We start from the raw sequence: 226,185 nt of genomic DNA on the forward strand, positions 1-226,185 counted from the left end.
TTACAAATCTGTCTGCTGATTACGGTGGCAAACCCGCGCTGGAGGAGATCAACCTGACGCTGGACAGCGGTGAACTGCTGGTGGTGCTGGGTCCGTCCGGATGCGGAAAAACCACGCTGCTGAATCTGATCGCCGGGTTTGTCCCTTATCAGCATGGCTCCATTCAACTGGAAGGCAAAAAGGTGGAAGGCCCCGGCGCCGAGCGCGGCGTGGTCTTCCAGAATGAAGGCCTGCTCCCGTGGCGCAACGTGCAGGAAAACGTGGCGTTTGGGCTGCAGCTTGCGGGTATTAATCGTGAACAGCGGCTGGAAACGGCGCGGGCGATGCTGAAAAAAGTGGGGCTGGAAGGCGCGGAAAAACGCTATATCTGGCAGCTTTCCGGCGGCCAGCGACAGCGTGTCGGGATTGCCCGCGCGCTGGCAGCGAATCCGCAGCTGTTGCTGCTGGACGAGCCGTTCGGGGCGCTCGACGCCTTCACCCGCGAGCAGATGCAAACCCTGCTTCTGCGCCTCTGGCATGAGACGGGCAAGCAGGTGCTGTTGATTACCCACGATATCGAAGAGGCGGTATTTATGGCCACCGAGCTGGTGCTGCTCTCGCCGGGGCCGGGCCGCGTGCTGGAGCGCTTGCCGCTGGATTTCGCCCGCCGCTACGTCGCGGGGGAACCCGTGCGCAGCATCAAATCCGATCCGCTGTTTATCGAACAGCGTGAGTACGTCTTAAGCCGCGTGTTTGAACAGCGGGAGGCCTTCTCATGAGTATCGTCTTCAGTGAAAAAACGCGCCGCACGCGTCTGGCGCTGCGCTGGCCTTTCTCACGTCACATCACGTTGAGCGTCGGTACGCTGCTGGTGCTGCTGGCGGTGTGGTGGGCAGTTGCTGCCCTGCAGTGGGTCAGCCCGCTGTTTCTGCCGCCGCCGGGACAGGTGCTGGCCAAACTCATTACCATCGCCGGGCCGCAGGGCTTTATGGATGCCACGCTCTGGCAGCACTTAGGCGCCAGCCTGGCGCGTATTCTGGTGGCGCTGCTGGCGGCGGTGATTATCGGCATTCCCGTGGGGATTGCGATGGGGCTTAGCCCGACGGTGCGAGGCATCCTCGACCCGCTGATTGAGCTTTACCGCCCGGTGCCGCCGTTGGCCTATCTGCCGCTGATGGTGATTTGGTTCGGCATTGGTGAAACGTCAAAAATCCTGCTGATCTATCTGGCGATTTTCGCACCGGTGGCCATGTCGGCGCTGGCGGGCGTGAAGAGCGCCCAGCAGGTGCGGATCCGCGCGGCGCAGTCGCTGGGAGCCAGCCGTACGCAGGTGCTGCTGTTCGTGATTTTACCGGGCGCACTGCCGGAGATTTTAACCGGGCTGCGCATCGGCCTCGGCGTGGGCTGGTCCACGCTGGTGGCGGCGGAGCTGATTGCGGCCACGCGCGGCCTTGGGTTTATGGTGCAGTCGGCGGGAGAGTTCCTGGCGACTGACGTGGTGCTGGCAGGGATCGCGGTGATCGCCGCGATCGCCTTCGGATTAGAACTGGGGCTGCGCGCGTTACAGCGCCGTCTGACGCCCTGGCATGGAGAAATACAATGAGTGAACGTCTGACCATCACCCCGCTGGGGCCGTACATTGGTGCACAGGTGTCGGGCCTGGATGTGACCCGTCCGCTGAGCGATAACCAGTTTGAGCAGCTGTACCACGCGGTGCTGCGCCATCAGGTGGTGTTCCTGCGCGAGCAGGCGATCACCCCGCAGCAGCAGCGCGCGCTGGCCCTGCGCTTTGGCGATCTGCATATCCACCCGGTCTATCCGCATGCGGAAGGGGTGGAGGAGATTATCGTCCTCGACACCCACAACGATAACCCGCCGGATAACGATAACTGGCATACCGATGTGACCTTTATCGACACGCCGCCTGCGGGGGCGATTCTGGCGGCGAAACGGCTGCCGGAGACGGGGGGCGATACGCTGTGGGCCAGCGGGATTGCGGCGTATGAGGCGCTCTCCGCGCCGCTTCGGACGCTGCTGAGCGGGCTGCGGGCGGAGCATGATTTCAAGAAATCATTCCCGGAGTACAAGTACCGTAAAACGGAAGAGGAACATCAGCGCTGGCAGGAAGCGGTGGCGAAACATCCTCCGCTGCTGCACCCGGTGGTGCGGACCCATCCGGTGACGGGCAAACAGGCGCTGTTTGTGAACGAAGGGTTCACCACACGCATCGTGGACGTGACGGAAAAAGAGAGTGAGGCGCTGTTAGGTTTCCTGTTTGCGCATATCACCAAACCGGAGTTCCAGGTGCGCTGGCGCTGGCAGGAGAACGATCTGGCGATCTGGGATAACCGCGTGACGCAGCATTATGCCAATGCGGACTATCTGCCGCAGCGCCGGATTATGCAGCGGGCGACGATTTTGGGCGATAAGCCGTTTTATCGTCCTTAACCCGTCGCTCCCGTAGGCCGGGTAAGCGCAGCGCCACCCGGCGAAAACGGTGCACAATTGCCGGGTGGCGGCTACGCCTTACCCGGCCTACAGAATACCGCACATTTAAAGGTGCGCCTCAATATACCGCTGATAGCGGTTCGCCTTCAGGTAACACAAATCCACCAGCACCAGCCCGTCGACGCAGTTGTTGAATGCCGGGTCGCTGCCAAAATCAATAAACTGCACGCCGCCGGGCTCGCACAGCTCGGAATATTGCTTGTAGAGCGGCGGAATGCCGCAGCCAAGATTGCCGAGCAGGGATTTCAGCTTCGTCAGATCGTCCACGTAATCCACGCCGCCAAACTGAGCCAGCACGTCCGGCAGGGACGCGGGATATGGTTGGCGCGAGGCGGCGAGCGGATGCGTCGCCGGGAACCACAGGCGGTAAAAGGCGACCAGCAGATCCCGCGCGGCAGGCGGTAAGCCACCGGAAATCGAGACCGGGCCAAACAGGTAGCGGTAGTGCGGATAACGCGCCAGATAAGCCCCAATGCCGGACCATAAATAGTCCAGGCCGCGGCGCCCCCAGTAGCGCGGCTGAATAAAGCTGCGCCCCAGCTCAATGCCGTGTTCCAGCACGTCCTGCATTTTGTCGTCGTAGTGAAACAGGCTATAGCTGTACAACCCCTCAACGCCGCGCTTTTCGATCTGCATGGCCGTCGGCATAAAGCGATACGCCCCGACGATCTCCAGATCGTCCTCATCCCACAGGATCAGATGCAGATAATCATCGTCGTAGCTGTCGGTGTCCCGACGTTTGCCGCTCCCTTCCTCCACCGCGCGAAAGGCAATCTCGCGCAGGCGGCCCAGCTCGCGCAGCAGCGGGGCATCTTCCTGACCGTTTCGCTGCCAAAGATAGATGGTTTTACCGTCGCTGGTTTTGCCCAGACATTCGGCCTGCGCCAGCGCGCGTTTCAGGGTGGCCCGGTCTTCCGGACGGGCAATGGCGCACTGGGTTTTAAAGACGCCGGGCACTCCCTTGCCAAGACGCATCACGTGCTGACGGCACTGCTCGGCCATCTCACGCGACGAAAGGTTAGCGCTGTGCCAGTGATGCCACGCAATCTGCTGGCCGATTTTGATCGGCAGCTGGCTGTGGCGGCGGCGGAACATCTGCTGCATCAGCAGCAGCATCGACAGCGTCGGGGAGACCAGCGTGCTGGCATAAAAGAGCAGGCTGTTATGCGCCTGAATATGCACCGGCAGCAGCGGGGCGCGCAGCTTGCCGGCAAGTTTGATAAAGCCGGAGTGCCATTTTTTATCGCGAATGCCTTTGCGCGTGGGGCGGGACACTTCGCCTGCCGGGAAGAAGATCAGCACGCCCGCGTTTTGCAGATGCTGTTCCATCTGCACCAGAGACGTTTTCGCCGTCCTGCCGCCCATATTGTCCACCGGAATAAACAGCGAACTGAGGGGCTCAAGGTGGGTTAGCATCCGGTTGGTCACGACTTTAACATCGCGCCGCACGCGGGAGACGGCATACAGCAGCGCCAGTCCGTCCAGCGTACCCGTCGGGTGGTTGGCAATGATGACCAGCGGGCCATGTTCGGGGATTTGTTCGAGATCGCGGGCGGAAACGGTGCAGAGAATATCCAGGTGTTCCAGAACCTGCTCCACCATATCCAGGCCTTTCAGGTGGCGGTGGGCTGCGGCAAATTGCTGAAATTCGTCTTCGTAGAACAGTCTTTTTAACAGACTTTTTTGCCAGGGTGCGGGCCTCGCCTGAGGCCAAAGATCGTCGAGAACGCTATCGAGGCTAAACATGGTCACTCCTCCTGCCGTCTTGCGAAGACAGTAGAAGGCGCAGATGTCGGTTGTATTGCAGTTGGGTGAAGATTTGAGCAGAGCGTAGGCCGGGTAAGGCGAAGCCGCCACCCGGCGCTAAAGCGGATTAACGCAGAATTTTCTTCTCGGCCAGATCCAGCGCGAAGTAGCTGAAGATCAGATCCGCGCCCGCGCGTTTGATCGCCCCCAGGCTTTCCAGGATCACTTTCTCTTCATCAATGGCACCCGCCAGGGCGGCGAATTTGATCATCGCGTACTCACCGCTCACCTGATAAGCGCCCAGCGGCAGCTCGGTGCGCTCGCGGATGTCGCGCAGGATATCCAGGTACGCGCCAGCCGGTTTTACCATCAGGCAGTCTGCGCCCTGGGCTTCATCGAGCAGGGATTCACGAATCGCTTCGCGGCGGTTCAGCGGGTTCATCTGATAGGTTTTACGATCGCCTTTCAGCGCCGTACCGGCTGCTTCACGGAACGGGCCGTAGAAGGAGGAGGCAAATTTGGTGGAGTAGGACATGATGGCGGTGTCGGTGAAACCGGCCGCGTCCAGGGCCTGACGAATCGCCTGAACCTGTCCGTCCATCGCGGCAGAAGGTGCGATGAAATCTGCGCCTGCCGCGGCCGCGACAACAGCCTGCTTGCCGAGGTTAAGCAGGGTAGCATCGTTATCCACGCCGTGATCGCACAGTACGCCGCAGTGGCCGTGCGAGGTGTATTCACAGAAGCAGGTGTCGGACATCACCACCATTTCCGGCACGGTTTCTTTGCAGATGCGTGACATGCGGGCGACGAGGCCATCTTCTTTCCACGCGTCGCTGCCGGTCGCGTCAGTATGGTGGGAGATGCCGAAGGTCATCACCGAGCGGATCCCCGCGTTGGCGATACGTTCGATCTCACGCGCCAGATATTTCTCCGGAATGCGCATGACGCCCGGCATGGCTTCGATGGCTTTGTAGTCATCGATCTCTTCTTCAACAAAAATCGGCAACACCAGATCGTTTAAGCTCAGGGTTGTCTCTTCAAACATAGCGCGCAGTGCAGGTGACTTGCGCAGGCGGCGTGGGCGTGCAATTAAATCGGTCATGGTATGCCTGATGTTTGTGGAACAAAGAGGGCTAGTGTACATCAAAGTGAAGACGGGTGTTTTACTAAAGTGGGCATTTTGCTTTTGTAAAATGCGGCAGGTGAGTTTGCCTGTCATAAATAATATATAATGCAGGTCAGTATAACGCTGAGAGGAGAATGAAATATTCGTGTTATTTCTATATGGAAATGAAAGCATAATTAAAAATGATTTATTATTTTCCGGTGTGTTTTTCCGATTGGTTTAGCCGTGTATTAACATTCTGTTTTTATAATATTTATTTTATGACGCCTTATGGTTTGTGGTCTGAATGTGTTTTTGTCTGAATACGGACTTAATGGAAACATTCATTGAACCTTTTCGAAATGAAACTGCATAATTCCCTCCGCAATTAAATATTGCAAATTCATTGATGGACAAACTTGCTTACGTCCCTGAGGAGGGATGACCCAATGCAAACATGGAAAAAGAAACTCGTTGTATCTCAACTTGCATTAGCCTGCACCCTGGCTATCGCTTCTCAGGCCAATGCGAAGGATATTTCCGGTACGACATATAATACCTTCGGATACGATAATACAGCGTCCACCCCCTGGTATTATGGTTATGCCGACTGGGATTACTCGGATGCCATCCATGATGGTGATATTTATCCCGTGATTAATAAAGCCACCGTGAATGGTGTTATTTCAACGTACTACCTGGATGATGGCATCAATGGCCGGGCGAATGCGTTGAGTATTTCCAATAGCACCATTAACGGCATGATTACTTCTGAGTGTATGACCACCACATGTGCTGATGGCGTGGATGCTGACGGCACCCATCATACGCAATACGATCGTTTTAGCCTGACCGTTGATAATTCCACCCTTAACGATACGTACGAGCATTATGCGTATGATGTCGTGAATGGGGAAAATACGGAAAGACACTATCTGGATACGTACGATCTGGGTAATGCGATTACCCTGGATGTGGAATCGGATATTGTTATCCAGAATAATTCTCACGTCGCGGGGATTACCCTGACGCAGGGGTACCAGGAGCTGGATAATACGCCATACGACGGCGTTGAAGGCGTAGCCAACAGCAGCAACGTCTTTACCGACACGCTACTGGTGAAAGATTCGGTACTGACTTCCGGTGCGTACAGCGATTTAGGTACCAGCGGATTCTACGGTCAAACCGCGAAGCCGAGCGACTATGGTGAAACCAGCGCGACAGCGGCAGACGATGCGGCGCTGATTGTGGCCGCCAGCGCGTCTGATAACGCGATGCAAACCACCGCCACGTTCGATCATTCCACCGTTACTGGCGATATTCTGTTCTCCAGCACCTTCGACAACAACTTCTACCCGAACGGCGATCCGGCAACCGATACCACCGAAGACGGCATCTATAACCCAACCACCAACGGCTGGGATGGCACCGATAAGCTGGATGTGACGCTTACCAACGGCAGCAAATGGGTCGGCGCAGCACAGTCCAGCGTCGAGGCTATCGGCACGGCGCAGATGTATGGCCAGGGCTACAGCAACGTAGACTGGAATGCTCTGTCCCCTAACAGCATTTGGCCGGACTCCACCTATGACGACAACGGACATGTTGCGGGCGAAGCGGTGTATCAGAGCGGTCTGTTTAACATCGCGCTGGACAACGGCTCCGAGTGGGATACCCGTAAGGTGTCTAACATCGACACCCTGACGGTCAACAACCAGTCTCAGGTCAACGTTGAAAACTCAGGCCTGCTGGCGGATGCCATCACTCTGACCAATGCGTCCTCATTGAATATCGGCGACAGCGGCGGCGTGGCTACCGACCATCTGTATCTGGACAGCGATAGCCGTGCGGCGCTGACGGAAGAAACGGCCGAGCTCTATGCCAACACCATCACCGTGGATAACGGTGCAGAGCTGGCGCTGGGGCTGGGTCAGGTTGATACGCACAATATGGTACTGACCGATGGCGGCGTGCTGAACGTTGCCAGCCGTGATTACGTGCTGAACAGCGATCTGAACAACGCACGCTATATCACTAACGATAAGCGCAGCGCTGATTATGACTACGGCGTAGTGGCCATTAACTCTGACGGCCATCTGGCGGTGAACGGTGACGTCGCCGGTAACTATCAGGTCCGTATCGATGACGCGACCGGAGCGGGTTCCGTTGCTGATTACAAAAACAAAGAGATCGTTCGCATCTATGACAATAATGCGGATACTGCAGCCAGCTTTACTGCTGCAAACAGAGCCGATTTAGGGGCCTATACCTACCAGGCGCAGCAGCAGGGTGACACCGTTGTCCTCCAGCAGAAAGCGCTGACCGACTACGCCAATATGGCGCTGAGCATTCCTTCTGCCAATACCAATATCTGGAATCTGCAGCAGGATACCGTAGGTGCGCGTCTGACCAACAGCCGTCACGGCCTGGCGGATAATGGCGGAGCGTGGGTGAGCTACTTCGGCGGCAATTTCGACGGTGACAATGGCGTTATCAGCTACGATCAGGACGTGAGCGGTATTATGGTGGGTCTGGATAGCCAGATTGACGGTAATAACGCGAAGTGGATCGTCGGTGGGGCAGCAGGTTTCGCGAAGGGAGATATCAGCGATCGTACCGGTCAGGTCGATCAAGATAGCCAGACGGCGATGATCTACGCGTCAGCGAAGTTTACGAACGATCTGTTCCTCGACAGTTCCCTGAGCTACACCCGCTTCAACAGCGATCTTTCCGCTAACATGAGCAACGGCCAGTATGTTGACGGCAATACCACCAGTGATGCTGTTGGTTTTGGGCTGAAGCTGGGCTATGACTGGAAACCAAACCTCTCTGGCTACGTTACCCCATACGCAGCCGTATCGGGTCTGTTCCAGTCTGGTGATGACTATCGTCTGAGCAATGACATGCGCGTTGATGGACAATCTTACGATAGCCTGCGTTATGAACTTGGTGTTGATACGGGTTATACCTTCAACTACGGCGGCGATCAGGCTCTGACGCCTTACTTCAAACTGGCCTGGGTCTATGACGACGCCGATAACAATGCCGATATTAACGGTGACAGCATTGATAACGGCGTGAAAGGATCCGCTGTTCGTGTTGGGCTGGGCACCCAGTTCAGCTTCACGAAGAACTTCAGCGCTTACACGGATGCCACTTATCTGGGCGGCGGTGACGTTGACCAGAACTGGGGCGCAAACCTGGGTGTGAAATATACCTGGTAATGAATAAAAGCGGGGGAGGGGTTATCTTCCCCCGCTTTTTACAGAAGCAATAAAAATAATATTGAACCGACAAATACGGATGACTTGAGGTCTGCATGAACGTTAATGCGAAACCACTTTCTGAATTACGCCGGCTCGAACAGGGGTTAATAGCAGCCAGTACCCCTTTTACATGTGCTCCTCAACAATTAATTACGTCAGGCGAATCAATTGAGCCTCGAACGATCGTATTACAAACTGGCGTTATTGAGGTCTATCGCCCTTCCGATGAGCTGCTGGTGGGGATTGCGACGGCACCTTTTATTTTCGGTCTGTCTACGGTGGTCATTAATCACTCTCAGGAATACAGAGTGATGGCTAAAACGGCCTGTACCGGTTTTTATTTATCCACGGAAACTACCCGTCAACAGATCCAGCAGTATTCGCTGTGGAAAGAGGCCTTCTGCTGGTTATCCTGGATAAATTACATTCTTGAAAAACGCGATATGCAGTTGGTGGGCAATAACTCCTATCACCAGATCCGCGCGATGCTGTTAAATATGGCCGAGTGGGATGAAACGCTGCGTTCAAAAATCGGTGTGATGAATCATATTCAGCAAAGCACACGCATTTCACGTTCTGTTGTTGCCGAAGTTCTGGCCGCCCTGCGACAGGGAAACTATATCAATATGAGCCGGGGCAAGCTGGTCAGCATCAACCGCTTGCCCACGGAATATTAATATCAGTTGGACGCGGTAAGCACCTGGGCTTTATTGGCGCTCAGTTCTGCCACCAGGTTATTAATACCGTCACTCATATTGACGAAACGTGTATGCGGAGAGCGGGTCACCACCACAAACGCGCCCACGTTTGACTGGGGGATCATCGCCATATAGGTGATGAACCCGCCGCCGCCGCCGGTTTTCTGAATAATACCCGGACGGCCATTTTTCGGTGCCATATAGACCCAGCCCATGCCGAGCGCATCGGCTTTACCCGGTACGTCCATCCCGATGACCCGATGCAGCTGAGTACGCTGATAAATCAGGGTCTGCATACGATCGGCCTGGCTGCTGCGCGAGTAGAAATCCGAGGAAAGGAACTGCTGCATCCAGCGCATCATGTCGCCAGGCGTGGAGTAAACCCCGCCGCTGCCCACGGCCGCCAGCGTGTTATTACAGGGGCTGGCGCCTTTCTCCGCCACCATCAGGCGACGGCACTGGTCCGGGGACGGGGTAAACGTGGTGTCTTTCATGCCGAGCGGACGGGTGATCTGCTCTTCAAACAGCTGCGTGTAGGGTTTGCCAGCCGCCGTTGAGAGGGCATCCGCCAGCAGGTCGAACGCCAGGTTTGAATAAGAGGCCTGCGAGCCCGGTGCTGCTTTCAGCGTGGCGGTACTCAGATAGCTCCAGCGCTGGTCGCGCGTTGGCCAGACAAACACGTCACGATGCGCCGCTCCGCCTGGCTGCTCACGCGGCAGGGCACTGGTGTGGGTAGCAAGGTTCACAAGCCGGATCGGGGTCCCCTGATACGTGGGTACGCGGGCACCTGGCGGCGCGTATTTGCTGAGCGGATCGTCGAGCTTCACCACGCCCTGGTCGAGCAGTTTCACCAGCATTTCGCTGGTCATGAGCTTGGTTAAGGATGCGATGCGGATGACGGAGTCCAGCTGCGGGTGAATGTTATTTCCCGGGCGCGTTTCGCCAAAGCTGCGGAATACACGCTGGTTTCCGTCGATGACGACCATCGCCATTCCGGTCGCGCCGCTGCCGTAATAGATAAGGTTCGCGTAGCGATCGGCAATATCTGAAGCTAAAACGGGAGCCGTCAGCGGTTGGGCTGCCTGGGCGGTAGAGAAGCTCACCGCACACAGCGCGGCAAAAGAGAGCAGACAACGTTTCAACGAAAAGCATCCATGAAGTGAATGAGGAAAGTAATGGGTATTTATACTACTAATCGGTACCGTGCAATGCCCCGAATTGCATAACGATAGCGAGAAAAACGTAACCATGGGTAAATATGAACAATTTACTTGCGGGCCATCTCCCATTTTGTGACATCGGGCTTATGATAGGCACCAGTGTCACTCAATTTTACGGAGAACGGTATGTCTGAGAAGCGTGTGGTTATGGTTGTCGATATGCAGAACGGGGTGTTTGAAACCCCGCGTCATCAGCGCGAAAAGTGTGTCTCTCTGATCAACCAGCTTACGCAGGCAGCCGACACGGTGATTTTTATACAGCACACCGAGGCCGGGGGGCTGGAAGAGGGGAGTGCAGGGTTTGCGCTACTGCCTGAACTCCATCAGCCTGCCGACGCGCTTTACGTGACTAAAACGGCCTGTGATGCCTTCTACAACACCGGGCTTGAGACGCTGCTGCGGGAGCAGGGCATTCGCGAGTTTGTTATCTGCGGCTGCGCCACCGATTACTGCGTCGATGCGACGATCAAGAACGGCGTTAGCCGGGGTTATCACATCACCGTGGCGGAAGATGCCCATACCACATCCAACCGCCCGGCTGCTGAAGCACAGATTCTGATTAACCATCACAACGACGTCTGGCGTAACTTCATTGCGCCGGCGAATCCTCTCGCAGTGAAACGCACCGAAACAATTCTTGAAAACTGGAAAGCGAACTAATAATTAACGATCGGGTCTGACCTTTTTGCCGGAGCCGGGAGGCTGGCTCGGGCAGGTTTTCGTGTGGTGACGTGTTGTACACAGCAACAGCCATAACAACAAGAAGGAAGCATTATGTTTAAGTCTTTTTTCCCAAAGCCGGGGCCTTTTTTCCTGTCGGCATTTATTTGGGCACTGATCGCTGTCATTTTCTGGCAGGCGGGCGGCGGCGCATGGCTGACGCGCATCACGGGGGCGACAGGCGAGGTGCCGATTAGCGCAGCGCGCTTCTGGTCGCTGAGCTTTATCGTATTTTATGCCTACTACACGGTATGTGTGTGGCTGTTTGCACTCTTCTGGTTCAAGTATTCTCCGCATCGTTGGCAGTTTTGGTCGATTTTGGGATCTGCACTGATCATTTTCGTTACCTGGTTCATGGTGGAAGTGAGCGTTGCAATTAATGCATGGTATGCACCCTTCTACGATTTGATCCAAAAAGCGCTAAGCGCCCCAAATAAGGTTCCGATTGGTGAACTCTATGCCAGTCTCGTTAGTTTTACCGGCATTGCCATGATTGCAGTAACAGTGGCAGTGCTGAACAATTTCTTCGTTAGCCATTACGTTTTCCGTTGGCGTACAGCTATGAACGAATATTACATAGCAAATTGGCAACGACTGCGGCACATCGAAGGTGCTGCACAGCGTGTGCAGGAAGACACCATGCGTTTTGCCTCAACGCTGGAGGACATGGGGGTCAGCTTGCTTAATGCTGTGATGAAACTTATCGCTTTTTTACCGATTCTGATTGCACTTTCACCCCATGTGCCTGAACTTCCAATTGTTGGTCATTTACCCTATGGTTTGGTTATTGCGGCACTGGTCTGGTCTCTTATGGGAACGGGGCTTCTTGCTGTGGTGGGGATCAAATTGCCGGGGTTACAATTTAAAAATCAGCGCGTGGAAGCGGCTTACCGTAAAGAACTCGTTTACGGTGAGGATGACCCATCACGAGCTGCGCCACCAACGGTAAAAGAGTTATTTCAGAACGTCCGTTTTAACTACTTTAAGCTCTACTTCCACTACATGTATTTCAACATAGCTCGTATTTTATATCTTCAGGCCGATACTGTTTTTGGAATAGTCCTGTTGTTCCCGTCAATTGTTGCAGGGACAATTACCCTGGGACTGATGACCCAAATTACCAACGTGTTTGATCAGGTCAGAAGTTCATTCCAGTACCTGATCAGCTCCTGGACCACGCTGGTGGAACTGATGTCCATCTACAAACGTCTGCGCAGCTTTGAACGCGAGCTGGACGATCGTGACCTGCAGGAAGTCACCAACACATTTAGCTAATACAGGACGTTGCTATGCCTTTTGCCGTACCGCGCGCGTTACCGTTGACCATACTGGCCGCTTTTGTGCTGGCAGGCTGTGCCGAAAAGGGAGCCGCTCCGCTCAAAAAGGGCGAGAAGCCCGTTGATGTGGCGAGCGTTGTGCGGCAGAAAATGCCCGCCAGCGTGAAAGATCGCAATGCGTGGGCAGACGCGCTGGCAAAAACCTTTGAAAGCCAAAAGATCGCGCCGACCGAGGAGAACATCTGTTCGGTGCTGGCGGTGGCACAGCAGGAGTCGATGTACCAGTCAGATCCGGCTGTGCCGGGGCTGAATAAAATCGCCTGGAAAGAGATCGACCGCCGCGCGGAGTCCATGCATATCCCGGTGTTCCTCGTGCATACCGCGCTTAAAATCACCTCGCCGAACGGCAAAAGCTACAGCGAGCGGCTGGATACGGTGAAAACCGAAAAACAGCTTAGCGCCATCTTTGATGATTTCATCAGCATGGTCCCAATGGGGCAGAAGCTGTTTGGTTCACTGAACCCGGTCCACACCGGTGGCCCAATGCAGGTAAGCATCGCGTTCGCGGAGAAACACACCGACGGCTATCCGTGGAAAATCGACGGTACGGTACGCCAGGAGGTCTTCTCCCTGCGCGGCGGACTGTGGTTCGGCACGTATCACCTGTTGAACTACCCGGCGAACTACGATGAGCCGCTGTATCGCTTTGCCGACTTTAACGCTGGCTGGTATGCCAGCCGTAATGCGGCATTCCAGAGTGCGGTCAGCCGCGCAAGCGGCGTTAAGCTGGCGCTTGACGGCGATCTCATCGCTTACGGCAGCAGCGAGGCGGGAAGCACCGAGCTTGCCGTACGGAAATTATCGACAACGCTTGGCTTGAGCAACAGCGACATTCGCCGTCAGCTTGAGAAAGGCGACAGCCTGGCCTTTGAGAAAACGGATCTGTACAAGAAGGTGTTTGCGCTCGCAGAGCAGAAAAGCGGGAAAACGTTACCGAGGGCTATCCTGCCGGGTATTCAGCTGGAAAGCCCGAAGATCACGCGTAACCTGACCACCGCGTGGTTCGCAAAACGCGTGGACGATCGCCGGGCTCGCTGTATGGGGCTTTAACGGCGGCGGCGAAAGCGCAGCACTAATGCCACAACGCCCAGAATCATACATCCCGCGAGGAAGGGAATCAGGCCGAAAAGGGTGCTGACGCCAAAACCAATCTCAACTCGCGGGCGTCCGTTATCCTGCACCTGCATCAGGTGTTCGTAAACGCCAGGCGCATGGACCAGCATATTGAGCAGCTGCGAGCCAGCCCAGAAGCAGAACAGGACAAACAGGGCATACGCGATATTACCCGCCGTGGAGGTTTTTGGTTTTCCGCCAAAAATCGGTTTCGACAATGTAAAGTCAGCCATGATGACCTCCGGATAAATCGCTCTGTTAATACGCTTCGTACAGGGTGAGTTTGACAGGTCATCGCATTTGTCAATATCAGAATCGTGGTAATTTACGCGACGGAATCCTCCTGGATTGTTGATTTCTGCAGCACGTCACAATTTATTAACTTAAGTGAAATTGCGTCGCGTTTCAGAATTTCCGTATCTGCCACAGACCTGGTCGTAAAACTGTGAGAGGATGTCTTTTTTTCCTGCCGGAGTTGTTATGAAGCTCACGTCCAAACTACGCCGTGACTGGCACTACTACGCCTTCGCTATCGGGCTGATCTTTATTCTTAACGGTGTCGTGGGCCTGCTGGGGTTTGAGGCAAAAGGCTGGCAAACCTATGCCGTTGGGCTGGTGACCTGGGTTATCAGTTTCTGGCTGGCGGGGTTGATTATCCGCCGTCGTCCTGAAGAGACGACAGCGGATGAGGCAGAGTCGGCGAAGGGCGCCGATTAACCGTTTACGGAACTTTTAAGCGCGCTGTCGGCGGCGTGACGCTCCAGCGCGAGTTCGATCAGGCGGGTGATCAATTCCGGGTAGCTCAGGCCGCTCGCCTGCCACAGCTTCGGATACATGCTGATGTTAGTGAACCCCGGCAGTGTGTTAATTTCATTGATCACCACCTCGTTTTCCGCCGTCAGGAACACATCCACGCGCGCCATGCCGCAGCAGCCGAGCGTCTGATAAGCGCGAATGGCGATCGCCCGGATCTTATCGTTAACCGCTGGATCGAGATCCGCAGGCACGACAACCTGCGCGCCTTTATCATCAATGTATTTGGTGTCGTACGAGTAGAAGTCGCTGTTTAAGACCACTTCGCCGCAGGTGCTCGCCTGTGGAAAATCGTTGCCCAGCACGGCGCACTCAATTTCACGGCCTTTGATGCCCTGCTCAACCACCACTTTATGGTCGAACTCAAACGCCAGGCGGACAGCTTGCGTGAACTCAGCTTCGCTGGTCACTTTGCTGACGCCCACGGAGGAGCCCTGGTTTGCAGGCTTCACAAACAGCGGCAGACCCAGCTCTCCGCTAATTTGCGCGAAGGTGTGTTTGTCGCGGTTGGCGCGGGTGAGCGTAACGAACGGGGCAATATTCAGCCCGGCATCGCGCAGCAGGCGTTTGGTCACGTCTTTGTCCATGCAGGCGGCAGAGCCGAGGACGTCCGAGCCGACGAACGGCAGGTTGGCCATGCGCAGCATCCCCTGCAGGGAACCATCTTCCCCCAGTGTGCCGTGAACAATAGGGAAGACGACGTCGATCTGGGCGAGAGCCTGTGCATTGCCGGCGTCGATAAGCTGCCCCTTCACGACGCCGGGTACGGTGGCGACGCTCACTTCTGAAGGATTCAGGGCGATGTGTGCCGGATCGTGAGCATTCAGCAGATACTGCCTGGCATCGTTAACGTGCCACTGGCCCTGTTTATCAATGCCCAGCAGCACCACGTCGAAACGGCTTTTATCGATCGCATCAACGATATTTTTAGCCGATTGCAATGACACTTCGTGCTCCGCTGATTTTCCCCCAAAGACAATACCTACGCGCTGCTTAGCCATCTCACTCTCTTCCAGTCTGACGAAAAGCCAATAACATACCACGATGCCCGGCGTGTTTCGCGGCCTTCTGCCATAATGTTTTGGGGAATGTTGAGGGGGGAGAGTGAGAGGAAAAACGCTGCTGACCGGATTTATCATTTTGACCATCGCAACGCTGGGTTACCGCTGGTTGCCGCCTTACTACAACCCTTTCACGCCGCTGACGCTTGACGATCCGCCAGGCCGAATCACTCAGTATAAGCTTCGGCGTTTAACTCCCCAGGCGTGCGCGAGCCTGCTGTTACAGGCTAACCAACGCGATCTCATCCGCACCCAGCCGGTAGCGGACAGCGGCGGCGCGTGTCCCCTTAACAACGTCGTGCGCGTGCGTGACTTCGGCCCTGTCGGCCTGAACAGCAGCTTTCTTGCCAGCTGCCCGCTGGCGCTCAGCTCAGCCCTCTTTATCAGCCAGCAGGCCCGGCCGCTGACAAAACGCTATACGGGCAGCGAGCTCGCGCGTATCGACCACCTTGGCAGCTTTGCCTGCCGCAATATTTATCACCGCCCTGACGCGCGCCGCAGTGAACATGCCACGGCGGAGGCGCTGGATATTGCCGCTTTTCGTCTGGCGAACGGTGAACGCGTCACGGTGCTGAATGGCTGGAAGGCGACAACAACGCAGCCCTGGCTGAAGGCCATGCTGGCGGCGAGCTGTGGCTACTACGGGAACGGCCTGGGACCGGAGTATAACGCGGCGCATGCTAACCATTTTCATCTGGGAATGCGCGGTTTTGGCCTCTGCCGATAAAGCATAATATTCCGCCAGAAAATGGATGAATTGTGACTTATTTCACAAATATGATGACTGGGAAGATAAAACACCAAAGTCTGTCGGGCCGCATCTCTGGTGCGACGTTGACACGCGTAACTTGCTAATCTGTCGGCGAATTCGCCTAAAAATGAAGACTATTTCGTTATGGAATCCTGGAAAGTTAATCTTATCTCGGTCTGGTTCGGTTGCTTCTTTACCGGGCTGGCCATCAGCCAGATTTTACCGTTCCTGCCGCTGTACGTGTCGCAGCTGGGGGTGACCTCGCATGAAGCGCTTTCCATGTGGTCCGGTCTGACGTTCAGCGTCACGTTTCTGGTCTCCGCCATTGTGTCACCGATGTGGGGCAGCCTGGCAGATCGAAAAGGCCGTAAACTGATGCTGCTGCGCGCCTCGCTCGGGATGGCGATTGCCATTCTGCTGCAGGCCTTCGCCACCAACGTCTGGCAGCTGTTTTTCCTGCGGGCGGTGATGGGGTTGACGTCCGGGTATATTCCAAACGCCATGGCGCTGGTCGCCTCTCAGGTGCCGCGCGAGCGTAGCGGCTGGGCGCTGAGTACCCTCTCCACGGCACAGATCAGCGGCGTCATCGGCGGGCCGCTGCTGGGGGGCTTTCTGGCGGACCACGTCGGGCTGCGCGCGGTATTTATTATCACCGCGATCCTGCTGGTGGTCAGTTTTCTGGTCACGCTCTTTCTGATTAAAGAAGGGGGCCGCCCGGTTATCAGTAAATCTGAACGCCTCAGCGGCAAGGCCGTTTTCGCCTCGCTGCCTTATCCGAGGCTGATGATTAGCCTGTTTGTGACCACCATGGTGATCCAGCTCTGCAACGGTTCGGTCGGTCCGATTCTGGCGCTGTTTATCAAGTCGATGGAGCCGGAGAGCACGAATATCGCTTTTCTGAGCGGCATGATTGCCGCCGTGCCGGGCGTATCCGCCCTGATTTCCGCGCCGCGTCTGGGTAAACTGGGGGACAGGATCGGCACGGCGCGCATCCTGATGGCGACGCTGATCTTTGCGGTGGTGCTCTTCTTCGCGATGTCGTTTGTCACTTCTCCGCTTCAGCTTGGCATATTGCGATTTCTGCTCGGCTTTGCTGACGGCGCCATGTTGCCTGCGGTACAGACTCTGCTGGTCAAATATTCCAGCGACCATGTGACGGGGCGAATTTTTGGATATAACCAGTCATTTATGTATCTGGGGAATGTTGCCGGTCCGCTTATTGGCGCATCCGTTTCCGCAATGGCCGGTTTTCGTTGGGTATTTGCGGCGACAGCGATTGTTGTTTTAATCAATATTATCCAGCTGGCTATTGCGCTGCGACGCCGCCGACAAATGGCGGAGGCCAAATCGGCGAGATAACACTTTAGTAGATGTATTATATATTCTTATGGTAGCCGCATTTTTATATAACAAAATGCGGCGTCTTTTTATAGAAAAACGTTTCGCTCACGGCGCTACCTCTTTATTTTTGTTCCTGTGTCACTTTTGCATACCATAATTAATTTCTTCTCTTTGCAATAGGGATTCAGAGTGATAACGTCAGACAAAACTGAAAAGGAACTGGCACGATGAAAAACCTCATTGCTGAATTGCTGGTCAAGCTGGCACAAAAGGAAGAAGAGTCAAAAGAGCTGGTGGCTCAGGTCGAAGCGCTTGAGATTGTGGTCACCGCGTTGCTGCGACAAATGGCGAAAACCGATCAGCAGGCGTTGATTGAGAGCGTGGAAGGCGCGCTGGAGAGCGTCAGGCCTGAATCGCAGGTACCGGTTGAGGATGCGGAGATGCTTCACCAGTACGTAAAGAAGCTGTTAAGGCATCCGCGCAGCTAAACCGTCACAGGACGTAACGACGTGTCATAGAATTGTCATGCAGGATGCCTATAGTCGCTCTGTTTTTATTTTTATGTATTTGTACATGGAGAAAATAAATTGAAACAGAGCGCACTTTTCATTGCATTACTTCCCCTTTTAATTACCCCTGCCATTTATGCAGATACGACGCAAACCAGCGTGCTGGATAATCGTGCGGCAAAAGGGGATATCACCCAGCCTGGCGGCGCGCGCCGTTTATCAGAAGATCAAACGGCCGCTATTCGCGCTTCGCTGAATGAGAAGCCGGCAAAAAATATTATTCTGCTGATTGGCGATGGAATGGGCGATTCCGAAATCACGGCGGCGCGAAATTATGCCGAGGGAGCGGGCGGCTTTTTTAAAGGTATCGACGCCTTACCGCTGACCGGACAATATACCCACTACGCGCTGGATAAAAAAACCGGTAAACCGGATTACGTAACGGACTCCGCGGCCTCTGCCACGGCGTGGTCCACCGGCGTGAAAACCTATAATGGTGCGCTGGGCGTGGATATTCACGAACACGATCATCAAACCCTTCTGGAGATGGCAAAAGCGGCGGGCCTGGCGACCGGCAACGTCTCCACCGCTGAACTTCAGGATGCGACGCCTGCGGCGCTGGTGGCACACGTCACCTCGCGTAAGTGCTACGGCCCGTCAGTGACCAGCGAAAAATGCCCTACAAATGCGCTGGAAAAAGGCGGGAAAGGCTCGATTACGGAACAACTGCTGAACGCGCGTCCTGACGTGACGCTGGGCGGCGGCGCGAAAACCTTCGCGGAAACCGCGACGGCGGGCGAATGGCAGGGCAAAACGCTGCGCGAGCAGGCGCAGGCTCGCGGCTATCAGCTGGTGAGTGACGCAAATGCTCTGGGGGCGATAAGCGAGGCGAACCAGGACAAGCCGCTGCTGGGGCTGTTCTCCGACGGCAATATGCCCGTGCGCTGGGAAGGTCCAAAAGCCTCGTATCACGGCAATATCGATAAGCCTGCGGTGACCTGTACGCCAAACCCGAAACGCACGGACAGCGTACCGACGCTGGCGGCGATGACCGATAAAGCGATCTCTCTGTTGAGCAAGAGCGAAAAAGGGTTCTTCCTGCAGGTAGAAGGCGCGTCAATCGATAAGCAGGATCATGCGGCGAATCCGTGCGGTCAGATTGGCGAAACCGTCGATCTGGACGAGGCGGTGCAGAAGGCGCTCGCGTTCGCGAAAAAAGATGGTAACACCCTGGTGATCGTCACCGCGGACCACGCGCACGCCAGCCAGATCATTCCGCCAGATACCAAAGCCCCTGGCCTGACGCAGGCGCTGAACACCAAAGATGGTGCCGTCATGGTGATAAGCTACGGTAACTCTGAAGAAGAGTCCATGGAGCACACGGGCACCCAGCTGCGCATTGCCGCCTACGGCCCGCACGCGGCAAACGTGGTAGGCCTGACGGATCAAACGGATCTGTTCTATACCATGAAGGCGGCGCTGGGTCTGAAATGATAAAAATCCCGGCGGAAATCACATCTGCCGGGTGGTTTTTTTCCTGTCACGAACCAGACTTACAGGGAATGTTCACAAAAGGATGGTGCAATGAAAACAACATTACTGGTTACTCTGCTCTCCGGCCTGTTCCTGGTCGCCTCGGCGAACGCGGAAGAGAAAACGTTAACGCCGCAGCAGCAGCGTATGACCACCTGTAATCAGCAGGCGACGTCTCAGAGTCTGAAGGGCGATGCTCGCAAGACCTACATGAGCGACTGCCTCAAAAACGGCGCCTCGAAGCCAGCTGAAAAAAGCCTGACGCCTCAGCAGCAAAAGATGCGCGAGTGTAATGCCAAGGCCACCGAACAGTCTCTGAAAGGGGATGACCGCAGCAAGTTCATGAGTGCCTGCCTGAAGAAAAAAGTGTAGTTCGAACGGGTGAGCGGCTCCGGCGGCTCACCCGAAATTTCATACTTTCCCCGCAGACCCCCTCTCTATAATTTGGGAAAATGTTTCAGAATATTCCCAAAAATGATGAATGATGAAACGTATTACAACAAAAAGCGCATTCGGGAAGAGTGGAATTTAACCCTTTCTCAGGATGACCCTCACCGCGCTGGCATTCAGTTTGCCCGGCGGGTTCGGCTGGCGCGCGCCGTGGGGCTGGCAGCGATGTTTTTCCCGGTTGCAGGAATGCTGGTCACCCATTTTTTACCCGGCGGCTGGTGGCTTTTACTGGTCGGTTGGGCGTTCGTCTGGCCCCATTTCGCCTGGCAGTTATCCTGCCGGGCCGCGTCACCTCATCAGCAGGAAGTATTCAATCTTAAGATCGATGCCATCATTGCCGGGCTCTGGATCGGCGTGATGGGGATGAGCGCGTTACCCACGGCAGCGCTGGTGATGATGGTAGGGATGAATATGATGGGCTCCGGGGGCTGTCGTCTGTTTATTCCGGGGATCCTCTTGACCCTGCTCTCCGCGCTGGTCACGCTGCCGCTTGTCGGCCGCGTGACCGTCTTTAACCCCGACCCGGTGGAGTGGGGCTTAACGCTGCCGGTGCTGGTGCTTTATCCCATGCTGTTTGCCTGGCTCAGCCACCGCACCGCCGTCAGGCTTGCTGAGCACAAGCAGCGGCTGGAAATGATGAGCACCCGCGACGGCATGACTGGGGTCTTTAATCGACGCCACTGGGAAATGCTGCTGCGAAAGGAATTTGAGCATTGCCGCCGTGACCACTGCACCGCCACGATTTTGCTGATTGATATCGACCACTTTAAAAATATCAACGATACCTGGGGACACGCCGTGGGGGATGAGGCGATCATTGCCATCACGCGCCAACTCCAGATGTCGGTGCGGTCAGGTGATGCCATCGGCCGGTTTGGCGGGGATGAGTTTGCGGTGATTATGTCGCAGACCGCGGCGGAAAGCGCGATCGCCGTGATGTCCCGGGTGCATGAGCGGCTGGAAACGCTGTCGCTACCGTGCGCGCCAAAAGAGGCGCTGCGCATCAGCGTAGGCGTTGCCCCCTGGGGGCCGCAGTTTGGACATTATCGGGAATGGCTAAAGGCGGCTGACGTGGCGCTGTACAGAGCGAAAAATGCCGGGCGCAGCCGCACCGAAGTGGCCGCCTGACGCCCGACTGAAGCAATCAGGATTTACTCAGCTTCTCTGATTTTTCCATGCATTTTGTCATGGCCTCAATGACGGCCGAGCGGAATCCGCGCTCTTCCAGCACCCGCACTGCTTCGATGGTGGTACCGCCAGGGGAGCAAACCATATCTTTCAGTTCACCCGGGTGTTTGCCGGTCTCCAGCACCATTTTGGCGGAGCCCATGACGGCCTGCGCGGCGAACTTATACGCCTGGGCGCGCGGCATTCCGCCAAGCACGGCGGCATCGGCCATCGCTTCTAAAAACATGAAGACATACGCAGGCGCAGAACCACTGACGCCGACTACCGGATGGATCATCGATTCGGCAATCACTTCTGCTTCACCGAAGCAGCGGAAAATGTTCAGTACATCCGCCACGTCTTCTGAGGTCACCAGGGCGTTAGGCGTGACGGAGGTCATGCCGGCGTTGACCAGTGAAGGGGTGTTTGGCATCGCACGGACGATTTTGCGGTCGTGGCCCAGCGCGCGCGCCAGCTGATCGAGCGTGACGCCCGCGGCAATCGACACCACCAGCGTCTCTTTATTCAGGCTGGAGGTAATGTCGCTCAGCACTTTGATCATGATGTTCGGCTTGACGGCGCCAAAGACGATATCGGCGACCTGGGCCACTTCCTGCGCGCTTTCGGCGGCGTTGATCCCGTACTGATCGCGCAACGCGGCGACCTTGTCCGGTGACGGGGTATAGACCCAAATCTGACCCGGCAACACCTGCCCGCTGGCGATCAGACCGCCCAGGATGGCTTTGCCCATGTTACCGCAGCCGATAAACCCGATTTTCTTGTCCATCACGATTCTCCGTCATTATGCGTTGTTTTCTCTGATTGATAGCTTAACAACGAAATGCAGGCGACAATAGTCGGCAGAGTTATTAAGGGGAGACAATATGGCGATTTGGGTTGATGCGGACGCGTGTCCGAATGTGATTAAAGAGATTTTATTTCGTGCCGCCGAGCGCGTTCAGATGCCGCTGACGCTGGTGGCGAACCAGAATATTCGCGTACCGCCTTCGCGCTTCATCCGCTCTTTACGCGTGCCGGCCGGGTTTGACGTAGCGGATAACGAAATTGTCCGCCTGTGCAGCGCGGAGGATCTGGTGATCACGGCGGACATTCCGCTGGCTGCCGAAGTGCTGGAGAAAGGGGCGGCGGCGCTCAATCCGCGCGGAGAGCGATACTCGCCGTCGACCATTCGCGAGAAGCTCACTATGCGCGATTTTATGGATACGATGCGGGCCAGCGGCGTGCAGACCGGAGGACCGGATAGCCTGTCACAGCGCGATCGCCAGCAGTTTGCTGCCGAACTGGATAAATGGCTGCTGGAAGTGAAGCGCCGTACAGCGTAATGATAATTATTGTCAATTTGTGGTACAGTGTGGCCTCCACAGGGTTGTCATCCCGTACCGCTTTGCAGTAAAGTAATCGCAACATCTTCTGCAATTATTTCTTTACACTCTTCAGCCATCCGGCATCAAGGGGAACACCTGGCTATGACCCAACCCATCTTTTTAGTTGGCCCCCGCGGCTGTGGGAAAACCACCGTTGGCCTGGAGCTGGCACGCGTGTGTCATCGCCAGTTTGTGGATACCGACCACTGGCTGCAAACCGAGGCTGGAAAAACCATCGCTGAGATTGTTGAACAAGAGGGATGGGAAAGCTTTCGCGCGCGCGAAACGGCCACGCTGAAAGCGGTCACCACCCCGTCTGCGGTGATTGCGACCGGGGGTGGCATTGTTCTGGCGGAGTGTAATCGTCAGTTTATGCGCGAAAAGGGAATTGTGATTTACCTCAGCGCGCCGGTGTCGGCCCTGGTTGGGCGCCTGGAAGCCTTTCCGGAAGAGGGGCAACGCCCTGCGCTAACCTCCAGGCCGCTGAACGAAGAGGTGAGTGAAGTGCTGGCGGAACGTGATGCGTTATACCGCGAAGCGGCTCACCACGTGGTGGATGCGTCAGCCTCTCCCGAAGACGTTGTGATTCAGATTATTACCGCCCTGCGTTTGGCTTGTGCCAGCTAAGCGGCGTCTATACTTATAGCTCAGACATAAAAAAAGGATGAGCTATGCCAACCAGACCTCCCTATCCGCGTGAAGCGCGCATTGTTACCGTTGAAAAAGGCCATACGGGTCATACCGTGACCTGGTATCAACTGCGTGCCGATCACCCAAAACCGGACTCGCTGATCAGTGAACACGAGACTGAACAGGAAGCGCTGGATGCGAAACGGCGCTACGAAGATCCCGACATAACCTGAATGTTTTCCTAAACGCTCCAGGATCGTGCCTGAATCACACTTTTTACTCATCGTGAAAGTTAAGCAGGAGTTAATATTTAGTTATTACAAGTAACTCTGGTATCGGCAGGCGATCTTTACATTTCGATGTCGGGATCACCTGCTACGCTTGGTGCTGTTTTGTTGAAAAAATGAACTGTGCAGCGTAGTGAGCCTGTACCTGTGTGCACGATGTTGGAGTAATGGAAGGCGACAAAGATGAAGGCAACGTTGGCGATCCTCACCATTGGTGTGGTCCCTGTAAGCGAAGTGTTACCGCTCTTAACCGAGCATGTATCTGAACAACAGATAACGCATCTGAGCCTGCTTGGGAAGATGAGTCGGGAAGAGGTCATGGAGGACTACGCTGTCGAGGCGGGGGAGGATCCCCTGGCGACGTTATTAAGTGACGGTAAACTGGCGCATGTTTCACGCCAGAAAATCGAGCGCTCGCTGCAGGGCGTAATAGAAGTGCTCGATAATCAAGGTTATGACGTTATTTTGCTGATGAGCACGGCCCCCATTAAGGGGCTTATGGCGCGCAATGCGATTCTGCTGGAACCGATGCGCATCATTCCGCCGCTGGTGGCCTCCATCGTGGATGGTCATCAGGTGGGGGTGATTGTCCCCATTGAGGAGCTCATGGATAACCAGGAGGCAAAATGGCATGTGCTGGAAAAAGTGCCCTTGTACGCGCTGGCCAATCCGTTCTGGGACAGTGAGGCCAAACTCATTGCTGCCGGGAAGGAACTGCTGGAAAGAGGGGCCGATGTCCTGATTCTGGACTGTCTGGGGTTCCACCAGCATCATCGTGATTTGCTGCAAAAAGCGCTGGATGTGCCGGTGCTGTTATCCAACGTTCTGATGGCTCGCCTGGCCTCGGAACTGCTCATGTAATGATTTTGCGTGACAGGTGATGAGCATGGCCCCTATAGTGAATTTTTATCTAAAAATATAAGGGCCAGTTCATGCTTCAGAGTAACGAATACTTTTCCGGTAAAGTGAAATCCATTGGTTTTACCAGCAGCAGCACTGGCCGCGCCAGCGTTGGCGTAATGGCGGAAGGGGAATACACCTTTGGCACGGCGGAAGCGGAAGAGATGACGGTGGTCAGCGGCGCGCTGAACGTCCTGCTGCCGGGTGAAACGGAATGGAAAGTTTACGCTGCCGGGCAAGTTTTCAACGTCCCTGGCCACAGCGAATTTCATTTGCAGGTGGCTGAGCCTACCTCTTATCTGTGCCGCTACCTGAAATAAAAAATTAGCCGGGTGGCGCTAACGCTTACCCGGCCTACGTTTTACCCGTTATCTCTGCGCTTCGCCGCCGAGACCTTCCACCAGATTCTGAATCAACGCGGCCAGCTCGCCGGTCATCAGGATGAAGTCCGCGTCAAAACGCTGGGCGTAATCTTCCCGGTCGATATCTTCGTTCTGATCGCGCAGCTCGTCGCAGAACTTCAGACGCTTCACGGAGCCGTCGTCGCACATCACGAACTGGATGCGCTGCTGCCAGTCGAGCGCCAGCTTGGTGACCACTTTACCCGCTTCAATGTGTACGGCGATCTCGTCGCTGACCAGATCCTGCTTCTTCGCGCGGATCACGCCGCCATCTTCCAGCAGGGCTTTCAGCTCGGCTTCATCAAGGATCTGGAAGCCCTGTGCCGCAGCACCGCTGCGTACCCATTCGGTCAGCGTTAACTCAATTGGCGTTTCCAGCGCCAGCGGAACGACCGGTAACGAGCCGATGCTCTTACGCAGCAGGGCCAGCGTATCTTCTGCTTTCTTGGCGCTGGCGCAGTCCACCATGATCAGCCCGTTAACGGTGTCGATCCACATCATGGTCTGGCTGAAGCGGCTGAAGGCGCGCGGCAGCAGAGAGTGCAGCACTTCGTCTTTCAGCGAATCTTTTTCGGTCTTTTTCAGCTTGCGGCCCTGCTCGGCTTCCAGCTTGAAAATTTTCGCCTCGAGCGCCTGCTTAACCACCGGCGTGGGCAGAATCTTCTCTTCTTTACGGGCGCAGACGATGATTTGACCCGTGCTGCTGGCGTGGGTCAATGCATCGCTTTGTGAACCCATTGGCGGAACCCAACCGGTTTTTGCCATATCCTGGCTACCGCAAGGGGAAAAGGTATAAGCGGCTAACTGTTTTTCCATCTCTTCTGCACGCAGCGAAACGTCGCGGCTGAGACGGTAAACCATCAAATTTTTGAACCACAGCATGATAATTTCCACGGCCTTGTCGTTAAATCAGCGGGCATGATAACGAATTGTCGCATCGCTTGCATTGCTAATCGGGATGCGTGCTTCTACTCTGTTGATAATCAAAATAATGAGGAGAGTCTTGTGCGTATTGGCATTGATTTGGGCGGCACCAAAACAGAAGTTATCGCACTGAGCGAGCAGGGGGAACAGCTGTTCCGCCACCGTCTGCCTACGCCGCGCGATGATTATCACCAGACGATCGAGACCATTGCCAGGCTGGTTGAGATGGCCGAGCAGGCCACAGGACAAACCGGCAGCGTCGGGATGGGGATCCCGGGGTCGATCTCGCCGTATACCGGCGTGGTTAAAAATGCGAACTCCACCTGGCTCAACGGTCAGCCGTTTGATAAAGATTTAAGCGCGCGCCTGAACCGGGAAGTGCGTCTGGCCAACGATGCCAACTGCCTCGCCGTCTCTGAGGCCATCGACGGCGCGGCGGCCGGTGCCCAGACCGTGTTTGCGGTGATCATCGGTACCGGCTGCGGCGCGGGCGTGGCGTTTGGCGGGCGTGCCCATATCGGCGGTAACGGCACGGCGGGTGAGTGGGGACACAACCCGCTGCCGTGGATGGATGAAGACGAACTCAAATACCGCACTGAAGTCCCGTGCTACTGCGGAAAACAGGGATGTATTGAGACGTTTATCTCCGGTACCGGTTTTGCGACCGACTACCATCGCCTGAGCGGCCAGCCGCTCAAGGGTAACGAGATCATGCGTCTGGTCGAAGCGCAGGACCCGGTGGCGGAGCTGGCGCTTAGCCGCTACGAAATGCGGCTGGCGAAATCGCTGGCCCACGTGGTGAATATTCTCGATCCTGACGTGATAGTGCTCGGCGGCGGCATGAGCAACGTCGATCGGCTGTACGCCACGGTGCCGAACCTGGTGAAGCAGTGGGTCTTCGGCGGCGAGTGTGAAACCCCGATCCGCAAAGCGCTGCACGGGGACTCCAGCGGCGTGCGCGGCGCGGCGTGGCTGTGGCCAGAATAAACGTTTATTCCCTCTCCCTGTGGGAGAGGGTCAGGGTGAGGGCATCAGACCGCACGCTCCCCCCATTCATTCCACCGCAAATACCTTATCCAGCTTGCTATACCCCAGCCCGTTAATCTTCTTCACTTTGATCTGCACCGGAATACGCTCTTTCATCGCCTCTACGTGGCTGATCACGCCGATGGTTTTCCCGGTGGTGTTCAGCGTGTCGAGCGCATCCAGCGCGGTATCCAGCGTCTCACTGTCGAGCGTGCCGAACCCTTCATCCAGGAACAGCGAATCGATCCGCGTTTTATGACTCACCAGATCGGAAAGCGCCAGCGCCAGCGCCAGGCTGACCAGGAAGCTCTCGCCGCCGGAGAGGGTGCGGGTATCGCGGACTGCATCCGCCTGCCACGTATCCACCACTTCCAGCTCCAGCGCGTCGCTGGCCTTACGCTGCAATAAATAACGCCCGTGCAGACGGTTAAGCTGCTGGTTAGCAAGCCAGACAAGATTGTCCAGCGTCAGCCCCTGGGCGAACTTACGGAACTTGTCGCCGGTGCTGGAGCCGATCAGCGCGTTCAGGTACCCCCAGTCATCCGCCTGGCGCGCGGCCTCTTCAATTTGCTGCATCAACGCCAGCTGGTGCTGCCGGTTATCGCTGTCCTGCTTAAGCTGCTGACGGATCTCGCCCTGATGCGTGGTGTTCTCGCGCAGCTGTTGCGCCAGCTGCTGCAGCTGGCTTTGCAGCGTGGGTACATCGGCGTCGAGCCCTTGCGGCCTCTGCGCCAGATGTGACTGTAGCTGTTGGTTCGCTTGCCCGCACAGCGCCGCGGCCTGCTGTATCTGGTTTTCCAGCGACTGTTTCAGCTGTTCAAGGTGGCGAATAGCATCGTCATCCAGCAGGGCGGCAAGAAACGCGTCCTGGTCGGTAAAGCAGCTCGCCGAGAGCGCCGCGGTGAACTGCGTCTGCGACTGCTGCAGGCGCTCTCGCTCCAGCGCTTCCTGCTGCTGTTGCGCGCTCAGCTGGCTTTGCAGCGACACGCATTCGTCGTGGATGGCGCGCCAGTTATCAGGAATAACCGGTTCGGCGTCTTCGCTGTTCGTTGCCGGAAGCGCGTCGAGCAGTGGCTTCAGGGCGTTTATACGTTCCTGAAGCACGCCGTGCTGCGTTTGTTTCTCCTGCCACTGCGCGAATTCAGCTTCACGGGCCTGAAGCCAGGCGGCTTCCTGACTCTCTTCAGGTGCGTTAAGTGAGAGCGCGAGCAGGGCATGCTCCAGCGCCTGCCGCGTGGCCGCCAGTTGCTGCTGATACTGCCGCTCCTGCGCTTCCTGTTCGCTCAGCTGGTTCTGCAGAGTCAGCCGCTGGCTGAGCTGATAAAGCTGGCGCTCGTAATGTTCCTGTTCGTTCAGCCATGGCGCAATATCGTCCTGAATATTCAAGGTAATGTTCAGAGACGTGCAGGCCGCCACCCACTCTTTAGTGAGCGCTTGCTCTTCCTGAGAAAGCGTCTGCGCGTCGTCTGTCTCGCGCTGGATCTGCTGAGTCAGGGCATTGACCTGTCCCAGCACCAGCAGGCCTTCCTCTCTAAGGGCGGCGACCTCTTTTTCCAGGGCATCACGGCGGCGCTGGTTATCCGTCAGCTCAAGCGACTGATATTGCTCAACGGCCGGATGTTCGCAGGAACCGCACAGCGGACAGGGTTTGCCTGCCTCAAGCTGGGAACGGTAATGCTCCAGCTTCTTAATCGTTGCTTCGGTTTCGCACAGGGCTTTTAGATCGAGATAATGCTGGTTTTTCTCTTTGTACTGCTGGCGGCGCAGCGTCAGCGTTTCATTAAGCTTACTTTGTTCAGCCTGCGCCTTCTGCACGCTTTCACTGCTCTGGCGCAGGCGCTTTTGCAGCGGCTGATAGCGGGCATGCAGCGACGTCAGCTGCTGGCGCAGCGTGCGTAACCGGGACTGCTGCTCCATGGCCGCGCTGACCTCATCCGCCGTCAGCGTCAGCGCATTTTCCGGCATCGCTGCCAGCCTGTTGCGTAATTCACCTATCCGCGCAGCAAGCGAGGCTAACTGCGTTTTATCGCGGTTAAGCTGCGAGAACTGGGCACGCCAGCCTGCAATCTCCTGGCCTAACAGACGATAGCGCTCGTGCTCCGCCAGCCACTGCGCCAGCGCCGACAGTTCGGCCTGTCGCTGCTCGTGGTCACGCAGGGCGGTATTGCGGATACGTGAACGCAGCGCGGTTCTGGCCTGTAAGCGAGTATTTACTTCGATAATTCGCTGCTGGGTTTGCGTCAGGCGCGCGGTTTGCTCCTGCTGATGATCCCAAAGCGGCCGAAGCTGGGCGGCGGGGAGAGCAAGCTGCAGTTTTGCCAGTTCAGGCGCAGCGTCCGTCAGCGCCTGTTGCGCCTGCTGCTGCATCGCGGTGACGCGCTGTTGCTCGCGCACGAGCTCATCATGGCGCGTAAGCCACTGAAAATCTTTCTGTTGGTTTTGCTGCTGTTCCAGCAGGGTTTTCTCTTCGTCAGTAAGTGCCTGCAAACTTTGCTGTAACTGCTGCTGTTGTTCTTCGCTCAACAGCACGACGCCCGCCGCCTGCGCCTCGCACTTTTCAAGCACGATGCGGGCGGCTTTGTGTTTCTCAAACACCATGGCGGAAATCTGACCGTAGATTTCGGTGCCGGTCAGCTCTTCCAGCAGCTCGGCGCGATCGCTCGGTTTGGCGTTGAGAAAGGCAGCAAACTGCCCCTGAGAAAGCAGCATGGAGCGGGTAAAGCGCCCGTAGTCCAGCCCGGTGAGCGCGGCGGTTTGCTCCAGCTTATCCGTCACTTTGTCGGCCAGGATTTTGCCATCTTCGCAGCGCGCCAGCTCCACGCGCGGCGCCTGCAGGTTCCCGTCCGGCTGGTTGCGCGCCCGGTTTTGGCTCCAGAAGGCGCGATAGGCGGTGCCTTTTACCTCGAACTCCACTTCCGCCAGACACTCGGCGGTGTCGCGCGTCATCAGGTCGTTTTGCGCCTGGGAGACCTTCTGCAGTCGCGGCGTTTCGTGATAAAGCGCCAGACAGATGGCGTCGAGCAGGGTGGTTTTACCTGCCCCGGTCGCGCCGGTGATGGCAAACAGCCCGTTGCTGGCAAACGGCTCAGCGGTAAAATCAATTTTCCACTCGCCCTTGAGGGAGTTAAGATTTTTCAGTCGCAGGCTCAAAATTTTCACGCGTTTTCTTCCTCATCATTGAGCGCATGCAGGGTATGGCTGAACAGTTCGCTGAGCCTTGCGCGCTTCGCCTCGTCGATTTCCTCCTGCGAGAGTCTGCGTTCAAACACCTCTTCGACCCCCAGTTCACTGAGCGTTTCGCGTTGAGCGCTTAACAGGATTTTCTCGCGCTGCTCGCGGCTGCGGCGCACCAGCAAGACCTCAACCGGCAAATCTTCGGTCAGCGCCTGGATTTTTCGCTGCATATCGTGCAGGTAGTCGTCGGTGGTGATTTCGATGTCCAGCCAGATGGGGGGATCTTGCTCGACGCCGCGCCACTGCTCCAGTTGTGCGGTGATGGCATTGAGATCGCCTTTCAGCACGGCCAGCGGTTGAGTAACGGGCACCTCCAGCGTGTCGACGGCGCTGAGTTTTCCGTCGGAGAAGGTCACCAGATGTACGGATTTGGCTTTGCCCGTTTCGTCAAAGCTGAGCGAAAGGGGCGAGCCGCAGTAGCGGATGTGCTCGCAGCCGCCGACGATCTGCGCCCGGTGAATGTGCCCGAGCGCAATGTAGTCGGCGGGCGGGAAGTGCTGCGCCGGAAAGGCATCCAGCGTGCCGATATAGATGTCACGCACGGCGTCACTTTTACTGGCCCCGACGGTGGTGAGGTGCCCGGTCGCAATCACCGGAATCGACTGGTCACCGCGCAGGGCACAGGCTTCGGCGTGCTGCTGGTGGTAATAGTCGGTGATGGCCTGCAACAAATGTTGCTGCTTTTCCGCGCCCGACAGCCCCGCCTGGCTTTGCACGATGTCGCGCGGACGTAAAAACGGTATCGGACACAGCACCGCCCCCGGCGACCCGTCGCGCTTTTTCAGGATCTGCGGGGCGTGCCCGGCGCTGGCGACGACGGTGGTATTGAGAAACGCCAGGATGTCGCGGGATTCATTCAGCGTTGCGACGGAATCATGGTTGCCGGCGACGATCACCAGATGACAGCCGGTTTGCTGCAGATTCACCACGAAGCGGTTATACAACTCGCGCGCATAGCTCGGCGGCGAGCCGGTATCAAAGATGTCTCCCGCCACAATAATCGCGTCCACCTCGTGCGTCCGGGCCGTTTCCAGCAGCCAGCCCAGGAACGCTTCATGTTCAGCCGCACGGCTTTTGCTGTAAAAATTTTGACCCAGATGCCAGTCCGAGGTGTGAAGTATGCGCATAGCTGATCCGTGGCAAAAAAGAGAAAGCAGGATTATAAACGTTCAGAGAAGGGAAAATAACCGCTGTAATAAAACAACGGTTTGCCCGTTAACGTGGTACTGTTTTTCATAAATCTGTCATAAATCTGACGCATAATGGCGCCGAATTACAAACTTGTAACGTAAATAAGATAAGACAGGGCAAAGTATGGCGAGACGTATTCTGGTCGTAGAAGATGAAGCTCCAATTCGTGAAATGGTGTGCTTCGTGCTCGAACAAAATGGCTTCCAGCCGGTTGAAGCAGAAGATTATGACAGTGCAGTGAACCAGCTGAATGAACCCTGGCCCGATCTGATTCTGCTGGACTGGATGCTGCCCGGCGGCTCCGGACTGCAGTTTATCAAACACCTGAAGCGTGAAGCGCTGACCCGCGATATACCGGTTGTGATGCTCACGGCGCGCGGAGAAGAAGAGGATCGTGTGCGCGGTCTGGAGACCGGCGCGGACGATTACATTACCAAACCGTTCTCCCCCAAAGAGCTGGTGGCCCGCATTAAAGCCGTAATGCGCCGTATTTCGCCGATGGCGGTGGAAGAGGTGATCGAAATGCAGGGGCTGAGCCTTGATCCGACGTCTCACCGCGTGATGACCGGTGAAAATCCCCTCGACATGGGGCCTACCGAATTTAAACTCCTGCACTTCTTTATGACCCACCCGGAACGCGTGTACAGCCGCGAGCAGTTGCTGAATAACGTCTGGGGAACTAACGTGTATGTCGAAGACCGGACGGTTGACGTACATATCCGCCGCCTGCGAAAAGCACTGGAACTGAGCGGCCACGATCGCATGGTGCAGACGGTCCGCGGCACGGGTTATCGTTTTTCTACCCGTTTCTGAACAATGACAGGAGTGTGACGCGTGCTGGAACGTCTGTCATGGAAAAGGCTCGTCTTTGAACTGATCTTATGCTGTATTCCGGCCTTCATTCTGGGGGCCTTTCTTGGACACCTGCCGTGGTTTCTGCTGGCGTCGGTCACCGGGCTGCTCATCTGGCATTTCTGGAACCTGCTGCGCCTCTCCTGGTGGCTGTGGGTTGACCGAAGCATGACGCCGCCGCCGGGAAGCGGCAGCTGGGAGCCGCTGCTGTACGGTCTGCATCAGATGCAGATGCGTAATAAAAAGCGCCGCCGCGAGCTGGGAAGCCTGATTAAGCGTTTTCGCAGCGGTGCAGAATCGCTGCCGGATGCCGTGATTCTGACGACCGAAGAAGGGACGATCTTCTGGTGTAACGGCCTGGCGCAGCAGCTGCTGGGCCTGCGCTGGCCGGATGACAATGGACAGAATATCCTCAACCTTCTGCGTTATCCCGAGTTCACGCTGTACCTGAAAAAGCGTGATTTCTCCCGTCCGCACAATCTCAAGCTCAATAATGGTCGCCATCTTGAGATCCGCGTGATGCCCTACAGCGATAAGCAGTGGCTGATGGTGGCGCGCGATGTCACCCAGATGCACCAGTTGGAAGGGGCGCGTCGTAACTTCTTCGCCAACGTCAGCCACGAACTGCGAACCCCGTTGACCGTGCTGCAGGGCTACCTGGAGATGATGCAGGAGCAAACGCTGGAAGGTGCGCCGCGTGAAAAAGCGCTGCACACCATGCGCGAGCAAACGCACCGGATGGAAGGCCTGGTTAAGCAGCTGCTGACGCTCTCGAAGATTGAAGCGGCGCCAACGCTCGCGCTGAATGACACCATTGATGTCCCGATGATGCTGCGGGTCGTGGAGCGTGAAGCGCAGACGTTAAGCCACAAAAAGCACCACCTGACCTTTGACGTCGACAACACGCTGAAGGTGCTGGGCAGCGAAGATGAGCTGCGCAGCGCCATTTCCAACCTGGTGTATAACGCGGTGAATCATACGCCGGAGGGGACGGATATCGTGGTGCGCTGGCACCATACCCCAACGGGGGCCGAGTTTAGCGTGGAGGACAACGGGCCGGGGATTGCGCCGGAGCATATTCCGCGTCTGACCGAGCGCTTCTACCGTGTGGATAAAGCGCGATCGCGGCAGACGGGCGGAAGCGGCCTCGGGCTGGCGATTGTGAAACACGCAGTCAACCACCATGAAAGCCGTCTCGATATTCAGAGTACCCTGGGCAAAGGAACCCGCTTCAGCTTCGTTATCCCGGAACGATTAATTGCCAAAAAGATCGCCTGACGGCGGGCGTGTCATTTTACCTTTCCACGGGTCAGCCATCGCTGGCCCGTTTGCTTTGCAGTCAAGCGAAACGCGGATGAATTTTATACGGCTGGCTGTTTTTTGTTCGCATGATTAGCCATGGGTTTTTCTTATAAACAGCGTATTGTGCTGGTGCGTATTTTCATGCTGGCATATTGTTCTGGTTTTACGATCCCACCTTGCCTTTAAACGTTATAAGCGTTTAAATTGCGCCCCAGATACTGTCAGACCGACTGTATTTGCGTGGTAAATCGAAAAACTATTCTTCTCCACGCCAGGACGGGAGCATTTCCCGCTGAAATTGAGCAAATTTTCGGCTGTATCGTCCCGTCAGGGATATCGAAAATCTCAATGTTTTCAACACCACATCCACAGGCAGTAAGGTTTTATGACCCATCACTTAAAATCGCGTGACATCATCGCGCTGGGCTTTATGACATTTGCGCTGTTCGTTGGCGCAGGCAACATCATTTTCCCTCCAATGGTTGGCTTACAGGCGGGTGAACACGTCTGGACCGCCGCGTTTGGTTTCCTGATTACTGCCGTGGGTCTGCCGGTGCTAACCGTCATCGCGCTGGCGAAAGTCGGTGGCGGTGTGGATAGCCTCAGCTCCCCGATCGGCAAAGTGGCAGGCGTTCTGCTGGCAACCGTCTGCTATCTGGCCGTGGGGCCGCTGTTTGCCACCCCGCGTACCGCGACCGTTTCCTTCGAAGTGGGGATTGCTCCCCTGACCGGTGACGGCGCGATGCCGCTGTTCATCTACAGCCTGATCTACTTCGCTATCGTGATTCTGGTTTCTCTCTATCCGGGCAAACTGCTGGATACCGTGGGTAACTTCCTGGCTCCGCTGAAAATTGTGGCGCTGATTGTCCTGGCGGTGGCGGCCATCGTCTGGCCCGCCGGCCCGATTAGCGACGCGATGGACGCCTATAAAAACGCCGCGTTTTCTAACGGCTTCGTGAACGGCTACCTGACGATGGATACGCTGGGCGCGATGGTGTTTGGTATCGTTATCGTTAACGCCGCGCGTTCCCGCGGGGTGACCGAAGCGCGTCTGCTGACCCGCTATACCATCTGGGCCGGTCTGATGGCTGGCGTAGGGCTGACGCTGCTGTATCTGGCGCTGTTCCGTCTGGGCTCCGATAGTGCCATGCTGGTCGATCAGAACGCCAACGGTGCGGCTATCCTGCACGCCTACGTTCAGCACACCTTCGGTGGTGCGGGCAGTATGCTGCTGGCGGCGCTGATCTTCCTGGCCTGTCTGGTTACCGCCGTTGGCCTCACCTGCGCCTGTGCTGAGTTCTTTGCGCAGTATCTGCCGCTCTCTTACCGTACCCTGGTGTTTATCCTTGGTATCTTCTCCATGGCGGTGTCCAACCTCGGTCTGAGCCACCTGATTCAGGTCTCTATTCCGGTACTGACGGCGATTTATCCGCCGTGCATCGTGCTGGTGGTGCTGAGCTTCACCCGCCCGTGGTGGAACAACTCCTCACGAATTATTGCGCCAGCCATGTTTATCAGCCTGATTTTTGGTATCCTTGACGGGATTAAAGCATCAGCGTTCGCTGAAGTTCTGCCAGCCTGGACACAGCGTCTGCCGCTGTCCGAGCAGGGTCTGGCCTGGCTGATGCCTACCGTTGTTGCGCTGGTTCTGGCGATTATCTGGGACCGTGCCGCAGGGCGTCAGGTCGCATCGAACGCCCATTAATCAACGGCAACAAACTGTTTAACCACGGGGCTTAAGGCCCCGTGGTTTTTTGTTTTTTTCGTGTTGAATGGCAAGATTTAAATGGAAAGCACTAACAAACTTAAACGTGGATTGAGCACGCGCCACATCCGCTTTATGGCGCTGGGCTCGGCTATCGGCACCGGTCTTTTTTATGGCTCGGCAGATGCCATCAAAATGGCCGGTCCCAGCGTGCTGCTGGCGTACATCATCGGCGGCGTGGCGGCGTATATCATCATGCGCGCCCTCGGCGAAATGTCGGTTCACAACCCCTCCGCCAGCTCATTCTCCCGCTACGCGCAGGAAAACCTCGGCCCGCTGGCCGGGTTTATCACCGGCTGGACCTACTGCTTCGAAATCCTGATTGTGGCGATTGCCGACGTGACGGCATTTGGCATCTACATGGGCGTCTGGTTCCCGGCGGTACCGCACTGGATTTGGGTGCTGAGCGTGGTGCTGATCATTTGCGCCGTCAACCTGATGAGCGTGAAGGTGTTTGGCGAGCTGGAGTTCTGGTTCTCCTTCTTCAAGGTCGCCACTATCATCATCATGATTGTGGCCGGTTTCGGGATTATCATCTGGGGGATTGGCAACGGCGGGCAGCCGACCGGGATCCACAACCTCTGGAGCAACGGTGGCTTCTTCAGCAACGGCTGGCTCGGGATGGTGATGTCGCTGCAGATGGTGATGTTCGCCTACGGCGGTATCGAGATTATCGGTATCACCGCCGGGGAAGCGAAAGACCCGGAGAAATCCATTCCGCGCGCCATCAACTCGGTGCCGATGCGTATTCTGGTGTTTTATGTGGGTACGCTGTTCGTGATCATGTCCATTTACCCGTGGAACCAGGTAGGCACCAACGGTAGCCCGTTTGTCCTGACCTTCCAGCATATGGGCATTGCGTTTGCGGCCAGCATTCTCAACTTTGTGGTGCTGACCGCGTCGCTTTCGGCGATCAACAGCGACGTCTTTGGCGTGGGCCGTATGCTGCACGGCATGGCGGAGCAGGGCAGCGCGCCGAAGGTGTTCGCCAAAACCTCACGCCGCGGCACGCCGTGGGTGACCGTCGTGGTGATGACCGTGGCGCTGCTGTTCTCGGTTTACCTGAACTACATCATGCCGGAGAACGTCTTCCTGGTGATTGCGTCCCTGGCGACCTTCGCAACGGTGTGGGTGTGGATCATGATCCTGCTGTCGCAGATTGCCTTCCGCCGTCGCCTGTCACCGGATGAGGCGAAAGCGCTGAAGTTCAAAGTACCGGGCGGCGTTGCGACCACCGTCGTGGGGCTGATCTTCCTGGTGTTTATCATTGGCCTGATTGGCTACCATCCGGACACCCGCATTTCGCTCTACGTGGGCTGCGCGTGGATCGTGCTGCTGCTGGTGGGCTGGGTGTTTAAATGCCGCCGCGACCGTCAGCTGGCGGAAGCGCAGTAACATCCTTTTCCCTCTCCCCGTGGGAGAGGGTTAGGGTGAGGGCATCAGGCCGCACTGATGCCTCCTCCCCCGTCCTCCTCCCCCAATAAATCCCATCATGGTGAGCTATCCTTAACCACCCTGTGGCAAGGTGACGTCAATTTCATCAAAGGGGATTCGTGATGTTAAACGCCTGGCACCTTCCGGTTGCCCCATTTGTTAAGCAAAACAAAGACAACCTGGTGATTACGCTCTGGCTGGCGGGTGAAAATCAGCCTGAACGCGTGACGCTCCGCGCCGAAATCGATAACGAAGAGACCGGGCTGAAAATGCACAAGCTGCGCAGCCAGCCGCAGCCGGGGATCACCGCCTGGCGGGCGAATATCGACCTGCGTAGCGGACAGCCGCGTCGCCGCTACAGCTTCAAGCTTTTGTGGAACAACCGTCAACTGTGGTTTACCCCGCAGGGGTTTAGCCGTTTCCCGCCCGCACGGCTGGAACAGTTTGCTGTGGATTACCCGGATAACGGCCCGCAGTGGGTCAACGATCAGGTCTTTTACCAGATTTTCCCGGACCGTTTTGCGCGCAGCGAAAAGCGCACTGCCGACCAGGATAAGGTCTACTACCACCATGCCGCGGGCCATGACATTATCCTAAAAGCGTGGGATGAGCCGCTGACCGCGCAGGCGGGCGGATCGACTTTCTACGGCGGCGATCTCGACGGCATCAGCGAAAAGCTGTCGTACCTGAAAAAACTGGGCGTGACGGCGCTGTATCTCAACCCGGTGTTTAAAGCCCCGAGCGTACATAAATACGATACCGAAGATTATCGCCACGTTGACGCGCAGTTTGGCGGTGACGAGGCGCTGCTGCGCCTGCGTAAGAACACCCAAAACGAAGGCATGCGCCTCATTCTGGACGGCGTGTTCAACCACAGCGGAGATTCGCATGCGTGGTTTGATCGGCATAACCAGTCGATGGGCGGGGCATGTCATAACCCGGATTCGCCGCAGCGCGACTGGTATAGCTTTAATGAGGAGGGGCGTGCGCTGGACTGGCTGGGCTACCCGAGCCTGCCGAAGCTGGATTTCCAGTCGCCAACGCTTGTGAACGAGATTTACGGCGGGGAAGACAGCATCGTGCGCCACTGGCTGAAGGCGCCGTGGAATATGGACGGCTGGCGTCTGGACGTAGTGCATATGCTCGGCGAAGCGGGCGGGGCGCGGAATAACCTTCAGCACGTCGCCGGGATTACGCGCTCGGCAAAAGCGGCCCAGCCGGAGGCGTTCGTCTTTGGCGAGCACTTTGGCGACGCGCGCCAGTGGCTGCAGAACGATGCGGAAGATGCGGCGATGAACTATCGCGGCTTTACCTTCCCGCTGTGGGGATTCCTCGCCAACACCGATATCTCCTACGATCCGAATCATATCGACGCTGAAACCTGCATGGCGTGGATGGAGAACTACCGCGCCGGTCTGTCGCATCAGCAGCAGCTGCGGATGTTTAACCAGCTCGATAGCCACGACACCGCGCGCTTTAAATCCCTGCTCGGCAAGGATGTCGCGCGTCTGCCGCTGGCGGTGACCTGGCTCTTCACCTGGCCGGGCGTACCGTGCATCTACTACGGAGACGAGGTGGGGCTGGACGGCAACAACGATCCGTTCTGTCGCAAAACCTTCCCGTGGGCGCCGGAGAAACAGGACAAGGTGCTGTTCAGCCTGTATCAGCGCCTGGCGAAGTTGCGTAAGCAGAGTCTCGCCCTGCGCTACGGCGGCTGCCAGGTGGTGTACGCCCACGATAACGTGGTGGTGTTTGCTCGCGTCTATAACCAGCAGCGCGTGCTGGTGGCGATCAATCGGGGCGAGGCTTGCGAAGTGGTGCTGGATGATTCACCGCTGCTGAAGGTGGCAGCGTGGAAGAGCAAAGAGGGCAAGGCGACGATACAGGACGGCGTGCTGGCGCTGCCTGCAATATCCGCGACGATCTGGTTCGGCAGCTAATGCGCTATTGTTTCCACCTTTTAAGATGGCGCAAATGCAACGATTTGTGTCAATCTTAACGGATCGTTTACGGTGAAGGTGGAAACATGGACGAGCTTTACATCCTTGGCTGTTTATTCCTGATTTTTGCGCTGCTGGTTGCGCCTGTGCTTGCGGTTATCGGGTTTAATCGCAGTACGGCAGCGCGGCAGGAGATCGCCCGGCTACGCCAGCGCATAGAGGCGCTTGAGCAGCGCGGCGTGCCTGAGAACGCGCCGGAGCCGGTGCAGACCGCCGCGCCGGTGGTGGAGGACGCTCCCGCGCCTGTCGACCCCTGGCGCCCCGATATTCCCGCTGCGGTGGCAGAACCCGCTCAGGCTCCTGCGCCAGTGGCAAAACCGCCTTCAGCCTTTGGCGGCATCCTGACGTCGCTGGCGCGCTGGTTCATGCAGGGTAATCCGCTGGCGAAGCTGGGGATCCTGCTGCTCTTCCTCGGGCTCTCTTTCCTGCTGCGCTATACCGTCGAACATTCCCTGTTCCCGCTTGAGCTGCGCCTCGTGGCAACCGCGCTGTTTGCCATTGTTCTGCTGGCTGTCGGGTGGCGACTGCGGCACAGGCAGCGCGTCTATGCGTTGATCCTCCAGGGCGGGGCGACCGGCGTGCTCTACCTGACGGTGTTTGGCGCCTTCCGGCTCTGGCAAATGTTGCCGATGACGCTGGCTTTTGCGCTGCTGGTGGTGATTTGCGCGGCGAGCGTCGGGCTGGCGGTGCTGCAGAAGGCGCTGAGCCTTGCCATGCTGGCGAGCCTCGGCGGCTATCTTGCCCCGCTCCTCTTGTCTACCGGGGGCGGCAGCTTTGTCGCGCTGTTCTCTTTCTACCTCCTGCTGTCCATCGGCATTCTTGCTATCAGCATCTGGCAGCACTGGCGCGAGTTGAACCTGCTCGGGCTGCTGTTCACGTTCGGCGTGGGCGGCCTGTGGGGGCTGAATGACTACCAGCCTGAAGACTATTGGATTTGCCAGCTGTTCCTGATTGCCAATACGCTGATACTCGGCGTGCTGAGCGTGGCGCTGTCGCTGCGGGCGCAGGAGAAAGGGAAGCAGATCGTTGACGGCGTGCTGCTGTTTGCCCCGCCGCTGATCGGCTTCGGGATGCAGTACGGCATGACCCGGTACTGGGAATATGGCCCCGCGCTGAGCGCGCTGGGATACGGCGCATTTTATCTCACCCTCGCGTACCTCGCGCTGCGGCGCTATCCCTCCCTCGGACGGCCGCTGGTCATGGCGGCGCTGGCGATCGGCGGCGGGTTTGCCACGCTCGCCATTCCGCTGGCGCTGTCGGCGCGCTGGACGGCAATGGCCTGGGCGCTGGAGGGGCTGGGTATCCTCTGGCTGGGCGTGCAACAGCAGCAGCGGCGGATGAGCTATAGCGGGACGGCGCTGCTGGTGCTGGCGCTCGGCAGCGCGCTGTGGGCGCAAACAAACGGCGTTACGCCGCTGAGCCTGCTCCTTATCTTCGCCATCCTTAGCCTTTGCTGGCTGGCTGCGGCCTGGCTGTGGCGGACTCTCTTCCTGCCGGTCAGCTGGGCGCTGCTGGCAGGTGGTCTGCTGTTCTGGCTCGTGGCGCTATTGGGCGCATCGCGGCTGGCATTGACGAAGGCATTACCGATTCTGGCGGGCGTGCTGGCGCTGACGGCGGCGTCGGTCTGGGGCTGGCGGCAGGTGGCCGCTCGTCTGGCGTGGCGGGAGCTGGACGCCAGCAAATGGCTGCTCTGGCCGGTTATGCTGCTGATGGTGGGTTATCAGCTCTGGCACCAGCAGATCGTCTCCGCCGGCTGGTCAAACCTGGCCTGGTGCGTTGCGCTTCCTGCCGCGCTAATGATGCTGCGGCGCGACGGTGAAAGACTCCTTCCGCGTATCGCGATGGGGCTGCATCTGTCGCTGTTCTGGATGATTTTACTGGCGCTGGCCGCCGAGCTTTACTGGTTTGCCCGGTCCCTGCCGTGGGGCATGGCGGCCTGGGGCAGCGGACTGGCGATGGCTGCAGGCGGCGGGATGATTATGGTGCTCTCTGCTGCGGTACGGCGTCGCGTGTGGCCGTTCCGGGAGTGGCCTGCGCTCTACTCCTGCCTGGCACCGATTCCCGTAGTCGTGGCGCTGCTGGTATTGCTGGTGGTGACCAATTTCCAGGACGGCGTGGTCTATCGTCAGACCTGGCTGCCGCTGGTGAACCCGCTTGAGGAAGGTGCCGCGTTCGCGTTGCTGGGTCTGGTGGTCTTTTATCGGGCGGTGGATCGCTACTACCCGGCGTGGCTTGCGCAAGCGCGCCCGTGGCCTGCCGTCGCGCTCATGGCGTTTGGCTTCTGGTGGCTAAACGGTGCGCTGATGCGCGCCCTGGCCTGGTACGGCGACGTGGCCTGGAATATGGCATCGCTATGGGATTCACGGCTTATCCAGACCAGCTTTGCCCTGTTCTGGATGTTGAGCGCGCTGGTGGTCATGATCCATGCCACCCGTCGGGCTTCCCGGCAGGAGTGGCTCTGCGGTGCCGCGCTGCTGGGTGTGGTGATGGTTAAGCTGATGCTGGTGGACAGCGCGGGCGGAGGCGGTCTGTCGCGCGCGGTGGCGTTTATCGGCGTGGCGATACTGGTGCTGATAGTGGGCTATTTCTCGCCGCTACCGCCAAAAACAGGAGATGAAAAATGAAATGGATGAAAGCGGTAGCGTGTACCGCGCTGCTGGCGCTTTCCGGCCCGGCGTTCTGCGACGAGGTACCCGCGGAATCGCCGCGGGACTACGCCTTTGGTCGTTCACTCGACACGTCCGTTCCTTCCCGGTGGTATCGGGTGATGCTGCCGCTTGCCGTCTATGAGCAGAGCACATCCGCGGATCTGCATGATGTTCGCGTCTTTAACCAGTCGGGTGAGCCGGTTCCCTTTAGCCTGATCGCCGCAACGCGCCCGCAGGACACAGCGCACTCCATGGCGCTGCGTCTCTTTCCGCTGGACGCCTCGCCGCTCGCAGCTGCCTCAGACGCCGGTGACAGCGATAAGATCCTGCTCCGTTCCCGAAACGGCGTTGAGATTGTGCTGGAGGGGCAAAAAGCCGCCGCAGCCGGGCAACATTATCTGCTGACCTTGCCGGAGCAGACGACGGGTGAGCTGGCCATATCCCAGCTGCAGCTGCTCTGGAATACCCCGCAGTCGCCCTGGCAGGGAACGGCGTCGGTCTATTACAGCGAGGATCTTAAGCGCTGGTATACCCTGCGCGAAGAAATGCCGCTGCTGGACGTCGCCAGCGGTCAGGATCGCCTTAAGCTCGATCGGATCGACACCGATACGGTTTTATCTCCCGATGCGAATCGCTATCTCATGGTGGTGCTGAATACGCAGAGCAAGGGGATAACGTTGACTGGCGTAAACGCAATCAGCGCACCTGCGCAGGTGGCCCCGGAAGAGATCAATCTTGAGGGAGAAGGGGAGCCGCTATCGACAAGCGAAGCGCAGTGGCGCTGGGCGCGCCCGCAGCCGCTGAGTGCTGTCAGCATTTCGCTGAACGGTGATGGTGTCCTTCCCGTGGAGATCGCGTGGCGCAGTACAGAAAAAGACGCATGGCACCCCCTGAAAAAAGAGGTGATTTACCGTCTGGAGGGAAAAACGTCCGGACCGGTTTCGCTTAGCGGGGGCCTGGTGCAGGCCGTGAAAATCACGACGCTGAATGCGCGTCTGCCAGAATACCTGCCGAGCGTCACGGGGCATCGCGACCGCTATGACCTGGTGTTCAACGCGCAGGGGAAAGCGCCGTACGTGCTTGCCTGGGGCAACGGCGCCGCAAAGCCTGCCAGCGTGGAGCCCGACATGCTGATCCCCGCCGACCTGCGTAAGACCTATGCTATGGCGAACCTGCCGCAGGCCGACATAGTGGATGACGTTGCGTTAGGCGGCGAGGGGCGTCTGACCGCCACCTCTGCTGCCGATCGGGCGAGCTGGATGAACGCCCTGCTGGTATGGGGCGTGCTGATTGCGGGCGTGCTCCTGCTGGCGGGCATGGCCTGGCGCATCTGGCGGGAAACGCAGCGTAAGGCATAAAAAAAGGCCCGCATAAGCGGGCCTTTCTCGTAAACCGTGCCGATTACAGGCTGGATACGTTCTCAGACAGGTATTTAGCCACGCCGTCTGGGGAAGCAGCCATACCTTCTTTACCTTTTTCCCACTGAGCCGGGCACACTTCGCCGTGCTCTTCGTGGAACTGCAGCGCGTCAACCATACGCAGCATTTCGTCGATGTTACGACCCAGCGGCAGATCGTTCACAACCTGGTGACGAACGATGCCGTTCGCGTCGATCAGGAAGGAACCGCGCAGCGCAACGCCAGCGTCCGGATGTTCGATACCGTAAGCCTGCTGGATTTCGCGTTTGATGTCCGCAACCATTGCGTATTTCACCGCACCGATGCCGCCTTTGTCGACAGGGGTGTTACGCCATGCGTTGTGTACAAATTCAGAGTCGAAGGAGACGCCAACCACTTCTACGCCACGCTTCTGGAATTCTTCATAACGTTTGTCGAACGCGATCAGCTCAGACGGGCAAACGAAAGTGAAGTCCATTGGCCAGAAGAACAGAACGGTCGCTTTACCGTTGGTGTGCTGTTTGAAGTTGAAGTTTTCAACGATTTCACCGTTGCCCAGAACTGCTGCAGCTGTAAAATCCGGAGCCGGACGAGTTACCAGAACCATATGATTCTCCTGTAGATACTAAGGTTATTTGGAACGCAACGCGAGCCAGTATAGAGAGTGTTCATGGATAAGACAAAGAGGTGGTGACAATCGTTCCGCCAGCTTTTACCTATCAATGCGAATTCTGTTACAGCTGTTTATTTTTCGCCTGCGCCATCATGCGCGGATAGAATTGCCAGAATCGGGCCTCCAGCGCGTCGTAATGTTCATCCAGGTCATACCAGGAATCCCGCAGCGCATCAAGCCGTGGTCGACGGCTTGCCATCCCGTTCAGCACGTTCTGGATGAAGTCCATCTCGCGATAGCGCTCCAGCCAGCGTTCTGACCACAGATAGTTATTCAGATTGACAAAGCGCGGCGGCGAGTCGGGCAGAATGATCGACACCTGCTGGTGGGCATAGCGCACAAATTCGGGCAGGGATAGCTCTGGCGAGAGCTGTGCCCAGTGGCGCGACAGGAAGTGATCCCACATCACGTCGAGCGTGATCGGCGCAACGCGGCGCGTTTCAGGGCGGAACCACGCTTTGGCTTCCGTCACTTCCGGCAGTTTATCCGTCAGCACGTCGATGCGGCGGTGCATAAAAATCCCGTCGACAACCTCAGGGGAGTAGTCTTCTGCGGGATTACCGCGTACGAAATCGGCCAGCAAATTGCCCGAGAGGGAGCTGTCAGCGAGGTGCGCGAGATGCAGGTGAGCGAGAAAATTCATGCGTTTTATTTGTCCGGGGGCGGCTAGTTGTTGCAGCAAAAGGGTGTGAGCACTAGACTATGCCGCCTGTTTTTAAGTCACGAGTATACGTCATGCGCGTCGCCGATTTCTCCTTTGAACTACCTGAATCCCTGATTGCTCACTATCCCATGCCTGAGCGCAGCAGCTGTCGCTTACTGTCACTGGATGGGCCAACGGGCGAGCTGACGCACGGTACTTTCACCGATTTGCTCGACAAGCTCAACCCTGGCGATCTGCTGGTCTTTAACAATACCCGCGTGATCCCGGCGCGCCTGTTCGGCCGTAAAGCCAGCGGCGGCAAGATTGAAGTGCTGGTCGAACGTATGCTCGATGATAAACGTATTCTGGCACATATTCGCGCCTCCAAAGCCCCGAAGCCGGGCGCGGAGCTGCTGCTGGGCGATGATGAGAGCATCAAGGCGACCATGACCGCGCGCCACGACGCGCTTTTCGAAGTGGAGTTTAACGACGAGCGCACGGTGCTTGATATCCTGAACGCCATCGGCCACATGCCGCTGCCGCCGTATATTGAGCGTCCGGACGAAGAGGCTGACCGCGAGCTGTATCAGACCGTCTACAGCCAGAAGCCTGGCGCGGTCGCGGCCCCAACGGCAGGTCTGCACTTTGATGAGCCGCTGCTGGAAAAACTGCGCGCGAAAGGCATTGAGATGGCGTTCGTGACGCTGCACGTCGGCGCGGGTACCTTCCAGCCGGTGCGCGTGGACAGCATTGAAGACCACATCATGCACTCTGAGTATGCTGAAGTGCCGCAGGATGTCGTGGACGCGGTGCTGGCGGCGAAAGCGCGCGGTAGCCGCGTCGTGGCGGTCGGTACGACGTCGGTGCGCTCGCTGGAGAGCGCCGCGCAGGCCGCGAAAAGCGAGTTGATTGAGCCGTTCTTTGGCGATACGCAGATCTTTATCTACCCGGGTTACCAGTACAAGGTGATTGACGCGCTGGTGACCAACTTCCATCTGCCTGAATCGACGCTGATTATGCTGGTCTCTGCGTTCGCGGGGTATCAGCATACGATGAATGCCTACAAGTCTGCGGTAGAACAAAAATATCGCTTTTTTAGCTACGGGGACGCGATGTTTATCACGTACAATCCGCAGGCTTTGAATGAGCGTGTCGGGGAATAAGTCCGCGGCACCGTTTTACAACGTTGGACTGTTTTTCTGACGTCGGAGAAAAAATGAAATTTGAACTCGATACCACCGACGGTCGCGCGCGCCGCGGTCGCCTGGTGTTTGATCGCGGCGTGGTGGAAACCCCCGCGTTTATGCCTGTGGGCACGTACGGCACCGTAAAAGGGATGACGCCGGAAGAAGTTGAAGCCACTGGCGCGCAGATTATCCTCGGCAATACCTTCCACCTGTGGCTGCGTCCGGGTCAGGAGATCATGAAGCTCCACGGCGACCTGCACGACTTCATGCAGTGGAAAGGCCCTATCCTGACCGACTCCGGCGGTTTCCAGGTCTTCAGCCTGGGGGATATCCGCAAGATCACCGAGCAGGGCGTTCACTTCCGTAACCCGATCAACGGCGATCCGATTTTCCTCGATCCCGAAAAATCAATGGAGATTCAGTACGATCTCGGCTCTGACATCGTGATGATCTTCGACGAATGCACGCCGTATCCGGCCGACTGGGACTACGCCAAGCGTTCCATGGAGATGTCTCTGCGCTGGGCGAAGCGTAGCCGTGACCGTTTTGACTCCCTGCAGAACAAAAATGCGCTGTTCGGCATTATCCAGGGCAGCGTTTACGAAGATTTACGCGATATCTCTGTTAAAGGTCTGGTAGAGATAGGTTTTGATGGCTACGCTGTCGGCGGTTTGGCTGTGGGTGAGCCGAAGGAAGACATGCACCGCATTCTGGAGCACGTCTGCCCGCAAATCCCGGCGGATAAACCACGATACCTGATGGGCGTGGGCAAACCGGAAGATCTGGTTGAAGGCGTACGCCGCGGCATTGATATGTTCGACTGCGTCATGCCAACCCGCAACGCGCGTAACGGCCATCTGTTCGTTACCGATGGCGTGGTGAAAATCCGTAACGCGAAGCATAAGAGTGACACCAGCCCGCTCGATTCCGAGTGCGATTGCTATACCTGTCGCAATTATTCTCGCGCGTACCTGCATCATCTCGATCGTTGCAATGAGATTTTGGGCGCGCGTCTCAATACCATTCATAATCTTCGTTATTATCAGCGCTTAATGGCTGGTTTACGTAAGGCTATCGAAGAGGGTAAATTAGAGAGCTTCGTGACCGATTTCTACCAACGTCAGGGGCGGGATGTTCCACCGTTGAACGTTGATTAATTTTAATAATGAGGGAATTTGAATGAGCTTTTTTATTTCTGATGCGGTAGCGGCAACAGGTGCTCCAGCGCAGGGCAGCCCGATGTCTCTGATTCTGATGCTGGTTGTGTTCGGTCTGATCTTCTACTTCATGATCCTGCGTCCACAGCAGAAGCGCACCAAAGAGCACAAAAACCTGATGAACTCCATTGCGAAAGGCGATGAAGTGCTGACTAACGGTGGTCTGGTCGGTCGCGTAACCAAAGTGGCTGAAAACGGCTACATTGCTATCGCCCTGAACGACACCACTGAAGTGGTCATCAAACGTGACTTCGTAGCTGCCGTTCTGCCGAAAGGCACCATGAAGGCGCTGTAATCCCAACTTTTCCCAAAGGGAACTGCCGTGTTAAACCGTTATCCTTTGTGGAAGTACATCATGCTGGTCGTCGTGATTCTCGTCGGCCTGCTGTACGCGCTTCCCAACCTGTATGGTGAGGATCCGGCTGTTCAAATCACTGGCGCGCGCGGTGTCGCCGCCAGTGAGCAAACGCTGATCCAGGTCCAGAAAACGTTACAAGAAGAAAAAATTACCGCTAAGTCTGTGGCTCTGGAAGAGGGTGCAATTCTTGCTCGCTTCGACACCACCGACACGCAGCTCCGCGCACGTGAAGCGCTGATGGGCGTGCTGGGTGATAAATACGTCGTGGCGCTTAACCTTGCCCCTGCAACCCCGCGTTGGCTGGCTGCGATGAATGCAGAGCCAATGAAACTCGGTCTTGACCTGCGTGGCGGCGTTCACTTCCTGATGGAAGTGGATATGGATACCGCGCTCGGCAAGCTGCAGGAACAGAATATCGACAGCCTGCGCAGCGATCTGCGTGATAAAGGCATCGCTTACACCACCGTGCGTAAAGAAGATAACTACGGCATGAGCATCACGTTCCGCGACAGCGCGGCGCGCGATCAGGCTGTAGATTACCTGACCCAACGTCACCGTGACCTGGTGATCTCCTCGCAGGGCAGCAACCAGCTGCGCGCGGTGATGACCGATGCGCGTCTGAAAGAAGCGCGTGAATATGCCGTTCAGCAGAACATCAACATTCTGCGTAACCGTGTAAACCAGCTGGGTGTGGCTGAGCCGCTGGTGCAGCGCCAGGGTGCTGACCGTATCGTGGTTGAACTGCCGGGTATCCAGGATACCGCGCGTGCGAAAGAGATTCTGGGGGCGACCGCCACGCTGGAATTCCGTCTGGTCAATTCCAATGTCGATCAGTCCGCTGCCGCAGCAGGCCGTATTCCGGGTGATTCCGAAGTGAAACAGACTCGCGAAGGTCAGCCTGTTGTGCTGTACAAACGCGTGATTCTGACCGGTGACCATATCACCGACTCCACCTCGAGCCAGGACGAATACAACCAGCCGCAGGTTAACATCTCGCTTGATAGCGCGGGTGGTAACATCATGTCTAACTTCACCAAGGACAACATCGGCAAGCCGATGGCAACCCTGTTCGTGGAGTACAAAGACAGCGGTAAGAAAGATGCGAATGGTCGTGCGGTGCTGGTGAAAGAGGAAGAGGTGATTAACATCGCCAACATCCAGTCTCGTCTGGGTAACAGCTTCCGTATTACCGGTATTAGCAACCCGAACGAAGCGCGTCAGCTCTCTCTGCTGCTGCGTGCCGGTGCGCTGATTGCGCCAATTCAGATTGTTGAAGAACGTACCATTGGTCCAACGCTGGGGATGCAAAACATCCAGCAGGGCCTGGAAGCGTGTCTGGCCGGTCTGGTGGTCTCTATCCTCTTCATGATCTTCTTCTATAAGAAGTTTGGTCTGATTGCGACCTCCGCGCTGATCGCGAACCTGGTGCTGATTATCGGCATTATGTCCCTGCTGCCGGGGGCGACGCTGACCATGCCGGGTATTGCGGGTATCGTTCTGACCCTTGCGGTGGCGGTCGACGCCAACGTACTGATTAACGAACGTATCAAAGAAGAGTTGAGCAACGGTCGCTCTGTTCAGCAGGCGATTGATGAAGGTTATAAAGGCGCGTTCAGCTCTATCTTCGATGCGAACGTAACAACACTGATTAAGGTTCTTATCCTGTATGCAGTGGGTACTGGCGCGATCAAAGGCTTTGCGATTACAACCGGTATTGGTGTCGCAACGTCAATGTTTACCGCTATTGTCGGCACCCGTGCCATCGTGAACCTGCTGTACGGCGGCAAGCGCGTCAAAAAGCTGTCTATCTGAGGAGTGCGTTGTGGCACAGGAATATACTGTTGAACAATTGAACCACGGCCGTAAAGTCTGGGACTTTATGCGCTGGGACTACTGGGCCTTCGGCATTTCAGGTTTCCTGCTGATTCTGTCCATCATCATTATGGGCGTGAAAGGCTTTAACTGGGGTCTCGATTTCACCGGTGGTACGGTCATCGAGATCTCCCTGGAAAAACCGGTCGATATGGACCAGATGCGCGAATCGCTGCAGAAAGCGGGCTTTGAAGAGCCGCTGCTGCAGAACTTCGGCAGCAGCCGCGACATCATGGTACGTATGCCGCCGGTGCACGATGCCAACGGCAGCCAGGAGCTGGGCAGTAAGGTTGTTAGCGTGATTAACGAAACAACCAGCCAGAACGCAGCGGTTAAGCGTATTGAGTTCGTCGGCCCAAGCGTGGGTGCTGACCTGGCGCAGACCGGCGCGATGGCGCTGCTGGTGGCGCTGATTTCCATCCTGGTGTACGTCGGTTTCCGCTTTGAGTGGCGACTGGCGGCCGGTGTGGTTATCGCCCTGGCACACGACGTGGTGATCACCATGGGCATACTGTCTCTGTTCCACATTGAGATTGACCTGACGATTGTGGCATCCCTGATGTCCGTTATCGGTTACTCACTGAACGACAGTATCGTGGTATCTGACCGTATTCGTGAAAACTTCCGTAAGATCCGTCGCGGTACGCCGTACGAAATCTTTAACGTGTCGTTGACCCAGACGCTGCACCGTACCTTGATCACCTCCGGTACTACCCTGATGGTGATCCTGATGCTGTTCCTCTTCGGTGGTCCGGTACTGGAAGGCTTCTCGCTGACCATGTTGATTGGTGTCACCATCGGTACAGCGTCGTCTATCTACGTCGCGTCCGCACTGGCACTGAAACTCGGCATGAAGCGCGAGCACCTGCTCCAGCAGAAAGTCGAGAAAGAAGGGGCGGATCAGCCGTCCATTCTGCCGTAAGGCGACGTTTAGCGCGTTATCGAAATCCCGGTCGGTTGACCGGGATTTTTTTTATCTGCTCCTGACAAACACTCCTGACAGTATGCTGTCAGGAGCCCTGTCGTAGACTCCTTCTGAACCCAAACAACAGGCAGGAGGATGTATGAAAAGCGTCATTAACTGGTTTGAAATTCCGGTCTCGGATATGGATCGCGCCATCAAATTTTATGAGCCGGTGATGCAGCTTGCGCTGCGTCGCGAGAAAATGGATTGTGCGGAGCTGGCAGTTTTCCCGCATGAGGATCCCGCCACCGGAGGCGCACTGGCAAAATTTGACGGCGTTACACCGTCTTTGCAGGGCGCTATTATTTACCTGCATACTGACAATCTGGCGGCCACGCTCGATCGCATCGCCTCTGCGGGCGGCGAGTGCGTGTTTGGTCCGCTGGAACTGCCGCATGGCATTGGCACTATCGCCTTGTTTACCGACAGCGAGGGTAACCGCGTCGGGCTCCATCAACCTGCCTGAGAGCGGACAAAGATATGACCCGACGCGCTGACCGTTTGTTTCAGATTGTGCAGATCCTGCGGGGCAGGCGTCTGACAACGGCAGCGCATCTGGCGGACCGGCTTGGCGTGTCTGAGCGTACGGTCTATCGCGATATCCGCGACCTGTCGCTTTCCGGCGTGCCGGTGGAAGGTGAGGCGGGGAGCGGATATCGGCTCATGTCGGGCTTTGACCTGCCGCCGCTGATGCTGACAAATAAGGAGTCTGAGGCGCTGATCGTCGCGATTCGCCTGCTCAAAACCTGGGGTGGGGAATCGCTGTCGCGCGAGCTGGAGTCGGCTCAGGAAAAGGTGCTGGCGATTCTGCCCGAGGAGAGTCGTCGAAAGGCGGAGCAGACGCGGATCTACGCCCCGGATTTTTGCATGCAAAGCCACTCCCGCAGCGACTTTGACAGGATTCATCAGGCAATTTCCGCTCAGCAGGTGCTGGCACTGCATTACCGTGATGAAGCAGGACAGCTGTCTAATCGTGAGGTTCAGCCGCTGGGGCTGTTCTTCTGGGGAGAGCGCTGGCTGCTGGCCGCGTGGTGTGAACGGCGCGATGACTATCGCTGTTTCCGGCTCGACAGATGCCTCAATATTGTGACTACGGACAGGCGGTTTAGCGAGAGTGCGGACAGGTCTTTGGCGGATTTTTTGCGCAAGGTGAGGCAGTAAAAAGCCGGGTGGCGGCTACGCCTTACCCGGCCTACATTTGGGTCGTAGGCCCGGTAAGCGTAGCGCCACCGGGCGAAACCCGCACTGATTAGAAGTTGTAACCTACAACCAGGTAACCACCCCAACCGGTAGAACGGACGTGTTCGTTCATCCATACCAGTTTCGCGTCGTCGTTCCACTGGCCGCCGTTGTGCCAGTAACGTGCCACAACAGAGTAATGCCAGTGATCGTAGTTCAGCGCCAGGATGTGGCTGGAGGCGATGGAGTCATTGGTACGCTGCTTAATACCGTTCTCTGCGTAACCGCTCTTATCGCCCAGATCTGAACCCCAGTCGAAGTTGGTGAAGCCGATATAGCTCAGGTTACCGCCCCACAGCTGGGTGATTGGCACAAAGTATTTCACTTTGAAACGATAGCCATCCCATTCGTTCTGGTTTTCAGCGCCATAGTTCTGCCACTGATATTTGGCATAGACGTTCAGAGACAGGCTCATTGGCAGGCCGGTGTCGATGTCCGTACCCAGACCCATATACCAGGTGCTCTGACGACCGGACTCGTTGCGGCCCATGTCGTAAATGTAGTTGTTCGCGAAGTACCACTCTTTGAACGGGCCGAAGCTCAGATCGGTGCCGGTCAGCTTGTCGATGGCGAAGCGTGGTTCGATTTCCATGAACAGAGGGGAGCCGTGGTTCCAGATACCTTTAGCCTGAGAGTTACCACCGAAGAAGACCGGTGCATCCATGTAGCCGTAGAAATCAAACCAGTCTTTCTTGGCGAAGGCTTCATATTCCAGGTAGGTATCGTTACGAATCTGTGGTCCGAAACGCGTGTGGTAGCTGCCCACCACGTTAACGCTCTGGTGCCACCAGTCGGAGAGGTATTGTGGTTTGTCGTTTTCCGCTGCGTTAACAGTGAAAGAAGAGGACAGTGCCAGCACGGCGCCAGCTGCGAGTAATGTTTTTTTCATAATCATGCCACTGATTGAAATTCCCTTCCGGGAGTGAAAAATGCGCGAATTGCGTTTCTAAATATTTCGTGTTTCTGCGGTGCCTATTATAGGAATCCCTGCTCACAAAAATATGTGTTGTTTCACATATCTCTCACACGCGTAATCGATTGCGTTCACGTTTGCGTACTTTAAACGGCCGGGATTGTAGCGGCAATCATTTATGTTGCCAATCCATACGAAATGTAAATGTTAGCGGAGTGACATTTCACTCCGCTAAAAAGGAGGGGATTAGTGCGCGGCGGGTTGAATGTCGTGAATGCGGATAAAGCCTAACTGTTCCGGCGTAAGACCGCTTAACTGAAGCGGAATATCCACATCGCTTGGTGCTAAAACACTGGCCGGGGCTGTGAAGAGTTGATTCTTCACGTTCACCTCCTGGTAATTCTCCGTGGTGCCCTGGATCTGGCCCCACTCGACAGTGCCGCTGAAGGCCGGAAGCGGATCGTTGGACTCTCCCTGTATACGTAATGTTGCGCGTGTACCATCTGCATTCGCCGCCACATTCACCAGAGACATTTTTAGCGTGCCGATCTGACTATTGAGCCGCGCAGGCGTATTCGCGCCCGGCAGCAGATAAACCCCGCTGCTGGATTTGGCATTCAGCGCGTTTTGCTGGGTGATTTTCACCGTTTCTTTGTTCAGCTTGTCCATCGCCGTATTGAGCGTATTGACGCTCTGTTTCAACTGGCGGACTTCGGTTTGCTGTGCACAGGCGCTAAGGGTGAAGAGGCTCCCCACCAGCAATATTTTCAGGTAACGTCTTGTCATTGCGTTTATTTCCTTGAAATAACGGATCGTCCTAATGGTAGCCAGCATCATTGTGTCAGACATAGATCCTTTGTCTCAAAAAGCTCTTCCTTTGTTGTCAGGCCAGATCAGGGTAAAATGAAAATCAGTTAACCAGATAACAGGGATACCGTATGCATTGCCCATTCTGCTCCGCTGTGGATACCAAAGTCATCGACTCTCGCCTGGTGGGCGAAGGGTCATCCGTACGCCGTCGTCGGCAGTGTCTGGTGTGCAACGAGCGTTTTACGACCTTTGAGGTGGCAGAGCTGGTCATGCCGCGCGTGGTAAAAAGTAACGACGTGCGTGAGCCGTTTAACGAAGAGAAACTGCGCAGCGGAATGCTGAAGGCCCTCGAGAAACGTCCCGTCAGCGCGGACGACGTGGAGATGGCGTTAAACCACATAAAATCTTACCTTCGTGGTTTGGGTGAGCGTGAAGTGCCGAGCAAAATGATCGGTAACCTGGTGATGGAGCAGCTGAAAAAGCTCGATAAGGTCGCCTATATCCGCTTCGCCTCGGTCTACCGCAGCTTCGAAGATATCAAAGAGTTTGGCGAAGAGATCGCCCGCTTACAGGATTAAGCTCATGCACGATGAGATGTACATGGCGCGAGCCATGAAGCTGGCGCAGCGCGGTCGTTTTACGACCCATCCCAACCCGAATGTCGGGTGCGTTATCGTTAAAGATGGCGAGATCGTGGGGGAGGGCTTTCACTATCGCGCAGGCGAACCGCATGCTGAGGTTCATGCGCTGCGCATGGCCGGCGAGAAGGCGCGCGGCGCTACGGCCTACGTTACGCTGGAGCCCTGCAGCCATCATGGGCGTACGCCGCCGTGCTGCGACGCGTTGATTGCCGCGGGGGTTTCGCGCGTGGTCGCATCGATGCAGGATCCGAATCCGCAGGTGGCCGGTCGTGGTCTGTATCGCCTGCAGCAGGAAGGCATTGACGTCAGCCATGGCCTGATGATGCAGGACGCTGAAGCGCTCAACAAAGGTTTCCTGAAGCGCATGCGCACCGGGTTCCCGTATATCCAGCTTAAGCTGGGCGCCTCGCTGGACGGTCGTACGGCGATGGCAAACGGCGAGAGTCAGTGGATCACCTCGCCACAGGCAAGGCGCGATGTGCAACGTCTGCGCGCGCAAAGCCATGCTATTCTCACCAGCAGTGAAACCGTTCTGGCTGACGATCCGGCCATGACCGTGCGCTGGGACGAGCTGAATGCCGATACCCAGGCCCTGTACCCGCAGGAGAACCTGCGTCAGCCGCTGCGTATTATCATTGATAGTCAGAACCGCGTGACGCCGGAGCACCGCATCGTCCAGCAGCCGGGTGAAACCTGGATTGCCCGCACGAAGGACGATACGCGCACATGGCCGGAAGGCGTGCGCAGCATCATGGTGCCGGAGCATAACGGCCATCTGGATCTCGTGGTGCTGATGATGCTGCTCGGCAAGCAACAGGTGAACAGTATCTGGGTGGAAGCGGGGCCAACGCTCGCCGGTGCGCTCTTACAGGCCGGACTGGTGGATGAACTGCTTGTTTACGTTGCGCCTAAACTGTTAGGTCACGACGCGCGCGGCCTGTTTGTGCTGCCCGGCCTTGAAAAACTGGCCGACGCACCACAACTCAAATTCAGCGAGATTCGTCCGGTCGGTCCGGATGTCTGCCTCCACTTAACGACAGCGTAATTGCTCCCGAAATAGGGAAGCAGTGCGCAAAGTATTATGATAAAATCCGCCCCCCTGCGGGGCCAAATGAACCCGTAAAGGAAGAGTATGAACATTATTGAAGCTGCTGTAGCTACCCCGGACGCTCGCGTCGCCATCACCATTGCGCGTTTCAACAACTTCATCAACGACAGCCTGCTGGAAGGTGCCATTGACGCCCTGAAACGTATCGGCCAGGTTAAAGATGACAACATTACCGTTGTTTGGGTTCCAGGCGCTTACGAACTGCCACTGGCGGCGGGCGCGCTGGCGAAAACCGGTAAATACGACGCGGTGATTGCGCTGGGTACCGTTATTCGTGGCGGCACTGCGCACTTCGAATACGTTGCGGGCGGTGCAAGCAATGGTCTGGCACACGTTGCGCAGGATGCTGAAATTCCTGTCGCGTTCGGCGTGCTGACTACCGAAAGTATTGAACAAGCCATCGAACGTGCTGGCACCAAAGCCGGTAACAAAGGTGCAGAAGCTGCACTGACCGCGCTTGAAATGATCAATGTATTGAAAGCCATCAAGGCCTGATTTTTTTGTAAGGGGAATTCCGTGAAACCTGCTGCTCGTCGCCGCGCCCGTGAATGTGCCGTCCAGGCACTTTACTCCTGGCAGTTGTCCCAGAACGACATCGCTGATGTTGAATACCAGTTCCTGTCAGAACAGGACGTGAAAGACGTTGACGTTCTGTACTTCCGTGAACTGCTGTCGGGAGTGGCGACTAATAGCGCGTATCTCGATGGTCTGATGAAACCTTACCTGTCCCGTTTGCTCGAAGAGCTGGGTCAGGTAGAAAAAGCCGTGTTGCGTATCGCGCTGTTTGAGCTGTCTAAACGTGATGATGTGCCGTACAAAGTGGCCATTAACGAAGCGATCGAACTGGCGAAAACCTTCGGTGCTGAAGACAGCCACAAGTTTGTAAACGGCGTACTTGATAAAGCAGCACCTGCGATCCGTCCCCACAAAAAGTGATCCGCAAACCGGAGTTCTGCATTGCCTGACGGGCAGTGCGGCTCCGGTTTTTTCTTTTATTTGCTGAGGCATAACGTATGGCATGCGGCGAATTTTCCCTGATTGCCCGTTATTTCGACCGTGTCAGAACCTCTCGTCTTGATGTTGAAACCGGCATCGGCGATGACTGTGCACTTCTCAATATTCCCGAAAAACAGACGCTGGCAATCAGCACCGACACCTTAGTGTGCGGACGTCATTTTTTACCGGATATCGATCCTGCCGATCTGGCGTATAAGGCGCTGGCGGTTAACGTCAGCGATCTGGCGGCGATGGGGGCCGATCCCGCGTGGTTAACCCTGGCGCTAACGCTGCCAGAGGTAGACGAAGTCTGGCTTGAAGCCTTTAGCGATGCGCTGTTTGAGCAGCTTAACTACTACGATATGCAGCTGATTGGCGGTGATACCACTGCCGGGCCGCTGTCGATGACGCTGGCGATCCACGGGTATGTGCCGCTCGGCCGCGCGCTGAAGCGCTCAGGCGCAAAACCCGGCGACTGGATCTATGTGACCGGTACGCCGGGCGACAGCGCGGCGGGGCTGGCGATCCTCCAGGATCGCTTAACCGTGAAGGATACCGACGATGCGGCGTATCTGGTGAAACGCCATCTGCGCCCGACGCCGCGTATTCTGCACGGTCAGGCGCTGCGCGAGCGGGCAAGCTCGGCTATCGATCTCTCTGACGGGCTGATCTCCGACCTCGGCCATATTCTGAAGGCCAGCGGTGTCGGCGCGCGCGTTGACCTGGATCTGTTCCCGCTGTCAGAGGAACTGCTTCGTCATGTCGAACCTGAGCAGGCGCTGCGCTGGGCGCTGTCCGGTGGCGAAGATTATGAGTTGTGCTTTACCGTTCCGGAGCTGAACCGCGGAACGCTCGACGTGGCATTAGCGCACCTCGGCGCGAAATTCACCTGTATCGGGCAGATCATGCCGGAGAGTGAAGGGCTGAAGTTTGTGAAAGACGGTGAGCCGGTTACGCTGGACTGGAAAGGGTACGATCACTTCGCGTGAGTTTGTGCGCTCTGTATTGCCGGGGGGCGGTTCCGCCTTACCCGGCCTACAAAAGATGGGGGTTACTTAAACCCCACCACCGGATGCTGCTGATACGGCGTCTCCAGCTCGGCAACCTGCTCCGGCGTCAGCGTGATATCCACTGCATTCAGCAGTTCGTCAAGCTGCTCTTCCCGGGATGTGCCGATAATCGGCGCCGCGACGCCGCGTTTACCCAGCAGCCATGCCAGCGCTACCTGGGCGCGGGTTGCGCCGGTATCGTCGGCAATTCCGGCTAAGCGTTCAGCGATCAGGGCATCGCTGGCCTCTGTTCCTTCGTAGAGATTTTTTCCCACTTCATCCGAGACCAGACGGGCCGTGGTTTCTCCCCACGGACGGGTCAGGCGGCCGCGCGCGAGCGGGCTCCACGGGATCACCGCCACGCCCTCCTGATGGCACAGCGGCAGCATCTCACGTTCTTCTTCACGGTAGATCAGATTGTAGTGGTCCTGCATGGTGACGAAGCGCGCCCAGCCGTGCTGTGCCTGCAGATCCAGCGCCTGAGCAAACTGCGAGGCATGCATAGACGACGCGCCGATATAGCGCGCTTTACCGGCTTTGACGACGTCGTTGAGTGCTTCCAGCGTCTCCTCAATGGGCGTGTTGTAATCCCAGCGGTGAATTTGCAGCAGGTCGACGTAATCCATGTTCAGACGCCTGAGGCTATCATCAATGGAACGCAGGATCTGCGCGCGAGAAAGGCCCTGAGCCAGGTCGCCCACCGGATAGTACACCTTGGTGGCAACCACGATGTCTTCCCGACGGGCAAAATCACGCAGGGCGCGGCCGACAATCTCCTCGCTGCTGCCGTCGGAATAGCTGTTGGCGGTGTCAAAGAAGTTAATGCCGCCCTCGATGGCGCGTTTGATAATCGGACGGCTGCTCTCTTCCGGCAGCGTCCAGGCGTGGTTTCCCCGATCGGGTTCGCCAAAGGTCATGCATCCCAGACAAAGCCGGGATACCTTAAGGTCTGTTTTTCCTAATGTTGTGTATTGCACGGTCCGCTCCTGCTGTTTAAACAATACGTTTAAGCATAGCAGGAGCGGAAAAGGGGAGGGTTCAGTCCAGCCAGGCGCGGATTTTAGCTTCGATACCGGCAGCGTCCAGGCCAATCGCCGCGCGGGCTTCGTCCTGGGTACCTTGCGGGATGAAATGGTCCGGCAGGCCGAGGTTCAGCACCGGAACGGCTTTACGGTTTGCCATCAGCACCTCGTTCACGCCGCTGCCCGCACCGCCCATAATCGCGTTCTCTTCCAGCGTGACCAGCACGTCATGCGCCTCAGCCATACTCAGGATCAGGGATTCGTCGAGCGGTTTCACAAAGCGCATATCGACCAGGGTGGCGTTCAGCGTTTCAGCCACTTTCGCCGCCTCAGGCATCAGCGTGCCGAAGTTCAGAATCGCCACTTTTTCACCGCGACGTTTGACCAGACCTTTACCGATCGCCAGCTTCTCCAGCGGCTGCAGCTCAACGCCCACCGCGTTGCCGCGCGGGTAGCGAACGGCGCTTGGGCCATCCTGATAGTGGTAGCCGGTAAACAGCATCTGACGACATTCGTTCTCGTCGCTTGGCGTCATGATCACCATATCCGGAATGCAGCGCAGGAACGACAGGTCAAACGCGCCCTGGTGCGTCTGGCCGTCGGCACCGACAATGCCCGCACGATCGATAGCAAACAGCACCGGCAGCTTCTGGATCGCCACGTCGTGGATCACCTGATCGTAGGCGCGCTGCAGGAAGGTGGAATAGATAGCGACAACCGGTTTGTAGCCGCCGATGGCCAGGCCAGCGGCAAACGTCACCGCGTGCTGCTCGGCAATGGCCACGTCGAAATACTGGTCAGGGTATTTTCTGGAGAACTCCACCATGCCGGAGCCTTCGCGCATGGCCGGGGTGATCGCCATCAGCTTGTTGTCTTTTGCGGCGGTTTCGCACAGCCAGTCGCCGAAGATTTTTGAATAGCTCGGCATGCCGCCGCTGCTTTTCGGCAGACAGCCGCTGGACGGGTCAAATTTCGGTACCGCGTGGAAGGTAATCGGATCTTTTTCCGCCGGTTCGTAGCCACGGCCTTTTTTGGTCATGATGTGCAGGAACTGCGGACCTTTCAGGTCACGCATGTTCTTGAGCGTGGTTACCAGTCCCAGCACGTCATGGCCGTCAACCGGGCCGATATAGTTAAAGCCCAGCTCTTCAAACAGGGTGCCCGGCACGACCATGCCTTTGATGTGCTCTTCGGTGCGCTTGAGCAGCTCTTTGATCGGCGGTACACCGGAGAAGACCTTCTTGCCGCCTTCACGCAGCGAGGAGTAAAGCTTGCCGGAAAGCAGCTGCGCCAGATGGTTATTCAGCGCGCCGACGTTTTCGGAAATCGACATTTCGTTATCGTTAAGCACAACCAGCATGTCCGGCTTGATGTCACCCGCGTGGTTCATGGCCTCAAAGGCCATACCGGCAGTGATGGCGCCGTCGCCAATCACGCAGACGGTGCGGCGCTGCTTGTTCTCTTTTTCGGCAGCAACGGCAATCCCGATGCCTGCAGAAATAGAGGTGGAGGAGTGCCCGACGCTCAATACGTCGTACTCGCTTTCCCCGCGCCACGGGAACGGGTGCAGACCGCCTTTCTGTCGAATGGTGCCAATTTTATCGCGACGTCCGGTCAGAATTTTGTGCGGATAAGCCTGGTGACCCACGTCCCAGATCAACTGATCGAACGGCGTGTTATAGACGTAGTGCAGCGCCACGGTCAGCTCTACCGTGCCAAGCCCGGAGGCGAAATGGCCGCTGGAGCGGCTTACGCTGTCGAGCAGGTAGCGACGCAGTTCGTCGCACAGCTTCGGCAGGCTCTCTTTCGGCAACAGACGTAACTCCTGGGTGGAGTCAACTAACGCCAGTGTCGGGTATTTGGCAATATCAAAACTCATCAAAGGCTCATCGAGATATATAGTTTATTTATCACGCTGGATTATATAGTCCGCTAGCGCTTCCAGTGCCGAGGTATCCAGCGATTGCGCGGCCAGCTGATTCAGCGACTGGCGGGCATCGTCAATCAGATCCCAGGCTTTACGTTGGGCTTGCTCAAGACCCAGCAGGGCGGGGTAGGTACTTTTGCCAAGCTGCTGGTCCGCACCCTGACGTTTACCCAATGTTGCAGTATCGCCCACCACATCCAGAATGTCATCCTGAACCTGGAATGCCAGACCGATACTTTCTGCGTATCTGTCCAGAATCGGCAGGGCTTTGCGCCCTTGCTCACCCGCGCTTAGTGCGCCAAGACGAACGGCTGAACGAATCAATGCCCCGGTTTTATGGCGATGAATACGCTCCAGCTGTTCCAGATTAACCTGACGTCCTTCGGCTTCAAGATCCAGGGCCTGTCCGCCGCACATGCCCGCCACGCCGCTGGCCATGGCCAGTTCGGAAATCATTGCCAGCCGGTCACGGTCAGCCACTTCGGCCATCGGCGCGTCGCTCAGAATCGAGAACGCCAGCGTCTGCAGGGCATCACCCGCCAGAATGGCATTCGCTTCGCCAAACTTGATATGGCAGGTGGGTTGACCCCGACGCAAGTCGTCGTCGTCCATGGCCGGGAGATCGTCGTGGATCAGCGAGTAGGCATGGATGCACTCAACGGCGGCTGCCGGGGCGTCCAGCGTGTTATCGCTGATGCCAAACATGTTGCCTGTGGCGTACACCAGGAACGGGCGCAGGCGCTTTCCACCCAAGAGTGCGCCATAGTGCATGGCTTCAACCAGTGGAGTGTTCTGAAAAGGCTGTGGCGCAATAAAACGGCGCAGGGCGTCGTTGGCGCGCATGACACGCGCCTGAAGCTCGTTGGCAAAATCCATTTACTCGGCGTCCGGTGTGAAAGGCGTGGTTTTCGCCTCTTCGCTGTCGGACAGCAGGATCTGCACGCGCTGTTCGGCCTGTTGCAGCTTAACCTGACCCTGGCGCGCCAGCTGGACGCCGCGCTCGAATTCGTTGAGCGCCTCTTCCAGCGGGAGATCGCCGCTCTCGAGGCGGGTAACAATTTGCTCCAGTTCACTCAGCGCAGTTTCGAAACTGGCCGGTGCGTCGTTCTTCTTCGGCATAGTGAATTGACTCTTATATTCTTCGCCCCGACATGGTAACGGACTCGGGCGGATAAGCAAATAACGCGCAATGTGCACAGGAGCGGCGCGATGGTGGTATACTTGCGCGCCTGGATGCAGCCACGGGTGTGGGCTGCTGTACTCTTTTCCATTACAAGCCTTAACAGGCTTGCCTAAGAAACATTGCCGCCATGAAGTTTATCATTAAATTGTTCCCTGAAATCACCATCAAAAGCCAATCTGTGCGTTTGCGCTTTATTAAAATTCTCACCGGGAACATTCGTAACGTATTAAAGCACTACGACGAAACCCTCGCCGTGGTGCGCCACTGGGACCACGTTGAGGTCCGTGCCAAAGACGAAAACAAACGTCAGGATATTCGCGACGCCCTGACCCGTATTCCAGGTATCCACCATATCCTGGAAGTGGAAGATGTCCCGTTCAGCGATATGCACGACATCTTCGAGAAAGCGCTGGTCCAGTACCGCGACCAGATCGAAGGCAAAACCTTCTGCGTGCGCGTGAAGCGTCGCGGCAAGCACGAGTTCAGCTCCATTGAAGTGGAGCGTTACGTCGGCGGCGGTCTGAACCAGCACGTCGAGTCTGCGCGCGTGCGCCTGACCAACCCGGACGTAACCGTTAATCTGGAGATCGAAAACGATCGACTGCTGCTGGTGAAAGGCCGCTATGAAGGCATCGGCGGCTTCCCGATCGGCACCCAGGAAGACGTCCTGTCCCTGATCTCCGGCGGCTTTGACTCCGGCGTCTCCAGCTATATGCTGATGCGCCGCGGCTGCCGCGTACACTACTGCTTCTTTAACCTGGGCGGCGCGGCGCACGAAATCGGCGTTCGTCAGGTGGCACATTACCTGTGGAACCGCTTCGGCAGCTCCCACCGCGTGCGTTTCGTGGCAATTAATTTCGAACCGGTGGTCGGCGAGATTCTGGAGAAAGTGGACGACGGCCAGATGGGCGTCATCCTGAAGCGCATGATGGTCCGTGCGGCGTCCAAAGTGGCTGAACGCTACGGCGTGCAGGCGCTGGTCACCGGCGAAGCGCTGGGCCAGGTCTCCAGCCAGACGCTGACCAACCTGCGCCTGATCGACAACGTGTCTGATACGCTGATCCTGCGTCCGCTGATCTCTCACGATAAAGAACACATCATCGATCTGGCGCGCGAAATCGGCACCGAAGATTTTGCCCGCACCATGCCGGAATACTGCGGCGTGATCTCAAAAAGCCCAACGGTGAAAGCGGTGAAGGCGAAGATCGAAGCGGAAGAAGAGAACTTCGATTTCAGCATTCTGGATAAAGTGGTGGAAGAAGCGTCCAACATTGATATCCGCGAGATCGCTCAGCAGACCGAGCAGGACGTGGTTGAAGTGGAGACCGTGAGCGGTTTCGGCGCGAACGACGCGATTCTGGATATCCGCTCGATTGACGAGCAGGATGACAAACCGCTGCAGGTGGAGGGTGTGGAGGTGGTTTCTCTGCCGTTCTATAAGCTGAGCACGAAGTTTGGCGACCTCGACCAGAGCAAAACGTACCTGCTGTGGTGTGAGCGTGGGGTGATGAGTCGCCTGCAGGCGCTGTATCTGCGCGAGCAGGGCTTTGCGAATGTGAAGGTGTATCGTCCGTAGCGTGCGGCCTGATGCCCTCACCCCGACCCTCTCCCACAGGGAGAGGGCGCAAACATTAAAAACGGCAACCTTTGGTTGCCGTTTTGCTTTTACCTCGCGCCACCCGGCTTTTTTTATGCACTACTCTTCATAGTAATTATAAATCCCCGCTGGCATCACCAGTGATGACGCCACTTCGTACGCCTTCTCGCGCCCGACCAGCAGGTCGATAATCTTTAAGCCAAAATCAATCGCGGTGCCCGGGCCCTGGCTGGTCAGCAGGTTGACGCGCGGATCCCAGACGACGCGTTTGTCCACCCACTGATCTTCCGGAATGGTGTCTTTCAGCCCCAGGAAGCCGGTCATATTGCCGATGGGGAAAATGTCGTGCGGAACCAGCACCGTTCCGGCGGCGGCGCAGATTGCCGCGACAATGCGCCCGGATAAATGAAACTGACGCACGGTCTCAACCAGCAGCGGGCTGTCGCGAAAATACTCCGCGCCCTTCAGGCCACCGGGCAGGACGATGATGTTGTAATCCCCGTCGGCCACCTGCACGAGCGGAGCATCGGCCAGCAGCTTCACGCCGCGCGAGCAGGTAATCGCCAGGCTGCCGTCGCTGGCGACGCTGGCGGTTGTCACGTTAATGCCGCCACGCACCATCAGATCGATGGTGGTGACCGCTTCCATCTCTTCGCTACCAGGGGCGAGGCAGATCAGTGCCGACGCGCTCATATTCACTCTCCTTACGTTTAACCAGGTCATACAGACGGGCGTTTTCCGGCACCGCGATGCCGTGCGCGCGGGCGCGTTTGAGCAGATATCCGGTGATGTAGTCGATCTCCGTGTGGCGTAATGCCCGAACATCCTGCAGCATCGAGGAGATGTTCTCAGCCGTACTCTCAATAACCTGCTCGACATAACAGCGCAAATCGTCTGCCGAGGTATGCAGGCCTTCCCGCTCAACGACCGCCGCGACTTCCGCACAGAGCAGTGCAACCTCCTGTGGATGATTTTTCAGCTCTCCGTTCGGGCAGTTCCACAGCGCCGTCAGCGGATTGATCACGCAGTTGACGGCCAGCTTGCGCCAGAGTTGTGGACGAATATGGTTATGCCAGGCCACGTCTGGCAGCACCTTCTGCAGCACATCGGCAAGATAGCTGTAGTCCCCATCCTGCGTTCTGGCAGGCCCGATGTGCGTCACGCCGCTGGCGACATGCACGATGATGTTGCCGTCGCGACGGGCAGCGTGCGTGGTTGTCGCCATCAGCAGGGGCTGCGGAACGCTTTTCAGCTCGTCAAGGGTTCCCATGCCGTTATGCAGCAGCAGGATGGGCGAAGTGGGGGGGAGCTGGGCGGCCAGTGTCTTGACCGCGTCCGAAACCTGCCACGCTTTGAGCGTTACCAGTAAAAGGTCGCTTTGCGCCAGGAAATCAGGATCGTTCGCGGTGAGGGATTCGTTAAAGATGCTTCCGTCTTCACCAATCAGGTTTACACTGCAATAGGGCTGGGGCACGCGCAGCCAGCCCTGAACCTCATGTCCGTGCTTGCACAGCGCGGTCAGCCATAGCTGACCAAGGGCTCCACATCCGAGCACTGTAATTTTCATTGTTCCTCCTCACCTGCAACTGCGCCAGGTGTTACAGCTTAATTATACAGCTAAGCTTCTGTTGAGTTATGCCTCGTAGCGGGTATTATGCAACGCAACAAAAGTGAAGGGAGAAGAAAAGATGCCATCTTTCGATATTGTTTCCGAAGTTGATATCCAGGAAGTTCGCAACGGCGTTGAGAACGCAACCCGCGAAGTAGAGTCACGTTTCGATTTTCGTGGCGTTGAGGCGTCGTTTGAGCTGAACGACGCAAATAAGACCATTAAGGTGCTGAGCGAGTCTGATTTCCAGGTAAATCAGCTGCTCGACATTCTGCGCGCCAAGCTGTTAAAGCGCGGCATCGAAGGGACGTCTCTGGATGTGCCGGACGAGTTTGTGCACAGCGGTAAGAACTGGTTTGTGGAAGCCAAGTTGAAGCAGGGCATCGAGAGCGCGGTGCAGAAGAAGATTGTGAAGCTCATCAAAGACAGCAAGCTGAAGGTGCAGGCGCAGATTCAGGGCGAAGAGATTCGCGTGACCGGTAAGTCCCGCGACGACCTCCAGTCCGTGATGGCGCTGGTGCGCGGCGGCGATCTGGGGCAGCCGTTCCAGTTTAAAAACTTCCGCGATTAATATAAAAAGCCCGGTTTAACCGGGCTTTTTTTCACGCCTTGAGCGCCTGCTCGACCTCGAAACGGTTGGTCACCTTACTGTCAATTTTGACGTAAGCGCTGCGCTCTTCGGGAACAATCAGCACCTCTGTGATCCCGTCTTTAGCTTCCAGACGCTGTTTCAGCACATCGCTCATCTCCACATCATCCGGAATTTCTACGCGCAGGCTGCTCACGTAGCGCGGCTCTTTCATGGTACCGGCGACCAGCAGCCAGACTGTCGCCAGCAGCGCCCCCGCGAGAAACACGGTTTGTGAATCAAAGAGTCCGTCCACCCAGCCGCCAAGCGAGCCGCCGATCGCCACGCCGAGGAACTGGCTGGTGGAATAAATGCCCATTGCCGTGCCTTTATAACCGGCGGGGGACTCTTTGCTGATCAGTGACGGCAGCAGGGCTTCCATCAGGTTAAATGCCAGGAAGAACAGCTGCACGCCGGCAATCAGCTCCCAGAAGTGCGGGCCGGCACCCCAGAGCACGATCTCGGCAATCAGCAGGACCGCCACGCAGCCCACGAAGACGCGCTTCATTTTGCGCTTCACTTCGGCGTAGATGATGAACGGCACGACGGAGACAAACGAAATCAGCATCGTAACCAGATAGATTTTCCAGTGCTCGGCCGCCGGAAAACCCGCTGCGGCAAGCTGGCCGGGCAGGGCAACAAAGGTCGACATCAGCAGAATGTGCAGACACATAATGCCAAAATTCAGCTTAAGCAGGCGCGGCTCGACAATCACTTTGCTGAAGCAGCCTTTTACCATCCCCGACTCACGGTTGAGGACGTGGTTTTTGCTGTCCGGCACGACCCACAGGGTTAAGGCAATACCGATGGTTGCCAGCACGGCAATCATCCAGAACAGGGCGTGCAGACCCAACGTGTGCGTAATGATGGGGCCGAGCACCATCGCAATCGCAAATGTCACGCCAAAGCTCACGCCGATGAACGCCATCGCTTTGGTACGGTTTTGCTCGCGGGTTAAGTCTGACAGCAGCGCCATCACCGCAGCGGCAATCGCGCCGGAGCCCTGCAGAGCGCGGCCAAGAATAATGCCCCAGATGGAGTGGGAGAGGGCGGCAATGACGCTCCCGAGCACAAAGACCAGCAGCCCGCCGACAATCAGCGGCTTGCGGCCCACCCGGTCAGAGAGCAGGCCAAACGGGATCTGGAACACCGCCTGCGCCAGACCATAAATGCCAATGGCGAGGCCAATCAGTGCCTCGCTGGCCCCCTGCAGCGCCATACCGTACGTGGTCAGAACAGGCAGGACCATAAACATGCCAAGCATCCGTAGCGAGAAGACAGTCCCTAAGCCCCAGGTCGCGCGTAGCTCGCCTGGCGTCATTTTATAATCGTTCATTACCACCTCAGTTCAAAAGCAGGCCATAGTGTAGTGCGGGGAAGGGGCGGGGTAAATAAAGGGTTATTTAACAAATATTACATGCGTTATTAATAGATTCAGTGAATAAAAAAGGGTGCCGAAGCACCCCTTTATTCACCTGTTGTGGCTTACCAGACGTAAGTCAGCAGGTTATGTGAATCCGGCACCATGAAGTCCACGGACATCATCACGGACAGCGAGGTGATGGCCACAATCGAGAACACAAACAGCTTGCGCGCCCAGACTTTGTCATCTTCCACTTTGTAACCGCGCAGCGCCATGCCGAGCCACCAGACGCTCACCGCAGCCGCTACCGCCAGATATTTGTATCCAGCGTAACCACCCAGAGAGAGCATCAGCGTTGCCACGGCAAAGGCGATGATGTACAGCGTGATGTGGTTCTTGGCAACGGAGATGCCTTTCACGACCGGCAGAACCGGGATGTTCGCTGCCTGATAATCCTTAAAGCGGAAAATCGCGATGGCATAGGAGTGCGGCATCTGCCACAGGCTAAAGATAGCCAGCAGGATCAGCGCACCGCTGTCGAACTCATTCGTGACCGCGCAGTAGCCAATCACCGGCGGCGCAGCGCCGGAGAGAGAACCAATCAGCGTGCCGTAGACGGAGTGACGCTTCATATACAGGCTGTAGACGCCCACATACACCACGAATCCCATCACCCCCAGCCAGCAGGCCAGCGGGTTAGCACCAAACCACAGCAGCATAAAGCCAGCAATACCCAGCAAGGTGGCGTACACCAGCGAGACGGAAGGGGCGATCAGGCCTTTCACCAGCACCCGATTTTTGGTCCTTTCCATCTTCTTGTCGATATCCATGTCGATGTAGTTGTTAAATACACAACCGGACGCAACAACCAGTGACACACCGACCAGCGTGTAGATAAAGAGGGTGTAATCAATGCTGCCTTTGGAGGCCAGCAGGAACCCTCCGATCACGGAGATCAGGTTGCCAAAGATGATGCCTGGTTTCGTTACTTGCAGGTATTGCTTAAACATACTCGCCGCTCTTAGTGAACCATCATGTTGTAGTTGAGGTTCCACATAATCCAGATGGAACCGACTACCAGGATAGCGATGATAATCACGGTAAAGATAAAGGCGGTCATGTTCCAGCCTTCATCGGACTTGGTGTTCATGTGCAGGAAGCAAACCAGATGCACCAGAATCTGAATCACCGCGGTCACCAGGATTGCACCCAGGATAACCGGCTTAGACGCAGAACCGCTCATCACCATCCAGAACGGGATCACCGTCAGGATGATCGACAGGATGAAACCTGTCATGTAGGTTTTTACGCTGCCGTGGGAAGCGCCATGATCGTTAGAATGACTCATTACATCGCCCCCATCAGATAGACAACAGAGAACACACAGATCCACACCACGTCCAGGAAGTGCCAGAACAGGCTCAGGCACAGGATACGGGTACGGTTAGTACTGGTCAGGCCGCGACGGGAGATCTGGAACATCAGTACTGCCATCCAGATCAGACCGGAGGTCACGTGCAGACCGTGGGTGCCGACCAGCGCGAAGAACGCGGACAGGAAGCCACTGCGATCCGGGCCGAAGCCTTCCATGATCAGGTGATGGAATTCATAGATTTCCATCCCGATAAATCCAGCACCAAACAGCCAGGTCAACGCCAGCCAGGACACAACCTGGCTCTTGTTGTTTTTGTACATGGCGATAGCCGCCATGCCGTAGGTGATGGAGCTGAATAACAGCAGTGCGGTTTCAACCAGAACGAACGGCAGTTCAAAGATGTCCTTGCCGGTCGGGCCGCCCGCTGTGCCGTTCACCAGAACGGCATAGGTCGCGAACAGACAGCAGAACAGAATGCAGTCGCTCATCAGGTAGATCCAGAAACCGAAGACTTTGGTCGGTCCTGTATCGTGGTGCGCATGCTCATGCGCGTGGGCAGTTGAGTGCGCCAGAGTATCAGTTGCCATTTTTCAGCCCCGCTTTAGAAATCTCGTCGAAATGCTGATTTTCCAGCTTCTCAACTTCACGGACTGGTACGTAGTAGTCCACGTCCTCGTCAAAGCTCTTCACAATCCAGCTGATTACGATGCCAGCGAAGCCAACAATCGCCATCCACCAGATGTGCCAGATCATTGCGAAACCAAATACCGTCGCGAAAGCGGCAATCACGATGCCCGCACCGCTGTTTTTCGGCATGTGGATCTCTTCATAATGAGCAGGTTGCTTGTACGCTTCACCTTTTTCTTTCATTTCCCAGAATGCGTCGCGTTCATGAACCTGCGGCACGATGGCAAAGTTATAGAAAGGCGGTGGAGAAGAGGTTGCCCACTCCAGCGTACGGCCACCCCATGGGTCACCGGTCAGGTCACGATTCTGGTCGCGGTCGCGAATAGACACGTAGAACTGAATCAGCTGAGACGCGATACCACAGGCAATCAGCACGGCACCGCCCGCTGCAACCATCAGCATTGGGTGGAACTGCGGATCGATCTGCTGGCTCAGACGACGGGTCATACCCATGAAGCCCAGCACGTACAGCGGCATAAATGCCACGAAGAAGCCGATGATCCAGAACCAGAACGCGCGTTTACCCCATTTCTCGTTCAGCGTGAAGCCGAACGCTTTTGGCCACCAGTAGGTTACGCCAGCGAAGCAGCCGAAGACCACGCCACCGATGATAACGTTATGGAAGTGCGCAATCAGGAACAGACTGTTGTGCAGAACGAAGTCAGCACCTGGTACTGCCAGCAGTACGCCGGTCATCCCACCTACGGAGAAGGTCACGATGAAGCCGATGGTCCACAGCATTGCTGAGTGGAACACGATACGGCCCTGGTACATGGTGAACAGCCAGTTGAAGATCTTCACCCCGGTCGGGATGGCGATAATCATGGTGGTAATACCGAAGAAGGCGTTTACGTTCGCGCCCGCACCCATGGTGAAGAAGTGGTGCAGCCAAACGATGAACGACAGAACGGTAATACACACGGTTGCCCACACCAGAGAGGTGTAACCAAACAGACGTTTACGCGAGAAGGTTGCTGCGATTTCGGAGAACACACCGAACACAGGCAGAACCAGGATGTACACTTCCGGGTGACCCCAGGCCCAAATCAGGTTGATGTACATCATCATGTTGCCACCCATATCGTTCGTGAAGAAATGGGTGCCCAGGTAGCGGTCCAGGGTCAGCAGCGCGATGGTGACGGTCAGGATTGGGAAGGAGGCAATAATCAGGATGTTGGCGCACAGAGATGCCCAGGTAAATACCGGCATCTTGAACATGGTCATGCCAGGGGCACGCATCTTGATAATGGTCACGAAGAAGTTGATACCGGTCAGGGTTGTACCGACACCGGAGAGCTGAAGCGCCCAAATCCAGTAGTCGACGCCAACGCCCGGACTGTACTCAATTCCTGACAGCGGTGGGTAAGCCAGCCAGCCGGTCTGCGCGAATTCGCCCACACCCAGTGACAGGTTAACCAGGATAACGCCGACAACCGTGAACCAGAAGCTCAGGTTGTTCAGGAACGGGAACGCCACGTCGCGCGCGCCGATTTGCAGCGGAACGACCACGTTCATCAGACCGATAACCAGCGGCATCGCCACGAAGAAGATCATGATAACGCCGTGGGCGGTAAAGATCTGATCGTAGTGGTGCGGTGGCAGGAAGCCGGCTTCACCCGCAGAGGCGAGTGCCTGCTGGCTACGCATCATGATTGCATCCGCAAAGCCACGAATTAACATGACGATACCGACGATGCAGTACATGATACCGAGTTTTTTGTGGTCAACCGAAGTCAGCCACTCGTTCCACAGGTAGCTCCACTTACCGAAGTAAGTGATTAAGGCCAGTAAGGCCGCGCCACCAATGATAATTGCAGCCACCGTAACCACGATAATCGGTTCATGGTAGGGCACTGCATCCAGTGTCAATTTTCCGAACATTTTCTTCCTCGGCCCCTTAGTGAGCGGTTTCCGCGTGGCTCATGTCCATGCCTTCCATACCTTCGTGCGCGCTGTGCTCGCCTTCAGGCTGGGTCATGTCCATGCTCTTGCCGTGATCCATAAATTTGCCAATCACATCTTTGAACAAATCGGGTTTCACGTTAGAGAAGTACTCCACCTTGTTGTATTCGCTAGGTGCAGCCACTTTTTCGAACGCCGCCATGTCAGACATGGTGTTTGGAGACTGCTTCGCTTTTTCAACCCACTGGTCGAAAGCGGCACGGTCTGGCGTTGCAATAGCTTTGAACTTCATACCTGAGAAGCCCGGGCCGCTATAGCTGGCGGAGATACCATCATAGGTGCCTGCTTCATTCGCGATCAGGTGCAGGTTAGTCTGCATGCCGGCCATCGCGTAAATCTGGCTACCCAGACGCGGGATGAAGAAGGAGTTCATTACGGAGTTGGAGGTCACTTTGAACTGAACCGGAGTGTTCGCCGGGAAGGCGATTTCATTCACGGTAGCAATACCCTGCTCTGGATAGATGAAGAACCATTTCCAGTCCATGGAGACCACTTCGATGGTAATAGGTTTTTCATCGTGAACCAGCGGCTTGCTCGGCTCAAGTGCGTGAGTGGTTTTCCAGGTCAGTACGGCAAGGAACAGGATGATCAGGATAGGTACCGTCCAGACCACAGCTTCCACTTTATTGGAGTGTGACCAGTTCGGGCTATACTTCGCATCTTTATTGCTCGCACGATACTTCCAGGCGAAACCAACAGCCATCAAAATGGCTGGAATAACCACAATCAACATCAGGCCAAAAGCCGTCAATATCAGTGAACGTTGTTCCAGTCCAATCTGTCCTTTGGGGTCTAGTAGTGCAGAATCACAGCCACTGAGTAATACAGTGCCTGCGAATAATGACAACCATCCCAAACTTTTATTGTATTTCCTGAGTCTCATTTAACGACCTCAATTCCACGGGAGTCTGGTGGCGTTTAAAGTGTGCGGGCATTTTACGGGAAGGTTACATTACTGTAAACATCATTAGGCCTGTGTCAGGAAGGTGTTACCGGGTTCTGCCGCACGTGTCACAAGTGTTGCAAATTATGTCGGTTTTTATGACCGAAGCCGCATGAGATGGGCTTTATAACGAAAGGACCCCCAAGCATACCCTAAAAGGGGCAATTGGTATAACCATTGTTAAAAATAAACAAAAAATTAACAATTGATTATCAATAAAAAGACATCTAAAAAACGAAAAATCAAACAATCACATGCTGAATCGTTTAATGAAAAATAGCGTTTTGGAACCGGAGCCAATAATTTCCAAATCCTATCCCGCACAAAACAACAAATATTTTTTTTCGTCGCTGGTGGCTATTTCACCGTTATAATTTCGGTTAGTGATTACAACGGGAAATAACCTTTCGTATTTTTCTTCAGGTCAGCTGCGTTTTACGCAACGCCATGAAATCGAGCAGACCCCCGGTCAGGATCCCAACGATGGCCAGCAGGGCACCGGCGTCCAGCAGAAGGGCCCCGAAGGGGAGTGCCAGAGACGTGCTGGCATTAATAATGAGCACCACAAGCCAGAGTGCCAGCGCAATGCAGCCCACCATTAACAGTCGTAACGCAAAACGGTAGGCGCGGTGATATTCGGTGCGCGGCATAAAGTGTTCGGTCCGCTGGGTATATTGCAGCGTCTGGCGACACACCAGCAACAATAAAATCCCCGGCACGGCAGCCACGACCGAGAAGAGATAAAATGTTGGCCAACCGTGGGCTTCCACGAACCAGCCGGCAATTGGGCCTACATAAACGCGGCCTACGGCAGAGAGCGCCGAGAGCAGTGCGAACTGCGTAGCGGAAAATGACTTGTTGCACAGGGTCATCAGCAGGGCGACAAAGGCCGCTGTCCCCATACCGCCACAGAGATTTTCAAAAAATACCGCCGCAGCCATGCTGATCATATGTTTGTCGGTAATCGACAGCAGCCAATAGCCTGCGTTAGAGGCGCCTTGCAGAATGCCGAAGATCAGCAGCGCGCGGAACAGCGTCAGGCGCTGCATCAGCACGCCGCCATACAGTGCCCCGACAATGGTCGCAAACAGCCCCAGCGTTTTATTCACCACGCCCACTTCACCGGCGTCAAAGCCGACACCCCTGATCAGGAAGGTGGTGGTCAGGCTCATGGCAAAAGCGTCACCCAGCTTATAAAGGACGATAAGCAGCAGGATCAGCCAGGCGTTGTTGCGGCCAAAGAAGTCACGCAGCGGTTCGGCGACGGCCTGCTCCAGCGAGCGGGGAACCGGGATAACGTCACTCGGTTCAGGCGCCAATAGTGTCGCGATAATGCAGGGGATCAGCAGAGCAGCCATCAGCCAGTACATCCCCTGCCAGCCTAAGTAACGGTCTGCCAGCCACAGCGCCAGCCCGCCGGAGACCAGCATCCCGAGGCGATAGCCCAGCACGCTGATGGCCGCACCGGCACCGCGCTCTTCCGCTGGTAACACGTCCGTCTTCCAGGCGTCGAACACGATATCCTGAGAGGCGGAACAGAAGGCAATCACCACCGCAAGCGCGGCCATCCAGCGCAGCTGCGTGGCGGGTTCAAGAAAACCCATCGCCGCAATGGCCAGCAATAGCAGGAGTTGCGTCATCACCAGCCAGCCGCGACGACGCCCGAGGAAAGGCGGCGTGTAACGATCCATGACCGGAGACCACAGAAACTTGAATACATAGGCCTGACCCACAAGCGAGAAGAAGCCAATGGTTTTCAGATCGATGTTCTCGACCGTCATCCACGCCTGAAGCGTGCCGGAGGTGAGCGCGAGGGGTAAACCCGAGGCAAAGCCGAGGATCAGCAGAATCGCTGATTTCGGTTGCTGGAAAATGCGTAAGTAATGGCTGGACATGTTCTTATAAAACTGACCCGGCGATAGACCGGGTCAGCGGGCAGGATTAACGCGCGTTCTGCTTGATGAAGTCGTGAATGCTTGTGTCCTGCGCCATGTCGGAAATGGTATCCGTCAGCACGCTGTTAACCGCATCAGCAATATTTTTATTCGATGCCTGGAACGCGCCTTCTACAGAGTAGCTCGCGCGATAGTTCTTGGTCATCTTGTTACCGTTCTTCGCGGTCGCGATGATGGCGATATCCGCTTTGGTGGCGATGTTGTAGCGCACGTTGCCCTGAGACACATCAGCGTACAGGTTGTTCACGATGATCTGCAGATCCACCGCGCCGCTTGGGCCAACCATATAGCCACGGGAGGTCATCTGTTTCTCCAGCACTTCCTGCAGCAGGAAGCGCAGGTCGCGGGAGGCGGTGAGCGTCACCTGCTGGTTATCGCGGGTCACTTTAGCCAGAGCCTGATCCTGACGCTGATCGGCGCCGTTAATGCTCACGGTGACGCCCATCAGGCTTGGGTCCTGCTGAGGCAGGGTGATTTTCGGTGAGACATCAATGGTGGTCGGCGGGGTAGCGCAGCCTGCCAGCATAAAAAGGGCTACCAATGGAAAGAAGATTTTTTTTAACATTTTAAGGTTCTCACGAATCGTAAGCATAATAGAGAGAAAAATTGCCGCCATCATAACATCGCCAACGGTCAGGGGAAGTGGTCAACGCATGTAAATTCATCGTCTTGTCCGAAAACTGACCAGCTCACCCATTTTCTCCTTCCACGGATGACAAAAGGTATGAGCCTCACAGTGAACTTCATTCGTTTGAATGAGAAAATCAGACGAAAGCTAAATATTTGTTGTCAAGGTGTAATGGAAACGGTAAAAGCGGCTAACATTTAAAGGGATGGGTGACATCCTGGCGTTGTCGGAGGAGTAATTTCATGATGATACGTGAGCATATAGAAGATAAATTAAGGGCAGCGTTCAACCCTGTGTTCCTCGAAGTCGTCGACGAAAGCTATCGTCATAACGTACCGGCAGGTTCTGAAAGCCACTTTAAAGTGGTTCTGGTTAGCGATCGCTTCACGGGAGAACGTTTCCTGAACCGACATCGCTTGATCTACAGCACCTTGACGGAAGAGCTCTCCACGACCGTGCATGCGCTGGCACTGCATACCTACACCATTAAGGAATGGGAAGGCTTGCAGGATACGGTTTTCGCATCGCCGCCCTGTCGCGGTGCAGGCACTATCGCCTGATAAATCGGATTTGCAACGGCTGGAGCTTTTCCAGTATGTTGCTTACAGATTTCCTCAAAACGGCCTCCGGGCCGTTTTGTTTTGTCTGAGTTTTGAGCGGATGGTGCGATTTTAAGGCTAAAAATAGCCTTAAAGTGTGAAAAAAGCCGCAGCAACATGCCCCAACCGTTCTCGACTCACCTAAGTGATGCCGCTATAATGCCGCGTCTTATTGAATGTCTTCGGGATGATTCTGGCGACAGGGAATGTGAATCTGCACTAAGAGAGCATCCCGGTATAACAGACAGATTCAGAGTTGACCGAGCACTGTGATTTTTTTGAGGTAACAAGATGCAAGTTTCAGTTGAAACCACTCAAGGCCTTGGCCGCCGTGTAACGATTACTATCGCTGCTGACAGCATCGAAACTGCTGTGAAAAGCGAGCTGGTCAACGTAGCAAAAAAAGTACGTATTGACGGCTTCCGTAAGGGCAAAGTACCAATGAATGTTGTTGCTCAGCGTTATGGCGCTTCCGTGCGTCAGGATGTGCTGGGTGAACTGATGAGCCGCAACTTTATCGATGCGATCATCAAAGAAAAAATCAATCCGGCCGGTGCGCCAAACTACGTTCCAGGCGAATACAAACTGGGCGAAGACTTCACCTACTCCGTAGAGTTCGAAGTGTACCCGGAAGTTGAGCTGAAAGGTCTGGAATCTATCGAAGTTGAAAAACCGATTGTCTCCGTGACTGACGAAGACGTTGACGGCATGCTGGACACCCTGCGTAAGCAGCAGGCGAACTGGAAAGAGAAAGAAGGCGCTGTTGACGCGGAAGACCGTGTGACCATCGACTTCACCGGTTCTGTAGACGGCGAAGAGTTCGAAGGCGGCAAAGCGTCTGACTTCGTACTGGCAATGGGCCAGGGTCGTATGATCCCAGGCTTCGAAGATGGTATCAAAGGCCACAAAGCGGGCGAAGAGTTCACCATCGACGTGACCTTCCCTGAAGAGTACCACGCTGAAAACCTGAAGGGTAAAGCAGCGAAGTTCGTGATCAACCTGAAGAAAGTGGAAGAGCGCGAACTGCCAGAACTGACTGAAGAGTTCATCAAACGTTTCGGCGTGGAAGACGGTTCTGTTGCTGGCCTGCGTACCGAAGTGCGTAAAAACATGGAGCGCGAGCTGAACGGTGCTGTGCGCAACCGCGTGAAGTCTCAGGCGATCGAAGGTCTGGTGAAAGCCAACGAAATCGACGTTCCTGCTGCCCTGATCGACAGCGAAATCGACGTTCTGCGCCGTCAGGCTGCACAGCGTTTCGGTGGCAACCAGCAGCAAGCGATGGAACTGCCACGCGAGCTGTTCGAAGAGCAAGCGAAACGTCGCGTTGTGGTTGGCCTGCTGCTGGGCGAAGTGATTCGTACCCACGAGCTGAAAGCTGACGAAGAGCGTGTGAAAGGCCTGATCGAAGAGATGGCTTCTGCATACGAAGATCCATCAGAAGTGATCGAGTTCTACGGTAAGAACAAAGAGCTGATGGACAATATGCGCAACGTAGCCCTGGAAGAGCAGGCGGTTGAAGCGGTACTGGCGAAAGCGAAAGTGACCGAAAAAGCGACCTCTTTCAACGAACTGATGAACCAGCAGGCGTAATTTCGCCCCAACGGTTTAAAGTTTGAACAGAAAACCCGTTGCCTTGCGGCAGCGGGTTTTTTTTATCGCAGCCAGAGCCCAGGAAGAGTGCTAAAACGCCCTTTCGGTGTTAGCGTAACAACAAAAGGTTGTTATGCTTGAAATAGGGCACTGTGAACCCCATAAGTACGTAATCATGATGAATGAGACTGGCTGATAATCCGTCCGTAAGGTTACAATCAGTACAGCAGGTGTTTTCAATTTTGATCCAGGAGACGGAAATGTCATACAGTGGCGAACGAGATAACTTTGCACCCCATATGGCTCTGGTGCCAATGGTTATTGAACAGACCTCACGTGGTGAGCGTTCTTTTGATATCTATTCCCGTCTGCTCAAGGAACGCGTTATCTTTCTGACCGGCCAGGTGGAAGACCACATGGCTAACCTGATCGTGGCGCAGATGCTGTTTCTGGAAGCGGAAAACCCGGAAAAAGACATTTACCTGTACATTAACTCCCCGGGTGGCGTGATTACAGCAGGGATGTCCATTTATGACACCATGCAATTCATCAAACCGGATGTCAGCACGATCTGTATGGGTCAGGCAGCATCTATGGGCGCGTTCCTGTTAACCGCAGGGGCGAAGGGTAAGCGTTTCTGCTTGCCAAATTCCCGCGTGATGATTCACCAGCCGCTGGGCGGTTACCAGGGGCAGGCGACGGATATCGAAATCCACGCCCGCGAAATTCTGAAAGTAAAAGCGCGCATGAATGAACTTATGGCGCAGCATACGGGTCAACCTCTCGAGCAGATCGAGCGCGATACCGAGCGCGATCGCTTCCTCTCTGCTTCAGAGGCAGTTGAGTACGGCTTAGTCGACTCCGTGTTGACCCATCGTAATTGATGCCCGCGACGCGAGTGTGCCGCTATACTAAGGTAGGGCGGCACGCTGCTTGATGCAGCTTGCGTCTTAGAATGGCATTTGCGTCGTCATGTGCGGCACAAAGAACTTAAAAAGAGGTTTGGACTCATGACAGATAAACGCAAAGATGGTTCGGGCAAACTGCTGTACTGCTCTTTTTGCGGCAAAAGCCAGCATGAAGTGCGTAAACTGATTGCCGGGCCGTCCGTGTATATCTGCGACGAATGCGTCGATTTATGTAACGACATCATTCGCGAAGAGATTAAAGAAGTCGCACCGCACCGTGAGCGCAGCGCGCTGCCAACGCCGCATGAAATTCGTCATCACCTTGACGACTACGTCATCGGCCAGGAGCAGGCCAAGAAAGTGCTGGCGGTAGCGGTCTATAACCACTACAAACGCCTGCGTAACGGCGATACCAGCAATGGCGTGGAACTGGGTAAAAGTAACATTCTGCTCATCGGCCCAACCGGTTCCGGTAAAACGCTGCTGGCTGAAACCCTGGCGCGTCTGCTTGATGTTCCGTTCACCATGGCGGATGCCACCACCCTGACCGAAGCCGGTTACGTGGGTGAGGACGTCGAAAACATCATCCAGAAACTGCTGCAGAAGTGCGATTACGACGTACAGAAAGCCCAGCGCGGGATTGTTTACATCGATGAGATCGACAAGATCTCCCGTAAATCCGACAACCCGTCCATCACTCGTGACGTATCGGGTGAAGGCGTACAGCAGGCACTGCTGAAGCTGATCGAAGGTACGGTTGCCGCCGTTCCGCCACAGGGGGGTCGTAAACATCCGCAGCAGGAGTTCCTGCAGGTTGATACCTCCAAGATCCTGTTTATCTGTGGCGGTGCCTTTGCTGGTCTGGATAAAGTTATCTCCCACCGTGTTGAAACCGGCTCCGGCATTGGTTTTGGCGCAACGGTGAAATCCACATCCGAAAAACCGAACGAAGGCGAGCTCCTAGCACAGGTTGAACCAGAAGATCTGATCAAATTCGGTCTGATCCCTGAATTCATCGGTCGTCTGCCGGTTGTGGCTACGCTGAATGAGCTGAGTGAAGAGGCGCTGATCCAGATCCTGAAAGAGCCGAAAAATGCGCTGACCAAGCAGTATCAGGCGCTGTTCAATCTGGAAGGGGTTGATCTGGAATTCCGCGACGAAGCGCTGGATGCGATTGCCAAAAAAGCAATGAGCCGCAAAACCGGCGCGCGTGGCCTGCGTTCTATCGTTGAAGCGGCACTGCTCGACACCATGTACGATCTGCCGTCGATGGAAGACGTTGAGAAAGTGGTGATTGACGAGTCGGTCATCAGCGGTCAAACCAAACCGCTGCTGATTTACGGCAAACCGGAAGCCCAGCAGGCATCTGGCGAATAATTCACCAAATCATACAAGCAGTTAATCAAAAAGGGGGGATTTTATCTCCCCTTTACTTTTTCCGTATTCATAGCGTTGAATGTGTGGGAAACATCCCCATATACTGGATACATGTTAATGGTTATGTGAAGCACAGTGACATGACCAGCTTACCTGGCGGACACTAACTAAGAGAGAGCTCTATGAATCCTGAGCGTTCTGAACGCATTGAAATCCCCGTATTGCCGTTGCGCGATGTGGTGGTTTATCCGCACATGGTCATACCCTTATTTGTAGGGCGGGAAAAATCTATCCGTTGCCTCGAAGCCGCTATGGATCATGATAAAAAAATCATGCTGGTGGCGCAGAAAGAAGCATCAACGGATGAGCCGGGTGTAAACGATCTTTTCACCGTCGGGACCGTGGCCTCTATTTTGCAGATGCTGAAGCTGCCTGACGGCACCGTGAAGGTGCTGGTAGAAGGCCTGCAGCGTGCGCGTATTACCACTCTGTCAGACGACGGCGAACACTTCTCTGCGAAGGCAGAGTACCTTGATTCGCCTGAACTTGATGAGCGCGAACAGGAAGTGCTGGTTCGCACCGCGATTAGCCAGTTTGAAGGCTATATCAAGCTGAACAAGAAAATCCCACCAGAAGTGCTGACGTCGCTGAACAGCATCGACGATCCTGCACGTCTGGCGGACACCATCGCTGCACACATGCCGCTGAAGCTGGCTGACAAACAGTCCGTGCTGGAAATGTCCGACGTTAACGAACGTCTGGAATACCTGATGGCGATGATGGAGTCTGAAATCGATCTGCTGCAGGTTGAGAAGCGTATTCGCAACCGCGTGAAAAAGCAGATGGAGAAATCTCAGCGTGAGTACTATCTGAATGAGCAAATGAAGGCCATTCAGAAAGAGCTGGGCGAGATGGACGATGCGCCGGACGAAAACGAAGCGCTGAAGCGTAAGATCGACGCGGCGAAGATGCCGAAAGAGGCGAAAGAGAAAGCCGAAGCAGAACTGCAGAAGCTGAAAATGATGTCTCCGATGTCGGCTGAAGCGACCGTCGTACGCGGCTACATTGAGTGGATGGTGCAGGTTCCGTGGAACGCCCGCAGCAAGGTCAAAAAAGACCTGCGTCAGGCGCAGGAAATCCTCGATACCGACCACTACGGCCTGGAACGTGTGAAAGACCGCATTCTTGAGTACCTTGCGGTACAGAGCCGTGTAAACAAAATCAAAGGCCCAATTCTGTGCCTGGTAGGACCGCCGGGGGTGGGTAAAACCTCTCTGGGCCAGTCCATCGCCAAAGCGACCGGACGTAAGTATATCCGTATGGCGCTGGGCGGCGTACGCGATGAAGCGGAAATCCGCGGTCACCGCCGTACCTACATCGGTTCTATGCCGGGTAAACTGATCCAGAAGATGGCGAAAGTGGGCGTTAAAAACCCGCTGTTCCTGCTCGATGAGATCGACAAAATGTCCTCGGACATGCGTGGTGACCCGGCGTCTGCGCTGCTGGAAGTGCTTGATCCAGAACAGAACGTGGCGTTCAGCGATCACTACCTGGAAGTGGACTACGACCTGAGCGACGTGATGTTCGTGGCGACGTCGAACTCCATGAATATTCCGGCCCCGCTGCTGGACCGTATGGAAGTGATCCGTCTCTCCGGCTATACCGAAGACGAGAAGCTGAACATCGCGAAACAGCACCTGCTGCCGAAACAGATTGAGCGTAACGCGCTGAAAGCCAACGAGCTGACCGTCGAGGACAGCGCGATTATTGGCATCATCCGCTACTACACCCGTGAAGCGGGCGTGCGTAGCCTTGAGCGTGAAATCTCTAAACTGTGCCGTAAGGCGGTGAAACAGCTGCTGCTGGATAAGAGCCTGAAACACATCACGATTAATGGTGATAACCTGCATGCCTATCTCGGCGTTCAGCGCTTCGACTATGGTCGCGCGGATAACGAAAACCGCGTTGGCCAGGTGACCGGTCTGGCATGGACGGAAGTGGGCGGCGATTTGCTGACCATCGAAACCGCTTGTGTACCGGGTAAAGGCAAGCTGACCTATACCGGCTCGCTGGGTGAAGTGATGCAGGAGTCCATTCAGGCGGCGCTGACCGTGGTGCGCGCGCGCGCGGAGAAACTGGGTATCAACCCGGATTTCTACGAAAAACGCGACATCCACGTACACGTACCTGAAGGGGCGACGCCGAAAGATGGTCCAAGCGCGGGTATTGCCATGTGTACCGCTCTGGTTTCTTGCCTGACAGGTAACCCGGTGCGTGCTGATGTGGCAATGACCGGTGAAATCACCCTGCGCGGTCAGGTTCTGCCAATCGGTGGCTTAAAAGAAAAACTGCTGGCGGCGCATCGTGGTGGGATCAAAACCGTATTGATCCCTTACGAAAACAAACGCGATCTGGAAGAGATTCCGGACAACGTGATTGCCGACCTGCAGATCCATCCTGTTAAGCGGATTGAGGAAGTACTTAGTCTCGCATTGCAGAATGAACCGTCCGGAATGCAGGTTGTAACCGCAAAATAGTGACCTCGCGCAAAGAGCGTCAATAAAAACAAGGCTGGTAAGTCATTTCGCACTTGCCAGCCTTTTTTTGTATAGCTAATTTAGATTGCTGATTAGGTCAGCCATCAACAACGGGTGTTGTAAGGTCATGGCAGGCCTGATATAACTGCTGCGCGGTCGCGTTGTGAAGGATTCAGGCGCGATATAAATTATAAAGAGAGGAAGAGAACAGTGAATAAATCTCAACTGATTGACAAAATTGCTGCTGGTGCTGATATTTCTAAAGCTGCAGCTGGACGTGCGTTAGATGCATTAATTGCTTCTGTTACTGAATCTCTGCAGGCTGGGGACGACGTTGCACTGGTAGGCTTCGGTACTTTTGCTGTTAAAGAGCGTGCTGCCCGTACTGGCCGCAACCCTCAGACCGGTAAAGAGATCACCATTGCTGCCGCTAAAGTGCCGGGTTTCCGTGCAGGTAAAGCGCTGAAAGACGCAGTAAACTGATTGCTTTCCCGTTTCAGGGAAGCCGGATAGTACAAGGGCGCATCGTTTGATGTGCCTTTTTTGTTTGTCCAGACCTGATTTGTGCGAGTTTATGCGAGTTGTGGGCTGACAATCGCCCCGTTTTCTTGTCACAATACGACTTTACGCGCGACGGGCAGGATTTTCCGTCAGCGTCAGGTAACCAGTCACCTACAGCGGAGTGTTGTTACACCATGATGGACAGCTTACGCACGGCTGCTAACAGTCTCGTGCTCAAGATTATTTTCGGTATCATTATCGTGTCGTTCATATTGACCGGCGTGAGCAGTTACCTTATTGGCGGTGGCGCGAACTATGCCGCAAAAGTGAATGGCCAGGAGATCAGCCGCGGTCAGTTCGAGAATGCTTTTGCCGGTGAACGTAACCGTATGCAGCAACAGCTGGGCGACCAATTCTCTGAACTGGCAGCGAACGAAGGGTACATGAAAACCCTGCGCCAACAGACTCTGAACCGTCTTATCGACGAAGCGCTGCTGGATCAGTATGCCAAAAAACTGGGCCTTGGCATCAGCGATGAGCAGGTGAAAAAAGCCATTTTCTCCACGCAAGCCTTCCAGTCTAACGGTAAATTCGACAACGCGCGTTACAACAGCATCGTTAACCAGATGGGGATGACGGCCGATCAGTACGCGCAGGCGCTGCGTAACCAGCTGACCACTCAGCAGCTCATCAATGCCGTTGTTGGCACTGATTTCATGCTCAAAGGTGAAACGGATGAACTGGCCGCGCTGGTGGCACAGCAGCGCGTTGTACGTGAAGCGACCATTGATGTGAACGCCCTTGCCGCGAAACAGCAGGTGAGCGACGCTGACGTTAACGCTTATTACGAGCAGAACAAGAATACCTTTGTTTCTCCAGAGCAGTTCCGTGTGAGCTACATCAAGCTGGATGCTGCCGCGCTGCAGGAAACCGCGTCTGACGCGGAAATCCAGTCTTACTATGACCAGCATCAGGATCAGTTCACACAGCCGCAGCGTAACCGCTACAGCGTGATTCAGACCAAAACCGAGGCGGATGCCAAAGCGGTACTGGATGAGCTGAACAAAGGCGCTGATTTCGCGACTGTCGCGAAAGCGAAATCCACCGACATTATCTCGGCGAAAAACGGCGGCGATATGGGCTGGCTGGAAGACGCGACCACGCCGGACGAGCTGAAAAATGCCGGCCTGAAAGAGAAAGGCCAGTTGTCTGGCGTCATTAAATCTTCCGTAGGTTTCCTGGTCGTGCGTCTGGACGACATCACCGCGGCGAAAACCAAGCCGCTGGCTGAGGTTCGCGACGATATCGCGGCGAAAGTGAAACAGGAAAAAGCGCTGGATGCCTACTATGCACTGCAGCAGAAGGTGAGCGATGCTGCCAGCAACGACAACGAATCTCTGGCGGGTGCCGAGCAGGCGGCTGGGGTGAAAGCGGTTGAGACGGGCTGGTTTGGCCGTGACAACCTGCCGGAAGAGCTGAACTTCAAACCGGTTTCAGATGCCATCTTCAACGGTGGTCTGGTCGGCGAGAACGGCACGCCGGGCAGTAACTCTGACATCATTACCGTCGATGGCGATCGTGCGTTTGTGCTGCGCGTCAGCGAGCACAAGCCAGAAGCGGTCAAACCGCTGGCGGAAGTGAAGGATCAGGTCGTCGCTCAGGTTAAGCACAACAAAGCGGAACAGCAGGCGAAGCTGGATGCTGAGAAGATTCTGGCCGATCTGAAAGCGGGTAAAGAGGATGCGCTGAAAGCGGCTGGCCTGAGCTTCGGTGAGGCGAAAACGCTGAGCCGTACCGGTCAGGATCCAATCAGCCAGGCCGCGTTTGGCCTGACTCTGCCTGCGAAGGACAAGCCAAGCTTCGGTACTACCACCGATGCGCAGGGTAACGTCGTTCTGCTGGCGCTGGATGAAGTGAAAGCCGGTACCCTGCCAGACGCGCAGAAGAAGGCGATGGTCCAGGGGATTACCCAGAACAATGCTCAGATTGCCTTTGAAGCCATGATGAGCAACCTGCGTAAAGATGCCAAAATTAAGCTGGGCGACATCATCACTCAGCAGCAATAATTACGTATCTGCTCGCAGATTTTCGTAACGCTCTGCAATAACTAAAGGCCGCTTTCGCGGCCTTTTCCATTTCTGCACTCTGCTGTTTGTGCCGGTTTTCTCGGGCGGCTATCGTGACGGGGCTGTCAACAAACAAGGAGATAACAGCATGAAATGTGGAATCAAAGCACTGTTAATTACACTGGCTATTGCCACCACCGGGATGAGCGCGGGGGCGCTGGCGGCGACGCCTGCCGCCAAACAACAGACGACACAGAGCAAATCCGACGCAGCGACGCCGGCGCAAGGGCAGACTAAAGCGACCGAAGCCGGTAAAAATGCGGACGATGATGGTACGCGGGTCAGCATCAATTCAGCCTCTGCCGAGGATCTCGCCCGCGTGATGAATGGCGTCGGACTGAAAAAAGCGCAGGCTATCGTCAGCTATCGTGAAGAGTATGGTCCTTTCAAAACGGTCGACGATCTCAAACAGGTTCCGGGCATGGGGAGCGCGCTGGTTGAGCGCAATCTCTCACACCTGACGTTGTAATCACGCAATTTCTTGCACTGCGGCAAAAATTTGCCAGGATAAAGAGGTCATACCAGTTATGACCTCTCATCCTACAATAACAGTAAAGGCTATTGCGCTATGCAGACAAAAATTAAAGTACGCGGTTTTCACCTCGACGTTTACCAGCATGTGAACAATGCCCGCTACCTGGAGTTTCTTGAGGAAGCGCGCTGGGACGGGCTGGAAAACAGCGAAAGCTTTCAGTGGCTGACCGCGCACAACATCGCGTTCGTGGTCGTCAATATCAACATCAACTACCGTCGTCCGGCCGTGCTGGGCGATGTACTCACGGTGACCAGCCAGGTGCAGCAGATCAATGGCAAAAGCGGCGTGTTAAGCCAGGTGGTGACGCTCGATCCCGAAGGGCAGGTGGTCGCTGATGCGCTGATTACTTTTGTCTGTATCGATCTGAAAACGCAGAAAGCGCTGCCGCTAGAAGGGGAATTGCGCGAAAAGCTGGAGATGATGATCGCGTAGGATTTTGTCTTTTATAAAAGACAAAAGGGTTTTTCAGGGATAGAATAATGGACAGGGACTACGTTGTTGAACGTTACCGGACCCGTGACGGGAAAGTGCCGTTTGAGGAGTGGGTAGCCAGAATGAATCGAAGGGATCCGGATACAGTTTTCCGGATCCTTATGCGGATCAACCGCGCAATAAAACGTAATTTTGGCGATTACAGATACCTCAGGGAAGGTGTTTGGGAGATGCGAGTCGACAGTGGCCCCGGCTACAGAATCTATTTTGCAGTAGAGAATCGGCAGGTTTTATTGTTACTTATCGGTGGTGACAAAAAGAGCCAAAAAGCGGATATCAAACTGGCAATAGATTACTGGAAAGATCATCAAATAAAAGGACAATCGAATGAGCGCCACTGAACGAAAATATTCGAGTTCTGTTAGCCATCATGATGCTGTTGTGAAAATGCTACGAGAGAATCCTTCCTACGCTCAGCGTTATTTGCAAACAGCCCTGGAAGAAATCTATGAAGACCAGGGGATCCCTGCCTATCTCATTGCACTCCGCCAGGTTATCGAAGCACGAGGTGGCATCGGAGAAATTTCTGCTAAATCAGGCCTGTCTCGTCAGCAGCTATACCGAACCTTATCAGACAACGGCAACCCAACGCTGACAACGCTGATGAAAGTCACCCGTGCTGCCGGCGTGAAACTGTTCGACAGCACGGTTAAGTAGCCCTATTTAAGCCCGGTTTTTTTCTGCATCGCGGCCATCACGCCGGCTTTATCGGCCAGATAGTGGTTCAGCCCATTCGCGCGCAGATTACAGGCGGCGCACTGGCCGCAACCGTCGCCTTTGATGCCGTTATAGCAGGTGAGGGTTTCGCTGCGAACCAGGTCCAGCTTGCCCCAGTAGTCCGCCAGCGCCCAGGTTTCGGCTTTATCCAGCCACATCAGCGGGGTTTCAAAGCGCGTCTCTTTCGCCATCCCCAGATTGACGGCGTGGTTTAACGCCTTCACGAACTCATCACGACAGTCCGGGTAGCCGGAGAAATCTGTTTCACACACGCCCGTGATCACCGCTTCGGCTTTCACCTGGTAGGCGTAGATCGCCGTCAGGGTCAGGAAGAGGATATTACGGCCCGGCACGAAGGTATTCGGAATGCCGCTGGCATCGGGTTCGTAGTCCGGGACGGGAATACTGTCCCGGGTGAGGCTACTCACGGCCAGTTCATTTAACAGCGTAACGTCCAGCACCTTGTGCGCGCGTGCCCCCAGTTTCAGGGCCAGTTCACGGGCAACGTCGATCTCAGCGCGATGACGCTGACCATAATCGAAAGTCACACAGTGAACTTCATCGTACTGATGAAGAGCCTGAACCAGGCAGGTAGTAGAATCTTGTCCTCCGCTGAACACGACGACGGCACGTTTCATAAATCATCTCGACTGTTACGGTAAAAACGTTATGTTACCGTCTGACCACGACGGCGACCAGCTTCTTCACGCTTTGGGGGCGGGCAGCCAGGCTTCGGTAAAGTCAAACCAGCCGCGGGTGTTGAGGCGTATGCCGTTGACACCCGGCGGGGCGCTGATCTGGTATTGATAATTGAACAGTGGGGTGATCACCGCCTTTTCCATGAGTCCGGAGAAAATGGCCCTGAGCCCGGCATGTCTGGCCTGCTCATCGGACTGAGTCTGTACCGCATCCAGCGTGGCCTGCAGATGGGCATATTGCGGCGCGCTCAGCAGGTGTGGCCAGAGGGCATCACAGCGTAGCCACTGCTCAAGCGTATATTCCGGCGCTTCGTCAATCAGCCTGTCACCCATCATGAGATCCGCGTCCGCCAGTTGCTGGCATCCGTCCCAGGTTTTTGCGTCGTGAAAGATAACCGTTAGCTCGCAGCCCTGCTGTGCAAGGTACTGTTTTAGCTGACGCGCCATCGTGTGCAACTCAACTGGCAAATGGTAAATCAGGGTTAAGGTCTCCGGCAGGGGGACATGTGCCAGATCCGACCACTGAGGGATCGCCCATCCGGGCAGTAGCTCCTCTGTTGGGGTAATCAGCCCCTCGTTGAGCGGCAGCGTATGCAGAAGCGATGAGAGATGAATGATGTTGATGAGCCGTCGTGCCTGCATTTCACTCAGCCGCGGGCTTTGCTTCAGGGTGAGATAGCAAAAGCCAAGACTGGTACTGTTCGTCACCAGGCGCAGGCTTTCAAGTTCATCCGGCTCGCCAATGGCGATCTGCACCGGATGGCGACAGCTGGTACCCAGCCCATAGTCAAACAGCGTCGGTGTGATCCAATATTCGATAGCCTTAAGCAGCGGGTGGCTGAGATGGTACTGCTCGTGGCTTTCCAGACGGACAAGATCGGGCTCATATACGCTTAGCCTGAAGGGGCCGCAGCCCGTCATGGGCTGTTCGGGATGTGCAAGCCGGCTACAGTAGGTGGCCAGGCGGTGTGCCAGCCAGTAGTCCGGCTGGTGCAGCGTGAACGTCAGACACTGAGGGTGGGTGACGTCAATGCGCAGGACGCTCTGGAACAGTTTCCGCAGGGCGGGTAAGGCAAAAAGCGCATTCAGGCTTTGCTGAAGCTGTCCGGTTTCGACCTTATCGCCGTTATGCCAGTGTAAGGTGGAACGAATATAAAAATGCCAGCGCAAACCGTCCGCCGACACCTCCCAGTGATGGGCAAGGTCGCCAGTCGGTTCACTGCTGTTGCCGTGAAAGCGCGTCAGTCCGGAAAAGATCTGTCCTGCCAGATGCTGTTCCGCCCGACCGGGTAAAAAACCCGGATGAAGCGGATCCAGCGAGCGGTAATAGGGGATGCGCAGCGTTGGCGTATCGTTTTGCCACTGCCCGCCTAAAAAGGGATGCAGCAATGATCGCAATGCGTCGGGGGCGAGCTGGGCCAGCTCAAGCACGTTGTGCTGTTCTCCCCGCCTCAGCGCCTCCTCCATCATGGTATTGCGCAGAGATTCAGGCGCGACATGGAACGTCAGTTCACCCCGTTTACCGCGGCCGGACTGCGCTCGCCAGCTCAGCCAGCCCGCATCCTGCGCCTGACGCAGCAGCGTTCGGACATGCCGCTCGCTGCAAAAACAGCGGGCGGCCAGCTCGCTGATGGTGACCTGTTGCGTTGCACCCTCGGAAGGCTGCCAGAGCCGGTGATACTGGTTAAGTCGATTGAGCTGGCGCATGCTAAACCCGGAACAATAATTATCATCTTTTCACTATTACTTCCGTATATCTCACACGATACTGTTGCACAAGTTAACCGCATCACATTTCGGGAGTAATCATGGCTCGGCTCGCTGCATTTGATATGGACGGTACGCTGTTAATGCCGGATCACCGTTTAGGGGAGAAAACCCTGAACACGCTGAAGCGTCTGCACGAGCGTAATGTCACCCTGACGTTTGCCACTGGCCGCCATGTGCTGGAGATGCGCCACCTGCTGGGCGCGTTTTCCCTCGACGCCTTTCTGATCACCGGCAACGGGACGCGAATTCACTCCGTAGAAGGCGATGTGCTGCACCGACAGGATCTCAACCCGGAAGTGGCGGACATCGTGCTGCACAGTACCTGGGACACGCAGGCCAGCGTCCACGTCTTTAACGATCGCGGCTGGTTTACCGGAAGCGACATCCCGGAATTATTGCACGCGCATGTGTACAGCGGCTTTAAATACCAGCTTATCGATCTGCGTCGGATCCCTGCCCATGCGGTAACCAAGATCTGCTTCTGTGGCGATCATGACGATCTATGCCGCTTAAGGATTCAACTGAATGAGGCGCTGGGCGACCGGGCGCACCTGACCTTCTCGGCGGTGGATTGCCTGGAAGTGCTGCCGGTGGGCTGTAACAAAGGTTCCGCTCTGGCGGTGCTGAGCGACCACCTGGGATTAACGCTGCAGGAGTGTATGGCGTTCGGCGACGCCATGAACGACCGCGAAATGCTGGGTAGCGTAGGTCGCGGTCTGATCATGGGGAATGCGATGGCGCAGCTGAAAGCAGAACTTCCTCATCTGCCGGTTATTGGTCACTGCCGTAATGAAGCGGTGTCCCATTTTTTGACGCATTGGCTGGACAATAACAACCTCCCATATTCCCCCGAATAGTGAGACCCTTCCAGCAAGCCAGACTTCGGTCTGGCTTTTTTTTATTTCAGCAGCTGCGCAATCTGCGCTTTCCAGGGGGCGATGTCACCAATGTTGGCCTGCACCCACTCCGCATTGTAGTAGGTATCAAGGTAACGCTCGCCGCTGTCGCACAGCAGCGTGACGATGGAACCGCTGCGGCCCGCTTCGCGCATGCGTGCGGCAAGCTGTAGCGCGCCCCACATATTGGTGCCCGTCGAGGCACCCACTTTGCGGCCCAGTTGAGTTTCCAGCCAGTGAGCGGTGGCCACGCTGGCGGCATCCGGCACGCGCATCATCTCGTCCACCACGTCGGGGATGAAAGAGGGCTCGACGCGCGGACGGCCAATGCCTTCAATTTTGCTGCCTACCGGGCTGCGCAGGCCAGCATCGCGGTTTTGCCAGTAGTCGAGGAACACGGAGTTCTGCGGGTCAACCACCATCAGCTGGGTATCGTAGCCCTGACAGCGGATGTAGCGTCCGATCGTGGCTGACGTGCCGCCGGTACCGGCGCTCATGACAATGTACGACGGAACCGGGTGCGGTTCGTGGGTCATCTGGCGGAAGATACTGTCGGCAATGTTGTTATTCCCGCGCCAGTCCGTCGCGCGCTCGGCGAAGGTGAACTGGTCCATATAGTGGCCGTTCAGCTCACGGGCCAGCATTTCGGAGGCGGCGTAAATTTCGCAGGCGCTTTCCACAAAGTGGCAGCGACCGCCGTAAAATTCGATCTGCTCGATTTTGCGTTTTGCGGTGCAGGAGGGCATCACCGCGATAAACGGCAGACCCAGCAGGCGGGCGAAATAGGCTTCGGATACCGCCGTTGAACCGGAAGAGGATTCAATGATGGTGGTGCCTTCTTTAATCCAGCCGTTACATAAACCGTATAAAAACAGCGAGCGCGCCAGGCGATGCTTCAGGCTGCCGGTAGGATGGGTGCTTTCATCTTTCAGATAGAGCTGAATGCCGTCAAATCCCGGCAGGGAAAGGCGAATCAGGTGCGTATCCGCCGAGCGCTGATAGTCGGCATTGATTTCGCTGATCGCATGTTTAACCCAGGTGCTATTCATCGTCGTTATCCGTTTGTCATTTTGTGCCTAGCATAGCGAAAAGCACAGAAAAAATTGTTGCTATCTGGCCTTTAAAATAGAATGAAGGGAGAAAAATTTTCTCTGTGAGGTGGGTATGCTAGATAAAATTGACCGCAAGCTCCTTTCATTGCTGCAAAGTGACTGTACCCTCTCTTTGCAGGCGCTGGCAGATGCCGTTAATCTGACCACCACCCCGTGCTGGAAGCGTCTTAAGAAGCTGGAAGATGACGGCATTCTTCTGGGGCGCGTCGCGCTGTTAGATCCCGAAAAACTGGGGCTTGGGTTGACGGCATTTGTGCTGATAAAAACCCAGCATCACAGCAGCGAGTGGTATTGCCGCTTCGTCACCCAGGTGTCTGAGATGCCCGAAGTGCTCGGTTTCTGGCGCATGGCCGGCGAGTACGATTACCTGATGCGCGTCCAGGTGGCCGACATGAAGCGCTATGATGACTTCTACAAGCGGCTGGTGAACAGCGTGCCGGGGTTATCGGACGTCACCTCAAGCTTCGCCATGGAACAGATTAAATACACCACAGCATTACCTATTGAATAACTTCGTAAAATACCTTCAGGAACAAACCGCGTGCGATTATTTGCCCAATTAAGCTGGTACTTTCGTCGGGAGTGGCAACGCTACCTCGGTGCAGTCGCCCTGCTTATTATCATTGCCATCCTGCAGCTGATCCCGCCGAAAGTGGTGGGCTACGTCGTGGATGGCGTCACCGAACAGCATTACACCACCGCACGGGTGTTGATGTGGGTTGGCACGCTGGTGCTGACGGCGGTCATTGTTTATCTGCTGCGCTACGTCTGGCGCGTGCTGCTGTTTGGTGCGTCCTATCAGCTGGCCGTTGAGCTGCGCGAAGATTTTTATCACCAGCTGAGCCGACAGCATCCCGAATTCTATCTGCGCCACCGCACCGGGGATCTTATCGCGCGCGCCACTAACGACGTTGACCGCGTGGTCTTTGCCGCCGGGGAAGGGGTGTTGACGCTGGTGGACTCGCTGGTGATGGGCTGTGCGGTGCTGATCGTCATGTCCACGCAGATCAGCTGGCAGTTGACCCTGCTGGCCCTGCTGCCGATGCCGCTCATGGCGCTGGCGATCAATCGCTATGGCGAACAATTGCACGAGCGCTTCAAGCTGGCGCAGGCGGCGTTTTCGTCGCTGAACGATCGCACCCAGGAGAGCATGACCAGCATCCGCATGATCAAGGCGTTTGGCCTGGAGGACCGGCAATCAGCGCTGTTTGCGGCCGATGCCGCGGACACGGGAGCGAAGAACATGCGCGTCGCGCGTATTGACGCTCGCTTTGACCCGACGATCTATATCGCAATCGGTATGGCAAACCTGCTGGCCATTGGCGGCGGCAGCTGGATGGTGGTACAGGGCACGCTCACCCTGGGGCAATTGACCAGCTTTGCCATGTATCTGGGGCTGATGATCTGGCCGATGCTGGCGCTGGCCTGGATGTTTAACATTGTGGAGCGCGGCAGTGCCGCCTATAGCCGCATTCGCGCCATGCTGGCCGAAGCGCCGGTGGTCATCGACGGTAGCGAAGCCGTACCGGAAGGGCGCGGCGTCATGCATGTCGACGTCCGCAAGTTTGTCTATCCGCATACGGAGCATCCGGTGCTGGAGAACGTCAGCTTTACGCTGCAGCCCGGCCAGATGCTGGGCATCTGTGGCCCGACGGGATCCGGTAAAAGTACCGTGCTGTCGCTGCTCCAGCGCCACTTTGACGTCACGCAGGGTGATATTCGCTTCCATGATATTCCGCTCACCAGCCTGCTGCTGGATGAGTGGCGTGGTCGCCTGGCGGTTGTCAGCCAGACGCCGTTTCTTTTTTCTGACACCGTGGCGAACAACATCGCGCTTGGGTGCCCGGCAGCAACGCAGGAAGAGATCGAGCATGTGGCGCGTTTAGCCAGCGTACATGATGACATTTTGCGCCTGCCGCAGGGCTACGACACCGAAGTCGGGGAACGCGGCGTCATGCTGTCCGGCGGGCAAAAACAGCGTATCTCCATTGCCCGCGCGCTGCTGCTGAATGCGGAAATCCTGATCCTGGATGATGCGCTCTCCGCCGTGGATGGCCGTACCGAGCATCAGATCCTGCATAACCTGCGCCAGTGGGGTGACGGACGCACGATAATCATCAGTGCCCACCGTTTGTCAGCGCTTACCGAAGCCAGCGAAATTCTGGTATTGCAGCACGGCCATATTGCCCAGCGCGGGCAGCATGACGCGCTGGCCGAGCAGCCGGGCTGGTATCGCGATATGTACCGCTATCAACAGCTTGAAGCGGCGCTTGACGATGCGCCGGAGCAGGATGAGGAGGCCGCCAATGCGTAAGCTCGGAACGATGTGGCCGACGCTCAAACGTCTGCTGGCCTACGGCTCGCCGTGGCGTAAACCGCTCTCCGTTGCTGTGCTTTTACTCTGGATTGCGGCGATTGCCGAAGTGAGCGGTCCGCTGCTCATCAGCTACTTCATCGATAATATGGTCGCCAAAAGCTACCTGCCGCTCGGGCTAGTGGCGGGGTTAGGCGTGGCCTACGTTGGCTTACAGCTGACGGCGGCAGGATTGCATTATGCTCAGTCGCTGCTGTTTAACCGGGCCGCCGTGGGCGTCGTTCAGCAGCTGCGTACCGATGTCATGGACGCGGCGCTTCGCCAGCCGCTCAGCGAGTTTGATATCCAGCCGGTCGGGCAGGTGATTTCGCGCGTAACCAACGATACCGAGGTGATCCGCGATCTGTACGTCACCGTAGTCGCGACGGTATTACGCAGCGCGGCGCTGATTGGCGCGATGCTGGTGGCGATGTTCAGCCTCGACTGGCGCATGGCGCTGGTGGCGATCACTATCTTCCCGGCGGTGCTGATCGTCATGGTGATTTACCAGCGTTACAGCACGCCGATTGTGCGTCGGGTTCGCGCCTATCTGGCCGACATCAACGATGGCTTCAACGAAGTGATTAACGGCATGAGCGTCATCCAGCAGTTCCGCCAGCAGGCGCGCTTTGGCGAGCGCATGGGCGAAGCCAGCCGTTCGCACTATATGGCGCGTATGCAGACGCTGCGCCTGGACGGTTTCCTGCTGCGACCGCTGCTGAGCCTGTTCTCAGCGCTGGTGCTGTGTGGGCTGCTGATGCTCTTTGGCCTGAGCTCAAACGGTACGATTGAGGTGGGCGTGCTGTACGCTTTTATTAGCTATCTGGGACGCCTCAACGAGCCGCTGATCGAGCTCACTACGCAGCAATCGATGCTGCAACAGGCGGTCGTCGCCGGTGAGCGCGTCTTTGAGCTGATGGACAGGCCGCGTCAGGCCTACGGCAATGATGAGCGACCTCTGCAAAGCGGGACTATCGCCTTTGATAACGTCTCGTTTGCCTATCGTGAAGACCGTCTGGTGTTGCAGGACATCACGCTTGACGTTCCGTCGCGCGGTTTCGTCGCGCTGGTGGGTCATACCGGCAGCGGTAAAAGCACGCTCGCCAGCCTGTTGATGGGCTACTACCCGGTCACGCAAGGCGAAATCCGCCTCGACGGGCGCCCGCTCGCGTCTCTTAGCCACACGGTGTTACGCAAAGGCGTTGCGATGGTGCAGCAGGATCCGGTCGTACTGGCCGATACCTTCTTTGCCAACGTAACCCTGGGACGGGACTATTCGGAGGAGCAGGTTTGGGCAGTACTGGAAACGGTGCAGCTGGCAGAGCTGGCGCGCGGGTTCAGCGACGGGATCAACACGAAGCTGGGCGAGCAGGGCAACAATCTTTCCGTGGGGCAAAAACAGCTCCTGGCGCTGGCGCGCGTCCTGATTGAAACGCCGCAGGTGCTGATTCTTGACGAAGCTACGGCCAGCATAGATTCCGGTACCGAGCAGGCGATTCAGCAGGCGCTGGCCGCCGTACACGACCATACGACGCTGGTGGTGATTGCCCACCGTCTTTCCACCATCGTCGACGCGGACACTATTCTGGTGCTGCATCGCGGACAGGCCGTGGAGCGCGGTACGCACCGCGAGCTGCTGGAAGCAAAAGGGCGCTACTGGCAGATGTACCAGCTACAGCTGGCGGGCGAAGAGCTGGCCGCCAGCGCGCGTGATGAAGAGTCGCTTAGCGCCTGATGCACTAAAATGAGGCGCCGCGCTAACAGTCATTCCTGTTGGTGCAAAACTGAAACGCACCCTGCACCGGCATGGTGCGTTTTTTTTCACCGGTTCATTTATCAGGACCGTGTAACGCACATCGCACCGCGATTCCCTCCCGTTTTCATTTCTGGCACATCCCTTGCAATACCTTCCGCGTAAGCTGCGGCCATTACCGAATTCTGACTGGAGGGGATCTATGAAGCTGGTTACGGTTGTAATCAAACCATTCAAACTCGAAGACGTGCGTGAAGCATTGTCTTCAATGGGTATTCAGGGACTGACTGTCACCGAAGTGAAAGGCTTTGGTCGTCAGAAGGGTCATGCCGAGCTTTATCGCGGGGCGGAATACAGCGTTAACTTTCTGCCAAAAGTAAAAATTGATGTCGCGATTGCTGACGATCAGCTTGATGAAGTCATTGATGTCATTAGCAAAGCGGCCTACACCGGCAAAATTGGCGACGGCAAAATTTTCGTTGCCGAACTGCAGCGCGTCATTCGCATCCGTACCGGCGAATCTGACGAAGCGGCTCTGTAATTAACGCCTGGCACACAGTGATAGGGATCGAGAAAATGAAGATAGCAACACTTAAAACGGGTCTGGGTTCGCTGGCGCTGCTGCCGGGCCTGGCGCTGGCTGCTGCCCCAGCGGTGGCCGACAAAGCCGATAACGCCTTTATGATGATCAGCACCGCGCTGGTGCTGTTCATGTCCATTCCGGGCATTGCGCTGTTCTACGGCGGCCTGATCCGTGGCAAAAACGTTCTCTCCATGCTGACGCAGGTTGCCGTGACGTTCGCACTGGTCTGCGTGCTGTGGGTGGTTTACGGTTACTCGCTGGCGTTCGGCACGGGCAACGCGTTCTTTGGTAACTTCGACTGGGTGATGCTGAAAAACATTGAACTGACCGCGCTGATGGGCAGCTTCTATCAGTATATTCACGTGGCGTTCCAGGGCTCCTTCGCCTGCATTACCGTCGGGCTGATTGTGGGCGCGCTCGCCGAGCGTATTCGTTTCTCTGCGGTCCTGATCTTCGTGGTGGTCTGGCTGACGCTCTCCTATGTGCCGATTGCGCACATGGTCTGGGGTGGCGGTCTGCTGGCGACGCACGGTGCGCTGGACTTCGCGGGCGGTACCGTTGTTCACATTAACGCCGCGGTCGCGGGTCTGGTGGGCGCATACCTCATTGGCAAACGCGTGGGCTTCGGTAAAGAAGCGTTCAAACCGCACAACCTGCCGATGGTCTTTACCGGTACCGCGATCCTCTACTTTGGCTGGTTTGGCTTCAACGCCGGCTCAGCCAGTGCCGCGAACGAAATTGCCGCACTGGCCTTCGTGAACACCGTGGTGGCCACGGCGGGCGCAATCCTCTCCTGGGTGTTTGGCGAGTGGGCGGTGCGCGGTAAACCTTCCCTGCTGGGTGCCTGCTCGGGGGCGATTGCGGGTCTGGTTGGTATCACCCCTGCGTGTGGTTATGTCGGTGTCGGCGGCGCGCTGCTGGTCGGTCTGGTGTCCGGTCTGGCGGGTCTGTGGGGCGTGACCGCACTGAAACGTCTGCTGCGCGTGGATGACCCTTGCGATGTATTTGGCGTTCACGGCGTGTGCGGGATTGTCGGCTGTATCATGACCGGTATCTTCGCGGCGAAATCGCTCGGTGGTGTGGGCTATGCAGAAGGCGTCACCATGGTTCATCAGGTGCTGGTGCAGCTGGAAAGTATTGCTATCACCGTGGTGTGGTCTGCGGTTGTCGCGTTCATCGGCTACAAGCTGGCGGACATGACGGTCGGTCTGCGCGTACCGGAAGAGCAGGAACGCGAAGGTCTGGATGTGAACAGCCACGGCGAGAATGCGTATAACGCATGATCTGAGTGTCTTGCCGGGTGGCGGCTTCGCCTTACCCGGCCTACAACAGCACAAAACGTAGGCCCGGTAAGCGTCGCGCCACCGGGCTTTTTACATCAACCTCTGTTACGCATCACCCCTTCCTGCACCGTTGAAGCGACCAGCACGCCGTCTTGAGTATAAAACTCCCCACGCACAAACCCGCGGGCACTGGATGCCGACGTACTCTCCACGCTGTAGAGCAGCCACTCATTCATGTTGAAGGGACGGTGGAACCACATCGAGTGATCGATGGTCGCGACCTGCATCCCTTTTTCGAGGAAGCCGACGCCGTGCGGCTGCAGCGCCACCGGCAGGAAGTTGAAGTCAGACGCATAGCCCAGCAGATACTGATGGACGCGGAAATCTTCCGGCACGGTGCCGTTGGCGCGGATCCACACCTGGCGTTTTGGCTCGGCGGTGTGGCCTTTCATCGGGTTGTGGAATTCGACGGGGCGGATCTCAAGCGGCTTATCGCAGAGAAACTTCTCTTTGACCTGCGGCGGCAGCAGATGCGCCAGGGCGCGAGCGATATCCGTTTCCGATTTGAGATCGTCCGGCGAGGGGGCAGGGGGCATGACTTTCTGATGCTCATAACCCGGCTCTGGCGCCTGGAAGGAGGCGGTCATGTAAAAGATCGGCTTACCGTTCTGAATGGCCGCGACGCGGCGCGCGCTGAAGCTGCTACCGTCTCGCAGAACTTCAACGTCATACACGATGGGTTTCGCGCTATCGCCAGGGCGTAAGAAGTAGCTGTGGAATGAATGCACCAGACGGTCTGCCGGGACAGTCTCCTTTGCAGCGTACAGCGCTTGTCCAACGACTTGCCCACCGAAGACCTGGCGTAAACCTAAATCTTCGCTTTGTCCGCGAAAGAGTCCTTCCTCAATTTTTTCCAGATTCAGTAATGTCAGCAGATTGTTCAGTGCCTGACTCATAGTTGTCCTCAATAAACGCCGTAGCGAAAGATAGGCAGAGTATAACGCAGAAATGAAAGTGGTCCGATGGGTAGAATAATCTGAATATCGGGATGATTTCAGGCATTAATCAGTGAGTTGTGCCACACTTAACTACGTTATGTGATTGAAACGACATCGGATGGGATCGATCCCGCTGGTGCATTGATGATAAGGAGACTTCAATGAAACTCGTGCCTATGCTAAGTGGTGTAGCGATTGCGGTGGCGTTGTCCGCCTGTGCCGGTAAGAGCGCCCAGGTGCCAGTGCCAGCAGCTGACCCGAACGGGATTAATACCCTTTCGCAGCAGTCCATTCAGCAGCCTAACGTTTCCGGTACCATCTGGATTAAACAGAAAGTTGCGTTGCCGCCGGATGCGGTATTAACGGTGACGCTGTCTGATGCTTCCCTGGCCGACGCGCCGTCGAAAGTCGTGGCTCAGCGTGCCGTCCGTACTGAAGGCAAGCAGGCGCCGTTTAGCTTCGTGTTGCCGTATAACCCGTCGGACGTGCAGCCTAATGCCCGTATTCTGCTGAGCGCAGCGGTCACCATCAACGGTAAGCTGGTGTTTATCACCGATACGGTCCAGGAAGCGATTAACAACGGTGGGACCAAAATCGACCTGAACCTGGTGCCTGTGCAGCAGACCGAAGTGCCGATCGCACCGCAGACCAATCAGCCGTCCCTGCCAACCCCACCCACTCAGATGTAATGGGTATCCCCCTCTCTTTCGGGAGAGGGGTTAATACACCCACCGGTACTTCTGCAAATCGATCTGACCCGACCCTGACACCTGCACCCCCTCTGAAATTAACGCCTGACGCTGACGCTGGAGATCCGGCCCGGTGAGTGAGATGACGCCATGACGGTTCACCACCCGATGCCAGGGCAGCGTACTGCCTTCCGGCAGCCGTTTCAGGACGCCTCCAACCTGTCGCGCCGCGCGCGGGGAACCGGCCAGGCGCGCGACATCACCATAGGTGGTGACATAGCCCTCCGGGATTGAAGCCACGATTTGCCATACGCGCTGTGGAAAGGAGTCGTGCTCGTCCATACCTTCACCTGTGGGGAGTTTCTGGAGAGCCATGGTAAACGAAGATCGTCATGATTGCTGCGCCTGTTTGCGCAAGAAACCAGCATCCGGTTCCTGGCGGCTTGCAATTGGGCCTTCGCACAGGGATAATGCGCCAGCGCGTTGGTTATCAACGCTCTCAATGGGGGCTCTGTTGGTTCTCCCGCAACGCTACTCTGTTCACCAGGTCAGGTCCGGAAGGAAGCAGCCAGGGCAGACGACGTGTGTGCCGGGATGTAGCTGGCAGGGCCCCCACCCATTTCCGCCCTCACAAAATCTTCCTGCTTTCACCTCTCACTTTTGACGGCTATCCCACAATAATAGTATGCCTATATCGTGTAATATATATTTCATCGTGCTGAAATATTATTGTCATAAACCTGTAATAATAGTCGGGCATTTTATCATTGGCCGTTTATTTTCTGGCATAACTCAAAAAAATATATATCTGGATAACATTGTTAACTTCGTGTATTAAATAAAGTACTTATTCCGAAGGGAAGTGACAAACATGGCTACAGCGGTATTAAACGTTAAGATTGATGACGCGCTAAAAGAAAGGCTTCGCCACTATGCGGAAGTGAATAACGAGAACTTAAGCGTGACGACAGAGAAACTGCTGCTGCTGGCGTTCGAAGCAGTAGAAGAGGCGGGAGTATCGGAAGAGGATATTGATAATCAGCATACGGAAGAAGAGAGTGTTTCTCCATTTACTCCTAAAGAAATCAAGGCTCTACGTAAACTTCTGAAGAAGAGAAAATGAAACAACAACTGTCAACTGCCAGTGACTACAAAGAGGCCTGCGATCTGCTGCGTTCAGGCTACGTGAAGCATGTACGTCTTGGCTGGAATGTCGGAAGTGATGAGTTCTTTCGTATTGCGTCTGACTGGTGTGATACTGGCGCAAAAATAAAGAAAGACGGTGAAAACTTCGTTATTTCACTGAAAGGTTTTCCTATTCCTGCTCAGCATTAATTCCGGATGGGTGAAAACTGCTGACTGTATCCGTGACAGTCAGCAGTTTTTATTTTTTATGATCGGCTTCAAACTTTTAATATTAAATCACGCTGCGTTTAACGGCTGGCACGTTTTTATTCAGGGCGAGCCATAACGGTTTAATCCTCAGCAGCGCCTGTTCAAGCTCTGTTGGTTCGAGCGAGAAGGGCATCCGCAAATAGCGGTCAAACGCGCCCGATAAGCCAAACCGCGTACCGGTTCCCAGATTAATCCCCAGAATCTCAGCCCGCGCGGCAAGCTGTGTCGCCAGCATGCCCGGTAGCTCGATCCAGTAAGAGAGCCCGCCTTCCGCTTCATGGAATTTCCAGTCCGGGAAATGTTCACGCAGCAGTTCACCGCATCGATTGCGTCGTTCCGCCAGCATTTTGCGGCGGGCGGGTAGAAACGTCTCGCTGTTGTTGATGAGCCACAGCGCCGCCAGCTGTTCCAGCAGCGGCGAACCTAAATCGAGGGTATCTCGCGTCTGGGCAAGCGTGGCGATCGTGCGCGAGGAGGCGCGGATCCAGCCGAGACGCAGCCCGCCCCAGAAACTTTTTCCGGCGGAGCCTAAGGTGATGACGGTGGCCTGCGGGTTAAAGGAGGCTAGCGGAGGCGGAGGAGGGGCGTCAAACCAGAGATCCACCATCGTTTCATCCACCACCAGCGCCGTACGGGTTTGCGCAGCAATATCGGTAATGGCCTGGCGCGTCGCGATATCCATACAGCGCCCGGTGGGGTTATGAAAATCAGGCATCAGATACGCCAGGCGCGGCGCGGTTTGGGCAAGCGTGGCGGCGAAGCCATCCGTATCCCAGCCCGTTTCCGGCAGCGACACCCCCACGGGCCGACACTGCGCGCCCTGAATGGCGGCAATCGCCAGCGGATAGGTGGGGTGATCGACCACGACGCGATCCCCGGGCCCGGTCATCATCCGCAGGACCAGCGCGAAGCCGCTGACGGCGCCGTTGACCACCATCACTTCGTCCGCACGGGTGGGAAGGCCCCGCGCGGTATAACGCGCAGCGATGGCCTCCCGTAGCGTTGGCAGTCCTAGCTGATCGTAGCCCGTCAGCGAGAGGTGCTGCGTAATGGCCGTGAGCGCATGGGTATACGCCTGGTGGATCTCCGGCCCGGCATTGAGGGCGGCAGTGGAGAGATCCAGTGCAGCACTCGCCGCGGAAAGCGTGGGAACGGCGCGCGTATCCGGGAGGAGCACGCGTGACCCGCTGCCGTGGCGGCTCTCTAGATATCCCTCCTCGCGCAGATGGGCGAGGGCGCTGCTGATGGTGGTCCGGCTTACGTCCAGCGCCGTGGCCAGCTCGCGCTCTCCCGGTAGCCGTGTATTCAGTGCCAGACGTCCATCAAGAATTAACAGGCGCAGCGCATCGGCCAGCTGTCGCCAGAGCGGCGTGCGGGATGAGGTTTGCTGCCAGTGGCCTAAAAGGCGTACCAGAGACTGGCTTCCGAAGCGACGTGATGACATATGCAGTCCACTATTTGAAAACTGGACATTAATCATAGTGCCATTTTAGGTCAGGATGAAAGCCTGGTTCACTGGAGAAGATAAAAATGGTACGTCGTCTGCTACAACTCTATGTCGGTTTAGGACTGTATGGCCTGTCCACCGCGATGTTTATTCGTTCCGATTTGGGTGTCGATCCCTGGGATGTTTTTCACCTTGGGGTGGGGATACAGCTGGGGATGACCATCGGGACGGTGATCATTTTAACCGGTGCTGCGGTGCTGCTGCTGTGGATCCCCCTGCGCCAGATGCCGGGCCTGGGCACCATCAGCAACGTGATTTGTATTGGTCTGGCGGCGGACGCCAGCATGGCGCTTATTCCGGAACTGGATTCGTTACCTGTTCGCATCGCTTTCCTGGTGTCGGGCATCGTGATGAACGCGATTGCGACCAGCATGTACATTGGCGCCGGTTTTGGGCCTGGCCCGCGCGACGGTCTGATGACCGGCATTCATGCCCGGCTGGGGTGGTCCATTCGCAGCGTGCGCACCTCCATTGAGGTGTCCGTCCTGCTGATTGGGTGCGTGCTTGGCGGCACGTTTGGGGTGGGAACGGTCGTGTATGCCCTGACCATTGGCCCACTTATCCAGCTCTGTCTGCCCTGGTTCCGCCAGAAGCCGCGCGTTGCTGAAATCGCGCAGCCGGAGCGGGTTGTCTAATTTTGCGAAGCGCTCACATGCTTTAACGGCGTCGCTGTGCCACAATAATGGGCCACGACTCACGCGATGCCACAATGCATGAAAGCGATCACTCTCTATGATGTCGCCCTCCTTGCGGGGGTTTCTTATCAGACCGTCTCTCGCGTCATTAACGACGCCGAGCATGTCTCTGCCCGCACGCGGGAAAAGGTGCAGCAGGCGATGGCGGAGCTGCACTACGTGCCTAACCTGCGGGCACAGCAGCTGGCGGGTAAACGCACCCGCACGCTGGGACTCATCACCACCGATCTTGCCCTGCATGCGCCCTCGCAAATTGTGTCGGCGGTAAAATCACGTGCGGCCGAAAAAGGGGCGAGCGTCCTCATTTCCATGGTGGAGCAGCCGCAGCAGTGTCAGGCCGCGCTTCAGGCGCTGCTGGCACAGCGGGTGGAGGCGTTGCTGGTGAATGTGCCGCTCGACGATCCTGACGCTGAAGCGCTCAGGGCGCTGGCATCACCCGTTCCGGTGCTGTTCCTTGATGTCTCGCCTTCAGCACAGGTAAACAGCCTCGTCTTTAACGCCAGTCAGGGTGCGCATCTGGGCGTTGAGCACCTGCTTTCACTGGGGCATCAGCATATTGCCCTGCTGAGCGGGCCGGAAAGCTCGGTCTCTGCTCGGGCGCGTCTGGCAGGTTGGAAAGCGGCTCTGGCCCGCGCGGGGCATGACGCCGCTGCGGTGGCTTATGGAGACTGGAGCGCGGCCAGCGGTTATGAGAAAGGGCATGTGCTGCTGTCGGGTAGCGCATTGCCGGATGCCATTCTGGTGGCGAACGATCAAATGGCGCTCGGAGTGATGCGCGCCTGTGCTGAAAAGGGGATCGCGATTCCAGGTCAGATGTCGGTGGTTGGGTTCGACGATACGGCTGACAGCGCCTGGTTTTCCCCGCCGCTGACGACCATTCGCCAGGCATTTCGCGAGGCGGGCGAACGCAGCGTGGAGTGGCTGCTGGCCCCCACCGAAGGCGAGACGTGCTGGCAGGTTCAGCTGCCGGTGGCGCTGGTTACCCGGCATTCCACCGCGCGCCGCGCGCCGCAGCAGGCCGAACGCGAGGATCTGGCGCAGCAGCTCAGAAGTCTGGCACTTCTGGCCGAGCAGCTTGCCCGCAAATAAAACTTTGTGATCGGACTCGCTACCCTGCGATCGAACGCTTTACCGTCGCAGAGTGCCAGGGCATGTTAACCAAAATTGTGAGCGCTTCGCAAAGAGGTTGATATGTCTCATACACCTTCGCTGACCCTCAGCGACATCCTGGCCCGTCGGGACTGGGAAAACCCCGGCGTTACCCAGTGGAACCGCCTGCCCGCACACGCGCCGTTGCACAGCTGGCGTAATGAATCTTCCGCCAGGGATGACGCTGGATCCCTCAGCAGGCACTCCCTCAACGGGATCTGGCGGTTTAGCTACTTTTCTGCTCCCGAGCGGGTTCCTCAGGCATGGGTCACCGAAGATTGCGCTGATGTCGTCGCGATGCCCGTGCCGTCGAACTGGCAGATGCAGGGGTTCGATACACCCATCTATACCAATGTCACCTATCCGATCCCCGTTAACCCGCCTTTTGTACCGCAGGAAAACCCGACAGGTTGTTACTCGCTCACATTCGACGTGGATGACGCCTGGCTTCAGAGCGGGCAAACCCGAATTATTTTTGATGGCGTGAACTCGGCTTTCCATCTGTGGTGCAACGGGCAGTGGATAGGCTATTCCCAGGACAGTCGATTGCCCGCCGAGTTTGATCTCTCGGCGGCATTACGCCCAGGGCAGAACCGCCTGGCGGTCATGGTCTTGCGCTGGTGCGACGGCAGCTATCTGGAAGATCAGGACATGTGGCGCATGAGCGGCATTTTCCGTGATGTCTCCCTGCTGCATAAGCCGGAGACGCACATTGCGGATTATCATGTGGTCACCGATCTGAATGCGGAACTGGACCGCGCGGTGCTGAAAGTCAAGGTCGCGTTGACAGGCGCTGACTACGCGGAGTGCGACGTGGCGATAACGCTGTGGCGCAACGGTGAACGCTGTGGCAGCACCACCCAACGGCCAGGCTCTGCCATTGTGGACGAGCGCGGCAACTGGGCCGAGCGGTTAACGGCGGCGATCCCGGTTACAGCCCCGGCGTTATGGAGTGCGGAAACCCCGGAACTCTATCGCCTGACGATCGCGCTTTTGGATGCGCAGGGCAACGTGCTGGAGACGGAAGCCTGCGATGTCGGCTTCCGCCGGGTTGAAATCAGCAACGGCCTGCTGAAGCTCAACGGTAAACCGCTGTTGATCCGCGGGGTTAACCGGCACGAGCATCATCCGGAAAACGGCCAGGTGATGGACGAAGCGACGATGCGTCGCGATATCGAGATCATGAAGCAGCACAACTTCAACGCCGTGCGCTGCTCGCATTACCCGAATCATCCGCTGTGGTACCGGCTTTGCGACCGCTATGGGCTGTACGTTGTTGACGAAGCCAACATCGAAACCCACGGCATGGTGCCGATGAGCCGCCTTGCTGACGATCCGCGCTGGCTGCCCGCCATGAGCGAGCGCGTGACCCGTATGGTGCAGCGCGATCGTAATCATCCCTCAATTATCATCTGGTCGCTGGGCAATGAGTCCGGCCACGGTGCAAACCACGATGCGCTGTATCGCTGGGTGAAATCCACGGATCCGACGCGTCCGGTACAGTATGAAGGCGGCGGCGCGAACACGGCGGCGACCGATATTGTCTGTCCGATGTATGCCCGGGTCGATCAGGATCAGCCCTTCCCGGCAGTGCCTAAATGGTCAATCAAGAAATGGATCGGCATGCCGGATGAAACACGCCCGCTGATCCTCTGCGAATACGCGCACGCGATGGGGAACAGCTTCGGCGGGTTCGCGAAATACTGGCAGGCGTTTCGCAGCCACCCTCGCCTGCAGGGGGGATTTGTCTGGGACTGGGTCGATCAGGCTCTGACGAAGCAAGATGAAAAGGGCAATTCGTTCTGGGCATACGGCGGGGACTTTGGCGATAAGCCAAACGACCGACAGTTCTGCCTGAATGGGCTGGTCTTCCCCGATCGCACGCCGCACCCGGCGCTGTACGAGGCGCAGCGCGCGCAGCAGTTCTTCACCTTTACGCGGGTCAGCACCTCTCCGCTGGTGATTGAGGTGCAAAGCGGCTACCTGTTCCGCCATACCGATAACGAAGTGCTGAGCTGGACGGTCGCCCGGGATGGGAAGGTACTGGCTTCGGGCGAGGTGACGCTGGCGATAGCCCCTGAAGGTGTTCAGCGTCTGGAGATCGCTCTGCCGGTATTGAAAGCCGAATCGGGGGAAGTCTGGCTGAATGTTGAAGTGCGCCAGCCGCGTGCAACGCCGTGGTCACCGGCTGACCATCGCTGCGCGTGGGAGCAGTGGCCGCTTCCGTCTCCGCTGTTTGTCGCACCGCCAGCCTCTGCGGGCGAGCCGCCGGTTTTGACGCAAAACGACCGCATCCTGGCGATCGCGCATGGTCATCAGCGCTGGCAGTTCGATCGTGCATCCGGAAACCTGACCCAATGGTGGCGAAATGGCGTGGAAACGCTGATGTCACCTTTGACGGATAACGTCAGCCGTGCGCCGCTGGACAATGATATTGGCGTGAGTGAAGCGACGAGGATCGATCCGAATGCCTGGGTTGAACGCTGGAAAGCGGTGGGCATGTACAATTTCACCTCGCGCGTTCTGTACTGTGAGGCAGAGCAGCATGCGGGCGAAGTTGTGGTCAACACCCTTCACGTCGGGGAGTATCATGGCAAAACGCTGTTCCTGAGCCGTAAAGTCTGGCGGGTGGATGACCACGGGAGGCTGCACGGCGATATTCAGGTGGATATTGCGTCCGATATCCCGGAACCCGCACGCATTGGCCTGAGCGTTCATCTCGCCGAAACGCCGGAAAATGTGTCCTGGCTGGGGCTGGGGCCGCATGAAAACTACCCGGACAGAACGCTGGCGGCACAGCAGGGACGCTGGACATTACCCCTGGCGGAGATGCACACGCCGTATATCTTCCCGACGGAAAATGGTTTGCGCTGTGATACGCGGGAGCTGGTGCTGGGAACGCATCAGCTACATGGCCGGTTCCATTTCTCGGTGAGCCGCTACAGCCAGCATCAGCTGCGGGAGACAACCCATCACCATCTGCTGCGGGAAGAGCCGGGGTGCTGGCTCAACCTCGACGCGTTCCATATGGGCGTGGGCGGCGACGATTCCTGGAGCCCCAGCGTTTCACCGAAATTCATTTTGCAGACACGCCAGCTTCGCTACACCTTTAGCTGGCAGCAAAATCCTTAACGGATCATTGAGATGCGGCCACAGGGCGTGGCCGCAGGCTTACGCCAGAATGCCGCTCAGACCGTGCAGGCTCATATAAATTCCTACTACGGTAATCAGCGCAGCGGAAATCCACGGCGCTTTACGGGAAAGCCCGTTAAACCCGGGCCAGCGTTTTGTCGCGTGCTTGAGGCTTAAGGCGGCAATCGCACCGGAAGCCACCAGGGTTAACGCCAGCCCAATACTGAAGCTGAACACCAGCGTCGCGCCGAGGGCAAAATGCTTCAGCTGCAGGCAGATCAGCAGAACGGTGATGGATGCCGGGCAGGGGATAAGCCCGCCGGTCAGGCCAAACATGACGATCTGTCCTGTGGTGACGTTTTGTCCGCTAAAGCGCCGGTTGATATCCTGCGCGTGCGCGCGCTGGTGGGCGTCCTGCCACTCTTCTTCAACCAGCGGGTGTTCGTGGTGGTGATGTTCATGATGATGGTCATGGTCATGATCATGATGGTGGTGATGATCATGGTCGTGATGATGATCGTGTGGCTGGCTCTCTTTCCAGGTTCGCCACGCCATCCACAGGGCGATCGCAACGATCGCGATCCCTGAGATCAGCTGGAACCAGGGTTCAGACGTATGCGCATCCCATCCCCGCCCAAACCATAAACCCGCCATGGCGATGATCCAGACCACTGCCGTATGGGAAAGCGTGGCTGCCAGGCCGAGCAGGACCGCCTGTTTCAGCGTACCGCGGATAGCCACGATAAAGGCGGCCATCATGGTCTTTGAGTGGCCCGGTTCCAGGCCATGCAGCGCGCCAAGCAGGATGGCGCTGGGAACAAACAGCCAGGCATTACCCTGCTGCAGAAGTGAAGCAAAATCGGTCATGGGGGATTCCGGCGTGGAAAATGTCTGCAAATACTACTCCCCCCCAGTAGGTTAATACTACCCCCCAGTAGAAAAATACTCAGGGGGAGTAGAGCGTGTTATGCTTTAAAAGCCAAAAATAAGGGATAGAGAGATGTCACATACCGTTCGCGACAAGAAAATGTTACTAACTCGGCTGAAGAAAATTCAGGGGCAGAGCAACGCTCTGGAGAAAATGCTGAACAGCGATCACGAATGCGCCGAGGTGTTACAGCAGCTGGCGGCGATCCGCGGGGCGGTCAACGGCATGATGATGCAGGTGATCGAAGGGCATTTAACCGATCATGTGGTGAAAGAACCTGAAGAAGCGCAGCGTGAAGCCGATCTTGGCGTGGTGCTGCAGGTGATCAAATCCTATCTTAAGTAGCGTGCGTGCCGAGGTTATTCTCTGCCCAAAGGATAAATTCCATTTTCGGCAGCGCTTTGCTGTAGTACCAGCCCTGTCCGTACTGCACGCCGTGCTGGTGCAGCCAGGCGAGCTGCCCGGCGGTCTCGACGCCTTCCGCTACCATCGCCAGCTTCAGCGACTTCGCCATTTCAATTATATGTGGCGTCACGTTTTTGTACTCCAGCGCATCCACGAACGATTTATCAATTTTTAGCGTGTCGACGTCCAGATCCTGCAGGTAGCTCAGGCTGGAATAGCCCGTACCAAAATCATCTATATAGACAGGGTGCCCCGAACGGCGGAATGCGGCGATAGCCGGCGCGCTGATTTTGGGATCGGCAAAGCCGCGCTCGGTGACCTCAAGGGCGATTTGGCCCGGGTGGACCTTCCATTTGTTTAGCAAGTGACTCAGCAGCGGCGGCAGCGTGCCGGAGGTCAAATCGGCGGGCGCGAGGTTGATGGAGATATGCTGATCGGGGTGAAGGTGCAGCCAACTGCCCATATCCTCGAACACTTTTTCGATAACGAGCTGCGTCAGCTGAGAGATAAGCCCGGTTTGCTCAGCAAGGGGAATAAAAATATCAGGCGAGAGGCTGCTTCCGTCCGGCTGCGGCCAGCGCGTCAGCGCTTCTGCGCCGACAATTTTTCCGCTACACAGCGCCACGATGGGCTGATAGTGAACCACAAAATCGCGGCTGTTAATGGCGTCAAGTAGGCGGTTGCGCGGCGACTGGATGCGACGCAGTATCCGCAGGACAAAGAGCGCGGCAAGCAGGCTTATCAGGACGCCGAAGGGGAGCCATAAAAGCAGCTGCCGGTGCCAGGTTTCCGCCAGCGGTTTGAGCGTAGCCCATGCGACAACGGTAAACCCCAGTTCAGGTACAGGCTTCATAACGTACATTGAACCGTCGTACTGTATGCTGGTCATCGCCTGACCTTGGATCATGTCACGGATATGCGGATCGAGCGTATTGCTGCTGGCGAAGATACGGTGTGTTGTGCTTCCTACCAGGGCAGCATCAATCGCTATCTCGCCGAAAGGGATGACATCCACCAGTGAGGCCGGATCGACCAGGACAAGGTAATGACCTTGCCCCAGCACGGCCATGTAGCGATGAAACCCAAGATCGTTTTGCGTGGTCAGCCATGCGCTGTAACCGTCTTCGGTAATGCGCATCGGCGGGGGGAAAGGGGCAGCATGGCTGGTTTGCTCAAGAGAGGAGCAGAGCGGCCTGAGGTTGTCGATATAAATCACTTCCTGAACGTATCGCCACGAGAAAGCGACCCGTCGCATCTCTCTTAACTGCAACGGGCTGCACGGCACGCCCTCAAAGGCCTGCAGATGATTAAGCGCTTCTTTCGCCTGATCCACGACCTTGTCGGTGCGTATCAGCACGCGTGAGGCATAGTTTTCCAGCGCATCGACAAATTTATCTTCCGCCTGGCGATGGGCCAGCCAGATGCTCAGGCAAATGGGGACCAGCACGGAAAAGATGAGTACGCCAGTCACCAGACTGACCAGATGTCGGGTTTTCATGCTGTCGTGTCCTTCCTCGTATACCCGTTCCTGAGCACTGAGTTCCCTGCCTGAAGAGAAAGATTTTACCGCGAAATGATATAGTTATAGCACGTGGCTGGCCTGGTTTTCATTTTATCTCAGGTAAACCAGAAAATATCGTCAGAGGGGAGGGGTTGTTTTTTGAATCTGGCCTGGATATTATTTTGTTATGTTATAACAAAACATAAAGGATTGACGATGAAACCCAATATCCATCCCGCCTATCGCACCGTGGTCTTCCACGACACCAGCGCGAATGAATACTTCAAAGTGGGCTCAACCATTAAGACCGACCGCGAAATTGAACTCGACGGTGAAACGTATCCGTATATCACCATCGAGGTTTCTTCAAAATCGCACCCGTTTTATACCGGTAAGCAGAAAACGTTCTCCACGGACGGTAGCGCAGCGCGCTTCCGCAAGCGTTTTGGTGGTTTTCTCAATGCGAAGCGGGGCTAACCATGCAGGTACTTAACTCATTGCGCAGTGCAAAACAGCGTCACCCGGATTGCCAGATAGTCAAACGCAAGGGACGCTTGTACGTGATTTGCAAATCCAATCCGCGCTTTAAGGCGGTTCAGGGACGTAAAAAAAGACGCTAAACGCGCGTTTCTCGCCAGCTTTCCAGGGATCTTTTCTGTTTGCCATCGGCAGTAAAATTGTCGGTGGCAAGCCAGCTTTCAAAGGCGTTCGCCAGCGTCGGCCACTCTTTATCGAGAATCGAAAACCAGTCGGTATCCCGGTTATGGCCTTTTATCACCAGCGCCTGACGAAAACGCCCCTCAAACTGAAAACCCAGACGCAGGGCGGCCTTGCGGGAAGGTTCGTTCAGGCTATTGCACTTCCACTCATAACGCCGGTAGCCCAGGGTATCGAACACATACCGCATCAGCAGATATTGCGCCTCTGTTGACATGGGCGTGCGGCTTAAAAGAGGCGAGAAGTGAACGTGCCCCACCTCCACGACCCCGTTTTTAGGATCGATCCGCATCAGGGACAGCGTCCCGACCGGAGACCGGGTCTGGTTATCGATAACGGTAAAGTGTATGGGGTCGGATAACTCACTCACGCTCGCGACCCATTCGGCAAACTCCTCTGCGGTAGCGTCGGGTTCACGCAGTAGCCACGTCCAGCTGCGCGTATCTCCGGCCAGGGAATAGGCGGAGAATAGCGCGTTGGCATGCTCCACGCGCAGCGGTTCAAGGCGACAATACCGGCCCTGAAACACGACCCGGGATGGGGGCTGACGAGGTTGCCAGTCGCTAAGCGCTTCACCCACTGGCTGTCCGAACTGATTGAATGTCTTCATCTTCATTTCCGTGACGTTGAAAAGAGCTTCAGACTAGTGAATTGCTGGTTCCTTAAAAAGAACCACTGCGCTATGTTTTGATGGTGCCACGAGGAGACGAGATGAATATACCGGGTGATGAATTTTATACCTTGCTCAACGCAGCCCTGAAAAAACGCGGGCAAGAGACGCTCCAGCGCGCGCTTTATCTTGCTTTACGGGAGGCGATTCTGTGCGGAAGACTCCTGTCCGGCAGCCAGCTTCCCGGTTCGCGAACGCTGGCCCAGCAGCTCTCCCTTTCCCGCAATACCGTCAATGCGGCGCTGGACCAGCTCACGCTGGAAGGGTATTTGCAGCGTAACCGCCAGGGAACGCGGGTGGCACAGCTGGCTTACCGTTCGGCCACCCGGACATTGCCGCACCCTGACATCAGGCTCGCCCGGCGGGTTGGCCTGCTGCCTGCGCCGGTGCAGCGGGATACCCCGGTACTGGCATTTACGCCGGGGACACCCGCCATCAACTATTTCCCTCTGCCGCTGTGGCGGCGATTGTACGATCGCGTGATGCGGGAGGAGGGAAATGCCCTGCTGGGGTATGGCGACCCGGCCGGTGAACCGTCGCTGCGGGCAGCGTTTGCCCGGCATCTCGCCCTGTCTCGCGGTATCGACTGCGACGCGAGCCAGATTGTGATCACGGAAGGCGCGCTTGAGGGCGTCAACCTGTGCACAATGCTGCTGAGTGAGCCGGGGGATATCGCCTGGGTAGAAAACCCCGGCTATAGCGGGGCAAAAAGCGCGTTTGTTAAAACCGGCCTGACCATGACGGGGATCCCGGTTGATGACGAGGGGATGTGCTGGGAGGGACTGAATGCCCCTTCTCCCTCGTTAATTTTTACCTCACCTTCACACCAGTTCCCCTACGGAAGCGTGCTCAGCGCCCGACGGCGTCTGGCGCTGCTGGAGCTCGCCCGGCAGCACAACGCGTGGATCATCGAAGACGATTACGACAGCGAATTCCGTTATGCCGGTGAGCCCGTGCCGGCGATGCTGGGAATGGTCAACAATGCGCCCGTGGTTTATCTCGGGACGTTCAGTAAAACGCTGTTTCCGTCGCTCCGAATAGGGTTCATGGTCTTGCCGCCTGCGCTGGCGAAGGCGGTTCGTCCGGCCATCGGCTCGCTGTTGCGCGGTGGGCATCGTGCCGAACAGCGCACGCTGGCGCTGTTTATCGAAGAAGGTCATTATGCCCGTCATCTTGCCGCCATGCGTCGACTCTATCGTAAACGATACCGCCAGCTGCGGGAGGTGCTGGGCGCAGAGCTTCATGCGCCGCACCGTATTCTGGCCGGTGAAGGCGGGATGCATCTGACGCTGGCGATAGACGATATTGATGACCAGAAACTGGTGGAGCAGGCGAGGGCGTTTCAGCTGGCACCCGCTGCGTTGAGCGGGTACTACCTGGAGGCGAAGCAGGGGCAAACCGGTCTGGTTTTAGGTTACGGCAATACCTCTGCTTCTCAGTTTGCGCCGGGGATCCGGCGTCTGCAGGCGCTCATTACGCAGCAGCAGCAGGGCGCGAAAGGGTAAAGACGTCATAGAAAGAGAGCTGACCTTTGGTAGAGACCATTTTTTGCAGCTTCTCTTTTTGCACGGTTTCAACGGCCGGAGAGTGCAGAATGCTGTCGATCAGCTCCTCTGGCACGTAACGCGTGTTGTACCATTCGCCGTTATAGCAGACCCGGAAATCGAGGACGTCGATATCTTCGTAACGGTAGCGCGGATTCACGTCGAAAAAGAAAAAGGCGTTAAAGACCACAAACAGCACAACCAGCAGCCAGACGGAGTCCACCAGCGTTTCAGACTTCAGCATCACAATAAGCGTCGCCAGCCAGGCGGCATACATGGCGACAAACAGTCCAGGATGTTTGCGAATAAAGCTAATGCTAAAGCGCGGGCGATTGTCGCGCTTTTCGCGGAGGTTAAGATCGTCGATGGTGGCGGTGAGCAGGCGCTGTATCTCGGTCATTTTTTGCCTTTATGAGAGTTGACAATACAGGGTGTCTGCCAATTTTAGGGGAGCCATTGGGCTGAAAAAAGTAACAGTCTGGTGCTAAAAGACCATAACAGTTGGCTCCCCACTCCCTCACAGCGTTTTGATGATTTTTGCCGGATTGCCGCCCACGACAACGTTAGCCGGGACGTCTTTCGTCACCACGGCTCCGGAGGCCACCACCACATTATCACCAATGGTGACGCCAGGGTTAATAACCGCCCGACCACCGATCCAGACATTATTCCCAATGGTGACGGGTTTGCCAAACTCCACGCCGCTGTTCCGTTCCTCTGCATCCAGCGGATGGGTGGCCGTATAAATATGCACACCCGGCGCGAGCATGCAGTTATCGCCGATACGAACGGGGCAGACATCCAGCATCACGCAGTCGAAGTTCGCGTAAAAGTTTTTACCCAGAGAGATGTTATATCCATAGTCGCAGCGGAAACTCGGTTCGATATAAGCGCCTTCGCTTTGTCCCAGCAGTTCCGCCAGGATGTTCTGGCGTTCTGTCTTTTCATCGGGCGCGGTGTGGTTATAGCGGTACACCAGGTGGCGGGCCCGCAGTCTGTCGGCCCGTAACGTCTCATCGCCGGGGCGGTAGTGTTCACCGGCAATCATCTTCTGTTTTTCTACGCTCATAGGAAACCTCTCTGGAAAAGATTACCGCAGAGTAATAGGAACAGGTCGGGAGGGGAACGTTCCCGAAAAGCCGATGTGACTGGCGTCACAACAATGTTGCTGATAAACACGTTTTACACGGAGACCTGGCCTGGGCACAGGGAGCATAACGGGATAGGTAAAAACAGCTTAGAACGTGGCGTAGAACTCTACAGACACCCTTCAAACATTAACGGACAAATTTCCATACAGAAGTAGGGATTTTGTCATACAGCTTATTCATGGTCAGTTCAGCAAGACGATGGTCCGCGGCTGAATAAAATACGGCCAGTTCATTATCAGAAAGCTCGTATTTATTCTTTTCAATGACGCGTTCGAGCGTGTCAATTGACTGGCAACGTCGTAAGCGCATCAAATAATCGATTTTTGTGAGTGGTTTATCAGACATAAATTCACCTTAGTAATTGTAATAATTTTAACAGGAAAGACTAACCGGGTTAGCTCTGCTCACGTTGACGAAACAGCGGAATAGCCGGTTTCCCGATTTACGCCATTTTTGCAAATCCTGGGCGTTAATGCCGTAACTACTGAACAACATAAAGGTGTCGTCCAGGTATTCATCAATTTGCTCAATGAGCTTATTATCTTCATTGTACTTAATTTTATAATTAAGTGCGAAGGTTGCGATATGCTCTATCAGCTCATTCAACTGTAAATTGATGGCAGACGTTGGGTCGTTTACCCAGCCATGGTTACTTTCATCAAGGTTGGCAAGGCAGTCATGGTACAAGGATTCGCAGAGAAATTTCAACTGCGCGATATCATGCCTTTTTGGCGAGTACTCGTCCATAGCGCATCCCCTTCTGAGTGATTTCTTACTCACCGAACATCATAGTCGGGATGGATACAACTGACTTAGCTACATGAGTGCTGTGTTCCTGATAACTTAACTATAAGCCACTCCTTCCTGGATTTCATCGCGCTATTACGAAAAATTACAAATAAAACCGTAGACTGCGAGCATGTACGCAATGTTCCGTCCTGGACACCCTTTTTTTATCCAAATTAACGCGATTTTTTATCGCTTCCTTACGTTTCATTGGCTTAGCAAAACGGCCTGAAAAGTTCAGATTCGAACTTCTCTTTGTCAGAACTTCTTATTAGGAATATTCCTAATAGCTTAAGCGGGGAAATGAAATTAAAAAAATCCTGAATTCACCGATTAAGTTATCAGTTAATTATGATATGTCTAATTAAGATGGCAGAAAATAAATAGAACCACAATAAGCGTAATTTATGATTTTTTCTGAAAATGAAAAAGGCCGCTAATGCGGCCTTTTTATCATGTGAAACCGGTATCAGTGAGGTTCTACCGAATGCGTGTGTTCAATATCCTCATTTTTCCGGCTGAAGCGGCGGCGAACCACCACGAAGAACACCGGTACGAAGAAGATAGCGAGTACGGTTGCGGTAACCATACCACCCATAACGCCTGTACCAACCGCGTTCTGCGCACCGGAGCCAGCACCGGAGCTGATAACCAGCGGCAGTACGCCGAGGATAAACGCCAGTGATGTCATCAGGATTGGGCGCAGACGCATACGAACAGCCTCAAGCGTTGCCTCAATCAGACCTTTACCTTCTTTCTCCATCAGATCTTTGGCGAATTCAACGATAAGTATCGCGTTCTTCGCCGACAAGCCAATGGTTGTCAGCAGGCCTACCTGGAAGTACACGTCGTTGGTCAGTCCGCGGAACGTTGCCGCAAGCAGCGCACCGATAACCCCAAGCGGTACCACGAGCATAACGGAGAACGGAATTGACCAGCTCTCGTACAGCGCTGCCAGACACAGGAAGACGACGATCAGTGAAATCGCGTACAGGGCAGGGGCCTGGTTTCCGGACAGGCGTTCCTGATAGGACATACCGGTCCAGTCGTAGCCGATCCCCGAAGGCAGTTTGCTCGCCAGCTCTTCCATCAGGTTCATGGCTTCACCGGTGCTTCGGCCCGGAGCGGCCTGACCCAGGATCTCCATCGATGGCAGACCGTTATAGCGTTCCAGACGCGGCGAACCGTATTCCCAGCGAGACGTTGAGAACGCCGAGAACGGTACCATCTGACCATTGCTGCCGCGCACGAACCAGCTGTTGATATCGTTTGGCAACATACGGTATTGCGCCTCGGACATCACGTACACTTTCTTCACGCGACCGCGGTCGATGAAGTCGTTAACGTAGCTACCGCCCCAGGCGGCGCCCAGCGTGGTATTAATGTCACTGATGGATACGCCCAGCGCCTGGGCTTTCTCCTGGTCGATGTCGATTTTGTACTGCGGCGTATCTTCCAGGCCGTTCGGACGCACGCCGACCAGCAGGTCAGGGTGCTTAGCCACTTCGCCAAACAGCTGGTTACGCGCCTGCGTCAGTTTTTCGTGACCCAGACCGCCCTGGTCAATCAGCTGGAAGTCGAAGCCGGTCGCGGTACCCAGTTCAACAATCGCTGGCAGGTTGAAGGCGAACACCATCGCATCTTTAATCTGCGAGAAGGTGCCCATCGCTCGGCCGGTAATGGCTTCAACCTTGTTCTCTTTGCCCGGACGTTCAGACCAGTCTTTCAGAGAAACGAAGGCAATACCGGTGTTCTGACCACGACCCGCAAAGCCAAAGCCGTTAACCGCAAACACGGATTCAACGTTGTCTTTCTCTTTGGTGAGGTAGTAGTCCGTCACTTCGTCCAGCACTTTCTGGGTACGCTCTTGCGACGCGCCCGCAGGAAGCTGTGCCATCGTCAGGAACACGCCCTGGTCTTCATCCGGCAGGAACGAGCTTGGCAGACGAACGAACAGGAACGCCATCCCCACGACGATGATGATATAGAGCAGCAGGTAACGACCGGTGCTGCGCAGGATGTTGCCCACGCTGTCGGTGTAGTGGTGCGTGCTCTTATCAAACATGCGGTTAAACCAGCCGAAGAACCCTTTATGCTCGCCGTGACCGCCTTTATGAATTGGCTTCAGCATGGTGGCACACAGCGCAGGGGTCAGGATCAATGCGACCAGCACCGACAGCGCCATCGCGGAAACGATGGTAATCGAGAACTGACGGTAAATCGCACCGGTAGAGCCCCCGAAGAAAGCCATCGGGATAAATACCGCAGACAGTACCATCGCGATACCGACCAGCGCGCCCTGGATCTGACCCATTGATTTACGGGTCGCTTCCTTCGGCGGCAGACCTTCTTCCGCCATTACGCGCTCGACGTTCTCGACCACGACGATGGCGTCATCCACCAGCAGGCCGATGGCGAGCACCATCCCGAACATCGTCAGGGTGTTTATCGAGTAGCCAAATATCGACAGGATCGCAAAGGTCCCGAGCAGAACAACCGGCACGGCAATCGTTGGGATAAGCGTCGCGCGGAAGTTTTGCAGGAACAGATACATCACCAGGAACACCAGGATGATGGCTTCTACCAGCGTTTTAACCACTTCGTGAATCGAAATTTTGACGAACGGCGTGGTGTCATACGGGTAAACGATTTTCAGACCTGACGGGAAGAACGGTTCCATCTTCTTCAGCTCTGCGCGGATCGCCGTGGCGGTGTCCAGGGCGTTAGCCCCTGTCGCCAGTTTGATACCCAGACCGGAAGCCGGTTTACCGTTGAACTTCGCGATGATGTCGTAGTTCTCACCGCCCAGCTCGACTTTAGCCACGTCGCGCAGGCGAACCTGGGAACCGTCCTGATTCACTTTCAGCAGAATTTTGCTGAACTCATCGGCAGAGGTCAGACGGGTCTGTGCGATGATCGAGGCGTTAAGCTGCTGGCCTTTCACCGGCGGCGTACCGCCTAACTGACCGGCTGCCACCTGGGCGTTCTGCGCTTTAATCGCATTGATCACGTCAACAGGGGTCAGCTGGAAGTTGTTCAGTTTGTTCGGATCCATCCAGATACGCATCGCATACTGAGAACCAAACAGCTGAACGTCACCCACACCGGAAGTACGGCTGATGGCGTCCTTCATGTTGGCACCCACGTAGTCGGAAATATCCTCCTGCGTCATGGTGCCGTTGGTGTTGATAACGCCGACAACCATCAGGAAGCTGCTGGACGATTTCTCGACGCTCACACCCTGCTGTTGTACTTCCTGCGGCAGCAGAGGCATCGCCAGCTGCAGTTTGTTCTGCACCTGAACCTGCGCAATGTCAGCATCCGTACCTGACTGGAAGGTCAGGGTGATCTGAACTGTACCGGTAGAGTCACTGTTTGAGGACATGTACATCAGGTTATCGATACCGTTCATGTTCTGTTCGATAACCTGAGTGACGGTGTCCTGCACCGTTTTCGCATCAGCCCCCGGGTAGGTTGCGGAGATAGTCACCGCCGGTGGCGCAATCGTTGGATATTGCGCGACAGGCAGCTTCAGGATCGCAAGTCCCCCGGCCAGCATGATGATAATGGCGATCACCCACGCAAATATGGGGCGATCGATAAAGAAATTAGGCATGTCTTAACGGCTCCTGTTTAAGTTAAGACTTGGTTTGTTCTGACTGGCCAGCGGCCGAAGCTTGTTGTTTATCGTCAGATTTCACTTCCTGTGCTTTAACCTGCGCGCCAGGACGAACTTTTTGCAAACCAGAAACAATCACGCGATCGCCATCTTTCAGACCTTCCGTCACCAGCCATTTATCGCCAATCGCCTGCGTGGCGGTGATATTGCGCGTTTCGACTTTGTCATCTGCTCCGACAACCAGCGCGCTCGCATCGCCACGTGGCGTACGGGTCACACCCTGCTGTGGAACCAGAAGTGCGGTTGGATTCGTTCCTTCTTCCAGACGCGCGCGAACGAACATACCTGGCAGCAGATTCTTGTCAGGGTTCGGGAAAATCGCACGTAAGGTGATGGAACCGGTGGTCTGGTCGACCGTCACATCAGAGAATTCCAGGGTACCTTCCTGCGGGAACTTGATACCGTCGTTGGTGATCAGCTCCACTTTGGCTTTGCCGTTTTCCTGTTTCAGGGTGCCGTTAGCCAGCTCCTGTTTCAGGCGCAGGAAATCATTGCTGGACTGCGTGACGTCAACGTAGATCGGATCGAGCTGCTGCACGGTCGCCAGCGCAGTGGTCTGACCGTTCTGCACCAGAGCCCCTTCCGTCACGGAAGATTTACCAATACGACCGCTGATAGGCGAGGTCACTTTGGTATAGGCCAGGTTAATGCGCGCGGTTTCGACGGCCGCTTTGGCTGCCACCACGGCTGCGTTAGCCTGTTGGGCATCCGCCAGGGCGGTATCGTAATCCTGCTGACTGATGTACTTGGTACCGAGCAGTTTTTGATAGCGGTTCAGCGTCAGCTGAGCAATTTTAGCCGCGGCCTGTGCTTTAGCCAGATCGCCTTTCGCGCTTTCATAAGACGCCTGATAGGTTGCGGGATCAATCTGATACAGAGACTCACCGGCCTTCACATCACCGCCTTCGGTGAAGTTACGTTTCAGGATAATGCCGCTAACCTGAGGACGCACTTCCGCAATGCGGTAAGCATTTGTACGGCCGGGTAATTCGGTGGTGATTTGTAGAGGTTCAGATTTGAGCGTCACAACGCCTACTTCTGGCGCCTGCTGAGCTCCTTGTTGAGCCGGTTTGTCGTCACATCCTGTTAGCGCTAAGCTGCCTGAGAGCATCAGAACGACCGCCAGAGGCGTTAACCCTCTGTTTTTGTTCATATGTAAACCTCGAGTGTCCGATTTCAAATTGATCAAGGGTCCTGAGTCTAAAACCCATTGCTGCGTTTATATTATCGTCATGCTATGGTACATACATTCACAAATGTATGTAAATCTGACTCCTGTAAATTCACCCACCTATGGCACGAAAAACTAAACAACAAGCGCTGGAAACCCGACAACACATTCTGGATGTGGCAATACGTTTGTTCTCGCAGCAGGGTGTTTCATCTACCTCGCTGGCACAAATTGCTCAGGCTGCCGGTGTGACGCGGGGAGCGATTTACTGGCATTTTAAAGACAAGTCAGATCTGTTCAGTGAAATCTGGGAGCTTTCAGAGTCCAGCATTAGCGATCTCGAGAGTGAGTATCGGGCAAAATTCCCTGACGATCCACTCTCAGTATTGAGAGAAATATTAGTATATATCCTTGAAGCAACGGTAGTTGAAGAACGTCGCAGATTAATGATGGAAATAATCTTTCATAAATGCGAGTTCGTGGGCGAGATGGCGATTGTTCAGCAGGCACAACGCAGCCTCAGCCTGGAGAGCTATGACCGTATTGAATACAACCTGAATCAGTGCATGCAGGCAAAACTGCTGCCGGCCAACCTGTTGACCCGCCGGGCGGCGATTCTGATGCGTAGCTACATTTCCGGTCTGATGGAAAACTGGCTGTTTGCGCCACAGTCGTTTGATCTTAAAGCGGAGGCCCGCAGCTACGTCGCGATTTTACTGGAAATGCTACAGCTCTGCCCGACGCTGCGCAGTGACGCGCCGTCGCTAACCGCCTGACTCATTTCCAGGATTTATCTCAGAGGCTCACGTTCGCGCTATTCTGCTTCCGGCGAGCGTGATATTCTTCACGCCGGACTATTTTCGGTCATCTTCTGACATCATTCACAACTATGCTGCCCATCAATCGCTCGCAACATCCTGTTTTTGCATTGCTCTTTGCGATGCTGTTTTTCTTCGCCACGGCGCCGCTGACCTGGGCCCGCGCCGACAACAGCAACGATATCCCCACGCGTGCGGATGTTCAGTCGCAGCTCGACACGCTGAACAAACAAAAAGAACTCTCTCCTCAGGAAAAACTGACGCAGCAGGATCTGACGGAAACGCTGGAAACGCTGGATAAAATTGAACGCGTTAAGGCAGAAACCGCACAGCTCCGTCAGAAGGTGGCGCAGGCCCCAGAAAACATGCGCAGAGCGACGGAATCGCTGAATGCCCTGAGCGACGTGGATAACGACGACGAAACACGCAAAACGCTCGCCGCGCTCTCCTTACGCCAGCTCGAATCGCGCGTGGCGCAACTGCTCGACGACCTGCAAACGGCGCAGTCCGATCTCGCCACCTACAACAGCCAGCTTGTCTCCCTGCAGACCCAGCCCGAGCGCGTGCAAAATGCGATGTACGCCGCGTCTCAGCAGCTGCAGCAGATCCGCAACCGCCTCAACGGCACAACGGTAGGAGAGGGCACGCTGCGCCCGACGCAGCAAACCCTGCTGCTGGTGCAGCAGACGTTGCTCAATGCGCAGATTGAACAGCAGCGTAAAAGTCTGGAAGGGAATACGGTGCTGCAGGACACCCTGCAGAAACAGCGCGATTACGTCACCGCAAACATTAATCGTCTGGAGCACCAGCTACAGCTGCTGCAGGAAGCGGTTAACAGCAAGCGCCTGACGCTGACGGAAAAAACCGCCCAGGAGGCCGTATCCCCTGACGAAACCGCCCGCATCCAGGCCAACCCGCTGGTGAAGCAGGAACTCGAGGCCAACCACCAGCTTAGCCAGCGCCTGATACTGGCGACCGAAAACGGCAACTCGCTGGTTCAGCAAAATATCAAGGTGAAGAACTGGCTGGATCGTGCCCTGCAGGCGGAACGCAACATCAAAGAGCAGATCGCGGTCCTGAAAGGCAGCCTCCTGCTGTCGCGTATTCTCTACCAGCAGCAGCAGACGCTTCCGTCCGCCGATGAGCTGGAAGACATGACCAACCGCATTGCGGATTTACGTCTGGAACAGTTTGACGTCAACCAGCAGCGCGATGCCCTTTTCCAGAGCGATACCTTTGTCGCCAAAATTGAAGAAGGGCACTCCAGCGACGTGAACCCGGAAGTGCACGACGCACTGCTCCAGGTCGTGGATATGCGTCGCGAGCTGCTGGATCAGCTCAACAAACAGCTGGGCAACCAGCTGATGATGGCCATTAACCTGCAAATCAACCAGCAGCAGCTGGTGAGCGTCTCGAAAAGTCTGCAGGAGATCCTGACTCAGCAGATTTTCTGGGTAAACAGCAACAAACCGATGGACTGGGACTGGATTAAATCCTTCCCTGAGACGCTGAAAACGCAGATCAAGAGCATGAAGATCACCGTGAACTGGGAGAAAGCCTGGCCTGCGGTGATGATTGCCTTGCTGGCGGGGCTACCGCTGCTGCTGATCGCAGGCCTGATCCGCTGGCGTCTGGGTTGGCTGAAAAAATATCAGGCGAAGCTGGCGTCCGAAGTGGGGCAACTGCGTAACGATAGCCAGCTCCATACGCCAAAAGCGATTCTGATCGATCTCATTCGCGCCCTGCCGGTGTGCCTGATTATTCTGGCCGTGGGCCTGATCCTGCTCACCATGCAGCTCAACGTCAGCGATCTGCTGTGGGCGTTCAGTAAAAAACTGGCGCTGTTCTGGCTGGTGTTTGGCCTGTGCTGGAAGGTGCTGGAAAAAGACGGCGTGGCGGTGCGTCATTTCAACATGCCTGCGCAGCTGACCAGTCACTGGCGTCGTCAGATTGTGCGCATCAGCCTGGCGCTGCTGCCGCTGCACTTCTGGTCGGTTGTCTCTGAGCTTTCCCCGCTGCATCTGATGGATGATGTGCTGGGCCAGCTGGTCATCCTGCTGAACCTGCTGCTGATTGCTATCCTGATGTGGCCGATGTGCCGCGACAGCTGGCGTGATAAAGAGTCCCACAATATCCGTCTGGCCACCGTGACCGTGCTGGCGATCATTCCGCTGGCGCTGATGGTGCTGACGGCAACGGGCTACTTCTATACCACGCTGCGCCTGTCCGGGCGCTGGATTGAAACGGTCTATCTGGTGATCGTCTGGAACCTGCTCTATCAGACCGTGCTGCGCGGCCTGAGCGTGGCGGCCCGTCGCATCGCCTATCGCCGTGCCATCGCGCGTCGTCAACATCAGGTGAAAGAGGGGGCCGAGGGCGCGGAGCCGCAGGAAGAGCCGACCATCGCGCTGGAGCAGGTTAACCAGCAGACGCTGCGCATCACCATGCTGGTGATGATCGCCCTGTTTGCCGTGATGTTCTGGGCTATTTGGTCCGATCTTATTACCGTTTTCGCCTATCTCGACAGTATTACCCTCTGGCAATACAACGGAACCGAAGCCGGCGCGGCGGTCATGAAAAGCGTGACCATGGGCAGCCTGCTGTTTGCGCTGGTGTCGTCGGTGGTCGCCTGGGCGCTGATCCGCAACCTGCCTGGCCTGCTCGAAGTGCTACTCCTGTCACGTCTCAATCTTCGCCAGGGGGCGTCCTACGCCATCACCACGATCCTCAACTACGTCATCATTATTGTTGGAGCGATGACGGTCTTTGGTTCGCTTGGCGTCTCGTGGGATAAACTGCAGTGGCTGGCGGCCGCCCTCTCGGTCGGTCTTGGTTTTGGCCTGCAGGAGATCTTCGGTAACTTTGTCTCCGGCCTGATCATCCTGTTTGAACGTCCGGTACGTATCGGCGATACCGTCACCATCGGCACGTTCTCGGGAACGGTCAGCAAGATCCGCATTCGTGCGACCACCATCACCGACTTCGATCGCAAAGAGGTGATCATCCCGAACAAAGCGTTCGTGACCGAGCGTCTGATCAACTGGTCGCTCTCGGATACGGTGACGCGCGTGGTGATCCGCCTGGGCGTGGCCTATGGATCGGATCTGGATAAGGTGAAAGAGGTGCTGCTGAAGGCGGCGTCTGAACATCCGAAAGTGATGCACGATCCGGCTCCGGCGGTCTTCTTCACCACCTTTGGGCCGAGCACGCTGGATCACGAGCTGCGTTTATACGTGCGCGAGCTGCGCGATCGCAGCTACACGGTGGATGAACTTAACCGCTCTATCGATCGTCTGTGCCGTGAAAACGATATAAACATCGCCTTCAACCAGCTTGAGGTTCACCTGCGTAACGAGAAAGGTGATGAGCATACGGAAGTGAAGCGCGAGATTAAGGGTGATGACCCCACTCCGGCGTAATCTATAATTTTCCCTCTCCCTGTGGGAGAGGGTTAGGGTGAGGGCAACAGGCCTTCACCTTTGCCTCAAAATCCCGCCGTACAATCTCAAGTGCCTTAAGCACCGTCCCGGCGGGAATATCATGATTCTCCAACAGCATAATCAAATCGACGGCCAGCTTGACCTCATCGGGTGCATTTTCCAGTGACATGGGTGTGGCTCCTGTTAACGGGTCAAACGTTCTATGACGCGTTCAATTTCATCCAGCGCCTGACGGCAGCGGACGATGCGTCCTTCCAGCGCGCTAATCTCGCGCATCAATAACTGCTGCTCTTCCAGCGTTTCGCTGTTGTTCAGGCGCACCTCGCGTTCGCGCTTCATCTCAAACAGTCGGCGTTCAAACTCCTGGTTCTCCAGCCGCTTGCGCTGCCATTTGCCGAGCCCCGGCGAGGCGCTGTCCCAGGCGCGCAGCGGCCAGGCGGCGATTTCGCGATGCAGCGCGGTGATCTGCTCGGTGAGATGCGCCGCAAGCCATGCCACCTGTTCCTGCTGTTCATGCTCAACCGCATGGCGAAGCTCGTCGAGGTTCGTCTGCGCTTCAGCCAGGTAATCCTGAATAACGGTGCTGCGGGTCCGAAAAAGCTGCCGGTCAAAGCGCGGTTTCAGCGTGGCGTGCCCCATCAGCGGCGTGGCCTGCTCCCGCAGAGCAATCAGCTGATTTTGCAGCCTCTCAAGAAGCAGTGCTGTTTTCAAGGCGCTCTCCAGTGGTAAAGTAGCCGTTCAGTTTGATAACGATTCGCATTATGCAGCGTACTATTTTAATCATCATTGGCTGGCTCGCGGTAGTGCTTGGCACGCTGGGTGTGGTTTTACCCTTGCTGCCGACCACGCCGTTTATCCTGCTGGCGGCCTGGTGCTTCGCCCGCTCGTCACCGCGTTTTCACCACTGGCTGCTCTATCGCTCATGGTTTGGCGGCTATCTGCGGCACTGGCAAAAACACCGGGCCATGCCGCCCGGCGCCAAGCCGCGCGCGATCGCGGTGATCCTCATCACCTTCGCCATTTCATTATGGCTGGTGAAAATGATGTGGGTGCGGATCCTGCTACTGGTCATCCTGACCTGCCTGCTTATCTTCATGTGGCGGATCCCCGTGGTTGATGAAAAGCAACAAAAGCACTGAAGCCTTATCATGGCTGTTGCAATTATTGCGTACAGCCAGTAAATTCGACCGTTTTCGAGCACTGGCGCGCCTGGTTAAAGGTTAAACAATTGTTACCTTTGCCGACTCGTTGCGCGCCGTGAGTAACACTGTTTCATTTAGGCACAAACCGATGACCGCAACTGCACAGCAGCTTGAATATCTGAAAAACAGCATCAAAAGCATCCAGGACTATCCAAAGCCTGGCATTCTTTTCCGTGATGTCACCAGCTTGCTGGAAGACCCGAAAGCGTACGCGCTCAGCATTGAACTGCTGGTCGAGCGTTATAAAAACGCCGGGATCACCAAAGTAGTAGGTACCGAAGCCCGTGGCTTCCTGTTTGGCGCACCGGTTGCGCTGGCGATGGGCGTAGGTTTTGTGCCGGTGCGTAAGCCGCGCAAGCTGCCGCGTGAAACCATTGCAGAAAGCTACGAGCTGGAGTACGGCACCGATCAGCTGGAGATTCACGTTGACGCGATCAAGCCTGGCGACAAAGTGCTGGTGGTTGACGATCTGCTGGCGACCGGCGGCACCATTGAAGCGACCGTGAAGCTGATCCGCCGTCTGGGTGGGGAAGTGACCGACGCGGCCTTCATCATCAACCTGTTCGATCTCGGCGGTGAACAGCGCCTGGAAAAACAGGGTATTACCAGCTACAGCCTGGTGCCTTTCCCGGGTCACTAATCCCGGTTTTCACAACCTCGCTCAATGGGTGAGGTTGTGATAGCATTCCCCTCCATAAATTCACCTTCCAGCGTTGCAGAGCCTGCCCATGAGTTATCAGGTGTTAGCCCGTAAATGGCGACCACAAACCTTTGCTGACGTTGTCGGTCAGGAACATGTGCTGACGGCCCTGGCGAACGGCTTGTCGCTAGGTCGCATCCATCACGCCTATCTTTTTTCCGGCACCCGCGGCGTCGGTAAGACCTCTATTGCCCGTTTGCTGGCAAAAGGTCTCAACTGCGAAACCGGGATCACCGCCACGCCGTGCGGCGTGTGTGATAACTGCCGGGAGATCGAGCAGGGGCGTTTTGTCGATCTGATCGAAATCGACGCCGCTTCGCGCACCAAAGTTGAAGATACCCGCGACCTGCTGGACAACGTGCAGTACGCCCCGGCGCGCGGCCGCTTCAAGGTCTACCTGATCGATGAAGTGCACATGCTCTCGCGCCACAGCTTCAACGCCCTGCTGAAGACGCTGGAAGAGCCGCCCGCGCACGTGAAGTTCCTGCTGGCGACCACCGATCCGCAAAAGCTGCCGGTCACGATTTTATCGCGCTGCCTGCAGTTCCACCTGAAGGCGCTGGACGTTGAGCAGATCCGTGCGCAGCTTGAGCACATTCTTGATGAAGAGAAGATTGTCCACGAACCGCGCGCCCTGCAGCTGCTGGCCCGCGCGGCGGACGGCAGCCTGCGTGATGCATTAAGCCTGACCGACCAGGCGATTGCCAGCGGTGACGGCAAGCTCTCCACCGAGGCGGTCAGCACCATGCTCGGCACGCTGGATGACGATCAGGCGCTGTCGCTTATCGAAGCGATGATTGCCGCTAACGGCGAACGCGTGATGTCGCAGGTGAACGCGGCCGCTGCCCGCGGTATTGAGTGGGAAGGGTTGCTGGTTGAGATGCTCAGCCTGCTGCACCGCGTGGCGATGCTGCAGCTTTCTCCCTCCGCGATTGGTGCGGATATGGCGGCCATTGAACAGCGGATGCGTGAGCTTGCCCGCACCGTGCCGCCTGCCGACGTCCAGCTTTATTACCAGACGCTGCTGATTGGCCGCAAAGAGTTACCGTTTGCGCCGGATCCGCGGATGGGCGTTGAAATGACGCTGCTGCGCGCGCTGGCGTTCCACCCGCGCATACCGCTGCCGGAGCCGGAAGTGCCGCGACAGTCTTTCGCGCCGGTCGCGCCCACGGCGGTGATGTCACCGCAGCAGGTGCCGCCGCAGCCGACGTCGCCACCGCAGCAGAACGTACCGCTGTCGGATGCCACCAGTTCGGTGCTTGCCGCGCGCAGCCAGCTGCAGCGCGCCCAGGGAGTAGCCAAACCAAAAAAGAGTGAACCGGCAGCGCCAGGAAGAGCGCGGCCGGTGAACAACGCCGCGCTTGAACGACTGGCCTCGGTAACGGAGCGCGTACAGTCGCGTCCGGCACCGTCCGCGCTCGAGCAGAAAGCCCCGGTGAAAGAAGAGGCTTACCGCTGGAAGGCAACCACCATCACCGAAACCGTGAAGGAAGAGGTGGCCACGCCGAAAGCGCTGAAAAAGGCGCTGGAGCATGAAAAAACGCCGGAGCTTTCCGCGAAGCTTGCCGAAGAGTCGATTGCGCGCGATGCCTGGGCCGCCGAGGTCAGCAAACTCCAGTTGCCGAAGCTGGTCGAGCAGGTCGCGCTGAACGCCTGGAAAGAGCAGGACGGCAATCAGGTGCGTCTGCACCTGCGTCCGGGCCAGCGTCACCTGAATTCCCCGGGCGCGCAAAAGGCGCTGGCCGAGGCGCTTGCCGCTTTACAGGGGGCACCGGTTGAATTGACTATCATTGAAGATGATAATCCGGCAGTGAAAACGCCGCTCGAGTGGCGCCAGGCCATTTATGAAGAGAAGCTCGCGCAGGCGCGCGAGGCGATTATTGCGGATAACAACATTCAGACTCTGCGCCGGTTCTTCGACGCCGATCTGGATGAAGAGAGTATTCGCCCCATTTGATCGTGAGTCTGACTTACGGTTGTAATCCTTAAACGTGAAAGAAGAGAGAAGCCTATGTTTGGTGGAAAAGGCGGTCTGGGTGGCCTGATGAAGCAGGCTCAGCAGATGCAGGAAAAAATGCAGAAGATGCAGGAAGAGATCGCTCAGCTGGAAGTCACGGGTGAATCCGGTGCCGGTCTGGTCAAGGTGACCATCAACGGTGCGCACAACTGCCGTCGCGTGGAAATCGACCCGAGCCTGCTCGAAGACGACAAAGAGATGCTGGAAGATCTGGTTGCAGCCGCGTTTAACGATGCCGCTCGCCGTATCGACGAAACCCAGAAAGAGAAAATGGCCTCCGTGTCCAGCGGCATGCAGCTGCCGCCTGGCTTCAAGATGCCGTTCTGATGCAAACCAGTCCGCTGCTCACGCAGTTAATGGAAGCACTGCGCTGCCTGCCGGGCGTTGGCCCGAAGTCGGCGCAGCGCATGGCGTTTACGCTATTGCAGCGCGACCGCAGCGGCGGGATGCGCCTGGCGCAGGCTTTAACCCGCGCCATGTCAGAAATCGGTCACTGTGCGGATTGCCGTACCTTTACCGAGCAGGACGTGTGTAACATCTGCACGAACCCGCGTCGTCAGGAAAACGGCCAGATTTGCGTGGTGGAGAGTCCGGCGGACATCTACGCCATCGAACAAACCGGGCAGTTTTCCGGCCGCTATTTCGTGCTGATGGGGCATCTCTCCCCGCTGGACGGTATTGGTCCGGACGATATCGGTCTTGACCGCCTTGAACAGCGTCTTGAGTCCGAAACGATCAAAGAGGTGATCCTCGCCACCAACCCCACGGTGGAAGGGGAGGCAACCGCCAACTATATTGCCGAGCTGTGCTCGCAGTATGGCGTTGACGCCAGCCGCATCGCCCACGGCGTGCCGGTCGGCGGCGAGCTGGAGATGGTGGACGGCACCACGCTGTCGCACTCTCTGGCCGGACGTCACAAGATTATTTTCTGACCAAACGGAGGCTGCACGCGCGGCCTCCGCTTGAAAATTTCCCCCCGTATCCCCATCTCTCACTCAACGTTTTAAAACCCCATTAAATGGCATTGTTGAGGTCGACATAGATGAAAGGACAAGAAACCCGTGGTTTCCAGTCAGAAGTAAAACAGCTTCTGCACCTGATGATCCATTCCCTGTATTCCAACAAAGAAATTTTCCTGCGTGAGCTGATTTCCAACGCCTCGGATGCGGCGGACAAGCTGCGCTTCCGCGCGCTGTCTAACCCGGATCTGTACGAAGGCGACGGCGAGCTGCGCGTGCGCGTCTCGTTTAATAAAGAGAACCGCACCCTGACTATCGCCGATAACGGCATCGGGATGAACCGCGACGAGGTGATCGACCACCTCGGGACCATCGCGAAATCCGGCACTAAGGCGTTCCTGGAGTCCATGGGCTCTGACCAGGCGAAAGATAGCCAGCTCATCGGCCAGTTCGGCGTCGGTTTCTACTCGGCATTCATCGTGGCGGACAAAGTCACCGTGCGCACCCGTGCGGCGGGCGACAGCGCTGAAAACGGCGTGCTGTGGGAATCCAAAGGGGAAGGCGAATACACCGTTGATGACATCACCAAAGCGGACCGCGGCACCGAAATCACCCTGCACCTGCGTGAAGGGGAAGATGATTTCCTGAACGACTGGCGCGTGCGCTCCATCATCAGCAAATATTCCGACCACATCGCCCTGCCGGTCGAGATTGAAAAACAGGAAGAGAAAGACGGTGAAACCGTGGTTTCTTGGGAGAAAATCAACAAGGCGCAGGCGCTGTGGACGCGCAACAAGTCTGAAATTAAAGACGACGAGTACAACGAATTCTACAAGCATATCGCCCACGACTTTACCGACCCGCTGACCTGGAGCCACAACCGTGTGGAAGGTAAGCAGGAGTACACCAGCCTGCTGTACATCCCGGCACAGGCGCCGTGGGACATGTGGAACCGCGATCACAAGCATGGCCTGAAGCTGTACGTGCAGCGCGTCTTCATCATGGATGACGCCGAGCAGTTCATGCCGAACTACCTGCGCTTTGTCCGCGGCCTGATCGATTCCAACGATCTGCCGCTGAACGTCTCCCGTGAAATTCTGCAGGACAGCACCGTCACCCGTAACCTGCGCAACGCCCTGACCAAACGTGCGCTGCAGATGCTGGAAAAACTGGCGAAAGACGATGCGGAAAAATATCAGACCTTCTGGAAACAGTTCGGCCTGGTGCTGAAAGAAGGCCCGGCAGAAGACACCGCGAACGTTGAAACCATCGCCAAACTGCTGCGCTTCGCCTCTACGCACACCGACTCCTCCGCGCAGACCGTGTCGCTGGAAGAGTACGTCTCCCGCATGAAAGAAGGGCAGGAGAAGATCTACTACATCACCGCCGACAGCTACGCCGCGGCGAAGAGCAGCCCGCACCTGGAGCTGCTGCGTAAGAAAGGCATCGAAGTGCTGCTGCTTTCTGACCGCATCGACGAGTGGATGATGAACTACCTGACCGAGTTCGACGGTAAGGCGTTCCAGTCCGTTGCCAAAGCCGACGAATCTATCGACAAGCTGGCGGATGAAGTGGATGAGAACGCGAAAGAAGCCGAGAAGGCGCTGGAGCCGTTCGTTGAGCGCGTGAAAACCCTGCTGGGTGACCGCGTGAAAGAGGTGCGTTTCACTCACCGTCTGACCGACACCCCGGCCATCGTCACCACCGATGCCGACGAAATGAGCACCCAAATGGCGAAGCTGTTCGCGGCAGCGGGTCAGGCGGTACCGGAAGTGAAATATATCTTTGAGCTTAATCCGGATCATCCGCTGGTGAAACGTGCGGCGGATACCCAGGACGACGCCCGCTTTGCCGAGTGGGTTGAACTCCTGCTGGATCAGTCCCTGCTGGCCGAACGCGGCACGCTGGAAGATCCTAACCTCTTCATTAAACGTGTGAATGCGCTGCTGCTGGCGTAATTAAACACCTGCCCCTCACCCTGGCCCTCTCCCCAAAGGGGAGAGGGTATAATCGTCCCCTCTCCCCTTTGGGGAGAGGGTTAGGGTGAGGGGGCATTCTCGCATTATCCCAAATTATCTCCCCCCATTAACCGTTTCAGCCTTCCTGCCTTCCTTGAGCGATGCCCGTTCTGGTGGTATTGTTTAGCGCTTTTGAAAAATTGAAACGACTTTTGAGGGGATTTTCGCAATGCGTATTATTCTGCTTGGCGCTCCGGGCGCGGGTAAAGGAACTCAGGCTCAGTTCATCATGGAGAAATACGGTATTCCGCAAATCTCCACCGGTGATATGCTGCGCGCCGCTGTTAAATCTGGCTCCGAGCTGGGTAAACAGGCGAAAGACATCATGGACGCAGGCAAGCTGGTGACCGACGAGCTGGTAATTGCTCTGGTCAAAGAGCGCATTGCTCAGGAAGACTGCCGTAACGGTTTCCTGCTGGACGGCTTCCCACGCACCATTCCTCAGGCTGACGCCATGAAAGAAGCGGGCATCAACGTGGACTACGTTCTGGAGTTCGACGTACCGGACGAGCTGATCGTTGACCGCATCGTTGGCCGTCGCGTACACGCTGCTTCTGGACGCGTTTACCACATCAAATTCAACCCGCCTAAGGTTGAAGGCAAAGATGACGTGACCGGCGAAGAGCTGACCACCCGTAAAGACGATCAGGAAGAGACCGTGCGCAAGCGCCTGGTGGAATACCATCAGATGACCGCGCCGCTGATCGGCTACTACACCAAAGAAGCGCAGGCGGGTAACACCAAATACGCCAAAGTCGACGGCACCAAAGCCGTGGCTGATGTACGTGCAGAGCTGGAAAAAATCCTCGGCTAATTGCACTTCTCTCACCCGGGTCCTCCGGGTGAGAAATATTCTCATCTTACCTATTGCAGCAATGGGTTCCGTTTAAACGCATTTCCGCTACAATTGACAACCATTCAAATGGTTAAGAGGCGTGAATGAGTCAGGCGAAAACCGGCATCCTGCTTGCCAATCTGGGCACTCCAGAAGCACCTACATCAGACGCGGTAAAACGCTACCTGCGACAATTTTTAAGCGACACGCGCGTCGTGGATTTTCCGCGACTGCTGTGGTGGCCGCTGCTGCGTGGCGTCATTCTGCCGATTCGTTCTCCGCGCGTCGCCAAACTCTATCAGTCCGTATGGATGGAAGAGGGCTCGCCGCTGATGGTCTACAGCCGTCGCCAGGAAAAAGCGCTGGCTGCCCGCCTGCCGGAGATGCCTGTCGCGCTCGGCATGAGCTACGGCAAACCCTCTCTGGAAAGCGCGGTAGAATCCCTGCTGGCGCAGGGCGTGGACCATATCGTGGTGCTGGCGCTCTACCCGCAGTACTCCTGCTCGACGGTGGCCGCCGTCTGGGACGAGCTGGCGCGCATTCTGGCGACCCGCCGCCGCATTCCGGGCGTGACCTTTATTCGCGACTACGCGGATAACGAGCTGTACATCAAGGCGCTTGCTAACAGCGCGCGCGCGTCGTTTGAAAAGCACGGTGAGCCGGATCTGCTGCTGCTCTCCTATCACGGGATCCCGCAGCGTTTCGCTAACGAAGGGGATGATTACCCGCAGCGCTGTCGCGATACCACCCGCGAGCTGGTCTCCGCCCTTGGCCTGCCGCCGGAGAAGGTGATGATGACCTTCCAGTCGCGCTTCGGCCGCGAGCCGTGGCTGACGCCGTACACCGATGAAACCCTCAAAATGCTCGGCGAGAAGGGCGTGAAGCATATTCAGGTGATGTCGCCGGGCTTCTCGGCAGACTGTCTGGAAACGCTGGAGGAGATTGCGGTGCAAAACCGGGAATTTTTCCTGGAGGCTGGCGGCGAAAAGTACGAGTACATTCCGGCGCTTAACGACTCGCCTGAGCATATCGACATGATGGTCTCACTGGTGACGAACAGCCGCTGATCGCACTCCGGGCCGGGTTTGTGCTACCATTCCCGGCCCATATTCTTCGTACAGTTCAGACCATGAAATTTCCCGGTAAACGTAAATCCAAACACTACTTCCCCGTCGATGCCCGCGATCCGCTCCTGCAGCAGATCCAGCCAGAAAATGAAACCAGCGCGGCGTGGGTCGTCGGTATCGATCAGACGCTGGTGGACATTGAGGCGAAAGTGGATGATGCGTTTGTCGCCCGTTACGGTCTGAGCGCCGGACATTCGCTGGTGATTGAAGACGACGTTGCCGAAGCGCTGTACCAGGAGCTGGTGCGCGAAAACCTGATTACCCATCAGTTCGCCGGTGGCACCATCGGCAATACCATGCATAACTACTCCGTGCTGGCCGACGACCGTTCGGTACTGCTCGGCGTGATGTGCAGCAACATTGAAATTGGCGGCTACGCTTACCGCTATCTGTGCAACACCTCCAGCCGTACCGATCTGAACTATCTTCAGGGCGTCGACGGCCCGATTGGCCGCTGCTTTACGCTGATCGGCGAATCCGGCGAGCGGACCTTTGCCATCAGTCCTGGGCATATGAACAAGCTGCGCGCGGAAAGCATTCCCGAAGAGGTGATTGCGGGCGCCTCGGCGCTGGTGCTGACCTCCTACCTGGTGCGCTGCAAGCCGGGCGAGCCGATGCCTGAAGCGACCATGAAGGCGATTGAGTACGCGAAGAAGTACGACGTGCCGGTCGTTCTGACGCTGGGCACCAAATTCGTGATTGCCGATAACCCAGAGTGGTGGCAGGCGTTCCTGAAAGAGCACGTCTCGATTCTGGCGATGAACGAAGAGGAGGCCGAAGCGCTGACCGGTGAAAGCGATCCGCTGCTGGCGTCCGATAAAGCGCTGGACTGGGTGGATCTGGTGCTCTGCACCGCGGGCCCTGTCGGACTGTATATGGCCGGCTTCACGGAGGAAGAGAGCAAACGCAAAACCCAGCATCCGCTGCTGCCCGGCGCGATTGCCGAGTTTAACCAGTACGAGTTCAGCCGCGGCATGCGTTACAAGGATTGCGTGAATCCGCTGCGTATTTATTCTCACATCGCCCCCTACATGGGCGGTCCGGAGAAGATCATGAACACCAACGGCGCAGGCGACGGCGCGCTGGCCGCGCTGCTGCACGACATTACCGCCAATGCCTACCACAAAACCAACGTGCCGAACTCCAGCAAGCATAAGTTCAGCTGGCTGACCTATTCGTCGCTGGCGCAGGTGTGCAAGTACGCCAACCGCGTAAGCTATCAGGTGCTGAACCAGCACTCACCGCGCTTAACGCGTGGCCTGCCGGAACGGGAAGACAGCCTCGAAGAGGCGTATTGGGACAGGTAAAAGAAAACCCCTCACCCTAACCCTCTCCCCATAGGGGAGAGGGAACTTGAACACCCTCTCCCCTATGGGGAGAGGGCTGGGGTGAGGGGACCAGGCCGCACCAAACTTACCCCGTCACCGCCTCTTCAACCGGCGGTTTCTCCAGCAGCGTCAGCATGGTATTCGCAATCTCGCGCTCGCCCATCACCACCTTATCTGCACCGCGCTCGGTAATGTACTCCACCTCGTCGTCATAGTGCGCCCGGGCGATAATCTCAATCGTTGGGCACTTCGCGCGTGCGGAGGCCACAATCTCACCCGCTTCATAGCCGTTGGGTATGGTGAGCAGCAGCCAGCGGGCGCAGTCCAGATGCGCCAGATTCATGATCTCTTCGTTTGCCGCATTGCCCAGCACCGCGCGAATACCGCGCTCGCGCAGCTCGTCGACGCGGGTGCGTGAGGTTTCAATCACCACCAGCGGAATGCCCTGCGCCATCAGCTTCTCGCCGAGCAGGCTGCCCACGCGGCCAAAGCCGACCAGCAGGGCGTGATTGCAAATATCCACCGGGATCTGCTTCTCTTCTTCGATGGCCTCTTCCAGCGTCTGCTCTTCCAGCGTTTCGGTTTTGTCGAGGTATTTTTCCAGCAGGGCAAACAGGACCGGGTTCAGCATAATCGACAGGATCGCCCCCGCGAGCACCAGGTTTTGTCCGGCCTGCGGCAGCAGGTTCAGGGCCATGCCCAGACCGGCCAGAATAAAGGCGAATTCGCCAATCTGCGCCAGGCTGGCGGCAATAGTCAGCGCCGTCCGCGGGGAGTGACCGAACATTCGCACCAGGAAGAAGGCGGCGAGCGACTTACCAAAAATAATGATCGCCAGCGTGCCCAGCACGGCCAGCGGCTGCTGGATCAGCACCAGCGGATCGAACAGCATCCCGACGGAGACGAAGAACAGCACGGCAAACGCATCGCGCAGCGGCAGCGTATCGTGCGCCGCACGGTGGCTCAGCTCGGATTCGTTCAGCACCATCCCGGCGAAGAACGCGCCCAGGGCAAAGGAGACATCAAACAGCTCAACGGCACCAAAGGCGATGCCCAGCGCCAGCGCCAGCACGGAGAGGGTGAACAGCTCGCGGGAGCCGGTCGCCGCGCTGCGGGACATGATCCACGGTACCAGACGGCGGCCCACCAGCATCATGATGGCGATAAACGCCACCACTTTACCGATGGTGATGCTCATATCCAGCGCCAGCGAGGCAAAGCCGACATTGTCTTTTTCCATCATTCCGGCGACGGCGGGCAGCAGCACCAGCGTCAGGACCATAACCAGATCTTCAACAATCAGCCAGCCAATCGCGATCTGCCCGCGCTGGCTGTCAATCAGCTGTCTCTCCTCAAGCGCGCGCAGCAGCACCACGGTACTGGCGGTTGAGAGACACAGCCCAAATACGATACCGGTCATTAACGACCAGCCCAGCACGGCCGAAAGCGCCATCCCAAGCAGCGTCGCCACCCCTATCTGGGCGATCGCTCCCGGTATGGCAATCGACTTTACCGCCATCAAATCCTTCAGGGAAAAGTGCAGACCGACGCCAAACATCAGCAGAATCACGCCCAATTCCGCCAGTTCAGGGGCCAGTTTGGTATCCGCAACGAAGCCTGGCGTAAACGGTCCCGCCAGCACACCTGCCAGCAGATAGCCGACAAGAGGAGAAATACGCAGTTTATTGGCAATCATGCCGAGGATAAAAGCGAGCACAAGTCCACCAACAATGGTGGTGATAAGCGGTGTGGCGTGGTGCATTCCGTCTCCTTTCGTTGTGGGTGTTCCTTTTTGGTGAAAAACCAAAAAACCGAGTAATAGTTTATGACAATTTTTACTCTTATGTTTATGAATAATTGTTGAAGTTTGAATAAAACAGCAATATGCGCGTAAAAAAGCGCATTTTGATAAATTCAGCGAGAGGAGAAAGAAGAAACCCTTATGGCATCAGGGTGTCAGGCAGCCAACGTCACACTTTGGCTGCCCGTAATTCACGCTTTGTGGCGGTTATCAGGCAGGAATATGGTCAACATCCCAAGAAGTGGCAGGAAAGCGCAGATTTTATAAACGAGGAAGATGCTGGTGTGATCCGCAACCATCCCTAACACCGCTGCACCCAGCCCCCCCATGCCGAAGGCAAAACCGAAAAAGAGTCCGGAAACCATACCGATACGGCCAGGCAGCAGCTCCTGGGCATAGACCAGAATGGCGGAAAACGCGGAAGCGAGGATAAAACCAATAATCACGGTTAAAATTCCCGTCCATTCAAGGCTGGCGTACGGCAAAATGAGGGTAAAGGGCGCCACGCCGAGGATAGAGCCCCAAATGACATATTTACGCCCAATCTTATCCCCCACAGGCCCGCCAATGACCGTACCGGCCGCAACGGCGAACAGGAAGGCAAACAGGTGAATCTGCGCATTTTGTACCGATAATCCGAATTTTTGCATCAGATAAAAGGTGTAATAGCTGCTGATGCTCGCCATATAGAAGTATTTCGAGAAAATCAGCACCAGCAGGACAGCCACCGCCAGGATAACCTTATTGCGCGGCAGGGGATTGATAACCTTCGCTTTAGGTTTTCCTTTATTGACGCGATGCTGAGCGGCATACCAGCGGCTAATCTGCGCCAGCACGATAATCGCCAGCAGCGCGGCCAGCACAAACCACGCCACGTTGCCTTTACCGTAAGGGGCAATGATGACTGCGGCCAGCAGCGGGCCGAGTGAGCTACCAAAGTTACCGCCCACCTGGAAAAGTGACTGCGCCAGGCCGTGACGACCACCGGACGCCATCCGCGCCACGCGGGAGGACTCCGGATGGAACACAGACGAGCCGGTACCCACCAGCGCGGCGGCGATCAGCACGGCTTCAAAACTCCCGGCCATGGCGAGCAGCACCAGACCGCTTAGGGTAAAGCACATGCCGATCGGCAGCGACCACGGCATCGGGTATTTATCCGTCCAGTAGCCCACCACCGGCTGCAGCAGCGAGGAAGCCAGCTGGAAGGTCAGGGTGATCATCCCGATCTGCACGAAGGTTAACGAAAACTCGGACTGCAGCAGCGGATAAATTGCCAGAATCAACGACTGGATCATGTCGTTGAGCAGGTGTGAAAGACTGATTGCCCCTAAGACTTTAAAGGAGGTGCGCGACGCCGGCGCGCCCGGAACGGGCTGGGTTGATTCACTGATTGCCATAAATACCACGTTTTGTTAGCAGAAGTGCAGGGAGTAATTATTATCCGACTAACATACCCGCCTGCGACATTTGAAGAAAGTCGCAATTATGAAAACTTATTTGTCTATTCTTATTAGTCACTGTAATTTCTGCCTTTGTCTATTGGTCAGGGAGAGAGAAGATGAAGTTAATGAAGCGGGGCGTCGCGCTGGCGCTCATCGCGGCGTGGGGGCTGGTAAGCCTGCCCGCGCAGGCGTATGAAAAAGACAAAACCTATAAAATTACCATTCTGCATACCAACGACCACCACGGTCATTTCTGGCGCAGTGAATACGGCGAATATGGCCTCTCGGCACAAAAAACGCTGGTGGACGGCATTCGTAAAGAGGTCGCAGCCCAGGGCGGCAGCGTGTTGCTGCTCTCAGGCGGCGATATCAACACCGGCGTGCCGGAATCCGATTTGCAGGACGCCGAACCCGACTTTCGCGGCATGAATCTGATTGGCTACGACGCGATGGCCGTCGGTAACCATGAATTTGATAATCCGCTGACCGTACTCCGTCAGCAGGAAAAATGGGCCAAATTCCCGTTCCTCTCCGCCAATATTTACCAAAAAAGTACCGGCGAGCGCCTGTTTAAGCCGTGGGCGCTGTTTAAGCGTCAGGATCTAAAGATCGCGGTCATCGGCTTAACCACCGACGATACGGCGAAAATTGGCAACCCTGAGTTCTTCACCGATATCGAATTCCGCAAACCGGCAGACGAAGCGAAGCTGGTGATTCAGGAGCTGCAGCAAAACGAAAAGCCGGACGCTATTATCGCCACCACGCACATGGGGCACTACGACAACGGTGAGCACGGCTCTAACGCGCCCGGTGACGTTGAGATGGCGCGCAGCCTGCCTGCGGGCTCGCTAGCGATGATTGTGGGTGGTCACTCACAGGATCCGGTGTGCATGGCATCCGAGAACAAAAAGCAGGTGGACTACGTCCCGGGCACGCCGTGTGCGCCAGACCGTCAAAACGGTATCTGGATTGTGCAGGCGCACGAGTGGGGCAAATACGTGGGGCGGGCAGACTTTGAGTTCCGTAACGGCGAGATGAAGCTGGTCCACTACCAACTCATTCCGGTCAATCTGAAGAAGAAAGTCACTTACCCTGACGGGAAAAGCGAGCGCGTACTTTACACCCCAGAGATTCCAGAAAACCAGCAGATGCTCTCCCTGCTGACGCCGTTCCAGAACAAAGGCAAAGCGCAGCTGGATGTGAAAATCGGTACGCTGAACGGTCGTCTGGAGGGGGACCGCAGTAAAGTTCGCTTCGTGCAGACCAACATGGGCCACCTGGTGCTCGCGGCGCAAATGGCGCGCACCGGGGCTGACTTTGGCGTAATGAGCGGCGGTGGCATTCGTGATTCCATCGAAGGTGGAAACATCACCTATAAAGACGTTCTGAAGGTGCAGCCGTTCGGTAACGTGGTGGTTTATGCCGACATGAGCGGGAAAGAGGTCATTGACTACCTGACCGCCGTGGCGCAGATGAAGCCGGATTCCGGGGCCTATCCGCAGTTTGCCAACGTGAGCTTCGTAGCGAAAGACGGCAAGCTTAACGACCTGAAGATCAAAGGCGAACCGGTTGACCCGGCTAAAACGTACCGTCTGGCGACGTTAAGCTTTAACGCTACCGGCGGCGACGGCTATCCGCATATTGATAATAAACCAGGATACGTGAACACCGGCTTTATCGACGCGGAAGTGCTGAAGCAGTATATCGAGCAGAATTCGCCGATTGACGTGAATGCGTATGAGCCGAAAGGTGAGGTGAGCTGGCAGTAGTGCCGTTGTGTTGCCCGGTGGCGCTGCGCTTACCGGGCCTACGGGTGCAAAATGTAGGCCGGGTAAGGCGTAGCCGCCACCCGGCTTTTTTTACTCCCGGCGGGCAATATCCGCAAACTTCGCGTCCAGCATTTTTGCCAGATCGCCCGCGGCAAGCTCAATATCCAGCCCGCGCTTGCCGCCGGAAATATAGATGGTCTCAAATTCCTGTGAAGGGGCATCGATCAGCGTCGGCAAGCGTTTTTTCTGCCCGAGTGGACTGATGCCGCCCACCAGGTAGCCCGTGGTGCGCTGCGCCACCATCGGATCCGCCATATCCACCTTCTTCGCCCCCAGCGCTTTGGCGACTTTCTTAAGGTCCAGCTGTCCTGCCACGGGCGTCACCGCGACGGCGAGGTGCTTCATATCGCCGTTCACCGCCACCAGCAGCGTTTTATAAACCTGGTCCGCGTTCAGCCCCAGCTTGCGCACCACTTCATCACCAAAGTTGGTTTCATTCGGATCGTGATCGTAAGTGTGGATCCGGAAAGAAATGTTGTTTTTTTCGAGTAATTTAACGGCGGGAGTCATAGCTATCCTTCTTACGACAGACAAATCATGCCAACAGCATACGCCTGACGTTTGTCTAAAAAATAGCACCATCTTGCGCAATAGTGTTGGCAGTGATGGTCACTTTGAGCGACAATCGGCTCAACCGAAGGTCTCCTTCGGCATAATAAAAACGATGAAATTCCTCTTTGACGGGCCAATAGAAATATTGGCCATTTTTTTATTTCAGCAACGACGGCAAGTTCCCTTCTCCGTACAAATGTAACGCCCCGACCGCCACCACGTAACGCCCCGCAGGTAAGGCATGCAACGTCTGCCGCCAGGCTTTATTGCGCGCATTCATCAGCACATCATACAGCGATTCGCTGAACGTCGACGGTAACGCCAGCCTGCCGTCCGCGGGCGGTGCATCCAGCCACCAGCCAATCATGGTCTGCAGCAGGCGCGCGTTGGTGTGCCAGTGGGTCAGTGTATCATCCAGCAACATCAGACCGTCGTCGGGAAGCTGTCGCAGGAGCGCAATCTGACTGTCCGTTCCTTCCAGCTCGATGATGGGCAAACTGCGCGCCCTTGCCGCGTTCAGCAGCTGGTAATCAATGCCGTAATCACCCCGCAGCCCCAGACGCTGCGCCTGCGTAGCCTGCAGTACCATCGCGATTTGCCACAGCGGCAGGGTGTCAATCATGGAGAGCGAGACGCCGGTTTCCTCGGCGACGCGCGTCAGTTCCGCAAGCTGGGCTTCATCCAGGCGCTCCGCCAGGGTGAGATCGCTCTCGAGCCCGGCAAACGGTGACTCCTGACCCGAAATGTCCGCCTCAACGACCAGCGCATCGGCGTGTTTCAGCAGTTTAATCAGGCCGGGAGGCAGGGGAGACATATCCTGCGTGCCCATATGGATGCTGCCAACCAGGTGCAGGTGTTGCCCGCCGGGAAGCGAAATATCCAGACCGGGCCAGGCGTAACGGCGAGGGAAAAGGGCGCGAAACGATGTTTTTATACGATGAAACAGACCCATACGCGCTCCATAAACGGAAAGGTTCATGCTAGCGCGTACGGGTACAAGGTTCAATCCTTCGGTTTAAACCGCAACAGCCGGTTGGCGTTGCTGACCACGGTGATGGAGGAGAGCGCCATCGCCGCACCCGCGACGACCGGATTAAGCAGCGTGCCGGTCAGCGGCCACAAAATACCGGCAGCAATCGGAATACCGAGCGAGTTGTAGATAAACGCCCCCAGCAGGTTCTGCTTCATGTTGCGCAGCGTAGCTTTCGAAATGGCCAGCGCATCGGCCACGCCCATCAGGCTGTGGCGCATCAGCGTGATGGCCGCGGTTTCGATGGCCACGTCGCTCCCGCCGCCCATTGCGATCCCCACATCCGCCTGGGCCAGCGCCGGGGCATCGTTGATGCCGTCGCCGACCATTGCCACCTGACGGCCCTGACGTTGCAGGTTTTTAATGGCGTCCGCTTTGCCGTCCGGCAGTACGCCCGCAATCACCTCGTCAATACCGGCTTCTTTCGCGATGGCGTTGGCGGTGGTTGGGTTATCCCCGGTCAACATCACCAGACGATATCCAGCACGGTGCAGGCGCTGTAAGGCATCCACGCTGTCCTGGCGAAGCGGATCGCGCACGGCCAGCAGCGCGGCGGCTTTGCCATCCACCGCCAGCAGAACCGGGGTGGCGCCCTGTGACGCCTGCGCCTTCAGCTCACTGTCCAGCGCGGCGGTATCAATGCCGTTTTCATTGAGCAATGTCTGGTTGCCCAGCAGCAGCGCGTGGCCTTCTGCTTCACCGCTCACGCCGAGCCCGCGCAGGGTGCGGAACTGGTTCACCTGCGGCAGGGCAGACGCATTGGCTTTATCAAGAATGGCGCGCGCCAGTGGATGGCTGGAGCCTTGCTCCAGCGCGGCGGCGAGACGCAGTGCATCCTCTTCCGAAATGCCCACGGTGTGGACGGCGACCACCTGCGGTTTACCTTCCGTCAGCGTGCCGGTTTTATCAAACACCAGCGTGTCCAGGGTGCTGGCCCGCTGCAGCGCGTCCGCGTCCCGCACCAGCACGCCAAATTCGGCCGCGCGGCCTACGCCGGAGATAATCGACATTGGCGTCGCCAGACCAAGGGCGCAAGGGCAGGCGATGATCAGCACCGTGGTGGCGATCACCAGGGTATACACAATCTGCGGTGCCGGGCCGAAGAAGTACCAGATCGCCGCACTCAGCAGGGCAATGCCGACCACCACCGGCACAAAAATGGCCGAGATTTTGTCAGCAAGCTGGCCAATTTCTGGTTTACTGCTCTGCGCCTGGCGCACCATGCGAATAATACGCGACAGCGTCGTGTGGCTGCCGACGGCGCTGGCGGTGAACAGCACGCTGCCGTCCTGCACGACCGTACCGGCATGCACGGCGTCGCCGTCTGATTTCTGCTGAGGGATAGGCTCCCCGGTCAGCATCGCTTCATCCAGCCAGGCTTCGCCCTGGGTTATCTTGCCGTCAACGGGAACCCGGTCGCCGGTGGTCAGACGCAGCGTCATGCCGGGCTGAACCTCGGCCAGCGGAACGCTTTTTTCCCCTTCGTCCGTGACCACGCGGGCCGTCGGTGGGGTTAAATCAAGCAATCTTTCCAGCGCTTTCGAGGAGCGCTGGCGGGCGCGGGCTTCCAGCATATGGCCTAAGTTAATCAGGCCGATAATCATCGCGCTCGCTTCATAATAGAGATGCCGCGCTTCCATCGGGAACCACTGGGGCCAGACGTTCACGCTCATCGAATAGAGCCACGCCGCGCCGGTACCGAGGGCGACCAGGGTATCCATCGTCGCGGTACGATTTTTCAGGCTCTTCCAGGCGCTGGTATAGAAATGTCCGCCTGCGAACACCATCACCGCAAGGGTAATCAAACCAATCACCAGCCACAGCGTGCGGTTGTCGTCGGTGACCATCATGTTGTCGCCGAGCATGCCCCACACCATCACCGGAATACCGACCAGCAGGGCGACAATCGCCTGCCAGCGGAAGCGCTTCATGGTGGCGATAGCCGTTTCCTGCTGGCGCTCGCGGCGTTCGGCATCATCTTCGATGGCCTCCGCGCCGTAGCCCGCTTTCTCAACGGCCTGCACTAACTCTGCGGCGGAGGCGTTGCCCATTACCAGCGCAGTACGCTCCGCAAGATTGACCCGTGCCTGCGCGACACCCGGTACCGCCTGCAGGGCGTTTTGTACCCGGGAGACGCAGCTGGCGCAGCTCATGCCGTTGATCAGCAGCTGTTGGCTGTCATCAATATCATCCGCTGCCGGAAGCTCAGGAGTGGCCGCTGTCAGTGCTTCCGACGGGGATGATGACTCTGCCAGCGGTTTAGCCTTTGGGTGGCTTAACTCCGCCCCGTAACCGGCCTGCTTGATGGTATCAATCAGCGCATCCGCGCTGGCGCTGCCGGTCACGGCGGCATGATCGATAGTCACGTCAGCGCTTTCCACATCAGGGCGCTGTTCCAGGCTTTCTTTAACGCGTTTGACGCAGTGGCCGCAGGAGAGACCGTCCAGCGTCAGGTCAATAGTGTGAGACATAACAAAACTCCCGTATAATATTTTGGTCAGTTGTTGACCGGAGTAACGCTTTTCACTAACTGTTATGAAGGTTAAACCTTCCATCAAGGGGAAGGTCAAGGGGGAAATGTGAATATCAGTGATGTGGCAAAAAAAACCGGCTTAACCAGCAAAGCGATTCGCTTTTATGAAGAGAAGGGGCTGGTGACGCCGCCGCTGCGCAGTGAAAACGGCTACCGTAGCTACACGCAGCTGCATCTGGATGAACTGACGCTGCTGCGCCAGGCAAGACAGGTCGGTTTTAATCTGGAAGAGTGCGGCGAGCTGGTTAACCTGTTCAACGATCCAAAGCGTCACAGCGCCGACGTGAAAAAACGCACACTGGAAAAGGTGGCCGAAATTGAACGCCACATCGTCGAGCTACAGGCGATGCGCGAACAGCTGCTGCAGCTCGCGGCGTCCTGTCCGGGGGATGACAGCGCCGACTGCCCGATTATCGATAACCTTGCCGGCTGCTGCCACCGCAAAACCCACGCTTAGCAGGCTTTTACCCGCAGGGTAATGCCCTCCACCGCGATGACCTCCACCCGCGTGCCGGCGCTGAGGTCATCGTCGGCCACCACCGGCCACGAGCTGTCGCCTACCCGCATGTGCCCACGTCCGTTCACCAGCGTGCTGTCGAGCGTAAAACGCTTGCCGACAATCTGCTGTCCGCGCTGGTTAAGGTGGGCGTCCACCGGTTTCTGCTCGTTAACCCGCCGGTTGAGCCAGCGCCACCACAGCCAGGCGGCCACCAGCGTCAGCACGGCAAACAGCGCGCCCTGCCACGCCCACTCCAGGGGAAGGATCCAGACCAGAAGACCGGTAATGACGGCAGCAACACCGCTCCAGAGCAGGTAGCCGTTGCCGCCCAGCATCTCCGCCGCCAGCAATAAGCCGCCGAGGCTTAGCCAGAAGGCATGAGGATGTGCAACGATCAACTCAATCATTTTTTACGCTCGTTTCCGCTATCCTTGATCAGTTCGGCTATGCCCGCGATAGAGCCCATCAGGCTGCTGGCATCCAGCGGCATCATCACCACTTTGCTGTTGTTCGCCGACCCAATCTCTTTCAGCGCGTCAGTATATTTTTGCGCGACAAAGTAGTTCACGGCCTGAATATCACCGGCGGCAATCGCCTCCGACACCATCTGGGTCGCGCGGGCTTCCGCTTCGGCGGAACGCTCGCGGGCTTCCGCCTGCAAGAACGCGGACTGACGATCGCCTTCCGCTTTCAGGATCTGCGACTGTTTTTCCCCTTCCGCTTTGAGGATCTCCGCCTGGCGTACCCCTTCGGCTTCCAGAATATAGGCGCGCTTGGTTCGCTCGGCTTTCATCTGGGCGTTCATGGAGGCGATCAGCTCCGCCGGCGGGCGCACGTCGCGGATCTCGATGCGGGTAACTTTGATCCCCCACGGGTTGGTAGCCTCGTCGACAATGTGCAGCAGGCGGGTGTTGATGCTGTCGCGCTGGGAAAGCATCTCGTCCAGCTCCATCGAGCCGAGCACGGTACGGATGTTGGTCATCGTCAGGTTGACGATCGCCAGCTCCAGGTTGCTGACCTCATAGGCCGCTTTCGGCGCGTCAATCACCTGAATAAAGCAGACGGCGTCGATGGTGACGTTGGCGTTATCCTTGGAGATCACTTCCTGGGACGGAATGTCCAGAACCTGCTCCATCATGTTGATCTTGCGACCAATTCTGTCCATGAACGGAACAATCAGGCTTAAGCCTGGCTGGAGTGTGTTGGTGTATCGGCCGAAACGCTCGACGGTCCACTGATAACCCTGAGGGACAATTTTGACGCCGGCGCCTACGATAACCAGCGCAACGAAAATAAGGACGGGAACAACGATAAGCATAAAAACCTCCTGTTTTGCATGCTGTGGCGAGTGAAAGTGTATGTTTATTGCTCGTAAGTATAGGTAAAGTCAGAGATGAATCCATCACCCGCTTCAGCAATGGCTTTCGATAATCCCTGGTAGTAATTCTCCAGCCCCAGCGCTTCGATACGCTGGATCTGTTCGCGAATGGGGGCGCAGAACAGAACGGCATTCCCCGCTTCAACGCGTTTGTTATTCGGTGGAAGGTCGCCCGCGATGGCTTTAAACCAGGTTCTGATGCCCTGCTTTAAATTATGCGGCGCTTTTGCCAGGTTATCCATGCCCGTCAGGACCTGCAGAGTCGGGAACTCATCGGCCAGCACGGCGGTTTTCATGCGCGCAAAGAACTGGCTGAACAGCTCGAACGAGCCCAGATCGGTGACGCGGGGCTTGGTGGTTTTACCGTTTTTATTGCCGATTTTACCTGCCGCTGACGCTGCGGCCGGAACCGCGTTCACCTTTTCCAGCTCCAGTCCGAACAGCAAATTGCAGTGCGCGCGGCGCGCTTTCAGCGGGTAGGACATCAGGACGTCAATGAACTGTGTGGCTTTCACATCCGCAAGATTGTGGTTGATAAGCCACTGGGTGCGTGAAAATTCCGCCGGAGAGACGAACCAGTCCGGCACCTCATTGAAGCGTTTTGATTTGCCTTCACCGTCAAATTCAAGGAAGTGTGTTCCGTTGTCGAAGGCGAAATAGCAATTTTTGAAGCTGCCGATCGTGGTGTTCACGATGAGCGCCTTCTTAACAAAGTCCACCACCTCTGCACCTATCACAAAACGCGTGAGCTCCGACGATTTGATGACTTCCATTAATGTTTCGACATCAGGAACACCAGGCTTCAGGGAGGGGAACTCATAAAAGATATGTGACATGTCGCATACTTCCTGTAGTGATGAAGGTGACAATTTGCAAACAAAAAGTTTAACACTTGCTTCAGCGTGAGGCTATTCGCGCTGTGCGGGCGAAAGGATTATGCTACAGGCGGTTATTACACGAAGCGGTCAACGGAAGCGCGATGAACGATAAAAGAAACGTATTACTGCTCAGGGATGTCGGATTTCGAGTCGGGGAAAACACGATCCTGCAGCACGTCGGGTTTAGCCTGTCGCCGGGCGAGTTTAAATTAATCACGGGTCCCTCAGGCTGTGGTAAAAGCACGCTGCTGAAGATTGTGGCGTCACTCCTCAGCCCGACGGAGGGCGCCATTCTGTTTGAAGGCGAGGATATCGCCTCGCTTTCCCCGGAAAGCTATCGCCAGCAGGTCTCGTACTGCGTGCAAACGCCCGTGCTTTTTGGCGATACGGTCTATGACAACCTGATTTTCCCGTGGCAAATCCGCAATAAAACGCCGGAGCCGGAAAAGTTTATCCAGGATCTGGCCCGCTTTGGCCTGGCGCAGGAGACGCTGAGCAAATCCATCAACGCGCTGTCGGGCGGCGAAAAGCAGCGGGTCTCGCTGATCCGCAACCTGCAGTTTTTACCGAAGGTGTTGTTGCTGGACGAAATCACCAGCGCGCTCGATGACGTCAACAAGCGCAACGTTAACGAGATTATTCATCGTTACGCCCGGGAGCAGAACATTGCCGTGCTGTGGGTGACGCACGACGCTAACGAAATAACCCATGCGGATGACGTTATTACGCTCCAGCCGCACGGCGGGAAAATGCAGGAGGCAAACCGTGGGTGAACACAACATTACCAACGAATCGCTGGCCTTTTCGATGGTGCTGGTGCTGATTGCGATTGTGGTCAGCTACCGCGAAAAGCTGGGGCTGGAAAAAGATATCGTATGGAGTATCTGCCGCGCGGTGATTCAGCTCATCATCGTCGGCTATGTGCTGAAGTATATCTTCAACGTTAACCACGCGGTGCTGACGCTGCTGATGGTGCTCTTTATCTGCTTTAACGCGGCGTGGAATGCGCAAAAGCGCAGTAAATACATCGATAAGGCGTTTGTTTCATCGTTTATTGCGATTACCACCGGAACGGCGCTCACGCTGGCCGTGCTGGTACTTTCCGGCTCGATTGAGTTTACGCCGATGCAGGTTATCCCTATTTCCGGGATGATTGCGGGGAACGCGATGGTGGCCGTTGGGCTCTGTTATAACAACCTCGGCCAGCGTTTCAGTAGCGAACAGCAGCAGCTGCAGGAGAAACTAAGCCTGGGGGCAACGCCAAAAGTGGCCTCGGCGCGGCTGATTCGCGAGAGCATTCGCTCATCGCTGATCCCTACGGTAGATTCCGCCAAAACGGTGGGGCTGGTGAGCCTGCCGGGCATGATGTCGGGGCTGATTTTTGCCGGTATCGATCCGGTAAAAGCGATTAAGTACCAGATCATGGTGACGTTTATGCTGCTTTCCACGGCAAGCCTGTCCACCATCATTGCCTGCTACCTGACCTATCGGAAGTTCTACAACGCGCGTCACCAGCTGGTGGTGACGCAGTTGAAAAAGGTGCGGTGATTGTGCCGGGCGGCACTGCGTTTGCCCGGCCTACGATTCGTGCTTTTGTAGGCCCGGTAAGGCGAAGCCGTCACCGGGCAAAGTGCATCAATACAACAACGCGTAAAGCTGACGACGATACTTCGACGCCAGCGCGTCTCCGGTGCCCAGCGCGGCCAGGATCTCCTGGAACATCTTGCGCGCCTGGCCGTCTGCGGCGGCTAAATCTTTTTGCAGATGGCTGAAGAGCAGCTCAAGCGCCTCTTCGTTACGCCCCACCTGATGCAGCTGCAGCGCCAGCTGGCTTGCCAGCGCGGCATCCGCCGGATTGTCGGCAACCTGCTGCTGCAGCTGCTGAATTTCAGGGGTATCCGCCGCCTGCTTCAGCAGCTCAATTTGTGCAACCAGCCCCTGATAGCGGGTGTCCTGATCCTGCAGCGGAACCGTCTTGAGTACGGCTTCTGCGTCTTCTGAGCGGTGCAGGGCGATCTGCGTCTCCGCCAGCAGCAGGCCAATCTGGCTGTTCTGTTTTGACAGCTGCCACGCTTCTTTGAGCAGCGGCAGCGCCTCGTCGTATTTGCCTTCCTGCATCAGCGCCATGCCTTCCTGCGCTTTCAGCTCTTCTTCGCGCGGCAGCACCTTATCCAGCAGGGCGCGGATAGCGTCTTCCGGCTGTGGCCCCTGGAAGCCATCAACAGGCTGGCCGTTCTGGAACAGATAGACGGTAGGAATGGCGCGCAGACCAAACTGAGACGCGACCATCGGCTCGGCGTCACAATCCAGCTTCGCGAGAATGAACTGACCGTTGTACTGGGCGGCAAGGCTTTCCAGCACCGGCGTCAGTTGCAGACAGTGTTGGCTACGTTCAGACCAGAAGTAGAACAGGACCGGTTTGGTCATCGACTGTTCAAGCGTCTGTTGCAGGTTAGCTTCTGTGATATTGACGATATTCTGTACGGACATGCGGCTTTCTCTTTTGTCGGTTTGTTCTTTACATGGGGTTGCGCGTCGGCGCTTCAACTCAACCGTGTAAAATTTTGTCCATTATCCGGCCCGGCAGCAGGCGTTTTAACCAGCCGACGGCATGGGTGACCAGCGTCACCGGATAGCGCATTTTGGGATGTTCACTCTCAAAAGCATGGCGCACTTTGGCCACCACCGCCTCTGGCCCGAGGGTAAAACGTGCGGCGATGCCGGGGTTCTCGACCGGTTTATCCGCCTGCGTCTGGTTTACGTTTTCGGTAAAGCGGGTGCGGATCGGGCCGGGTTCAATCAGGCTGACCTTGATACCGCTGTGGCGTAACTCCATGCGCAGGGCGTCGGACCAGGCCTCAAGCGCATATTTGCTGGCGGCGTAGGCGCCGCGGCCCGGGGTGGAAATTAGCCCCATCACCGACGACGTCATCACGATGCGCCCTTCACCGTGCGGCAGCATCGCGGGGAGCAGACGCATGGTGAGCTGATGCACGCCGAAGAAGTTGGTCGAAAACTGCTTCTCCAGCGTTTCGCGGGAGAGGGTGTCCAGCGGGCCATACACGCCGTAGCCGGCATTATTAAACAGGCCGTACAGACGATTACCGGTCAGTGCGATCACCTCATCGGCGGCGCGCTCAACGCTCTCCGGCGAGTCCATATCCAGCAGCACGCCGGTAAAGCCCAGACCGTTCATGCGTTCGACATCGTCGGGTTTGCGGCAGGCCGCCAGAACCCGAAACCCCTGGCGCTTTAATTCGAGCGCGCTTTCCAGGCCGATTCCGCTAGAACATCCTGTAATTAAGACCGATTTTTGCATAACTTTACCTGTCAGGATCTCCGCTTAATCAGGAGTCATGTTTAACTAAAGGAGCCAGCCGCGTTGCCATCCAGTCGGCAATAAACGGCTGCGCATCGCGATTGGGGTGGATCCCGTCGTCTTGCATCCACTGGGGTTTGAGATAGACCTCTTCCATGAAAAATGGCAGCAGCGGAATATCAAACTCTTTGGCAAGCTTGGGGTAGATCGCGCTAAAGGCCTCATTATACCGACGACCGTAGTTGGCGGGCAGGCGAATTTGCATCAGCAGCGGCTGGGCGTTTGCCGCCCTGATGTCCTGCAAAATGGTGCGCAGTGTATTCTCCGTTTGCTGAGGCTGGAAACCGCGCAGGCCATCATTACCGCCAAGCTCAACCAGCACCCACCGTGGCTGATGCTGTTTGAGCAGCGCAGGCAGGCGCGACAGCCCCTGCTGCGAGGTGTCGCCGCTGATGCTGGCGTTGATTACAGCCGTTTTGCTCTGCCATTTGTCATTAAGCAGAGCGGGCCAGGCCGCGCTGGCCGCCATGCGATAGCCAGCGCTCAGGCTGTCGCCGAGAACCAGTAACGTGTCCGCTGCCGCCGCGCGGAAAGTCATCAGAATCAAAAACAGGAAGGGCAAATGCCAGCGGAAAACAGTGTTGAAGTTCATCATCTTAAGAAGTCCGTCGGTCAGGGGGAGCACGAGCTTTCCATCCTTACCGGAGTTGAACTCGTTGTCAAACGCGCTGAAACCATTGCGCTGATTGGCGAATCCGGTTCCGGTAAGTCCACGCTGCTGGCGATTTTAGCCGGTCTGGACGACGGCAGCAGCGGTGAGGTCCACCTTGTCGGGCAGCCGCTGCATCAGCTTGATGAAGAGGCGCGGGCCGCGCTGCGCGCGCGTCACGTTGGTTTTGTCTTTCAGTCCTTTATGCTGATCCCGACCCTGAACGCACTGGAGAACGTCGAGCTCCCGGCGCTGCTGCGCGGTGAAAATAGCCGTGAAAGCCGCGCTCACGCGAAGGCGCTGCTGGAACAGCTCGGTCTGGGGAAACGTCTCGACCATCTTCCCGCCCAGCTTTCCGGCGGTGAGCAGCAGCGCGTGGCGCTGGCCCGCGCGTTTAACGGCCGCCCTGAGGTGCTGTTTGCCGATGAGCCTACCGGCAACCTTGACCGTAAAACCGGCGACAGGATTGCCGACCTGCTGTTTTCGCTCAACCGCGAGCACGGCACTACGCTTATCCTCGTGACCCACGATCCGCAGCTCGCGGCGCGCTGCGACCGTCGCCTGCGGCTGGTCAACGGTGTTCTGCAGGAGGAAGCATGATTACCCGCTGGTTCTGGCGCGAGTGGCGCTCGCCCTCGCTGCTGATTGTCTGGCTGGCGCTCAGCCTGGCGGTGGCCTGCGTGCTGGCGCTCGGCAGCGTCAGCGACCGCATGGAAAAAGGGCTCAGCCAGCAGAGCCGGGAGTTTATGGCGGGGGACAGGGCGCTGGAAAGCTCCCGCCCCGTGCCGCCGGGCTGGATTGACGCAGCGCGTAAAGAAGGGCTGAAGGTGGGGGAGCAGCTCACCTTCCAGACCATGACCTTCGCGGGCGACACGCCGCAGCTGGCGAGCGTCAAGGCCGTCGATAATATCTACCCGATGTACGGTGACTTGCAGACCCGCCCGCCGGGATTAAAGCCGACGCCCGGTACGGTGCTGCTGGCATCGCGTCTGATGGCGCTGCTGAACCTGAAACCCGGCGACAGTATTGACGTCGGTGACGCTACCCTCAGGATTGCCGGGGAAGTGGTGCAGGAGCCCGACGGCGGATTTAACCCGTTCCAGCTTGCGCCGCGTCTGCTGATGAACACCGCGGATGTCGCGGCCACCCATGCGGTACAGCCGGGCAGCCGCGTTACCTGGCGCTATAAATTTGGCGGCACGCCCGCCCAGCTTGACGCGTATGAAAAATGGCTTCTGCCGCAGCTCAAACCGGAACACCGCTGGTACGGGCTGGAGCAGGACGAGGGGGCGCTCGGTAAATCTCTGGAGCGCTCTCAGCAGTTCCTGCTGCTGTCGGCCCTGTTGACCCTGCTGCTGGCGGTGGCGGCGGTGGCCGTCGCGATGGGGCACTACTGCCGCAGCCGCTACGACCTGGTGGCGATCCTCAAAACCCTCGGGGCGGGCCGGGCGCAGCTGCGCAAGCTGATCGTCGGCCAGTGGCTGATGCTGCTGGTCCTGTCGGCGCTGACTGGCGGAATAATGGGGCTGCTGTTTGAAAAACTGCTGATGGTGATGCTAAAACCGGTGCTCCCGGCCGCATTGCCGCCGGCCAGCCTCTGGCCGTGGCTGTGGGCGATGGGCGCGATGACGGTGATCTCGGTGCTGGTGGGGCTCCGGCCTTACCGCCTGCTGCTCGCCACGCAGCCGCTGCGCGTGCTTCGCAACGATGTCGTGGCGAACGTCTGGCCGCTGAAGTTCTACCTTCCGGTGATTATTGCGGTGGCGGTGGGGCTGCTGGCGTGGCTGATGGGCGGCAGCACGCTGCTGTGGGCGGTGCTGGCCGGGGCGGTTGTGCTGGCGCTGCTGTGCGGCGTGCTGGGCTGGATACTGCTTAACCTTCTGAAAAGGGTGACGGTAAAATCCCTGCCCGTGCGCCTGGCGGTTAACCGTCTGCTGCACCAGCCCTGGTCTACGCTCAGCCAGCTGTCGGCGTTCTCGCTGTCGTTTATGCTGCTGGCGCTGCTGCTGGTGCTGCGCGGCGATCTGCTCGATCGCTGGCAGCAGCAGCTTCCGCCGGAAAGCCCGAACTATTTCCTGATCAATATCGCCCCTGAGCAGGTTACGCCGCTGAAGGGCTTCCTGTCAGAGCATCACATCATCCCCGAGTCGTTTTATCCTATCGTTCGCGCGCGTCTGACGCAGATCAACGGGCAGCCAACGGAGGGGAACAAGGACGAGTCGCTGAACCGCGAGCTGAACCTCACCTGGCAGGAGAAACGCCCTGACCACAACCCGATAACCGCCGGCACCTGGCCGCCGAAAGAGGGAGAGGTGTCGATGGAGGAGGGGCTGGCGACGCGCCTGAACGTGAAGCTGGGAGACAGCGTTACCTTCACAGGGGATACCCAGGATTTCACCGCGAAAGTGACCAGCCTACGTAAAGTTGACTGGGAAAGCCTGCGGCCCAACTTCTTCTTTATCTTCCCGCCGGCGGCGCTGGACGGGCAGCCCCAGAGCTGGCTGACCAGCTTCCGCTGGGAAAACGGTAACGGCATGTTGACCCAGCTTAACCGGGAGTTTCCGACGGTCAGCCTGCTGGATATTGGGGCGATCCTGAAGCAGGTGGGGCAGGTGCTGGAGCAGGTGAGCCGCGCGCTGGAGGTCATGGTGGTGCTGGTGACGATCTGCGGCGTGCTGTTGCTGCTGGCCCAGGTGCAGGTGGGCATGCGCCAGCGCCATCAGGAACTGGTGGTTTACCGCACGCTGGGGGCCGGTAAACGGCTGCTGCGAATGACGCTCTGGAGCGAATTTGCGCTACTGGGGCTGGTGGCCGGTCTGGTGGCCGCCATTGGCGCAGAGACGGCGCTGGCGGTGCTGCAGACAAAGGTCTTCGACTTCCCGTGGGAGCCTGACTGGCGTCTTTGGTTGATCCTGCCTCTGTGCGGCGCTGCGCTGCTTTCTCTCTGCGGAGGCTGGCTCGGCACGCGGCTGTTAAAGGGCAAAGCCCTGTTCCGTCAGTTTGCGAGTTGATTTAGTATGGTGATAATTACGCACCGGATTTTTATGCCGGTGCGTAGTGTTTAAATAGCACAAAGTGATAATACCCACTCATTTAGTAGCACAAAACATTAAAAACCCAACCACACAGCCCGATTATTTCCAGTTAATATTCACCCGCTAAATATTTAGCAGCGTGTCTATTAAGGAAAAATAATGACTATAAAAAAATCAGCGCTGGCGGCAACGATCGGCGCGGTAGTGGCATTAACGACCTTCGCTTCTCAGGCGGAAATCACCGTTCTTAAGCAGGATCCTCAGGCGGGTAATCCGCTGAGCCGCCTGAACTTTACCGTTGGCGGCAGTATTCGTCCTCAGTTCCAGAACATGACAGGCGACGACGGTAAAAACAGCTACAAGCGTAACGGATTTGACGGCGGCACCCGCTTCCGTTTCGCTGCAGATTACTACCTGTTTGATGACATCAGCTGGATCAGCTACTACGAGCTGGGTGTGAATATTCCTGCGCAGTTTAACTGGGATCACCACTACGCCGAAGGCGCACACGACACCACGCGTCGTATGCTCTACACCGGTCTGAAGAGCGACACCTGGGGTACGCTGACCTTCGGTCAACAGAACAGCGTTTACTATGATGTGGTGGGCGCGAAAACCGATATCTGGGACTATGACATGATCGCTCAGGCGCCAGGTAACGGGATCAACGGCGACTACGACGGTTCTTACCGTTCACGCCAGATGCTGAAATATAAGAAAACCGTGGGCGATGCTGATATTTATGCATCCTACCTGTTTGAAGACAGCGAATACCTGCCGGGCAACGGCCTGCGCTACAAGCGTAAAGGCGGCGGTTCACTGGGCCTGGATTACCACCTGACTACCGACCTGACCTGGGGCGCCGCGTGGAACTACACCCGCGCCGACATGCGTAACCCGGACAACGGCGACAGCAAAACCTACGACCAGAACATCCTCGGTACCGCGCTGAGCTGGACCCCGGACAACTGGACCTTCTCCGCAGGCGGCGGCTGGTATCAGAACTTCCTGACCACCAAAAAAGTGTCTGTTAACAACTACTTTGCGGGCGACGCGTGGGGTATTGAGTACTTCGCAGGTTATAAATTCCCAATCGGTCAGTACGCGGTTAAATCCATCCAGCCTTACTTCATGGGTGACCGCATTGAGTACGTGAACGGCCGTAACTACCAGCGCATCGACAACGGCGTGGGTATCAGCTTCCAGCTGGATTACGGTTTCCGCGTGGATTACGAACACGTGTTCACTTCCAGCACCGACAACCTGGGCGACATGAACCTGGTGCGTCTGCGTTACGACTTCTAAGCCGTCTGTTCCCCGGTGGCGCTGCGCTTACCGGGGCTACAACAGTACGCGTAGGCCGGGTAAGGCGTAGCCGCCACCCGGCTTTATTTTTCAGCGATCAAGCCACTCAGCAATTTCTTCGTACGTCCCGCGATACACAATCTTTTCCGCCTTTTTCTCCAGCTGATAGCCGTACATCGGGTCGTAATAGTCGTTCAGGAGCGGTACAAGCCAGCTGAAGTGCGCGTCCGTGCGGCCAGATCGTTGTTGTTCCAACAGCGCGGAATCTAACAGCGCGGTAAATTCCGCAAAGCGCTGCAGCCCCAGGCGGCGACGAATGGCGAACAGGCCGTGATGCAGATACTCGCTGTATTCTTTCCAGCCTGCTTCCTCGCCGTAGGCAGCAGAAAAATCCGCGCACATATGGTCGAAATACTCTTCGCGCAGGCGTTCAAGACGGATCTCAAACGGATCCTCTACCACCACGATAGGGGCTTCAACCATGCGGTCGCGCAGGCAGGCTGGCAGGTGGTTGGAGCCAATCATCCGACCTTCATCTTCCAGCACCCAGCGCGCGGAATCTTTTTTCAATAGCTCAACCGCAAGGTGATTTTCAAAGCTGGCCTGGGAAAGCTGCGGCGTCAGCGTGCGGCCAAATGACGAGCCACGATGGTGCGCCAGTCCTTCCAGATCGATACCCTGAGCATGCTGCTTCACCAGCAGGGTTTTACCGTTCCCGGTACAGCCGCCAATAAGCACCATCGGCTTTTGCGACTGCTCAATGGTCACCTGAATTGCCGTCTGGCGCAGGGCCTTATAGCCACCGCGGATCAGCGGGTAGTCGATACCCGCCTCTTTCAGCCAGGCCTGCGAGATATGCGAGCGCTGGCCGCCGCGCGCACAGCAGAGAAAGCCCTCAGGATGGGCAAGGCTGGCCTCGCGCCAGGCGGTGATGCGGGCCTCACGCGTGTCGCCGCTCACCAGGCGATGGCCGAGCGCCAGCGCGGCGTCTGGTCCCTGACGTTTATAACAGGTGCCGACGGCGGCGCGCTCGTCATCATTCATTAAAGGCAGGTTGACTGCCGCTGGCATCGCGCCCTGGGCAAATTCGATCGGCGCGCGAACGTCGATTAAAGGGGTATCGGACGCGAGGATCGCGCGATAGTCCATTCCATCGTTCATGGTTATTCCAGAAGAAAGCTAAGCAGCAATGGGCGGGAATTGTACGCCGGGGAAAGAGGAGGTCAACTCCCCGGCGGAGGGATAACTATTTAAGCTTTGACTGTGCCCAGACAATACCGCTCGCGTATTCCGGCGGCAGGAGCGGGATCATGGCTTCCAGCGTGGCGCTCAGGCGGCCCGTGTCGCTGTCGTTCAGGTTCAGGTGGCCAACCTTCCGACCCGGACGAACCTCTTTGTCATACCAGTGCAGATGCACCAGCGGCAGCTTCAGCCAGTCGTAGTTCAGATCGGTTCCGATCAGGTTGATCATCACCGACGGGCTGTTGACCACAGGCTGCGGCAGCGGCAGGTCGGTAATTGCGCGCAGGTGCAGCTCGAACTGGCTGATGGAGGCGCCGTTTTGCGTCCAGTGGCCGCTGTTGTGCACGCGCGGTGCCAGCTCGTTGATCAGCAGACCAGACGGGGTGATAAAGCACTCCATCGCCATCACGCCCACGTATCCGAGCTCGTGCATGATGGCAGAGAGCATCTCTTCCGCCTGCGCCTGGTGGTCAGCATTGGCCTGCGGGAAGGCCACGCTGGTGCGCAGAATGCCGTCCTGATGCAGGTTATGCGTCAGCGGATAAAAGACGGTATGCCCGTCATGACCGCGCGCGCCAACCAGCGACACTTCACCGCTAAAGTTGATGCCCTGCTCAACAATGCACTCGCCGTAGCAATCATCCGGCAGCTCGGCGGTATCGCCTGCGCGCAGGCGCCACTGGCCGCGGCCGTCGTAGCCACCCACGCGGCGCTTCACGATCGCCAGCTCGCCCAGCATGGCGAAGACGTCGTTCCACTCGCTTTTATCAGACAGGAGTTGCCATGGTGCGGTTGCGAGACCCAGCTTGTCGAAAAGCTGCTTTTGCGTCAGACGGTCGGCAATGATCGGGAACACGTCGCGGTTAACGAAGGCGTTATGACGCGCCAGCTCGCGGGTCAGGGCGGTCTCCGGCCAGCGTTCGATCTCAGCGGTAATGACGCTCTGGTGGAACGGTACCGCTTCCGGCTCGGCGTCCAGGCCGACGGGCCAGACGGAAATCGCCAGCGGTTCGCCAGCCTGACGCAGCATGCGGCCTAGCTGGCCGTTACCGAGAACGCAAACCTGCTTCATGCGGCACCCCGCGGGTCTGGATTGTCCAGCACCTCGTCGGTCTGGGCTTTACGCCACGCCGCCAGACGCTGATGTAAGTCTTTATCGTGCGTCGCCAGGATCTGCGCGGCCAGCAGGGCGGCATTGGCGGCACCCGCTTTACCAATCGCCAGCGTGCCGACGGGAATGCCACGCGGCATCTGAACGATGGAGTAGAGGCTGTCCACACCGCTTAACGCGGCGCTTTGTACCGGGACGCCCAGCACCGGCACCAGGGTTTTGGCGGCAATCATGCCCGGCAGATGTGCTGCGCCGCCCGCACCGGCAATGATCACCTCATAACCGTTTTCTTCGGCGCTTTCGGCGAAGCTGAACAGTTTGTCCGGTGTACGGTGCGCGGAGACCACTTCAACGTGGTGCGGAACATTCAGGATGTCAAAGATTTCGGCGGCGAACTGCATGGTAGCCCAGTCGCTTTTGGACCCCATCACGATGGCGACACGCGCCGGATTATTGCGGGAAGACATGCGTCTTAAAACTCCTGTGGTGCGAAACACACTGCTTTCGAGGGCACAGAGAATAGCATGTTATACGGGCAAGGAAAACGGTTGCGCGGTTAAATCTTGAGCCGTTGTTGCCATCAATTCATAACAAAACAGACCGCATTCTGGCGGTCTGTTTTTGTCGAAGGGCAATCATTATTTCGTCAGTTCTGCGGTCATATACACGCGGTTGTCGACCTTCGCGCTGGTGATTTTGTAAGACGCGCCCTGTTCAGCAGCCTGTGCAGCGATTTTCGCTTCTGCGCGGTCAAGGGTAGAGGCGGTTGCACTCACGCTCTGCGCGAAAGAACCGAAAGAAACCAGCGAGAGAGCTGCAACTGCAACGAAAGTTTTGATGGATTTCATGGTCGTATTCCTTAAGTGTTTTGTCTGGGATAGGGCGTGTTGCCCTGATGTGATAAATAATAGGCCGACCACGGGCTGATTAAAATCGAAACAATTTGCCAATATTGTTCAAAAAAATAGAATGATGTGGAGGGGGTTAAAACGGAAACGCGATCAGCTCCACGCCCTCAGGCGTGACTTTGACCATGGAGCCTTCGGTGTGCCAGGCACCTAAAACCACGCGGTGTGCGGGCTGGCCGCTGGCGATAAGGGAATGCACGTCAGGACGATGGGTATGACCGTGGATGAGCCACTGAACGTCATGCTTTTCCATCACCCGCACGACCGCCTGTGGATTGACGTCCATGATGGTCATGGATTTGCTGCTGTTGGCGGCTTTACTGCCTGCGCGCATTCTGGCGGCGATGCGGTTGCGGATAAACAGCGGCAGGGCAAGGAACACCTTCTGGATCCACGGGGTGTGGACTTTGGCGCGAAACGCCAGGTAGCCGGTATCGTCGGTGCAGAGCGTGTCGCCGTGCATGATCAGCACCTTGCGGCCGTAGAGGTCGAGCACCTGTTCTTCCGGCAGCAGCGTCATGCCGCTTTCACGGGCGTAGCGCTTGCCGATCAGGAAATCACGGTTGCCGTGAATGAAGTAGCAGGGGACGCCGGAATCCACCAGCGCGTGAATGGCGGCGGCCATTTCACGGTGCAGCGGGTTAGGGTCATCGTCGCCAATCCAGGCTTCAAAGAGGTCGCCCAGGATGTACAGCGCATCGGCGCTTTTCGCTTCACCGCGTAAAAAACGCAGAAAACCGGCGGTTATCGCCGGTTCTTCTGTTTGCAGATGAAGATCCGCAATAAAGAGTGTCGCCACCAATTACTCGCTGACGGTCACGCTTGTAATCACAACGTCTTCTTTTGGAACGTCCTGGTGCATACCGCTGCGGCCAGTAGAGACGGCTTTGATCTTGTCAACTACGTCCATACCTTCAACCACTTCTGCGAATACGCAGTAGCCCCAACCCTGCAGGCTTTCGCCGGAGAAGTTCAGGAAGTCGTTGTCCGCCACGTTAATGAAGAACTGTGCAGTAGCAGAGTGAGGCGCCTGAGTACGTGCCATCGCCAGCGTGCCGCGGGTGTTTTTCAGGCCGTTGTTCGCTTCGTTCTTGATCGGCTCTTTAGTGGCTTTCTGGTTCATGCCAGGTTCGAAACCGCCGCCCTGGATCATAAAACCGTTGATCACGCGGTGGAAAATGGTGTTGTTGTAGAAACCTTCGCGGCAGTAGTCCAGGAAGTTTTTAACTGTTTCAGGCGCTTTGTCATCAAAGGTTTTGATTACGATATCGCCATGATTAGTGTGGAAAGTAACCATTTTTGCATCCTGTTCCGTTATTGTGGTACGTCGACCCGCCTTCGGGTCATCTATAGGGGCTTGTTATAGCATAACCACAGGATGCGATCACCTTGCATTGTGTGCTGCTTCGGGTTTGAATTACGGGTAGAATAGCCGGTTTTCAACCACACACGTGTTTACATGGAATCTTCGATGTTAAAAATCTTTAATACAATGACGCGCCAAAAAGAGGAATTTAAACCTATCCATGCCGGGGAAGTCGGCATGTACGTGTGTGGTATTACGGTTTACGATCTCTGTCACATTGGCCATGGCCGTACCTTTGTCGCCTTCGACGTGGTGTCACGCTACCTGCGTTTTCTGGGGTACAACCTGAAATACGTGCGCAACATCACCGACATCGACGATAAGATCATCAAGCGCGCGAATGAAAATGGCGAAAGCTTTGTCGCGCTGGTGGATCGCATGATCGCTGAGATGCACAAAGACTTCGACGCCCTGAATATTCTGCGTCCGGACAGCGAGCCGCGCGCGACCCACCATATTCACGAAATCATCGAGATCACCGAAAAGCTGATCGCCCGCGGTCATGCATATGTTGCCGACAACGGCGATGTGATGTTCTCCGTGCCGACGGACCCAACCTACGGTGCGCTTTCCCGTCAGGATCTGGATCAGCTCCAGGCCGGCGCCCGCGTTGACGTGGTTGACGTGAAGCGTAACCCGATGGACTTCGTGCTGTGGAAGATGTCCAAAGAGGGTGAGCCAAGCTGGCCATCCCCGTGGGGCGAAGGCCGTCCGGGCTGGCACATTGAATGTTCTGCGATGAACTGCAAGCAGCTGGGCAAACACTTCGACATTCACGGCGGCGGCTCAGACCTGATGTTCCCGCACCACGAAAACGAAATCGCGCAGTCCACCTGCGCCCACGGCGGCGAGTACGTGAATTACTGGATGCACTCCGGGATGGTAATGGTTGACCGCGAGAAGATGTCGAAATCGCTGGGTAACTTCTTTACCGTGCGCGATGTGTTGAAATACTACGACGCGGAAACCGTGCGCTACTTCCTGATGTCCGGCCACTATCGCAGCCAGCTGAACTACAGCGAAGAGAACCTGAAACAGGCGCGCTCGGCGCTGGAGCGTCTCTACACCGCGCTGCGCGGTACCGACAGGTCTGTTCCGGCGGCAGGCGGCGAAGCGTTCGAAGCGCGCTTTATTGAGGTGATGAACGACGACTTCAACACCCCGGAAGCCTACTCCGTACTGTTCGACATGGCGCGCGAAGTGAACCGCCTGAAGTCAGAAGATATGGCCGCGGCGAATGCGCTGGCGTCCCATCTGCGTAAGCTCTCTGCCGTGCTTGGCCTGCTGGAGCAGGAGCCGGACGCGTTCCTGCAGAGCGGTGCGCAGGCGGACGACGGTGAAGTGGCGGAAATTGAAGCGTTGATCAAGGCGCGTCTGGAAGCGCGTCAGGCGAAGGACTGGGCTGCGGCAGATGCGGCGCGTAACCGTCTGACCGAGATGGGCATCATCCTGGAAGACGGCCCGCAGGGCACCACCTGGCGCCGTAAGTAAGTCTGTAACGCCCGGTGGCGCTCACGCTTGCCGGGCCTACAGGCAAAAGTAGGCCGGGTAAGGCGCAGCCGCCACCCGGCTTTTTTTACCTTCTTTTCCACCACAACATTCCCATCAGCACGACCCCCGGCAGCCACACCCACAGCAGTTCTGAAATAATCACCTGATGCCCGTACGGCGTGGTATAGCGTGAGAGCGCAAACGGCGCGACCTTAATCACCTGCCACGGCGCAAAGAAGCGTTCATCAGACCACGGCCACAGCCAGCCGACGCCTTTCCCGCCTGTGGTAATCGAATCCAGCAGGCTGTGCGACAGCAGTGACACGGTTAAAAACAGCCAGCACCGCGTCAGGCTGGCCCTGAACCATCGTCGTCCAGTCAGTATGCAAAGTATCGGCACCACGAAGGCAAACAGCAGGGAGTGGGTAAAGCCGCGATGGCCGAAAACGTTGCCATACGCGACGCCGAACTTAAACGCCAGCACGTCGGCGTCCGGCAGCATGGCGAGAACAATCCCGGCAAACAGCAGGCGGGGTGGGATAACTTTTGTCCCCAGGCCTAAGCCCAGGCAAAGCGGAACAGCAGCGTGTGTAATGACGGTAGGCATTGTGATTATCCATGGCAAATCATGGAAATATAGCAGTCATTCCGCGCTAAAAAACCTGTGCGAAATTCTGATTTTACGCCGACTCGCGTGCGATAAGCTGCCCGGAAAGCGTAATGCGCTGGGTTTGCAGCGTCGGCTCCTTCAGCGTGCGAATAATCAGCCCGGCCGCCTGACGCCCCGTCTCTTCGCTGGCGGACGAGACGTAGGTAAACGAGGGTGAGGTGAGGTTAACGTGGAGCATATCTTCGAAACCGACCAGGGCGACCTGCTGCGTCAGAAACACATCTTTACCCACCGTACGCCCGACCTGATGAATACCGGAGATGGAGCCGATCATGGCATCCGGCGAGTGGCAGAGCAGGGCGGTGATGGTATTGTTTTTTTCCAGCAGCTGGCGGGTCGCGAAACCCGCTGCCAGCGTGTCATCGCTGCAGGCCGGAGAGTATTCATCGCGCCAGACCAGCCCGTTTTGCGCCATCGCGCTGCGAAAACCGAGCAGGCGCTGTTCGCGGATAAGGCAGCCTTCGCGTCCGCCAATGTAGGCGATATTACGATGACCGCGCTCGATAAGATAACGCACCGCCAGACTGGCCGCCTGTCGGTTATCGCGCATCACCAGATTGCATTTTTCATCCAGCAGCGACTGCGAGACCACCACCAGCGGCAGCGGGCAGTGGCGAATCTTTTCCGGGAGGGTGGCGGTGCGGGTATCCGAGGCCAGATAGATCACCCCTGCGACGCCCTGCTGCTTAAACGACAGCAGGCAGCGCTCAAGATGGTCATGGTCGTTCTGGGGCTGACCGAGAAAAACCATATACCCCTGTTTTTCAAGATCCTGAACAATGCTCGCCATCACCTTGATGGAGAAACTGTCGCTAAAGTCACGGAGGATCAGGCCAATCAGGTTGGAGGTATTGGCGCGAAGGTTGGCAGCGGCAACGTTATGAACATAGCCCAGGGTATTGATGGCAGCGTTGACCTTCTCGATCGTTGCCTCTGAGATTTTCCCTTTCTGGCGCAGCACCAGCGAGACGGTGGAAACCGACACGCCCGCGTGCTTCGCGACATCAATAATGCTGACTTTCTTCAAAACCGCTCCCTGAAATTTACCGATTATCAGCCAGATAAAACACATCTCCCAGCGTACAGGAGACGTGTCGTTCAGGCATCTTATTATTTGCCGATCATGGTGGACATGGTCTGGGCGATAAACTGTGCTCTGGCACCGAAAATCACCTGAATACCGTTGTCGCCGACAAACACCACGCCGCGCGCGCCGAGCCCGTTCAGGCCGTCTTTATCCACCGCCTCGCTTTTTGTGACTTCCAGGCGAAGACGAGTGATACAGGCGCCGACGGAGTCGATGTTATGCGCGCCGCCCAGCAGGGTGATGATCTCGGTCGCGAGTTCGGAATCCGATTTCTCATCCGCGTTGGCGGTTACTTCAGTGCGGCCCGGCGTTTTCACGTCGAAACGACGGATCACAAAGCGGAACGTGAAGTAATAAATCAGGCCCATTGGAATGCCGATGATAATGGCGCTCAGGAAGTGGGTCTGGTAGCCGTTAAACGACGGCAGGATCCCGAATGACAGATAGTCGATAAAGCCCGCAGAGAACGACTTGGCGATATGCGCATGCAGCAGGTACATGGTCATGTAGGCCAGGCCCGCCATGATGGCGTTAAAGACGTACAGAATCGGTGCCACGAAGATAAAGGTAAACTCAACCGGTTCGGTGATCCCCGTCAGGAAGCAGGTGAGCGCCGCGGAGAACAGAATACCGGCCGCGATTTTCTTATTCTTCGTATGGGCTTCGTGATACATCGCCAGGCACGCCGCAGGCAGCGCGAACAGCATCAGCGGGAATTCACCCTGCATGAACTTGCCGGCGTTCTGGTAGGTGTCGCTGCTGAAGGATTTCACCCCTTCTTCCAGCATCTTGAACCAGATGGTCTGGTCGCCGTGGATCACCTGGCCTGCCTGGGTGGTGTAATCCCCAAACGAATACCAGAACGACGGATACCAGATATGGTGCAGACCGAGCGGGATCAGGGCGCGTTCCACCAGACCGAAGATAAAGGTCGAGGCCGCCTGATTATCGCCGTTAACGACCACGGAGAGGGCGTCGATACCGGCCTGGATATGCTGCCAGACATACGGCAGCAGCAGCCCCATCAGGAACGAGAGGAACGCCGTTGCAATCGCCACGAAGCGCTTGCCGGAGAAGAAGCCCAGGAATTCCGGAAGCTGCATGGTGTGGAAGCGGTTGTAGCACCAGGCCGCGAGAATACCGCAGATCAGGCCGCCAAAGACGCCCATCTGCAGCGTTGGAATGCCCACTACCATGGCGTATTTCCCGCCCTGGGAGGCCATTTCCGGCGTGATGCTCAGCACGGTGCTGATGGTGATATTGGTGACAAACACCGAGACCGCCGCGGACAGCGCCGCAATGCCGGATTCTGACGCCAGGCCCACGGCAGAGCCAATGGCAAACAGCATCGGCAGGTTATCAAAAATAACCCCGCCCGCGTTCATCATCAGCGGCAGATGGAACTTATCGCCGAAGGCCAGCAGCAGGCCCGCAGCGGGAAGCAGTGAAATTGGCAGCATTAAGGCGCGACCAATCATCGATAACTTAGACAGCGATTTAACAAACCCTGATATCAGACTCATGCTGATTTCCCCCGAGTAGCGCTTTTTTTGGCGCTGTTATTGTAAGTAGAACGTTTTAGTAGAACGTTCTACTTATCGTGGGCAAAGAGTGAAAAACGCGCAACTGAATTTTCACTTTTCAACAGATGAAATAGTGATTATTTGAAGTGGATCGATAAATAACCGTGATGTGTGTGAGGGGATGGTGAGAGACATTGCCGGGGGGCGGCTTCGCCTTACCCGGCCTGGAAACGGCGTTCGGACTGTTCCCTCTCCCCGTTGGGGAGAGGGTTAGGGTGAGGGGGCTCAGGCCGTAACGGTTACGCTCTGGCCTTCAAAGCTCACGGTCTGCCCCGCGACAATCTTGCAGCGCTTGCGGGTTTCCACCACGCCGTCGACTTTTACCTGCCCGTCGGCGATGACGATTTTCGCCTGCGCACCGCTTTCGCTCCAGCCTTCCAGCTTGAGCAGATCGCACAACTCAACGTGCGGGTGTTTGCCTAATGAAAATGTGGCCATCTTACGCGTCCTCTACGTCGTGATATTCTTCGCATGCCTGCAGGGTATTCTGAATCAGCGTTGCGACGGTCATCGGGCCTACGCCGCCCGGTACTGGGGTAATGTAAGAGGCACGCGCGGCGGCATCTTCATACACCACGTCGCCGACCACTTTGCCGTTTTCCAGACGGTTAATCCCGACGTCCACGACAATCGCACCCTCTTTAATCCACTCGCCCGGAATAAAGCCCGGCTTACCGACCGCGACAATCAGCAGATCGGCGTTCTCAACGTGGTGGCGCAGGTTTTTGGTGAAGCGGTGGGTAACGGTGGTGGTGCAGCCGGCCAGCAGCAGCTCCATGCTCATCGGACGGCCCACGATGTTGGACGCGCCAATGACCACGGCGTTCAGGCCGTAAGTATCGATGTTATAACGCTCCAGCAGCGTCACAATACCGCGCGGCGTGCACGGACGCAGACGCGGCGCGCGCTGGCACAGGCGGCCCACGTTGTACGGATGGAAACCGTCCACGTCTTTATCCGGTGCGATACGCTCCAGCACCTTCACGTTGTCGATACCGGCGGGCAGCGGCAGCTGAACCAGAATACCGTCGATCTCTTTATCGGCATTCAGAGTGTCAATAAGTTCCAGCAGTTCTGCTTCGCTGGTGGTTTCCGGCAAATCGTAAGAGCGGGAGACGAAGCCGACCTCTTCACACGCTTTGCGCTTGCTGCCGACATAAATCTGCGATGCCGGGTTACTGCCAACCAGCACAACGGCCAGCCCGGGGGCGCGTTTTCCGGCCGCTTTACGCGCCTTCACTTTTTCCGCGACCTCAGAGCGCACCTGCTGCGCAATCGTTTTACCGTCAATAATCTTTGCTGCCATCAGAGAGAAGATTCCGTCTGTAACGTTCGAAAGGGGGGATGCGTGTATTTTGTCAGAAGCGAGCCTCGCTGTCAGTCACCCTTTGCGCGTTTTTATCAGCAAGCCGCAAAAACCCTTCTTAAGGGATGGTCAATTTCTTAGGCGGGATTAGGATGTGACCTGGCGAAATGGCAGCGTTTTGACATATTTAAAAATCGCCTCCTGAGCTACTTTGTCTCCTCCGAAATAAGCTTTCAATTTATCAATTGAACGTATTTCTTATTCCCGATTATTCGCGGGAAGGGTTATTTACATTTTAAAGGAATAGACATGAAACTCAGCAACATTGCTTCTACTGTTATTGCAACTTTGGCCCTGGTTGCGGGTGCCGCAAATGCAGCAGATCCTGCTGCCCCGGTTTCCGTAAATGGCGGTACCGTACATTTTAAAGGTGAGCTGGTTAATGCGGCTTGTTCAGTAAATACTGATTCTTCCGAGCAGACCGTTAATCTGGGTCAGTATCGTACCGCGAAATTCACCAAAGTGGGCGACACCACCTCTAATATTCCGTTCAACATTGAACTGAACGATTGCGATCCGCTGGTCGCCAAAACCGCAGCCGTTGCGTTCACCGGTCAGATCGACCCAACCGACAAAACCCTGCTTGCCGTCACCTCCGGCAGTAACGACAACACCGCGAAAGGCGTGGGTATCGAGATCCTCGACAGCAAATCCAGCGTTCTGACCCCAGACGGTGCGACCTTCTCTGCTGCGCAGACGCTGATCGAAGGGACAAACACCCTGAAGTTCACCGCGCGTTATAAATCAACGGCTGCGACTACCGAGCCAGGCCAGGCGAACGCTGACGCCACCTTCGTAATGAAATACGAATAATTCCTCCGCACAGGGATGTTCAGGCCTCAGGGACGAGGCCCGTCATACGCTATTGCCAGGAACGAAGGATGACAAGGACAGGAACACTACTGCTGTTAACCCTTGCGATGGCTTGCCCGGCATCGGCGCATACCGTGGTGATTGAAGGCGGCAAGGTTCATCTCCGGGGTGAACTGGTGAACGGCGGCTGCGCCGTGGCGCCCGACAGCCAGAATATGCGCATCGATATGGGGCAGTACCGAACCAACTCATTTTCCGGCGTGGGCAGTTTTTCCACGGTAAATGTGCCGTTCACCGTGCGACTGCTGGACTGCAGCGTTGATGTTTCGCGCACCGTGGGGATCCAGTTTCAGGGCGTCACACCCGCAGAGGATCCGCAGGTCTTTCTGGCGACATCGCGGCCAGGGGAAACGCCTGTCAGCAGCGGCGTCGGGCTGGCGCTCTTTGACGAACAGCAACGTCAGATTATCCCGAATGCCACGGCCGTCAGCTGGCTGCCGATCGATACCCGCGAGCTGGCGTTCCATTTTAGCGCCCGCTATCGGGCTATTTCCGAACACCTCGAGCCAGGCAAAATTCAGTCGGATGTCTGGTTTACGTTGATTTATCCATAACACCTGCGAACACATTATTAAAGGTACGGTTGTGATGAATACCCTAATTAAACCAGGACTTTTTTTATCGTTTATTTTAATGATGGTTTCTGCATGCGCGAATGCATCCGGCGGTATTGCGCTGGGAGCCACCCGCGTTATTTATCCCGCAGAGGCGAAGCAAACGTCGCTGGCAATCACCAACAGCAATAAACAGGAACGCTATTTAATTAACGCGTGGATTGAAAATGCAAACGGGCAAAAAGAAAAAACGTTTGCCGTCACGCCGCCCCTGTTTGTTAGCGAGCCGAACAGTGAAAACACGCTGCGCATTATTTACGCCGGGCCTGCGCTGCCTGCCGACCGTGAATCGCTGTTTTACATGAACGTGAAAGCGATCCCGTCAGTGAACAAAGCCAAAACGGAAAACAATAACGTGCTGCAGCTGGCTATCCTCTCGCGCATCAAGCTGTTTGTGCGCCCGAACAACCTGGCGATGCAGCCGGAAGAGGCGCTTTCCCAGCTGCGGTTTGAGCGCGCCGGCAACCATCTCAAAGTCAGCAACGCATCCCCGTACTACATCACCCTCGTCAATCTTAAGCTGGGCGGTCAGACGCTGGATAACCTGATGGTGGCGCCGAAAAGCGCGGCTCAGCAGGTACTGCCAGCCGGTGCCAGCGGCACGCTCTCCTGGCAGAGCGTGAATGACTACGGTGCCATCACGCCGGCGCGTAGCGTCAACCTGTGAGCAGAGTCAGGGCGATGAAAAACCACCAGAGACGTTACTGCCCGGTTGCGCTCGCGCTGATGGCTGCGCTCTGGCCACAGGCTGGCTGGAGCGAAAGCTATTTCAACCCGGCCTTTTTGTCCGACGACACCGCCAGCGTGGCGGATTTGTCGCGTTTTGAACAAGGACACCAGCAGGCGCCCGGCGTTTATCGCGTGGATATCTGGCGTAACGATGAATTTATCGGAACTCAGGACGTGCGTTTTGAGCAGGCTGAGAACACGCCGCCGGTGGCGGGCGGGTTATCGCCGTGTATTACGCGGGCGATGCTCGACCGCTTTGGCGTCAACGTCGCGGCGTTTCCCGAGCTGGCTCAGGTCCAGGGCGAGACCTGCGTCCCGTTGACCACGGCCATTCCCGGCAGCGAAACGGTATTCAACTTTGCCTCACAGCGCCTGAACGTCAGCCTGCCGCAGGTGGCATTGCAGAACAGCGCCCGGGGCTACATTCCGCCTGAACAGTGGGATGAGGGCATTCCCGCCGCGCTGCTGAACTACAGCTTCTCCGGCAACCGGGGCAGCGAAGACGACAGCTATTATCTCAACCTGCAGAGCGGGCTGAACTATGGCGCCTGGCGCTTGCGTAACAACGGCGCATGGCGATACACGCAGACCAACGGGCAGCGACACAGCGAGTGGCAGAATATTGGCACCTGGGCGCAGCGCACCGTGATCCCGCTGAAAAGCGAACTGGTCCTGGGCGACAGCAATACCGGCAATGACGTCTTCGACAGCATGGGGTTCCGCGGCGGACGTCTCTTCTCGTCTGACAGCATGTATCCGGACAGCCTGCAGGGCTACGCGCCCACCGTGCGCGGGATCGCCCGGACGCCCGCTAAAGTGGTGGTGCGTCAAAATGGCTACGTGATCTATCAAAGCTATGTACAGCCGGGCGCCTTTGCGATTACCGATCTCAACCCCACCTCTTCAAGCGGTGACCTGGAAGTGACGGTGGAAGAGAAAGACGGCAGCCAGCAGCGCTATACCGTGCCGTACTCCACCGTGCCGCTTCTGCAGCGTGAAGGGCGCTGGAAGTATGACCTTGTCGCGGGGGATTACCGCAGCGGTAACAGCGATCAGGACACGCCGTTCTTCACCCAGGGCACCCTGATTACCGGACTTGCCAACGGCTTTACGCTCTACGGCGGAACGCAACTGGCCTCACGCTATACCGCGGTCGCCGTCGGGGCCGGAAAAAACCTGGGCGACTGGGGCGCGGTTTCGCTCGATATCACCCACGCCCGCAGCCAGCTCGCGGACGACAGCAAGCATGAAGGGCAGTCTCTGCGCTTCCTCTATGCGAAATCCCTTAACGGCTTCGGCACCAACTTCCAGCTGCTGGGCTACCGCTACTCCACAAAAGGATTTTACACCCTGGACGATGTGGCCTGGCGCTCAATGGAAGGCTATCAGTATGCCGACAGCCAGGATAATGACGGCGTGCCGGACGTGCAGAGTTATCACAACCTGACGTGGAATAAAAAAGGCCGCTTCCAGCTCAACGTATCTCAGTCTCTGGGGGACTACGGCTCGATCTATATCTCCGGCAGCGAGCAGACCTACTGGGGAACCGACGAGTCGAACCTCTGGTACCAGCTGGGCTACGCGGGGGGCGTGAAGGGGATCAACTACTCCGTTTCGTGGTCGTGGAACAAATCCGTCGGGATTGACGGCACCGACCGGATCGCGTCGTTTAACGTCTCCGTGCCGTTCAGTATCTTTACTCGCCAGGGCTATCGCCGGGACAGCGCGATTGACCGCGCCTATGCCACGGCTTCCGCCAGCCGGAACAGCGATGGCGACACGAGCTGGCAAACCGGCGTCAGCGGCACGCTGCTGGAGGACCGCAACCTGAACTACAGCGTGACCCAGGGACACACCAGCACCAACGGCGCAAGCGGAAGCGCCAGCGCCAACTGGCAGGCGACCTACGGCACGTTGGGCGTGGGCTACAACTACAGCGACGATCAGCACGATCTTAACTGGCAGCTCTCCGGCGGGGTCGTCGGCCATGCCGACGGCGTGACCTTCAGCCAGCCGCTGGGCGACACCAACGTGCTGATCAAAGCGCCGGGGGCATCCGGCGTCAGCGTCGAAAACCAGACCGGCGTGAGAACCGACTGGCGAGGCTACGCGGTAATGCCGTATGCCACCGTCTACCGCTATAACCGTGTGGCGCTGGATACCAACACCATGAGTAACAACACCGACATCGAAAACAACGTGAGCAGCGTGGTGCCGACCAAAGGCGCGCTGGTGCGCGCCAGCTTTGATACCCGCATTGGCGTGCGCGCCCTGCTGACGGTGATGCGCGGTAACCAGCCGGTGCCGTTCGGTGCGGTGGTCCGTGAGACCCGGAGCGGTGTCACCAGCATGGTGGGGGACGACGGGCAAATTTACCTGAGCGGGCTGCCGCTGGAAGGCGAACTGCTGATCCAGTGGGGCGACGGGGCGCAGTCCCAGTGTCGCGCGCCTTACAGCTTGCCTGAAAAGAGCCTGCAACAGGCAATCACACTGAAGGGGATTCGCTGTGAATAAAACCCACATCTTTGCCTTGTCGCTTCTGGCGTTACTGCCTGCGACAAACGCATTCGCTACCGTGTGCGTCAATGAAAAGGGCGTGCCGACGGAGGTGCATTACGACCTGACGGATAAATTCAATAGCTCGAATAACCAGATTGGACAGGTCGTGACGCTCAGCGAGAAGTCGCAGTGGGTAGGGGTGAATGCCGTCTGCCCGAAGGGCACCGTCGGGAATACCACCAAGCGTAGCTATGTGACCGACTACCCGGTAACGGGAACGAGCGATGGCTATCAGTATCTGAAGCTTAACGACTATCTGGACGGGGCCATGAAAATCACGGACAGCTATGCTGGCGTGTTTTATCCGCCTAAAAACTATATCCAGATGGGGAGCCACCCTAACGTCTCGAAAAACAAACCGTTTGGCGTTCAGGACTCCAGCCTTGTCTTCCGCCTTAAGGTGACCCGGCGTTTTATTAACATGGTCGTGATCCCGCGTGCCACCATGTTCCGCGTTTACGTCACCACCACCTCTTCCGATCCGCTCACCACGCCGGTCTATACCATTAGCTACAGCGGTACCATCCAGGTGCCGCAAAGCTGCGCCATCAACGCCGGGAACGTGGTGGAGTTTGATTTCGGTGACATTGGTGCCTCCCTGTTCAGCAAGGCGGGTGTAGGTAACAAACCGGAGGGGGTCTCATCGCAAAGCAAAACCATTGCGATCAAATGCACCAACGTGGAGGCGAACGCCATGCTGACGATGCGCGTTGAGGCGGAAAAAGTCTCTGATAATGTGCTGGTGTCGGATAACCCGGACGTCGGGTTTATCATCGCTAACGAGAGCGGGGCGCCGCTGACGCCTAACAACCTGACAAGCAAAATTCCGTTCCGCCTCGACGATAGCGCGCAGGCACAGGTTGGGATCCGGGTCTGGCCGGTGAGCGTGACGGGCAATAAGCCAGCGGAAGGGCGTTTTACCTCGCGCGGGTATCTGCGTGTGGATTACGACTAAGGAGCCGGTATGCGAAACGGGATCCGTTTTATCACCGTGGCGCTTTTTGCGCTTTGCACACAGGCTCAGGCGGACACCGCGCTGGGCGAAATTAACATTCGGCTCTACGGCAATATTGTCGATTTTACCTGCGTCGCCGAGGGGAGCGACAGCGACAAGACCGTTACGCTGGGCACCTGGCCCACGAAACAGCTCAGCACGACCGGGAGCCGCACGCAGCCCATGCCGTTTACGTTGAAGCTGACCGGCTGTCCGCCGGGCGCGGCGTCCATTACGTTTTCGGGCAAAGCCGACGGGAGCAATAACGGATTGCTGGCGCTGAACGACGCCAGTACAGCGAGCCGTGTCGCGGTAGAGATCAGGGATGCGGATAAAACGCGTCTGGCTCTCCAGCAGGCCAGCCAGCCGGTCTCGGTTGATGCGCAGGGGAATGCAACATTGTCGTTTTATGCCAATTATATTGCCACAGCAGATAACCCTCAGCCAGGACGAGCCGATGCGGATGCCACCTTTATGATTAACTATAATTAGCACTGACCGCACTCCCTGCAGCTCAGATAAGCTGCAGGGAGTGAATTCAGGTTAAAGCAGCTCGTGCGCTTTGGCGTAATCAATTAATTCCACGATGCTTTGCACACCCAGTTTGGAATAAATATTGGATTTATGCGCGCTAATGGTTTTGTTGCTTAATAGTAGCTGTTCAGCAATTTCCTTATTGGATAATCCATTCGCCAGATACCGTAATACCGTGACCTCGCGATTCGATAATGGCATATCGACAGCCATCCCTTTCCCTGAACCCAAATGGTTTATAAAGTTCAGCGTTTCCGACGGGAAAAAGGAATAGCCCATCAGGATCATTTCTACGGCGTTGTAGATCTCACCCAAATCTTTACGTTTACTGACGAAGCCATTTGCCCCGGCGCGAATAGCGCGACCCGCGTAAAATAACTCTGATTTAGACGAGAGGAACAGAACCTTAATGTCTTTGTTTAAGTTTCTGATTCTCTTAAGTAAAGCGAAAGCATCCGTGCCCGTGAGTTCAATGTCAAGGATCACCAGATCGATAGGGTGATTACGGATACAGTCAAGAACTTCATGGCTATCGCCAGACTTGAGCTTGACTGTGATATTCTTATTTTTCTGTAGCAGGACTTCTATCGACATTCTGACGATAGGATGTTCGTCCATAATGATAACGGATGCCGGTTTCATTTTTAATGCCTCAGATTGTTAAAAGCGTTATGCAGAGTTTGGTAAAACTCTCGAAATGCCGGAAGGATATAATGTGCAGATCCCTATACCGTAGTATTTCCCTGGAAAGAGCGAAAGCATCCTTGTTTACGTAATGAAAAGAACTATGCCTCAGCGCGGTCATCTCATTTGGCTGGTGTTGGCAAAAAGGTTTTTCTTATTCAGATTTGGTACGCATCTTATTATACAGGGTAAGTTTTTTCCGAAAACCCTGTAAATTAATATCCGCTTATGGGTTTGTATTATCTTCTGGATCTGAATCGCTATTTTTTTAAATTTAGCGGAAATATCCTGTTATCTCATTTACCGCATATTTTCATCTTTATGTAATAACAAAAAATAACACATATCTCTTTATGTTGATCAATTGTTAACAAAAATACGCATCATTCAGGGGGACAAACCCACGCTGATGAGGACAACAATTGCCCTCGCAGGCCGTCAGACCTTCATCTGAAAGCGCGCAGGTTGACCCGAAGGCCCACATCTCATGCACAGGAGAACATGCTATCCGCTTCGCTTTTTCCTCCTGAGCGTTCCCGCTAACCTGCTTGTTTTTACATCATTATCATCTTGTTAACGCTGTCTGCATTCACTTAACGGATGGAGGAAAGTGCTGCCGTTCGTTCAATTTGTGGCATTTCGCAAGGTTCGCGGCCATAAATTAGGAATAGTTATAATTTCGACTTTATTGTTAAAAATTAACATTTTTGAAACACAAATGGTAAGTAAATTCCTAAAGCGCTTTAGGAAATAAGGGGTTAGGACGTGAGTGTAAACGTGCAGTCTGAGAGGTTATTAAGAAGGTGAAGTAATTCCTGCCGATGACTCAGCCCCAGTTTCACCAGGATGCAGCTGAGACGATAGATAATGCGGCTATAGGGACGATTCTGCATAAGGGCAATCTGACGTAACGTCTTGCCCCGGGAAAGTTCCTGCAGGATCGGCCATTCGTTGCGGGAGAACCAGTCTTTGTCGGAGCCCTGTGGGGGGCGAGTATCCAGCAGGCTGTGCTGGAGTGCTGCGGCGTTCAGCTGGCGTTCGAGCACATGAAAAGGACCCGCCGCTTTGCAGAAGAGGCGAGTGTCGTAATTATCGGCCCGGACTAACAGCCAGGGCGTAAGGAAAGGCGGAAACAGGCTGTGGCGTCTCAACTGATCCAGTTTCTCCAGAAGCCCCGTGGACCGGCTTTCAATATCCACGACCAGACGGGCAGAGGGCCACTGCGTCTGCGCGACAAGGGCGTCATCCAGCGTGGCGTAGTCACAGCAGCTGCTCAGCGGGAACTGCCCGTTGAGAAAACCGGTGCGCAGATAGTGATCCTCCGTCACCAGAAGGATAAACGGGGCGTCTGTTTTGCGGGGCTGGCTGATGGACTGGCTCAAGAATTCGAGCCGGTCGAAAAAGGGGGGGGCAAAAGGTGAGCGCGTAAATCCCAGTGCATCACTTCCTGTACGCCGCCGCCGGTAACGGCGCACTGTCATTCGCATGGTCTCCCTCCTGGAAATGGCGTTTTAATCCTCCGGCCATGTCCAGGACGGCCAGTAATATCCCTGGCCGAAGTCTGCGCCTGCCTGCAGTGCCCAGGTACGATCGCGTTCAGTCTCAATACCTTCGATAAGCACTTTCCCGGCAAGCTGAAAGCAAAGGGAAACCAGTTGCCTCAGCGCAGGGGTGTCGCGTAAACGCCAGAATGCTTCCTTATCTATTTTGATGCCACTTAACGGGAGTCGACAGGATAAAAACGGCTGCACTAAGACGTCATCGATATCATCCAGCCAGATTGCGTGCCCCTGTCTGCTCAGTTGCTGCAGATTCTGAACCACAAGCTGCTTGCGCGCGACAGACAGCGCCAAAAAAGCCGCAGGGTCGACAAACTCAATATTGAGCGGCACGCAGGGGAGTCTGATAAGACGCTGAAAGGACGCAGGCTCTGTCAGGACGGTTATCGGCAAATTAATAAAAAGGTTATGACCGTGCGGCATATTTTTTAACGTGGCAAGCTGCGCTTCAAGCAGCGTTATCGACCACTCAGCGGACCGATCGCAAAAAAAGTCCTCACTGTGCCGCGTGTCGGCCAGAACGCTAAGGACCTCGACGCCAACCTGGCGCAAGGAGGTAAGGGCGACGATGGGCTCAAGCTTAATGCCGACGATGTCCTGAGATAAGTACTGTAACCGGGGGGGCGTATCGATCAGGTTTTGCGCTGTCACTCCATTGTCCTGTTGTCTGTCAGCCTCCAGGCGGCCGGGATACCTGACTCTAGTGTGACGAGCTGACGTACAGGAAAACAGCAGGCGTTACTTAAATGCAACTAAGCCTTTTCGCAGCGCTAAATTTTACGGTAAAACGGGGATAAATGTTGAGAAAATAGCCGTATTTACAATCGGCTAGCGGTAATTGCCCCTGAAAACGGAAAAGGCATTGACTCACCTGCCATTGACCGTATAATTCTTCGCGTTTCACCGCCGCGAAGTACACGCTTCTCAGTGCGCCCTTAGCTCAGTTGGATAGAGCAACGGCCTTCTAAGCCGTAGGTCGTAGGTTCGAATCCTACAGGGCGTGCCATTTCATTTCATAGAGTTACGCCTCACTCACACCCTCCTGATTTCCGTTTTGGGACATATTTGGGACATCGACCCTAAAATTTATCGGTCATGAAGGACATTTATGTGGTATCTCCTCGCGATTTCGCTTGCCGCACTTTCCCTTAATAAAAGCCTGGCTTACCTGCTGCTGGGATTAACGGCATTTCTCGGCTGGAAACAGAGCATTCTTGACGCCCCGGCGCTGCTGGTTATTGCATCAATCGTTATTGGCTGGTCTGTTGTTGAATGGCTACGTAATAAAGATGATAAATATACTTATCTGATTGAAGGCCTGTGCGTGGTCATCGCCGTTGCCCTGGTTATGCATGTGCTCCCGGGATTCCATAATCCCAAAGTGCTGGATGCTGTCGTCGTTGGTCCGCAAAGCATACCGTTCAGTATGTACTTTAATATGGACAAGGCGGTGGTGCCGTTCTTTTTAATTACGTGCATGCCAACGCTATTCGTAGCAAAACCCCTCTATAAAATTGGCAAGGTCGGCTGGGGAATATTGGTACTTGCGGTACCCGCGCTGTTACTTCTGGCTGTGGCGTTGGGCGGGCTGAGAATTGAGCCACATGCGCCAGAATGGTTCGCGCAATTTGCCCTTGCGAATATTTTCTTCGTCTCTTTGGCCGAGGAAGCCCTGTTCAGAGGCTATCTGCAGCAGCGCTTGTCCCGGATCGTTCACCCTGTCGTGGCGTTGTTGATTGCCTCAGTCATCTTTGGGCTGATGCATTATAGCGGCGGTTTACTACTGATTATTTTTGCCAGCCTCGCCGGCATTATTTACGGCCTGGCGTGGATGTGGAGCGGCAGGCTCTGGGTTGCAACGTTATTCCATTTTGGGCTGAATTGCGTGCATTTATTGTTCTTCACCTATCCTGTGTATGCCCCTCATGCGGCGATGTAATGCTTTTTAAATGAGTAGCCTAATAAATTTAGCTATCTCCGGATAACCATAAAAAGCCCCCGCAATATCGGGGCTTTTTTATATCTGCCGGGAGCGCGAATAACAGATTTACCTTCGCGCCATAATGAATAGAAGGCTAATGAATTTCGTTGTTGGCAGGCTTAAGGTTTTCTTAATCTAGAAATTATCTCGCGTTAAAATTTGGATTTTTATCATTACAAAATCTGCTAAAAAGAAATTTTACACTTTTACGCGTAAACTGGATTGATACTAATTATCATTAGCGTTGTTGTATGCTTTAATCCTGTCCCACAAAGCTATGAGTGGTTACTCCCGTTGGTCTATTAAGGATATGTTCATGAATTCTCGCCTGCTGTCCTGCTTCTCGCTTGCCTTGTTGTCTTCATCTCTTTTCCTTTCCACACAATCGGTTGCCGCCGATAACAACGACGGTATCGTTGTCTATAACGCGCAGCATGAAAACCTGGTGAAGTCGTGGGTTGACGGTTTTACCAAAGAAACCGGGATTAAAGTGACTTTGCGTAATGGTGATGACAGCGAGCTGGGTAACCAGCTGGTTCAGGAAGGCAGCGCATCGCCGGCAGACGTATTCCTGACGGAAAACTCGCCATCCATGGTGCTGGTGGATAACGCCAACCTGTTTGCACCGCTGGATGCCGACACTCTGAAGCAGGTACCGGCAGAGTATCGTCCGGCGCACGGCCGCTGGATCGGCATTGCCGCCCGCAGCACCGTATTCGTCTATAACCCGGCGAAGCTGAGCGAACAGCAGCTGCCTAAATCGCTGATGGAGCTGGCGAAACCCGAGTGGAAAGGCCGCTGGGCAGCATCTCCTTCAGGCGCAGATTTCCAGGCCATCGTGAGCGCGATGCTGGCCCTGAAAGGCGAAAAAGCCACCCTGGAATGGCTCAAGGCGATGAAAGCCAACTTCGTTGCCTATAAAGGTAACAGCACGGTGATGAAAGCGGTCAATGCTGGTCAGATTGATGGCGGGGTGATTTATCACTACTACCGCTTTGTCGATCAGTCCAAAACCGGTGAAAACAGCAAAAACACCCAGCTCTACTACTTCAAACACCAGGACCCGGGCGCGTTCGTAAGCCTTTCTGGCGGTGGCGTGCTGGCGTCCAGCAAACACAAAGCGCAGGCGCAGGCCTTCATCAAATACATTACCGGCAAAGAAGGTCAGGAAAGTCTGCGTACCAACAACGCCTTTGAATACGCCGTGGGTGTGAACGCGGCCTCTAACCCGAAACTGGTTCCGCTGAAAGATCTTGATGCGCCGAAAGTTGAACCTTCAACGCTCAACAGTAAGAAAGTTATCGAGCTGATGACGCAAGCCGGTCTGCTGTGATCCTGAGAGTGAAGTGAACGTCTTATGTCTGGTCTGAGTCTCGACATCGGAAAAAACAGAGTGCACGAGCCTGCTTGCAGGCGTCCTGCACTGCCGATGGTTGCGTTAGCTGTCTTGTTTTCATTACTGGCGCTTCTGCCTTTGGGTTTTATCATTGCCATTGGCATTGAGACGGGCTGGGAAACGATAAAGGCGCTGGTGTTTCGCCCGCGTGTGGCTGAGCTGCTCAGCAACACGCTGTGGCTGACGGCTTTAGCGGTTCCGCTGTGTATCGTGACGGGTGTGGCGATAGCCTGGCTCACCGAGCGCACGCAGCTTGCCGGACGGGGAATTTGGTCTGCACTGGCGGTCGCCCCGCTGGCGATCCCCGCGTTTGTGCAAAGCTATGCCTGGGTGAGCGTTGTTCCGTCCATGCACGGGCTCTCCGCGGGCGTGTTTCTTTCCGTTCTGGCCTACTATCCCTTTATCTACATGCCGGTTGCGGCGGTGCTGCGCCGCCTTGACCCGACGCTCGAAGATGTGGCCGCGTCGCTCGGCACCCCGCCGTGGCGAGTCTTTTTCCGCGTGGTGCTGCCCCAGCTCAAGCTGGCTATCTGCGGCGGCGCGCTGCTGGTGGCGCTGCACCTGCTGGCGGAATATGGCCTGTACGTGATGATCCGCTTTGATACCTTCACCACGGCAATTTATGACCAGTTTCAGTCTACCTTCAGCGGCCCGGCGGCAAACATGCTGGCGGGCGTGCTGGCGTTATGCTGCCTGGCTATCTTAGTGCTGGAAGGCGTGACGCGTGGAAAGGCACGCTACGCGCGCATTGGCGCCGGTGCTGCGCGCGAACAGAAACGCTGGCCGCTGAAGCCTGCGGCTGCCGCGCTGGGGCAGCTGTTTTTCATCGTGCTGATCGTGCTGGCGCTGGGCGTGCCGTTAGTTGTCCTGTGTCGCTGGATTTGGCTCGGCGGTGTGGAAAACTGGATGAGCGCCGATCTCTGGCACTCGCTGCGCCAGACGCTGATGCTCGGCGTGGGCGGCGCGCTGCTGACGACGACGTGCGTGATCCCCATTGCGTGGCTCGGTATCCGCTATCCGCATCGTATCTTCCGGATGCTGGAAGGGTGCATCTATATCACCAGTTCGCTGCCTGGCATTGTCACGGCGCTGGCCCTGGTCACCGTCACCATTCACTACGCCCGTCCCATTTACCAGACGGAAATAACCCTGTTCCTTGCCTATCTGCTGATGTTTATGCCCCGTGCGCTCATCAATCTGCGGGCGGGAATTGCGCAGGCACCGGTTGAGCTGGAAAACGTGGCCCGCAGCCTTGGCAGCACGCCCGCGAAGGCGCTCTGGAGCGTCACGATGCGGCTGGCCGCGCCGGGTGCGGCGGCGGGAGCCGCGCTGGTTTTCCTCGGCGTCAGCAACGAGTTGACCGCCACGCTGTTACTCTCTCCCCTGGGCACGCGCACGCTCTCCACCGGATTCTGGGCGCTGACCAGCGAGATTGATTATGTGGCAGCGGCACCTTACGCGATGCTGATGATCCTGATTTCCCTCCCGCTGACCGCCATTCTCTATATGCAGTCGAAGAAAATTGCAGGGCTATGACATGCTTGAATTAACCGCCATTTCTAAATCGTTTGCTGATGTGCAGGTGCTCGACAGCTTAAACCTGAGCGTTGCGCCGGGGAGCAGAACGGCCATTGTCGGGCCGTCGGGGTCGGGTAAAACCACGCTGCTGCGTATTCTTGCCGGGTTTGAGACGCCCGACACCGGACGTATTGTCATGCAGGGGAGAACGCTGTTTGATGAAAACCGTTTTGTCCCAGCCCACCAGCGCGGGATCGGTTTTGTGCCGCAGGAGGGCGCGTTGTTCCCGCACCTCAACGTGGCAGACAACATTGCCTGGGGGCTGGACGGGACCCGCCACGAGAAGCGCCAGCGCGTTGAGGCGCTGATGGAGATGGTCTCGCTGGACAGGCAACTCGCCACGCACTGGCCCCACGAGATTTCCGGCGGACAGCAGCAGCGCGTGGCGCTTGCTCGTGCGCTGGCCCAGCGTCCTTCATTGATGCTGCTGGATGAGCCGTTCTCGGCGCTGGATACCGGCCTGCGCGCGATGACGCGTAAGGCAACGGCCGATCTGCTGGCCGAAGCGGGCGTGGCCTCGATTCTGGTCACCCACGACCAGAACGAAGCGTTGTCTTTTGCCACGCAGGTAGCCGTCATGCGTTCCGGACGTTTCACGCAGATCGGGACGCCTTATGAGGTTTATACCCGTCCCGTTGACGAAGAGACGGCACTGTTTCTTGGTGATGCGCTAATCCTGCCTGCGCAGCTCACCGCGGGCTACGCCCTCTGCGCCCTGGGTGAGGTGCCCACGGACAACGCACATGCGACAGGGCAGGGCAGAGTGATGCTGCGCCCGGAGCAGCTGAGCGTGACGGCATGTGCCTCACATGAAAGCCCAATCTCCATTCTTGATGTGGATTTTACCGGCCACCTGTCGACGCTCACCCTTGGGCTCGCCGGGCAGCACGAGCCCGTGACCCTGAAGACCGTCAGCCAGCCAGGATGGAACCCGGGCACGGCGGTACGCATTGATATTGCTGGCGCCGCGCGTGTATTCGTCTATTCTTAATATTCGTTAATAATTTCATGCAATGGGTTGTTATAAAAGAATTTTCCCGAAAAAATGGCATTTCCTGAGATTCTCTACCATGCTCATAAAACCTCACCATAATGCGTGAGGTTTTTCGTAGTTGCTGATTAATCTCAAGGAAAAAGGTTATGAAAAAGACGACTGCTATTTTGTTGGGAACGGCGTTACTGTTTACGACCAATGCTTTTGCTGCCCAACTGCTGACTAAAAATGAGTTCAAGAAAGTCGAGTCTCAGTATCAAAAAATCGGTACGGTAAGCACTTCAAATGAAGTATCGGTCGATGATGCAAAAAAAGAACTGATTGAGAAAGCCGATAAGCAAGGCGCGGATGTTCTGGTGCTCACCTCAGGGAACACCAACAATAAAATTCACGGTACGGCCAATATCTACAAGAAAAAATAACGTCACTGCAGCCACCCCGTGTTCGGGGTGGCTGTTCCTCCCCTGTCTCCCCATCTCTTCTTGTTGTTCGCAGTTACGCTTGCTAACGCATGGATAATGCGTATAGTTCTCATTTGCATTGCTATCAATACATTCTAAGGCCCGACAACGGGTCATTTTTGCGCGCACTTTCAAATGAGTTAACGATGAACAACACCAACATACACAAAACGCTGCTGGCGCTCGCCGTTGGCGCGGTAACACATTCCGCCTTCGCGGCGGGCGATCAAAAAGAAGATACCCTCGTCGTGCAGGCTAAGCCTGCCAGCGAGTTCAAACCCGGTGGCGATCGGCTGGTACCGGCCTTCCTCGACGGACAGGTGGCAAACGGCGGACGGATGGGGATGCTGGGCCAGCAGAACGCCATGGACGTACCGTTCAACATCATCAGCTACACCTCAAAGCTGGTGGAAGATCAGCAGGCGAAAACCATTGCTGACGTGGTCGCCAACGACGCGGGCGTGCAGTTCGTTCAGGGTTTCGGCAACAGCGCGGAAACCTACCGTATTCGTGGCCTGAAGTTCGACGGTGACGACATGACCTTTGGCGGTCTGTCCGGCGTGCTGCCGCGGCAGGTGGTGGATACGCAGATGGTTGAGCGCATTGAGATCTTCAAAGGGGCAAACGCCCTGATGAACGGCGCGGCGAGCTCCGGCGTGGGCGGGATGATCAACCTTGAGCCAAAACACGCGGGCGAACTCCCGCAGGCGAAAGTGGGCGTCGACTACACTTCCGATTCTCAAATTGGCACCACGCTGGATGCGGGCCGTCGCTACGGCGACAACGACCAGTTTGGCGCGCGGGTGAACCTGGTGCACCGCGAAGGGGAAACCGGCATACCGAACGATCGCCGCCGCACCACGCTGCTCTCTACCGGCCTGGATTACAACGGTGACCGCTTCCGCACCTCGCTGGATCTGGGCTATCAGAAAAAAACCTTCCACGGCAGTCCAACCAGCGTCAACATTTCGGCGGTAGATTTCGTGCCCGAGCCGCCGAAAAACGATCGCAACTTCTCGCAGAAGTGGGCCTACAGCAACATCGAAAACGAGTTCGGGATGTGGCGCAGCGAGTACGACATCACTGACGGCTGGACCGCCTATACCGGGCTTGGCGCGCAGCACGCGCACGAGGAAGGGATCTACAGCGCGCCGAAGCTGGTGGATAAAAGCGGTAAGGCAACGGTCAGCCGCCTTGATACCAACCGCATCAGCGATTCCGTCAGCGGCATGGCGGGCATTCGCGGTAACTTTGATACCGGTTTTATCTCGCACAAGGTCAACGTTGGCTATTCGGCGATGACCAAAAACGAAAAAATCGCGTGGGAAATGTCGGCGACGAAGGATAACCCGACGACCAACATCTACCACAACACCGGCGTGGATATGCCGGACAGCAGCAACTTCAACGGATCTGGCGGAAAGTACAGCGACCCGCTGACCAGCGGACGCACCCGTACCCAGGGCTGGCTGTTGAGCGATACCCTGGGCGTGCTGGACGACAAACTGCTGTTCACCGCTGGCGCACGCCACCAGAAAGTGGTCATTCGCGGGTATAACAAAATTACCGGTGCGGAAAACGCGGCAGACGGCTTCGACGGCAGCCGCTGGATGCCAACCTACGGCGTGGTCTACAAGCCGTGGGAGGAAATCTCGCTCTATGCTAACCATACCGAAGCGCTGCAGCCGGGCAAAACCGCGCCTAATACCGCCACCAACTACGGCCAGAGCACCGGTATCGTTCACTCTAAGCAGAACGAAGTGGGCGTAAAGGCGGACTTTGGCCGCGTAGGCGGATCGCTTGCGCTGTTTGAAATCAAGATGCCGTCGGCGATCCTCGACAGCAACAATCACTACGGCCTGGATGCTGAACAGCGTAACCGTGGCGTGGAGCTGAACATTTTCGGCGAACCCATGCTCGGGATGCGCCTCAACGCCAGCGCCACCTGGCTGCAGGCCGAGCTGACCAAAACCAAAAATGGTGTCAATCAGGGTAACGATGCGATCGGTATTCCGAACTTTTACGCCGTATTGGGTGCAGAGTATGACATCAAGCCGATTGATGGCCTGACGGCGACCGCCCGCGTCAACCACTCCGGTGCGCAGTACGCTGACCTGGCAAACACCAAAAAGCTGGACAGCTACACCACGCTGGATCTGGGGATGCGCTATCGCTTCGCGGTGAACCACAATGCAAACCAGATGACGGTGCGTGCGGGCATCGACAACGTGACCAATGAAAACTACTGGGCCAGCGTGGATGATTCCGGTACCTACATCACGCAGGGCGAACCGCGTACCTTTAAGATCGCGGTTGGCTACGAATTCTAAGCGTTCCATCTCGTTATCCGGGGCAGGGATGCCCCAATCCCTTGCTACCTCCAGCATGAAGTGTTAAAACGTGCCCCTTCTAAAAAAGAGACAGGGGTAGGACGTGAAAGACGCGTCATCCGCTTCAGGCCATGGTAGCGCCGAAGCCTCGTCGGATCAGAATCCGACGCTGCAACGTGGTTTGCAAAATCGACATATTCAGTTAATTGCCCTTGGCGGCGCAATCGGTACCGGGCTCTTTCTCGGCATCGGCCCCGCTATTCAGATGGCGGGCCCGGCGGTGCTGCTGGGTTACGGTATCGCCGGGATTATTGCCTTCCTGATCATGCGCCAGCTTGGCGAGATGGTTGTCGAAGAGCCAGTTTCAGGCTCCTTCGCGCATTTTGCTTATAAATACTGGGGCCCGTTTGCCGGCTTCCTGTCCGGCTGGAACTACTGGGTGATGTTCGTGCTGGTGGGGATGGCGGAGCTGACCGCCGCAGGCATCTATATGCAGTACTGGCTGCCGGATGTCCCGACGTGGATCTGGGCGGCGGCCTTCTTCATCATTATTAACGCCGTTAACCTCGTCAACGTCCGCCTGTATGGTGAAACCGAGTTCTGGTTTGCGCTGATCAAGGTGCTGGCGATTATCGGCATGATCGGCTTTGGCCTGTGGCTGCTGTTCTCAGGCCACGGCGGCGAGCGCGCCACGATCGACAACCTGTGGCAGCACGGCGGCTTCCTCGCCACCGGCTGGAAAGGGCTGATCCTCTCCCTGGCGGTGATCATGTTCTCCTTCGGCGGTCTCGAGCTGATTGGCATTACCGCCGCCGAAGCGCGCGACCCGCATAAAAGCATTCCAAAAGCGGTTAACCAGGTGGTGTACCGTATCCTGCTGTTCTACATCGGCTCGCTGGTGGTCTTGCTGGCGCTCTATCCGTGGGTGGAAGTGAAATCCGACAGCAGCCCGTTCGTGATGATTTTCCACGATCTGAACAGCAACGTGGTCGCCTCCGCGCTGAACTTCGTCATTCTGGTTGCATCGCTGTCGGTCTATAACAGCGGCGTCTACTCCAACAGCCGCATGCTGTTTGGCCTCTCCGTACAGGGCAACGCGCCGAAGTTCCTCACCCGCGTCAGCCGTCGCGGCGTGCCGGTGAATTCCTTGTTACTGTCAGGTGCCATCACGTCACTGGTGGTGCTGATCAACTACCTGCTGCCGAAAGAGGCCTTTGGCCTGCTGATGGCGCTGGTAGTCGCTACGCTGCTGCTGAACTGGATCATGATCTGCCTGGCGCACCTGCGATTCCGCGCCGCGATGCGCCGCAAGGGGCGCGAAACGCAGTTCAAAGCGCTGCTTTACCCGGCGGGTAACTACCTATGTATCGCTTTCCTGGGGCTGATTCTGGTACTGATGTGTACCATGCATGAGATGCGCCTCTCGGCGATGCTGCTGCCGGTGTGGGTGGTGTTCCTGTTTATTGCTTTTAAGCTCTCGCGCAAAAAGTAGCGCGGTTTTCTCCCTCTCCCTGTGGGAGAGGGCACCAGACCGCACCAAACCAGACCACACTTGCCTTCATGCCCGGTGGCGCTTCGCTTACCGGGCCTACAAAATCAAAGTAGGCCGGGTAAGGCGAAGCCGCCACCCGGCAACCCACCTCACCGATGCTGAGGGGTCAACGAGCGAATATCATTCCCCGTCGGCGACTGGTGAATACGCAGACCAAATTCATCCACCACCGCGAAAATATGGTCGAAGATGTCGGCCTGAATCTCCTCATATTCTGCCCAGACCACGGTATTGGTGAAGGCATATATTTCAATCGGCAAGCCATTCGCATCAGGCGCTAGCTGGCGCACCATCAGCGTCATATCTTTACGAATACGCGGGTGGTTGCGCAGATATTCGTTCAGGTAGGCGCGGAAGGTGCCGATATTGGTCATCTTGCGCAGGTTTAATACCGATTCCCCTTCACCGTTCTGCTGATTCCACAGGTTAATTTCCTCATGACGTGCGGCCAGATAAGGCTTCAGCAGTTTCGCCTGAATGAGCTTCTGCTGTTCCTGCTCGTCGAGGAAATGAATGCTGGTGGTATCAATGTTCAGGCTGCGCTTAATGCGTCGCCCGCCGGAGGCCGACATACCGCTCCAGTTGATAAAGGCGTCGGAGACCAGCGCCCACGTCGGAATGGTCGTAATCGTATTATCGAAATTGCGCACTTTCACGGTGGTCAGGCCGATGTCCGTCACCGTACCGTTGGCACCGTATTTCGGCATCTCCAGCCAGTCGCCGAGCTTGAGCATGTCGTTGGCAGAAAGCTGAATACCCGCCACAAGTCCGAGTATCGGGTCTTTAAACACCAGCATCAGCACGGCGGCCATGGCACCCAGACCGCTGATCAGAATCGCCGGGGACTGGCCAATCAGCAGGGAGATAATCAGTATCCCCACCAGGATGGCGCTCACCAGCTTGATGCCCTGGAAGATCCCTTTCAGCGGCAGCTGTGACGCGGTAGCCATTTTCTGCGACAGATTGAAAATCACGTCCAGCAGCGAGAAGAAGGAGAGCAGGGCATACACCATCACCCACAGCTTCGCGCAGGTGGTGAGTATTTCCGCCGCTTCGCTACCCTTTTGCAGCCACAGTACCGCCTGGACGTTGACAATTATCCCCTGCAGGGTAAAGGCCAGACGGTGAAATAATTTATTCTGGGTGATGATCTGCAGCCATAAATGGCTGCTGGCCTGCGCGCGTTTTTCGAATGCGCGAAGTACCCCTTCGTGCAGAATAAAATGAACGATGATGGCGGTAAGAAAAATAATACCAAAGATAATCACTAAAGAGGTGGTGTGATTAATTTCAATGCCTAACTCTTCAACCTGAGCAATCAATTCCTGCATAACGTCTCCTGTATTTTTGCAGCCCCATAATGGCGGCTGCGGATCTATTATGCAAATTCACGAACTTATTTGGCGGCCTGGCAGACCTTTACCACCGGCAGGCACAGGCGATGGCGGATGCGCAGCGTCGCCAGAGCCAGCACCACCATCATGGCTGTTTCCACCATGAGGAAGACGTTAACCGCCTGGGTGTAATCCCCGTGATGGTTTTGAAGCGCATGCAGCAAAATGGCGCCAAAAATAGCCGGGCCAAGACCCAGCGCGGCCTGCTGCAGGGTGCTTAAAATAGCGCTCGCGGCCCCCGCGTCGTCTGGCTGAATGTCGCGCATCCCGATGCGGTAAAAACTGTTCACGATCAGCGCCTGCCCGTAGCCCACCAGTCCGGTCGCGGGTGCCAGCGTCAGGGTGGTATTCTCCATGCCCCAAACGCGGAACGTGGCGATCAGCGCCAGCAGGCCGGTAATCTGGATCGCCAGACCCGTCAGCAGGATGGTGCTGGTGCTGTAGCGGGCAATCAGCCGCGGCGCGAACCACGCCGAAACAAAGTAGGTCACGCCCAGGGCGATAAAACTGTTCCCGGACTGCCACGGTGCCATCCCCAGACCGGTTTGCATGGTCAGCGCCATACAGAACATAAACCCGGACCAGACGCTGAAAAAGAGCATCGCAATCAGAATGCCAAAGCGCACGCTGCGAAGTGCAAGCAGGCGCGGCGGGATCAGCGGGTGGGCATTCTCACGCTCTTTTTTGCGCGCATTCAGCGCCATCAGCCAGGCCAGCGGGACAAGGGCGAGCAGCATCGCCTTCAGCGGCCAGGACCAGTGCCACTGCGGGCCGAGCGCCATCGGGAACAGCAGGCAGCAAAGCATGATGGCCAGCAACACGGTACCCGGCCAGTCGATGCGTGACGGCGTCTCGCGACGGGTTTCCGGTACGAAGCGGCGGCTCAGCGCCAGCACCACCAGACAAATCGGCACGTTGATAAAGAAGGCGTTACGCCAGCCCAGCCCGGCGATATCCGCCGATACCAGCCAGCCGCCGCCCATCTGCCCGACGATAAACGCAATCCCGCCGATGCCGCCGAACAGGCTGATGGCTTTTGCATGCGCCGTACCTTTGAGCGTCACGTGCAGCGTGGCAAGAATTTGCGGCATGATCAGTGCGGCACCCGCGCCCTGAACGATGCGCGCGGCGAGCAACTGTTCAATGTTCCCCGCTATTCCGCACAGCAGCGAGGCCAGGCCAAAGCTCGCCACACCCCACATGAACAGACGGCGACGGCCAAAATTATCCCCCAGCTTGCTGCCGAGCGCGAGGCAGACGGCAAAGGCCACGCCGTAGAGCGCGACGATGAGCTCCAGTTCGGTGGCGGTAGCGTGCAGTGAATGGGTAATGGCGTCCAGCGCCACGTTGGTGATTGAGGTATCAATCATCGGCAGCATCTGGCCGGTTAACAGCAATATCAGGCCAGCGCGACCCGGTGAAACAACTGACGTATTCATGGTAACTCCATTGCGTCATTCAACAGATGGTCGTAGCATCTACCATCAGATAAACGGGTACCAGTTCTTGCTTATACTGGTACTGGCACTACCATGCAGGGGGATTTATGGCGCTGATGTCTGAACCTGTCGTCTCACTTCAGGATGACACCAGAAAACAGCTCGGGGCATTTTTACGCGCCCGGCGTGAAAGCCTCGATCCGCAGCGTCTCGGCTTGCCGCGCAGCGGTCGTCGCCGCACGCCGGGTCTGCGCCGGGAAGAGGTGGCGATGCTCGCTGACGTGGGCGTGACCTGGTACACCTGGCTTGAGCAGGGCAGGGACGTCAATCCGTCCAGCGCGGTGATGGCGGCCGTGGCAAAAGCGCTACAATGCACCCCGACCGAGGCCCGGCACCTGTTTGTGTTAGCGGGTTTGCCGCCGGGTGAAGCACCACAGGCGGTCTGCTATGAAGGCATCAGCGAAGGCACCCGACGCCTGCTGGATACGCTGATGCCGAAACCCGCGAGCATTCAAAAACCGAACTTCGATATCGTGGCGTGGAACGACAGCTTCGGGCATCTGATGGGCGTCGATTTCAATGACATCCCTCCCGAAGATCGCAACTGTATTTATCTGTTCCTCACGCATCCGGCGTGGCGCGCGCGCCTCGGCAGACGCGACGACGTGCTGCCCATCTTTGTCTCCTATTTCCGGGCGGCGATGGCCGAACACCGGGGTGACCCGCTGTGGGAGGCCAAACTGGCTCGCTTCTTCGCGGTGTCCGAAGAGTTCAAAACCCTGTGGCACCAGCGCAACGACGTGCGCGGCGTGGAGAACCAGCTCAAGCTGTTTACCCATCCCGAGCTGGGGGATTTTACGCTACAGCAGATGTACTGGTATTCCGCGCCGCGAAACGGATCGCGGCTGCTGGTGTATCTGCCGGTGGATGAGGCGGGAGAGCGGGCAATGGAGTGGCTGGCGGCGCAGGGAAAGTAAGTTTTTTGCGAGGGGCTTTCATGTAATCAAAGCGGATCCGGTTCTGTCTGTTAAAAACGGATAAGGTGGGACACGAAAAGCTAAATTAGCCTTTAATGCAAATTGCCTTATATGCTAATATTCTCAGGGATGAAATATCGTGTCCAGACTTATCGTTCATGAGGCGGTAAGGGAAGAGATTCTCTCACTGCCTGCTGGGGTGCAGGCGAAGCTGATTCGACAGCTTGATAAATTACGCACCAATCCGACAGTACTGAGAGAACCTGACAGCAAACCCTTACCCTATGGTTTGTTTGAAATCAGAACCGTCGGGCTGATCCACACTCGTGGGATCTACGTTTATCAGCGGGAAAAGACAATTTTTCTGCTGCGGGTATTTATCAAGAAAACGCAAAAAACACCCTCTGCTGAACTCCGTCTGGCATTGAAACGACAACAGGAGATGTTGGATGAGCAAAAAGATTATTGACTGGGATGAGCTCAGAGCGGAACTGTTAAGCAATTCAGAAGTGCAGGCTTCTTTTGATGCAGAAGAGCGCAAGGAACGCCTGCGAGAGATGCTGGCGCAATGGCGAGACCATGCTGGCCTGACGCGCGCGCAGGTGGCTGAGCGGATGGGCGTCAGCGCACCCACGGTATCCAGAATGGAAGCGAATATTACCCGGGCAAGCCTTGATACGTTAACGCGTTATGCGCTGGTGTGTGGGATTAAACACCCGCAGATTACGCTTTATTGAAACAGGCACGCCGGAACCCAGCGTGCCAGGAGGGATTAGCACTCGGTCACAATCGTGCTCAGCGGCAGGCGAGATTTCGGCAGCGTGGCGTTGAAATCTTCCACGCTGTGATGCCCAACCGGCACCACTACCAGGCTGGTGAAGCCTTTCTCTTTCAGGCCAAACTCTTCGTCGAGGATCGCGGCGTCGAAACCTTCGATCGGTACCGCGTCCAGACCCATAGCGCCCACGCCCAGCAGGAAGTTGCCGACGTTCAGGTAAACCTGCTTCGCCATCCACTGGTCGTCATCTTTCAGATCCACGCGGTGCATGTCGGCGAAATAGGTGCGGCCCTTATGGTTCGCGGCTTTGGCTTCCGGGGTGTTGAAGCGACCGTCGGCTTCTTCCTGATCGACAACGCGTTCCAGCCAGGCATCGTCCATCGCGGTTTTCGCGCAGAACACCACCACGTGAGAGGCATCCAGCATTTTGCGTTCGTTAAACACATAGGTGCCTGCCGCGGATTTCGCCACGCGCGCTTTTCCTTCCTCGGTGCTGGCCACAATGAAGTGCCACGGCTGGGAGTTGGTGCTGGACGGGCTGTACTGCAGCAGGGTTTTGATTTTTTCCGCTTCTTCAGCGGTCAGTTTTTTGCTTGCGTCGAACGCCTTGGTGGAGTGGCGTTTCAGCGCAACAGAAATGATATCCATAACAACTCCTGATGATGAAATTCGCCCGCGTGCGGGCGCGAAAGATGAGCAGATTACAGCGGGACGGGGAAAAAGATAAGGGCAATTCGAGCGTTTAATCTGTTCGTCTCAGACGAACAATCAGACTGGCCGGATCCACTTCTGGTCTTTTTTCGGCAGCTTATCCACCACCAGATGCCAGGAATCATTGATGAGATCGGTAACCAGTTCCGGCGTCACGTCGTCCGTACCGTAAAGGGAGATCCAGTGCTTTTTGTTGAGGTGATAGCCCGGTTCAACGCCGCGATAAATCTGCTGATTTAACAGCGATTTCTCCGGGTCTGACTTCAGGCTGACGTGCGGCCGCCCGTGCGCGACGGCCACAATCATGAAAATTTTTCCACCCACTTTAAACACGTCAAACTCCGGCCCAAACGGCCAGCAGTGTTCGGTGAACGGCAGTTCAAGCGCCACGCGTTTTGCATGCTCCTGCAACGTTTTACTGTCCATCGCTCTCTTCCTGGGCAAGCCCGCGCCACATCACCTCAAAGCCGAGCGCTTTAAACTCAACGGCGCGGGACGGATCGCGGGTGGCAAATTCCATCGTACTTTCGGCCAGCGATAAGAAAAGCGCATCGCCAAATGTTTTAAATTCATCAGACATAAACACCTGACGCACCGAGCGGCGGCAGAGTTCATGCAGCTCCGGAAACATCTCTTTCACCGCCTGTTCCGTTTCGACGCTCAGCTTTTCACTGACGCCAATCTGGCGGATCGCCGCATGTGCAACGGGGTTACGAATACCCCAGTCCACATAGCTGTTCCAGATATTGCGGGTATGTTCTTTAGGCAGCGTGATGGTGCGATCGAGGTTTGCCAGCATGGTCTGGCAGAGATCCTGCTTCAGATGCAGATAGAGGGCATTCAGCAGATCGTCTTTCGTAGCAAAGTAGCGGAACAGGGTGCCTTCGGCGACGCCCGCCTTACGGGCAATAAGCGCCGTTGAGGCGGCAATACCTGACTGTGCAAACGCCGCCGTTGCGGCTTCCAGTAAGGCCTGTTTTTTATCTTCACTCTTCGGACGTGCCACTAAATTTTTCCTCCTGTCAATTGTAAAAACCCTGATTGAAACACGTGCTTTGACACGCTGCAACGCGGAATGTCAAAGATCGAAAACGTCTTGACGACTTTATCATCATATCTATAATGAGTGCTTACTCACTCATAATCAAGTTTACCCTGCGCACGCTATCGGATGGGGCGCGTTTTCGGGTCAGGATATGAAAAAACCTCTCTTCATCTGCGTGGTGTTAATCATGATTATTGCTTCAGCCGCGAGTTTACCGTTTGTTCTGAATGCCGGATTCGGCCAGCCGCCGCAGGGTGAACGGCTCACTGAAGTGGAGGCTTCCCCACAGTATCGCGAGGGGAAATTCCACAATACGCTGCCGACGCCGGGTTATAACGGTGACAAAAATATGCTGGTCGCGATGTGGGAGTTTCTGACTAAAAAAACTGAAAACGCCCGCCCGGCCCAGCCGCTGCCGCTGGTGAAAACCGATCTTGCGAGCCTGCCGCTGGAGCAGGACACCCTGGTGTGGCTCGGTCACTCTTCGTGGTATCTGCAGCTCGCGGGCAAACGCATCCTGATTGACCCGGTGCTTGGCAACTATGCCGCGCCGTTCTCGTTCCTCAATAAGGCCTTTGCCGGGGAGTATCCGTGGTGTGCTGAACGCATGCCGGAGATCGACCTGCTGATTATCTCGCACGATCACTACGATCATCTGGATTACGCCACTATCAAGGCGCTACTGCCGAAGGTGAAGCGGGTGGTGACGCCGCTGGGCGTGGGATCCCACCTGCGTTACTGGGGGATGAAGCCCGAGATTATTGACGAGCGCGACTGGAACCAGTCGGTACGCATCAGCGATGAATTGACGGTGCACGTTCTGCCAGCGCGTCACTTCTCCGGTCGCGGCATCAAACGCGATCGCACCCTGTGGGGCAGCTTCATGTTCGTCACGCCAGAGCAGAAGGTTTACTACAGCGGAGATTCCGGTTACGGCCCGCACTTCAAGGCCATCGGTGAACAGTTTGGCGAAGTGGACGTCGCCATCATGGAAAACGGCCAGTACGACCAGGACTGGAAGTACATCCACATGCTGCCGGAGGAAACGGCGCAGGCCTCGGCGGATCTGAACGCGAAAGCCGTGGTGCCCGGGCATAACGGACGCTTCGTGCTGGCGAAACACGCCTGGAACGATCCGCTGATCCAGCTGGCAAAAGCCAGCAAGGATAAAAATTATCGGTTGCTGACGCCGGAACTGGGCGAGCCCGTCCGGGTAAGCGACAGCGCACAAACCTTTCGTGCGTGGTGGGAATAATGTTTAAGCGAGAAGCAGAGGGGGACAGCAGTATGACCATTTCCGCTCAAGTCATCGACACTATCGTCGAATGGATCGACGACAATCTGCACCAGCCATTACGAATAGAAGAGATTGCCCGCCATGCGGGTTACTCGAAATGGCACCTGCAGCGGCTGTTTATGCAGTACAAAGGGGAGAGTCTGGGACGTTACATTCGTGAACGTAAGCTGCTGCTGGCGGCGCGCGATCTGCGAGAATCCGACGCCCGGGTGTACGACATCTGCCTTCGTTACGGGTTTGACTCGCAGCAGACGTTTACCCGTATCTTCACCCGTACGTTCAATCAGCCGCCGGGTGCGTACCGTAAAGAGAACCATAGCCAGACACATTAAGCTGTCGCGTGTAGGCCGGGTAAGGCGTAGCCGCCACCCGGCTTTTTTATGGGCTCAGGACGCGAGTGAAAACCAGCGTCGCCAGACGAAACGCAGCACGAAGAATTCAATCGCCCCGAGCAGTAAAAACCACACGCAGAACAGAATGGTATAGAGCTGGTTAAGATCGACCATGTGAAAGGTCTGAACCAGCTTCTGCGCCAGCACCAGCCCAAGCGAAGGCGCCGGGAGCAGCAGGCACGAAAGCAGGGCCAGTAATAAAATGCCGCCTGCGGTGAGCAGCGATTCTAGCGGGTGTCTCATCGTAATGTTAATCGTCAGTTAAAAATGTCATTGTCCGGCATTCTGTAACGTAAAGCAATATCAGCCCCGCTGACCTTTTTGAATAAAACAAAGACATTATTACTGCGCACAAATAACAACATACGACCCGGCGTTTATATTAATATCGCGTTATGTAAATAAACGTCCGCATCAGGAAAATAATTTTACAAATGTATAGGTGCTATAACCAATTAACGTGGCAATAACAATGGCCGCGATAACGTATAACACCAGTCTGCGCCCGCGATAAATACCCCACATGGTTCCCCCTCGTTTAGTTTTGGTTTAGAAATATTTTGTAAAAATCAGGTCATCGAAATAGTTTTAATCAGTTTTGAATAACCGAGAAGTCATTATATTGCGGTAGATCAATTTTACTCGCAAGACTTTAAAATGAATTTATTTAAGCCCGAAAGGAATTCAGGCTTCTGTTCACCGGAAATTGAAGGAAAAATACGATGACTGAAAAAAAAGTGATTCCGAACGTGCCGCCTTCCGGCGGGCTGGCATACCAGCAGACCGTAGAGCAGATGCTTGCACATGCGCAGAGCCAGGCCAGCGGTCTGGACCGTGCAGAGGCGCAGGCGCGTCTGCAAAAAACAGGGCCGAACGCGCTGCCGGAGAAAAAAGGCAAACCCGCCTGGCTGCGTTTCCTGGCTCATTTTAATGATGTGCTGATTTATGTCCTGCTGGCCGCCGCCGTATTAACGGCAGTAATGGGCCACTGGGTTGATACGCTGGTTATTTTGGGCGTGGCGGTAATCAATGCCTTAATTGGTCATATTCAGGAAAGTAACGCGGAAAAATCCCTGAAGAGTATTCGTAATATGCTCGCCAGCGAGGCGCGCGTTATTCGTAACGGCAACCATGAAACAATCCCCACAACTGAAATAGTCCCGGGCGATATTATTGTATTACGCGCGGGGGATCGTATTCCGGCGGATATGCGTTTAATTGAAGCGCATAATTTACGTGTGGAAGAGGCGATTCTGACCGGTGAATCCACCGTGGTGGATAAACACGTTAATCCGCTCAGCGGCGAATTACCGCTGGGCGATCGCACCAATATGGTCTTCTCCGGGACGACCGTCAGCGCGGGCGGCGGCATCGGTGTGGTCACCGCGACCGGTCAGGATACGGAACTCGGCCACATCAACCAGATGATGGCGGGTATCGAAAAGCACCGTACGCCGCTGCTGGTGCAGATGGACAAGCTGGGTAAAGCGATCTTCGCGATTATTCTGGCGATGATGGCCGCGCTGTTTGTCTTCAGCCTGGCGTTCCGGGAGATCCCGATGGGCGAGCTGCTGCTCTCCCTGATTAGCCTGGCGGTGGCCTCCGTACCGGAAGGTCTGCCGGCCATTATCTCCATCATCCTCTCCCTGGGCGTGCAGGCGATGGCGCGCAAGCGGGCGATTATCCGCAAGCTGCCGACGGTTGAAACGCTCGGCGCGATGACCGTGGTCTGCTCGGATAAAACCGGTACCCTGACCATGAACGAGATGACGGTCAAAGCCATCATCACCGCCGACGCCTGCTACCGCGTGGATGGCAACAGCTACGAACCGGTGGGTAACATCTACCTGGAAGGCAGCGACGAGCCGGTGCAGATCCAGCCGGGCACCGTGCTGGAGCAGTACCTGCGCACCATCGACCTGTGTAACGACAGCCAGCTGATTCAGAACGATCGCGGGCTGTGGGGCATCACCGGCGGCCCAACCGAGGGCGCGCTGAAGGTGCTGGCGGCGAAAGCCAGCCTTGAGCCAGTGATGACCACGCTGGTTAACAAGATCCCATTCGACTCGCAGTACAAGTACATGAGCACCCACTACCAGATTGGCGGTGAGGAGCAGATCCTGATCACCGGCGCGCCGGACGTCATTTTCGCCCTCTGCGCGCAGCAGCAGACCCGTCACGGTGCAGAAGCCTTCAACCGCACGTACTGGGAAAGTGAGATGGAGCGCTATGCGCGTCAGGGGCTGCGCATGGTCGCCGCGGCGTTCAAGCCAGCGAACGGCGAGCAGGAACTGACGCACGATGACCTGAGCCACGGCCTGATCTTCCTCGGCATCGCCGGGATGATGGATCCGCCGCGCCCGGAAGCCATTGACGCGATTAACGCCTGCCAGCAGGCGGGGATCCGCGTGAAGATGATCACCGGCGATCACCCGCAGACGGCAATGAGCATCGGGCAGATGCTGGGGATCAGCAACAGCGAGCAGGCGGTTACCGGCTACGAGCTGGAGAAGATGGACGATGCCGCCCTAGCGGACGCGGCGGTGAAGTATGACATCTTCGCCCGTACCAGCCCGGAGCATAAGCTGCGCCTGGTGAAAGCGCTGCAGGACAAAGGCGAAATCGTCGGCATGACCGGCGACGGCGTGAACGATGCCCCGGCGCTGCGTCAGGCGGACGTGGGTATTGCGATGGGCATTAAGGGCACGGAAGTGACCAAAGAGGCGGCGGACATGGTCCTGACGGACGATAACTTCGCCACCATCGCCAGCGCGGTGAAAGAGGGGCGTCGCGTTTACGACAACCTGAAGAAGACCATCCTGTTCATCATGCCGACTAACCTGGCGCAGGGTCTGCTGATTGTGATTGCGCTGCTGGCGGGGAACATCATTCCGCTGACGCCGGTGCTGATTCTGTGGATGAACATGGCGACCTCCGCCACGCTCTCCTTCGGCCTGGCCTTTGAGGCCGCCGAGCGCAACATCATGCGCCGTCCGCCGCGTCAGACCGGGCAGCACGTGATGGACGCCTACGCCGTCTGGCGCGTGGCCTTCGTCGGCACCATGATTGCCATCGCCGCCTTTGCGCTGGAAGCCTGGCTGACTCCGCGCGGCCACAGCGCGGAGTTCATCCGCACCGTGCTGCTGCAGATGCTGGTCTGCGCCCAGTGGGTATACATGATTAACTGCCGCAACACCGAAGGGTTCTCCCTCAACCGCGGCCTGCTGGCGAACAAAGGGATCTGGCTGGTGACGGGCGTGCTGTTCCTGCTCCAGGCGGCGATTATCTACCTGCCGTTTATGCAGATGCTGTTCGGTACCGAAGCCCTGCCGCTGCGCTACTGGTTTGTGACCCTGGCCGTTGCAGGCGTGATGTTCTTCGTCGTCGAAATCGAGAAGCGACTGACCCGCAGGTTCCGTAAGGCTGCATAACGAAAACCTTACCCCTCACCCTAACCCTCTCCCCACAGGGGAGAGGGGACCGCCCGGTTTTCTCCCTCGCCCCTTTGGGGAGAGGGCCGGGGTGAGGGGAAACAACCCTGAGGTACTGCCATGAAATTCCCGGTCCTGTTCGCGCTCCTCGCCTGTACCCTGCAACCCGCATTCGCTGCCATTCCCGTTCGCGTCGCCACCGTGGAGCAAACCGCCCACGCCGCCGAGCGCCAGATCCCGGGCCGCATCGAAGCCATTCACACCGTTGAGCTACGGGCGCGCACGGAAGGCGCGATCGCCAAAATCCACTTCCGCGACGGGCAGTACGTGAAAAAAGGCGACGTACTGTTTGAGCTGGACGACGCCGAGCCGCGCGCCGCCCTGCGCCTGGCGCAGGCCGAAGTGAAAAGCGCCGAAGCCACGCTGCGCCAGGCACAGCAGCAGCTTTCCCGCTTTGAAAGTCTCGGCAGCAGCAACGCCATTAGCCGTCACGACGTGGACAACGCCCGCATGCAGCGCGACGTCGCCAGCGCCGCTCTTGAGCAGGCGAAGGCCCGGCTCGAAGCCCGCAACGTCACCCTGAGCTACACCCGTATCACCTCGCCGATTGACGGCCGCGTGGGGCACAGCAGCTTCCACGTGGGTAGCCTGGTCAACCCGGCGAGCGGCGTTTTGGTGGAGGTGGTGCAGCTTGACCCGATCCGCATCGCCTTTGCGCTGGAAGAGGGGGCGTTTGCCGCCAAAGCCGGACAGCATGCGGATATCAACGCCATGAAGCGTGCCTGGCAGGCGCTGATCGACAACAACGGCCAGCGCGTCAGCGGCGAGCTGACATCAGTGGATAACCGCGTTGACCCGCGTACCGCCAGCGTGATGCTGCGCGCCGAGTTTGCCAATCCGCGCCATCAGCTGCTGCCCGGCGGCAATGTGAACGTGTTTTTGCGCCCGGCAAGCGAACAGCCGGTGCTGACCCTGCCTGCCGCCGCGGTCCAGCAGAACGGCGACGGCTACTTTGCCTGGGTCGTTAATGCCGACGGCAACGCCGAAATGCGCCCGCTGAACGTGGCTGGTCAGATTAGCCAGCAGTTCCAGATCACCTCTGGCGTGAAGCCCGGTGAGCGAGCGATTACTGACGGCGCGCAGCGCGTGCAGCCCGGCGCTGCTGTCCAGATACTGAATTAAGGAGCCATCATGCTGACGTTTTTCATCAAACGCCCGCGCTTCGCGATGGTGATTGCGCTGGTCATCACCCTGCTGGGGGCCATTGCGCTGAGGATTATCCCGGTGGAGCAGTACCCGCAGATCACGCCGCCGGTGGTGAACGTCTCTGCCAGCTGGCCCGGTGCCAGCTCCGCGGACGTGGCGGAGGCCATCGCCACGCCGCTGGAGACGCAGCTGAACGGCGTGGACCATATGCTCTACATGGAGTCCACCAGTTCGGATGAAGGCACTTACAGCCTGAACATTACCTTTGCGGCGGGCACCGATCCGGATCTCGCGGCCATCGACGTGCAAAACCGCGTGGCGCAGGCCGTGGCGCAGCTGCCGACCGAGGCGCAGCAAAACGGCGTGCAGGTGCGCAAGCGGGCCACCAACCTGATGATGGGGGTAAGTCTTTACTCACCGAATAACACCCACACGCCGCTGTTCGTCAGCAACTTCGCCAGCACCCAGGTGCGCGAGGCGCTGTCGCGTCTGCCCGGCGTGGGGCAGGTGCAGATGTTCGGCGCGCGCGACTACAGCATGCGCATCTGGCTGCGCCCGGACCGCATGAACGCCCTGAACGTCACCACTGATGACGTGGCGCAGGCGTTGCGCGAGCAGAACGTACAGGGCGCGGCGGGTCAGGTGGGCACCCCGCCGGTGTTTAACGGCCAGCAGCAGACCCTGACCATCAACGGGCTGGGGCGCTTAAGCCAGGCCGAAGAGTTTGCCGACATCATCATCCGCGCGGGGGAGATGGGCCAGCTGGTGCGCCTGAAGGACGTCGCCACCATCGAGCTCGGCTCGCGCAGCTACAGCTCCGGTGCGCAGCTGAACGGGCACGACTCCGCCTATTTGGGTATCTATCCGACGCCGTCCGCCAACGCCCTGCGCGTGGCCGATGCGGTACGCGCGGAGCTGGAACGCCTCTCAACGCGCTTCCCGGACGACCTGGTTTATGAGGTGAAATTCGACACCACCTCTTTTGTCGCCGCGACCATTAAAGAGATCGGCGTCTCGCTGGCGCTGACGATGCTGGCGGTGGTGGTGGTCGTTTCCCTGTTCCTGCAGAGCTGGCGCGCGACGCTGATTGTCGCCCTCGCCATTCCGGTGTCGCTGGTGGGCACCTTCGCGGTGCTCTATACGCTCGGCTACTCCGCCAACACCCTCAGCCTGTTTGCCATTATTCTGGCGCTGACCATGGTGGTGGATGATGCCATCGTGGTGGTGGAGAGCGTTGAAACGCTGATGGCGGAAGGGCAGAGCGGCACGGCGGCGACCGCGCTGGCGCTGCGCCAGATCGCCGGGCCGGTCATCGCGACCACGCTGGTGCTGCTGGCGGTGTTTGTGCCGGTGGCGCTGCTGCCGGGGATTGTCGGCGAGCTGTACCGCCAGTTCGCGGTGACGCTCTCCACCGCCGTGACGCTGTCAAGCCTGGTGGCGCTGACCCTGACGCCCGCGCTGTGCGCGATGCTGCTGCGTCCGCGCCCGGAGAAACCGGCGGCCGTTTATCGCGCCTTCAACCGCGGGCTGGACGCCACGCGCGGTTTCTACACCCGCCTCGTGCATGTCTTAAATCTGCGACCGTGGCTGGCGCTGCTGGCCACCGCAGGCGCGGCGGCAGTCGTGCTGTTCAGCTTTATGTCGATGCCAAAAAGCTTCCTGCCGCAGGAGGACCAGGGCTACTTCTTCGCCAGCGTTCAGCTGCCGGAAGCGGCTTCGCTGGAGCGCACCGAAGCGGTGATGACCACCGCACGGGAGCTGATCGCCCAAAATCCGGCGGTGGAGGACGTCATTCAGGTCTCCGGATTTAACATCCTCAACGGCACCAGCGCCTCAAACGGCGGGTTTATCTCCATCATGCTGAAGGACTGGAGCGAGCGTCCACCGCTGGAGGATGTGATGGGCACCCTGCAGCGCCAACTGCTGGCCCTGCCGGAAGCGACCATCATGACCTTCGCGCCGCCGACGCTGCCGGGGCTGGGCAACGCCTCCGGTTTTGACCTGCGCATCCAGGCTCAGGCGGGGCAGAGCCCGGCGGAGCTGGAGCGCGTCACCCGCGAGGTGCTGGCGAAAGCCAACCAGCATCCGCAGCTGAGCCGCGTGTTCACCACCTGGAGCAGCAACGTGCCGCAGCTGACGCTGACCGTTGACCGCGAGCGCGCCGCCCGTCTCGACGTGCCGGTGTCGCGCATCTTCAGCAGCCTGCAAACCGCCTTTGGCGGCACACGCGCCGGGGATTTCAGCATCAACAACCGCGTCTACCACGTGGTGATGCAGAACGAGATGCAGTGGCGCGAGCGTGCAGAGCAGATCAGCGAGCTGTTCGTGCGCAGCAACAGCGGCGAGCGGGTGCGCCTGAGCAACCTCGTCACCATCACGCCGACCGTCGGCGCGCCGTTCCTGCAGCAGTACAACCAGTTCCCGTCCGTGTCGGTGAGCGGCTCGGCAGCGGCTGGGGTGAGCAGCAGCACCGCGATGGCGGCGATGGGCGAGATCCTGGCGGCAAGCCTGCCGGCCGGCTACGACTACGCCTGGAGCGGTATGTCGTACCAGGAGCAGCAGACCGGCAATCAGGCGATCTGGATCGTGCTGGCGGCGGTGGTGATGGCATGGCTGTTCCTCGTCGCCCAGTACGAGAGCTGGACGCTCCCGGCAAGCGTGATGCTCTCGGTGCTGTTTGCCATCGGCGGGGCGCTGGTCTGGCTGTGGATGGCCGAATACGCCAACGACGTGTACGTGCAGATTGGTCTGGTATTGCTGATCGCGTTAGCGGCCAAGAACGCGATTCTTATCGTCGAGTTCGCCCGCGCGCGGCGTATGGACGGAATGGCGATTGTCGATGCCGCGCGGGAAGGGGCCTCGCGCCGCTTCCGCGCGGTGATGATGACCGCCGTGTCGTTCATTATCGGCGTTCTGCCGATGATGCTGGCGACCGGCGCAGGCGCCCAGAGCCGCCGCATCATCGGCACCACGGTCTTCAGCGGCATGCTGGTGGCGACCGTGGTGGGGATTCTGTTCATCCCCGCGCTGTTCGTGCTGTTCCAGCGCCTGCGGGAGTGGGGCCACGGCCTTACGGACTCGTCGCCCACAGCTCGCAGTGCTTCTGCACCAGAGAGATCAGCGAGCCGCCGTCGGCGATAAAGTCGCGCATGCGCTGCGCCTCGCTCTTGCCCTGCTTTAACAGCAGGGCAATTTCATTGATTGCGCTTGTGGCACCGAGCTTATCAGCCGACGGCGCCACCTGCTCCAGCAGCCAGGCGATGTCTTCCGCCACGGTTCGTTGCTCGCCGGTATGCACATCCGTCAGGATCCCCTCCAGCCCATAGCGACACGCCTGAAAACGGTTAAAACGGTAGAGCAGAAAATCCCGTTCCTGATGCTTATACGGTCGCGTGGTCAGCAGCCAGTGTGACGTGGCCTGAATCAGCCCGGCGATGTTAATCGCGTGGCCGAGCGTCAGCGGCGTATCCATCACCCGCACCTCCACGGTGCCAAAATGCGGGCTGGGGCGAATATCCCAGTGCAGATCCTTGATGCTGTCGATCATGCTGGTGGCGCTCAGACGGCGGAACAGCCCTTCAAACTCCTGCCAGCTGTTGACCCACGGCATCTGTCCGTTATCCGGGAACCCGGAGAAGATATTGAGCCGCGACGAGGAGAACTTTGTGTCGGTGCCCTGCATGTACGGCGAGGCGGCCGCCAGGGCAATAAAGTGCGGCACAAAGCGCGACAGGCCGTGCAGGAGGTAAATGGCGTCATCCCCGGTCCGGCAGCCGACGTGAACGTGCTGACCGAACACTGTCGCCTGCAAAATCAGATAGCCAAAGCGCTCCAGCGTGACGTTATAGCGCTCGTCGTCGCACACCTCCTGGCGCTGCCATTTCTGGAACGGATGCGTCCCGCCGCCGCAGATCTGAATGTGCTGCTCCGCCGCCGCGCGCAGGATGCTCTGCTGCATCACCGAGAACTGCGCCGCCGCCTGATCGATGGTCTGACACACGCCGGTGGCGATTTCGAGCATGCTTTCGGTGATGTCGTGTTTGACTTCACCGCCTTTGATGTCGTCTTTGACGGCGGCGATGAGCGCGGAGGAGTCCTGGCTGAGATCGTACCCCGGCGGGTTAACCACCTGCAGTTCGAGCTCGATGCCAAGGGTGAACGGTTTAGAGGATTTAAAATCGGGTAAAGGCATGGCGCACTCCGTTGTCTGTAGAGTGTTGAGTATAGACAACGGGTGTGGCGCGCTCGACTCAGGGTGGTATAACTGATAGCAGGCTTAGCAAAAAGGGAGTGACTCATGTCTGACTATCCAACCATTGCGCTGATTGGTCCCGGTGCGATTGGCACCACCGTTGCCGCGGTACTGCATGACGCGGGCCGCACGCCGCTGCTCTGCGGACGCACCGCGCATCCGGAATTACGCCTGCGTCACGATGAGGGGGAAACGGTGGTGCCCGGTCCGGTATTAACCGATCCGGCGGCCATCACGCGCCCCGTCGACCTCGTGTTTATCGCGGTGAAAACGACGCAAAATGCCGACAGCGCCGGGTGGCTGCGCGCACTGTGCGATGAAAATACGGTGGTGTGTGCCCTGCAAAATGGCGTAGAGCAGAAGGCTCAGCTTGAGCCTTTGGTCAGTGGCGCGACTGTGCTGCCGTCGGTGGTCTGGTTCCCGGCGCAGCGCGAGCCGGATGCCTCCGTCTGGCTACGGGCGAAGCCGCGCCTGACGCTGCCGGACGAGCCTCAGGCGCAGCGGGTGGTCGAGGCGCTTCGCGGTACGCGCTGTGAAGTTGAACTCTCGGCTGATTTCCCCACCGTCGCCTGGCGCAAGCTGCTGCAAAATGCGGTCGCCGGGCTGATGGTGCTCGCTAACCGCCGTGCCGGGATGTTCAGGCGCGAGGATATCAGCGACCTTGCGCTGGCCTACCTGCGGGAAGGGCTTGCCGTCGCCCGCGCCGAAGGGGCGAAGCTGGCCGATGACGTGGCGCAGGAGATTCTGGCGAACTTTCAGCGCGCGCCAGTGGATTTGGGTACGTCGATTCTCGCTGACCGTCAGGCGGATCGCCCGATGGAGTGGGATATCCGCAACGGCGTGATCCAGCGCTACGGCCGCGAACACGGGATTGCGGTGCCCATCAGCGACGTGGTGGTGCCGCTGCTGGCGGCGGGGAGCGAGGGGCCGGGTTAACGGCCGCTGTTTTTCCGTTCGGCAAAGTAATGGGCAAGCGTGGCTGTGGGGCGAAAGAGAAGGAAGATGATAGATGGGAATGTAAATGTCCACTTTGTGCCATAAGCTAACGCGATTAACCCATCGGCCTGTTGATTAGCAGGGTTCGCTCAGGTCAGATTGCTGCATCTTATCCTTCATAAAATAAGAGTGTATTGAGGAAGGGTATAGCGACGAATTCGACTTCTTTTTCCATATTTGTTCTATAACGTCAGGGAACTTATATGGCATAAGAGCATTACACGAATAGTAAAAGGAATGACGTTATGTCGCTTTATGACCTCAGAACTGAAGCGTATGCATTACCGGAGGCCTGGCACTCCCATGTATTAGGCCGCATTGGCACAGCTAACCTCAAAGTTTTACGCATGGATGAGCGCTCAGTCATTGAAGAGGTACATGAGTATGACGAGGGGTTGCTGGTCATTGATGGACGTCTGGAGCTGAGTGTGAATGGTAAAAAAATCTCTGTATCGTCTGGTCAGCTTTATGTAGCCAAAGCGGGTATTCCTCATACTGTAGAAACAGGCAGTTTTGGAATACTGGTTATCATTGATTTGCCCGAGACGAACATTGCTTGAAGAGAGTAGATCCGCTTCTCGCTCACCTTATTTCTTTAAGCAGCTAAAATGAATATAGCCTGCTCTCTATTGATTACAACACCTCAATGTTAGTCATGTAGTTGAGAGAGTTGCGAACGTGCGCTGCTCGCTGATTGCGGTCGTTGCCGACCAGATTCTCTGATTTCATGCTCATGTTATCGGTTGAGCGTCCGATTAATGATGTAAAATAGCGTAGTTTGAATGAGGATAAAGGATGAGGGAACTAGCTGAATTAATCGATCAGAAGAGATCTGGCTGGCATTCAGTGAAACAATGGCTGCAAGAAGCAATCAATAGCTATGAAGTCTTACCTTGTAACCTGGCGCAAGCACGCGCTGATTTACATCAGCTTCAGATAACAACTTTCTCTCCGCTTGGTGCTATTTTATATGAAACGGGAGGAATACTCATAGATAATGGTTGGTTGCGAATTTTAGGGTCTGGTCACACCAGGCTGTCAAGAACTCTAGCTTCATGGACGCATTTGTTAACAGCTGAACTGACATTTCAGGCATTATTAATTGCTGATGATGCATCCGGAGGTTTTTTTGCACTTAACGGGGGCGGATTAGGTAAAGATCTCGGTGGAATATATTATCTTGCACCGGATACTCTTGAATGGGAGAGCCTCGATACCAACTATTCGGGTTTTCTGCATTGGGCGCTTTGCGGAGATTTGGATTTATTCTATAAAAACGTACGTTGGACAGGTTGGCGCGAAGAAACGGCCTCAATGAATTGTGACCTGGTTTATTCTTTCTATCCTTTTCTCTGGACCGAACAGCAGTTGTCTATAGAAAATCGTTCGCGGGTTACTGTGCCTGTTGAAAAGCACTGGGCACTTTGCCTGGATTTACAACATCAATTAACCGACATGCAGAGCGACGATTTGCTTCCTCCTTGATTTTATATAAATGATTTTTATTGAATGAGTAAGTTGATTTAAACCTAAATGGAACGAGAAATGGGAAAAATAACTTGCATGCTTTTTATTACTCTGGTGTTAACTTCTTGCACTGTCAAGAAAAATAACCAGGGTGATATAAGTCCTGAACTGCAAAATAAAATGGGCGTTATGTACGCGAAAGGACTAGGTGTTGAGGCGGATTACCATAAAGCTTTTGAATTTTATATGAAATCAGCTCTTCGAAATTATGCTCAAGCCCAAAATAATGTGGCATTTTGTTATGTTTCTGGGCAAGGGGTTAAAAAAGATTATTCAAAAGCGATGGAGTGGTATTTAAAAGCCGCACAACAAAACCATGCTGAAGCTCAAAATAACATTGGCGTCATGTATGAAAAAGCAGAGGGTATACCGCAAGATTATGCTCAGGCTATGAAGTGGTATCTTAAAGCGGCCAGTAACGGTAATGCCAATGCTAAAAAAAATATTGGAAATCTTTATTACTACGGGAAAGGAGTGCCGCAAGATTATGCAAAAGCTATGGAGTGGTATGAAAGCATTAAAAACACTGATATTTACTTACCAGAGTGATAAGCCTCCCCATGCAGTTTGCTTAGATGGATATAGTTTCAGTTATTGAGGTATGTCCTTTCTTTGCTTAAAGCGGACCTTGCCCGCTTTTCTGCCCTTTCCCTATCATGAGCGGAGGGCGATAACCTCCGCTCAGTTTTGATGTCGGGACGTTGAACAATAGAGCTCTGCATGCACAGGTATCATATGATGAAACCACTCGTGCTTTTTAACGGATAAACGTTCTTTTTACACGAACAGAGGTTATGAAATAGGGAATCCAAATTAAAGCCGAAATCACGTTTCTAAAAATAGGTACAAGTTCATTATAGCCAATCTCAGCGCCAGGAATTAATATGTAAAGCAAGTAGGCATTAAATGACATTGTCGTCACGATTGATATTAAAAACAAGATATAAAGCTTTGGTAGCGATTTCTTCTTTCTTAGGAAAAATGAAAAAACAGTGACTGTAAAAAGAAATTCACCAATATAAATAACCATGGAAACTATGAAGAAAATTTTTGCATTTGCAGTCAGGTGCCAATAATTCTCTATCGTAAATTTAAATGCATCTGTCATTGCAAAAAGATAGGAAGCAGCAGTAACCACTAATCCTATAAGGGGTAAAAAAAGAAAACCTCCAATTTTCCTGAATTTTTTATCTTCACAACTGTCGCAAAACTCTCTGTCCTGAGGTATTTCGACCCCACACTTTATGCATCCCCATTCCATATATGGACCTTTGAAGTATTTTATAATTTACAATAGATTAAACGAAGTCTATTACAAACGCAACTGACTGATAAATAAGTATGCTGTGCAGGTGACTTTTTCGAGTAAATTTGTGTTAAGGGGAGATTCCCGTAGCACAGATATTCATTCTAAGTCCCTACCAGGGACCGCGCTTTGCTAATAACGGTTCCTCAAACATTTCTTCCCGACAGTTCCCGACCGGAAACGAATATTTAAAGTAAAGTGCTAACACTGAACACCATAAGGTTCTCTGTTGCACTTCAGTCCAGCTTCTCGATATTCATCCTAACCGCTTTCAGCGTTCTCCTGCGGATCCAGCCGCTGCCCGCCCGTATTACCAGCCAGTAAGCCGCCATCCTGAGCCGGGTGCTTCTGTCCGGGCAAAAGACGAACGTTTCCGTACTGAGTTCATGCTGGTCTGGTGCCAGTTCCTTTACCTGGTAGCGCAGCAACAGTATCGCGCTGCCCGGCACGGCAGGCGTCTGAAACGCGCTGGCATCCGACACGCTTTCCAGACCGAAATCTGCACGCCAGAATTGCCCTCTTAAGCCATAGCAAAGCTCCGATGCTGAATCTTTCAAAAGGGTAAAACTGTGCAGACCAAAGTTGCTGATTGAGTCAGCCTGCTGAACGCGCAGAAGTTTTTGCGGTAATTGCCGCAAAGCCATCAACCGACGAATCACAGCGTCTTGCCGGACGTCAAAGTTGGCAATCAACGGCAGAATATGTTCAGGGTGCGCAGTATGAATGACCGTTCGGTGTTTTTCATGAAACTGGAACTGAGGTAAAAAAGCGGGGACATCCTGCCACTGAGCAAGCGCTTTGCGGGTTACGAATCCAGGATTCAGCATTTCTCTTCCTTGTCATCCCTTGAGTGCAGCCAGAGTATCAGATGGCGTGCTGCAGGCAATCACCAGGAAAAGAGAGGGGGATAGGCAGTAAATGTAACGAGCCGGTTGGGTTAACGATGTTCGCTTCTTTGCGAATGGAGAAGCTGAGTGATTTCTTTGCGCTTTCTTGTTGCCCATTCGGGCTTGATTGAGAGCATTAAACTGTATTCCTTTCTGAAATAAACCTCTCTGAATTCCCGTTCAGATGAATGTTTTGCTGCATAGGTTGAGGCCAGCCCCGCCACGGCACTATCCACAAACCAATAAAGAATTTCATCGTCACTGAGCGTTACTTTTCGCTGTATTTCAAGACCCCTTTCACTGATGATAAAATGATATTCTTTCCCATGAATTTCCAGATAGGGAGTTGCAACCCCATCAGGTTGGTCAGGGATAAAGAAGTAATGATTTGGTCTTGTGCCTCCCCCAAGTTGCTCACCTATTTTTAGAAGCTCGTTTCGTAGTTCTTCTATCGTTTTCATCAGCATTCCTTTGTTCTTTTATGTGAACCACTCTTTATCGCAGAATGGGTGCATAGAGTCTGCTCGCGATCACTTCCCCACAAACGCACTCACAGGCAAACCGAAACGCTTCGCCAGCGCCCGCATATGATCCAGGGTCAATGTGCGCTGTCCATTAAGGATCCGACTCACCAGAGACTTCTTACCAATCTCATTCTCGAAATCGCTCTGAGTGAGTTGGTACTGATCCATCAACGTTCGTAATAACGCAACGCCTGACGGAATGCGGGCAACACGCGCGTTAAATTCTGCAAACTCCGGAGACTCGTTTTCGTATTTATCGATTTTCGCGGTAAGCATCTCTACCAGCGGGCTATCGGGGTCGTGCTCAATAAGATGTTCCACCATCGCCAGAGCATCCTCGTAATCTTGTTGCGACGGGCTTGAACCCAGGAAGGGAAGCTCGTTAGTCAGCTCGTTTGCCGCTTTGATGGCTGCTGCATAATTCATTCTTTCGTTCTCCGGTAGTGGTCCGTGAGCTTGTCATACTCTGCGTGCGTGCTGATGTGTTTAATGAAGATCTTTCCCCGCTCAAAATCAGCAAAAAATATTATTCTTAAATGTCCGCCACCTACATCAATGACCCACCATTTTTCCCGGTATTTCATCCGGTCCAGGCTGGGAAAGCGCTTTCGCATGTCGCCTGGTGACGAGTAGTGTTCCTTCTTTAGTACCCGGTAAAGATCGTCCAGGGCGAGTGCTTGATTGGGAAAATGTCTGGTCGCCGTATCGAAAGGCGCTCTTGAGACTACGTGCATCCATGCCCCTTGTTTCCAGGATGGAAACATTATAGGTGGTGATTGGTGAGTTGACAATGTGGAAACTACTATGGGAGTGCAGTTTCTACATGCCCGTGATTACGGCGCTCATTTAATGAGTGCGAATACTTTAAGAGGTGGTGGTGAGAGATTAAAGTGGATGGTATGGCTCGGTTTTGGGTATTTGTTTGATTTGCGTAGCGTATTCAGAGATTGTTTGCTGAAAAGGAGTCTGGTGGAGGTTAGTTTTACTAAAAATATCTTATGGAAGTGTGCGAAAGATGAGTCCGCTTTGTGCCAGCAGCAGACGCTGCAGTATATTCCACTTTCGGCTCGAATCGGACTGAGGTAACGTAGCAGAAATATTTATCCGGACTCAACCAAGATGCCTTCCATCGAAACGTTTATCACTTTTCTTCTCGCGCTGACGCTTCTGGAGATTTCTCCGGGGCCAGACATGATGCTAACTATCGCCAGAGGCGTCGGTCAGGGAAGACGTATTGCACTGTTTACGGTACTGGGTAATGTATTTGTAGCGGGTTTTGTGCAGGTTTCTTTTCTTGTCCTGGGGCTGGTAGCCGTTGTTCATGCCTGGCCGGTTGCACTAGATCTGTTAAGGTGGGCTGGTGCGGCTTATCTGATGTGGCTGGGCATAAAAATGATTGCGATTTCAGGCACAGATACGCGGTTGCGAAAAACGGCCAAAATTTCTGACTGGAGTGCCGTTAAGGAAGGCGCCCTGAACAGCCTGACTAACCCAAAATCCCTGCTGTTCATGTTTGCTTTTCTTCCTCAGTTTGTCGATCCTGCTGCGGGTCCTGTCTGGCTGCAATTGCTTGTTCTGGGAAGTATCCAGAAGCTGGCAGGAATTATTTCCCTGGGGTCAGTCGCGATGGCATCAGGGACATTTGGAAACTGGCTAAGTAAACACCCTGGCTTTATCAAATGGCAAGAACGATTTACAGGCGTTGTCATGATAGGCCTCGGTATCCGCATGTTGTTAAGCGGGTCTGGTGTCGTATCGAAATCTTCCAGCTAAGTTCTACCGAAAGGGTAAACCCAGTGACAGCTCTTTGCTCACAGATGACCTAACTGCGCTTCAAGCGGTCTTCTTCGTGCCAAGGGCGGACGTTAGACAAAAGTAGTGGCCCTTTTTATAAGTGCCTTATTTTTAATCAAATGAAAGCAACCCCCTCAAGTCACCTGACCATAATACCAGCGTTCCCCCGTAAACCACTCATCACGGTCCTCACTTCCATAATATTCGAGAGTGATACCGATTTCCTGTATGTTAGTAGGAAGAACGAGCCCCCACTCAGCTGCAAGGCTACGATCTTTGATCAAAGCTGAAGCACCATTTTCAGAAAGATCTTCAGCTATAAAGCCTTGAAAATATTCTTCAGAACGATAAAGACAGACCTCACTTGTAAACATATCAGGAAGACATACGACAGCGGTAATTCGAGGACTGTAATTCATACCAGCAGTAGCCGTTATGAGGTTTGAACATGCATTAATCAAAGCTTGCGCACAAGCCGCTTTGGTTTTAAGCGTGCTACATTTCCCCTCAACGATATTAATGTCTACTGGAATTTTAAAATTCCAGTAATGCTCATCTTCTGAGAAAATGCTACGTTCAGGGTTGTGAAAAGTACTAGCCCAACGGTTAAGAGCTTTGATGCGTCGGGGAATATTTCTGATTTTGGTTCGATAGTCTCTGTTAAGTCGTCTACTCATGAATACTTTAATTTTAGCTCGTCAAACAGTTCGAATTGTGTCCCTATACAAGAACATTCTATCCTAATTTGTTTAGCTTATCGTTATGCATGTAATCTAACGCACCGCAATCGGCTTGCGAGAAATTATGTCCGCTGTTCGCTCCTAACGGACATTCAACAAACAACGCTATTCTTTTAGTAAGGCCAAAGCCCTGCTTTTTATCCTGCAGAATTCCGGCCTTCCATCACCCGACTCAGTGCGCCGTGATATAAGGCTCCTTCACAAACTCCGCCAGCAGCCAGACCATATCATGCAGCAGCCCGGTCAGTTCTTTCGCCACGTTTACAGAGAGCGTCCCGCCCATCACCGCCAGCGTTAACGCTACGGCATAATCCACTTGCAACGTCGTCTCTTGCCAGCAGTCCGGCACGCAGGAAGCAATCTTTTCCCCCGCAATAAGCTGTTCAACCAGATACGGCGGAAGTTCCGAGTCACAGCACTCTCGCAGCCGTTTGAGCGCAGCCAGCAATTGCTTGCAAAGCGCGGCAAACGTCACTGCATCGTCAGTTTCCACCAGTACGCTTACGTAAGCGGCGCAGGCATCGGCCAGTTCGAAGAGATCCGCAGAATCGGAAATGGGGTGGGTGATGAGCTGATGAACAGCGCTTTCCTCAGAAAGCGCGTTGGAAAATTCAGGGGTAGTCGCCATTTAGCATCCTCTTTGTCCAAAAAATGTCATGTTATGCTAACGGGTTCCTACGCCCGGTTACGGATGTGCCGCAACGCAGGCACTTTACGGCGGTGAAAAAAGGAAGGAAAGGGGATGCCCCTGAATTACATAAGGTTGCTTACAGGTTTGCGAGGCGGCTTCCAGAAGGGCATTGCCGGGTGGCGGCTACGCCTGACCCGGCCTACAAAAATCACAGCCCTGTAGGCCCGCGCTAGCGCAGCGCCGCCGGGCATTCCTGCTGTAAAACGGGTTTTTGCCGATCGTGTGTGAATATCTGCCATTTTATCTGCGACGTACTCAGGGTAAAAATGGCCGTGGCCAGCGTGTTCTCTTCATCCGGGTCGTGTGGCGAGAGACGATAAATCGGGAGCGCAGGATCATGCTGGTCTGAAAGAATCCCCAGAACCGCTGCACCATCAAGGTGAGATTGCGTCTCCAGCCAGGCGTTAAGCCGCTGCTGGCGTGACCGGGAGCTGTCAGTGATCACCTGCTCAACCGCATCAAGCTGAGGGTGGATAAGGTGATTAGCATGGGCGAAAACGTCCCGCAGCGGCGTGACGGAACAGCCTGTTCCCGTCGCCTCCACGCTAAACAGCCGGCTGTCTCCCATTTGTCCCAGCGTATGATGAAAGGCTCCGGCGCGTGGTGATGAGGTCAGTATAGTGATAGCTTCATCCAGGCTGGCGGCATTCAGCGCAGCGCGGGCAAGTATCTGGCGCGGCATGCCGTCCGGACGGTGCAAAGCGCGTATGTTATTCACCGTATTCACCACGCCCTTTTCGTTTACGGCGAAGGTGTGTCCGCAAATTGATCCCGGATAAGCGAAACTGGTGAACGCCAGGCTATCATCCGGAGTGATGCTGACGATGGCGCAGTCATTGCGAAGCTGCGGGAAACCGTCTTCATTATGCGCGATAATCAGCTCTCCCTCCGCGGTGCTTCCCGCTACCGTGGTGCAGCCATCAGAGGTTGAGCGCACCAGATCGCCGCGGCAGTTCCAGGCAAACACCTCATCAAACGGTGCATCCAGACCCTCGGCCAATCCCTCCAGCTCCTGCCAGATCAGGGGATACTGAGACTGGACCCGCGAGCGCATGCTCCGGGTCTGTTCTGCGTCTTTCATGGCGGTAACGGTTTGCCACAATGCCGTTTGCGTCAGTTTTGCATGCCAGGCCTCGCGTCCGAACGCGCCAAGCGCCTGACCTACTGCAAAAGCGGAACCACGAATGTCGATTTTTTTCATAGTGTTATCATTCACTTCTGTTCAGGATACGTGTTGCAAAAATTCTTTCAGGCGGGGATTGCGACTGCTATTCAGCAGCATATCAGGTGGACCATCTTCGGCAATGGTACCGCCATCAATAAAAATGAGCCGGGATGCCACATCGCGGGCGAAGCCGATTTCATGGGTCACAATCATCATGGTCATGCCTTCTTCGGCCAGCGAGCGCATGACTTTCAGCACCTCATGCCGTAATTCGGGGTCCAGCGCTGAGGTCGGCTCATCGAACAGCATCATTTTCGGTTTCACCGCCAGGGCTCTGGCGATGGCCACGCGTTGCTGCTGACCGCCAGAGAGCTCTGATGGGTAGTGACTGGCGCGTTCGCGTAAGCCAACGCGGTCCAGCAGCGCCAGTGCCTGTTCCCGCGCGGCGGCTTTGCTCTGTTTGCGTACGCGAACCGGACCAAACATCACATTCTCCAGCGCCGTCAGATGGGGGAACAGATGAAACTGCTGAAACACCATCCCGGCTTCACGGCGGATATCACATTCGTTAGCGTGAGGATCGGTAATATGCATTCCCGCTACCAGCAGCGTGCCGGAGGAAATTTCCTCCAGCTTGTTAATGCAGCGCAGCAGCGTCGATTTGCCCGAACCGGAAGGGCCGATGATCACCACGACTTCGCCAGCGTCAATTTTTAAATTGATGTCGTGCAGCACCTGAGTGGCGCCGAAATTTTTCGACACTGCGCTAAATTCAACCATGCTCATAAAATATGGATCCTCTTCTCCAGTTGCTTCAGCAGGAAACTCAGGCACAGCGTCACCAGCAGGTAAATCATTGCCACTGCGGTCCAGACTTCCAGCGCGCGGAAATTACCGGCAATAATTTCTTGCCCCTGACGAGTCAATTCCGCCACACCAATCACAATAAACAGCGAGGTGTCTTTAATACTGATAATCCACTGATTACCCAACGCAGGGATCATACGGCGTAATGCCAGCGGCATAATGACATGCCATAGCGTGCTGCGCTGGGATAATCCCATTGCCAGGCTGGCCTCTCTAAAACCTTTATTAATCGAGAGGATCGCTCCACGGGTGATTTCTGCAATATAAGCACCCGAGTTAATCACAATGGTCGTAATGGCCGCCGTTACCGGGTCGATATGAATCGGTAACACCATGGGGAGTGCGAAGTAAATAAACATCACTTGCACCATAATAGGCGTTCCGCGGATTAACTCGACAAAAACTAACGAGACTGTTTTTGATATTTTCCCTCCAAGCGCCCGGCAGGTTCCGGCCAGCAGGCCAATAACAAAACCACCCAATAAACCTGATAATGAAATAATCAGCGTCAGCTGTAGTCCTTGCAACAGCAGCGGCAGGGACTCCCAAATATATTTACTGTCGAAATTCATATGTTACCCGTTAAGATGCAACGAGGTCGGATCGCTCCGACCTGGCGGGATTATTTTGGCTGTTTAGCAAACCACTTCACGTAAATCTTGTTGTAAGTTCCGTCCGCACGTAACGCCTGCAGTGCGGCGTTGATCTTCGGCGTCAGGCTACTGTTCTTCTGCATCGCAAAACCGTAGTGCTGCGGCAGAATGCTGTCAGTCTCGCCGGTCGATTTCACTTTGCCATCACCCGCCGTTTTTACGTAATAGAGCACGTTGGGGGAATCATGTACCACGGCATCAAGGTTACCTGCCTGCAAATCAAGATAGGCGTTGTCGATATTCGGGAATTCAACATAGTTCGCCTTATATTTGCTTTTCATAAAGCTGGCCGCCGCCGTTCCCTGCTTTAATCCCACTTTCTTTCCTGCTAAATCGCTGAATTTAGTAATGGTATTATCGCTGCTTTTCACTGCCATTAATAAATCAGCATCATAATAACCGTCGCTGAAATCGACGACCTGTTTACGCGCGTCGGTAATCGTAATGCCCGCCATGGCGACATCCAGATTACGTGATTGCAAACCCGGAATCAGTCCCCCGAAGTCCATCGGGCGTAATTCGTAGCTGACATCCATTTTTTTGGCGATGGCATCCCACAAATCAATATCAAAGCCGACGTATTTATCGCCTTGTTTAAATTCAAAGGGGACAAAGGCGGTATCCACGCCAACCGTTAATTTATCCTGCGCTTGTGCCACAAAACTGGCGGAGCAAGCGACCAGCGCTAACGTAACTTTTAATTTAGTTAATAATCCAGACATGATAACCCTCGGCGTCAGTGAAGTAGCGTGCATGAATGTCACCCGGCGAAATACATCGGCGGGGTGGGGAAATAAAATGTTGATATGCAGGGCGCACTTTCATGCGCCAAATTTAAAGCGAAAGCTTATGCGGGAATAATCTCATCCCGGGTGTCGGGTACCGGCGTCTGCGCGCCGTTCATTACCATTGAGAGAAAACTGTAATAGCCATTGATGCCGATCAGGTCCACCACGCCTTTCTCGCCCCACAGCGCGATAGCGTGCTGCCAGGTGGCATCGCTGACCTTCTGCTGCTCCTGCAATTCCTTGCAAAAGTGATAGACCGCCCTTTCATCCGGCAGCAGATCCTCTGGAAGACGCTTTTCATTAATCGCCTGCACCGCCGCGGCAGATATACCTTTCTCGCGCGCTATCGGCGCATGAATCGCCCACTCCACAGGCTGCGACCAATGACGCGCGGTCATCAAAATCGCCAGTTCAGACAGGCGCTGCCCCAGTGCGCTGCGATAACGCAGGTATTCCCCCATGCGTTGTGCATGCGCCATAAGCTCTGGGCTGCGCAGCAGCGGCTCGAAAGGTGGCAGCAGCGCACCGCGGGGCCCGTTGATTATCTCTTCGGCCAACGCGCGCTGCTGGTCGTCCCACTCATGCTCCGCCAGCGTCGGTAAACGATTGATCATAATTTGCTGGTCTCTTCGCGAATCACGGTGTTCAGCGTGTCTACCACAAAGTCGAGCTGGCCAGGCGTGACAATAAACGGTGGTGCGATCAGGATATGGTCGCCATACTGCCCGTCAATGGTTCCACCCATTGGATAGACCATCAGCCCACGTGACATACAGTTTGCTTTGATGGCTGCATGCAGCTTCAGGGCAGGATCGAAGGGGGCTTTGCTCTCTTTATCGCGTACCAGCTCAACGCCCGCAAACAAGCCGCGTCCACGCGTATCACCGACGTGCGGTAATTCCCCCAGCACTTCACGCAATGCGCTGTGCAGGTAATCCCCCTGTTGCCTGACCGCCTGCAGCAAATTGTCACGTGCAATCACCTGCTGCACGGCCAGGGCTGCGGACGCGGCGGTCGCGTGGCAAATGTAGGTGTGCCCGTGCTGAAACAGACCGCTACCGGCCTGCAGGGCTGAGACAATTTTCTCGCTCGCTAATACTGCTCCAATCGGCTGATAGCCGCCCCCCAGCCCTTTCGCGATGGTCACCAAATCCGGCACCACATCATCCTGTTCAAACGCATGCAATGTGCCGGTGCGTCCCATGCCGCACATGACTTCATCCGCGATGTAGAGGATGCCGTATTTATCACACAGGTTGCGTACACCTTTTAGATAGCCCGGGGTAGGCGGGGTGGCGCCGGTGGTGGCCCCCACCACGGTTTCTGCGCAGAAACCAATAATGGTGTCGGGACCGGCCTCAATAATGGCGTGCTCCAGCTCGTTGAGCAGACGCGTGGTGTATTGCTGCTGGGTTTCGTCAGCGCGGCGGTCGCGATACTCATTGCAGGCCGAAACGCGGATCACGTCGATCAACAAGGGAGCAAACTGGCGGCGGCGCCATTCGTTGCCTCCCACCGCGAGCGCGCCAAGGGTATTGCCATGATAGCTCTGCTTGCGGGCGATAAATTTGGTGCGCGACGGCTGGCCGATCTCAACAAAATACTGGCGCGCCAGCTTGAGCGCGGTTTCGACCGCTTCCGAACCGCCCGAAACGAAATAGGCATAGTTAAGATCGCCAGGCGCCGTGCGCGTCAGCTGTTCAGCAAGCTGCTCAACGGTGTCGCTGGTAAAAAAACTGGTATGGGCATAGGCCAGTTGATCGATCTGGCGATGCATCGCAGCCAACACGTCAGGATGCGCGTGGCCTAAACAGGAAACGGCGGCGCCACCGCAGGCATCCAGATACTGTTTTCCCTGTGCATCAAAAATGTACGCCCCCTGGGCGCGTACCGCCACGGCGGGCGTGCTGCGTAGACTGCGGTGAATGATATGGGTCATGCTGGTCCTGCTCCTGAATGCGCTGTGCTAATGAAGCGCATCATGCAGGATTCATTTGTATCACGTCAATTCCATTTTGATTCAAATGTATTCTGTTTTCTTATGCCGGATGCAAATGAATTATTTTTCAGGGTTTCCCGGGCACCACATAGGCACCAGAGTTAATAAGATAGCGTTCAGCATTTTCGATTTTATTCACTGCATCTCGACCATGGCGCGCGACCAGCATCGCCAGTAAACACTCTGCCAGCCCCATGCCGGACACCACGGAGGGGAAAAACGACGGGCTGTCGATAGAGAACAGCAGCGTGCAATCGGCAGCCTGGGCTAATGGCGAGACGGGAGAATCCGTGATGGCAACGATCGTCGCGCCTGCCTGCTGGGCCGCGCGCAGGACATCGAGCGACTCACGGGAATAGGGGGCAAAACTGGTGAGTAACAGGCAATCTTGTGCTGTTAATTCGCGGGTGAACACCTCGATGTTGCTTGCCAGACCATCAATTAACGACGCCTGCCGATTGAACAGTCTATAGACATAAAACAGCGACCAGGCGATAGGAAAGCTGGCCCGGAAGCCGCAAATATAGACATTCTCAGCCGCGTCCAGCAGCGATACGGCCTGCTCCATGGCCTGATGGTTCTCATGCTGTGTGAAAGCCAAATTGGCCTGATGCGCCTGAAACACCTCTTCATACAGCTGCGGCTGAGTGCCTTTGGCAATCAGCTTCTCGGCTTTGGATACATATGTATCATTGCGCAGCCCGAGTTCATCGATGAATGCGTCCTTGAGTTCACCCCAGCCGTTGTAGCCTAATCGTTGCGCGAGCCGCAGCAGCGTAGCGGGTTTTACACCGGCTTCACTGGCGAAGGCACGCATCGATAGCACGACCAGTTGATTGGTATTCTGTAGCGAGAACTCGGCAGCACGCTGTAATTCCGCAGACAACTCACTGAATGTACTGACAATATTTTCCCTTGGATTCATAGCAAATAGTCCCGCTGTTTAAGGTTAGCGCCGCTGTTGTCAAGTGACGTTCGATCTTCGCAGACTGAACGGACTCGCGTTGTCCCGGAAACGGATGATGAAAACACAGCGTAAATAAGTCAACGGGGAACTGAACAGGGGTATCAGACGTGCGAAACCATCCTGAACGCCAAAATTGTCCTCTTAAGCCATAGCAGAGAACGATATCTGGAGTTAACGCCGGAGACTGGTATTGCCGGGTGGCGGCTACGCCTTACCCGGCCTACAAAAGAAAAGCGACACGAACCGTAGGCCCGCGCAAGCGCAGCGCCGCCGGGCACTGCGCGCTGCCGTCACCCCTCGCTCAGCATCGTCAAAAACCGCTTCACCGTCCGCGAGCGTTCAAAATGGCGCCAGCAGAGCGCGATGTCGGTATAAAGCTCCGGTGAACTCAGCGTGTGATAGGTGACATTCGGCGGAGATATAGCCGCCATGGATTTCGGCACCAGCGCGAACCCGCCGCCTGCGGAAACCATGCTCAGGGAGGAGGAAAGCTGCGACGACTGCAGCGCGTGCTGCACGTCAATCCCGGCCCGCTCGCAGCAGCCGTGAACCCGGTCGTACAGGCCCGGCGCGACCTCCTGCGGGAACAGCACCACCGGCGTATCCCGAAGCTGCTCTAACGCCAGCGAATCGCACGCCGCCAGCGGATGATCGCGATGCAGCGCCACCACCATCGGCTCCCGGTCGAGGATTTTTAACTCGAACGCCTTGCTGCTCTCGCACGGTAGGCGCACGAAGGCGATATCCAGTTCGCCCTCTGCCAGCATCGTCGTCAGCGACGACATATTGGCTTCCACCTGGTGAACCTGCACCGCCATGTTCTGCACCTGAAACTGGCGAATCAGGGCAAAGATTTTGGGATGAAAAGCGTCGGAGCTGGTGATGCCAATCGACAGGTTGCCGTTCAGCCCGCGCGCGATGCCGCGGGCTTTCTCCAGCGCGGCATCGCTCAGCGCCAGGATCTTGCAGGCGTCCTCGTAGAAGGCTTCTCCCGCTTCGGTCAGCTCCACGCCCCGCGTCAGGCGCCTGAACAGCGGCGTGCCCACTTCCTCTTCGAGCCGTTTGATCTGCTGACTCAGAGGAGGCTGTGAAATACCCAGCGCTTCGGCCGCCCTGGTGAAGTGTCGCTCGCGTGCTACCGCGACAAAATACCGCAGATAACGAAGTTCCATATCTAAAACGTCTCAAACCAGCATGGTTTCTATATTGGAACTCTCTGCTGAATCGGGTCAACATTTATTTAACCTTTCTAAATAAAGTTGAAGAGGACGAGCATGATGGTGCATTCATCTGCCTGCGACTGTGAAGCCAGTCTGTGCGAGACCCTGCGCGGGTTCTCTGCCCAGCATCCTGACAGCGTGATCTATCAGACATCGCTAATGAGCGCCCTGCTAAGCGGCGTGTATGAAGGAGAGACCACCATCGCCGATCTGCTGGCACACGGTGATTTTGGTCTGGGCACCTTCAACGAGCTGGACGGTGAAATGATCGCCTTCAGCAGCCAGGTGTACCAGCTGCGCGCCGACGGCAGCGCCCGGGCCGCGAAGCCGGAGCAAAAAACGCCGTTCGCGGTGATGACCTGGTTCCAGCCGCAGTATCGGATCACCTTCAATGCGCCGGTCAGCCGTCAGCAGATCCACGACGCGATCGACCAGCAGATCCCCTCCGATAACCTGTTCTGCGCGTTGCGCATTGACGGCAACTTCCGCCATGCCCACACCCGCACAGTACCGCGCCAGAAGCCGCCGTACCGCGCGATGACCGACGTGCTGGACGACCAGCCGGTGTTCCGCTTTAACCAGCGTGAAGGGGTGCTGGTCGGGTTCCGCACGCCGCAGCATATGCAGGGCATCAACGTGGCGGGCTACCACGAACATTTCATTACCGACGACCGTCAGGGCGGGGGGCATCTGCTCGACTACCAGCTGGAGAGCGGCGTGCTCACCTTCGGTGAAATTCACAAGTTGATGATCGACCTGCCCGCCGACAGCGCGTTTTTACAGGCCAACCTTCACCCCAGCAATCTGGATGCGGCGATCCGTGCCGTCGAAAACTAACAGGAGAACTACCGTGAACAGTGAGAAACAGTCACGTCAGTGGGCGCACGGCGCCGATTTGGTTGTCGGCCAGCTGGAAGCGCAGTGCGTGAAGCAGGTGTTCGGGATCCCGGGGGCGAAAATCGACAAAGTCTTTGACTCCCTGCTGGACTCCTCTATCGAGATCATTCCGGTGCGTCACGAAGCCAACGCGGCGTTTATGGCGGCGGCGGTAGGGCGTCTGACTGGCAAGGCCGGGGTGGCGCTGGTGACCTCCGGGCCCGGCTGTTCCAACCTGATCACCGGCATTGCCACCGCCAACAGCGAAGGCGACCCGGTGGTGGCGCTGGGCGGGGCAGTGAAGCGGGCGGATAAAGCCAAGCTGGTGCACCAGAGCATGGACACCGTCGCCATGTTCAGCCCGGTCACCAAATACGCCGTGGAGGTGAGTGCGCCGGACGCGATTGCGGAGGTGGTTTCCAACGCGTTTCGCGCCGCCGAGCACGGCAGGCCGGGGGGCGCCTTCGTCAGCCTGCCGCAGGATATTGTCGATCAGCCCGCCACGGGGGCGATTTTACCCGCCAGCGGTCCCGCGCTGATGGGGCCGGCACCGGAATCCGCCATCAACGACGTGGCGAAGCTTATCGAAAAGGCCAAAAATCCAGTCATCCTGCTGGGGCTGATGGCGAGCCAGCCCGCCAACAGCGCGGCGCTGCGCAAGCTGCTGGAGAAAAGCCGTATTCCGGTCACCAGCACCTATCAGGCCGCCGGGGCGGTGAATCAGGAGCACTTCACCCGCTTCGCCGGGCGCGTCGGTCTGTTCAATAACCAGGCGGGTGACCGGCTGCTCCATCTGGCGGATCTGATTATCTGCATCGGCTACAGCCCGGTGGAGTACGAGCCGTCCATGTGGAACAGCGGCGACGCCACGCTGGTGCACATCGATGTGCTGCCAGCCTATGAAGAACGTAACTACGTGCCGGATCTGGAGCTGGTGGGGGACATCGCCGAAACGCTGAATCAGCTCGCTAACCGTATCGACCACAAGCTTGAGCTGAGCCAGCGGGCCTCCGAAATTCTGGTCGATCGCCAGCATCAGCGCGATCTGCTCGATCGTCGCGGCGCCTCGCTTAATCAGTTTGCCCTGCATCCGCTGCGCATCGTGCGGGCCATGCAGGACATCGTCAATAACGACGTGACGCTCACCGTGGATATGGGCAGCTTCCACATCTGGATCGCCCGCTACCTCTACAGCTTCCGGGCGCGTCAGGTGATGATCTCCAACGGTCAGCAGACCATGGGCGTCGCGCTGCCGTGGGCCATTGGCGCGTGGCTGGTCAACCCGAGCCGCAAGGTGGTGTCGGTCTCCGGTGATGGCGGCTTCCTGCAGTCGAGCATGGAGCTGGAAACCGCGGTGCGCCTCAACGCTAACGTGCTGCACATCATCTGGGTGGATAACGGCTACAACATGGTTGCCATTCAGGAAGAGAAAAAATACCAGCGTCTTTCCGGCGTCGAGTTCGGCCCGGTCGATTTCAAAGTCTATGCCGACGCCTTTGGCGCGAAAGGCTTTGCCGTGGAGAGCGCCGACGCGCTCGAACCCACGCTGCGTGCGGCAATGGATGTGGATGGCCCGGCCGTGGTGGCCATTCCCGTTGACTACAGCGATAACCCGCTGCTGATGGGCCAGCTCCATCTCAGCCAGATTTTGTGACTCAACATAAGGACAGAGAAATGCAAAAAGTTGCTCTCGTAACAGGCTCAGGTCAGGGGATTGGTAAAGCAATTGCGCTTCGCCTGGTGAAGGATGGATTTGCCGTCGCCATCGCCGACTATAACGTGGAAACGGCAAGAGCCGTCGCCGATGAAATTATCCGTAACGGCGGTAACGCCGTCGCCGTGAAGGTGGACGTCTCTGACCGCGAGCAGGTATTTGCGGCGGTGGAGAAAGCCCGCACCGCGCTGGGTGGCTTCGACGTGATCGTTAACAACGCCGGGGTTGCGCCGTCCACGCCGATCGAGTCCATCACGCCGGAGATTGTCGACAAGGTCTACAACATTAACGTGAAAGGGGTGATCTGGGGGATCCAGGCCGCGATTGACGCGTTCCGCAAAGAGGGGCACGGCGGCAAAATCATCAACGCCTGCTCCCAGGCGGGCCACACCGGCAACCCGGAGCTGGCCGTCTACAGTTCCAGTAAATTTGCGGTACGCGGCTTAACCCAGACCGCCGCGCGGGATCTTGCTCCGCTGGGGATCACCGTTAACGCCTACTGCCCGGGCATCGTGAAAACGCCGATGTGGGCAGAGATCGACCGTCAGGTCTCCGAGGCGGCGGGTAAACCGCTGGGCTACGGGACCGAAACCTTTGCCAAACGCATCACGCTTGGCCGCCTGTCCGAACCGGAAGATGTCGCTGCCTGCGTTTCATACCTGGCGGGACCGGATTCCGACTACATGACCGGCCAGTCGCTGCTCATCGATGGTGGGATGGTGTTCAACTAAAAATTCAATACTAATAAGCTCTGACATGAGTTTTCCCCTGCACCCGTGCAGGGGCTTTTTTTTGTCTCCTCTGCCATTGTGCATTACACTGCGCGCTGCAAAACTTTAGTCATTACGATCTGACAGGCGGTAACAGCGATGAACGGTACAATCACAACGTGGTTTAAAGATAAAGGCTTTGGATTTATCAAAGATGAAAACGGCGACAACCGCTATTTTCATGTGATTAAGGTCGCGAACCCCGATCTGATTAAGAAAGATGCCGCGGTGACCTTCGAGCCAACCACCAACAACAAAGGCCTTTCCGCCTACGCGGTGAAGGTGATCCCCGAAAGCAAACATCTCTATATCGCAGGCGAGCGCGTGAAGCTCACCTCGATCAAATCCTTCGTGGTGTTCAACGAAGAAGAGCCCGCGGATACCAAAATCGACAAAGAAAATGCGGTGCTGTCGGTGGGTCTGCTGATGAACAGCATCAAGCCGAAATCTGATAAAAAACCGGGCGAAATGCGCACGGTGAAGAAGCTGGCGATCACCACCTTCCAGAATACGACGCTGATCTTCACTGAAGATGAGATCGACATCGATGCCACGGTGAAGCTGCTGAAGTAATTGTTTGCCGGGTGGCGGCGATGCCTTACCCGGCCTACGAAAAACCTCAACGCGCCACCGGGCACCGCCGCACGCACTTAACCCATCCTGTGCTCGCCCCGTAACATCGCCTCACGGTCAAACACCTTCTGGATCACCCCGTGCGCCATAAACGCTGCCCGGTCGGACATATGGGCAATCACGTCCGCGTCGTGACTGACCAGCAGATAGGTCATCTCATGCTCGGCCTTCAGGCGGTTAAGCAGGTTCAGGATTTCCGCCTGTACCGACATATCCAGCGCCGAGGTCGGTTCATCCAGCAGCAGAAGCTGCGGGCGCAGCAGCAGCGCGCGGGCAATGGCAACGCGCTGACGCTGGCCGCCGGAAAGCTGGTGCGGGTAGCGCCTGCCCGCGTCGGCGGAGAGCCCCACCTCGTGCAGCGCATTGGCCACCTTTTCCGCGATCTGCGTCTCGCCGTGGATGCTTAACGGCTCCGACAGCGTGCGCGCAATGGTGTGGTTCGGGTGCAGCGACGCCCACGGATCCTGAAACACCATCTGCACGTTGCGGCGAAGCTCGCCTTCAAAACGTCGCCCTGGCGTTAACGCTTCTCCCAGCAGTGCAATACTGCCGCGCCACTCGCGCTGCAGCCCAGCCAGCACGCGCAGAAGGGTCGATTTGCCGCAGCCGGATTCACCAATCAGGCTGAACGTTTCGCTTCTCTCAATGCTAAAGCTGGCGGCAGAGACCGCCGTTTTTTCCCCGAAGGTGACCTGCACCTGGTTAACCTCAACGAGCGCCATCGTTGTCCTCCTTCCACGGCTGTGAACGGTCGAGCGTCGGCAGCATCTGTCCATAAGTATGGGCGTCTGGTCGACAGGTCCACAGGGTTCGCGTGTACGGATGCGTCGCCTGCGGGAGCTGGCTCGCTGTCATCTCATCCACCTTTTCACCCTGATACATCACCAGCACGCGGTCGCAGTGCTCCGCCACCAGCGGCAGATCGTGGCTGATTAACAGCATCGCCATCTGGCGTTCTTCGCACTGCTGCACCAGCAGCTCGAGGATCTGGTTGCGCAGGCGCGCGTCCAGCGCGGAGGTCGGTTCGTCGGCAATCAGCACCTGCGGGTTGTTGATCAGCGCCATCGCAATCATCACCCGCTGGCCCATGCCCCCGGAAAGCTCACCGGGGTAGCGTGACAGCACGCTCTCGCTCAGCCCGACGGCGCGGAGGATGTCGTGAATACGCGCCGCACGCTCCGGGCGCGGCAGGCGCTGATGCAGCGTGAGCGCCTCATCAAGCTGGGCGGCGACGCTTTTGACGGGGTTAAGGGCGTAACGCGGATCCTGCAAGACCATCGCAATGCCGTTGCCGCGCAGCGCCTGCCAGCGGCGGGCGTTCAGGGTCAGCAGGTCGTTGCCCAGCACGTTAAGCCGGTTGGCGCTCACGATACCGGGTTTACGCACCAGACCCATCAGGGCGCGGGCGGACATTGACTTGCCGGAGCCGGATTCCCCCACCAGCGCCAGCCGCTCGTTGCCAAGCGTAAAGCTCAGGTTGTTGACCACGCGTGCGGCGGGGTAGTCGATATTCAGCGCATCGACGATGATGCGATGTTCAGTCATGCTGTGGCTCCAGTACGTCGCGCAGGCCATCGCCTAACAGGTTAAACGCCAGGCTGGCAAACAGGATGGCTCCGCCCGGAATGGCGGCAATCCACCACTGGTCGAAAATGACCTGCATGCCGTCGGCAATCATCGCCCCCCATTCGGCCATGGGCGGACGCGCGCCAAGGCCGAGGAAGCCGAGACCGGCCGCGGCCAGAATAATCCCCGCCAGATCCAGCGCCAGCCGCACAATCGCGGAGGGCAGGCACAGGGGCAGAATATGGCCGACCAGCAGGCGCAGGCCGCGGATCCCCATCATCTCGGCGGCGGCCAGATAATCGCTGTGGCGCAGACGCTGGATCTCGCTCCGCGCCTGCCGCGCGTAGGCAGGCCAGGTGGTTAAAGCCAGCGCCAGCGCACCGTTGACCAGCCCCGGACCGAGCATCGCCACAAATGCGAAGGCGAGGATCAGGCGCGGCATTGACATCACCACGTCGGTGAAGCGCATCAGGATACGCTCTATCCAGCCGCCGTAGTAGCCGGACAAAATGCCCACCAGCAGCCCGGCGGGCAGGGTAATAACCGTCACCAGGGCCACCAGCCCGAGCGCCGGACGCGTGCCGTAAATCAGGCGCGAGAGCAGATCCCGCCCGTAGCCGTCGGTGCCCAGCCAGTGCTGGCCGTTCGGTGCCTGCAGGCGCGCGGCGGCGTCCTGCCAGTTCGGATCAACCGGCGCCAGCCAGGGGGCGAAGAGGGCAATAAACACCAGCAGCGCGATGGCAATCAGTCCGCAAACGGCGGCAGGGGAGCGGCGCAGGCGGCGTAAGAAGAGATAAAACGGCATCAGCGCACCCTGGGGTCGGTCGCCCGCACAAGCAGGTCGGTAAGGTTATTGATCAGCACAAAACAGACGCCAATCAGCAGCGTGCCGCCCATGACCGCGGTGGTGTCTCCGGCGAACAGGGCGGTAGTAAGATAGCGTCCGATGCCCGGCCACGAGAACACGGTCTCTGTTAATACCGCACCTTCCAGCATGCTGGTGTAGGCCAGGGCAATCACCGTCAGCAGGGTGCTGCGAATGTTCGGCAGCACGTGGCGCAGCAGAATGGTCATCTCCCCGGCACCCTTGGCGCGGGCAAGGAGAATGTACTCCTTGTTCATTTCGCCGAGGCAGGCGGAGCGGGTCAGGCGGGTAATGCTTGCCAGCGAGTAATAGGCCAGCAGCAGCACCGGCAGCACCAGGTGGCTGAGGGCGTTGCGGAATGCTTCGCGATCGCCGGAAAGCCAGGTATCTATCAGCGCAAAGCCGGTGCGTGGCTCGACGGTGAACTGCCAGATATCGTCCAGCCTGCCGGGGCCTGCGCTCCACTGCAGCTTCGCGTAGAACAGGGCCAGCATCAGCAGGCCAAGCCAGAAAATCGGCACCGAGTTGCCGAGCAGGGTGAGCGTTCTGATCGCTAAGTCCAGTGGCGAACCGGCGTAGCGGGCGCACAGCACACCCGCAATCACGCCGAGTACCGTGCCGATAATTAGCGCCAGCGTTGCCAGCTCCAGCGTGGCGGGGAAGGCGTGCAGCAGATCCTGCAGCACCGGCTGTCCGGTGGCGCTGGCGGTGCCCAAATCACCGTGGGCAAGGTTTTGCAGGTAGTGCCAGAACTGCACGGGCAGGGGACGATCCAGCCCAAGCTGGTGGCGAACCTGATCGTACGTCGACTGGCTGGCGTGATCCCCGACGATCTGCAGCACGCGATCGACCGGTGAAAACGCCGAGAGCGCAAACGTGACGAGCAGCAGCCCGAAGAGCGTGAGCAGCAGGGTCAGCAGGCCCTGAAGCACGCGGGTGGAAAGATGTGGCATGGGAAATCTCTTCATGCCGGGTGCGGCTTCGCCTTACCCGGCCTACAAAAACCGAGAACACAGGCCGGGTCAGCGCAGCGCCACCCGGCAACAAGGGCTACTTCGTGACGCGATCGTACCAGACCATATCCGCGTTCAGCCCCTGCTGATACCCCTTCACGTTATCGCGCACCACGATCTGGGTTTTGCCCTGATCGACGAACACGTACGGCGAGCTCTGCTGCAGCTGTTCCTGCATTTTCTTGTACAGATCCAGACGCTTCGCCGGATCCGGTTCGGCAACCGCCGCCAGCGTGGCCTTGTTCAGCTCCGGAATTTTCCAGCCGTTCAGGCCAGCCACGGTGCTGGACTTCCCGTCGTTCCACGCGAAGGCGCTGGCGTTAGAGTGCGCATCGAAGTAGTCCGGGATCCACAGACGAATCGCCGCCTGATGCTGCTTCGCGCGCACGCGGGCATAGACCTGGCTCCCGGCGGCAGGCAGCAGATCCACCTTCACGCCACCCTGCGCGAAGCTCGCCTGCATCGACTGGGCAATCGTGATAAACGGCGGCTTGTTCTCCACGTCCAGCGTGAAGTGCGCGTCCTTAATGCCCGCTTTAGCGAGAATGGCTTTCGCTTTTGCCGGGTCAAATTTAAACGGATTATCTTCCAGCGCGCCCGGCAGCCCGACCGGCAGGAAGCTCTGGTGAACAAAATACTGGCCTTTCAGCAGGTTCTTCGTGATGCCGTCATAATCGACCAGCCAGCGCGACGCTTCCCAGAAGGCCGGGTTATTAAGCAGCGGATTGGCGCTGTTGCCGGTGTTAAACACCAGGTAATTCTGCTCGGCGGACGGAATGCTCAGCACCTTCACGCCCGGCTTGCCGTCCAGGGCGCTAATCTGGTCTGCACCCAGATCGCGCGCCACGTCCGCATCCCCCTGCTGGATCAGCAGGCGGCGTGAAGCGGGGTCGGGGACGTTTTTAATGATGATGCTTTTGAGCTTCGGCGCGCCGCCGGGCGCGGAGTCGTTAGCTTCCAGCACGATGGCCTGATGCGGCTGATAGACGCGCATTTTGAAGGCGCCGCTGCCCGCCGAGTGCATTTTCAGCCACGCGTTACCGAAGTCATTATCCTTCACGTTCGCGGCGACCTCTTTTTCATCGACGATAGAGGCAATCGGCGTGGAGAGAATATTCAGCGCCACCGACGGGCTGACGTCCGCCGTCCAGTGAAGCTGGAGGGTATGATCGTCCACTTTCTTCAGCTGGCTGGCGATATTGCTCGCCTCCCAGCCCAGCACGTTGAGGATAAAGGCCGGGGATTTGTTCAGCGTCACGGCGCGGGTATAAGAGAAGATCACGTCTTCCGGGCGCAGCGGGTTGCCGGAGGCGAATTTCGCATCGGGTTTAAGCTTAATGGTCAGGGTTTTTGCTGCCGCGTCCGCTTCCCAGCTTTCTGCCAGAATCGGCGTGATTTTTTCCGGATTATCGCGGTCCGGCTGCACCAGACGCTGGTACAGGCTCGGCACGGTCTGGATGCTGGAGAGCTCGTTGGCTTCGGCCGGGTCGAGGCTCACGATATCATCAAGCCCCTGGGCAACCACCAGCGTGTTGGGCGGCGTAGCGGCGTGGGCTGCGCCTGAGAGCGCAGCCAGCACCAGTAACGGCAACAGTTTTTTTGTCATAGCGATCCCTGAGAAGAATATATTGTGATTGTTTTATGCTCCGCTACGTTAGGGCGACTGTGACATTCCACAAAGTCGAAATTCAGCTTTACTTATGCCTTCCGGGAATATCGCATGCGCTCGGGCTATTAAAACACGCTGCTTTTCGCCTGCTTTTTAACCTGCTATAACAAATGCCTTACCTTTCAGGGAGTCACCGCCGTGCCCGAAATCAATCAACATGGTCAAACCGTTAACGATATCGTTCCCGACTGGAAAGGCGCGCGCGCGTTAACCCGCACGCCGCTGTTCGGCCAGTATTGCTGCCTGGAGCCGCTGGACGCCGACCGCCACGCGGCCGATCTCTATGAGGCCTACGCGCTGGGCGACGACAGCGACTGGACGTGGCTTGCCAGCACGCAGCCCACGAGCGTGGAAGCCACCGCGCACTGGATCATGGCGAAGGTCATGGATGATGAGCTTGTGCCGTTTGCCGTCATTGACTTACGCACCGAACGGGCGGTGGGGCTGGTGAGCTATATGGCTAACGAGCGGCTGCTGGGGTCGGTGGAGATAGGACACGTCACCTGGTCGCGTAAGATGAAAGGTTCCCGCATCGGCACTGAAACGGTGTGGCTGCTGCTGAAAAATGCGTTTGAGCACGGCTACCGGCGCCTCGAGTGGAAGTGCGATTCGATGAACGTGGCGTCGCGCAGGGCGGCGGAGCGGCTGGGGTTTGTCTGGGAAGGGCGCCTGCGCCAGAAGCTGGTGCGCAAAGGGCGCAACCGCGACAGCGATATGCTTTCTATTATTGACGGCGAATGGCCGCAAAGAGATGCGGAGCTGCGCGCCTGGCTGGCGGCGGAGAATTTTGACGACGACGGGCGTCAGATAAAGCGTCTTGAGGCGTTTCGGTTATAAGTTTTTTATGTAGGGTACAGCGTAAACGCGCGGCTAATCCGCGGAAATCGCGATTTCAATCAGGTTGGTTTTTCCTGACTGTAGCCCGCGCGCTACCGCTTCGGCGATATCGGCAGCTTCGGTTACCCGGCAGCAGTGGACGCCCATGGCGGTGGCCAGCGACTGAAAATCGATATGCGGGTTCACCAGGTCCATCCCGATAAAACGCCCCAGCCGCGTTGAGCTGTAGTCAGCCTGGCTCTTCATAAAGTTTTTCAGGATGTTGTACTCCCTGTTATTCATGACGATAAAGGTGACCGGCAGATTTTCGTGTGCCGCCGTCCAGAGCGCCTGCGGCGAGTACAGGGAGGCTCCGTCACCTATCAGGCAGACCACCGGCTCCCGTCCGCGTCCCAGCGAGTGCCCTACTGAGGCAGGCATCCCCCAGCCCAGTCCGCCGCCGCGCATAAAGTAGTAGCGCTGGTGCTGCTGGTCAGAGATGAACCGGCGGACATGCCTGGCGGTCGCTATCGCCTCATCAACGATGGTGGTACCCGCCGGAATGGATCGGATGACTTCCCAGGCTGCGACCATCGGGGAGATCGCCGGGCGTAGCCGCTCGGCGGCCAGACGTTCCTCCTGCTGCTGCCACTCCTTCTCCCGTTCGTCGCGGGCCGCAACCAGCAGCCGCTGGTGGACCAGCCTGCTGGCGATCAGGCGCTGCTCAAGCTTCGGCAACAGTTCGTGCAGGGAGAGCTTGATATCCCCCATCACCGAAAGGCGAGTGGCATACGTACGGCCAAGCTCGTGCATATCCGCCGAGAGCTGATACACCGCGCAGGTCGCCGGAATGGCCTCGCCCTCGCTGTACAAAATGGTGATCAGGCTTCTGCCGCCGATGATGAATACGGCATCGTAGGCGTTGATGATGCTGGCGATTTCGCTGGCGGTGGTGGGCATATTGCCCCGCCAGAGCGCGTGCTGAGTGGGAAAAGGTAAATTCAGCGGCCAGGAGGATCCGTAGACGTGGGCGCTGAGCGCTTCCGCCAGCTGGACAATCTCCTGCATCGAGCCGCTGGAGTGCACCTCATCGCCCGCCACAATCATGATCCTGCCGGGCGTAACCTGGCTCAGTTCTTCGGCCAGTTCGTCCAGCGAGCCCGCCACGGTGTGGTAGTTCACTTTAGAGGCCGTTTGTATCCCGGCGTCGCTCAGCTCTTCCATCACGTCCATTGGCAGAGAGAGCAGCACCGGACCAGCCGGAGGATAGCTGGCAGCGTGAAACGCGCGGCGCACCAGCACCGGGAGCTGGTCGGCGCTGGTGACCTCCTGCGCCCATTTCATGACCGGGGAGCCAATGGAGACAATGTCATCGTACAGGAGCGGGTCGCGCACGTAGTGTCGCGTATCCTGCTGTCCGACGGTGACAACCAGCGGGGTTTTCATGATCCGCGAATTAATGAGATTCCCCATCCCGTGCCCCAGACCGCTGGCGGTATGCAAATTGATAAAGCCCGTTTTGCCGGAGGCTTTCGCATAGCCGTCAGCAATTGCCACCACGGTGCTCTCCTGTAGCGCCAGAATATAGTGAATATTTTCATGGCGAAGC

General features: G+C 56.5%; 215 protein-coding genes, 1 tRNA gene, 1 other RNA gene, 1 pseudogene and 1 other annotated feature (2 of these 219 cut by a window edge). Of the genes and pseudogenes, 121 read left to right on the forward strand and 97 right to left on the reverse strand.

Translation table 11 applies throughout. The features are described 5' to 3' along the window. The 3 genes in view from tauB to tauD are tightly spaced (each overlapping or abutting the next) and all read left to right on the forward strand, a layout consistent with a single transcriptional unit that may run on beyond the window. A protein-coding gene (tauB, locus tag ACMGGU_RS02730) for a taurine ABC transporter ATP-binding subunit (protein WP_069720213.1) crosses the window boundary here: on the forward strand, positions 1 to 758 show its 3' portion. Its footprint begins 10 nt before the window's first position; the window shows 758 of its 768 coding nt (coding positions 11–768); its start codon lies off the left edge, out of view; its stop codon occupies positions 756 to 758. Further along, positions 755 to 1,582: a taurine ABC transporter permease TauC gene (gene tauC / locus ACMGGU_RS02735; RefSeq protein ID WP_063418732.1), complete on the forward strand. Its 828-nt coding sequence runs from the start codon at positions 755 to 757 to the stop codon at positions 1,580 to 1,582. Before tauB ends, tauC begins: the two co-directional genes overlap by 4 nt. Beyond that, positions 1,579 to 2,427 (forward strand): taurine dioxygenase, encoded by an 849-nt coding sequence (tauD, locus tag ACMGGU_RS02740; RefSeq protein WP_045909818.1) that lies wholly within the window; start codon positions 1,579 to 1,581, stop codon positions 2,425 to 2,427. The genes tauC and tauD overlap by 4 nt, the downstream gene beginning before the upstream one ends. 105 nt (positions 2,428 to 2,532) lie before the next feature. On the opposite strand, the gene ACMGGU_RS02745 is transcribed toward tauD, so the two are convergent. Both ACMGGU_RS02745 and hemB read right to left on the reverse strand, forming a co-directional pair. Next, complete coding sequence (locus ACMGGU_RS02745; protein ID WP_262749245.1) at positions 2,533 to 4,233, reverse strand: lysophospholipid acyltransferase family protein; 1,701 nt, start codon at positions 4,231 to 4,233, stop codon at positions 2,533 to 2,535. A gap of 127 nt (positions 4,234 to 4,360) precedes the next feature. Beyond that, entirely contained in the window at positions 4,361 to 5,335 is a 975-nt protein-coding gene (gene hemB / locus ACMGGU_RS02750; protein WP_045909816.1) for a porphobilinogen synthase, read from the reverse strand. A 452-nt stretch (positions 5,336 to 5,787) separates the two neighbouring features. On the opposite strand from hemB, the gene ACMGGU_RS02755 reads away from it, so the two are divergent. Further along, positions 5,788 to 8,562, forward strand: coding sequence for an autotransporter outer membrane beta-barrel domain-containing protein (locus tag ACMGGU_RS02755; protein ID WP_063620916.1), 2,775 nt, complete (start codon positions 5,788 to 5,790; stop codon positions 8,560 to 8,562). Positions 8,563 to 8,657: 95 nt separating this feature from the next. Continuing rightward, positions 8,658 to 9,281, forward strand: a complete 624-nt coding sequence (locus tag ACMGGU_RS02760; protein WP_045909814.1) for a helix-turn-helix domain-containing protein — start codon at positions 8,658 to 8,660, stop codon at positions 9,279 to 9,281. A gap of 2 nt (positions 9,282 to 9,283) precedes the next feature. Here the strand turns inward: ACMGGU_RS02760 and ampH are convergent, their stop codons facing one another. Next, entirely contained in the window at positions 9,284 to 10,444 is a 1,161-nt protein-coding gene (gene ampH, locus ACMGGU_RS02765; RefSeq protein ID WP_032638396.1) for a D-alanyl-D-alanine-carboxypeptidase/endopeptidase AmpH, read from the reverse strand. 204 nt (positions 10,445 to 10,648) lie between these two features. Between ampH and ACMGGU_RS02770 the strand changes: the two genes are divergently transcribed. The 3 genes from ACMGGU_RS02770 (at position 10,649) to ACMGGU_RS02780 (ending at position 13,629) form a co-directional block, all read left to right on the forward strand. After that, positions 10,649 to 11,182: an isochorismatase family protein gene (locus ACMGGU_RS02770; RefSeq protein ID WP_069720216.1), complete on the forward strand. Its 534-nt coding sequence runs from the start codon at positions 10,649 to 10,651 to the stop codon at positions 11,180 to 11,182. 114 nt (positions 11,183 to 11,296) lie between these two features. Further along, positions 11,297 to 12,517, forward strand: coding sequence for a peptide antibiotic transporter SbmA (gene sbmA, locus ACMGGU_RS02775; protein ID WP_420300227.1), 1,221 nt, complete (start codon positions 11,297 to 11,299; stop codon positions 12,515 to 12,517). A gap of 14 nt (positions 12,518 to 12,531) precedes the next feature. Beyond that, positions 12,532 to 13,629, forward strand: a complete 1,098-nt coding sequence (locus ACMGGU_RS02780) for a DUF1615 domain-containing protein (RefSeq protein ID WP_032674238.1) — start codon at positions 12,532 to 12,534, stop codon at positions 13,627 to 13,629. Here ACMGGU_RS02780 and ACMGGU_RS02785 read toward each other — a convergent pair. Further along, complete coding sequence (locus ACMGGU_RS02785; RefSeq protein WP_008503287.1) at positions 13,626 to 13,925, reverse strand: DUF2755 family protein; 300 nt, start codon at positions 13,923 to 13,925, stop codon at positions 13,626 to 13,628. The two genes, ACMGGU_RS02780 and ACMGGU_RS02785, sit on opposite strands and share 4 nt — an antisense overlap. A gap of 247 nt (positions 13,926 to 14,172) precedes the next feature. Between ACMGGU_RS02785 and ACMGGU_RS02790 the strand changes: the two genes are divergently transcribed. Next, entirely contained in the window at positions 14,173 to 14,409 is a 237-nt protein-coding gene (locus ACMGGU_RS02790; protein ID WP_032656524.1) for a DUF2754 domain-containing protein, read from the forward strand. Here the strand turns inward: ACMGGU_RS02790 and ddlA are convergent. Next, positions 14,406 to 15,506, reverse strand: a complete 1,101-nt coding sequence (ddlA, locus tag ACMGGU_RS02795) for a D-alanine--D-alanine ligase (RefSeq protein ID WP_262802471.1) — start codon at positions 15,504 to 15,506, stop codon at positions 14,406 to 14,408. The two genes, ACMGGU_RS02790 and ddlA, sit on opposite strands and share 4 nt — an antisense overlap. 103 nt (positions 15,507 to 15,609) lie before the next feature. Here ddlA and ACMGGU_RS02800 point away from each other — a divergent pair, with 103 nt between their 5' ends. From ACMGGU_RS02800 to adrA, 6 genes are all read left to right on the forward strand, one after another. Beyond that, positions 15,610 to 16,293 carry an extensin family protein gene (locus ACMGGU_RS02800; protein WP_196364953.1) on the forward strand — a complete coding sequence of 228 codons (684 nt, stop codon included), beginning with the start codon at positions 15,610 to 15,612 and terminating at the stop codon, positions 16,291 to 16,293. Positions 16,294 to 16,461: 168 nt separating this feature from the next. Beyond that, entirely contained in the window at positions 16,462 to 17,676 is a 1,215-nt protein-coding gene (locus ACMGGU_RS02805) for a multidrug efflux MFS transporter (protein WP_420300228.1), read from the forward strand. Between the two features lie 209 nt (positions 17,677 to 17,885). Beyond that, positions 17,886 to 18,146 carry an anti-adapter protein IraP gene (gene iraP, locus ACMGGU_RS02810; RefSeq protein WP_023293178.1) on the forward strand — a complete coding sequence of 87 codons (261 nt, stop codon included), beginning with the start codon at positions 17,886 to 17,888 and terminating at the stop codon, positions 18,144 to 18,146. 99 nt (positions 18,147 to 18,245) lie between these two features. Then, positions 18,246 to 19,661 carry an alkaline phosphatase gene (phoA, locus tag ACMGGU_RS02815; protein WP_420300229.1) on the forward strand — a complete coding sequence of 472 codons (1,416 nt, stop codon included), beginning with the start codon at positions 18,246 to 18,248 and terminating at the stop codon, positions 19,659 to 19,661. Positions 19,662 to 19,751: 90 nt separating this feature from the next. Next, complete coding sequence (psiF, locus tag ACMGGU_RS02820; RefSeq protein WP_008503278.1) at positions 19,752 to 20,072, forward strand: phosphate starvation-inducible protein PsiF; 321 nt, start codon at positions 19,752 to 19,754, stop codon at positions 20,070 to 20,072. A gap of 102 nt (positions 20,073 to 20,174) precedes the next feature. Further along, the gene (gene adrA, locus ACMGGU_RS02825; RefSeq protein WP_196352024.1) at positions 20,175 to 21,278 is read left to right on the forward strand and encodes a diguanylate cyclase AdrA; all 1,104 of its coding nucleotides are present in this window, start codon (positions 20,175 to 20,177) and stop codon (positions 21,276 to 21,278) included. A 16-nt stretch (positions 21,279 to 21,294) separates the two neighbouring features. Here adrA and proC read toward each other — a convergent pair whose 3' ends face one another. After that, the gene (gene proC / locus ACMGGU_RS02830) at positions 21,295 to 22,104 is read right to left on the reverse strand and encodes a pyrroline-5-carboxylate reductase (protein ID WP_032656527.1); all 810 of its coding nucleotides are present in this window, start codon (positions 22,102 to 22,104) and stop codon (positions 21,295 to 21,297) included. Positions 22,105 to 22,201: 97 nt separating this feature from the next. Here proC and ACMGGU_RS02835 point away from each other — a divergent pair, with 97 nt between their 5' ends. The 5 genes from ACMGGU_RS02835 (at position 22,202) to ppnP (ending at position 24,839) form a co-directional block, all read left to right on the forward strand. After that, the gene (locus ACMGGU_RS02835; RefSeq protein WP_010428006.1) at positions 22,202 to 22,660 is read left to right on the forward strand and encodes a YaiI/YqxD family protein; all 459 of its coding nucleotides are present in this window, start codon (positions 22,202 to 22,204) and stop codon (positions 22,658 to 22,660) included. Positions 22,661 to 22,804: 144 nt separating this feature from the next. After that, a complete protein-coding gene (aroL, locus tag ACMGGU_RS02840) occupies positions 22,805 to 23,329 on the forward strand; it encodes a shikimate kinase AroL (protein WP_045909805.1) in 525 nt (174 codons plus the stop codon). 44 nt (positions 23,330 to 23,373) lie between these two features. Further along, positions 23,374 to 23,565 carry a protein YaiA gene (gene yaiA, locus ACMGGU_RS02845; protein ID WP_023334675.1) on the forward strand — a complete coding sequence of 64 codons (192 nt, stop codon included), beginning with the start codon at positions 23,374 to 23,376 and terminating at the stop codon, positions 23,563 to 23,565. A gap of 237 nt (positions 23,566 to 23,802) precedes the next feature. Continuing rightward, a complete protein-coding gene (locus tag ACMGGU_RS02850; RefSeq protein ID WP_045909804.1) occupies positions 23,803 to 24,480 on the forward strand; it encodes an AroM family protein in 678 nt (225 codons plus the stop codon). 71 nt (positions 24,481 to 24,551) lie between these two features. Then, positions 24,552 to 24,839, forward strand: a complete 288-nt coding sequence (gene ppnP / locus ACMGGU_RS02855) for a pyrimidine/purine nucleoside phosphorylase (RefSeq protein WP_008503270.1) — start codon at positions 24,552 to 24,554, stop codon at positions 24,837 to 24,839. Between the two features lie 48 nt (positions 24,840 to 24,887). Here ppnP and rdgC read toward each other — a convergent pair whose 3' ends face one another. Then, positions 24,888 to 25,802, reverse strand: a complete 915-nt coding sequence (rdgC, locus tag ACMGGU_RS02860) for a recombination-associated protein RdgC (protein WP_023310540.1) — start codon at positions 25,800 to 25,802, stop codon at positions 24,888 to 24,890. Positions 25,803 to 25,925: 123 nt separating this feature from the next. On the opposite strand from rdgC, the gene mak reads away from it, so the two are divergent. Beyond that, positions 25,926 to 26,831 carry a fructokinase gene (mak, locus tag ACMGGU_RS02865; RefSeq protein WP_048225853.1) on the forward strand — a complete coding sequence of 302 codons (906 nt, stop codon included), beginning with the start codon at positions 25,926 to 25,928 and terminating at the stop codon, positions 26,829 to 26,831. Between the two features lie 66 nt (positions 26,832 to 26,897). On the opposite strand, the gene sbcC is transcribed toward mak, so the two are convergent. Further along, positions 26,898 to 30,029: an exonuclease subunit SbcC gene (gene sbcC / locus ACMGGU_RS02870; RefSeq protein ID WP_395299837.1), complete on the reverse strand. Its 3,132-nt coding sequence runs from the start codon at positions 30,027 to 30,029 to the stop codon at positions 26,898 to 26,900. Further along, entirely contained in the window at positions 30,026 to 31,231 is a 1,206-nt protein-coding gene (sbcD, locus tag ACMGGU_RS02875; RefSeq protein WP_047745440.1) for an exonuclease subunit SbcD, read from the reverse strand. The genes sbcC and sbcD overlap by 4 nt, the downstream gene beginning before the upstream one ends. Before the next feature lie 187 nt (positions 31,232 to 31,418). On the opposite strand from sbcD, the gene phoB reads away from it, so the two are divergent. From phoB to ACMGGU_RS02910, 7 genes are all read left to right on the forward strand, one after another. After that, on the forward strand, positions 31,419 to 32,108 hold the full coding sequence (phoB, locus tag ACMGGU_RS02880) for a phosphate response regulator transcription factor PhoB (protein ID WP_008503265.1): 690 nt from the start codon (positions 31,419 to 31,421) through the stop codon (positions 32,106 to 32,108). A 21-nt stretch (positions 32,109 to 32,129) separates the two neighbouring features. After that, positions 32,130 to 33,425 (forward strand): phosphate regulon sensor histidine kinase PhoR, encoded by a 1,296-nt coding sequence (gene phoR / locus ACMGGU_RS02885; RefSeq protein WP_063620941.1) that lies wholly within the window; start codon positions 32,130 to 32,132, stop codon positions 33,423 to 33,425. Between the two features lie 409 nt (positions 33,426 to 33,834). Then, a complete protein-coding gene (gene brnQ, locus ACMGGU_RS02890) occupies positions 33,835 to 35,154 on the forward strand; it encodes a branched-chain amino acid transporter carrier protein BrnQ (protein WP_045909798.1) in 1,320 nt (439 codons plus the stop codon). Between the two features lie 81 nt (positions 35,155 to 35,235). After that, a complete protein-coding gene (gene proY, locus ACMGGU_RS02895; protein ID WP_008503261.1) occupies positions 35,236 to 36,609 on the forward strand; it encodes a proline-specific permease ProY in 1,374 nt (457 codons plus the stop codon). A gap of 161 nt (positions 36,610 to 36,770) precedes the next feature. After that, on the forward strand, positions 36,771 to 38,588 hold the full coding sequence (gene malZ, locus ACMGGU_RS02900) for a maltodextrin glucosidase (protein WP_252077491.1): 1,818 nt from the start codon (positions 36,771 to 36,773) through the stop codon (positions 38,586 to 38,588). An 86-nt stretch (positions 38,589 to 38,674) separates the two neighbouring features. After that, positions 38,675 to 41,272, forward strand: a complete 2,598-nt coding sequence (locus ACMGGU_RS02905) for a DUF2339 domain-containing protein (protein WP_420300230.1) — start codon at positions 38,675 to 38,677, stop codon at positions 41,270 to 41,272. Continuing rightward, the gene (locus ACMGGU_RS02910) at positions 41,269 to 42,654 is read left to right on the forward strand and encodes a DUF3999 domain-containing protein (protein WP_420300231.1); all 1,386 of its coding nucleotides are present in this window, start codon (positions 41,269 to 41,271) and stop codon (positions 42,652 to 42,654) included. The genes ACMGGU_RS02905 and ACMGGU_RS02910 overlap by 4 nt, the downstream gene beginning before the upstream one ends. Before the next feature lie 43 nt (positions 42,655 to 42,697). On the opposite strand, the gene ACMGGU_RS02915 is transcribed toward ACMGGU_RS02910, so the two are convergent. Together ACMGGU_RS02915 and acpH are read right to left on the reverse strand one after the other, a co-directional pair. Then, a complete protein-coding gene (locus ACMGGU_RS02915) occupies positions 42,698 to 43,300 on the reverse strand; it encodes a peroxiredoxin (protein WP_008503347.1) in 603 nt (200 codons plus the stop codon). Positions 43,301 to 43,427: 127 nt separating this feature from the next. Beyond that, positions 43,428 to 44,009 (reverse strand): ACP phosphodiesterase, encoded by a 582-nt coding sequence (gene acpH, locus ACMGGU_RS02920; RefSeq protein WP_111967287.1) that lies wholly within the window; start codon positions 44,007 to 44,009, stop codon positions 43,428 to 43,430. Positions 44,010 to 44,101: 92 nt separating this feature from the next. On the opposite strand from acpH, the gene queA reads away from it, so the two are divergent. From queA to ACMGGU_RS02955, 7 genes are all read left to right on the forward strand, one after another. Continuing rightward, a complete protein-coding gene (gene queA / locus ACMGGU_RS02925; RefSeq protein WP_008503345.1) occupies positions 44,102 to 45,172 on the forward strand; it encodes a tRNA preQ1(34) S-adenosylmethionine ribosyltransferase-isomerase QueA in 1,071 nt (356 codons plus the stop codon). A 53-nt stretch (positions 45,173 to 45,225) separates the two neighbouring features. Further along, positions 45,226 to 46,353 carry a tRNA guanosine(34) transglycosylase Tgt gene (tgt, locus tag ACMGGU_RS02930; RefSeq protein WP_003859110.1) on the forward strand — a complete coding sequence of 376 codons (1,128 nt, stop codon included), beginning with the start codon at positions 45,226 to 45,228 and terminating at the stop codon, positions 46,351 to 46,353. A 22-nt stretch (positions 46,354 to 46,375) separates the two neighbouring features. Continuing rightward, entirely contained in the window at positions 46,376 to 46,708 is a 333-nt protein-coding gene (gene yajC / locus ACMGGU_RS02935) for a preprotein translocase subunit YajC (RefSeq protein ID WP_003859109.1), read from the forward strand. Between the two features lie 27 nt (positions 46,709 to 46,735). Next, on the forward strand, positions 46,736 to 48,583 hold the full coding sequence (gene secD / locus ACMGGU_RS02940; protein ID WP_072052285.1) for a protein translocase subunit SecD: 1,848 nt from the start codon (positions 46,736 to 46,738) through the stop codon (positions 48,581 to 48,583). 10 nt (positions 48,584 to 48,593) lie between these two features. Further along, positions 48,594 to 49,565: a protein translocase subunit SecF gene (gene secF / locus ACMGGU_RS02945; RefSeq protein WP_048225871.1), complete on the forward strand. Its 972-nt coding sequence runs from the start codon at positions 48,594 to 48,596 to the stop codon at positions 49,563 to 49,565. Between the two features lie 142 nt (positions 49,566 to 49,707). Next, positions 49,708 to 50,073: a VOC family protein gene (locus ACMGGU_RS02950; protein WP_008503341.1), complete on the forward strand. Its 366-nt coding sequence runs from the start codon at positions 49,708 to 49,710 to the stop codon at positions 50,071 to 50,073. Between the two features lie 14 nt (positions 50,074 to 50,087). Beyond that, complete coding sequence (locus ACMGGU_RS02955) at positions 50,088 to 50,768, forward strand: helix-turn-helix transcriptional regulator (RefSeq protein WP_262802481.1); 681 nt, start codon at positions 50,088 to 50,090, stop codon at positions 50,766 to 50,768. A gap of 88 nt (positions 50,769 to 50,856) precedes the next feature. Here ACMGGU_RS02955 and ACMGGU_RS02960 read toward each other — a convergent pair whose 3' ends face one another. Beyond that, entirely contained in the window at positions 50,857 to 51,735 is an 879-nt protein-coding gene (locus ACMGGU_RS02960; protein ID WP_420300232.1) for a nucleoside-specific channel-forming protein Tsx, read from the reverse strand. Positions 51,736 to 52,005: 270 nt separating this feature from the next. Next, positions 52,006 to 52,545: a DUF3251 domain-containing protein gene (locus ACMGGU_RS02965; RefSeq protein WP_045909789.1), complete on the reverse strand. Its 540-nt coding sequence runs from the start codon at positions 52,543 to 52,545 to the stop codon at positions 52,006 to 52,008. Positions 52,546 to 52,697: 152 nt separating this feature from the next. On the opposite strand from ACMGGU_RS02965, the gene nrdR reads away from it, so the two are divergent. The 5 genes from nrdR (at position 52,698) to thiL (ending at position 56,303) form a co-directional block, all read left to right on the forward strand. After that, positions 52,698 to 53,147, forward strand: a complete 450-nt coding sequence (gene nrdR, locus ACMGGU_RS02970; RefSeq protein ID WP_008503337.1) for a transcriptional regulator NrdR — start codon at positions 52,698 to 52,700, stop codon at positions 53,145 to 53,147. A 4-nt stretch (positions 53,148 to 53,151) separates the two neighbouring features. Then, positions 53,152 to 54,255: a bifunctional diaminohydroxyphosphoribosylaminopyrimidine deaminase/5-amino-6-(5-phosphoribosylamino)uracil reductase RibD gene (gene ribD / locus ACMGGU_RS02975; RefSeq protein ID WP_045909788.1), complete on the forward strand. Its 1,104-nt coding sequence runs from the start codon at positions 53,152 to 53,154 to the stop codon at positions 54,253 to 54,255. Between the two features lie 87 nt (positions 54,256 to 54,342). Beyond that, the gene (ribE, locus tag ACMGGU_RS02980) at positions 54,343 to 54,813 is read left to right on the forward strand and encodes a 6,7-dimethyl-8-ribityllumazine synthase (RefSeq protein WP_006176874.1); all 471 of its coding nucleotides are present in this window, start codon (positions 54,343 to 54,345) and stop codon (positions 54,811 to 54,813) included. A 21-nt stretch (positions 54,814 to 54,834) separates the two neighbouring features. Next, entirely contained in the window at positions 54,835 to 55,254 is a 420-nt protein-coding gene (nusB, locus tag ACMGGU_RS02985; protein ID WP_006809908.1) for a transcription antitermination factor NusB, read from the forward strand. Positions 55,255 to 55,331: 77 nt separating this feature from the next. Beyond that, on the forward strand, positions 55,332 to 56,303 hold the full coding sequence (gene thiL / locus ACMGGU_RS02990; protein ID WP_045909787.1) for a thiamine-phosphate kinase: 972 nt from the start codon (positions 55,332 to 55,334) through the stop codon (positions 56,301 to 56,303). A gap of 62 nt (positions 56,304 to 56,365) precedes the next feature. Here thiL and ACMGGU_RS02995 read toward each other — a convergent pair whose 3' ends face one another. The 4 genes from ACMGGU_RS02995 to xseB all read right to left on the reverse strand — a co-directional run bounded on the left by ACMGGU_RS02995 (position 56,366) and on the right by xseB (position 60,431). Further along, complete coding sequence (locus ACMGGU_RS02995) at positions 56,366 to 57,340, reverse strand: aldo/keto reductase (protein ID WP_045909786.1); 975 nt, start codon at positions 57,338 to 57,340, stop codon at positions 56,366 to 56,368. A gap of 61 nt (positions 57,341 to 57,401) precedes the next feature. Next, positions 57,402 to 59,264 carry a 1-deoxy-D-xylulose-5-phosphate synthase gene (dxs, locus tag ACMGGU_RS03000; RefSeq protein ID WP_048030083.1) on the reverse strand — a complete coding sequence of 621 codons (1,863 nt, stop codon included), beginning with the start codon at positions 59,262 to 59,264 and terminating at the stop codon, positions 57,402 to 57,404. A 24-nt stretch (positions 59,265 to 59,288) separates the two neighbouring features. Then, positions 59,289 to 60,188: a (2E,6E)-farnesyl diphosphate synthase gene (ispA, locus tag ACMGGU_RS03005; RefSeq protein WP_420300233.1), complete on the reverse strand. Its 900-nt coding sequence runs from the start codon at positions 60,186 to 60,188 to the stop codon at positions 59,289 to 59,291. Continuing rightward, on the reverse strand, positions 60,189 to 60,431 hold the full coding sequence (xseB, locus tag ACMGGU_RS03010) for an exodeoxyribonuclease VII small subunit (RefSeq protein WP_045909783.1): 243 nt from the start codon (positions 60,429 to 60,431) through the stop codon (positions 60,189 to 60,191). Positions 60,432 to 60,622: 191 nt separating this feature from the next. On the opposite strand from xseB, the gene thiI reads away from it, so the two are divergent. Next, on the forward strand, positions 60,623 to 62,071 hold the full coding sequence (thiI, locus tag ACMGGU_RS03015) for a tRNA uracil 4-sulfurtransferase ThiI (protein ID WP_196352033.1): 1,449 nt from the start codon (positions 60,623 to 60,625) through the stop codon (positions 62,069 to 62,071). Positions 62,072 to 62,191: 120 nt separating this feature from the next. Here thiI and yajL read toward each other — a convergent pair whose 3' ends face one another. Beyond that, positions 62,192 to 62,785 (reverse strand): protein deglycase YajL, encoded by a 594-nt coding sequence (gene yajL, locus ACMGGU_RS03020; RefSeq protein WP_420300234.1) that lies wholly within the window; start codon positions 62,783 to 62,785, stop codon positions 62,192 to 62,194. Further along, positions 62,748 to 63,659, reverse strand: a complete 912-nt coding sequence (gene panE / locus ACMGGU_RS03025) for a 2-dehydropantoate 2-reductase (protein ID WP_023616113.1) — start codon at positions 63,657 to 63,659, stop codon at positions 62,748 to 62,750. Before panE ends, yajL begins: the two co-directional genes overlap by 38 nt. Before the next feature lie 121 nt (positions 63,660 to 63,780). Between panE and ACMGGU_RS03030 the strand changes: the two genes are divergently transcribed. Further along, positions 63,781 to 64,272 carry a YajQ family cyclic di-GMP-binding protein gene (locus tag ACMGGU_RS03030; RefSeq protein WP_023293165.1) on the forward strand — a complete coding sequence of 164 codons (492 nt, stop codon included), beginning with the start codon at positions 63,781 to 63,783 and terminating at the stop codon, positions 64,270 to 64,272. Between the two features lie 31 nt (positions 64,273 to 64,303). On the opposite strand, the gene ACMGGU_RS03035 is transcribed toward ACMGGU_RS03030, so the two are convergent. The 8 genes from ACMGGU_RS03035 to ACMGGU_RS03070 all read right to left on the reverse strand — a co-directional run bounded on the left by ACMGGU_RS03035 (position 64,304) and on the right by ACMGGU_RS03070 (position 73,179). Further along, positions 64,304 to 65,665, reverse strand: coding sequence for an MFS transporter (locus ACMGGU_RS03035; protein ID WP_262796863.1), 1,362 nt, complete (start codon positions 65,663 to 65,665; stop codon positions 64,304 to 64,306). 149 nt (positions 65,666 to 65,814) lie between these two features. After that, complete coding sequence (gene cyoE / locus ACMGGU_RS03040) at positions 65,815 to 66,702, reverse strand: heme o synthase (RefSeq protein ID WP_013095848.1); 888 nt, start codon at positions 66,700 to 66,702, stop codon at positions 65,815 to 65,817. An 11-nt stretch (positions 66,703 to 66,713) separates the two neighbouring features. Further along, positions 66,714 to 67,040, reverse strand: a complete 327-nt coding sequence (locus ACMGGU_RS03045; RefSeq protein WP_006176899.1) for a cytochrome o ubiquinol oxidase subunit IV — start codon at positions 67,038 to 67,040, stop codon at positions 66,714 to 66,716. Beyond that, positions 67,040 to 67,654 (reverse strand): cytochrome o ubiquinol oxidase subunit III, encoded by a 615-nt coding sequence (locus ACMGGU_RS03050; RefSeq protein WP_008503324.1) that lies wholly within the window; start codon positions 67,652 to 67,654, stop codon positions 67,040 to 67,042. Before ACMGGU_RS03050 ends, ACMGGU_RS03045 begins: the two co-directional genes overlap by 1 nt. After that, positions 67,644 to 69,635, reverse strand: coding sequence for a cytochrome o ubiquinol oxidase subunit I (gene cyoB, locus ACMGGU_RS03055; protein WP_014168864.1), 1,992 nt, complete (start codon positions 69,633 to 69,635; stop codon positions 67,644 to 67,646). The genes ACMGGU_RS03050 and cyoB overlap by 11 nt, the downstream gene beginning before the upstream one ends. Positions 69,636 to 69,651: 16 nt before the next feature. Further along, the gene (cyoA, locus tag ACMGGU_RS03060; RefSeq protein ID WP_008503322.1) at positions 69,652 to 70,599 is read right to left on the reverse strand and encodes a cytochrome o ubiquinol oxidase subunit II; all 948 of its coding nucleotides are present in this window, start codon (positions 70,597 to 70,599) and stop codon (positions 69,652 to 69,654) included. 479 nt (positions 70,600 to 71,078) lie between these two features. Further along, a complete protein-coding gene (gene ampG, locus ACMGGU_RS03065) occupies positions 71,079 to 72,554 on the reverse strand; it encodes a muropeptide MFS transporter AmpG (protein WP_395299841.1) in 1,476 nt (491 codons plus the stop codon). Between the two features lie 46 nt (positions 72,555 to 72,600). Then, a complete protein-coding gene (locus ACMGGU_RS03070; protein ID WP_420300235.1) occupies positions 72,601 to 73,179 on the reverse strand; it encodes a lipoprotein in 579 nt (192 codons plus the stop codon). 305 nt (positions 73,180 to 73,484) lie between these two features. Here ACMGGU_RS03070 and bolA point away from each other — a divergent pair, with 305 nt between their 5' ends. From bolA to ACMGGU_RS03125, 11 genes are all read left to right on the forward strand, one after another. After that, entirely contained in the window at positions 73,485 to 73,802 is a 318-nt protein-coding gene (gene bolA / locus ACMGGU_RS03075; protein ID WP_021241655.1) for a transcriptional regulator BolA, read from the forward strand. Between the two features lie 330 nt (positions 73,803 to 74,132). Continuing rightward, the gene (tig, locus tag ACMGGU_RS03080; protein ID WP_008503318.1) at positions 74,133 to 75,431 is read left to right on the forward strand and encodes a trigger factor; all 1,299 of its coding nucleotides are present in this window, start codon (positions 74,133 to 74,135) and stop codon (positions 75,429 to 75,431) included. Between the two features lie 260 nt (positions 75,432 to 75,691). Continuing rightward, positions 75,692 to 76,315, forward strand: a complete 624-nt coding sequence (gene clpP / locus ACMGGU_RS03085; protein ID WP_008503317.1) for an ATP-dependent Clp endopeptidase proteolytic subunit ClpP — start codon at positions 75,692 to 75,694, stop codon at positions 76,313 to 76,315. 126 nt (positions 76,316 to 76,441) lie between these two features. Continuing rightward, entirely contained in the window at positions 76,442 to 77,716 is a 1,275-nt protein-coding gene (clpX, locus tag ACMGGU_RS03090; RefSeq protein ID WP_008503316.1) for an ATP-dependent protease ATP-binding subunit ClpX, read from the forward strand. Positions 77,717 to 77,898: 182 nt separating this feature from the next. Further along, positions 77,899 to 80,253, forward strand: a complete 2,355-nt coding sequence (gene lon / locus ACMGGU_RS03095; RefSeq protein WP_008503315.1) for an endopeptidase La — start codon at positions 77,899 to 77,901, stop codon at positions 80,251 to 80,253. A gap of 210 nt (positions 80,254 to 80,463) precedes the next feature. Continuing rightward, the gene (hupB, locus tag ACMGGU_RS03100) at positions 80,464 to 80,736 is read left to right on the forward strand and encodes a nucleoid-associated protein HU-beta (RefSeq protein WP_002444653.1); all 273 of its coding nucleotides are present in this window, start codon (positions 80,464 to 80,466) and stop codon (positions 80,734 to 80,736) included. 212 nt (positions 80,737 to 80,948) lie between these two features. Continuing rightward, on the forward strand, positions 80,949 to 82,820 hold the full coding sequence (gene ppiD, locus ACMGGU_RS03105; protein WP_045909777.1) for a peptidylprolyl isomerase: 1,872 nt from the start codon (positions 80,949 to 80,951) through the stop codon (positions 82,818 to 82,820). 148 nt (positions 82,821 to 82,968) lie between these two features. Then, positions 82,969 to 83,349 carry a helix-hairpin-helix domain-containing protein gene (locus ACMGGU_RS03110; protein ID WP_048030094.1) on the forward strand — a complete coding sequence of 127 codons (381 nt, stop codon included), beginning with the start codon at positions 82,969 to 82,971 and terminating at the stop codon, positions 83,347 to 83,349. Between the two features lie 99 nt (positions 83,350 to 83,448). Continuing rightward, positions 83,449 to 83,847: a YbgC/FadM family acyl-CoA thioesterase gene (locus tag ACMGGU_RS03115; RefSeq protein WP_262796867.1), complete on the forward strand. Its 399-nt coding sequence runs from the start codon at positions 83,449 to 83,451 to the stop codon at positions 83,845 to 83,847. A 47-nt stretch (positions 83,848 to 83,894) separates the two neighbouring features. After that, positions 83,895 to 84,248 carry a type II toxin-antitoxin system RelE/ParE family toxin gene (locus ACMGGU_RS03120; protein ID WP_069720235.1) on the forward strand — a complete coding sequence of 118 codons (354 nt, stop codon included), beginning with the start codon at positions 83,895 to 83,897 and terminating at the stop codon, positions 84,246 to 84,248. Next, the gene (locus ACMGGU_RS03125) at positions 84,235 to 84,564 is read left to right on the forward strand and encodes an addiction module antidote protein (protein ID WP_028012165.1); all 330 of its coding nucleotides are present in this window, start codon (positions 84,235 to 84,237) and stop codon (positions 84,562 to 84,564) included. Before ACMGGU_RS03120 ends, ACMGGU_RS03125 begins: the two co-directional genes overlap by 14 nt. Before the next feature lie 2 nt (positions 84,565 to 84,566). On the opposite strand, the gene queC is transcribed toward ACMGGU_RS03125, so the two are convergent. Together queC and ACMGGU_RS03135 are read right to left on the reverse strand one after the other, a co-directional pair. Further along, on the reverse strand, positions 84,567 to 85,262 hold the full coding sequence (queC, locus tag ACMGGU_RS03130; protein WP_008503311.1) for a 7-cyano-7-deazaguanine synthase QueC: 696 nt from the start codon (positions 85,260 to 85,262) through the stop codon (positions 84,567 to 84,569). 66 nt (positions 85,263 to 85,328) lie between these two features. Next, on the reverse strand, positions 85,329 to 87,029 hold the full coding sequence (locus tag ACMGGU_RS03135; protein ID WP_420300236.1) for an SgrR family transcriptional regulator: 1,701 nt from the start codon (positions 87,027 to 87,029) through the stop codon (positions 85,329 to 85,331). A 101-nt stretch (positions 87,030 to 87,130) separates the two neighbouring features. Here ACMGGU_RS03135 and cof point away from each other — a divergent pair, with 101 nt between their 5' ends. Beyond that, the gene (gene cof / locus ACMGGU_RS03140; protein ID WP_045356424.1) at positions 87,131 to 87,949 is read left to right on the forward strand and encodes an HMP-PP phosphatase; all 819 of its coding nucleotides are present in this window, start codon (positions 87,131 to 87,133) and stop codon (positions 87,947 to 87,949) included. Positions 87,950 to 87,990: 41 nt separating this feature from the next. On the opposite strand, the gene ACMGGU_RS03145 is transcribed toward cof, so the two are convergent. Next, positions 87,991 to 89,037 carry a PLP-dependent cysteine synthase family protein gene (locus tag ACMGGU_RS03145; RefSeq protein ID WP_047074524.1) on the reverse strand — a complete coding sequence of 349 codons (1,047 nt, stop codon included), beginning with the start codon at positions 89,035 to 89,037 and terminating at the stop codon, positions 87,991 to 87,993. A gap of 115 nt (positions 89,038 to 89,152) precedes the next feature. Here ACMGGU_RS03145 and ACMGGU_RS03150 point away from each other — a divergent pair, with 115 nt between their 5' ends. The 5 genes from ACMGGU_RS03150 to amtB all read left to right on the forward strand — a co-directional run bounded on the left by ACMGGU_RS03150 (position 89,153) and on the right by amtB (position 95,072). After that, positions 89,153 to 89,611 carry an Lrp/AsnC family transcriptional regulator gene (locus ACMGGU_RS03150; RefSeq protein WP_008503307.1) on the forward strand — a complete coding sequence of 153 codons (459 nt, stop codon included), beginning with the start codon at positions 89,153 to 89,155 and terminating at the stop codon, positions 89,609 to 89,611. A gap of 30 nt (positions 89,612 to 89,641) precedes the next feature. Next, the gene (locus ACMGGU_RS03155; protein WP_048030097.1) at positions 89,642 to 91,414 is read left to right on the forward strand and encodes a SmdA family multidrug ABC transporter permease/ATP-binding protein; all 1,773 of its coding nucleotides are present in this window, start codon (positions 89,642 to 89,644) and stop codon (positions 91,412 to 91,414) included. Next, positions 91,407 to 93,188, forward strand: coding sequence for a SmdB family multidrug efflux ABC transporter permease/ATP-binding protein (locus tag ACMGGU_RS03160; protein WP_395299842.1), 1,782 nt, complete (start codon positions 91,407 to 91,409; stop codon positions 93,186 to 93,188). The genes ACMGGU_RS03155 and ACMGGU_RS03160 overlap by 8 nt, the downstream gene beginning before the upstream one ends. A 220-nt stretch (positions 93,189 to 93,408) precedes the next feature. Beyond that, positions 93,409 to 93,747 (forward strand): P-II family nitrogen regulator, encoded by a 339-nt coding sequence (gene glnK, locus ACMGGU_RS03165; protein ID WP_008503304.1) that lies wholly within the window; start codon positions 93,409 to 93,411, stop codon positions 93,745 to 93,747. Positions 93,748 to 93,782: 35 nt separating this feature from the next. Further along, entirely contained in the window at positions 93,783 to 95,072 is a 1,290-nt protein-coding gene (amtB, locus tag ACMGGU_RS03170) for an ammonium transporter AmtB (protein WP_047074530.1), read from the forward strand. Between the two features lie 95 nt (positions 95,073 to 95,167). On the opposite strand, the gene tesB is transcribed toward amtB, so the two are convergent. Then, positions 95,168 to 96,028 carry an acyl-CoA thioesterase II gene (gene tesB, locus ACMGGU_RS03175; protein ID WP_420300237.1) on the reverse strand — a complete coding sequence of 287 codons (861 nt, stop codon included), beginning with the start codon at positions 96,026 to 96,028 and terminating at the stop codon, positions 95,168 to 95,170. A gap of 203 nt (positions 96,029 to 96,231) precedes the next feature. Here tesB and ACMGGU_RS03180 point away from each other — a divergent pair, with 203 nt between their 5' ends. Then, entirely contained in the window at positions 96,232 to 96,759 is a 528-nt protein-coding gene (locus ACMGGU_RS03180) for a YbaY family lipoprotein (protein ID WP_045909766.1), read from the forward strand. Positions 96,760 to 96,789: 30 nt separating this feature from the next. On the opposite strand, the pseudogene ACMGGU_RS03185 reads toward ACMGGU_RS03180, so the two are convergent. Next, positions 96,790 to 97,187, reverse strand: a pseudogene (locus ACMGGU_RS03185) (MGMT family protein). Positions 97,188 to 97,271: 84 nt separating this feature from the next. On the opposite strand from ACMGGU_RS03185, the gene ffs reads away from it, so the two are divergent. From ffs to ACMGGU_RS03200, 3 genes are all read left to right on the forward strand, one after another. Beyond that, positions 97,272 to 97,368: signal recognition particle sRNA small type (gene ffs, locus ACMGGU_RS03190), an RNA gene on the forward strand. 262 nt (positions 97,369 to 97,630) lie between these two features. Next, positions 97,631 to 97,882 carry a hypothetical protein gene (locus ACMGGU_RS03195; RefSeq protein ID WP_023310587.1) on the forward strand — a complete coding sequence of 84 codons (252 nt, stop codon included), beginning with the start codon at positions 97,631 to 97,633 and terminating at the stop codon, positions 97,880 to 97,882. Then, entirely contained in the window at positions 97,879 to 98,094 is a 216-nt protein-coding gene (locus ACMGGU_RS03200) for a hypothetical protein (RefSeq protein WP_008503298.1), read from the forward strand. Before ACMGGU_RS03195 ends, ACMGGU_RS03200 begins: the two co-directional genes overlap by 4 nt. 82 nt (positions 98,095 to 98,176) lie before the next feature. Here ACMGGU_RS03200 and ACMGGU_RS03205 read toward each other — a convergent pair whose 3' ends face one another. Further along, positions 98,177 to 99,598 carry a PLP-dependent aminotransferase family protein gene (locus ACMGGU_RS03205; protein ID WP_420300238.1) on the reverse strand — a complete coding sequence of 474 codons (1,422 nt, stop codon included), beginning with the start codon at positions 99,596 to 99,598 and terminating at the stop codon, positions 98,177 to 98,179. 86 nt (positions 99,599 to 99,684) lie between these two features. Here ACMGGU_RS03205 and ACMGGU_RS03210 point away from each other — a divergent pair, with 86 nt between their 5' ends. From ACMGGU_RS03210 to ACMGGU_RS03220, 3 genes are all read left to right on the forward strand, one after another. Then, positions 99,685 to 100,296 (forward strand): YczE/YyaS/YitT family protein, encoded by a 612-nt coding sequence (locus ACMGGU_RS03210; RefSeq protein ID WP_032656565.1) that lies wholly within the window; start codon positions 99,685 to 99,687, stop codon positions 100,294 to 100,296. 78 nt (positions 100,297 to 100,374) lie between these two features. Further along, entirely contained in the window at positions 100,375 to 101,445 is a 1,071-nt protein-coding gene (locus ACMGGU_RS03215; RefSeq protein WP_126534539.1) for a LacI family DNA-binding transcriptional regulator, read from the forward strand. Between the two features lie 102 nt (positions 101,446 to 101,547). Then, positions 101,548 to 104,637: a beta-galactosidase gene (locus ACMGGU_RS03220; RefSeq protein WP_420300239.1), complete on the forward strand. Its 3,090-nt coding sequence runs from the start codon at positions 101,548 to 101,550 to the stop codon at positions 104,635 to 104,637. Positions 104,638 to 104,676: 39 nt separating this feature from the next. Here ACMGGU_RS03220 and ACMGGU_RS03225 read toward each other — a convergent pair whose 3' ends face one another. Further along, positions 104,677 to 105,504 (reverse strand): nickel/cobalt efflux protein RcnA, encoded by an 828-nt coding sequence (locus tag ACMGGU_RS03225; RefSeq protein WP_420300240.1) that lies wholly within the window; start codon positions 105,502 to 105,504, stop codon positions 104,677 to 104,679. A gap of 133 nt (positions 105,505 to 105,637) precedes the next feature. Here ACMGGU_RS03225 and ACMGGU_RS03230 point away from each other — a divergent pair, with 133 nt between their 5' ends. Continuing rightward, complete coding sequence (locus ACMGGU_RS03230) at positions 105,638 to 105,910, forward strand: metal/formaldehyde-sensitive transcriptional repressor (protein ID WP_024906840.1); 273 nt, start codon at positions 105,638 to 105,640, stop codon at positions 105,908 to 105,910. Here ACMGGU_RS03230 and ACMGGU_RS03235 read toward each other — a convergent pair. Beyond that, entirely contained in the window at positions 105,903 to 107,468 is a 1,566-nt protein-coding gene (locus tag ACMGGU_RS03235) for an EAL domain-containing protein (RefSeq protein ID WP_420300241.1), read from the reverse strand. The two genes, ACMGGU_RS03230 and ACMGGU_RS03235, sit on opposite strands and share 8 nt — an antisense overlap. Positions 107,469 to 107,687: 219 nt before the next feature. On the opposite strand from ACMGGU_RS03235, the gene ACMGGU_RS03240 reads away from it, so the two are divergent. Together ACMGGU_RS03240 and ykgO are read left to right on the forward strand one after the other, a co-directional pair. Beyond that, positions 107,688 to 107,948 carry a type B 50S ribosomal protein L31 gene (locus ACMGGU_RS03240; protein WP_006176933.1) on the forward strand — a complete coding sequence of 87 codons (261 nt, stop codon included), beginning with the start codon at positions 107,688 to 107,690 and terminating at the stop codon, positions 107,946 to 107,948. Between the two features lie 2 nt (positions 107,949 to 107,950). Continuing rightward, a complete protein-coding gene (gene ykgO, locus ACMGGU_RS03245) occupies positions 107,951 to 108,091 on the forward strand; it encodes a type B 50S ribosomal protein L36 (RefSeq protein WP_003859006.1) in 141 nt (46 codons plus the stop codon). Here ykgO and ACMGGU_RS03250 read toward each other — a convergent pair. After that, positions 108,088 to 108,798, reverse strand: coding sequence for a GNAT family N-acetyltransferase (locus tag ACMGGU_RS03250; protein WP_420300242.1), 711 nt, complete (start codon positions 108,796 to 108,798; stop codon positions 108,088 to 108,090). The two genes, ykgO and ACMGGU_RS03250, sit on opposite strands and share 4 nt — an antisense overlap. Positions 108,799 to 108,899: 101 nt before the next feature. Here ACMGGU_RS03250 and ACMGGU_RS03255 point away from each other — a divergent pair, with 101 nt between their 5' ends. Continuing rightward, on the forward strand, positions 108,900 to 110,363 hold the full coding sequence (locus ACMGGU_RS03255) for a PLP-dependent aminotransferase family protein (RefSeq protein WP_420300243.1): 1,464 nt from the start codon (positions 108,900 to 108,902) through the stop codon (positions 110,361 to 110,363). Here ACMGGU_RS03255 and ACMGGU_RS03260 read toward each other — a convergent pair. From ACMGGU_RS03260 to acrA, 6 genes are all read right to left on the reverse strand, one after another. After that, positions 110,332 to 110,802 (reverse strand): YlaC family protein, encoded by a 471-nt coding sequence (locus tag ACMGGU_RS03260; protein ID WP_252077478.1) that lies wholly within the window; start codon positions 110,800 to 110,802, stop codon positions 110,332 to 110,334. The two genes, ACMGGU_RS03255 and ACMGGU_RS03260, sit on opposite strands and share 32 nt — an antisense overlap. A 117-nt stretch (positions 110,803 to 110,919) precedes the next feature. Further along, positions 110,920 to 111,471, reverse strand: a complete 552-nt coding sequence (gene maa, locus ACMGGU_RS03265; RefSeq protein WP_045909755.1) for a maltose O-acetyltransferase — start codon at positions 111,469 to 111,471, stop codon at positions 110,920 to 110,922. A gap of 208 nt (positions 111,472 to 111,679) precedes the next feature. Further along, entirely contained in the window at positions 111,680 to 111,898 is a 219-nt protein-coding gene (locus ACMGGU_RS03270; protein ID WP_008499287.1) for an HHA domain-containing protein, read from the reverse strand. A 27-nt stretch (positions 111,899 to 111,925) separates the two neighbouring features. Beyond that, entirely contained in the window at positions 111,926 to 112,300 is a 375-nt protein-coding gene (gene tomB / locus ACMGGU_RS03275) for an Hha toxicity modulator TomB (protein WP_008499288.1), read from the reverse strand. Between the two features lie 508 nt (positions 112,301 to 112,808). Beyond that, complete coding sequence (acrB, locus tag ACMGGU_RS03280; RefSeq protein WP_262796878.1) at positions 112,809 to 115,955, reverse strand: multidrug efflux RND transporter permease subunit AcrB; 3,147 nt, start codon at positions 115,953 to 115,955, stop codon at positions 112,809 to 112,811. 22 nt (positions 115,956 to 115,977) lie between these two features. After that, positions 115,978 to 117,171, reverse strand: a complete 1,194-nt coding sequence (gene acrA / locus ACMGGU_RS03285) for a multidrug efflux RND transporter periplasmic adaptor subunit AcrA (RefSeq protein ID WP_045909753.1) — start codon at positions 117,169 to 117,171, stop codon at positions 115,978 to 115,980. Positions 117,172 to 117,311: 140 nt separating this feature from the next. On the opposite strand from acrA, the gene acrR reads away from it, so the two are divergent. Both acrR and mscK read left to right on the forward strand, forming a co-directional pair. Then, entirely contained in the window at positions 117,312 to 117,965 is a 654-nt protein-coding gene (gene acrR / locus ACMGGU_RS03290; RefSeq protein WP_048225918.1) for a multidrug efflux transporter transcriptional repressor AcrR, read from the forward strand. A 113-nt stretch (positions 117,966 to 118,078) separates the two neighbouring features. Then, entirely contained in the window at positions 118,079 to 121,426 is a 3,348-nt protein-coding gene (gene mscK / locus ACMGGU_RS03295; RefSeq protein ID WP_229225358.1) for a mechanosensitive channel MscK, read from the forward strand. Position 121,427: 1 nt separating this feature from the next. On the opposite strand, the gene rsmS is transcribed toward mscK, so the two are convergent. Next, positions 121,428 to 121,616, reverse strand: coding sequence for a pleiotropic regulatory protein RsmS (gene rsmS, locus ACMGGU_RS03300; RefSeq protein ID WP_111967307.1), 189 nt, complete (start codon positions 121,614 to 121,616; stop codon positions 121,428 to 121,430). Between the two features lie 14 nt (positions 121,617 to 121,630). Next, positions 121,631 to 122,158 carry a primosomal replication protein N'' gene (priC, locus tag ACMGGU_RS03305; RefSeq protein WP_045909749.1) on the reverse strand — a complete coding sequence of 176 codons (528 nt, stop codon included), beginning with the start codon at positions 122,156 to 122,158 and terminating at the stop codon, positions 121,631 to 121,633. A gap of 50 nt (positions 122,159 to 122,208) precedes the next feature. Here priC and ACMGGU_RS03310 point away from each other — a divergent pair, with 50 nt between their 5' ends. The 9 genes from ACMGGU_RS03310 (at position 122,209) to ACMGGU_RS03350 (ending at position 131,612) form a co-directional block, all read left to right on the forward strand. After that, complete coding sequence (locus ACMGGU_RS03310; protein ID WP_013095896.1) at positions 122,209 to 122,586, forward strand: DUF454 family protein; 378 nt, start codon at positions 122,209 to 122,211, stop codon at positions 122,584 to 122,586. A 151-nt stretch (positions 122,587 to 122,737) separates the two neighbouring features. After that, on the forward strand, positions 122,738 to 123,289 hold the full coding sequence (gene apt / locus ACMGGU_RS03315) for an adenine phosphoribosyltransferase (protein WP_000127359.1): 552 nt from the start codon (positions 122,738 to 122,740) through the stop codon (positions 123,287 to 123,289). An 88-nt stretch (positions 123,290 to 123,377) separates the two neighbouring features. Beyond that, positions 123,378 to 125,306, forward strand: coding sequence for a DNA polymerase III subunit gamma/tau (gene dnaX / locus ACMGGU_RS03320; protein ID WP_395299848.1), 1,929 nt, complete (start codon positions 123,378 to 123,380; stop codon positions 125,304 to 125,306). Then, positions 124,636 to 124,700: a sequence feature (DnaX frameshifting element), on the forward strand. Its footprint overlaps the gene before it by 65 nt. A 54-nt stretch (positions 125,307 to 125,360) precedes the next feature. After that, positions 125,361 to 125,693: a YbaB/EbfC family nucleoid-associated protein gene (locus ACMGGU_RS03325; RefSeq protein ID WP_003858972.1), complete on the forward strand. Its 333-nt coding sequence runs from the start codon at positions 125,361 to 125,363 to the stop codon at positions 125,691 to 125,693. Next, positions 125,693 to 126,298 carry a recombination mediator RecR gene (gene recR, locus ACMGGU_RS03330; protein ID WP_008499298.1) on the forward strand — a complete coding sequence of 202 codons (606 nt, stop codon included), beginning with the start codon at positions 125,693 to 125,695 and terminating at the stop codon, positions 126,296 to 126,298. The genes ACMGGU_RS03325 and recR overlap by 1 nt, the downstream gene beginning before the upstream one ends. Positions 126,299 to 126,408: 110 nt before the next feature. Continuing rightward, positions 126,409 to 128,283, forward strand: coding sequence for a molecular chaperone HtpG (gene htpG / locus ACMGGU_RS03335; protein WP_045909747.1), 1,875 nt, complete (start codon positions 126,409 to 126,411; stop codon positions 128,281 to 128,283). 229 nt (positions 128,284 to 128,512) lie between these two features. Next, positions 128,513 to 129,157 (forward strand): adenylate kinase, encoded by a 645-nt coding sequence (gene adk, locus ACMGGU_RS03340; protein WP_006809841.1) that lies wholly within the window; start codon positions 128,513 to 128,515, stop codon positions 129,155 to 129,157. Between the two features lie 125 nt (positions 129,158 to 129,282). After that, positions 129,283 to 130,245, forward strand: a complete 963-nt coding sequence (hemH, locus tag ACMGGU_RS03345; protein ID WP_045909746.1) for a ferrochelatase — start codon at positions 129,283 to 129,285, stop codon at positions 130,243 to 130,245. Positions 130,246 to 130,307: 62 nt separating this feature from the next. Further along, entirely contained in the window at positions 130,308 to 131,612 is a 1,305-nt protein-coding gene (locus ACMGGU_RS03350; RefSeq protein ID WP_047716279.1) for an inosine/guanosine kinase, read from the forward strand. Between the two features lie 106 nt (positions 131,613 to 131,718). On the opposite strand, the gene ybaL is transcribed toward ACMGGU_RS03350, so the two are convergent. Both ybaL and ACMGGU_RS03360 read right to left on the reverse strand, forming a co-directional pair. Continuing rightward, on the reverse strand, positions 131,719 to 133,395 hold the full coding sequence (gene ybaL / locus ACMGGU_RS03355) for a YbaL family putative K(+) efflux transporter (protein WP_045909744.1): 1,677 nt from the start codon (positions 133,393 to 133,395) through the stop codon (positions 131,719 to 131,721). 230 nt (positions 133,396 to 133,625) lie between these two features. Further along, on the reverse strand, positions 133,626 to 134,834 hold the full coding sequence (locus ACMGGU_RS03360; protein ID WP_021241625.1) for an MFS transporter: 1,209 nt from the start codon (positions 134,832 to 134,834) through the stop codon (positions 133,626 to 133,628). Positions 134,835 to 134,995: 161 nt separating this feature from the next. Here ACMGGU_RS03360 and ushA point away from each other — a divergent pair, with 161 nt between their 5' ends. Then, positions 134,996 to 136,648 (forward strand): bifunctional UDP-sugar hydrolase/5'-nucleotidase UshA, encoded by a 1,653-nt coding sequence (ushA, locus tag ACMGGU_RS03365; RefSeq protein ID WP_420300244.1) that lies wholly within the window; start codon positions 134,996 to 134,998, stop codon positions 136,646 to 136,648. A 90-nt stretch (positions 136,649 to 136,738) separates the two neighbouring features. Here ushA and ybaK read toward each other — a convergent pair whose 3' ends face one another. The 3 genes from ybaK to copA all read right to left on the reverse strand — a co-directional run bounded on the left by ybaK (position 136,739) and on the right by copA (position 140,761). Then, the gene (gene ybaK / locus ACMGGU_RS03370; protein ID WP_008499307.1) at positions 136,739 to 137,218 is read right to left on the reverse strand and encodes a Cys-tRNA(Pro)/Cys-tRNA(Cys) deacylase YbaK; all 480 of its coding nucleotides are present in this window, start codon (positions 137,216 to 137,218) and stop codon (positions 136,739 to 136,741) included. Positions 137,219 to 137,417: 199 nt separating this feature from the next. After that, positions 137,418 to 138,212, reverse strand: coding sequence for a TraB/GumN family protein (locus ACMGGU_RS03375; RefSeq protein WP_111967311.1), 795 nt, complete (start codon positions 138,210 to 138,212; stop codon positions 137,418 to 137,420). 50 nt (positions 138,213 to 138,262) lie between these two features. Further along, complete coding sequence (copA, locus tag ACMGGU_RS03380; protein WP_395299849.1) at positions 138,263 to 140,761, reverse strand: copper-exporting P-type ATPase CopA; 2,499 nt, start codon at positions 140,759 to 140,761, stop codon at positions 138,263 to 138,265. A gap of 108 nt (positions 140,762 to 140,869) precedes the next feature. Here copA and cueR point away from each other — a divergent pair, with 108 nt between their 5' ends. Beyond that, the gene (gene cueR / locus ACMGGU_RS03385) at positions 140,870 to 141,280 is read left to right on the forward strand and encodes a Cu(I)-responsive transcriptional regulator (protein WP_045909739.1); all 411 of its coding nucleotides are present in this window, start codon (positions 140,870 to 140,872) and stop codon (positions 141,278 to 141,280) included. Here the strand turns inward: cueR and ACMGGU_RS03390 are convergent. The 3 genes from ACMGGU_RS03390 to ACMGGU_RS03400 are packed head-to-tail and all read right to left on the reverse strand — an operon-like array spanning position 141,277 to position 143,536. Next, the gene (locus ACMGGU_RS03390) at positions 141,277 to 141,729 is read right to left on the reverse strand and encodes an NfeD family protein (RefSeq protein WP_048225940.1); all 453 of its coding nucleotides are present in this window, start codon (positions 141,727 to 141,729) and stop codon (positions 141,277 to 141,279) included. The genes cueR and ACMGGU_RS03390 overlap by 4 nt on opposite strands. After that, entirely contained in the window at positions 141,726 to 142,640 is a 915-nt protein-coding gene (locus tag ACMGGU_RS03395) for an SPFH domain-containing protein (protein WP_008499312.1), read from the reverse strand. Before ACMGGU_RS03395 ends, ACMGGU_RS03390 begins: the two co-directional genes overlap by 4 nt. Positions 142,641 to 142,684: 44 nt before the next feature. Next, positions 142,685 to 143,536, reverse strand: coding sequence for a hypothetical protein (locus ACMGGU_RS03400; RefSeq protein WP_395299851.1), 852 nt, complete (start codon positions 143,534 to 143,536; stop codon positions 142,685 to 142,687). A gap of 143 nt (positions 143,537 to 143,679) precedes the next feature. On the opposite strand from ACMGGU_RS03400, the gene fetA reads away from it, so the two are divergent. After that, the gene (gene fetA, locus ACMGGU_RS03405; RefSeq protein WP_048030129.1) at positions 143,680 to 144,351 is read left to right on the forward strand and encodes an iron efflux ABC transporter ATP-binding subunit FetA; all 672 of its coding nucleotides are present in this window, start codon (positions 143,680 to 143,682) and stop codon (positions 144,349 to 144,351) included. Continuing rightward, positions 144,344 to 145,126: an iron efflux ABC transporter permease subunit FetB gene (gene fetB, locus ACMGGU_RS03410; RefSeq protein ID WP_023617520.1), complete on the forward strand. Its 783-nt coding sequence runs from the start codon at positions 144,344 to 144,346 to the stop codon at positions 145,124 to 145,126. The genes fetA and fetB overlap by 8 nt, the downstream gene beginning before the upstream one ends. 87 nt (positions 145,127 to 145,213) lie before the next feature. Here fetB and ACMGGU_RS03415 read toward each other — a convergent pair whose 3' ends face one another. Genes ACMGGU_RS03415 through tesA form a run of 3 tightly spaced genes read right to left on the reverse strand, consistent with a single transcriptional unit; the run spans position 145,214 to position 147,549 of the window. Further along, positions 145,214 to 146,068 (reverse strand): co-chaperone YbbN, encoded by an 855-nt coding sequence (locus ACMGGU_RS03415; RefSeq protein ID WP_048030131.1) that lies wholly within the window; start codon positions 146,066 to 146,068, stop codon positions 145,214 to 145,216. A gap of 58 nt (positions 146,069 to 146,126) precedes the next feature. Then, positions 146,127 to 146,897, reverse strand: a complete 771-nt coding sequence (locus ACMGGU_RS03420) for an SDR family oxidoreductase (protein ID WP_023617270.1) — start codon at positions 146,895 to 146,897, stop codon at positions 146,127 to 146,129. Between the two features lie 28 nt (positions 146,898 to 146,925). Continuing rightward, positions 146,926 to 147,549: a multifunctional acyl-CoA thioesterase I/protease I/lysophospholipase L1 gene (gene tesA / locus ACMGGU_RS03425; protein ID WP_028015818.1), complete on the reverse strand. Its 624-nt coding sequence runs from the start codon at positions 147,547 to 147,549 to the stop codon at positions 146,926 to 146,928. On the opposite strand from tesA, the gene ybbA reads away from it, so the two are divergent. The 3 genes from ybbA (at position 147,520) to ACMGGU_RS03440 (ending at position 151,946) form a co-directional block, all read left to right on the forward strand. Beyond that, a complete protein-coding gene (gene ybbA / locus ACMGGU_RS03430) occupies positions 147,520 to 148,206 on the forward strand; it encodes a putative ABC transporter ATP-binding protein YbbA (protein ID WP_008499319.1) in 687 nt (228 codons plus the stop codon). The genes tesA and ybbA overlap by 30 nt on opposite strands. Continuing rightward, positions 148,203 to 150,617 carry a putative ABC transporter permease subunit YbbP gene (gene ybbP, locus ACMGGU_RS03435; RefSeq protein ID WP_420300245.1) on the forward strand — a complete coding sequence of 805 codons (2,415 nt, stop codon included), beginning with the start codon at positions 148,203 to 148,205 and terminating at the stop codon, positions 150,615 to 150,617. The genes ybbA and ybbP overlap by 4 nt, the downstream gene beginning before the upstream one ends. Before the next feature lie 183 nt (positions 150,618 to 150,800). Next, complete coding sequence (locus ACMGGU_RS03440; protein ID WP_420300246.1) at positions 150,801 to 151,946, forward strand: porin; 1,146 nt, start codon at positions 150,801 to 150,803, stop codon at positions 151,944 to 151,946. A 90-nt stretch (positions 151,947 to 152,036) separates the two neighbouring features. Here ACMGGU_RS03440 and mnmH read toward each other — a convergent pair whose 3' ends face one another. The 6 genes from mnmH to ppiB form a co-directional block, all read right to left on the reverse strand. Further along, complete coding sequence (mnmH, locus tag ACMGGU_RS03445) at positions 152,037 to 153,107, reverse strand: tRNA 2-selenouridine(34) synthase MnmH (RefSeq protein ID WP_420300247.1); 1,071 nt, start codon at positions 153,105 to 153,107, stop codon at positions 152,037 to 152,039. A gap of 85 nt (positions 153,108 to 153,192) precedes the next feature. After that, the gene (purK, locus tag ACMGGU_RS03450) at positions 153,193 to 154,260 is read right to left on the reverse strand and encodes a 5-(carboxyamino)imidazole ribonucleotide synthase (protein ID WP_048030139.1); all 1,068 of its coding nucleotides are present in this window, start codon (positions 154,258 to 154,260) and stop codon (positions 153,193 to 153,195) included. Further along, the gene (gene purE / locus ACMGGU_RS03455; RefSeq protein WP_023616863.1) at positions 154,257 to 154,766 is read right to left on the reverse strand and encodes a 5-(carboxyamino)imidazole ribonucleotide mutase; all 510 of its coding nucleotides are present in this window, start codon (positions 154,764 to 154,766) and stop codon (positions 154,257 to 154,259) included. Before purE ends, purK begins: the two co-directional genes overlap by 4 nt. A gap of 171 nt (positions 154,767 to 154,937) precedes the next feature. Next, positions 154,938 to 155,147 (reverse strand): YdgH/BhsA/McbA-like domain containing protein, encoded by a 210-nt coding sequence (locus ACMGGU_RS03460; protein WP_008499325.1) that lies wholly within the window; start codon positions 155,145 to 155,147, stop codon positions 154,938 to 154,940. A gap of 136 nt (positions 155,148 to 155,283) precedes the next feature. After that, positions 155,284 to 156,006 (reverse strand): UDP-2,3-diacylglucosamine diphosphatase, encoded by a 723-nt coding sequence (gene lpxH / locus ACMGGU_RS03465; protein WP_420300248.1) that lies wholly within the window; start codon positions 156,004 to 156,006, stop codon positions 155,284 to 155,286. A 3-nt stretch (positions 156,007 to 156,009) separates the two neighbouring features. After that, positions 156,010 to 156,504, reverse strand: coding sequence for a peptidylprolyl isomerase B (gene ppiB / locus ACMGGU_RS03470; RefSeq protein ID WP_008499327.1), 495 nt, complete (start codon positions 156,502 to 156,504; stop codon positions 156,010 to 156,012). A 174-nt stretch (positions 156,505 to 156,678) separates the two neighbouring features. On the opposite strand from ppiB, the gene cysS reads away from it, so the two are divergent. After that, positions 156,679 to 158,064, forward strand: a complete 1,386-nt coding sequence (gene cysS / locus ACMGGU_RS03475) for a cysteine--tRNA ligase (protein WP_048225958.1) — start codon at positions 156,679 to 156,681, stop codon at positions 158,062 to 158,064. Between the two features lie 85 nt (positions 158,065 to 158,149). On the opposite strand, the gene ACMGGU_RS03480 is transcribed toward cysS, so the two are convergent. The 5 genes from ACMGGU_RS03480 to folD form a co-directional block, all read right to left on the reverse strand. Continuing rightward, positions 158,150 to 158,671: a metal-dependent hydrolase gene (locus ACMGGU_RS03480; RefSeq protein WP_252077471.1), complete on the reverse strand. Its 522-nt coding sequence runs from the start codon at positions 158,669 to 158,671 to the stop codon at positions 158,150 to 158,152. Between the two features lie 73 nt (positions 158,672 to 158,744). Continuing rightward, the gene (gene malI, locus ACMGGU_RS03485) at positions 158,745 to 159,761 is read right to left on the reverse strand and encodes a Mal regulon transcriptional regulator MalI (protein WP_045909727.1); all 1,017 of its coding nucleotides are present in this window, start codon (positions 159,759 to 159,761) and stop codon (positions 158,745 to 158,747) included. An 83-nt stretch (positions 159,762 to 159,844) separates the two neighbouring features. Further along, entirely contained in the window at positions 159,845 to 161,344 is a 1,500-nt protein-coding gene (locus tag ACMGGU_RS03490) for a PTS transporter subunit EIIC (protein WP_045909726.1), read from the reverse strand. 285 nt (positions 161,345 to 161,629) lie between these two features. Beyond that, complete coding sequence (gene ybcJ, locus ACMGGU_RS03495; RefSeq protein WP_028012224.1) at positions 161,630 to 161,842, reverse strand: ribosome-associated protein YbcJ; 213 nt, start codon at positions 161,840 to 161,842, stop codon at positions 161,630 to 161,632. 1 nt (position 161,843) lies between these two features. Beyond that, complete coding sequence (gene folD / locus ACMGGU_RS03500) at positions 161,844 to 162,710, reverse strand: bifunctional methylenetetrahydrofolate dehydrogenase/methenyltetrahydrofolate cyclohydrolase FolD (protein WP_008499332.1); 867 nt, start codon at positions 162,708 to 162,710, stop codon at positions 161,844 to 161,846. Between the two features lie 309 nt (positions 162,711 to 163,019). Between folD and fimA the strand changes: the two genes are divergently transcribed. The 6 genes from fimA to sfmF all read left to right on the forward strand — a co-directional run bounded on the left by fimA (position 163,020) and on the right by sfmF (position 169,031). Continuing rightward, positions 163,020 to 163,583 (forward strand): type 1 fimbrial major subunit FimA, encoded by a 564-nt coding sequence (fimA, locus tag ACMGGU_RS03505; protein WP_008499333.1) that lies wholly within the window; start codon positions 163,020 to 163,022, stop codon positions 163,581 to 163,583. Between the two features lie 68 nt (positions 163,584 to 163,651). Continuing rightward, positions 163,652 to 164,197, forward strand: a complete 546-nt coding sequence (fimI, locus tag ACMGGU_RS03510; RefSeq protein WP_023310642.1) for a type 1 fimbrial protein subunit FimI — start codon at positions 163,652 to 163,654, stop codon at positions 164,195 to 164,197. 34 nt (positions 164,198 to 164,231) lie between these two features. Continuing rightward, a complete protein-coding gene (gene fimC, locus ACMGGU_RS03515; RefSeq protein ID WP_420300249.1) occupies positions 164,232 to 164,924 on the forward strand; it encodes a type 1 fimbria chaperone FimC in 693 nt (230 codons plus the stop codon). Between the two features lie 14 nt (positions 164,925 to 164,938). Further along, positions 164,939 to 167,500: a fimbrial biogenesis usher protein gene (locus ACMGGU_RS03520; RefSeq protein ID WP_229225383.1), complete on the forward strand. Its 2,562-nt coding sequence runs from the start codon at positions 164,939 to 164,941 to the stop codon at positions 167,498 to 167,500. Further along, the gene (gene fimH, locus ACMGGU_RS03525; RefSeq protein ID WP_045909723.1) at positions 167,493 to 168,500 is read left to right on the forward strand and encodes a type 1 fimbria D-mannose specific adhesin FimH; all 1,008 of its coding nucleotides are present in this window, start codon (positions 167,493 to 167,495) and stop codon (positions 168,498 to 168,500) included. Before ACMGGU_RS03520 ends, fimH begins: the two co-directional genes overlap by 8 nt. Before the next feature lie 9 nt (positions 168,501 to 168,509). Next, entirely contained in the window at positions 168,510 to 169,031 is a 522-nt protein-coding gene (gene sfmF, locus ACMGGU_RS03530; RefSeq protein WP_045909722.1) for a fimbria assembly protein, read from the forward strand. Between the two features lie 51 nt (positions 169,032 to 169,082). Here the strand turns inward: sfmF and fimZ are convergent, their stop codons facing one another. From fimZ to ACMGGU_RS03545, 3 genes are all read right to left on the reverse strand, one after another. Continuing rightward, complete coding sequence (gene fimZ / locus ACMGGU_RS03535) at positions 169,083 to 169,715, reverse strand: fimbria biosynthesis transcriptional regulator FimZ (RefSeq protein WP_008499339.1); 633 nt, start codon at positions 169,713 to 169,715, stop codon at positions 169,083 to 169,085. A gap of 800 nt (positions 169,716 to 170,515) precedes the next feature. Further along, positions 170,516 to 171,244 (reverse strand): helix-turn-helix transcriptional regulator, encoded by a 729-nt coding sequence (locus ACMGGU_RS03540; RefSeq protein WP_048225963.1) that lies wholly within the window; start codon positions 171,242 to 171,244, stop codon positions 170,516 to 170,518. A 24-nt stretch (positions 171,245 to 171,268) separates the two neighbouring features. After that, positions 171,269 to 171,967, reverse strand: a complete 699-nt coding sequence (locus tag ACMGGU_RS03545; protein WP_262802196.1) for an EAL domain-containing protein — start codon at positions 171,965 to 171,967, stop codon at positions 171,269 to 171,271. 278 nt (positions 171,968 to 172,245) lie between these two features. On the opposite strand from ACMGGU_RS03545, the gene ACMGGU_RS03550 reads away from it, so the two are divergent. From ACMGGU_RS03550 to pheP, 8 genes are all read left to right on the forward strand, one after another. Then, positions 172,246 to 172,322: transfer RNA gene (locus tag ACMGGU_RS03550), tRNA-Arg, on the forward strand. A 102-nt stretch (positions 172,323 to 172,424) separates the two neighbouring features. Beyond that, positions 172,425 to 173,255: a CPBP family intramembrane glutamic endopeptidase gene (locus ACMGGU_RS03555; RefSeq protein ID WP_262790226.1), complete on the forward strand. Its 831-nt coding sequence runs from the start codon at positions 172,425 to 172,427 to the stop codon at positions 173,253 to 173,255. Between the two features lie 358 nt (positions 173,256 to 173,613). After that, the gene (locus ACMGGU_RS03560) at positions 173,614 to 174,630 is read left to right on the forward strand and encodes an iron ABC transporter substrate-binding protein (RefSeq protein WP_126534555.1); all 1,017 of its coding nucleotides are present in this window, start codon (positions 173,614 to 173,616) and stop codon (positions 174,628 to 174,630) included. 24 nt (positions 174,631 to 174,654) lie between these two features. After that, a complete protein-coding gene (locus ACMGGU_RS03565) occupies positions 174,655 to 176,229 on the forward strand; it encodes an ABC transporter permease (RefSeq protein WP_164712099.1) in 1,575 nt (524 codons plus the stop codon). Position 176,230: 1 nt separating this feature from the next. Then, complete coding sequence (locus ACMGGU_RS03570) at positions 176,231 to 177,262, forward strand: ABC transporter ATP-binding protein (RefSeq protein ID WP_262802197.1); 1,032 nt, start codon at positions 176,231 to 176,233, stop codon at positions 177,260 to 177,262. Positions 177,263 to 177,411: 149 nt separating this feature from the next. Then, complete coding sequence (gene yahO / locus ACMGGU_RS03575; RefSeq protein ID WP_021241596.1) at positions 177,412 to 177,687, forward strand: DUF1471 family periplasmic protein YahO; 276 nt, start codon at positions 177,412 to 177,414, stop codon at positions 177,685 to 177,687. Between the two features lie 185 nt (positions 177,688 to 177,872). Next, a complete protein-coding gene (locus ACMGGU_RS03580) occupies positions 177,873 to 180,056 on the forward strand; it encodes a TonB-dependent receptor (protein ID WP_395299856.1) in 2,184 nt (727 codons plus the stop codon). A gap of 103 nt (positions 180,057 to 180,159) precedes the next feature. Then, positions 180,160 to 181,548: a phenylalanine transporter gene (gene pheP, locus ACMGGU_RS03585; protein ID WP_277718462.1), complete on the forward strand. Its 1,389-nt coding sequence runs from the start codon at positions 180,160 to 180,162 to the stop codon at positions 181,546 to 181,548. 149 nt (positions 181,549 to 181,697) lie between these two features. Here pheP and ACMGGU_RS03590 read toward each other — a convergent pair whose 3' ends face one another. After that, on the reverse strand, positions 181,698 to 182,939 hold the full coding sequence (locus ACMGGU_RS03590) for a mechanosensitive ion channel family protein (protein ID WP_420300250.1): 1,242 nt from the start codon (positions 182,937 to 182,939) through the stop codon (positions 181,698 to 181,700). 65 nt (positions 182,940 to 183,004) lie between these two features. Then, the gene (locus ACMGGU_RS03595; protein WP_126534558.1) at positions 183,005 to 184,441 is read right to left on the reverse strand and encodes an MFS transporter; all 1,437 of its coding nucleotides are present in this window, start codon (positions 184,439 to 184,441) and stop codon (positions 183,005 to 183,007) included. Positions 184,442 to 184,548: 107 nt separating this feature from the next. On the opposite strand from ACMGGU_RS03595, the gene ACMGGU_RS03600 reads away from it, so the two are divergent. The 3 genes from ACMGGU_RS03600 to ACMGGU_RS03610 all read left to right on the forward strand — a co-directional run bounded on the left by ACMGGU_RS03600 (position 184,549) and on the right by ACMGGU_RS03610 (position 186,155). Next, the gene (locus tag ACMGGU_RS03600; protein ID WP_277718467.1) at positions 184,549 to 185,418 is read left to right on the forward strand and encodes a helix-turn-helix transcriptional regulator; all 870 of its coding nucleotides are present in this window, start codon (positions 184,549 to 184,551) and stop codon (positions 185,416 to 185,418) included. Positions 185,419 to 185,557: 139 nt separating this feature from the next. Further along, positions 185,558 to 185,887 (forward strand): type II toxin-antitoxin system RelE/ParE family toxin, encoded by a 330-nt coding sequence (locus ACMGGU_RS03605; RefSeq protein WP_420300251.1) that lies wholly within the window; start codon positions 185,558 to 185,560, stop codon positions 185,885 to 185,887. Continuing rightward, positions 185,868 to 186,155 carry a helix-turn-helix domain-containing protein gene (locus tag ACMGGU_RS03610; protein ID WP_045909670.1) on the forward strand — a complete coding sequence of 96 codons (288 nt, stop codon included), beginning with the start codon at positions 185,868 to 185,870 and terminating at the stop codon, positions 186,153 to 186,155. Before ACMGGU_RS03605 ends, ACMGGU_RS03610 begins: the two co-directional genes overlap by 20 nt. Before the next feature lie 35 nt (positions 186,156 to 186,190). On the opposite strand, the gene nfsB is transcribed toward ACMGGU_RS03610, so the two are convergent. The 3 genes from nfsB to ACMGGU_RS03625 all read right to left on the reverse strand — a co-directional run bounded on the left by nfsB (position 186,191) and on the right by ACMGGU_RS03625 (position 187,913). Next, positions 186,191 to 186,844 (reverse strand): oxygen-insensitive NAD(P)H nitroreductase, encoded by a 654-nt coding sequence (gene nfsB, locus ACMGGU_RS03615; protein ID WP_024906901.1) that lies wholly within the window; start codon positions 186,842 to 186,844, stop codon positions 186,191 to 186,193. A 120-nt stretch (positions 186,845 to 186,964) separates the two neighbouring features. After that, the gene (locus ACMGGU_RS03620) at positions 186,965 to 187,333 is read right to left on the reverse strand and encodes an MmcQ/YjbR family DNA-binding protein (protein WP_023293103.1); all 369 of its coding nucleotides are present in this window, start codon (positions 187,331 to 187,333) and stop codon (positions 186,965 to 186,967) included. Further along, positions 187,323 to 187,913, reverse strand: coding sequence for a TetR/AcrR family transcriptional regulator (locus tag ACMGGU_RS03625; protein ID WP_045909668.1), 591 nt, complete (start codon positions 187,911 to 187,913; stop codon positions 187,323 to 187,325). Before ACMGGU_RS03625 ends, ACMGGU_RS03620 begins: the two co-directional genes overlap by 11 nt. A 190-nt stretch (positions 187,914 to 188,103) precedes the next feature. Between ACMGGU_RS03625 and ACMGGU_RS03630 the strand changes: the two genes are divergently transcribed. Both ACMGGU_RS03630 and ACMGGU_RS03635 read left to right on the forward strand, forming a co-directional pair. Further along, on the forward strand, positions 188,104 to 189,207 hold the full coding sequence (locus tag ACMGGU_RS03630) for an MBL fold metallo-hydrolase (protein ID WP_420300252.1): 1,104 nt from the start codon (positions 188,104 to 188,106) through the stop codon (positions 189,205 to 189,207). Between the two features lie 32 nt (positions 189,208 to 189,239). Beyond that, a complete protein-coding gene (locus ACMGGU_RS03635) occupies positions 189,240 to 189,581 on the forward strand; it encodes a RamA family antibiotic efflux transcriptional regulator (protein ID WP_010428317.1) in 342 nt (113 codons plus the stop codon). Positions 189,582 to 189,635: 54 nt separating this feature from the next. Here the strand turns inward: ACMGGU_RS03635 and ACMGGU_RS03640 are convergent, their stop codons facing one another. Continuing rightward, on the reverse strand, positions 189,636 to 189,884 hold the full coding sequence (locus tag ACMGGU_RS03640; RefSeq protein WP_325841725.1) for a DUF1158 domain-containing protein: 249 nt from the start codon (positions 189,882 to 189,884) through the stop codon (positions 189,636 to 189,638). Positions 189,885 to 190,363: 479 nt separating this feature from the next. Here ACMGGU_RS03640 and ACMGGU_RS03645 point away from each other — a divergent pair, with 479 nt between their 5' ends. The 3 genes from ACMGGU_RS03645 to ACMGGU_RS03655 all read left to right on the forward strand — a co-directional run bounded on the left by ACMGGU_RS03645 (position 190,364) and on the right by ACMGGU_RS03655 (position 197,419). After that, positions 190,364 to 193,072: a cation-transporting P-type ATPase gene (locus ACMGGU_RS03645; RefSeq protein WP_420300253.1), complete on the forward strand. Its 2,709-nt coding sequence runs from the start codon at positions 190,364 to 190,366 to the stop codon at positions 193,070 to 193,072. Positions 193,073 to 193,192: 120 nt separating this feature from the next. Continuing rightward, on the forward strand, positions 193,193 to 194,254 hold the full coding sequence (locus tag ACMGGU_RS03650) for an efflux RND transporter periplasmic adaptor subunit (protein ID WP_420300254.1): 1,062 nt from the start codon (positions 193,193 to 193,195) through the stop codon (positions 194,252 to 194,254). A 9-nt stretch (positions 194,255 to 194,263) separates the two neighbouring features. Next, positions 194,264 to 197,419, forward strand: a complete 3,156-nt coding sequence (locus ACMGGU_RS03655) for an efflux RND transporter permease subunit (RefSeq protein ID WP_420300255.1) — start codon at positions 194,264 to 194,266, stop codon at positions 197,417 to 197,419. On the opposite strand, the gene ACMGGU_RS03660 is transcribed toward ACMGGU_RS03655, so the two are convergent. Next, positions 197,349 to 198,470 carry a YbdK family carboxylate-amine ligase gene (locus ACMGGU_RS03660; protein ID WP_414455560.1) on the reverse strand — a complete coding sequence of 374 codons (1,122 nt, stop codon included), beginning with the start codon at positions 198,468 to 198,470 and terminating at the stop codon, positions 197,349 to 197,351. The two genes, ACMGGU_RS03655 and ACMGGU_RS03660, sit on opposite strands and share 71 nt — an antisense overlap. A gap of 105 nt (positions 198,471 to 198,575) precedes the next feature. On the opposite strand from ACMGGU_RS03660, the gene ACMGGU_RS03665 reads away from it, so the two are divergent. The 4 genes from ACMGGU_RS03665 to ACMGGU_RS03680 all read left to right on the forward strand — a co-directional run bounded on the left by ACMGGU_RS03665 (position 198,576) and on the right by ACMGGU_RS03680 (position 201,602). Further along, positions 198,576 to 199,466: an oxidoreductase gene (locus ACMGGU_RS03665; RefSeq protein WP_420300256.1), complete on the forward strand. Its 891-nt coding sequence runs from the start codon at positions 198,576 to 198,578 to the stop codon at positions 199,464 to 199,466. Positions 199,467 to 199,771: 305 nt separating this feature from the next. Continuing rightward, a complete protein-coding gene (locus tag ACMGGU_RS03670) occupies positions 199,772 to 200,086 on the forward strand; it encodes a cupin domain-containing protein (protein WP_048226003.1) in 315 nt (104 codons plus the stop codon). A 235-nt stretch (positions 200,087 to 200,321) separates the two neighbouring features. After that, a complete protein-coding gene (locus tag ACMGGU_RS03675) occupies positions 200,322 to 201,011 on the forward strand; it encodes a DUF2625 family protein (RefSeq protein WP_353142786.1) in 690 nt (229 codons plus the stop codon). 60 nt (positions 201,012 to 201,071) lie between these two features. Continuing rightward, a complete protein-coding gene (locus tag ACMGGU_RS03680) occupies positions 201,072 to 201,602 on the forward strand; it encodes a tetratricopeptide repeat protein (RefSeq protein WP_053073527.1) in 531 nt (176 codons plus the stop codon). A gap of 208 nt (positions 201,603 to 201,810) precedes the next feature. On the opposite strand, the gene ACMGGU_RS03685 is transcribed toward ACMGGU_RS03680, so the two are convergent. From ACMGGU_RS03685 to ACMGGU_RS03705, 5 genes are all read right to left on the reverse strand, one after another. After that, a complete protein-coding gene (locus tag ACMGGU_RS03685; protein ID WP_262796896.1) occupies positions 201,811 to 202,314 on the reverse strand; it encodes a DUF2569 domain-containing protein in 504 nt (167 codons plus the stop codon). Between the two features lie 281 nt (positions 202,315 to 202,595). Beyond that, the gene (locus ACMGGU_RS03690; RefSeq protein WP_048026907.1) at positions 202,596 to 203,186 is read right to left on the reverse strand and encodes a hypothetical protein; all 591 of its coding nucleotides are present in this window, start codon (positions 203,184 to 203,186) and stop codon (positions 202,596 to 202,598) included. Positions 203,187 to 203,296: 110 nt separating this feature from the next. After that, positions 203,297 to 203,707 (reverse strand): immunity 63 family protein, encoded by a 411-nt coding sequence (locus tag ACMGGU_RS03695; protein WP_262796898.1) that lies wholly within the window; start codon positions 203,705 to 203,707, stop codon positions 203,297 to 203,299. A 69-nt stretch (positions 203,708 to 203,776) separates the two neighbouring features. Next, positions 203,777 to 204,196 carry a helix-turn-helix domain-containing protein gene (locus tag ACMGGU_RS03700; RefSeq protein ID WP_262796899.1) on the reverse strand — a complete coding sequence of 140 codons (420 nt, stop codon included), beginning with the start codon at positions 204,194 to 204,196 and terminating at the stop codon, positions 203,777 to 203,779. Further along, on the reverse strand, positions 204,193 to 204,504 hold the full coding sequence (locus tag ACMGGU_RS03705; RefSeq protein WP_262796900.1) for a type II toxin-antitoxin system HigB family toxin: 312 nt from the start codon (positions 204,502 to 204,504) through the stop codon (positions 204,193 to 204,195). The genes ACMGGU_RS03700 and ACMGGU_RS03705 overlap by 4 nt, the downstream gene beginning before the upstream one ends. Before the next feature lie 385 nt (positions 204,505 to 204,889). On the opposite strand from ACMGGU_RS03705, the gene ACMGGU_RS03710 reads away from it, so the two are divergent. Beyond that, on the forward strand, positions 204,890 to 205,543 hold the full coding sequence (locus ACMGGU_RS03710; RefSeq protein WP_248220914.1) for a LysE family translocator: 654 nt from the start codon (positions 204,890 to 204,892) through the stop codon (positions 205,541 to 205,543). A 155-nt stretch (positions 205,544 to 205,698) separates the two neighbouring features. Here ACMGGU_RS03710 and ACMGGU_RS03715 read toward each other — a convergent pair whose 3' ends face one another. The 10 genes from ACMGGU_RS03715 to ACMGGU_RS03760 form a co-directional block, all read right to left on the reverse strand. Next, positions 205,699 to 206,241 (reverse strand): DUF3916 domain-containing protein, encoded by a 543-nt coding sequence (locus tag ACMGGU_RS03715; RefSeq protein ID WP_420300257.1) that lies wholly within the window; start codon positions 206,239 to 206,241, stop codon positions 205,699 to 205,701. Positions 206,242 to 206,476: 235 nt separating this feature from the next. Further along, complete coding sequence (locus tag ACMGGU_RS03720) at positions 206,477 to 206,932, reverse strand: hypothetical protein (protein WP_420300258.1); 456 nt, start codon at positions 206,930 to 206,932, stop codon at positions 206,477 to 206,479. Between the two features lie 232 nt (positions 206,933 to 207,164). Further along, the gene (locus ACMGGU_RS03725; RefSeq protein WP_252077454.1) at positions 207,165 to 208,196 is read right to left on the reverse strand and encodes a C45 family autoproteolytic acyltransferase/hydolase; all 1,032 of its coding nucleotides are present in this window, start codon (positions 208,194 to 208,196) and stop codon (positions 207,165 to 207,167) included. Between the two features lie 21 nt (positions 208,197 to 208,217). Then, positions 208,218 to 208,940 carry a glutamine ABC transporter ATP-binding protein GlnQ gene (gene glnQ, locus ACMGGU_RS03730; protein ID WP_262796935.1) on the reverse strand — a complete coding sequence of 241 codons (723 nt, stop codon included), beginning with the start codon at positions 208,938 to 208,940 and terminating at the stop codon, positions 208,218 to 208,220. Positions 208,941 to 208,942: 2 nt separating this feature from the next. Beyond that, on the reverse strand, positions 208,943 to 209,599 hold the full coding sequence (glnP, locus tag ACMGGU_RS03735) for a glutamine ABC transporter permease GlnP (RefSeq protein ID WP_024906945.1): 657 nt from the start codon (positions 209,597 to 209,599) through the stop codon (positions 208,943 to 208,945). A gap of 50 nt (positions 209,600 to 209,649) precedes the next feature. Next, on the reverse strand, positions 209,650 to 210,402 hold the full coding sequence (gene glnH, locus ACMGGU_RS03740; protein ID WP_045909654.1) for a glutamine ABC transporter substrate-binding protein GlnH: 753 nt from the start codon (positions 210,400 to 210,402) through the stop codon (positions 209,650 to 209,652). 125 nt (positions 210,403 to 210,527) lie between these two features. Beyond that, complete coding sequence (locus tag ACMGGU_RS03745; protein WP_420300259.1) at positions 210,528 to 211,082, reverse strand: carboxymuconolactone decarboxylase family protein; 555 nt, start codon at positions 211,080 to 211,082, stop codon at positions 210,528 to 210,530. Next, complete coding sequence (locus ACMGGU_RS03750) at positions 211,079 to 212,407, reverse strand: aspartate aminotransferase family protein (protein WP_252073946.1); 1,329 nt, start codon at positions 212,405 to 212,407, stop codon at positions 211,079 to 211,081. The genes ACMGGU_RS03745 and ACMGGU_RS03750 overlap by 4 nt, the downstream gene beginning before the upstream one ends. A 127-nt stretch (positions 212,408 to 212,534) precedes the next feature. Then, positions 212,535 to 213,392: a MurR/RpiR family transcriptional regulator gene (locus tag ACMGGU_RS03755; RefSeq protein ID WP_048026913.1), complete on the reverse strand. Its 858-nt coding sequence runs from the start codon at positions 213,390 to 213,392 to the stop codon at positions 212,535 to 212,537. Positions 213,393 to 213,724: 332 nt separating this feature from the next. Continuing rightward, positions 213,725 to 214,606 (reverse strand): LysR family transcriptional regulator, encoded by an 882-nt coding sequence (locus ACMGGU_RS03760; protein WP_420300260.1) that lies wholly within the window; start codon positions 214,604 to 214,606, stop codon positions 213,725 to 213,727. Between the two features lie 105 nt (positions 214,607 to 214,711). Here ACMGGU_RS03760 and budA point away from each other — a divergent pair, with 105 nt between their 5' ends. The 4 genes from budA (at position 214,712) to ACMGGU_RS03780 (ending at position 218,587) form a co-directional block, all read left to right on the forward strand. Continuing rightward, on the forward strand, positions 214,712 to 215,491 hold the full coding sequence (gene budA / locus ACMGGU_RS03765; protein ID WP_086374961.1) for an acetolactate decarboxylase: 780 nt from the start codon (positions 214,712 to 214,714) through the stop codon (positions 215,489 to 215,491). Further along, positions 215,463 to 217,184 (forward strand): acetolactate synthase AlsS, encoded by a 1,722-nt coding sequence (gene alsS / locus ACMGGU_RS03770; RefSeq protein ID WP_420300261.1) that lies wholly within the window; start codon positions 215,463 to 215,465, stop codon positions 217,182 to 217,184. The genes budA and alsS overlap by 29 nt, the downstream gene beginning before the upstream one ends. 20 nt (positions 217,185 to 217,204) lie before the next feature. Further along, positions 217,205 to 217,975, forward strand: coding sequence for a (S)-acetoin forming diacetyl reductase (locus ACMGGU_RS03775; protein WP_023334821.1), 771 nt, complete (start codon positions 217,205 to 217,207; stop codon positions 217,973 to 217,975). A 138-nt stretch (positions 217,976 to 218,113) separates the two neighbouring features. Further along, positions 218,114 to 218,587 (forward strand): cold-shock protein, encoded by a 474-nt coding sequence (locus ACMGGU_RS03780; RefSeq protein WP_045909648.1) that lies wholly within the window; start codon positions 218,114 to 218,116, stop codon positions 218,585 to 218,587. 77 nt (positions 218,588 to 218,664) lie between these two features. Here ACMGGU_RS03780 and ACMGGU_RS03785 read toward each other — a convergent pair whose 3' ends face one another. The 5 genes from ACMGGU_RS03785 to ACMGGU_RS03805 form a co-directional block, all read right to left on the reverse strand. Continuing rightward, entirely contained in the window at positions 218,665 to 219,369 is a 705-nt protein-coding gene (locus ACMGGU_RS03785; protein WP_420300262.1) for an ABC transporter ATP-binding protein, read from the reverse strand. Then, positions 219,356 to 220,192 (reverse strand): ABC transporter ATP-binding protein, encoded by an 837-nt coding sequence (locus ACMGGU_RS03790; protein WP_420300263.1) that lies wholly within the window; start codon positions 220,190 to 220,192, stop codon positions 219,356 to 219,358. Before ACMGGU_RS03790 ends, ACMGGU_RS03785 begins: the two co-directional genes overlap by 14 nt. Then, positions 220,185 to 221,018, reverse strand: coding sequence for an ABC transporter permease (locus ACMGGU_RS03795; protein WP_196345955.1), 834 nt, complete (start codon positions 221,016 to 221,018; stop codon positions 220,185 to 220,187). Before ACMGGU_RS03795 ends, ACMGGU_RS03790 begins: the two co-directional genes overlap by 8 nt. Then, positions 221,018 to 222,031, reverse strand: coding sequence for an ABC transporter permease (locus ACMGGU_RS03800; RefSeq protein WP_126534570.1), 1,014 nt, complete (start codon positions 222,029 to 222,031; stop codon positions 221,018 to 221,020). The genes ACMGGU_RS03795 and ACMGGU_RS03800 overlap by 1 nt, the downstream gene beginning before the upstream one ends. A 97-nt stretch (positions 222,032 to 222,128) precedes the next feature. Continuing rightward, a complete protein-coding gene (locus ACMGGU_RS03805) occupies positions 222,129 to 223,697 on the reverse strand; it encodes an ABC transporter substrate-binding protein (protein ID WP_128301654.1) in 1,569 nt (522 codons plus the stop codon). Positions 223,698 to 223,898: 201 nt separating this feature from the next. Between ACMGGU_RS03805 and ACMGGU_RS03810 the strand changes: the two genes are divergently transcribed. Next, positions 223,899 to 224,597, forward strand: a complete 699-nt coding sequence (locus tag ACMGGU_RS03810) for a GNAT family N-acetyltransferase (protein ID WP_196345958.1) — start codon at positions 223,899 to 223,901, stop codon at positions 224,595 to 224,597. 33 nt (positions 224,598 to 224,630) lie between these two features. On the opposite strand, the gene ACMGGU_RS03815 is transcribed toward ACMGGU_RS03810, so the two are convergent. Next, a protein-coding gene (locus tag ACMGGU_RS03815) for a thiamine pyrophosphate-binding protein (RefSeq protein ID WP_395299865.1) crosses the window boundary here: on the reverse strand, positions 224,631 to 226,185 show its 3' portion. Its footprint extends 140 nt past the window's final position; 1,555 of the gene's 1,695 nt are visible here — the last part of the coding sequence; its start codon lies off the right edge, out of view; the stop codon is at positions 224,631 to 224,633.

This window comes from Enterobacter sp. BNK-8 (assembly GCF_048685095.1).
GTDB classification, from domain to species: domain Bacteria; phylum Pseudomonadota; class Gammaproteobacteria; order Enterobacterales; family Enterobacteriaceae; genus Enterobacter; species Enterobacter quasiroggenkampii.

Excerpts from the sequence above, each read along its gene's own strand:
- ACMGGU_RS03150 (WP_008503307.1), top strand. The coding sequence starts at position 89,153 with ATGCTAGATAAAATTGACCGCAAGCTCCTTTCATTGCTGCAAAGTGAC.
- ACMGGU_RS02950 (WP_008503341.1), top strand. The coding sequence starts at position 49,708 with ATGAAAAGCGTCATTAACTGGTTTGAAATTCCGGTCTCGGATATGGAT.
- mnmH (WP_420300247.1), bottom strand. The coding sequence starts at position 153,107 with ATGAACGATGGAATGGACTATCGCGCGATCCTCGCGTCCGATACCCCT.
- ACMGGU_RS03160 (WP_395299842.1), top strand. The coding sequence starts at position 91,407 with ATGCGTAAGCTCGGAACGATGTGGCCGACGCTCAAACGTCTGCTGGCC.
- ACMGGU_RS03420 (WP_023617270.1), bottom strand. The coding sequence starts at position 146,897 with ATGCAAAAATCGGTCTTAATTACAGGATGTTCTAGCGGAATCGGCCTG.
- ACMGGU_RS03270 (WP_008499287.1), bottom strand. The coding sequence starts at position 111,898 with ATGTCTGATAAACCACTCACAAAAATCGATTATTTGATGCGCTTACGA.
- ACMGGU_RS03560 (WP_126534555.1), top strand. The coding sequence starts at position 173,614 with ATGAATTCTCGCCTGCTGTCCTGCTTCTCGCTTGCCTTGTTGTCTTCA.
- ACMGGU_RS03490 (WP_045909726.1), bottom strand. The coding sequence starts at position 161,344 with ATGAGTCTGATATCAGGGTTTGTTAAATCGCTGTCTAAGTTATCGATG.
- ybaL (WP_045909744.1), bottom strand. The coding sequence starts at position 133,395 with ATGCACCACGCCACACCGCTTATCACCACCATTGTTGGTGGACTTGTG.
- ACMGGU_RS03180 (WP_045909766.1), top strand. The coding sequence starts at position 96,232 with ATGAAACTCGTGCCTATGCTAAGTGGTGTAGCGATTGCGGTGGCGTTG.
- fimC (WP_420300249.1), top strand. The coding sequence starts at position 164,232 with ATGAATACCCTAATTAAACCAGGACTTTTTTTATCGTTTATTTTAATG.
- tomB (WP_008499288.1), bottom strand. The coding sequence starts at position 112,300 with ATGGACGAGTACTCGCCAAAAAGGCATGATATCGCGCAGTTGAAATTT.
- ACMGGU_RS03650 (WP_420300254.1), top strand. The coding sequence starts at position 193,193 with ATGAAATTCCCGGTCCTGTTCGCGCTCCTCGCCTGTACCCTGCAACCC.
- ACMGGU_RS03375 (WP_111967311.1), bottom strand. The coding sequence starts at position 138,212 with ATGGGTCTGTTTCATCGTATAAAAACATCGTTTCGCGCCCTTTTCCCT.
- ACMGGU_RS03440 (WP_420300246.1), top strand. The coding sequence starts at position 150,801 with ATGACTATAAAAAAATCAGCGCTGGCGGCAACGATCGGCGCGGTAGTG.
- lon (WP_008503315.1), top strand. The coding sequence starts at position 77,899 with ATGAATCCTGAGCGTTCTGAACGCATTGAAATCCCCGTATTGCCGTTG.
- ACMGGU_RS03325 (WP_003858972.1), top strand. The coding sequence starts at position 125,361 with ATGTTTGGTGGAAAAGGCGGTCTGGGTGGCCTGATGAAGCAGGCTCAG.
- acrA (WP_045909753.1), bottom strand. The coding sequence starts at position 117,171 with ATGAACAAAAACAGAGGGTTAACGCCTCTGGCGGTCGTTCTGATGCTC.
- sbcD (WP_047745440.1), bottom strand. The coding sequence starts at position 31,231 with ATGCGCATACTTCACACCTCGGACTGGCATCTGGGTCAAAATTTTTAC.
- ACMGGU_RS03630 (WP_420300252.1), top strand. The coding sequence starts at position 188,104 with ATGAAAAAACCTCTCTTCATCTGCGTGGTGTTAATCATGATTATTGCT.
- rdgC (WP_023310540.1), bottom strand. The coding sequence starts at position 25,802 with ATGCTGTGGTTCAAAAATTTGATGGTTTACCGTCTCAGCCGCGACGTT.
- ykgO (WP_003859006.1), top strand. The coding sequence starts at position 107,951 with ATGCAGGTACTTAACTCATTGCGCAGTGCAAAACAGCGTCACCCGGAT.
- dxs (WP_048030083.1), bottom strand. The coding sequence starts at position 59,264 with ATGAGTTTTGATATTGCCAAATACCCGACACTGGCGTTAGTTGACTCC.
- ACMGGU_RS03670 (WP_048226003.1), top strand. The coding sequence starts at position 199,772 with ATGTCGCTTTATGACCTCAGAACTGAAGCGTATGCATTACCGGAGGCC.
- glnP (WP_024906945.1), bottom strand. The coding sequence starts at position 209,599 with ATGAATTTCGACAGTAAATATATTTGGGAGTCCCTGCCGCTGCTGTTG.
- ACMGGU_RS03715 (WP_420300257.1), bottom strand. The coding sequence starts at position 206,241 with ATGAGTAGACGACTTAACAGAGACTATCGAACCAAAATCAGAAATATT.
- ACMGGU_RS03645 (WP_420300253.1), top strand. The coding sequence starts at position 190,364 with ATGACTGAAAAAAAAGTGATTCCGAACGTGCCGCCTTCCGGCGGGCTG.
- ACMGGU_RS03800 (WP_126534570.1), bottom strand. The coding sequence starts at position 222,031 with ATGCCACATCTTTCCACCCGCGTGCTTCAGGGCCTGCTGACCCTGCTG.
- ACMGGU_RS03700 (WP_262796899.1), bottom strand. The coding sequence starts at position 204,196 with ATGAATTATGCAGCAGCCATCAAAGCGGCAAACGAGCTGACTAACGAG.
- glnK (WP_008503304.1), top strand. The coding sequence starts at position 93,409 with ATGAAGCTGGTTACGGTTGTAATCAAACCATTCAAACTCGAAGACGTG.
- acpH (WP_111967287.1), bottom strand. The coding sequence starts at position 44,009 with ATGAATTTTCTCGCTCACCTGCATCTCGCGCACCTCGCTGACAGCTCC.
- ACMGGU_RS03145 (WP_047074524.1), bottom strand. The coding sequence starts at position 89,037 with ATGAATAGCACCTGGGTTAAACATGCGATCAGCGAAATCAATGCCGAC.
- hemH (WP_045909746.1), top strand. The coding sequence starts at position 129,283 with ATGAGTCAGGCGAAAACCGGCATCCTGCTTGCCAATCTGGGCACTCCA.
- ACMGGU_RS03680 (WP_053073527.1), top strand. The coding sequence starts at position 201,072 with ATGGGAAAAATAACTTGCATGCTTTTTATTACTCTGGTGTTAACTTCT.
- ACMGGU_RS03125 (WP_028012165.1), top strand. The coding sequence starts at position 84,235 with ATGAGCGCCACTGAACGAAAATATTCGAGTTCTGTTAGCCATCATGAT.
- ACMGGU_RS03775 (WP_023334821.1), top strand. The coding sequence starts at position 217,205 with ATGCAAAAAGTTGCTCTCGTAACAGGCTCAGGTCAGGGGATTGGTAAA.
- ACMGGU_RS03750 (WP_252073946.1), bottom strand. The coding sequence starts at position 212,407 with ATGACCCATATCATTCACCGCAGTCTACGCAGCACGCCCGCCGTGGCG.
- ACMGGU_RS02850 (WP_045909804.1), top strand. The coding sequence starts at position 23,803 with ATGAAGGCAACGTTGGCGATCCTCACCATTGGTGTGGTCCCTGTAAGC.
- ACMGGU_RS03660 (WP_414455560.1), bottom strand. The coding sequence starts at position 198,470 with ATGCCTTTACCCGATTTTAAATCCTCTAAACCGTTCACCCTTGGCATC.
- ACMGGU_RS02965 (WP_045909789.1), bottom strand. The coding sequence starts at position 52,545 with ATGACAAGACGTTACCTGAAAATATTGCTGGTGGGGAGCCTCTTCACC.
- tgt (WP_003859110.1), top strand. The coding sequence starts at position 45,226 with ATGAAATTTGAACTCGATACCACCGACGGTCGCGCGCGCCGCGGTCGC.
- recR (WP_008499298.1), top strand. The coding sequence starts at position 125,693 with ATGCAAACCAGTCCGCTGCTCACGCAGTTAATGGAAGCACTGCGCTGC.
- acrB (WP_262796878.1), bottom strand. The coding sequence starts at position 115,955 with ATGCCTAATTTCTTTATCGATCGCCCCATATTTGCGTGGGTGATCGCC.
- ACMGGU_RS03135 (WP_420300236.1), bottom strand. The coding sequence starts at position 87,029 with ATGCGCCAGCTCAATCGACTTAACCAGTATCACCGGCTCTGGCAGCCT.
- ACMGGU_RS03115 (WP_262796867.1), top strand. The coding sequence starts at position 83,449 with ATGCAGACAAAAATTAAAGTACGCGGTTTTCACCTCGACGTTTACCAG.
- ACMGGU_RS03240 (WP_006176933.1), top strand. The coding sequence starts at position 107,688 with ATGAAACCCAATATCCATCCCGCCTATCGCACCGTGGTCTTCCACGAC.
- ACMGGU_RS03570 (WP_262802197.1), top strand. The coding sequence starts at position 176,231 with ATGCTTGAATTAACCGCCATTTCTAAATCGTTTGCTGATGTGCAGGTG.
- yahO (WP_021241596.1), top strand. The coding sequence starts at position 177,412 with ATGAAAAAGACGACTGCTATTTTGTTGGGAACGGCGTTACTGTTTACG.
- ACMGGU_RS03350 (WP_047716279.1), top strand. The coding sequence starts at position 130,308 with ATGAAATTTCCCGGTAAACGTAAATCCAAACACTACTTCCCCGTCGAT.
- ACMGGU_RS02755 (WP_063620916.1), top strand. The coding sequence starts at position 5,788 with ATGCAAACATGGAAAAAGAAACTCGTTGTATCTCAACTTGCATTAGCC.
- htpG (WP_045909747.1), top strand. The coding sequence starts at position 126,409 with ATGAAAGGACAAGAAACCCGTGGTTTCCAGTCAGAAGTAAAACAGCTT.
- thiI (WP_196352033.1), top strand. The coding sequence starts at position 60,623 with ATGAAGTTTATCATTAAATTGTTCCCTGAAATCACCATCAAAAGCCAA.
- ACMGGU_RS03210 (WP_032656565.1), top strand. The coding sequence starts at position 99,685 with ATGGTACGTCGTCTGCTACAACTCTATGTCGGTTTAGGACTGTATGGC.
- ACMGGU_RS02805 (WP_420300228.1), top strand. The coding sequence starts at position 16,462 with ATGGAATCCTGGAAAGTTAATCTTATCTCGGTCTGGTTCGGTTGCTTC.
- ACMGGU_RS03260 (WP_252077478.1), bottom strand. The coding sequence starts at position 110,802 with ATGACCGAGATACAGCGCCTGCTCACCGCCACCATCGACGATCTTAAC.
- clpP (WP_008503317.1), top strand. The coding sequence starts at position 75,692 with ATGTCATACAGTGGCGAACGAGATAACTTTGCACCCCATATGGCTCTG.
- ACMGGU_RS03805 (WP_128301654.1), bottom strand. The coding sequence starts at position 223,697 with ATGACAAAAAAACTGTTGCCGTTACTGGTGCTGGCTGCGCTCTCAGGC.
- ACMGGU_RS03390 (WP_048225940.1), bottom strand. The coding sequence starts at position 141,729 with ATGATTGAGTTGATCGTTGCACATCCTCATGCCTTCTGGCTAAGCCTC.
- ACMGGU_RS03230 (WP_024906840.1), top strand. The coding sequence starts at position 105,638 with ATGTCACATACCGTTCGCGACAAGAAAATGTTACTAACTCGGCTGAAG.
- ushA (WP_420300244.1), top strand. The coding sequence starts at position 134,996 with ATGAAGTTAATGAAGCGGGGCGTCGCGCTGGCGCTCATCGCGGCGTGG.
- ACMGGU_RS03565 (WP_164712099.1), top strand. The coding sequence starts at position 174,655 with ATGTCTGGTCTGAGTCTCGACATCGGAAAAAACAGAGTGCACGAGCCT.
- copA (WP_395299849.1), bottom strand. The coding sequence starts at position 140,761 with ATGTCTCACACTATTGACCTGACGCTGGACGGTCTCTCCTGCGGCCAC.
- ACMGGU_RS03595 (WP_126534558.1), bottom strand. The coding sequence starts at position 184,441 with ATGAATACGTCAGTTGTTTCACCGGGTCGCGCTGGCCTGATATTGCTG.
- purK (WP_048030139.1), bottom strand. The coding sequence starts at position 154,260 with ATGAAGCAGGTTTGCGTTCTCGGTAACGGCCAGCTAGGCCGCATGCTG.
- bolA (WP_021241655.1), top strand. The coding sequence starts at position 73,485 with ATGATGATACGTGAGCATATAGAAGATAAATTAAGGGCAGCGTTCAAC.
- ACMGGU_RS02760 (WP_045909814.1), top strand. The coding sequence starts at position 8,658 with ATGAACGTTAATGCGAAACCACTTTCTGAATTACGCCGGCTCGAACAG.
- ACMGGU_RS02745 (WP_262749245.1), bottom strand. The coding sequence starts at position 4,233 with ATGTTTAGCCTCGATAGCGTTCTCGACGATCTTTGGCCTCAGGCGAGG.
- proC (WP_032656527.1), bottom strand. The coding sequence starts at position 22,104 with ATGGACAAGAAAATCGGGTTTATCGGCTGCGGTAACATGGGCAAAGCC.
- clpX (WP_008503316.1), top strand. The coding sequence starts at position 76,442 with ATGACAGATAAACGCAAAGATGGTTCGGGCAAACTGCTGTACTGCTCT.
- iraP (WP_023293178.1), top strand. The coding sequence starts at position 17,886 with ATGAAAAACCTCATTGCTGAATTGCTGGTCAAGCTGGCACAAAAGGAA.
- mscK (WP_229225358.1), top strand. The coding sequence starts at position 118,079 with ATGCTGCCCATCAATCGCTCGCAACATCCTGTTTTTGCATTGCTCTTT.
- fimZ (WP_008499339.1), bottom strand. The coding sequence starts at position 169,715 with ATGAAACCGGCATCCGTTATCATTATGGACGAACATCCTATCGTCAGA.
- ACMGGU_RS03215 (WP_126534539.1), top strand. The coding sequence starts at position 100,375 with ATGAAAGCGATCACTCTCTATGATGTCGCCCTCCTTGCGGGGGTTTCT.
- ACMGGU_RS03755 (WP_048026913.1), bottom strand. The coding sequence starts at position 213,392 with ATGAATCCAAGGGAAAATATTGTCAGTACATTCAGTGAGTTGTCTGCG.
- ACMGGU_RS03710 (WP_248220914.1), top strand. The coding sequence starts at position 204,890 with ATGCCTTCCATCGAAACGTTTATCACTTTTCTTCTCGCGCTGACGCTT.
- purE (WP_023616863.1), bottom strand. The coding sequence starts at position 154,766 with ATGTCTTCCCGCAATAATCCGGCGCGTGTCGCCATCGTGATGGGGTCC.
- ACMGGU_RS03540 (WP_048225963.1), bottom strand. The coding sequence starts at position 171,244 with ATGCGAATGACAGTGCGCCGTTACCGGCGGCGGCGTACAGGAAGTGAT.
- proY (WP_008503261.1), top strand. The coding sequence starts at position 35,236 with ATGGAAAGCACTAACAAACTTAAACGTGGATTGAGCACGCGCCACATC.
- ACMGGU_RS03070 (WP_420300235.1), bottom strand. The coding sequence starts at position 73,179 with ATGTTAAAAAAAATCTTCTTTCCATTGGTAGCCCTTTTTATGCTGGCA.
- nrdR (WP_008503337.1), top strand. The coding sequence starts at position 52,698 with ATGCATTGCCCATTCTGCTCCGCTGTGGATACCAAAGTCATCGACTCT.
- ACMGGU_RS03225 (WP_420300240.1), bottom strand. The coding sequence starts at position 105,504 with ATGACCGATTTTGCTTCACTTCTGCAGCAGGGTAATGCCTGGCTGTTT.
- ACMGGU_RS03780 (WP_045909648.1), top strand. The coding sequence starts at position 218,114 with ATGAACGGTACAATCACAACGTGGTTTAAAGATAAAGGCTTTGGATTT.
- cyoA (WP_008503322.1), bottom strand. The coding sequence starts at position 70,599 with ATGAGACTCAGGAAATACAATAAAAGTTTGGGATGGTTGTCATTATTC.
- fimI (WP_023310642.1), top strand. The coding sequence starts at position 163,652 with ATGACAAGGACAGGAACACTACTGCTGTTAACCCTTGCGATGGCTTGC.
- ACMGGU_RS03195 (WP_023310587.1), top strand. The coding sequence starts at position 97,631 with ATGGCTACAGCGGTATTAAACGTTAAGATTGATGACGCGCTAAAAGAA.
- tig (WP_008503318.1), top strand. The coding sequence starts at position 74,133 with ATGCAAGTTTCAGTTGAAACCACTCAAGGCCTTGGCCGCCGTGTAACG.
- hemB (WP_045909816.1), bottom strand. The coding sequence starts at position 5,335 with ATGACCGATTTAATTGCACGCCCACGCCGCCTGCGCAAGTCACCTGCA.
- ACMGGU_RS03725 (WP_252077454.1), bottom strand. The coding sequence starts at position 208,196 with ATGAAAAAAATCGACATTCGTGGTTCCGCTTTTGCAGTAGGTCAGGCG.
- ACMGGU_RS02835 (WP_010428006.1), top strand. The coding sequence starts at position 22,202 with ATGGCGATTTGGGTTGATGCGGACGCGTGTCCGAATGTGATTAAAGAG.
- tauD (WP_045909818.1), top strand. The coding sequence starts at position 1,579 with ATGAGTGAACGTCTGACCATCACCCCGCTGGGGCCGTACATTGGTGCA.
- malZ (WP_252077491.1), top strand. The coding sequence starts at position 36,771 with ATGTTAAACGCCTGGCACCTTCCGGTTGCCCCATTTGTTAAGCAAAAC.
- tauC (WP_063418732.1), top strand. The coding sequence starts at position 755 with ATGAGTATCGTCTTCAGTGAAAAAACGCGCCGCACGCGTCTGGCGCTG.
- ACMGGU_RS03655 (WP_420300255.1), top strand. The coding sequence starts at position 194,264 with ATGCTGACGTTTTTCATCAAACGCCCGCGCTTCGCGATGGTGATTGCG.
- ACMGGU_RS03360 (WP_021241625.1), bottom strand. The coding sequence starts at position 134,834 with ATGGCAATCAGTGAATCAACCCAGCCCGTTCCGGGCGCGCCGGCGTCG.
- fetA (WP_048030129.1), top strand. The coding sequence starts at position 143,680 with ATGAACGATAAAAGAAACGTATTACTGCTCAGGGATGTCGGATTTCGA.
- acrR (WP_048225918.1), top strand. The coding sequence starts at position 117,312 with ATGGCACGAAAAACTAAACAACAAGCGCTGGAAACCCGACAACACATT.
- ACMGGU_RS03640 (WP_325841725.1), bottom strand. The coding sequence starts at position 189,884 with ATGAGACACCCGCTAGAATCGCTGCTCACCGCAGGCGGCATTTTATTA.
- nfsB (WP_024906901.1), bottom strand. The coding sequence starts at position 186,844 with ATGGATATCATTTCTGTTGCGCTGAAACGCCACTCCACCAAGGCGTTC.
- ddlA (WP_262802471.1), bottom strand. The coding sequence starts at position 15,506 with ATGGCTAAGCAGCGCGTAGGTATTGTCTTTGGGGGAAAATCAGCGGAG.
- ACMGGU_RS03720 (WP_420300258.1), bottom strand. The coding sequence starts at position 206,932 with ATGGCGACTACCCCTGAATTTTCCAACGCGCTTTCTGAGGAAAGCGCT.
- amtB (WP_047074530.1), top strand. The coding sequence starts at position 93,783 with ATGAAGATAGCAACACTTAAAACGGGTCTGGGTTCGCTGGCGCTGCTG.
- yajC (WP_003859109.1), top strand. The coding sequence starts at position 46,376 with ATGAGCTTTTTTATTTCTGATGCGGTAGCGGCAACAGGTGCTCCAGCG.
- ACMGGU_RS03675 (WP_353142786.1), top strand. The coding sequence starts at position 200,322 with ATGAGGGAACTAGCTGAATTAATCGATCAGAAGAGATCTGGCTGGCAT.
- xseB (WP_045909783.1), bottom strand. The coding sequence starts at position 60,431 with ATGCCGAAGAAGAACGACGCACCGGCCAGTTTCGAAACTGCGCTGAGT.
- ppnP (WP_008503270.1), top strand. The coding sequence starts at position 24,552 with ATGCTTCAGAGTAACGAATACTTTTCCGGTAAAGTGAAATCCATTGGT.
- alsS (WP_420300261.1), top strand. The coding sequence starts at position 215,463 with ATGCGGCGATCCGTGCCGTCGAAAACTAACAGGAGAACTACCGTGAAC.
- ACMGGU_RS03620 (WP_023293103.1), bottom strand. The coding sequence starts at position 187,333 with ATGGACAGTAAAACGTTGCAGGAGCATGCAAAACGCGTGGCGCTTGAA.
- ACMGGU_RS03395 (WP_008499312.1), bottom strand. The coding sequence starts at position 142,640 with ATGCTTATCGTTGTTCCCGTCCTTATTTTCGTTGCGCTGGTTATCGTA.
- ampG (WP_395299841.1), bottom strand. The coding sequence starts at position 72,554 with ATGTCCAGCCATTACTTACGCATTTTCCAGCAACCGAAATCAGCGATT.
- sbmA (WP_420300227.1), top strand. The coding sequence starts at position 11,297 with ATGTTTAAGTCTTTTTTCCCAAAGCCGGGGCCTTTTTTCCTGTCGGCA.
- cyoB (WP_014168864.1), bottom strand. The coding sequence starts at position 69,635 with ATGTTCGGAAAATTGACACTGGATGCAGTGCCCTACCATGAACCGATT.
- ACMGGU_RS03045 (WP_006176899.1), bottom strand. The coding sequence starts at position 67,040 with ATGAGTCATTCTAACGATCATGGCGCTTCCCACGGCAGCGTAAAAACC.
- ppiD (WP_045909777.1), top strand. The coding sequence starts at position 80,949 with ATGATGGACAGCTTACGCACGGCTGCTAACAGTCTCGTGCTCAAGATT.
- yajL (WP_420300234.1), bottom strand. The coding sequence starts at position 62,785 with ATGAGCGCGTCGGCACTGATCTGCCTCGCCCCTGGTAGCGAAGAGATG.
- adrA (WP_196352024.1), top strand. The coding sequence starts at position 20,175 with ATGATGAATGATGAAACGTATTACAACAAAAAGCGCATTCGGGAAGAG.
- ACMGGU_RS03120 (WP_069720235.1), top strand. The coding sequence starts at position 83,895 with ATGGACAGGGACTACGTTGTTGAACGTTACCGGACCCGTGACGGGAAA.
- glnH (WP_045909654.1), bottom strand. The coding sequence starts at position 210,402 with ATGTCTGGATTATTAACTAAATTAAAAGTTACGTTAGCGCTGGTCGCT.
- ACMGGU_RS03785 (WP_420300262.1), bottom strand. The coding sequence starts at position 219,369 with ATGGCGCTCGTTGAGGTTAACCAGGTGCAGGTCACCTTCGGGGAAAAA.
- sfmF (WP_045909722.1), top strand. The coding sequence starts at position 168,510 with ATGCGAAACGGGATCCGTTTTATCACCGTGGCGCTTTTTGCGCTTTGC.
- ACMGGU_RS03555 (WP_262790226.1), top strand. The coding sequence starts at position 172,425 with ATGTGGTATCTCCTCGCGATTTCGCTTGCCGCACTTTCCCTTAATAAA.
- ACMGGU_RS03460 (WP_008499325.1), bottom strand. The coding sequence starts at position 155,147 with ATGAAATCCATCAAAACTTTCGTTGCAGTTGCAGCTCTCTCGCTGGTT.
- ribD (WP_045909788.1), top strand. The coding sequence starts at position 53,152 with ATGCACGATGAGATGTACATGGCGCGAGCCATGAAGCTGGCGCAGCGC.
- ACMGGU_RS02790 (WP_032656524.1), top strand. The coding sequence starts at position 14,173 with ATGAAGCTCACGTCCAAACTACGCCGTGACTGGCACTACTACGCCTTC.
- rsmS (WP_111967307.1), bottom strand. The coding sequence starts at position 121,616 with ATGTCACTGGAAAATGCACCCGATGAGGTCAAGCTGGCCGTCGATTTG.
- ACMGGU_RS03790 (WP_420300263.1), bottom strand. The coding sequence starts at position 220,192 with ATGACTGAACATCGCATCATCGTCGATGCGCTGAATATCGACTACCCC.
- ACMGGU_RS03580 (WP_395299856.1), top strand. The coding sequence starts at position 177,873 with ATGAACAACACCAACATACACAAAACGCTGCTGGCGCTCGCCGTTGGC.
- ACMGGU_RS03705 (WP_262796900.1), bottom strand. The coding sequence starts at position 204,504 with ATGCACGTAGTCTCAAGAGCGCCTTTCGATACGGCGACCAGACATTTT.
- ACMGGU_RS02915 (WP_008503347.1), bottom strand. The coding sequence starts at position 43,300 with ATGGTTCTGGTAACTCGTCCGGCTCCGGATTTTACAGCTGCAGCAGTT.
- ACMGGU_RS02770 (WP_069720216.1), top strand. The coding sequence starts at position 10,649 with ATGTCTGAGAAGCGTGTGGTTATGGTTGTCGATATGCAGAACGGGGTG.
- queA (WP_008503345.1), top strand. The coding sequence starts at position 44,102 with ATGCGCGTCGCCGATTTCTCCTTTGAACTACCTGAATCCCTGATTGCT.
- brnQ (WP_045909798.1), top strand. The coding sequence starts at position 33,835 with ATGACCCATCACTTAAAATCGCGTGACATCATCGCGCTGGGCTTTATG.
- ACMGGU_RS02785 (WP_008503287.1), bottom strand. The coding sequence starts at position 13,925 with ATGGCTGACTTTACATTGTCGAAACCGATTTTTGGCGGAAAACCAAAA.
- tesA (WP_028015818.1), bottom strand. The coding sequence starts at position 147,549 with ATGAACTTCAACACTGTTTTCCGCTGGCATTTGCCCTTCCTGTTTTTG.
- ACMGGU_RS03050 (WP_008503324.1), bottom strand. The coding sequence starts at position 67,654 with ATGGCAACTGATACTCTGGCGCACTCAACTGCCCACGCGCATGAGCAT.
- maa (WP_045909755.1), bottom strand. The coding sequence starts at position 111,471 with ATGAGCGTAGAAAAACAGAAGATGATTGCCGGTGAACACTACCGCCCC.
- ACMGGU_RS03235 (WP_420300241.1), bottom strand. The coding sequence starts at position 107,468 with ATGAAAACCCGACATCTGGTCAGTCTGGTGACTGGCGTACTCATCTTT.
- ACMGGU_RS03745 (WP_420300259.1), bottom strand. The coding sequence starts at position 211,082 with ATGATCAATCGTTTACCGACGCTGGCGGAGCATGAGTGGGACGACCAG.
- ybbP (WP_420300245.1), top strand. The coding sequence starts at position 148,203 with ATGATTACCCGCTGGTTCTGGCGCGAGTGGCGCTCGCCCTCGCTGCTG.
- yaiA (WP_023334675.1), top strand. The coding sequence starts at position 23,374 with ATGCCAACCAGACCTCCCTATCCGCGTGAAGCGCGCATTGTTACCGTT.
- phoB (WP_008503265.1), top strand. The coding sequence starts at position 31,419 with ATGGCGAGACGTATTCTGGTCGTAGAAGATGAAGCTCCAATTCGTGAA.
- ACMGGU_RS03760 (WP_420300260.1), bottom strand. The coding sequence starts at position 214,606 with ATGGAACTTCGTTATCTGCGGTATTTTGTCGCGGTAGCACGCGAGCGA.
- ACMGGU_RS03415 (WP_048030131.1), bottom strand. The coding sequence starts at position 146,068 with ATGTCCGTACAGAATATCGTCAATATCACAGAAGCTAACCTGCAACAG.
- glnQ (WP_262796935.1), bottom strand. The coding sequence starts at position 208,940 with ATGGTTGAATTTAGCGCAGTGTCGAAAAATTTCGGCGCCACTCAGGTG.
- cysS (WP_048225958.1), top strand. The coding sequence starts at position 156,679 with ATGTTAAAAATCTTTAATACAATGACGCGCCAAAAAGAGGAATTTAAA.
- ispA (WP_420300233.1), bottom strand. The coding sequence starts at position 60,188 with ATGGATTTTGCCAACGAGCTTCAGGCGCGTGTCATGCGCGCCAACGAC.
- ybbA (WP_008499319.1), top strand. The coding sequence starts at position 147,520 with ATGCCAGCGGAAAACAGTGTTGAAGTTCATCATCTTAAGAAGTCCGTC.
- ACMGGU_RS03255 (WP_420300243.1), top strand. The coding sequence starts at position 108,900 with ATGAATATACCGGGTGATGAATTTTATACCTTGCTCAACGCAGCCCTG.
- thiL (WP_045909787.1), top strand. The coding sequence starts at position 55,332 with ATGGCATGCGGCGAATTTTCCCTGATTGCCCGTTATTTCGACCGTGTC.
- ACMGGU_RS03685 (WP_262796896.1), bottom strand. The coding sequence starts at position 202,314 with ATGGAATGGGGATGCATAAAGTGTGGGGTCGAAATACCTCAGGACAGA.
- ACMGGU_RS02955 (WP_262802481.1), top strand. The coding sequence starts at position 50,088 with ATGACCCGACGCGCTGACCGTTTGTTTCAGATTGTGCAGATCCTGCGG.
- dnaX (WP_395299848.1), top strand. The coding sequence starts at position 123,378 with ATGAGTTATCAGGTGTTAGCCCGTAAATGGCGACCACAAACCTTTGCT.
- ACMGGU_RS03205 (WP_420300238.1), bottom strand. The coding sequence starts at position 99,598 with ATGTCATCACGTCGCTTCGGAAGCCAGTCTCTGGTACGCCTTTTAGGC.
- ACMGGU_RS03110 (WP_048030094.1), top strand. The coding sequence starts at position 82,969 with ATGAAATGTGGAATCAAAGCACTGTTAATTACACTGGCTATTGCCACC.
- ACMGGU_RS03310 (WP_013095896.1), top strand. The coding sequence starts at position 122,209 with ATGCAGCGTACTATTTTAATCATCATTGGCTGGCTCGCGGTAGTGCTT.
- ACMGGU_RS03220 (WP_420300239.1), top strand. The coding sequence starts at position 101,548 with ATGTCTCATACACCTTCGCTGACCCTCAGCGACATCCTGGCCCGTCGG.
- ACMGGU_RS03400 (WP_395299851.1), bottom strand. The coding sequence starts at position 143,536 with ATGTCACATATCTTTTATGAGTTCCCCTCCCTGAAGCCTGGTGTTCCT.
- ACMGGU_RS03480 (WP_252077471.1), bottom strand. The coding sequence starts at position 158,671 with ATGCCTACCGTCATTACACACGCTGCTGTTCCGCTTTGCCTGGGCTTA.
- ACMGGU_RS02960 (WP_420300232.1), bottom strand. The coding sequence starts at position 51,735 with ATGAAAAAAACATTACTCGCAGCTGGCGCCGTGCTGGCACTGTCCTCT.
- ybcJ (WP_028012224.1), bottom strand. The coding sequence starts at position 161,842 with ATGGCCACATTTTCATTAGGCAAACACCCGCACGTTGAGTTGTGCGAT.
- ACMGGU_RS03590 (WP_420300250.1), bottom strand. The coding sequence starts at position 182,939 with ATGCAGGAATTGATTGCTCAGGTTGAAGAGTTAGGCATTGAAATTAAT.
- adk (WP_006809841.1), top strand. The coding sequence starts at position 128,513 with ATGCGTATTATTCTGCTTGGCGCTCCGGGCGCGGGTAAAGGAACTCAG.
- ACMGGU_RS03635 (WP_010428317.1), top strand. The coding sequence starts at position 189,240 with ATGACCATTTCCGCTCAAGTCATCGACACTATCGTCGAATGGATCGAC.
- apt (WP_000127359.1), top strand. The coding sequence starts at position 122,738 with ATGACCGCAACTGCACAGCAGCTTGAATATCTGAAAAACAGCATCAAA.
- ppiB (WP_008499327.1), bottom strand. The coding sequence starts at position 156,504 with ATGGTTACTTTCCACACTAATCATGGCGATATCGTAATCAAAACCTTT.
- ACMGGU_RS03250 (WP_420300242.1), bottom strand. The coding sequence starts at position 108,798 with ATGAAGACATTCAATCAGTTCGGACAGCCAGTGGGTGAAGCGCTTAGC.
- ACMGGU_RS02910 (WP_420300231.1), top strand. The coding sequence starts at position 41,269 with ATGAAATGGATGAAAGCGGTAGCGTGTACCGCGCTGCTGGCGCTTTCC.
- ACMGGU_RS03520 (WP_229225383.1), top strand. The coding sequence starts at position 164,939 with ATGAAAAACCACCAGAGACGTTACTGCCCGGTTGCGCTCGCGCTGATG.
- fimA (WP_008499333.1), top strand. The coding sequence starts at position 163,020 with ATGAAACTCAGCAACATTGCTTCTACTGTTATTGCAACTTTGGCCCTG.
- ACMGGU_RS03610 (WP_045909670.1), top strand. The coding sequence starts at position 185,868 with ATGAGCAAAAAGATTATTGACTGGGATGAGCTCAGAGCGGAACTGTTA.
- ACMGGU_RS03690 (WP_048026907.1), bottom strand. The coding sequence starts at position 203,186 with ATGCTGAATCCTGGATTCGTAACCCGCAAAGCGCTTGCTCAGTGGCAG.
- panE (WP_023616113.1), bottom strand. The coding sequence starts at position 63,659 with ATGAAAATTACAGTGCTCGGATGTGGAGCCCTTGGTCAGCTATGGCTG.
- ribE (WP_006176874.1), top strand. The coding sequence starts at position 54,343 with ATGAACATTATTGAAGCTGCTGTAGCTACCCCGGACGCTCGCGTCGCC.
- ACMGGU_RS03035 (WP_262796863.1), bottom strand. The coding sequence starts at position 65,665 with ATGAACGATTATAAAATGACGCCAGGCGAGCTACGCGCGACCTGGGGC.
- psiF (WP_008503278.1), top strand. The coding sequence starts at position 19,752 with ATGAAAACAACATTACTGGTTACTCTGCTCTCCGGCCTGTTCCTGGTC.
- ACMGGU_RS03200 (WP_008503298.1), top strand. The coding sequence starts at position 97,879 with ATGAAACAACAACTGTCAACTGCCAGTGACTACAAAGAGGCCTGCGAT.
- cof (WP_045356424.1), top strand. The coding sequence starts at position 87,131 with ATGGCTCGGCTCGCTGCATTTGATATGGACGGTACGCTGTTAATGCCG.
- ybaK (WP_008499307.1), bottom strand. The coding sequence starts at position 137,218 with ATGACTCCCGCCGTTAAATTACTCGAAAAAAACAACATTTCTTTCCGG.
- budA (WP_086374961.1), top strand. The coding sequence starts at position 214,712 with ATGGTGCATTCATCTGCCTGCGACTGTGAAGCCAGTCTGTGCGAGACC.
- aroL (WP_045909805.1), top strand. The coding sequence starts at position 22,805 with ATGACCCAACCCATCTTTTTAGTTGGCCCCCGCGGCTGTGGGAAAACC.
- queC (WP_008503311.1), bottom strand. The coding sequence starts at position 85,262 with ATGAAACGTGCCGTCGTCGTGTTCAGCGGAGGACAAGATTCTACTACC.
- ACMGGU_RS03795 (WP_196345955.1), bottom strand. The coding sequence starts at position 221,018 with ATGCCGTTTTATCTCTTCTTACGCCGCCTGCGCCGCTCCCCTGCCGCC.
- ACMGGU_RS03695 (WP_262796898.1), bottom strand. The coding sequence starts at position 203,707 with ATGAAAACGATAGAAGAACTACGAAACGAGCTTCTAAAAATAGGTGAG.
- cyoE (WP_013095848.1), bottom strand. The coding sequence starts at position 66,702 with ATGTTTAAGCAATACCTGCAAGTAACGAAACCAGGCATCATCTTTGGC.
- ACMGGU_RS03030 (WP_023293165.1), top strand. The coding sequence starts at position 63,781 with ATGCCATCTTTCGATATTGTTTCCGAAGTTGATATCCAGGAAGTTCGC.
- ACMGGU_RS03600 (WP_277718467.1), top strand. The coding sequence starts at position 184,549 with ATGGCGCTGATGTCTGAACCTGTCGTCTCACTTCAGGATGACACCAGA.
- ACMGGU_RS02780 (WP_032674238.1), top strand. The coding sequence starts at position 12,532 with ATGCCTTTTGCCGTACCGCGCGCGTTACCGTTGACCATACTGGCCGCT.
- ACMGGU_RS03665 (WP_420300256.1), top strand. The coding sequence starts at position 198,576 with ATGTCTGACTATCCAACCATTGCGCTGATTGGTCCCGGTGCGATTGGC.
- folD (WP_008499332.1), bottom strand. The coding sequence starts at position 162,710 with ATGGCAGCAAAGATTATTGACGGTAAAACGATTGCGCAGCAGGTGCGC.
- ACMGGU_RS02905 (WP_420300230.1), top strand. The coding sequence starts at position 38,675 with ATGGACGAGCTTTACATCCTTGGCTGTTTATTCCTGATTTTTGCGCTG.
- tesB (WP_420300237.1), bottom strand. The coding sequence starts at position 96,028 with ATGAGTCAGGCACTGAACAATCTGCTGACATTACTGAATCTGGAAAAA.